The sequence below is a fragment of the Pseudomonas sp. D1HM genome, assembly GCF_019266105.1.
Taxonomy (GTDB): domain Bacteria; phylum Pseudomonadota; class Gammaproteobacteria; order Pseudomonadales; family Pseudomonadaceae; genus Aquipseudomonas; species Aquipseudomonas taetrolens.
Map to the genome: position 1 here is coordinate 1 of NZ_LRMN01000002.1, position 230,686 is coordinate 230,686.

Consider the following 230,686-nt stretch of genomic DNA (forward strand, 5'->3'; position numbering starts at 1 on the left):
TTGAGGAGCTGAAAACCTGCCTGAAGAATCGCCCGATAATTCATGGGCATCCGAAGTTTCCGGTGCTGTGGCCGGTTGAGCAGGAAAAGGTGACTTTCGGCCGGGCTCATGACGAAATCCTGCAGGCGTTCGAGGCGCTAGAAAACGGAGATATAGCCCTGAGCGTGAGGTTCTTTGCCACTCACGAACAAAAAAACATCCTGCAACCGACCCTGTACGAAGACCCCCGCATGGTCTGGCTGTTGCGCAGCAATCATGTGTCGTACGTCACCGGTTTCCCTTCAGGGGTCGCCCAGGCCATCGAACTGACCCTTACCAGCCAGTGCCAATCGGTCGACGATGGACGCACGATCAGTTTTGACCGCAGCGTGTTGGCAAACCTGGCCGACCTTGATCAGCGCATGGCCTTTGTGCTTGAGGCCGCCAGGCGTTTTGACCAGATGCTGCACGACGAAAACCGTCATGCACTGGAGCACTCGATCAAACATATTGCCGCAGGTGCAGCGTCATGATCCGGCGTCTGAAAGTCAGCAGTTGGCCTCGAAGGCTGTGCATGGTGCTTATGGTGTTTTTCGTGGTGGCGAGCGTGCGCTGGGTGGGGCAACAACTGGCCGATGAACCGGAAATCGCGCTTGTCTTCGGGGAGCCATGGGAAGACATGCGACAGCGTTCCAGTGCCTCGATTCCCCCTGCGATTCCTGATGAACTTTGGTTCCACATGCCCAAATCAGACGCCCGATTACGCTTTATCGACCCGCAATACGGTTTCACCACGCCCTTGGCCCGCTTTTTCACGATCAATTTCCACAATGAGCGCGTGGACAACATCCGCATGTCTCCGCAAATCGAACCGTTGCTGCTGGACGATGCGCTGAACGTCGTATTGGATCTGCAGGAGCAATGGCGTCGACAAGGCTGGTTTGTCTCCGACCCAGAGAGTGATCCCGCGATTGCCGACACGCCTGAAGGGCGTGCTCGGGTGCGAAGTAACCTGGGCGGCAGAACCTTTTGGCGAGCCGGTGATAAATATCAAATCATGCTGAACGTGAACCGTTTCAAGGACTACAGACACCCCGACGAAGAGCGTTACCTTATTAGCCTAGAGCTCGCCAAGGCCCGCCGATGAGGAAGGCGTTCGATAAGCCTGGGCGCAGCTGGCCTCGAAGGCTGTGCATGGTGCTTATGGTGTTTTTCGTGGTGGCGAGCGGGCGCTGGGTGGTGCAACAACTGGCCGATGAACCGGAAATCGCGCTTGTTTTCGGGGAGCCATGGGAAGACATGCGCCAGCGTTCCAGCGCCTCGATTCCCCCTGCGATCCCTGGCCATTATTGGTTCCACATGCCCAAATCAGACGCCCGATTACGCTTTATCGACCCGCAATACGGTTTCACCACGCCCTTGGCCCGCTTTTTCACGATCAATTTCCACAATGAGCGCGTGGACACCATCCGCATGTCTCCGCAAATCGAACCGTTGCTGCTGGATGACGCGCTGAACGTCGTATTGGATCTGCAGGAGCAATGGCGTCGACAAGGCTGGTTTGTCTCCGACCCAGAGAATGATCCCGAGATTGTCGACACGCCTGAAGGGCGTGCTCTGGTACGAGGTAATCTCGGTGGAAACACCTTTTGGCGAGCCGGTGATAAATATCAAATCATGCTGAGCGTGAACCGTTTCAAGGACTACAGACACCCCGACGAAGAGCGTTACCTTATTAGCCTAGAGCTCGCCAAGGCCCGCCGATGAGGAAGGCGTTCGATAAGCCTGGGCGCAGCTGGCCTCGAAGGCTGTGCATTAAGAAGCGCGATGCAAGCGCCCGGTAATGCTTGAGCAGGGCAAGTGTGTTTTCTACCAGGTGCGAGTCCGGTAAAGCCCTCACTCCAAATCCGATTGCCTTTACGGCAATCGGGGGGCATTGCATGCTCTTATAGATCACAGGGTTAGTGCAGAACGAATACAGAGACCAGGGGCTTGCGACATGAACGCCAAAACTGCTCACGTGCGAATCTCGCTGCGTAGCTGTCGAATCGCACCACCTGTTTTCTGTAATTTGTGATCAATACCTGCCGCCATAAACCCAGCAAGGAAATTAAAAGCTGTGCCCACGGGTCGGGAAGCACCATTGGTTTTTGAGAGCCAGTGATAGGCGGAACTAAAATGCGCACTGGAGTTGGAAAGTGCGCCTGCTTCAACCTTTTGCGCTGTGTCCAGATAAAAACTGGCGTGAGGCACACTCAGACTGGAATCTGCGTTGGAAATCAGGTTTTTATTGGTTTCGTACAGCAGGTTGGTGAAGGTTTGATTTCTAGGCATTACCTCAAGCCCCTCATTCAAAGCCTGTCTTCCCGGTGCGATTGACTCAGGAGTGGAAGCGCTCCGTGTCAATGATTTCCTGGCAACGTCGAGGGTTTCCTTCCATAAGCTCCGACTTTCGCTTGGAGCACTCAAGACCGCACCTCCAAACCCGCTTAAAGACTTTATAGGCAAACGGATATGCCCCGTTGGGTCCTTCCAATTTACCGGGTCCCCCGAACAATAGGCGTAAGCATTGATACCGCCTTTTAAAAAGGGGCTAAGCGAGTCCGGGGTGTTGAATCGCATCAACACCGGGTTATACACGCGCTGGCCATTGCCCACTAAATAATGGCCGGTCAATGCTTCAGGTTGCTCACCATTAAACCCCACCCATGCTCCAGCACTGTCGAAAGACCGGGAGTAACCATAGGGGGTATAGAAAACGTAATGGACCGGATGCATATGCTTGCTAAAGCTCATGGCTGAACCGGGCAAATCGGTTGTCAGTAAATAGGTACCTGTGCTGTCGCGTTGTGCAACCGCCTGATGATTGTTGCGGAATAGGCAAGTGGCTACCGTGCCCTGAATGGCGGTTACCAATTGGTCGTTTTTATAAAAAAACCGCCCGACAGGCTCGCCCGAACGCGTGGATGCGATACAACGATCCAGGGAGTCATAGGTAAAGCTGACAGTGGAAACAGTCATGGCTCGACACTCCAGTAGTTGAGACTGAAGTGTCGAGCGTGTGGCAGCACAGAGCAACTAGCAGTTCTGCTAGGGTCTGCTCCCGTTTCGCAGGAGCAGGCCATGGGCCTGCAATCAGCACTCCACCGCGCTCACCGCCAGCCCGCCGCGTGAGGTTTCCTTATATTTGTCATGCATGTCGGCGCCGGTATCGCGCATGGTGCGGATCACCCGGTCCAGCGAGATAAAGTGCTGGCCGTCGCCGCGCAGGGCCATTTGCGCGGCGTTGATGGCTTTGACCGCTGCAATGGCGTTGCGCTCGATGCAGGGTACTTGCACCAGCCCGCCCACCGGGTCACAGGTCAGGCCCAAGTTGTGTTCCAGGCCAATTTCGGCGGCGTTGCACAGCTGTTCTGGCGTTGCGCCGAGTATTTGCGCAAGCCCTGCCGCAGCCATGGCACATGCAGAGCCAACTTCTCCCTGACACCCCACTTCGGCACCGGATATCGAGGCATTCATTTTGCACAGAATACCGATGGCCGCCGCGCTCAATAAGTAGTCGACCACATGGGCCTCGCTGACTTCATCACTGAACTTCATGAAGTAGTGCAGCACCGCCGGGATAATACCGGCAGCACCGTTGGTGGGTGCCGTCACCATGCGCCCGCCCGCGGCGTTTTCTTCGTTGACCGCCAATGCGAACAGGTTGACCCACTCCATTGCGCTGAGGGTTGAACCGATGACATTGGGTTTGCCCAACTCCTGCAAGCTGCGATGCAGACGAGCGGCGCGGCGGCGCACGTTCAAGCCGCCGGGCAGGATGCCTTCGTGCTTGAGGCCTTGCTCCACGCACGCCTGCATGGCGCGCCAGAGTTTCATCAAACCGCAGCGAATTTCATCTTCACTGCGCCAGGTACGTTCGTTGGCCATCATTAATGCAGCCACACTCAACTGATGTTCGCGGCACAGTTCGAGGAGCCGGGCGGCACTCGTGAACTCATACGGCAGTGCGCTGCGGTCCATGTCCAGCACCCCGCTGGCCGCTTGCGCCGCATCCACCACAAAACCACCGCCCACCGAGTAATACGTGTCGCGGTACAGCTCGTCGTGTTCACCTTCAGCCACCAGCGTCATGGCGTTAGGATGAAACGGCAAATTTTCGTCGATCAGGCGCATGTCCCGGGCCCATACAAACGCAATGGGCAGATGACCATCCAGCAGCAGGCTTTCCTGTTGCCGCAGCTCGGTGATGCGCGGGCCGATCAGCGACGGGTCGATAGCGTCCGGCCACTCGCCCATCAGGCCCATGATCACCGCATTGTCGCTGCCATGCCCGACGCCTGTGGCTGACAACGAGCCATAGAGCTGCACTTCGATGCGTCGGACCTGCGACAGCTGGCCGCGCTCGCGCAAACCCTGCACGAACAGCGCCGCCGCGCGCATCGGGCCCACGGTATGAGAGCTTGATGGGCCGATGCCAATCTTGAACAGGTCAAACACGCTGATAGCCATGAACACGAACCTCGGGGAGATGAGTGCTCGCATCATGGGTTGTTTCCGACGGGGAAAAACGTCCAGCTACGACTCATCGTTGCCTGCCAGCGCCCTGCGTGAAGTCCACGCCGTTTTGGCCGTTTTAAGCGGTGCAGATCCGGGAAAAAGCCGGTTTTGCAGCCAGGTTTTTCTGAATACGACCTCGCAGGCTTCAGATACGACCCTGCCTGTACTGGATACGACGCCCCCAGTAGGCGTTTGATTTTCGCTGTTACATGATCAGTCCTGACTCGATTGCTAGACGCCCTGACAACCTGTCGGCCCGGCGTCACCCGACCGCAACTGATACGTGCGGTTTTCCGAGTGAAAACTGCCACCCGAAACCCAGGAGTCGCCCATGAAACATTCGCCCTCGTTGTTGTTGGCTGCATTGCTGAGTCTGCCCGTCGCTGCCCAGGCAGCGGAGCCTGAGCAATGCAGAACCGTCAACTTCTCGGATGTCGGCTGGACCGATATCACTGTCACCACGGCCGTCGCCAGCACACTGCTGGATGCCCTCGGCTACACGACCAGGACCACCATGATCTCGGTGCCGGTCACGTACAAGTCGCTGGCTGATGGCAAGAACATGGACGTGTTTCTCGGCAACTGGATGCCCACCATGGAAAACGACATCAAGGCCTATCGCGATGCGGGAACCGTCGAGACCGTGCGCGCCAACCTTGAGAACGCCAAATACACCCTTGCCGTACCCGAAGCCCTCTATAACAAAGGGCTCAAGGATTTTTCCGATATCCCCCGATTCAAGCAGGAACTGGGCGGGAAAATTTATGGCATCGAGCCGGGCAACGACGGCAACCGCATGATTCAGAGCATGATCGACAAGAACGCGTTCGGGCTTAAGGACGCCGGGTTCAAAGTGGTCGAATCCAGCGAAGCCGGGATGCTGTCACAGGTCGATCGTGCCCAGAGACGGGGCACCGATGTGGTGTTTCTGGGCTGGGAACCGCATCCGATGAACACTCGTTTCAAGATGAAGTACCTCACTGGCGGTGATGACTTCTTCGGCCCCAACTACGGCCAGGCGACCATCTATACCAACACCCGCAAAGGTTATTCCCAGGAGTGCAGCAACGTCGGCCAGCTCTTGAAAAACCTGGCGTTCACCCTCGACATGGAAAGCACCCTGATGGGCAACGTCCTGGATGACAAGATCAAGCCCGACGCGGCCGCCAGGGCTTGGCTCAAACAGAACCCGCAAGTGCTGGATACCTGGCTTGCGGGCGTTACCACTTTCGACGAAAAACCGGGCCTGGAGGCCGTGAAAGCCAGTCTCGCGAAATAATCCCGCGCACGGACGGTCTGCCCGTCCGATGCCGTTCCAATCCCCTGCATGCGGACGTCCATTACCATGCTGATCGATCAGAAAATGCCTTTAGGCCAGTACATTGCCAGCTTTGTCGACTGGTTGACGCTAAACGGCGCCAATACCTTCGACATGATTGCAACGACACTGGAAACGATGATCCACGGCGTGACGTTTGCGCTGACCTGGTTCAATCCCTTTGTGTTTATCGGGCTGATTGCCTTGCTCGCGCATTTTATCCAGCGCAAGTGGGGGCTGACCGTGTTTGTCGCGCTGTCGTTCCTGCTGATCTTCAACCTGGGCTATTGGCAGGAGACGATGGAAACCCTGGCGCAGGTGCTGTTCGCGACCTTTGTGTGCGTGATCATCGGGGTGCCACTGGGAATTCTGGCCGCGCACAAGCCCATGTTCTACACCTTCATCCGCCCGATACTCGACCTGATGCAGACGGTGCCGACTTTCGTTTACCTGATCCCGACCCTGACGCTGTTTGGTCTGGGGGTCGTACCGGGGCTGATTTCCACGGTGGTGTTTGCCATTGCGGCCCCCATTCGCCTGACTTATCTGGGTATCCGTGACGTGCCCCAGGAGCTGCTGGACGCGGGCAAAGCCTTCGGCTGTTCACGCCGCCAGTTACTGACCCGCATCGAGCTGCCCCACGCCATGCCGAGCATCGCAGCCGGGATCACCCAATGCATCATGCTGTCGCTGTCGATGGTGGTCATCGCCGCCCTGGTGGGCGCAGATGGCTTGGGCAAACCGGTGGTCAACGCCCTCAACACGGCGGACATCGCACTGGGCTTTGAAGCCGGTCTGGCGATTGTATTGCTGGCCATCATGCTCGACCGGATTTGCAAACAGCCGGACGCAAAACAAGGAGCCGACGCATGAGCATCATTCGTTTCGATAACGTTGACGTTATTTTCGCCAAAGACCCGCGTGAGACGCTAAGCCTGCTCGACCAGGGCTTTTCACGGGACCAGATCCTGAAAAAGACCGGGCAAATCGTCGGTGTTGAAAAAGCCAGCCTGGACATCGAAAAAGGCGAGATCTGCGTTCTGATGGGCTTGTCCGGTTCCGGCAAATCCAGCCTGTTGCGCTGCATCAATGGCCTTAACACCGTCAGCCGCGGCCAGTTGTACGTGGAGCACGAAGGCAAGCAGATCGACATCGCCTCGTGCAGCCCGGCCGAGCTGAAAATGATGCGCACCAAGCGCATCGCGATGGTGTTTCAAAAGTTCGCCCTGATGCCGTGGCTGACCGTGCGGGAAAACATCAGCTTCGGTCTTGAGATGCAGGGCCGTCCCGAGAAAGAACGACGCAAGCTGGTGGACGAAAAACTGGAACTGGTGGGCCTGACCCAATGGCGCAATAAAAAACCGGATGAGTTGAGCGGCGGCATGCAGCAGCGGGTGGGCCTGGCCCGCGCCCTGGCCATGGACGCTGATATTCTGCTGATGGATGAACCCTTTTCGGCGCTCGATCCGCTGATTCGCCAAGGCCTGCAGGACGAGTTGCTAGAGCTGCAACGCAAACTGAGCAAGACCATTGTGTTTGTGAGCCATGACCTCGATGAAGCGCTGAAACTGGGCAGCCGCATCGCGATCATGAAAGACGGGAAGATCGTGCAATACAGCAAGCCCGAAGAAATCGTGCTCAATCCGGCGGACGATTACGTACGCACGTTTGTCGCCCACACCAATCCCCTCAACGTGCTGTGCGGACGCAGCCTGATGCGTACGCTGGACAACTGCAAACGCATCAACGGTTCGGTGTGCATTGATCCGGGGAATGACTCGTGGATTGATCTGGCAGAGGGCAACACCATCAAGGGCGTGCGTCAGGGCGCCAGTAACGTCGACCTGCAAAACTGGAGCACGGGCCAGGCCGTGGAAGGGCTGGGACGTGGCCCAACGCTGGTGGATTGCGGCATTGGCATGCGCGACGCCCTGCAGATTCGTTATCAGACCGGCAACAAGCTGGTGCTGCACGACAATCAGCGCGTGGTGGGGATACTGGGCGATACCGAGTTGTATCACGCGTTACTGGGTAAGAACCTGGGTTAACGCTCAGAAGATGTAGCCGCTGTCGAAGGTTGCGATGTGAATCGCAAGACCTTCAACAGCAGGGTCGCCAGGCGACCCGTCGCAGCCTGCGGCAGCGGCTACACAATCACAGGCTAGCTGTACACCCGGCCAAGAAGTTGGCGATGGCTTTCAAACTGGTCGAGAACGTCCCGACTGATTTGCTCCTGGGTAAAGCCCATCAGATCGTACTCCTGGTTACCGTTGTGCAAGTACACCTCGGCGCGGTAGTACCGACTGCGCACTTCATCCTGCCCTGACTCGCTTGGTGCGGCGAGGTAGCCATCCAGGCTGACTTCGTAGACGAACGGGTTACCCTCTTCCATCTCGACGCGCACACCCATGCAGCGCTTGGCGTTGCCGAGCAAGGTTTGCACCGCCAGCCCCTGGCTGCGCAATTGCTCCGCCGCCTCTTCAAGAGCCGGCGTGACGTGCTTGTCCATGAAACGCTGCACCACGGCCTGGGTCGGTTGCAGATCCTGTGCGGTCAAGCGCTCGCTGAAACCACGACGGCCACGGGCCGCCAGCTCAGCTTGCTCCTGCTCCATCTGGGTGTCCTGACGCATCGCCTTGTGCAGGCCCAGCATAAACAGGATCAGCACCACCGAGAATGGCAGGCCCGCCAGCACCACCATGGTTTGCATCGCCGCAAAGTTACCGGCGAACAACAAACCGATGGTCACCAGCGTGATCACCACCGACCAAAAGATACGCAGCCAGTGCGGGGCATCTTCGTCGACATCGCCACCCTTGCAGGACAGATTGGCCATCATCACCGCACCGGAGTCTGCCGGGGTCAAGAACAGCACAAACCCCACGAAGATCGACACACCGATCACGATTTTCGAGGCCGGGTAATGCTCAAGCAATTGGTAAATCGCCATGGAGGGCTGCTCCAGGGCTGTTTTGCCCAACTCGACCGCTCCCTGGTTTACCACCAGATCCAATGCCGAGTTACCGAAAATCGACAGCCAGGCCAAGGTGAAGCCCAACGGAATCAGCAACACGCCCGCCACCAGCTCACGCACGGTACGACCCCGGGAAATACGGGCAATGAACATGCCGACGAATGGGGCCCAGGAGATCCACCATGCCCAGTAGAACAGGGTCCACAGCCCCAGCCAGCCTTCGGTTTTAGCGTTATTGCCTTCGTACACGTACAGGTCGAAGGTTTTCAGCACAATACCGTTGAGGTAATCACCGGTGTTCTGCACCAGACCGTTGAGCAGGTGCAGGGTCGGGCCGAACAGCAGCACAAAAATCAACAGGCCGCTGAACAGCACGATGTTCAGGTTGGACAGTCGACGGATGCCGTTTTCCACACCCGAGACCGCAGCAATCGTGGCCACGGTGCTCATCACGATAATGACGATCAGCAAGTTGGTGTTGCTGTGCTCCATGCCGAACAGGTTTTCGAGACCCGACGACACTTGCATCGAGCCGATCCCCAGGTTGGTCACCAGGCCGAGCAGCGTCACGAACATGCCAAAGCCATCCACCGCGTGCCCCGCCGCCCCTTTCACCCAGCGCTCCCCCATCAAGGGGTACAGCGCCGAACGCAGAGCCAGCGGCTGGTTGTGACGGTAAGCAAAGTACGCCACGGCCAGGCCGACCAGCGCGTAGATCGCCCAGCCATGCAGGCCCCAGTGCAGGAACGTCAGTTGCAATGCCTGACGGGCGGCTTCATGACTGCCAGCCACGCCCTCAGGTGGATTGAAGTAATGGTCCAGCGGCTCGGAAGCCCCGAAGTACAACAGCGAAATGCCGATGCCCGACGAGAACAGCATCCCGGCCCACGCGCCGTAACTGAAATCGGGCGTGTCCTGTCGGGTCCCCAGTTTCAGCTTGCCGTAAGACGAAAAAGCCAGCCCCACTACAAAAATCAGGTAGGCCGCGATGACGACCATGTAATACCAGCCGAAACTGCGCGACAGCCATTCCTGGGCCAGTCCCAGCAAACGGCCTGCTTCTTGTGGCGCAATGATCAAAATGGCAGTCAGCAAAAGTATCAAGGCAGTGGAGGTGTAAAACACCCAACCGTTGACCGTCACCTTTTGCGGCGGGGTCTTTATTAGAGAAGCAGAACTCATGGCACGGATGCTCCAGGCAGCGCGAGAGAAGGACGTGTAGCAACGCACCACTCGACCAAACGCTTAGATAGCGACCAACGGTCGAGTGATATAAAGACACCGCTAAAAACCGGAGTCGCCCAGGCAAACGCCTGTCAGCCAAGCGATCGCTGTCTGTGCAGAGGCGGGCTGGCCCGCTTCTACAAGGGTTCCGGGGATATTGGCTGTGTCGTTTTGCGCCATTCATGCGCTGGGAAATGGCATAAATCGCGACAATTTGTCGCAGAGCTTATTCTTTGTTGATTGAACGTTCAATCAAAACAAAATAGACTGGCTTTCGTTCAGTGATCTTTTTTCACTGTTCGCCGGCCCAAGGAGATTCGCAAAATGCCCAAGGTCGGAATGCAACCCATACGCCGCCAGCAGTTGATCGAAGCCACATTGACGGCCATCGATCAGGTTGGAATGGCAGATGCGAGCATTGCACTGATTGCCCGTTTGGCCGGCGTGTCGAACGGCATTATCAGTCACTACTTTCGAGACAAGAACGGACTGATCGCCGCCACCATGCGGTACTTGATGAATGTCTTGATCGAAAACGTCACCGCCCGCCGCCAGGCACTGAGCGATGACAGCCCACGGGTTCATCTGCAGATCATCGTTGAAGGCAACTTCGACGCCAGCCAGGTCAATGGCCCGGCAATGAAAACCTGGCTCGCCTTTTGGGCCGCCAGCATGCACCAGCCGTCGTTACACAGATTGCAGCGGATCAACGACCACCGCCTTTACTCCAATCTGTGCTGTCAATTTCGCCGAGTGCTGCCGTTGGACCAAGCGCGCAATGCAGCACGCGGCCTGGCAGCCCTCATTGATGGTCTATGGTTGCGGGGTGCCCTGTCGGGCGATGCATTCGACACCGAACAGGCACAACGCATCTGCTACGAATATATGGATCTACAACTGGCGAAGCAGGTGAGTTAAGCCTCAATCAATGCTTAACCCCTGAACTGTCGAGACATTGAGTTGCCCCAGTTAGATGGCAACCCGCGTTTCGATCAACGCCAACCACTTATGCACTTGCGAGGATTTTATGGCCCGTTTCGAACTGCAAAAACTTTACATCGACGGCGGTTACACCGACGCCAGCAGCGATGCAACCTTCGATGCCATCAACCCGGCTAACGGCGAAGTCCTTGCTCAAGTGCAACGTGCGACCAAAGAAGACGTCGAACGCGCCGTTGTCAGCGCTGAAAAAGGCCAGAAAATCTGGGCCGCCATGACCGCCATGGAGCGCTCGCGCATCCTGCGCCGCGCCGTGGACATCCTGCGCGAGCGCAACGATGAACTGGCCGCACTGGAAACCCTGGACACCGGCAAGTCGTACTCCGAAACCCGCTACGTCGACATCGTCACCGGCGCCGACGTCCTGGAATATTACGCAGGCCTGGCCCCCGCCATTGAAGGCGAGCAAATTCCGCTGCGTGACACCTCATTCGTTTACACCCGCCGCGAGCCGCTGGGCGTTGTCGCCGGTATCGGTGCGTGGAACTACCCGATCCAGATCGCATTGTGGAAATCCGCACCGGCCCTGGCTGCCGGTAACGCGATGATCTTCAAGCCAAGTGAAGTCACTTCGCTGACCACCTTGAAGCTGGCTGAAATCTACACCGCTGCCGGCGTACCGGACGGTGTGTTCAACGTGCTGACCGGCAGTGGCCGTGAAGTCGGCAGCTGGCTGACCGAACACCCGCGCATCGAGAAAATCTCCTTCACCGGCGGTACCGACACCGGTAAAAAAGTCACCTCCAGCGCCACCAGCTCTTCCTTGAAGGAAGTGACCATGGAACTGGGTGGCAAGTCGCCGCTGATCATTTTTGACGATGCCGACCTGGATCGTGCAGCCGACACCGCCATGATGGCCAACTTCTACAGCTCGGGCCAGGTGTGCACCAACGGCACTCGCGTCTTCATTCCGACGGCGCTGAAAGCGGCCTTTGAAGCCAAGATCCTGGAGCGTGTTGCACGCATCCGCATTGGCAACCCGGAAGACGAAAACACCAACTTCGGCCCGCTGGTCAGCTTTGCTCACATGGAAAGCGTGCTCGGCTACATTGCCAAGGGCAAGGCCGAAGGCGCCCGCGTCCTGTGCGGCGGCGAACGCCTGACCGAAGGTGACCTGGGCAAAGGTGCATTCGTGGCACCGACCGTGTTCACCGACTGCACTGACGAGATGACCATCGTTAAAGAAGAAATCTTCGGCCCGGTGATGAGCATCCTCACTTATGACACCGAAGAAGAAGTGATCCGCCGCGCCAACGACACTGAGTTTGGCCTGGCTGCAGGTCTGGTGACCAAAGACCTGAACCGCGCTCACCGCGTGATTCATCAGCTGGAAGCCGGTATTTGCTGGATCAACGCCTGGGGCGAGTCTGACGCAAAAATGCCGGTCGGCGGTTACAAGCAGTCGGGCATTGGCCGTGAAAACGGCATCAGCTCGCTGGCGCAATACACCCAGATCAAATCGGTCCAGGTTGAGTTGGGCGATTACGTTTCGGTGTTCTAAACCCGATCCCGTAATTCCTGCCTGAGCGAGCTTGCTCGCGATGCACACACCGCGATGTCTCTGGGCACCGCTGATGTCATCGCGACCGGGCTCGCTCCGGCAGCGTTCTGTGATTTGCCACACTTTCAAAGAGGGTGCATTTATGTCCCAAGAATTCGACTACATCATTATTGGTGCCGGCTCTGCCGGCAACACCCTGGCGACCCGTCTGACTGAAGACCCAGGCGTCACCGTTCTGCTGCTTGAAGCAGGCGGCCCGGACTACCGTTTTGACTTCCGTACCCAAATGCCCGCGGCACTGGCGTTCCCGCTGCAAGGCCGCCGCTACAACTGGGCCTATGAGACCGATCCAGAACCGTACATGGACGGCCGTCGCATGGAATGTGGCCGGGGCAAGGGCCTGGGCGGCTCTTCGCTGATCAACGGCATGTGCTACATCCGTGGTAATGCAATGGACTATGACGGCTGGGCAAAAAACCCGGGCCTCGAAGACTGGAGCTACCTCGATTGCCTGCCGTACTTCCGCAAGGCCGAAACCCGCGATATCGGCCCGAACGACTACCACGGCGGCGACGGTCCGGTCAGCGTGACGACCCCCAAAGCCGGGAACAACGTGTTGTTCCACGCCATGGTTGAAGCCGGCGTACAAGCGGGCTACCCGCGTACCGACGACCTGAACGGCTACCAGCAGGAAGGTTTCGGCCCGATGGATCGCACGGTGACGCCGAACGGTCGTCGCGCCAGCACCGCCCGTGGCTACCTGGACACGGCCAAGCAGCGCTCGACCCTGACCATCGTCACTCACGCCCTGACCGACAAGATTCTGTTTGAAGGCAAGCGTGCCGTTGGTGTGGCTTACCTGGTGGGCGACAGCGACACCCGCATTCAGGCCAAGGCTCGCAAGGAAGTACTGCTGTGCAGCGGCGCCATCGCCTCGCCGCAGGTGCTGCAACGTTCCGGTGTGGGGCCTGCCGAGTTGCTGAACAGCCTCGACATCCCGGTGGTTCACGATCTGCCGGGTGTGGGTCAAAACCTGCAGGATCACCTGGAGCTGTACCTGCAATACGCCTGTACCCAGCCTGTCTCGCTTTACCCGTCGCTGTTGTGGTGGAACCAGCCGGCCATTGGCGCCGAGTGGATGTTCCTGGGCAAAGGCATCGGCGCCAGTAACCAGTTCGAGGCCGGTGGCTTTATCCGCACCCGTCCTGATTTTGAATGGCCGAACATTCAATATCACTTCCTGCCAGTGGCCATTAACTACAACGGCAGCAATGGCGTGAAGGAACATGGCTTCCAGGCACACATGGGCTCCATGCGTTCGCCAAGCCGTGGCCGGGTTAACGTGAAGTCCAAGGACCCGCGCGAATACCCAAGCATCCTGTTCAACTACATGTCGAGTGATCAGGACTGGCAGGAATTCCGTGACGGCATTCGCCTGACCCGTGAAATCATGCAACAGCCGGCGCTGGATGCGTACCGTGGCCGCGAAATCAGCCCGGGTATCGACAAGCAGACTGACGAAGAGCTGGACACGTTTATCCGCGAACACGCCGAGACTGCTTTCCACCCGTCCTGCTCATGCAAGATGGGCACCGACGAGATGGCGGTGGTCGATGGTGAAGGCCGTGTACACGGCATGCAGGGTCTGCGCGTTGTCGATGCCTCGATCATGCCGCTGATCACCACCGGTAACCTGAACGCACCGACGATCATGATCGCCGAGAAAATCGCCGACAAGATCCGTGGCCGCCAGCCACTGCCGCGCAGCACCGCCGACTACTATGTCGCCGGCGATGCCCCGGTTCGTGGCAAGCCACTGCGTGAAGTAAGCCGTACCGCGCAATAACCGATAGGTAGCCGCTGCCGAAGGCTGCGATGGGTTGCGAAGCGACCCTGCTTTTAAAAAGCGAAGGTCCTTTGGACCTTATCGCAGCCTGCGGCAGCGGCTACAGGCTTAGTTTCATCCTCCCCTGCTTGCCCCGGCCTCGACGCAGGCCTAATCTAGTGCCTCGCTTCGCGCCTCACCCCCCCCGCCCCACCCGTGATGCCAGCACCTGCCTGGCCAAGAGGTTTTCTATGTTTGATGTTGTCTCTTCCAGCAAATGGCCAACCGGCTTTCTGATCAATCCAAACGCAGAACCTCTCGATCCAAAGTGGCTGACCGAGTTCAGCAAGATTCCGGCTGCCGCCGTCAGTGACTGTCTGGGCCGCAACGTTGGCGGCCTGGGGCTCAAGCCTTTTCACGGCAGCCGGCCAATGCTCGGCAGCGCCCTGACCGTACGCGTACGCCCCGGCGATAACTTGATGATCCTCAAGGCCATGCAGATGGCCCGCCCGGGTGATGTACTGGTGATCGATGGCAGCGCCGACCTGACCCGCGCCGTGTTCGGCGGCATCATGCGCGCCATGGCCCTCAAGGCCGGGATTGTCGGTGTCGTCATCAACGGCGCCCTGCGCGACCTCGACGAATGGCAGACCGGTGAACTGCCGGCTTACGCCATCGGCGGCGTGCACCGCGGCCCGAGCACTGACGGCGGCGGCGAAATCAACGTACCGATTTCGTGTGCTGGCATGTTGGTGATGCCAGGTGACCTGATGATCGGCGACGGTGATGGTGTGGTCGCTGCTTCACGCTCCGAGTTACCTGAGCTGCTGATTCGCTGCCATGATTTGCTGGCACGTGAACAGGCAACCCTGGCGGCCATCGAAGCCGGCACGCTGGACCCGGATCGCTTTGACGCCATTCTGCGCGCCAAGGGCTGCCCGGTTTAAAACCACGCTCCTCCCCGCCTCTTGTAGGAGCGGGCTTGCTCGCAATGGCGTCACCGCGGTGAACCAGGCAAACCGATTGGCCTGAATCGCGAGCCAGCCAGTTCCTACAGACCTATACGTTTTCCGGAGGTCTGTGCATGTTCGATTTCTATCCTCAGCTCAAACAGCGCTTTGCCGCACTACGCACCCGGGCCGAGTTCTTTTCGCTGCGTTATGTCCGCGAATCCGGGCAATACCTGTCGGTGCGCAAGAACGTCGCAGAACCTCCTTCCTTCAAGCATGATCAGGGCGCGATGTTGACCGTACGGGTCAAGGGCGTCGAAGCCTACGCCGCCACCAATGACCTGTCGCAAAACGGCTTGCAGACCGCACTGGAACTTGCAGAAGGCCAGGCGCGGCTGATCGCCGCCCACGCCTTGCTCGACCTCAGCCAGGAACCCGTATCCCAGGCCCGCGCCGATTACTGCTCGCCCAATCTCGAGCTGGCATTCCCGTCCCTGGGCGACTGTTTTGAGTTACTCAGTGCCGAGTCAGCGGCAGTCCCGAAGGACGAGCGGCTGGTGAGCTGGGATGTCTCGCTCGGCCTCAATCATGTCGAGCAGATTTATCTCAATAGCGCCGGCGCCGAGCTGCGTCAGGCTCAGCGCTTTGTCTACCCCGGGATGAGTGTCACGGCCTATGACGGCCAGGACAGTCAGACCCGCAGCCTGGGCCGCGAAAACTTTGGCCAGCAAGGCGGTGCTGACGTGATTGGCCGTTGCGGGCTGATTGGCTCGGCGCCCAAAGTGGCCGAGCAAGCCCTGCAGTTGTTGATGGCGCCCAACGCCCCGGTCGGCAAACGTGACCTGCTGCTGATGCCCGACCAGATGATTCTGCAGATCCACGAATCCATCGGTCATCCGCTGGAGCTGGATCGCATCCTCGGTGACGAACGCAACTACGCGGGCACCAGCTTCGTCAAAACCAGCGACTTTGGCAGCCTGCAATATGGCTCGAACCTGCTGAACGTGACGTTCGACCCCAGCATCCCCGAACAACTCGCCAGCTACAGCCATGACGACGACGGGACTCCGGCACGCAAGGAGTTCCTGATCCGCGAAGGTGTGCTGTTACGCCCACTGGGCGGTGCGCTGTCGCAGTTCCGCTCGGGCCTGGACGGGGTGGCCAACAGCCGCGCTTGTGGCTGGAACCGGCCGCCGATTGACCGTATGGCCAACCTCAATATCGAGCCTGGGGATCAATCGATGGCCCAACTGATTGGCGGTATCGAAAGCGGGATTCTGATGGCCACCAACCGCTCGTGGTCGATTGATGATGCGCGCAACAAATTCCAGTTCGGCTGCGAGTGGGGCCAGTTGATCGAACAGGGTGAGCTCAGGGGCGTGGTGAAAAACCCGAATTACCGGGGTATTTCCGACCAGTTCTGGCGCAACCTCAAGGCCGTAGGCGACGCCAGTACCTTCAAGGTCCTGGGCACGCCGAACTGTGGCAAGGGCGAACCCAATCAGGTGATTCGTGTCGGGCACGCGTCTCCTGCCTGTGTGTTCAGTCAAATTGATGTGTTTGGAGGCGATGCCTGATGAGTACCCCATTGAGTCAGGCCGAGCAGTTCGATGCGTTGGTGCAGTGGCTGCGCCAGGCAATCAAGGCCCCCGAGCAATTCACACTGGGCTACGACGCCGAAGCCTCGGAATTCATTCGTTTCAACCGGGGTCAGGTGCGCCAGGCCGGCCAGGTGCAGCAAGCCAGCCTGAACCTGAAGCTGATCAACGACGGTCGTCATGCGGATGTCCGCATCACACTGGCCGGCGAACCCGCCGCAGACCGGCAACGGCTGACCGAAGCCCTGCAGCAACTGCGTGAAACCCTGCCGCTGTTGCCGGCAGACCCGTACTTACTGCTCAATCCCGAACCCTGGCACAGCCACCAGGTGCAAGACCAGCCGCTGCCGGAAACCGGCCGGGTGCTGGAAGAGATCCGCCGCGCAGCCCAAGGCGTAGACCTGGTGGGCTTTTATGCCAGCGGGCCGATCAGCTACGGCTACGCCAGCTCTGCCGGCGCGTTCGGCTGGCATCAAGCCAACAGCTTCAACTTCGACTGGAGCCTGTTTCACAGCAATGGCCAGGCCGTGAAGGCCAGCTATGCCGGCGCGGACTGGGACAGCGAGCGCTTCGCCCAGCGCATGCAACTGGCCCGCGAACAGCTTGAGTTTCTAGAACGTCCGCTGCATGCACTGGCGCCGGGTGAATACCGCGCCTACCTTGCCCCGGCCGCGCTGGAAGAAGTCATGAGCATGCTCTGCTGGGGCGGTTTTTCTGCCCAGGCACTGGCCAGCAAATCCAGCCCACTGCAAAAACTCTATGCCGGGGATGCTCACCTGAGCTCTCTGGTCTCTCTGGATGAGCAGGTCAGCCAATCGTTGAGCCCGGCGTTTTCCGGCGAAGGCTATCCGCGCCGGGATCTGTCACTGGTCAAACAGGGCCGCGCGTTGCAACAACTGGTAGGTTCGCGCAGCGCGGCGGAATATGGCCTTGAGGTCAACGGCGCACCGTGGGGCGAAGCACCCAGTGCGCTGGCCATGGCGCCGGGCACGCTTGCGCAGGCCGATATCCTCAAGCAATTGGGCACCGGGCTGTATATCAGCAACCTGTGGTACCTGAACTACTCGGACCAGCCAGCCGCACGTCTGACCGGCATGACCCGGTTCGCAACCTTTTGGGTCGAAAACGGCGAAATAAAGGCACCGGTCAACACCATGCGCTTTGATGACAGCGTCTATAGTCTGCTGGGTTCGCAACTTGAAGCCCTGACCATCGAACGCGAACTGCTGCTGTCGGCAAGCACCTACGACCAGCGCCAGACCGCGTCGAATCTGCTGCCGGGCGCTTTGATTAAAAAACTGACGTTGACGCTTTAAGTGATTCGCGTAGTCGCTAAGGCGCGAAGCGAGGCTGCGTCGCAACCTGACTTTACGACGGCTACGCCACCGGGCGCAGCCTCGCTCCGCTCCTCAGCGGCTACGACGATCAGATATCGCCAATAACACAGAGGTTCTATGCCCGTACGCCCGGTTCTGAGTCCTGAAACCTTGCGCTGGTTGCCGTGGGTGGTGGCCATCGCGTTTTTCATGCAGTCGCTTGACGGTACGATCCTGAATACCGCCCTGCCCGACATGGCCCGCGACCTCGACGAAAACCCGCTGCGCATGCAAGGGGTGATTGTTGCCTACATGCTCACCGTGGCGTTACTGATCCCGGCGTCGGGCTGGATCGCCGACCGCTTTGGCACCAAGAAAATCTTCTTCAGCGCGATCCTGCTCTTCAGTTTCGGCTCGTTGCTCTGCGCGCTGTCGGGCACCCTGAACCAACTGATCGGCGCACGCGTCATCCAGGGCCTGGGCGGGGCCCTGATGCTGCCCATAGGCCGATTGGTGGTGCTCAAGGCTTACCCTCGTTCGGAACTGGTACGCATCATGGGGTTCATCACCATCCCGGGCCTGCTCGGGCCCCTGATCGGCCCGACCATGGGCGGCTGGATGGTGCAGTACCTGAGCTGGCACTGGATTTTTTTGATCAATCTGCCGGTGGGCATGCTCGGCTGCTGGGCCGTGTGGCACTTTATTCCCGATCTGCGCGGCAGCGAACGGACCCGATTCGACAGCCTGGGCTTTGTGCTGTTTGGCGCGGCAATGGTGTTCATCACCATCGCCATGGAAGGTCTGGGCGAACTGCACATGCCGCACCTGCGAGTCATGTTGCTGCTGTTCGCAGGCCTGGCATGCCTGGCGGCGTACTGGTTGCGGGCGGGCGCTATCAGCAATCCGCTATTTTCCCCGACACTGTTTAAAACCAAGACCTTCGCTGTCGGCATCCTGGGCAATCTGTTTGCCCGCCTCGGCAGTGGTGCATTGCCGTTCCTGGTGCCATTACTGCTACAAGTTGCCCTGGGTTATTCACCGTCCCAGGCCGGGATGAGCATGCTGCCGCTGGCGGCTGCCGCCATGCTGGCGAAATGGGGCGCACGGCCTTTGATCGAACGTTTCGGTTACCGCTCCGTGCTCACGGGAAACACGCTGGCGCTGGGCCTGATGCTGGCCAGCATGGGCCTGGTGACGGAACACACGCCCTACCCGTTATTGCTGGGAATGCTGGCCGTACTGGGCGCCATCAACTCATTGCAGTTCACGGCGATGAACACCGTGACCCTGATCGACCTTGATGATGCCAGCGCCAGCAGCGGCAACAGCTTGCTCTCGGTGGTGGCGCAATTGTCGCTGAGTCTGGGGGTGGCCTGCGCCGGGGCCTTGCTCGGCGGTTTCACCGGGAACGACAGCGCCGATGGTGTCGATACCGTGCTCGGAGCGTTCCAGCTGACCTTCTTGACTGTCGGAATCATGGCGATGCTCGCTGCGGCGATTTTCCTGCAACTGTCGCCCCAGGACGGGCGTAAACCCAAAGCCAACTCGGAACACGAACTGGATCATTAAGCGGTTTTCGAGCGGCTGCGGATGACTTCTCGTCCAGAATGTTCTGGCAAAGGCCATGGGACTGGTACACTGCGCGACATTTTGTTTTGCAGGCCAGTCTCGTGACCACCATTGCCACCGCTTTTAACTCTCTGCCTCTGTCCGCCGCCATGCTGGCTAACCTCGACTCCCTCGGTTATGCCCAGATGACGCCGATCCAGGCGCAGAGCTTGCCGGTGATCCTCAAAGGCATGGATCTGATCGCCCAGGCCAAGACCGGCAGCGGCAAAACCGCCGCCTTCGGCATCGGCCTGCTGAACCCCGTCAACCCGCGCTTCTTCGGTTGCCAGGCCCTCGTGATCTGCCCGACCCGTGAACTGGCGGACCAGGTTGCCAAAGAGATCCGCCGTCTGGCCCGCGCTGAAGACAACATCAAAGTGCTGACCTTGTGTGGCGGTGTGTCCTTCGGCCCGCAAATCGGTTCGCTTGAGCACGGCGCACACATCATCGTCGGCACCCCGGGCCGCATTCAGCAGCACTTGCGCAAAGGCTCGCTGAAGCTCGACGGTCTCAACACCCTGGTGCTCGACGAAGCCGACCGCATGCTCGACATGGGCTTCTACGACGCCATCGAAGACATCATTCGCCAGACCCCTGAGCGTCGCCAGACCCTGCTGTTCTCGGCCACCTACCCGGTCGGGATCAAGCAGCTGTCGTCCAAGTTCATGCGCAACCCTCAGCAGGTCAAGGCTGAAGCCTTGCACACTGACAGCCAGATCGAGCAGCGTTTCTACGAAATCTCGCCTGAAGAGCGCATGAGCGCCGTGACCAAGGTGCTGGGGCATTTCCGTCCGCAATCGTGCGTCGCGTTCTGCTTCACCAAGCAGCAGGTTCAGGAAACCGTCGATCACCTGACCTCCAAGGGTATTTCGGCAGTCGGCCTGCATGGCGATCTGGAACAGCGTGACCGTGATCAAGTGCTGGCAATGTTTGCCAACCGTTCGACCTCGGTGCTGGTTGCGACCGACGTAGCGGCCCGTGGCCTGGACATCGACGCGCTGGACATGGTGATCAACGTTGAGCTGGCCCGTGACTCCGAAATCCATATCCACCGCGTGGGCCGTACCGGTCGTGCCGGTGAAAAAGGCATCGCCATCAGCCTGGTAGCCCCTTCCGAAGCCCACCGCGCCCAAGCCATCGAGCAGCTGCAAAAGGCGCCGTTGAACTGGGAAACCCTGGACACCCTGCAATCCCAGGGTGGCGCCCCCCTGCTGCCGGCCATGAGCACGCTGGTGATCGGCGCCGGCCGTAAAGACAAGGTTCGCCCAGGCGACATCCTTGGCGCCCTGACTGGCGACGCGGGCATCCCGGGTGCCCAGGTCGGCAAAATCGCGATTTTTGACTTCCAGGCCTACGTGGCGGTTGACCGTACCGTGGCCAAACAGGCTGCACAGCGCTTGAGCGAAGGCAAAATCAAAGGCCGCGTATTGCGCGTGCGGGTTTTGTAAAAGATCGCCTGAACACTGGCGATCAAATGTGGGAGCGGGCTTGCTCGCGATGCACACACTCCGGTTCATCTGAATCACCGGGTGCGGCAATCGCGGGCAAGCCCGCTCCCACATTAGGTTTGGATTGACTATGAATTTTGTGAGGACACCGCTTTGCGCTCTACCGACGTTGTGATTATTGGCGCTGGCGCCGCAGGTTTGATGTGCGCGCTGACCGCTGCCGGCCGTGGGCGCAAGGTCATGCTGATCGACCACGCCAACAAGGCGGGCAAAAAGATCCTCATGTCGGGCGGTGGCCGCTGCAACTTCACCAACATGTACACCGAACCCAACAATTTTCTGTCGCAGAACCCGCACTTCTGCAAGTCGGCCCTGGCGCGCTACACCCAGTGGGATTTCATCGAACTGGTGTGCAAGCACGGCGTGCCGTATCACGAGAAAAAACTCGGCCAGCTGTTCTGCGATAACAAATCCAGCGACATCCTCGAAATGCTGCTCGACGAGTGCAAACAGGCGGGCGTCAGCCTGCACCTGGACACCTCCGTGGAGCAGATCGAAAAAACCGACAGTGGCTACAGCCTGAAGACCACCCTGGATCAACTGAACTGCCAGTCGCTGGTGATCGCTACCGGCGGCTTGTCGATTCCCACTCTGGGCGCCACCGGTTTCGGCTATCAGGTAGCCAAGCAGTTCGGCCACACCCTGCTGCCTACCCGCGCAGGCCTGGTGCCGTTCACCATCACCGATCAGCTAAAAGATATCTGCACCGAACTGTCGGGCACCTCGGTGGATTGCCTGGTGAGCTGCAACGATCAAAGCTTTCGCGAGAACATCCTGTTCACCCACCGCGGCTTGAGCGGGCCGGCAATTCTGCAGATATCGTCGTTCTGGAACTCCGGCGATACGGTCGACATCAACCTGTTGCCCGACCTCGACGCGTTGAACTGGCTGCACACACAACAGGCCGAGCGTCCGAACAGCGAGCTGAAAACCCTGCTCGGTGAGATTTTCACCAAAAAGATGGCGAACTTGCTGGCCGAACACTGGTTTGTGTCCAAGCCGATGAAGCAGTACACACCGGGTGAACTGGCCGACGTGGCTGACAAGCTGGCGTGCTGGAAGGTCGTTCCGGCGGGCACCGAAGGCTATCGCACCGCAGAAGTGACGCTGGGCGGTGTCGATACCCGTGAAGTGTCGTCCAAGACCATGGAGTCGCTGAAAAGCCCGGGGCTGTATTTTGTCGGTGAAGTACTGGATGTCAGCGGCCACCTGGGCGGTTTCAACTTTCAATGGGCGTGGGCGTCTGGCTACGCCGCTGCACAGTTCGCCTGATACAGAACCGCTGTAGCCGCTGCCGCAGTCCGCGGCTACAGCCAGCATGCCAAAAAATATTTTGTGCGGGATGTGAACAGTGCCATTGCACTGTCGTCACAACTGGCTCAATTTAGCGACACGACTCGCAAGGCATCGCCATTACATGTCATCGAAAAGCTTTCGGCATTCCCTGCGCCGCCTGTGGGCGCGAGATAAGTTCAGTTACAGCGTTCGGGTATTTGTCGCCCTGACCGGCAGCATGGCTTTTTGCTGGTATCAGGACGAAATGACGCTGTTGATCCCGTTGTTCCTCGGGATCATTGCCAGCGCACTGTCCGAGACGGATGACAGCTGGCAAGGCCGCCTCAATGCACTGCTGGTGACACTGGTGTGTTTCAGCGCTGCCGCCTTCAGCGTCGAGTTGTTATTCCCTTACCCCTGGTTGATGGTCTGCGCCCTGGCACTGGCCAGCTTTGGCCTGACCATGCTCGGTGCGCTGGGTGAACGCTATGGCGCCATTGCCTCGGCGACGCTGATTCTCGCGGTATACACGATGATCGGCGTCGACCAGCGCGGTGGCCAGGTCATCGATTTCTGGCACGAGCCCTTGCTGCTGGTCGCAGGCGCTGCGTGGTACGGGCTGCTGTCAGTGCTGTGGCAAGCGCTGTTTTCCAATCAACCGGTGCAGCAAAGCCTGGCGCGATTGTTTTGGGAGCTGGGGTTGTACCTCAAACTCAAATCATCGCTGTTCGAGCCTGTCCGCAACCTTGATGTGGAGGCCCGGCGACTGGAACTGGCCCAGCAAAACGGCAGGGTCGTGGCCGCACTGAACACCGCCAAGGAAATCATCCTGCACCGCGTCGGCAACTCTCGACCGGGATCAAAACTCAGCCGCTATCTGAAACTGTACTTCCTCGCGCAGGATATCCACGAACGCGCCAGCTCGTCGCATTACCCCTACAACGCCTTGGCAGACGCTTTCTTTCACAGCGATGTGATGTTCCGCTGTCAGCGCTTGCTGCGCCAGCAAGGCATCGCCTGTCAGCGTCTGTCAGACTCGATCAAGCTGCGCCAGCCGTTTATCTATGACGACAGTTTTGCCGAGGCACTGACCGACCTGCACGCCTCACTGGAACATCTGCGCGTCCAGAGCAATCCGGCCTGGCGCGGACTCTTGCGTTCGCTGCGCGCACTGGCCGCCAACCTTGGCACGCTGGACCGCTTGCTCAGCGACGCCAGCAACCCCGACACTCTGGCAGATGCCACCGACAGCAGCTTGCTGGACCGCTCGCCACGCACCCTCAAGGATGTGTGGTCGCGGCTGCGTCAACACCTGACGCCCACGTCACTGATCTTCCGTCACGCCCTGCGCCTGCCGCTGGCGCTGTGCACCGGCTTTGCGATGGTGCACTGGATCCACCCGACTCAAGGCTACTGGATCATCCTGACCACGCTGTTTGTGTGCCAGCCAAGTTACGGCGCCACACGGCGCAAATTCAGTCAACGGATCGTCGGCACCGCCATTGGCCTGGCCTTGGGCTGGGCTCTGTTCGATCTGTTCCCCAACCCGCTGATCCAGTCGATGTTCGCCGTCGCGGCCGGGGTGGTGTTCTTTATCAACCGCACCACGCGCTACACCTTAAGCACCGCCGCCATTACGTTAATGGTGCTGTTCTGCTTCAATCAGGTGGGCGATGGTTACGGGCTGTTCTTGCCGCGCCTGTTCGACACCCTGGTCGGCAGCGTGATTGCTGCGGCCGCTGTGTTCCTGTTCTTGCCCGACTGGCAGGGGCGCCGCCTCAACCAGGTGCTGGCCAATACCTTGAGCTGCAACAGCCAGTACCTGCGCCAGATCATGCAGCAATATGCCCACGGCAAAAGCGACGATCTGGCTTATCGACTGGCGCGCCGTAATGCGCACAACGCCGATGCCGCGCTGTCGACCACACTGGCCAACATGCTGATGGAGCCGGGGCATTTCCGTAAGGATGCTGACATGGGCTTCCGCTTCCTGGTGCTGTCCCACACCTTGCTCAGTTATTTGTCGGGCCTGGGTGCGCACCGCGACACGCAACTGCCAGACGAACTGCGCCAGCAACTGATCGAGGGCGCCGGGCAATGCATTGCCGATAGCATCGATGTGATCGCCCAAGGCCTGGCCGCCAAGCTGCCTGTGGCCGTGCAGAGCGATGAGGAAGAAGCGCTGGCCAGCGAGCTGGAGCAAATGCCGGATGACATCGACGAAAACCAGCGACTGGTCCAAACCCAGCTAGCATTGATCTGCCGTCAACTCGGCCCCCTGCGTACCCTGGCCGCGCACCTGATCAAGGCAGAGTAGAAACACCGTGACTTGGCGCCAGACAGCATCGCGCCTAGTATCGGGGTATACCTCACTCTTTCGGGACTAGAACGTGACCATTGACTGGATCTGCAAACACCATAACGACCTGGGCAAAGAGCAACTGTACGCGGTGCTGGAATTGCGTTCGCAAGTGTTCGTCGTCGAGCAGAAATGCGCATACCAAGACGTCGACGGGCAAGACTTGTCAGGCGATACGCTGCATTTGATGGGCTGGCAGGACGATCAACTGGTTGCCTATGCCCGCCTGCTCGATCCCGAGTCCCAGGGCGGCGATGTGGTGATTGGCCGAGTGATCATCGCGCCTCAGGCACGTGATCAGAAGCTGGGCCATGCGCTGATCAGCAAGGCCCTGGAAAACGCTGAAGAGTACTGGTCCGGGCAGCCCATTTTCATGTCCGCCCAAACCCACCTGCAGAACTTTTATGCTCAACACGGCTTCCGGGCCGAGGGTGACACCTTTCTCGAAGATGGCATTCCCCATATCGGCATGCGTTTGGGCTAAGGCCTGTCAGGGGTAGCCCAGCACCTGCCTGATCTGCACCAGGTGCTGATCGACCCAGTGTTTGTCGACCGGGCCCCAGCTGAGAATCCGATAGCGTCCGGCGTGGTTACGGGCGCCATCCTGCTGCTCGAACTCGCACACGATATCCAGATCAGCCAGCGCAGCGATGGTGTCCTGCGCGGTGCGCCGCGGCATGCCGGTCAGTTCCGTCAATGCCGGGACGCTGCTAGCGGTCTGACTGTCAATCAACCAGGCCACGTACAGACGCCGATAAAAACTGCTTTTGGTTTTGCTGACTTCCATTCAGAACTCCATTCAAGTAGTACTCGCGACCTGCAGTGGCTACAGCGCTTTGGGCTTGCCCTGAATATCACGCCATGTGAGGTAAACCCGCAGGTCAAACTCCAGCTGGTGGTACCCCGGCAACATGTACTCGCACAGTTTGTAAAACGCCTTGTTGTGATCTGACTCTTTGAGATGCGCCAGCTCATGGACCACGATCATCTTTAAAAACTCGGGGGCCGCGTCCTTGAACAATGACGCAACGCGCAGTTCTTTCTTGGCTTTGAGCTTGCCGCCCTGCACGCGAGAAATGGTGGTATGCAGGCCCAGCGCCCGGTGCGTCAGATCGAGTCGATTGTCGAACAGCACCTTGTCGAAGGACGGCGCATTGCGCAGGTATTCCTGCTTGAGCTCAAGCGCGTAGGCATACAGGGCCTTGTCACTTTGCACCGCATGACGCTGTGGGTATCGTTCATTCAGGTAACTGCCCAGCTGGTCACGCTCGATCAGTTGGCGCACCTGATCCTGCAAAGTCTGGGGATAAGCCTGAAGGTATTTGAGAGCAGTCATGGGGCGCCAATGCACAGCGTAAAAGTGCATCAGTGTAGCGAATTCAGGCCAGTCGTGGGCCCTGGTATTTGCCCGATGCCGGTACACGCCGGTCCGGCCCCGAGGGGTGAAAGTCAGATTTTTATGCTGATAAGAGAAGGACGCTTCCGAGAAAATGCTTTCGCCCCAAGCACCGGTTGCAGCGTTGAAAGCCACGGCGCTATCTTCTTGAGTCCCCCAGCCCCCTGCCTTGAATGATGATTGCTCTGGAAAAGACATGAAAAAAAAGATGCCGGATGATCCCAAGCCAACACGCATCAAGCGCGACGATCACCAACATGACGAAACAACCCGGCATCTCCTCGAAACACTGCGCACAACGCCCGTTCCTGTCGACCACCTCAAGCCCACCCGGGCACGCCCGGTGAATCCGCAATCACCTTTTTCCGTACGTAACGACGTGCCCGCATTGTCAGCCCTGCTGCACGTGTCGATGCTGCTCAAGAGCGCCGAAGAGGTGTCGGACGAAATCACCGAAATGGCCAGCGGCGTAGAGCGCGGGCTGGTCTGGTCATTGGTGCACTCCGTCGAGATGGCACGTTCACTGGTAGATGCGCTGCTCAAGGGCAATGGCATCGATCCGGAGCAAATGCCTTCAGGTCGCAACTGACCCCGCAGGGGCTGCCAGCCACCCACAAAAAAGCCCGCATCGCTGCGTAATGCCAGTCAGTTAAAAACAATACGATCAGAACCTGTAGCAGCAAGCTTGCTCACGATGGCTTCAAAAAAACACTGTGTTTATCCAGTAAACACACGCGTTATCGCTAGCAACCATCGCGAGCAAGCTCGCTCCTACAGAGACCCTTTTCGCTTAACTAATCGGCATCAAGCATCGCTGCGGGCTTTTTTCATACGCTCAGGGCTTAGTTGACCTTGGCGTTCAGCTCACCTTTCAGATAACGCTGGTACATGGCTTCGAGGGAGACCGGTTTGATCTTCGAAGCGTTACCGGCGGTGCCGAAGGCTTCGTAACGCGCAATGCACACGTCACGCATGGCAGTCACGGTCGCCGCGAAGAATTTGCGCGGGTCGAACTCGCTTGGGTGGGTGGCCATCATGCGGCGCATGGCGCCGGTCGATGCCAGACGCAGGTCGGTGTCAATGTTGACCTTGCGCACGCCGTGCTTGATGCCTTCAACGATTTCTTCGACCGGCACACCGTAGGTTTCTTTGATGTCGCCGCCGAACTCATTGATGATCGCCAGCCACTCTTGTGGAACCGACGACGAACCGTGCATCACCAGGTGAGTGTTGGGAATGCGTTTGTGGATCTCTTTGATGCGGTCGATGGCCAACACGTCGCCGGTAGGCGGCTTGGTGAACTTGTACGCGCCGTGGGAGGTGCCGATGGCGATGGCCAGGGCATCCACTTGAGTACGCTTCACGAAGTCAGCGGCCTCTTCAGGATCGGTCAGCATTTGGCTGTGATCCAGCACGCCTTCTGCGCCGATGCCGTCTTCTTCACCGGCCATACCGGTTTCCAGGGAACCCAGGCAGCCCAGCTCGCCTTCAACCGACACACCGCACGCATGCGCCAGCGCAACCGTCTGCTGAGTGACACGAACGTTGTAGTCGTAGTCGGTTGGGGTTTTGCCGTCTTCGCCCAGCGAACCGTCCATCATCACCGAGCTGAAGCCCAGTTGAATGGAGCGCTGGCAGACGTCAGGGCTGGTGCCGTGGTCCTGATGCATGCACACCGGGATATGCGGGAATTCTTCGATGGCCGCCAGGATCAGGTGACGCAGAAACGGTGCACCTGCGTATTTACGCGCGCCGGCCGAAGCCTGAACGATCACCGGGGAGTCAGTCTTGTCAGCGGCTTCCATAATGGCGCGCATCTGCTCAAGGTTGTTTACGTTGAAGGCTGGAACGCCGTAGCCGAATTCGGCGGCGTGGTCCAACATCTGGCGCATGCTGATAAGTGCCATTGTGAGTCTCTCTCCCGGACGAGGGTCGTTAATCGTGCAAGCCTGCCGTAGCGGCGGCTGCTATTCAAGTTATTGCAGATCGGGGGTTTACCCCCGAAATGCGGATTCTGTCTGGCTGAAACGTTACAGCATCAGCCCTGGCTACTCGCTCTTTTGCAGGAGCGAGTTCAGGGACAGCCGCGCTCTTTCGCGGGCTGGGGTGACTCGTACTTCTCCAGCGCTTCAGGCCCTGAACGTTTATTGACCAGCGGCACACTCTGCGCCTGCCAGTCTGCCTGGTAGCAACCGCTCTCTTCGGGGGTGGCTGCTTCGGGCGTCGACTCGCTCGAGCCGGCGCAACCGGCCAAAAAGCCCGCAATCATCAACAGCGGTAACAACTTGACCATGTCCATGCTTCCTTTCAGGGCCTGAAACACCTTCAGGCTTTGGCGCGGCTTTCCAGGACTTCAACCGCTGGCAATACCTTGCCCTCGACGAACTCAAGGAACGCACCACCGCCGGTGGAGATGTAAGAAATTTGATCCGCAATACCGTACTTGTCGATAGCGGCCAGCGTATCGCCGCCGCCAGCAATGGAGAACGCAGCGCTTTCAGCGATAGCGTTGGCCAGGGTTTTGGTGCCTTGGCCAAACTGATCGAACTCAAATACGCCGACCGGGCCATTCCACAGAATAGTCCTGGATGACTTCAACAGCTCGGCAAAATGCGCGGCCGTTTGTGGACCAATGTCCAGAATCATGTCGTCTTCAGCAACGTCAGCAATCAGCTTGACGGTTGCCACTGCACTTTCAGCAAATTCCTTGGCCACCACGACATCCGTCGGCAGCGGTACGTTGACCTTGGCTGCGATTGCCCGCGCAGTGTCCAGTAGGTCAGGTTCGTACAGCGACTTGCCTACCGGATGACCGGCTGCTGCCAGGAACGTGTTGGCAATCCCGCCGCCCACGATCAGCAGGTCGCAGATCTGGCTCAGGCTGTTGAGGACTTCAAGCTTGGTCGACACCTTGGAGCCGGCAACAATCGCCGCCATGGGTTTGGCCGGAGCCCCCAGTGCCTTGCCCAGCGCTTCCAGTTCGGCGGCCAGCAACGGGCCTGCTGCGGCGACCTTGGCGAACTTGGCTACGCCGTGGGTCGAACCTTCGGCGCGGTGAGCGGTACCGAAAGCGTCCATCACAAACACGTCGCACAGGTCAGCGTACTGGCGGGCCAGTTCGTCGGCGTTTTTCTTCTCGCCCTTGTTGAAGCGTACGTTTTCGAACAGCACGACGTCGCCCGCGTTGACATCAACGCCATTCAGGTAATCGCTGACCAGCGGTACATCGCGGCCCAAGGCTTTGCTCAGGTACTCAGCGACAGGCTTGAGGCTGTTTTCAGGGGAGAATTCGCCTTCGGTCGGACGTCCCAGGTGCGAGCAGATCATAACCGCCGCGCCTTTTTCCAACGCCAGCTTGATGGTCGGCAGCGAGGCAAGGATGCGCGCATCGCTGGTGACTACACCGTCCTTGACTGGGACGTTGAGGTCTTCGCGGATCAGTACGCGCTTACCTTGCAGATCGAGGTCGGTCATCTTCAACACGGTCATGGGTCGCAGTTCCTGAGTTTCTAATGTTAGAGAACGGATTTGGGGTGAGTAACGTGCAGATAGTGCTGTGCCACATCGATCATTCGATTGGCAAAGCCCCATTCGTTGTCGAACCAGGCCAGCAGGTTTACCAGCCGGGGGCCGGAAACGCGGGTCTGGCTGGCATCAACTATGGCCGAATGCGGGTCATGGTTAAAATCACAACTGGCGTGCGGCAGCTCGGTGTAGGCCAACAAGCCTTTGAGCGGGCCGCTGGTGGCGGCCTCGCGCAGAACGCGGTTGACCTCCACGGCATCGGTGTCGCGCGCCGTGACCAACGTAATATCGAGGCACGACACGTTCAGCGTCGGCACTCGAACAGCTTTGGCTTGAATCCGCCCGGCAAGTTCCGGCAACAATCGCTCGATGCCTTTCGCCAGACCTGTGGACACCGGTATGACCGACTGGAACGCCGAGCGGGTGCGGCGAAGGTCTTCGTGGTGATAAGCATCAATCACCGGCTGATCGTTCATTGCCGAGTGAATGGTGGTAATCGATACGTACTCCAGGCCGAACGCCTCATCCAGCAAGCGCAACAGCGGCACGCCGCAGTTGGTGGTGCAGGAGGCATTGGACACCAGGCGCTCTTCACCGGTCAGGCTATGCTGGTTTACGCCGTACACGATGGTGGCATCGACATCTGCCTCGTTGGCCATCGGCTGCGAAAACAACACGCGTGGAGCCCCGGCATCAAGGAAGCGCTGGCCATCTGCCCGGGTGTTGTAGACGCCGGAACACTCCAGCACCAGATCAACGCCCAATGCGGCCCAGTCGATTCCTTCAGGGGTGGCACTGCGGAACACCTTCACGCAGTCGCCATTGATATGCAGGCAGTCGCCTTCGATCCGAATCTCGCCCGGAAACCGGCCGTGGGTGGAGTCGAAGCGCGTCAAATATTCGAGACTGGCCATGTCGGCCAAATCATTGAGTGCAACAATTTCAAACCCGGCAGCTGCTCCACGCTCAAACAACGCACGCAAGACACAACGACCAATCCGGCCATAGCCGTTGAGTGCAACTTTGTAAGGGCGCGCTTGGGGCATGAGGTTCTCTTATCAGTGCAAGCAGTAAATGCAAAACCCTGGAGCCGCAGCCCCAGGCTGCGACGGGTTACGCAGCGACCTTCACGAAAGCGAAGGTGCTGCGGCCCTTGTCGCAGCCTGCGGCAGCGGCTGCAAGGCGCTTGCTTTAGTCTTCCAGCAGCTCTTCAGCCTGACCCAGGATGTTTTCCAGGGTGAAACCGAACTCTTCGAACAAGGCAGGCGCAGGCGCCGACTCGCCGTAGGTGGTCATGCCGATGACGCGGCCTTCCAGGCCCACGTACTTGTACCAGTAGTCAGCGTGCGATGCTTCGATAGCGATACGGGCGCTTACTTGCAACGGCAGAACCGATTGCTTGTAGCCAGCATCCTGAGCTTCATACACGCTGGTGCATGGCATCGAAACCACGCGCACCTTGCGGCCCTGCTCGGTCAGCTTGTCGTAAGCCTGTACCGCCAGGCCCACTTCGGAACCGGCCGAAATCAGGATCAGCTCCGGCTCGCCTGCGCAGTCCCTGAGCACATAGCCACCACGGTTGATGTCGGCGATTTGCGCGGCATCACGGGTCTGGTGGTTCAGGTTCTGGCGCGAGAAGATCAACGCGGACGGGCCGTCGTTGCGCTCCAGGGCGTACTTCCAGGCCGCTGCGGATTCCACCGCGTCAGCCGGACGCCAGGTGTCCAGATTCGGCGTGGTACGCAGGCTGGTCAATTGCTCGACTGGCTGGTGCGTCGGACCGTCTTCGCCCAGACCGATGGAGTCGTGGGTGAACACGTAGATCACGCGCTGCTTCATCAGGGCCGACATGCGGATGGCATTACGGGCATATTCCATGAACATCAGGAAGGTGGCGCCGTAAGGCACCAGTGCGCCGTGCAGGGCAACACCGTTCATGATGGCGCTCATGCCGAACTCACGTACGCCGTAGTACATGTAGTTGCCGCTGGCATCTTCAGCGCTGACACCCTTGCAGCCTTTCCACAGGGTCAGGTTGGAACCGGCCAGGTCAGCCGAACCGCCGAGCAGTTCCGGCAACAGAGGGCCGAAAGCGTTCAGGGCATTCTGGCTGGCTTTACGGCTGGCAATGGTCTCGCCTTTGGCAGCGACTTCAGCGATGTAGGCATTGGCCTTGGCATCGAAGTCAGCTGGCAGCTTGCCGCTCAAGCGACGGGACAGCTCAGCCGCCAGCTCAGGGAATTCGGCAGCGTAGGCCGCGAAACGCTGGTCCCACTCGGACTCAACGGCAGCACCGGCTTGCTTGGCATCCCATTCGGCATAGATATCAGCCGGGACTTCAAACGGACCGTGGCTCCAGTTCAGTGCCTGGCGGGTCAGGGCGATTTCCTCTGCGCCCAGTGGGGCACCGTGGCAATCTTCTTTGCCCTGCTTGTTCGGCGAACCGAAACCGATGGTGGTTTTGCAGCAGATCAGCGTTGGCTTTTCGCTCTTGCGGGCGGTTTCGATCGCGGTTTTGATTTCTTCCGGGTCGTGGCCGTCAACGTTGCGGATCACTTGCCAGTTGTAGGCTTCGAAACGCTTCGGCGTGTCATCGGTGAACCAGCCTTCAACTTCGCCATCGATGGAGATGCCGTTGTCATCGTAGAACGCGATCAGCTTGCCCAGGCCCAGGGTGCCGGCCAGCGAGCTGACTTCGTGGGAAATGCCTTCCATCATGCAGCCGTCGCCCAGGAACACGTAGGTGTGGTGGTCGACAACGTTATGCCCGGGACGGTTGAACTGCGCGCCCAGTACTTTTTCTGCCAGGGCAAAACCCACAGCGTTGGCCAGGCCCTGACCCAACGGGCCAGTGGTGGTTTCAACGCCCGGCGTGTAGCCCAGCTCCGGGTGACCCGGGGTGCGGCTGTGCAACTGGCGGAAGTTTTTCAGGTCGTCGATCGACAGGTCGTAGCCGGTCAGGTGCAACAGCGAGTAGATCAGCATCGAGCCGTGACCATTGGACAGCACGAAGCGGTCGCGGTCGGCGAAAGACGGGTTGCTCGGGTTGTGCTTCAGATAATCGCGCCACAGTACTTCGGCGATATCTGCCATACCCATAGGGGCACCGGGATGGCCGCTGTTGGCTTTTTGCACGGCATCCATGCTGAGTGCACGAATGGCGTTGGCACGCTCACGACGGCTGGGCATCGCTGTTCTCCTGAATGTGATAAAAACGCATTTGATTAAAACGGAACGGAAAAAAGGCGAGTATTTTCCCTCAGGCAACGCCTTCGGGGCAATGACAGATAGTCACTTGTGGCGTTTTTCCTGTGCTTAACCGTTCAACCTACCGAGGAATAGGACAGGCTTTTCGTCAATACAATCATCCGGCCCGACAAACGCACCACTTATCGAGCAATATCAAAAAGTTTTGATATTGAACTTGCTAGGTCTGGAGCGGGTAACTAGACTGCGGCCCCATGAACCTTCGCGCACCCATAATCAGCCACGACGATTGCGACGATCTCTCCGCCCTGTGCAAGGCCGGTGGCGATCCGCTGCGACTGAACGTCCTGCGCACGCTGGCGAATGATTCGTTTGGTGTACTGGAGCTGGCGCAAATCTTTGCCATCGGCCAATCCGGCATGAGCCATCACCTCAAGGTGCTGGCCCAGGCGCAACTGGTAGCGACACGGCGCGAAGGCAATGCGATCTTTTATCGCCGCGCACTGCCCCGCACCGAACAACTGGGCGGAAAATTGCATGCAGCGCTGCTGGAAGAGGTCGATAACCTGGCCTTGCCCGTCGACGTGCAGGTGCGTATCGCGGCCGTACACGGGCAACGCGCAGCGGCCAGCCAGGACTTTTTCTCGCGCGTAGCCGAGAAGTTCCGCGCTCAACAGGATTTGATCGCCGGCCTGGTGCAATATCGGGACAGCGTTTTGGCGCTGCTCGACAAACTGAGCTTCAATTCAGCGGCCACAGCACTGGAAGTCGGCCCCGGCGATGGCAGCTTTTTGCCCGATCTGGCCCGCCGTTTTCATCAGGTCACGGCACTGGACAACAGCCCGGCGATGCTTGAGCTGGCCCGCCAGCTGTGTGAGCGAGAGTCACTGAACAATGTCAGCCTTATCCTGGCCGACGCCTTACACGATGCAAAGATCCAGGCCGATTGCGTGGTACTGAACATGGTCCTGCACCATTTCGCTGCGCCGGCCGAAGCACTCAAGCAACTGGCCACCTTGCTGCAACCTGGCGCCAGCCTGCTGATAACAGAGTTATGTAGTCATAATCAGGCATGGGCCCGTGAAGCTTGCGGTGATCTGTGGCTTGGTTTTGAACAAGATGATCTGGCCCGTTGGGCCGCCGCTGCGGGACTCGTTCCCGGGGAAAGCCTCTATGTAGGCTTACGTAATGGTTTCCAGATTCAGGTCCGCCACTTTCAGCGGCCGGCTGGCGACACTCACCATCGGTAATTATTAGGAAACCGTCGAGATGAGCGAATACTCCCTTTTCACCTCCGAGTCCGTGTCTGAAGGGCATCCGGACAAAATCGCCGACCAGATTTCTGACGCGGTGCTGGACGCCATCATTGCTGAAGACAAGTTCGCCCGTGTGGCGTGCGAGACTCTGGTGAAAACTGGCGTAGCGATCATCGCGGGCGAAGTCACCACTTCGGCCTGGGTTGACCTGGAGCAGATCGTTCGTGACGTGATCACTGACATCGGCTACACCAGCTCCAACGTCGGCTTCGACGGCGCGACCTGCGGCGTGATGAACATCATCGGCAAGCAGTCCCCCGACATCAACCAGGGTGTTGACCGTGCCAAGCCTGAAGATCAGGGCGCCGGCGACCAGGGCCTGATGTTCGGCTACGCCAGCAACGAAACCGACGTGCTCATGCCAGCCCCGATCACCTACTCTCACCAGTTGGTACAGCGCCAGGCCGAAGCACGCAAATCCGGCCTGCTGCCTTGGCTGCGCCCGGATGCCAAGTCCCAGGTAACCTGCCGTTACGAAGGTGGCAAGGTTGTCGCTATCGACGCCATCGTACTGTCGACCCAGCACAACCCGGAAGTCTCCTACAAAGACTTGCGCGAAGGCGTGATGGAACTGATCGTCAAGCACGTGCTGCCGGCTGAACTGCTGCACAAAGACACCCAGTTCCACATCAACCCGACTGGCCAGTTCATCATCGGTGGCCCGGTTGGCGACTGCGGCCTGACCGGTCGCAAGATCATCGTTGACACCTACGGCGGCATGGCCCGTCACGGCGGCGGCGCGTTCTCGGGTAAAGACCCATCCAAGGTTGACCGCTCGGCGGCCTACGCCGGCCGTTACGTGGCTAAAAACATCGTGGCTGCCGGTCTGGCTGAGCGTTGCGAGATCCAGGTTTCCTACGCAATCGGTGTCGCTCAACCGACATCGATTTCGTTGAACACCTTCGGCACTGGCAAAATCTCTGACGACAAAATCATCAAGCTGGTGCGTGACGTGTTCGACCTGCGTCCATACGCAATCACCACCATGCTCGACCTGCTGCACCCGATGTACCAGGAAACTGCAGCCTACGGTCACTTCGGCCGCACGCCACAGACCAAAACGGTTGGCAACGATACCTTCACCACGTTCACGTGGGAGCGTACCGACCGCGCTGATGACCTGCGCGCAGCTGCCGGCATCTAAGCAAGCCTGTTACATCCCAAGGCCCCGGACAGGCAACTGTCCGGGGCCTTTTGTTTTTCGCCAGGGTCTGGCGGGCTCCAGGATCTCGAAACACCCCGCAAACCACTGCGCGCCCAGTATGGACATCCTCCACTAGCCTTAAGCATTCATGCCGGGCAAGGACGCTCACGATGCTGGCCACCTTCCGTTTCGCAGGCGGGCTACTGCTCGCCTTTTTCACCTTCGACACTCACGCCGACACCTGCCCCGACTGGCCGTCGCCAAAGGTTGCCCAACAAACCAGCGCACTGCGCCAGCAGCTTCAAGTGTGGGATGACAGTTATCACCGCGAAGGCGTTTCCCTGGTCAGCGACGAGGTTTACGACCGCTCGCGTGCACGCCTGGAACACTGGCAACGCTGCTTTTCCCTGCCATTCCTTGCCACCGATAACCCGTTGCATACAGCTGGTGGCACCGCGCCCCATCCCGTTGCACACACGGGTCTGAGCAAGCTGCCTGATGAGACCGCGGTCAACGCGTGGATCACAGGGCGGCAAGGGCTGTGGATTCAACCCAAGGTCGATGGCGTGGCCGTCACGCTGGTCTATAGCCAAGGCCGATTGCAGCGTGTGATTAGCCGTGGTGATGGTCTGCACGGTCAAGACTGGACCCGCTCCGCACAGGCCATCGAGGCCATTCCTCAACACCTGCCGCACGCCGTGGATATCGTGCTGCAAGGTGAGCTGTATTGGCGCCTGCCCGGTCATGTCCAGGCCAGGTCCGGCAGCCTCAATGCCCGTAGCACGGTCGCAGGCTTGATGGCGCGCCAGCAGTTAACGCTTGAGCAAGGTCAGGGCATCGGCCTGTTTGTCTGGGACTGGCCCGCCGGCCGCGGCACGTTCGAAGAGCGGCTGCAGCACCTGGACAGCCTGGGTTTCACCGACAGCCAGGTTTATAGCCGGGCCATTGAACATGTCGAGCAGGCCCGTTCTTGGCGCGCGCACTGGTATGGCAGTCCCTTGCCGTTTGCCAGTGATGGCGTGGTGATACGTCAAAGTCAGCGTCCAGCCGCCACCCGCTGGCGACCCTCGCCACCCAGTTGGGCGGCTGCCTGGAAGTACCCACATGCTCAGGCCGTGAGTGAAGTGCGCAAGGTCATGTTCAAGGTGGGTCGCACGGGGCGCATCACACCGATGCTGGAGCTGGAGCCCGTGCGTCTTGATGATCGCCAGATCAAACGCATCAGTGCCGGGTCCTTGCAGCGCTGGCAATCCCTGGACATCCGCCCCGGTGACCACGTCGCCATCAGCCTCGCGGGCATGACCGTCCCGCGGCTGGACAGCGTGGTCATGCGTGCCGATGAGCGGGTTGAAATTCACGTGCCGACACCCAATCACTTTCATCACCTGAGCTGCTGGCAACCGGTAGCAGGCTGTGAAAGCCAGTTTTTGGCCCGCCTGAACTGGCTCAGCGGTAAACAAGGGCTGGCCCTGCCATTTGTCGGGCCCGGCACCTGGAACAGCCTGGTCCAGAGCGGGCAAATCAACAACCTGTTCGATTGGTTGACCCTGGATGCTGCACAGCTTGCTAACATTGACGGCTTCGGTGAGCGCAACAGCACGCGTTTGCTCGCAAGTTTGCGCGGTGCCCGGCAACAACCGTTTGCGCGCTGGGTGAAAGCACTTGGCCTTCCGTCCACGGGGGATGTGCCGCTGGGGGACTCCTGGCAAGCGCTGGTCGCACGGGATTCCGGCACATGGCTGGCACAGCCGGGGATTGGTCCACGACGCGCGGCACAATTGACGGCCTTCTTGCGAGACCCGAATGTTCAGGCTTTAAGTGAAACATTAAGCGCTGCCGGAATTGACGGTTTCGATTAACCGCCCCAAGCCTGCAGCATTGCCCGGGACGCACAGCGCGTACCGGTTTTTAAATCGTGTTTATTGTCATTTTTTGTCATGGAGCTCTTTATGAAACTTCTTTCACCGCTCGCCCTGTTTACTGTTTGTGGTCTGCTCGCTGCCCCGCTGATGGCCGCCAATCAAGCACCAGAATTGACCGGCTGTGAGGCTAAAAAACACGCCATCAGCCAAGAACTCGAACAAGCCCGCGCCCATGGCAACAGCAACCAGGTGTCCGGACTGGAAAAAGCCCTGAGTGAAGTGACCGCTCACTGCACCGACTCGGGCCTGAAGAAAGAACGCGAAAACAAGGTGCTGGAAGCCAAGCACGAAGTCAGCCAGCGTCAGGCCGACCTGGACAAAGCCATGAAAAAAGGCGATCCGGAAAAAATCGACAAGCGCAAAAACAAGCTGGCTGAGTCGCGCAAAGAGCTGCAAGAAGCGCTGGATCAACTGGACAAATAACGACACCGTCCCACAGGAGCGGGCTTGCCCGCTCTTGAGGGGGGGTTGCCCTCAGTGGTTGCGGAACTCCTTGTGACACGCGCTGCAGGTGTCTTCGACTTTCTTGACCGCAGGCATCAGGTTGCTGGCCTTGTAGGGCTGAACCTGACTGACGGCCACCAGTTCACCGGTGGCTGCTTCGAGCTGACGGGCCAATGCCTGGAAACGCGCCTGTTTTTGCCAGACATCGTCGGTCGCATTGGTTTGATCAGACTCCTTGACCTGCGAAAAATGCTTCCAGGGCTCATGAGAAAGTGCATCAAGCTGGGTCGCACCCGCGGTAAAACGCGGACCGTCGAAAGGAATGCGGCCACGCAACATGCCGCCCAGGTCTTCGCTGGTCTTTAGCATTTGCTTGAAAATCGCTTTACGCTGGCCTTGCGGCGAGTCGGGATCAACCCCGCCACACGCTGACAGCATCAGGCAGGCCAGCACTACAACAGTCAATCGTTTAACAATCATGGTGGCTTCACGTCACGGAATCGGCCGCCAGTATCCTCGTGTCACCTGCAAAGACCAATAGCCCTATTGAATATACGGGTTGCCTGGACAGTCATCCGCTGCCGGCAAACTCTGAAGGAACATCGCTGATGAGTAGATTTTTCAAACCTCTGGCCTGGGCCCTGCCCGTCGTGATGCTGCTGGCCGGTTGCAATGGCACCGACAAGGAAACAGACAAGGACGCCGCACAACCCGAACCCCATACGACTTACAGCAAGGCTGACTGGGGAGCACTGCCGGAAGTGACAGGCAGTGATCTTCAAGGCGGCTTTGCGTCATGGCGCAGCGCCTGCACCCGCCTCAAGGCCGATCCGAACTGGGGACCCGTTTGCAACGATGCCGCCAGCTTGCCCGCCAGCCCGAGCGTCGAACAGATCAGCAGCTTCCTGCAAACCCATCTCGATGTGTACAGCCTGCGCTCGGCACAAGGCAGCAGCGACGGTTTGATCACCGGTTATTACGAGCCGGTCTACCCTGGCAGCCTGACCCGGACCAACGCCGCCCACGTCCCCATCTACGGCATACCCGCCGATTTGATCGTGGTGAATCTGGACAGCCTTTACCCCGAACTCAAGGGCAAGCGCCTGCGTGGACGCCTTGAAGGTCGCGTGATCAAGCCCTACGACACGGCTGAAACCATCAACAGCAAAGGCCTGGATGCCCCGGTGCTGGCGTGGCTGACCGACCCGATGGACCTGCAGTTCCTGCAAATCCAGGGGTCGGGCCGCGTGCAACTCGAGAATGGTCGGCAGTTGCGCATTGGCTACGCTGACCAGAACGGTCATCCGTACAAACCCATTGGCCGCTGGCTGGTTGAACAGGGCGAGTTGAAAAAGGAAGACGTGACCATGGGCACCATCCATGCCTGGGCCATGACTCATCCGGAGCGGGTACACGAGATGCTGGCAAGCAATCCCAGCTATGTGTTTTTCACCCAAAACCCTGACAGCAACGAAGGGCCTCGCGGCTCGCTTAACGTGCCATTGACGCCTGGCTATAGCGTGGCCGTTGACCGCAAGGTGATCCCGCTGGGCAGCCTGTTGTGGTTATCGACCACCCAACCGGATGGCCAACCCATCGTGCGACCGGTAGCGGCTCAGGACACAGGCGGCGCCATTGCGGGCGAAGTGCGTGCCGACTTCTTCGTCGGCACCGGCCCCGAGGCGGGCCAATTGGCCGGTGACATGAAACAGACCGGCAGTATCTGGCTGTTGTGGCCCAAAGGCGCAGTGTTGCCGCAATAACGCCAACCCGCTACGGCCTTTGTCGATACCGTCTTGCCCGGACGGTATCAACGCACATCCTGTAGCTGCTTGCTCTTGAAGCCCCTTTGGCCTTTTCGCAGCCTTCGGCAGCGGCTACAAAACCTCAATCAGTCGGCGATTAAAGCGACACAAAAAAGAAGCTGACGACCAGCCCCATGCCGGCAAACCAGACGATGGAGCGCAATATTGCCCAATCGGCCAGGTAGCAAATGATGTACAGCAGGCGGCTGGTGATAAACAGCACTGCCAGCACATCAATGGTCACGGGATCTGCATTGCCCACGATGTCGGCAATGATCACCGCCGCGGCGAAGGCCGGGTTCACTTCAAAGCTGTTGAGCTGGGCGCTGTGGGCACGTTTGGCAAACCCTTGCAGGCCGTCGAGAAACGTCCGCGGGTCATGATTCTGTCTGGGCCCGAACTTGCCGTCGCTGAACTTGGCAAAGGCGGTACATATATAGGTCAGGCAGAAGGCAATCAGTACGCACCAAAAAGCTACGGTCATTGGAATTTCCTTTTTAGAGTTTCATCACGAGCATGCCGATCAGCACCAGCCCACAAGCTAAGAGCCTTGGCCCGCCAAAAGGTTCTTTGAGGTAGCGCATCCCGAACAGCACCACCAAAATCACACTGACTTCCCGCAGGGCCGCCGCCTCGGCTATCGAGCCCAACTGCATGGCCCACAGCACCAGCGCATAGCTGGCCAATACGCAAACACCCACCGCCAGCCCCAGCCGCCACTGCGTACGCCAAAACAGCGTGAACGCAGTGCGTTTGCGAGTGACTGCCAGCAACGGAAACGGCCAGGCACTGACCAGCGTCAGCCACACCAGATAATCCAGCGGATGCGACCAGCGACGTATCGCCTGACCGTCCAGAAAGGTATAGCAGCCGATGCACAGCCCAATCAGGGCGACCACCGGCAGCATTGTCCATGGCAGGCGATCCCCGCCGCCGCCCTGCCACAGCAGGCACGCCATCCCGCACGGGATCAACAGAATGCCAATGATTTGCTGCCCGCTGAGCACTTCTCCGGCGAATGTCAGTGTCAGCGCCAGCACCACCAGCGGCGACAGCCCGCGCATCAAGGGATAGACCAAGCCTAAATCGCCGACCCGATACGCCCGGATCAACAGCACTCGATACAGCAGTTCGAACAACGCCGAGGCCAGAATCCACGGCCAGATCTCCGCCGGCGGGAATGAGACGAACCCCACCAGCGCGGCCACGACCAACAGCGCTACCGTGTCCATGCAGGCGATCACCAGCAACCGCTCGCCGCTGAACTTGATCAGGGTATTCCAGACCGCGTGCAACACTGCCGCGACCAACACCAACGCCGTAGCCAGCACCACGACCTCCTTGTTTTTATGAGTTCTGCCCGGGGTTTCAGGCTGCACGTGTCGACGCTGTTTATACTGCAAACGCTCCCGACTTACTCGATTGCGGTGGCTCTCCCTGCCAAAATAGTCCACTCGGGCCGGTACATAACCGTCACCCGGCAGGCGTCATAGAGTTAACGGATGAGCGTGCCCTTTTGCCGGTGGACAGCATCCAACTCTGACCCGATCTGATCGGGCGTCCTTTCACCTTCGCCACCACAGGATCCCGGATGCTTGAGCTTGTAGCCGCGTTTATTTGCCTCACCTCACTGCTTACCTACGTGAACTTCCGCTTTATCGGCCTGCCGCCGACGATTGGCGTGATGGTCACCGCGCTTATGTTTTCCCTGCTGCTGCAAGGCTTGAGTTTTCTCGGTTATCCGGGCCTCGAAGACCGTGTGCAACAGCTGATCGGCCAAATCGACTTTGGCGATCTCTTGATGAACTGGATGCTCTCATTCCTGCTGTTTGCCGGTGCCTTGCACGTGAACTTCAGCGATGTACGCAGCTATCGCTGGCCCATTGGCCTGCTGGCGACCGTCGGCGTGCTGATCGCCACTACCGTGATCGGCAGCCTGGCGTACTGGATTTTCGGCCTGTTCGGCTGGCATATCAGCTTCCTGTACTGCCTGCTGTTCGGCGCCTTGATCTCGCCCACCGATCCGATCGCCGTACTCGGTGTATTGCGTACCGCCAATGCCTCGAAGCCGCTGAAAACCACGATTGTTGGCGAGTCACTGTTCAATGACGGCACCGCCGTTGTGGTGTTCACCGTGCTGCTGGGCATCGTGCAGCTGGGCGAAACGCCAAGCATCAGCGCCACGGCCATGCTGTTTGCCCACGAAGCCATTGGCGGCGTGGTGTTCGGCGGGTTGATCGGTTATCTGGTGTACCGAATGATCAAAAGCATCGAGCAATACCAGATCGAAGTCATGCTGACCCTGGCACTGGTCATCGGTGGTTCGGCCATGGCCAGTGAGCTGCATGTGTCGGCGCCGATTGCGATGGTGGTCGCCGGCCTGATCATCGGTAACCTGGGGCGCAACAAGGCCATGAACGAGATGACCCGTCGTTACCTGGACGGTTTCTGGGAATTGCTGGATGACATGCTCAACGCGCTGCTGTTTGCGCTGATCGGCATGGAGCTGTTGTTGCTGCCGTTCTCCTGGCTGCACTTGCTGGCCGCGAGCGTACTGGCACTGGCCATTTTGCTGTCGCGCCTGCTCACCGTGGCCCCGGCCATTGTCTTGCTGCGCCGCTGGCGTACCGTGCCACGCGGCACGATCCGCATTCTGACCTGGGGCGGGTTGCGGGGCGGTGTTTCGGTCGCTCTGGCACTGGCCTTGCCGCTGGGCCCTGAGCGCGACCTGATCCTGAGCATCACCTACATCGTGGTCCTGTCGTCGATTCTGTTCCAGGGACTGACCATCGGCAAACTGGTCCGGCACGTCACCAAGGACTCGCCTGCGTCGGCCGAGGCCGATCACACGCATTAAGCCGCCACACTGACCGATTAATGCCCCCCGATTCCCTCTCCGGCCTGGAGAGGGGATCTCTCCCGCCAGTACCTCCTTTCAAATAACTCTCAAGACCTTGACTACACTCAGCCTCGATTGAACCTGAAGCGCTCTTTACGCCTGCCTGTTCGATCGCCCTTGACAACACAACGTGTATGAATGGAAAGGAGAAAGGGATGAGCACTGCTGCTTCTGCCCCCCCAGGACGCCACCTCGGCGCTTACATTGTGATCATCACCGCTGCCATTGCCTTGTGCATCACGGCCTGGCGGTTTTTTACCCCGCTGTCGGGCATCACACACTCCGGAGGCGCCATGATAACGATGCTTGCCGAGTGCGCGTTGCTTGTTCTAGGCCTCATCCTGATCAAGATCCATCCCGGAGGATTGAGACGCTTTGTGCTGCTGTTGTGCTGGCTGGGTGTGCTCGGGACGCTTTTTGCCGCGCTACTGCTGCACGGCTGGTGGACGGCTGCAGTGCTGGTGGTGTGCGCCGTGGGTGTCGTCATTGAAACGTTTGGCGGCAAGCCAACAAGGAGCGCGTGAGATGAACGGAATCAAAAAGCATCTTTTGACAGCACCCATGATTTGCATGCTCGGTGGTCTTTCAACCGCAAACGCAGACACTTCATACACGGTTCCGGCACCCATTCTGGCGCAGTCCAGCATCTCTGCCGAAAGCGCCAAACTGCCCTTGCCCAACGGTAAAGAGTGGGACAGTTTTCACGGGCAACTGAGCTCTCAGAAATACTCGCCCCTGAATCAGATCAACAAAGACAACGTCGGTCATCTGACCAAAGTCTGGGAATACTTCACCGGGGACATGTCGACTGGTGCAGGCAAAACCCCGCCTTCGGTCTGGTCAGCCACGCCTATTTTTGCCAATGACACGCTGTACGTCGGCACGCCGTTTTACCGGATCATTGCTCTGGAACCCGAGACCGGCAAAGAAAAATGGAGTTTTGACACCCAGTCGCCGTTAGAAGCACTGACTCAACCCGCCCTGAAGTCTCGCGGCGTGGCCTATTGGCAGGAAAAAAACCCGCAACCCGGCGTTGCCTGCCAGAAAGTGGTCTATCTCGGGACGATGACTGCCGAGTTGTTTGCGGTCGATGCCGACACGGGCAAGCGTTGCGAAGGTTTTGGCAAAAATGGCGTCGTCGATGTCAATCAATGGAATACCCTCAACGCCAAGTGGCCCTTGTCAGTCCTGCAACCGCCAACCGTGATCGGCGACAAGTTGATCGTCGGCTGGGCCGGCAAGGATTGGGAGTATGAAGTCGAGTCGCCCGGGTCACTGTTTGCCTTGAACGCCCGCACCGGTGAGCTGGAATGGGAGTTCAAGCCGATTCCGGATGAGGAAGCCAAAAAAACCGGCACGGCCAATATCTGGACCGCCATGTCCTATGACCCGGCACTGGGACTGTTGTACATCCCGGTCTCTTCCCCTTCGCCGAACTACTGGGGCGGCAATCGGACCCAGCCGATCCCATTGGGTACTTCAACCACCGCTCTGGATATCAATACGGGCAAGGTCGTCTGGTCTCGTCAGTGGGTTCACCATGATGTGTGGGACTACGACATCAACTCCGCCCCGACGCTGATGGATATCACCGTTGATGGCAAACCGGTGGCCGCACTGGTGCAAGCCACCAAAATGGGCTTTCTGTTCACCGTCGATCGTCGAACCGGCGAAGACGTGTGGCCCATTGAGGAGCGCCCGGTACCTCAAGGCGATGTGGCAGGCGAGGTCTACTCCCCGACCCAACCGTTCCCGACCAAACCTGCGCCATTGATGGACCAATCGAAAAAGCCGGCCATCTGGAAAATCGCCGATATCGTCGGCTTCGGTCAGTGCTCGAAAATGTGGGATGACCTGGAATACAACGGCATGTACACGCCGCCCTCCACCAAGGGCGCCGGAGCTCTGGCCTATCCGGACAGCGCCGGAGGTGTGCAATGGGGCGGGGTCGCGTTTGACCCGGTCAGCCAGGTCGCCGTGGTAAATACCTCGCACGTGGTGCAAATGATCAAGCTCTGGGATCGTGCGTCTTACGACAAACAACCCAAAACCGCGGGCAATGAGAACGGGTTCTACCCGCAGCTCGGCTCACCGTTTGGCATGTCGTTGCTGAATGCCCAGAACTGGGCTGGCATGCCGTGCTGGGCACCGCCTTTTGGTGAGATCGTCGCACTCGACATGCGTACCGGGGATGTGAAATGGCGTCGCCCGATGGGTGCCGTGCAGCAGTATGGCTGGTACATGCCTGAAAGCATGGGCTCGCCAACAATCGGCGGGCCAGCGGTGACCGCAGGTGGCGTGGTGTTCATTGGCGCATCCATGGACTCCAAGGTCCGCGCCTATGCCCTGGACAGTGGTGATGAGCTGTGGTCAGACATCGTCATGGCGCCTGCGGTGGCCAACCCCGCCGTGTATGAATACAAAGGCCGGCAATATGTGGCGTTTGTCGCAGGCGGTAACTCGATCCTGAAGGACCAGGTGGGTGATCAAGTCGTGGTGTATGCATTGCCCAAGTGATGTAACCACCCTTCATTGCCGCTGCTGCAAGGTGCAGCGGCAATGAAATCAACCGTCCAGTCGCTGCAGCTGTTCGCTGGCCCTGTCAGCGAACAGCTGCAGCAACCCTTCAAGGGTATGGGGCGGCGGTTCATCAGCGCGGGTCAATGCGTAGAGGGTGATGGGCAATGCCGGCGACAACGGACGGATGATCGTACTGGCCCGTGAAGCGCCCAGAGCGGTGAACGGGTCGATCACCGCCAGACCGGCCCCCGACTCCACCATCGCGCGAGCCAGCGAATACGTCTGTACGGCAATGCTGATCCGCGGCGGCGGTTCTACGGCCTGTAGATAACTTTCCAGCCTGGCAAACAGCGGGTCTGCACTGCTCAGGCCAATCAGCGGCGCATCAGCCAGCTGATGCAACGCCAACGGTTGCCCCTCCTCCTCATCCGGCCAATAACCCCGCGGCGCCAACGCGACCAGCACGCCGTGGGCCAACGCCTGAGCCTTGAGCCCCGGATGATCCGGCCGCTTGAAGGTCAAGGCCACGTCCAGCTCGCGCATCAGCAGGTTTTGCACCAACTCACGGCTATGGGCGCTGGCCAGCTCACAGCGGATGTCTGGGTAGCGTTGAGTCCACTCATTGATCACCGGCGGCAACAACGACAGCGCCAACGCAGGCGTACTGCCAATGCGCAGCCGATGCCCCGGCTCACGGCGCAAACTTTGCGCCAGACGCTGCACCCCTTGCAGGCTCTCCGTCACCTTGTCGACTTCCCGTTCAAGCAACAGGGCCTCAGGGGTCGGCTGGAGTTTGCCGCGTACCCGTAAAAACAGTGGAAAGCCCAATTGCAGTTCCGCATGTTGCAGCACCTTGCTCACGGCTGGCTGCGACACATGCAGCAACTGGGCGGCCGCACTCACCGAGCCGGTTTGACGAATAGCCTGAAAGATCTCGATATGACGCAAGCGCATGGGGGCAGTCCATAACCTGTGTTTATGGGTAAGCCATCTTTATTCATTGTTCGTCGCCTGTCACCTGCCCCTACCCTGAGTCCCGCACAACTTTGGGAAAAGACTGATATGGGACAGCGGGTTTGCATCATCGGCGGAGGTGTCATTGGTCTGGCGACAGCGTATGCGCTGGTGCGCGATGGCTTTGAGGTGAGTGTGATCGAAGCCCAACCCACCCTCGGCAGCCAGACCAGCTTCGCCAATGGCGGCCAGCTGTCGTATCGCTATGTGGCGCCGCTGGCCGATGCCGGAGTGCCGTGGCAAGCCATGGGCTGGATGCTGCGCGGGGACTCGCCGCTCAAATTGCGTCCCCGCATGGACCCGGCGCAATGGCGCTGGCTGGCGTCTTTCATGGCCGCCTGCCGGGGTTCGGTGAATCAGCGCAACGGTGCTCACTTGCTGCGCCTGGCCTTGCTCAGCCAGGCCACCTTGCAGCAATGGCGCGAAGAAGATCAGCTGGAGGGATTCGACTGGCGGCGCAACGGCAAGCTGGTGGCGTTCCGCGATTCGAAACAATTCGCCAAGGCCCGGCAAAGAGTGGCCAACAGTTCATTCCAGCAGGCGTTATCGGCCAGCGAGTGCACCACCCTGGAGCCCGGCCTGCACGGTTCGGCGTTTGTCGGCGGCATCTACACACCGGATGAAGAAGTCGGCGATTGCCACGCTTTTTGCCAGCAGTTGCTGGCCCGCCTTGAAGCATCAGGTCGCTGTACCTTTTTGCTGGGCAAGACCGTAACCCGCATTCATCACGCCAATGGCGCGGTCCATGCCGTGGAGATGGGCAATGAGCTGTTGCCGGTCGATCAACTGGTCCTGGCCGCCGGGCATAACAGCCCGGCCCTGAGCCTGCCCGGGCTGAGTCTGCCGCTGTACCCGCTCAAGGGTTATAGCCTGACCTTACCATTGGCAGACTCGGGCAAAGCCCCGCAGGTGAGCATCACCGACTACGATCGCAAGATCGTCTACGCCCGTATCGGTGAGCAATTGCGCGTGGCCGCAATGGTGGACATCGTCGGTTTCGACTCGGCACTCGACCCCAAGCGGCTGGCCCAAATGCGCCAGCTGGCACAAGGCACATTCCCCGAAGCCGGCAATTATCAAGAGGCCATCGAATGGGCTGGCATGCGTCCTGCTACACCAAGCGGCGTGCCCATCCTCGGTGCCAGCGGCTATCGCAACCTGTGGCTCAATCTGGGTCACGGAGCATTGGGATTCACCCTTGCCAGCGGCAGCGGACGTTTGTTGAGCGACCTGATTTCACACCGTAAAACCGCCATCGACATGCAGGGCCTCGCGCCCCATGCCGCTTGAGTGTGCCCCTTCAGAATAAAAGGAAATCTGCGATGACGATCCAACGTATCAACAGCAATGATCGCTTGAGCGCTGCGGCAACGTTTGAGGCACTGGTGTTCCTGTCCGGGCAGGTACCTGCCCAAAGCGAAGATATTTCGGCGCAAACCCGTGAAGTGCTCGGCAAGATTGATGCGTTGCTGGCCGAAACTGGCAGCGACAAAGACCATATTCTTAATGCCACGATTTACTTGCAAAACATCCAGCGCGACTTTGCCGCCATGAACGCCGAATGGTCCGCCTGGCTGTCGGCCGGCAAGGCACCGACCCGCACCACCGTACAAGCCGAACTGGCGCGTCCTGAGGTGTTGGTCGAAATCAGTGTGATTGCTGTCCGACGCTAATCAGCTTGAAACCGGAGAATAAGAAGATGAAAAAACTCACCTTGATCAGTTGCACGCTGGGCCTTTTGCTCAGCCACTCACTGCACGCCAGTGAAACCCCTCTGCAGGGCACGCTGAAAAAAATCACCGACTCGGGAAGTATTACCCTGGGTTATCGCGACGCATCGGTACCGTTCTCCTATGTGGGCGACAACAGCGGCAAACCGATGGGTTATTCCGTGGAACTGGCGAACAAAATCGTCGAACGTATTCAGCAGCAGATGGGCGACAAGCCGTTAAAGGTCAAATACAACCTGGTGACCTCACAAACCCGTATTCCGCTGGTGCAGAACGGCACGGTTGACCTGGAATGCGGCTCTACCGGCGTGACCGCCGAACGGCAAAAACAAGTGGCCTTTTCGTATGGGTTTATTTACGTCAAAGGCCAGTTATTGACCGCCAAAGACAGTGGTATCAAGGGTTTTGATGATCTGCGAGGCAAAAACGTCGTCACCACCGCTGGCACCACCAATGAGCGTTTTATCAAGAGCTACAGTGCCGACAACAAGATGGACATGAATGTCATCAGCGCCAAAGATCATGGCGAGGCCTTCAAAATGCTCGAGACCGGGCGCGCGGTGGCTTTTTACATGGACGATGCCCTGCTCTATGGCGAGCGTGCCAAGGCCCGCGATCCGCATAACTGGACCGTGGTGGGCCAGGAGCAATCGCGGGAAATCTACAGCTGCATGCTGCGCAAGGACGACCCGCAGATGTTGACGCTGGTGAACACCGCGTTGGCCGATTTGTACAAATCGGGCGAGATCACCGGGATCTACCAGCGCTGGTTCGAACAACCGATTCCGCCGAATGGCCTGAACCTGGAGTTCCCGATGACTGCGGAGCTGAAGCAAATCATCGCCCACCCAACAAGCGACCCGGTGCAGTAAAGGCACACAGGGGTTAGAAATCGCCCCACAACTGCTGCGCCACGGCCAAGGCAACCACCGGCGCAGTTTCAGTACGCAACACCCGCGGGCCAAGGCGCGCTGGCTGGTAGCCGGCGGCCTGGGCTTGATCGACTTCATTGTCGGTCAAGCCGCCTTCGGGACCGATCAGGAATGCCAGACGCGCTGGCTTGGCGTGGCTGGCAAGCGGTTCGGAGACCGGGTGCAACACCAGCTTGAGGTCCGCCTCGGTGGTTTTGATCCAGTCGCCGAGCAACACCGGCGGATGAATCACCGGCACCCGTGAGCGCCCGCATTGTTCACAGGCGCTGATTGCCACCTGCCGCCAATGTGCCAGACGCTTGTCGGCACGTTCATCCTTGAGCCGCACCTCGCAGCGCTCGCTCATGATCGGGGTGATCTCGTTGACCCCCAACTCGGTGGCCTTCTGAATGGCCCAATCCATGCGTTCACCACGGGACAAACCCTGGCCAAGGTGAATGACCAGCGGTGACTCGACCTGCCCGGCGAACGTTTCGTCCAGCAGCACGCGCACTCGCTTTTTGCCGACCTCCAGCAAACGCCCCGAAAACTCGTGCCCCGAACCGTCGAACACTTGCAGGGCATCGCCCTCGGCCATGCGCAACACGCGGCCAATGTAATGCGCCTGAGCTTCAGGCAATTCGTGCTCGCCAAGGCTCAACGGGGCATCGATAAAGAAACGGGACAATCTCATATAGGTTCTCTGAAAATTGAAGTATTCATGCGGCCGCTGCCGCAGGCTGTGATGGGTTATGCAGCGGCTACAAAAAATCGTGTTTAACCTGGATCACGGAAGTCGGGATGGAAGTTCGACGGTACCGACACACTGATATCGGTGCGGGTGGCGATATCGATCCCTTCACTGGCCACCTCAGCCAAAAAGTCTATTTGCTCCGGGGTAATCACGTAAGGCGGCAAGAAGTACACCACGCTGCCCAGCGGGCGCAATAAGGCACCGCGCTCCAGAGCGTGCTGGAAGACTTTCAGGCCACGGCGCTCCTGCCATGGATAAGCCGTTTTGCTGGCTTTGTCCTGAACCATTTCAATGGCCAGCACCATACCGGTCTGACGCACTTCCGAGACATGAGGGTGATCCACCAAGTGTGCGGTTGAACGCGCCATGCGTTGAGAAAGCGCCTTGTTGTTCTCAATGACATTGTCTTCTTCGAAGATATCCAGCGTCGCCAGGGCCGCCGCACACGCCAACGGGTTCCCCGTATAGCTGTGGGAATGCAGGAAGGCGCGCAAGGTCGGGTAGTCATCGTAGAACGCACCGTACACATCGTCGGTGGTCATGCAGGCTGCCAAGGGCAAGTAACCGCCGGTCAACGCCTTGGACAGGCACAGGAAGTCCGGGGTAATCCCGGCCTGCTCACAGGCGAACATCGTGCCGGTACGGCCGAAACCCACGGCGATTTCGTCGAGGATCAGGTGCACGCCATAGCGATCGCAAGCCTCACGCAGCAGCGTGAGGTACACCGGGTGATACATTCGCATGCCGCCTGCGCCTTGAATCAACGGCTCGACGATGACTGCCGCCACTGTGTCGTGATGCTCGGCGAGCGTTTGCTCCATGGCCAGGAACATCGTGCGCGAGTGCGCTTCCCAGCTCACGCCTTCAGGGCGCAGGTAGCAATCAGGGCTCGGGACTTTGATCGTGTCGAGCAGCAACGCCTTGTAGGTTTCGGTGAACAGCGGAACATCGCCCACTGACATCGCGGCCATGGTTTCGCCGTGGTAGCTGTTGGTCAGGGTGACGAAGCGTTTTTTGTTCGGCTGGTCGCGATTGAGCCAGTAATGAAAGCTCATTTTCAGCGCGACTTCGATGCATGACGAGCCGTTGTCCGCATAGAAACAACGGGTCAGACCTTCAGGCGTCATGTTGACCAGGCGTTCGGACAGCTCAATCACCGGCTGGTGACTGAAGCCGGCCAGAATAACGTGCTCCAGTTGATCGACCTGATCCTTGATGCGCTGGTTGATGCGCGGATTGGCGTGGCCAAACACGTTGACCCACCACGAACTCACGGCATCGAGGTAGCGCTTGCCTTCAAAGTCTTCCAGCCACACACCCTCGCCGCGCTTGATCGGGATCAAAGGCAGTTGCTCGTGATCTTTCATTTGGGTACAGGGGTGCCAAAGCACCGCAAGGTCGCGCTGCATCCACTGATTATTCAGACCCATTTCCACTCTCCTGGCGCTGGCTCCCGGCGTGTGCGGGCAAACAATCGGGCAAGACTATGCAAAGCGCAGGCACGCCACAACCCATTACGCCTGACCCAAGGCCGCTCTTCTGAACTTTTAGCGCGGCAGAACATTGGCCTGCGGCCTTGTTAACGCTTGCTTAATGATCGTTGCACAGGCTACACATCGTATTTATCGATACCTTGCAGCAAAAAAATGCGCTTTCATTCGATAGGTAAACCATTAATCTTACGTCCAAGTTCTTACAGGATGTTGGCTATGCAGCTACGTAATTCTTCGTCTCGCTATGGTGCGGTCAGTATTTTCATCCATTGGTCAGTGGCGCTGGCCGTGTTCGGTTTGTTTGCACTGGGTTTGTGGATGGTTGGCCTGGATTACTATGACCCGTGGCGCAAAGAAGCCCCCGATCTGCATAAAAGCATCGGCCTGACATTACTCGCCGTCATGCTCCTGCGCGTGGTATGGCGCTGGATCAGCCCGGCCCCACCCGCATTGACCAGCTACAGCCGTGCAACGCGCATCGGCGCCAAGCTGGGCCATGGTTTTTTGTATCTGGGTTTGTTTGCGGTAATGATCGCCGGCTACCTGATTTCCACCTCTGAAGGCGTGGGCATCCCGGTATTCGGGCTCTTTGAAGTACCTGCATTGATTTCCAACCTGCCCGATCAGGCCGATGTGGCCGGCGTCGTGCATTTATACCTGGCCTGGGCAGTAGTGATATTTGCCGGATTGCATGGTCTAGTTGCCCTGAAGCACCACTTTATCGATCGTGATGCGACCCTGACTCGTATGCTGGGGCGCGATGCTTGATGTTCAACCTAAACTCAAAAGGAATAGAACGCATGTTGAAAAAGACCCTCGCCGCTTTGGCTCTCGGTACTGCATTGTTGTCTGCTGGTCAGGCCATGGCTGCTGACTACACCATCGATAAAGAAGGCCAGCACGCCTTTGTCGACTGGAAAATCAGCCACCTGGGTTACAGCTTCATTCACGGTACGTTCAAGGACTGGCAAGGCACTTTCTCGTGGGATGCCGCCAAGCCTGCCGACAGCAAAATTGACGTCACCCTGAAAACCGCCAGCCTGTTCTCCAACCACGCAGAACGTGACAAGCACATCGCCAGCAAAGACTTCCTGGACGTGAGCAAATACCCGGAAGCGACCTTCAAGTCGACCAAAGTGGTGCCTACCGGCGAGAAAACAGCTGACGTGACGGGCGACCTGACCCTGCACGGCGTGACCAAGCCTGTCACGTTCAAAGCAACCTTCAACGGCGAAGGCAAGGATCCGTGGGGCGGCGAACGCGCTGGCTTCAACGCAACCACAACCCTGAACCTGAGCGACTTCGGCATCAAAGGCCCAGGCCCAACCTCTCAGACGCTGGACCTGGACATCACGCTGGAAGGTGTGAAGGTCAAGTAATAGCGCTTTCATACGGCTCATAAAAAACGCCCCGGCTCTTGCGAGCCGGGGCGTTTTTTTGTGCCGTCGTGTTAACTCAGCGGTTGCGAGTCAGCAGCGCCGGTTTTTCACCGCGAGGGCGGTTCGGCAGTTGATCAAGCTGCTCAGGTGTCAAAAAGCGATCGCTTTTCGATTCCTTGTGCATGATCTTCGGCTGATTCTCACGTGGGCCTTTTACGGCTGGCTCTTGACGGGCATCGTCACGGGCCGGACGGTTGTCGCGACGTGCCTGACCATCACGCGGAGCGCCGCTGCGTGGACCGCTGCGCTTGGCCGGTGGCGTGCCAGTCGTGGCGCCAGTGCCCGTGCGCGGGGCGTTTTGACGACCACCGGTACGGCCGGCGGGTGCTGCGCCAGTGCCCTGGGCAGGAGCGCCCGGACGGCGACCACGGCTCTGGTTGTTCTTGTTCTGGTACGGACTGACGTAATCAGCGCGGTTACCAAAGTTATCCACATCGTCGTCACGGAACTCGTCCGGCGCACGGTTGGCATCGGCACGAGGTGTTGGCTGACGCTGTTCACGGGCAGGTTGAGCTTCGCGAGGCTTTTGCTCACGGGCAGGACGCTCGCCGCGAGCGGCGGCTGGCTTCTCTTTACCCTTGTCCTTGCCTTTGTCCTTGCGACCGCCGCCACCACCGCCGCCATTCGGGCCGTCGCCGCGAGGGCCACGTGGCGAATTGCGCGGGTTACGCACATCCGGACGCTCGCGCACTTCAGGCTTTTCGGCCTCTACAGTGCTGGAGTCAAAACCCATCAGGTCGCCATCAGCGATTTTCTGCTTGGTCATGCGCTCGATGCTTTTCAGCAGTTTTTCTTCGTCCGGAGCCACCAGCGAGATCGCTTCGCCCGAACGACCGGCGCGGCCAGTACGGCCGATACGGTGAACGTAATCTTCATCGACGTTTGGCAGCTCGAAGTTGACCACGTGCGGCAGCTGGTCGATATCCAGACCGCGAGCGGCGATATCGGTGGCTACCAGGATGCGTACGGCACCGGCCTTGAAATCGGCCAGGGCTTTGGTCCGCGCGTTCTGGCTCTTGTTACCGTGGATGGCCACAGCGCTGAGGCCGTGTTTGTCCAGGTATTCGGCCAAACGGTTAGCGCCGTGCTTGGTACGGGTGAAGACCAGAACCTGTTCCCAGGCGCCTGCGGTGATCAAGTGGGCCAGCAAGGCACGCTTGTGGGTCGCAGGGAGGCGGAATACGCGCTGTTCGATACGCTCGACCGTGGTGTTCGGTGGCGTGACTTCAATACGTTCCGGGTTGCGCAGCAGCTTGCCGGCCAGGTCGGTGATGTCCTTGGAGAACGTCGCCGAAAACAGCAGGTTTTGACGTCTGGCAGGCAGGCGGGCGAGAACCTTTTTCACGTCGTGGACGAAGCCCATGTCGAGCATCCGGTCGGCTTCATCGAGCACCAGGATTTCAACGTGGGACAGGTCTACGCTGCCTTGGCCGCACAGATCGAGCAAGCGACCCGGGCACGCTACCAGCACATCAACACCGCGGGCCATGGCCTGAACCTGAGGGTTCATGCCAACGCCGCCGAAAATGCAGGCACTGACGAACTTCAAGTCGCGGGCATAGAGCTTGAAGCTCTCGTGCACCTGAGCGGCGAGTTCGCGAGTAGGAGTCAGGACCAGTACACGCGGTTGGCGTGGGCCGTGGCGCTGGGATTTGTCCGGGTGGCCATTGGGAAACAGCTTTTCCAGGATCGGAAGAGCGAAGCCGCCGGTTTTACCAGTACCTGTCTGAGCCGCAACCATCAAGTCGCGACCTTGCAACACGGCGGGAATGGCCCGCTGTTGCACCGGAGTAGGCTGGGTGTAGCCCGCTGCTTCAATGGCGCGGACTAAAGCCTCGGAGAGACCGAGGGAAGCAAAGGACATGAGTAATCCTGTTCTAGTTAGGGCTTGGCCCAAAGGGATAGTCTTGCCTGGCGTGAATGGCGTTTAAGGTGACGCAATCCCGTCCGGTCCTGCTCCGGTCCTGAAGGTCCACTCTCAGCGCTCGCGCGGGCTGTAAAGCTGCGCAGTAGCGGGATTGAATGCCTTGTACAAGGACGAGCGGCCGGGCGTAAGCCTGGCGGAAAAACCGGAGTATAACAGAGCAATCACTGCGCGCCGCTTTCATGCTGCTCAACGGTTTTGTAGAGCGGAGCATTACACCCGTAGCAGTTGCTGCAGGCTGCGTCCGACGACAGAGTCGTCGGAAACCGGAGCGCACGGTTTTCCAGTTGAACCGCGTGCTGAGGTTTACGATCGCTTCGCAATCGGACGCAGCCTTCGGTAGCTGCTACGGAAAATGCACACCCTTCTTTTAACGCGGCAGTTTCAGGTTGTTCCAGATCGCGAGGCTCGGGTCAGCCTGGTTCAGGGTGTAGAAGTGTAGCCCCGGGGCGCCGCCATCAAGCAGGCGCTCGCACATTTCGCTGATGACCTGTTCGCCAAACGCCTGGATGCTTTGTACATCATCACCGTAGGCTTCCAGCTGCTTGCGAATCCAGCGCGGGATTTCAGCGCCACAGGCGTCAGAGAAACGCGCCAGTTTGCTGTAGTTGGTAATCGGCATGATGCCCGGCACGATGGGAATCGTGACGCCTGCTTGCTCTACACGCTCGACAAAACGGAAGTAGCTGTCGGCATTGAAGAAGTACTGGGTGATCGCACTGTCGGCACCGGCACGGGCCTTGCGGACGAAATTGTTGATATCGTCTTCAAAGTTGCGCGCTTGCGGGTGCATCTCAGGGTAAGCGGCCACTTCGATGTGAAAGTGGTCACCGGTCTCTTCACGAATGAAGCTCACCAGGTCATTGGCGTGACGCAGCTCGCCACTGGCCATGCCCATACCGGAGGGCAGGTCGCCACGCAGCGCAACAATACGCTTGATACCCGCCGCACGGTATTGAGCCAGCAGGCCGCGCAAATCGTCCTTGCTGTCACCCACGCACGACAAATGCGGAGCCGCAGGTACTTTTACTTCGCTCTCCAGCTGCAGCACGGTGTTGATCGTGCGGTCGCGGGTCGAGCCACCGGCACCATAAGTGCAGGAAAAGAAATCCGGGTTGTAGGCCGCCAATTGGCGAGCCGTGTTCATCAATTTTTCATGTCCAGCATCGGTCTTGGTCGGGAAGAACTCGAAGCTGAAACGACGATCTTGAGACATGGGAATACCCTTGCGTACGCGAAGGAGCAATGACACCCCTGACGCTGAACTCACACAAAAAAAAGGCGGTCAGTGCAAGCCTGACCGCCTTTTTAATCAGTAACGGTAAGCGTCTGGCTTGAACGGGCCTTCGACGGTGACGCCGATGTAGTCAGCCTGTTGCTTGGTCAGTTGCGTTACCACACCACCGAAACCGCGGACCATTTCCAGGGCCACTTCTTCGTCCAGCTTCTTCGGCAGCACTTCTACGGTCAGACGTGCGGCTTGCAGCTCGGCCGGCAGGTCAGCGTATTTTTGTGCGAACAGGAAGATCTGGGCCAGTACCTGGTTGGCGAACGAGCCATCCATGATGCGGCTCGGGTGACCTGTGGCGTTGCCCAGGTTAACCAGACGGCCTTCGGCCAGCAGGATCAGGTAGTCATCGTTCTGTGGGTCGAATTCGCCCAGGCCAGTACGGTGAACCTTGTGCACCTGTGGCTTCACTTCTTCCCATGCCCAGTTCTTGCGCATGAAAGCGGTGTCGATTTCGTTGTCGAAGTGACCGATGTTGCACACCACGGCGCGTTTTTTCAGCGCAGCCAGCATGTTTTTGTCGCACACGTTGACGTTACCGGTGGTGGTCACGATCAGGTCGATCTTGCCCAGCAGCGCAGCATCGATGCTGGCGGCAGTGCCGTCGTTCTGGCCGTCGATGAATGGCGAAACCACTTCAAAGCCGTCCATGCAGGCCTGCATCGCGCAGATCGGGTCAACTTCGGAGACTTTAACGATCATGCCTTCCTGACGCAGGGACTGGGCCGAGCCCTTGCCCACGTCACCGTAGCCGATCACCAGTGCTTGCTTGCCGGACAACAGGTGGTCGGTACCACGCTTGATGGCATCGTTCAGGCTGTGACGGCAGCCGTACTTGTTGTCGTTTTTGCTTTTGGTCACCGAGTCGTTGACGTTGATCGCAGGGATCATCAGCTCGCCTTTGGCCAGCATGTCCAGCAGACGGTGTACGCCGGTGGTGGTTTCTTCAGTCACGCCGTGGATCTTCTTCAGCATGGCCGGGTATTTCTTGTGCAGCAGCTCGGTCAGGTCGCCGCCGTCGTCGAGGATCATGTTGGCGTCCCAAGGCTCGCCATCCTTAAGGATGGTTTGCTCAAGGCACCACTCGTACTCTTCTTCAGTCTCGCCCTTCCAGGCGAAAACCGGGATACCGGCAGCGGCAATGGCGGCGGCAGCCTGATCCTGAGTCGAGAAGATGTTGCACGACGACCAGCGTACTTCGGCCCCCAGGGCAACCAGGGTTTCGATCAGTACGGCAGTCTGGATGGTCATGTGGATGCAGCCCAGAATCTTCGCGCCCTTGAGCGGTTGTTCAGCGGCATACTTGCGGCGCAGACCCATCAGAGCCGGCATTTCGGACTCGGCGATAAAGGTTTCGCGGCGGCCCCATGGGGCGAGGGACATATCAGCGACTTTATAGTCGGTAAAACCTGCAGGCGTGTTTACAGCGCTCATCAAGAGCCTCCATTCGTTTAATCGCGAATGGGCGCCGTTGTGCGTTGAGTGCCTGCCCAGGGAGCCCTGAACAAACAACGCCCCATCCGAGCCTGACAGGCTGAACCTGCTGCAGCGCCCCTCGGACAGGTGGCGGGAACGGTACTGGGTAAAGATGACCGTTTTGAAGCGGGGGTGATTATAGCCATCCCGCCCTTTCTTCCCAAGGTTTTTATCCCGCGTTGCATTTGCTTAATCGAGACCATAGTCGAAGCTTAATAGAGCTAAGCGCCATGGTCTGACATCATGGCCGGCATCTAAGGCAAGACGGTCAGGAGCGAATATGAATTTTCACACCCGCAAATGGGTTAAACCCGAAGACCTCAATCCTAACGGCACTTTGTTCGGTGGCAGCCTGCTGCGCTGGATCGACGAAGAAGCCGCGATCTACGCCATTGTCCAGCTGGGCAACCAGCGCGTGGTGACCAAATACATCTCCGAAATCAACTTTGTCAGCGCCTCGCGCCAGGGCGACATCATCGAACTGGGTATTACCGCCACTGAGTTCGGGCGCACCTCAATCACCCTGACCTGCGAAGTGCGCAACAAGATCACCCGCAAAAGCATCCTGACAGTCGACAAGATGGTGTTCGTCAATCTGGGCGAAGACGGCTTGCCCGCAGCGCACGGGCGCACCGAAATCAAATACGTCAAAGACCAGTTCCAGGAATAAGCCTTCGCTGACTTGTTACCCGGCGGCATACGCTTTGACAACGCGTGCTGTACGAACCGCACCCGGGCCATGCCCCAGCGCATGACGAATTGCCCGAGAGGTTCATTGCAGAGCCTCTCGGCTGTCTTTTCGGGTCAATAAACGCCAGGCCCGGCAGGCGGGTGTTTTGTTTTTCAACATGGTTCGTCGCGCAGACAACCGCTACGGCTTTTTCCTAGGCTCTCTGCCCGTCAGGAATCCCCCTGACGCACACAGAGAGCACATCATGAAAGTACCCGTTCACCCTCCCCGGCCAATCCCCCTGGACCTGTTGGCACCTGCCCGAAACGTGCCCGCCAGCGTCTCGCTCAGCGGTTCCCAGCCCCTGACCCACAACAAGGCTCAGCCACCAGGTACCGCAACACGGCTGGTCGAGGCTGCCGGGGAACGCAAGTTGAGCCTCAGCCGCTACAGCGATGGCACGGTGGAGGTGACACTTTCGGCGCCTGCGGCGACTCGCCTGGTGCTCAGTGGCGGAGGGGCGAAGGGCATTGCTTATCCCGGTGTCGTGCAGGCGCTGGAAGAAAGCGGGGCGTTAAAGAGCATTCAAGTGATTTCCGGCTCATCGGCAGGCGGGATTTCAGCCGCGCTGATTGCTAGCGGTATGGACGCCAAGGCCTTCGACACCTTATCTGACAGCATTAACCTGCCGGATCTGCTGAACAGTAAAAATCCCGTCCTCGAATGGGTCCAAAAGGCCAACTCCAGCCTTGGCAAAGTGGCTGGCCGAGTGCCCGGACAGGCAGGCAACCTGTCCCAACTGTTATTCACCTTGCTGCCGCGCCTGCAGTCCAAGGCCGAGCCCCTTGAGGAGATGCTGCGCAACGAATCAAGAAAGTCGATCCTGACACACATCGCCAACCTCCCCAGAGACACGCGCCCGGCAGCCCTCATGGCGATCGCGGACAAGTTGAGCGCTGGCGGCGCGACGACCTTTGCCGACTTGCACCTGCTGAGCCAGCATCTTCCTGCGATCAAACAGCTCAATATCACCGGTACCGGCATGTTCGACGGCCGCCCGCAATTGGTGGTGTTCAACGCCAGCCTGACCCCCGACATGGACATCGCCCGTGCCGCGCACATTTCGGGATCGCTGCCCGTCGTCTTCAGCCAACCCGTCGAGCAAGGTCTGGCATTTCAGGAACGTGCGGGGAAAACCGCCTTCCAGGATGGCGGCCTGCTGCTCAACATCCCGGACAACGACCTGTACGAACGTACATTTCCAGACAGCCCTCTGAGCACGACCGAAAAACTGATCATCAAATTCGAGCCTGCAAAGTCCCCTGTGCAGCCCGCACGCGGCGGGATCGGCAGCAGCCTGGTCGATGCCTTCACAGGTGTGGCCCATACGGCAGCCCACCAGTTCCAGACCACCCGAATCAAAGCGCTGGACGATCAGACCGTGATCCTGCCCTTGAACACCGACAAAGGTGACTTTCGCGGAAAACTCAACGGGACCATCAACTTCACCATGCCCCTGGACGTTAAAAACCATTTGCAGGCGTTGTCACGCCACGTGGTGAACGAGCACCTGGAGCACCGGGCTGCGGTTCGCGAACAGCACCACTTCGCCTCGCTGGACGAGGCCGTACTGGCCATGGACGATGAGATGTTCAACAACGCGAAGCCACTACTGGAGCGGGATCCGGCCAGCCGTGACGTGCTGCGTTTTCGACAAAGCGCCGGGCAAGCCCTGCAGGCACTGGATACCCTCCTCACCGAGGCCAGCGAGGCACCTGTGCTGACGCTGACGCCGTCGCTGGGAGCCGCCCTGCGCAACCTCGATGCACTCGCCAGTCGCCCGGAGCATATCGAGTGGCTGGGCATGAAGCTCAATGCGGCGGATAACCGCAACTACCAGCAGCTGCTGCAAGCCATGTCCACAGACGCGACCCAAGGGCTGTCAAAAGTCATCACCCGTGCTGTCGCTGAAATGAAAAAACGCGACATTGCCGTCATTGCCGACAACCTGACCCGCGAAGTGATTTACCCGTCGCTGTTTCGTCCCGGGCAACCCGATGCCAATGTGAACCTGTTGCGGCGTGCCGAGCACAGTCTGGCCCGGGCGACCACCGCATCCGAGGTCAATCATGTACTCGATGACATCATTGAGCATTACGTGGCACGCAATAAACCCTGGACACAACACCTGCACTCTACAACGGTTGAAATGGCCAGGGCCTGGCGAATCCCGACTTAATTTCCAGACCACTGAACAGCGCTGAATCCCGCCGGTCGTAGCTACAGGCCCCCTCAGGATTCAGGAGCACACCATGACGACGGAAAAAACCGGCAAGACACCCAACTTGTCGGATCAGGAACAACATGATGTCGACAAAAGCCAGCCACCTCGCGCGGCGGTGCTGCATGAAATTATCCGTACCGAGGGTGACCTGGAACTGGAGCGCAGCGTTGCTGCGCTGTGGTGGTCGGCGCTGGCCGCAGGCCTGACCATGGGCCTGTCGCTGATGGCCATGGGGCTGCTCAATTCGCGACTGCCAGATGCCGAAGGGTTCAAAGTGATCGCCAGTTTTGGTTATTGCGCCGGGTTTCTGGCCGTCATCCTCGCTCGCCAGCAATTGTTCACCGAAAACACCCTCACCGCCGTTTTGCCCATCATGAGCAACCCGACGCTCAACAACTTCGCACGTTTGCTACGGCTGTGGTCAGTGGTTCTGGTCGGCAACCTGTGCGGCACCCTGCTGGTGGCGTACGTGATGCTGAACTTGCCGATTTTTGACACCAAGACCGACATGGCCTTTCTCGACATCGGGCGCAAGGTCATGGAAAACAGCCCGTGGCAGATGTTTGCCAAAGGCATTGTCTCGGGCTGGATGATCGCCACCATGGTGTGGATGATCCCGTCCATGGAAAGCGCCAAAATCTGGATCATCACCCTGATCACCTACCTGATGGCACTGGGGGATTTCACCCACATCGTGGTGGGTGCCGCCGAGGTGTCGTACCTGGTGTTTGCCGGTGAGTTGCCGTGGAAAGACTTCTGGCTGATCTTTGCCGGCCCTACCCTGGCCGGCAATATCATCGGTGGCAGTTTTATCTTTGCCTTGATCAGCCATGCGCAAGTCCGCAGCGACACTCAAAAGCCCGCAGCCAAGACGCCCTAGCCGGCTCAGATCACGTAATGCGCGATGGCCACAAAATGCAGCAGGCTGCCGGCAATCACGAACAGATGCCAAATGCCGTGGGCATGGCGCAGACGATGATCGAGGGCGAAGAAAATAATCCCGACGGTGTACATCACCCCGCCTGACGCCAACCAGATAAAGCCGGCGGTGCCCAGCGCCGCCAGCAATGGCTTGACCGCCACCAGCACGATCCAGCCCATGACCGCGTAAATCACGATCGACAGAATGCGCGCTTCAGAGCGCGGCTTGATCTCCTGCAACATGCCGATCACGGCCATGCCCCACACAATTCCGAACAGTGACCAGCCCCAGGGGCCGTGCAAAGTGACCAGACAAAACGGGGTGTAACTGCCCGCGATCAGCAGGTAAATCGACAGGTGATCGAGCTTCTGCATGATCACCTTGGAGCGCCCGCGCACGCTGTGGTACACGGTCGATACGCTGTACAGCACCACCAGCGTAACGCCATAAATCGCCACGCTGACAATCTTCTGCGGGCTGCCGTCCAGGCACGCCATCACCAACAACCAAATACTGCCAATTGCCGCCGCCACAGCCCCCAACAAATGGGTCCAGGCATTGAGCTTTTCTCCGTGATACATGTGCAACATCCTCAAATAGCCGATAGTGCGACTGTGTCACTTGATTGGATATAAAGGTTTACCACACCGCACGCCATTGCACTTTGTGACAGCGAGGGTCAGCTTATACAGGCCGTCTGTGATAGACCAATTGAAACGCGCTTCTCCGGTAAAGCCGTCAACCGAGCACACACGCGAATCCCTGACGGGTTCGGTATTGGCAAACGCAGCTGAACAAAGACCTGCCGGATCGAGCCGGAGCGCGGGTTTGCTGATGCCCCGGAATTACCCGGAAGGCCACGATCTATTGGCTGCCCATAAAACAGGTCAGAATTTGCAGGGCGGGCTGCCTTTTCCTACCTTCCCCAAGCCTTGCGACAGCTGCGAATTTGTTGTGCAGTCATCTCGGAGCAACTGTCTTGATGCAGTTCCACTGTGGGTACGGGCACGAAAGCTGCGATCTTTTGATCTGGCCGTTTTTATCGGACTGATCCCTTTCCCTCACCAGAACTTTCCGAGACAATCCCGCACGCATTGCGCCTGACGGTTTACGCGCCTAGTCTCGCCCCATCGCTGCACATCAGCGATCGGGTTTAGTCGCTCGGCTTACTGTTAGGCGCACAGCGCCACTTAAAAACAGGCGTTTTTTAATGCCTGCATTTTATGGTGGCTGTGCGCAGGGCACCTTCGGGTGCGCCGGTGTCCTAACGGCCGGTCGACTAACCTGCGCACAGCTGCCACCCACTCGTTTAGTCGCGAGCGTGTCGGCGGCTGAGGCAAGCAGCCACCTCGATGCGACGCAGCGCGACCTTGTGTTATCGGTACAGCATCTGGTGGACATGGCCAAAACCCAGGTCGAAAAAACACTGAGCGGCTTTACAGCCCGCTGATCCAGACACGCGCCTGATTGACATCAGGCGCGCCTCAGTTCCTGACCTCCGCAGACATAGCACTTGCACTCAGCCCTTACGGACGCGTCCTACATCCAGCTTTCGCCCTTCGCAATAGACTTTTGGGATTTCCAGAAAGGTGGGCCTGCGGCATGGATTCAAAAGAAATCACAATGCAGGGCCTTCTGGAGGCTTTCAATAGTTTGATCATGCGGGCACGCCTTGCCGGTGCCATGCACTTGAATAATGGTGTGACACGCTTGGCGTTTGCCAGGGACATGACCGATTACGCCGACCAGATCATCGATGATGTCGAGACGGGGCATCTACCCCTTGAGGATGGTCTTGAGGCGCTGCAGCAGGCGTATATACAACTGCAAAAGCAAGTACTCCAACTCAACAGCGAACGGCTGGATCAGCCTGTACTGCCGAATCCTTACAACGCTTTGGGTCCCTTGGTGACAGAGGAGGTTGATCCGCTTGAACTGATTACGTTGATGAGTCCCCCCCGCCGTCCATTCAAAGACGCCCCCGTCGATTTACTGCGCTATGTGCGACGCGAGCGCCTGCAAGCGGTTGAAGTCAATCAAGTACGCAGCACTACCCATGCCGCGCCACCACCCGTGGCGAACACCCGGCTCCTTACACCGGATCAATGGCCCGCAGAGGTTAAACCCCAAGAGCCTGGCTTTTATGTGGTGCCCAAAAGCACCACGTTTCAACAGTTGCAAGCCGACCTGTTCACTACCAAAGATTTCAACGTACTGAGCAAATTCAAAAGCCTTAATCCTGGGCGGGAGCAGGTCAAAGCCGGCCAGTTGATCGTTCTCAGCGATCCCAACAACTTGCTCTGCACCCGTGAAGAGGCGCAGCTGATGGCAGCGGCACAACGGGTGAACGAAGCGCTGGAATCACTGACGCCCGAAGAAGCCGACTTCATGGCGCAGCACCATGATGAAATTGAATCGTTTATTACCCATGGCGTGACGGCAGTAGGTATTGGCGAAGCGATGTTTGCCAAGCATCTGGAGGATGTAAAAAAGGTATTGGTCGACATCGAAAACCTGCACAAAACCAGCTTTAACCGGCACGGCAACCTGCAGTCCGTCGAGTTCTTTGCCGAGCGCCGCGCATTGTTCAACTCACTCAATCTGCAACTCACTGCCCTGACCAAAAAAGTCATCGGTTTTCCTGACCACCCCAACCTCAAGAACGCACTGGGTATTTCCAGCAGAAGCCTGGTCCACCGCTGGACGCTGGCCGGCGGACCCGACCAGATTCCGGGGTATGCGACGCATATTAATGGCGTGTCCAAGGCGGCTAAATACATCAAATACGGAGGTTGGGTAGCCACAGGCATTGGCGGCGGGGTTTCTTATATGAAAGTGCAAGAAGTGTGTGCTGCAGGGAATACAGAGATGTGTAAAAAGATCAGGTTTACAGAGACGGGAGCCTTTGCGGGTGGGGTCTTGGGTGGTGCCGCAGCAGGTGTAGTTGTTAGTCAGGGTACAGCCGGTGCAATTTGCGCAGTCGCTGGCGTACCTACTGGTGGGGCAGCGTTTCTGGTATGCGGCCTTATCTTGGCGGGGGCCAGTGCTTATGGTGCAGGTTACTACGGAGGAATGGGCGGAGACGTTTTGGGTGAGCTTTTCTACGAGAGCAGCAAATGAAAATGGTCAGTACAAACACCCTGTATTTATGTTTTATCACCCTGATTTTTACAGGCTTGATTATTAATATTGGACGAAGCCTTTATCTGGCCTACACACAAAAAGACTTCATCCTTAGCCATTTGGAAAACTGCAAGCTCGTCAAAAGATGGGCCTTTATGAATCGTGTAGGGCCTTGGGGAAGAATGGTATTCATTGGCACAGTTTCGGGCTTGCTTGCGTCCCCTCGAATTCAAATAATTTTGGGTGAGGCAAATGCAGAGGATATCGAAAACTTCCCAAAAAAACTAAAGCAAACACTGATTACTCTACAACGAACGACCCGCTGGCTTGTAGTTAGTTTAATAGCGCTTACTGTGGCTCAAAAACTGAATCTTTTTGAGTTTCTTGCGCATGGCCAACCCAGTAAAGCCTCATATGGCATCGCCACTACCCTTCCGATAGAAAATTCAGACCCCACCCACAGCATCAGGTTTTGGGTCTTTATTATCGACATCTGCGGCTTGCTATTTTTTTTATCGGCAGCTTCTTACATCATCTATAAAAAGCTTGATGAGCTGTTGAGTCACTTAAAAAACTGTCGTGCCATTACAAAACTATCAAGTTTAAGAAATGAAGGACTTCAGGGAAAACTGATGTTACTGGGGCAAATTTCCTCTTTGATAATATTTCCTAATCGTCGTGTGCTGTCCGGAGATGCAGACATTCAGGATATAAAAAACTTCCCACCTTCGCTCAGGCGCTTAATAACGACACTGTATACGCTGTTATGGATATTGCTCATTGTTCTTTTGGGCCTGATTTTTTCACTCAGACGCTAAATATTTTGACACTCCCACCCAACACCAACCTCTCCAACGCCAGCAAGTCCGGGATTTTGGCCACGTGGTCGCCTATTTGTACCGCTGCACGTTCCAGGGGGCTTAGCGGCACGTCGACAAAACTGAGCTGGCTGTCCACTTTGTAGGAACTCGGGATGCCCTGGACGACCATGGCGATGTATTTGAGTGCCGGGTTGCCACTCAAGGTATTGAGGATGACGATGCGTGCCCGCTCACCGATGACCAGCGGGCTGCCACAGGCGGCTTCAAAGCTGATCAGGGGCAGTGCGTGGTCGCGCCAGGTGATTTGCCGCAGGTGCCACGGCGGGGAGTCGCTGCTCGGTTCGCCGTGCTGGTAGTCGATCAATTCCGCGATGGCGACGTTGGGCAGCAGCAAGTAGCGGTCAGCCAGGGGCAGTAACAAAGCGGTCAGGCTGCCCACGCGATGATCAAGCATGAGAGATGCTCCAGTAGGCAATGCGCTCCAGCAACACTGACTCTTGATAGGGCTTGCCCAGGTAGTCGTTGACACCGATGGCCATCGCCCGGTTTTGGTGTTTTTGACCGGTACGCGATGTAATCATGATGATCGGCAGATCCTTGAAACGTGGGTCGTTACGCACTCGGGTGGCCACTTCAAAACCGTCCATGCGCGGCATTTCGATATCCAGCAGCATCAGGTCCGGGGTGTGGGTGTCCAGCACGCTCATGGCATCGACGCCATCCTTGGCGGTGATGACGTTCATGCCGTTGCGCTCCAGCAGGCGGCTGGTGACTTTACGCACGGTGACCGAGTCGTCCACCACCAGGACCAGTAAAGGACGGACTGCCGGCGTGAACTCCAGCGCGCCGACGGCTTCATGACGGTCCCTCTGTAATGGCTGTCGCGCCTGATGGGCACGAATGTAGGCGAGCAGGTCGAGGATCAACACCACCCGCCCGTCTCCCAGAATGGTCGCGCCCGACAACCCTTGTACCCCGGCAAATTGTGGGCCGAGGCTTTTGACCACGATCTCTCGCGAACCGGCCAGCGCATCGACCTGCAGCGCCACACGCTGATCCTGGCAATGCACCAGCAGCACCGGCAGCGAATGGCTTTCGCCCTCCAGCCTGGGTTTGCCCACGGTTTGCAGCAGCTCACCCAGGTAGCGCAGTTCGTAGGCTTGCCCGCCGTAGTGGTACAGCGGCGGGTTGAGCTGGTAATAGCCTTCCAGCTCATCGGGCATCACCCGTACGATGCCTTCGACGGTATTGAGGGCGATGGCGTATTGCTCGTCAGCGCATTGCACCATCAGGGCGCGGTTGAGCGAAACACTGAACGGCAGGCGGATCTGAAAGTGCACGCCCTGCCCGGCTACCGAATCGATGGTCATGCTGCCGCCCAGCAGCCGCACCTCTTCATGGACCACGTCCATGCCGACCCCTCGCCCGGAAATCTGAGTGATTTTTTCTGCTGTCGAGAACCCCGGTTGCAGAATGAACTGCAAGACTTCGCGGTCGCTGATCGGGGTATCGGGGTTCAGCAGGCCGCGCAAGATGGCTTTGCGCCGCACCGCTTCAAGCGGCACGCCGGCGCCATCGTCATGCATGTCGAACACCACGTCGCCGCCTTCGTTGGACAACTCCAGGCTGATCATCCCTTGCTCGGGTTTGCCACTGGCCTGGCGCACACTGGCCGGCTCAAGACCGTGGTCAACGGCATTACGCAACATGTGTTCGAGCGGTGCCACCATGCGTTCCAGCACATTGCGGTCAATTTCGGCTTCGGCATTAATGACGCTGAACTCGACCTGTTTGCCCAGCTCGCTGGCCACTTGGCGCACCGTGCGCTTTAAGCGCGGCAGCACGCGCTCGAACGGCACCATGCGTGTCCCCATCAGGCCTTCTTGCAGCTGGGTGTTCACCCGCGCCTGCTTCTGCAGCAGGCTCTGTGCGTCCCGGTTACGGGCCGCCAGCGTGGCCTTGAGGTCGAGCAAATCCGACGCCGACTCAAACAGTGCGCGGGACAATTGCTGCAGTTGGGAATGGCGGTCCATTTCCAGCGGATCAAATTCATCGTAGGCCATGCCGTCGGCTTCAATATGCTGACGACTGTGGATTCGGCCCTGGGTTTCGGTGTCGAGTCGACGCAACTGGTCGTGCATCCGCTCAAGAGTGGTCTGCATTTCGTTGAGGGCGATCTTGCCGTCATTGACCTGCTGTTCAATGCGCCCGCGGGTGATCGACGTTTCACCCGCCAGGTTGACCAGGTCTTCCAGCAGCTCGGCCGGCACCTTGATCGTGTCCAGCCCCGTGCGCTCAGCCTCGGGCAGCACAAGCTCGGGCTTGGCCGGCGCGGGCGGCTGCACGGTTGTGCGGGCACTGCGTTCAATCTGGCGAATGCGTTCGATCAGAGCTTGCGGAGCAGGCACCGGCTGAGCGCTGCGCAAAGCATCGAGCATCTGCGCCAATTGGTCATGGCAACGCTGAAACAACGCGAACAGCTCGGCACTCGGCGCGAGCAACCCGACAGAAATATCCTCGAAGAGGGTTTCCAGTTCGTGGGCAAAATCACCGATAGCGGCGACTTCGATCATTCGTGCGCTGCCTTTGAGGGTGTGCAAATCGCGCAGCAGGTTCTCGACTTCAAGATGGCCCTGCGGATCGGCCTGCCAGCGCAACAAGGCAGTGCCCGAGCTTTCGAGGATGTCGAACGCTTCCTCAAGGAAGATTTCCAGCAGTTCCTGTTCACCACCCGGAGCTGTTGGCGGCTCGGCATCGGCACCCGGGATGGTCGACGGCTCGATGCCAGGCAGGCTCGACCCCAACTGCCGGGTGGCGCTGCCCAATTCGGTGATGTCGAGGGTTTGCCCGCCTTCGCGGCGAATCAAGCCCGTGGCATCCGGTGCCAGTCCTTCGTGCAACAGAGCGTGCAAGGCCTGGACAAGCGTCGGTTGCGCAGTGATTTCCTGCCCGGCCGCCAGTTGATCGAGCATGTTGATCAACGCTTCCTGAGCGGTGTCTGCCTGATGGAAGAACCGCTCGCTGACCGCCAGGCTGCTTTCTTCAACGGCGCCATACAGGTCGAGCAAGGCCTCGCACAGGCTATCGATGGGCTGCAAGTCCAGCAGGTGCGCAGACTCGGCCAGGGTGGTCAACTGGTCGAGCAAGGTGTCGAGCCCGTCCCGCTCGTGGGGATTTTGGCGCCAGTTGCGCAGGGTGTCTTCGGCGTCAAACAGGATGTCCATGCTTTCGCTCAAGAACTCGGCAATACGCTGCGGATCACGCTGGCGTTTAACCGTGCTGCCGGGTGTATCGAGCAACGTCTCAAGACGCCGCGCAACCTGCTGCTCAAGGCGTTCGATCAAGTCGTCAGCGCCGTGAATATCAGCCAGCGGATCATTGTCGAGCTGTTCAAGGCCCCGGTGCAGCAACGTCTCGGCCTCAGACAACAGCTCGATTTCATCCAGCTCCAGACCAAGGTGGTGCGCCTTGTATTCCCGTACCAGAAGGTCCAGCGGCACAGCCAGTTCGGCCATGCGCAACACACCGGCCATGTAGGCACTGCCTTTGAGTGTGTGCACGGCAAGCTGCAACTCATCGCTGGCATACAGCGGCAGTTGTTCACGGGCCTGATCAAGAAAGCGATCTAGGCGTTCGAGGTGGGTTTGCGCCTCCTGACGGAAGATCTCCAGCAACTGCGGGTCAAGCCCCGGGCTTTCCTGAGCGATCAAGAGCGGCGGGGACTCGCCCTTGGACAGCAAGTGGGCCAGCGCGGCCAGTTGATCGACGTCTTTGTGCTGACGCTGGCAGCGATCGGCAAATTCCTGAATCAGCCCCGGCAGCCTCGCCAGTACGTCATCCAGAAACTGATACATCTCCGGTCCAGGCGCAACATTGCGCTCAATCACTCGATTCAACAGGTTCTCGACGGCCCATGCCAGTTCACCCAACACCAGCGCCCGAACCATACGTCCACTGCCCTTGAGGGTGTGAAATCCCCGGCGCAGTTGCGCCAGCGCTACGCTGTCGGCCGGGTTGGCGATCCATTGCGGCAAGGCGTCATGCAAGGCGATCAGTACCTCATCGGTCTCTTCCAGAAAGACCTCCAACAGCTCTTCATCCACCGGCTCTTCATCCACCGGAGGCGGCAACAAACTGCTGGGGAGATGCAATGCCGGCGGGTTGAGCGTCGACAATGGGCTGGCCAATACATCGGCCAGACTTTGCATCACCTCAGGGTCGTCCAGCGCCTGCAAGCCCCGCATCGCCTGCACTTCGACGGGGCTGAGCCTGTCATCCAGCAACGGCACCTGACGCTCGGCCGGGGCATAACCCAACTCAATCAGGCTGTCTTCGGCCCGATCCAGCACGCGATCACCTGCCGCACCGGGATCCTGCGTGAGGCGTTCCAAGTAGTACTCAAGACTGATCAGCACATCCGCGAGGTGGTCAAGTTGCGGCGCCGGGGGCGGTTCCACGCTCGGCAATACATGCTCACCGAGGTAATCATTGAAGGCTTGCAACAAACTGGCGGCACGACTCAACGGGATCATGGCCAGAGCGCCACGGATTTGCGTCAGCATTTCGGGTAATGGCTGCAAAAACTGACGGTCGAAACCTGTCTCAACGTAGTCGGTGATCAGGTCTTTGACCTCATCGAGGACGATACGCGCCTCTTTGATCACCAATTGATGGATCTGCATCAGGTCGGTGGTAGGCAGCCGGCTCTCTTCTCGCTGTGACGCTTCAACGCTGCCCACCATCCCGGCCAGCGTCGCCTCGACGTACAGCAGCGCAGCGGCCACATCCATCAATACCGCATCGGTGGGTTCACGCTGCCCCTGGGCCAGCCCTTGCACCACGGCCAACTGATCGATGATGACCTTGCGTGGCTGGCCAAATCCCAAAACGGCCAGGGTGTCGGCGATTTGACGCAGTGGCGCCATCAGGCTGCTGAGCTGCGAAACGTGGGAGCGGTTACTGCGTACAAACAGGTCGAGACGTTCCTTGACCCGCACCAGCTCTTCGCACAAGGCCGCCACCACTGAGCGCATCGCGTCCCGATCAGGGCCGGCCAGACGCGCACGCTCTTCATCGACCATCGCCGCGTCGGGCATGGCCTCATCCAGTTCATAGTGGTTTTTCAGCGTGAGCATCTTTGAAGTCGGCTGTTCAGCCTTGGCGATATAAAACAGCAAACTGGTGAGCAACTCTTCGGGGGCTGGCTGGTTTACGCCATCGATCCCCTGCTCCAGCAGACGCTTGAGTTCGGTGTCCGACTCCTTGAACAAACTGCGCAGCGCCGGGCTGTTGGCCACCCGCCCCCGGAGCATGCCATCGACCAGCGCCGAAGCGATTTTCCACAAGGCATTGAGCGGCGCCCCCTGGCACACGCTCTGCAATTGCGCGAACACGCCCGCCATCAGTTCCAGGTTGGCCTGCACGTCTTCGTCTTGTAGCAACCCCTGCAACGCGTTGTGCAGCGTATGGCGCAGGGCACGCAAATGACGCGGCAACTCGGGCATGATCAAGCGAGCCAGAGCAACCTGATCCAGCTCGGGCAACACCTGCAACGGCGGGCTGAACAGGCTGGTTTCCGAGAGCAGCGCTTCGCCACGCGCGGTGCGCAGGTCGTTAAGCAAAGGCAGCACCACCAGCGGCCAGTCCCGACGCGCGCTGTGTGCCCGGTCGAGGTACAACGGCAACTGGCTGAAGGCTTGCTGTAACAAGCGCAACGCTTCATCGAGATGAGGCACTCGCCCCTGCTGCAGGGCGATCACCAACTGCTCCATTTCTTCAGCCAGCAATGCCGCGCCGTAGAACTCCACCATCAGCAAACTGCCATGCACCTGATGGATGCATGCCAGACACTGTGCCAACACGTCGGGCGCAGGTTGCACCGCGTAGCCATCCAGCGCCACACGCGCCTGTATCAGGGTTTCGGCAATCTCGCCTTTGACCCATTCGAGGGCCACGTAGTCGTGCCGATCAACCATAACAACTCCAGTCAGAATTGCGCCGCACTACTGAGGTTCACGCGGTTTTTGCGTGGCAGGCAAGGTGAATCCAGACACCGAACGCCGCAGCTGGCTGGCCATTTTGGCCAGGTTGCCAATGCTGTCTGCGGTAGCCGTGGAGCCGGACGATGTTTGGGTGGTGATTTGCTGAATGACGTTCATCGTCAGGGAAATCTGCGCCGCCGAACTCGTTTGCTGCTGCGCGGCATTGGAGATGCGCTGGATCAGGTCGGCCAGGTTCTGCGACACGCCTTCGATCTCTTCCAGCGCCACCCCGGCGTCATGGGCCAGGCGGGCACCGCGCACCACTTCGGTGGTGGTCTGTTCCATGGAGATAACCGCCTCGTTGGTGTCAGCCTGGATCGCCCGCACCAGCGTTTCAATTTGCCGCGTGGCGGCTGACGAGCGCTCAGCCAAGCGTTGAACCTCGTCGGCCACCACCGCAAAACCGCGCCCGGCATCTCCCGCCATAGAGGCCTGGATCGCCGCGTTGAGGGCCAGAATATTGGTCTGATCCGCGATATCGTCGATCAAACTTACTATGTCGCCGATCTCCTGCGAAGACTCGCCCAATCGCTTGATACGCTTGGCGGTGTCCTGAATCTGGTCTCGAATGTTATCCATGCCGTGAATGGTGTTGTGCACCACTTCGTTGCCTTTGTTGGCAATGGCCACGGAACGCTCCGCCACCGCCGACGACTCGGAGGCGTTGGCCGATACCTGGTCGATGGAGTCAGCCATTTGCTGAACAGCGCCGGAGGCCTCGGCAATTTGCTGGGCCTGATGCTCTGAAGCTTCGGCCAGTTGCATGGCGGTGGCTTGCGTCTCCTGCACCGCAGCGGCCACTTGTCCGGCCGTGAGGTTGATGGTCGCCACCAGCTCGCGCAGTTGGTCGATGGAATAGTTGATGGAGTCGGCAATGGTGCCCGTGAAGTCCTCGGTGACCGACGCCGTGACTGTCAGATCGCCGTCCGCCAGGTCTTCGATTTCGTCCAGCAAGCGCATGATCGCGTTCTGATTGCGCTCGTTTTTTTCGGCGGTCTCACGCAACTGACGATTGGTTTCGCGAACCATTACCAGCCCAATCAGAATGATGGACGCCAGCGCCAGCAAACCCAGCACATAGCCGCCGATGATTTCCAGCGAACGCCCGCTGGCAAGGTTTTCGAAACCATTGGCCAGTGTCGAGGCTTCGTCGAGCAGCGTTTGCGACAAACTGAAAATGGTGTTGGCGGCTTCCCGTACCTGAAAGAGCTGCGGTGAGGTTTCAAGGATCTCGTCCACCGACCCGGAGACAAACTGGAACAGCTCGGAGATCTCCAGCAACCGGGCCCGGGCATCCTGGTCTGCAACCCGGGGAATACGCAGCTCGGAATTGCCCTCCAGCATACCGTTGAGCACTTGCCCGAAGCGCAGGGCGTCGCGACCAAAAGTGCCAGCCGCTTGTGCCGCATTTTCATCACCGGCCAGTACCGTATTGACCGCCCCCAGTATTCGTTCAGCCAACAGTGACTGACGCTGTGCCAGCGCCACCTGGTCGGCAGGGGCGCCACGCTGCAAGAGTATTTCGACGACCTTTTCGTACTCGATTTGCAGCTGAGGCACGGTTTCAGCCAGCGTCGCCGCCACCTGATGCAGCGACAACACGGTTTGTTCGCTGGCCAGAATGGCATTGACGCTGTTCAGCAGCTGTTCCCAGTCACGCTGAACGGCCTTCATTTCCTGGTGGACTGCGTGTGGCGCCACGGGCAGTCCAGTGGCCGGGTCGCCTTTTTTCAAGTACCCCCAGCGCTGGCTGAAATCGTTACGCGCATCGCTGAGCAACTTGAAGGCAGCCGCTTTGCCGGCAGCGGCTTCAGTGGCGTTTTTGGCGATACGCTGGGACAGGACGCGCAACTCGCCCGCGTGGCTGATGTACTGCTTGTCGTAATTGGATTGGGTGTTGATATAAGCGAAGTTGGCGAACAACAGCATGATGAACACGATCAAGGCGATAAAAAGCACAATGATCTGCGAACGACTGCGCGACCCTTCCAATGGTTTAGCGGTATGTGCTGTGGTCATCAATCAGGTCCTGAGATCCCGGTTCAAGGTGCAAGGCAAAGGAGTTGCCCTTCAAACGGCTACCGCCCAAAACTGCGGCGCGCGGGCCAAGGCAAACGGGCTGAACACCCACCAGGGATGCTCAGCGGCAAAATGCCCCTGCACATAGGGCGCAAACAACGGGTCGGGCAACGTCAGCAGGCGACTATCAAGATTGCCCTGGGCAAAGTGTTGCATGCCCAGCACTTCATCAACCTGCAAACCGACAAACACTTCTTTGTACTCCAGAACCAGCACCCGACGCTGCTTGCGCAAGGGGGTCAGCTCGACCCCGAAAAAACCGCAGAGGTCCATGATCGGCAGCAGTTGGCCACGCAGATTGGCCACCCCCTTGACCCAGGATTTCACCCCCGGCAACAAGGTAAAACGCGGTTCATGCAGGATTTCGGCAATTTCACCCATCGGCGCCACAAAACGATGCTCGCCAATCCGGAAACCGATGCCGCTCCAGGTATCGACTTGCGCCTGGGCAGGCACCAGGTCCGCCGCCAGCGCACGACAGCGCTGGTCAATCTCAAGCAACAGTTCGAAGGCGGTCAGAGAGCCTGGCATGCGGCGACCGTCACTCGGCTGACGGGGCGGACAGTGCGTCGGTCACCGCTTTTATCAAGGCCGCTTCCTCGATTGGCTTGGTCAGGTAGCCCTTAGCCCCCTGACGGGCGGCCCAGACCATATCGGTTTCCTGGTCCTTGGTGGTCACCACAACCACGGCAATGTGGCGGGTTTCCGGATCTTTGGTTAACTGGCGCGTGGCCTGAAAGCCGTTAAGGCCCGGCATCACGATGTCCATCAACACAACATCGGGTTTTTCCTGACGCGCAAGCGCGACGCCATCCGCGCCATTTTCAGCCTTGAGCACTTCATGACCGTGCTTTTCCAGCATGCCGGACAATTTGTACATTTCAGTCGGCGAATCATCGACGATCAGAATGCGAGCCATGGTGTTCCCCATTTATTTAGGTGATCGTCCGGCGGGCCGGGCGTCATTGAGCGTTTGGGACAATATTGAAACCGGGTACGTGGGCCTTGATTGCACTCAGCAGTTCTTCTTTGCTGAAAGGCTTGGTCAAAAATTGATCAGAACCCACAATCCGCCCCTTGGCCTTGTCGAACAAGCCGTCCTTGGACGACAACATAATGACGGGCGTCGACTTGAACGACCGGTTATTTTTGATCAGCGCGCAGGTCTGATAACCATCGAGCCGCGGCATCATGATGTCGACAAAGATAATGTTCGGGTGATGGTCGACAATCTTGGCCAGCGCATCAAAACCGTCGATGGCCGTAATGACCTCGCATCCCACGTTTTTCAGTAACATTTCGGCAGTACGGCGAATGGTTTTCGAGTCATCGATCACCATTACTCTCAAGGCGCTGGGATGCTTTTCCATATCTGCTCTACCATCGCCACGGCGACCCGTTTGGTTACAACTGTTCGGCCTTGGCCCTGAATCCTTGCGGATCAAGGGCTCCAAGCGTATGCGAGCCTTTTTAGCACAGTCTCTACCTGCAATCTATCCGACGGCCCCGAGCGACTTGGTGCTGGCGGTTTTTCCTTGACCGGGGCCACACTCAGCGCCACTCTGGCGCCACTTTTCAGTACCTTTTCACCCAGTTTTCTGTAGAAGCGAGCTTGCTCGCGATGGCATCGGCACTCGTTGAGGCATTAACCGAACCCTGCGCATCGCGAGAAAACCCGCTGCTGCATGATGAAATCTTCGCCAACTTTATTTGAGGAATTCGCCATGAGCGTTCGAGTCGGGATTGTCATGGACCCCATTGCGGGCATCTCCTATAAAAAGGACAGCTCGCTGGCCATGCTGCTGGCCGCACAGGAGCGCGGCTGGACCCTGTTCTACATGGAGCAGCAGGATCTGTACCTGAATGAAGGCAAGGCGCGGGCCCGGATGAAGCCGCTCAAAGTGTTCGCCAACCCTGAAAAATGGTTTGAGCTGGACGCCGAGACCGACACCGCCCTGAGCGATCTGGACGTGATCCTGATGCGCAAGGACCCGCCCTTCGATATGGAGTTCGTGTACTCCACCTACTTGCTGGAACAAGCCGAGCGCGACGGCGTGTTGATCGTCAACAAGCCGCAGAGCCTGCGTGACTGCAACGAAAAACTGTTTGCTACCCAGTTCACCCAGTGCACGCCACCGACCGTGGTCAGCCGCCGCTCCGACGTGCTGCGCGAGTTCGCCGCCTTGCACGGTGACGTGATCCTCAAGCCGCTGGACGGCATGGGCGGCACCTCGATTTTCCGCCACCGGGTCGGCGATCCGAACCTGTCCGTGATTCTCGAAACCCTGACGGCCAACGGCACCCAGCAAATCATGGCGCAAGCGTACTTGCCAGGTATCAAGGACGGCGACAAACGCATCCTGATGATCGACGGCGAGCCCGTGCCGTATTGCCTGGCCCGTATCCCGGCGCAAGGCGAGACCCGTGGCAACCTGGCTGCAGGCGGCCGTGGAGAAGCCCGCCCCTTGACCGATAAAGACCGCTGGATTGCCGCCCAAGTGGGCCCAACCCTGCGTGAAAAGGGCTTGCTGTTCGTAGGTCTGGACGTCATCGGTGAACACCTGACCGAGATCAACGTCACCAGCCCGACCTGTATCCGCGAGATCGACAACGCCTATGGCACCCGGATCGGCGCCCTGCTGATGGACGCCATTGAGCGTAAGCTCGCGGCTCGCTGATCCACAACCTCCAGAAAACGACCCACATTGCGCTATCATGCCCAGCCTGTGAAACCCGCGATGTTGGTCTTTTTGCCATGACACTTCCCAGCGACCTGCCACCCGAAATGCGCCGTACAGGCGTACGAGCGGCTGATCGCCTGGGTTTTACCCTGTTTGTCGCAGCACTGCTGCACATCGCGGTGATTCTGGGTGTGGGCTTCAGCATGAGCGAACCCAAGCAGCTCAGCAAAACGCTGGAGATCACGCTTTCCACCTTCAAAAGCGACAAAGCGCCGAAAAAAGCCGACTTTCTCGCCCAGGACAACCAGCAGGGCAGCGGTACGCTGGATAAAAAAGCCGTGCCAAAGACCACTCAGGTCGCACCGTTCCAGGCCAACACCGTAAAAAAGGTCACGCCTCCACCCGCCGCCAGTCCCGAGCAGGTCGAAACCAAGCCCAAGGCAGCCGTGACCACGGTGGCACCCAAACCCAAAAAAGCCCCGGTGCAGCCGCAAAAGGTCAAGACCGAAGCGGCCCCCAAGGCCAATATCCCTACATTTGACAGCTCGCAGTTGTCCAGCGAGATCTCCAGCCTGGAAGCCGAGCTGGCCAACGAGCAGCAACTGTACGCAAAACGCCCAAAAATTTACCGCATGAGCGCGGCCTCGACCATGCGCGACAAAGGTGCCTGGTACAAGGAAGACTGGCGCAAGAAAATCGAACGCATCGGCAACCTGAACTACCCCGAACAGGCCCGTCGCGAAAAAATCTACGGCAAGCTGCGGCTACTGGTATCGATCAATCGTGACGGATCGCTGCACGAGGTCCTGGTGCTCGAGTCATCCGGTCAACCGCTGCTGGATCAAGCCGCACAACGGATCGTGCGCCTGGCTGCACCCTTCGCCCCGTTCAGTGGCGACCTGGCAGATATCGACCGCCTGGAAATCATCCGTACCTGGAAGTTCGCCCCGGGTGACCGGCTTTCGAGTAATTGAGTCTTACCCGTAGCCGCTGCCGCAGGCTGCCTGGTGTACCTGATGAAACCCGTATCCCGGATTTACGATCGCTTCGCAAACGGACGCAGCCTTCGCCAGCTGCTACGAGTTCGAACCAATCTTCTTCCACCAACTTGTCAGTTCACGTTGCCAGCGCCACACTAAGACTCATGAAAAACCACGTACCGACTTACCTCAAGCATCAATTCCTGATCGCCATGCCACACATGGCCGACCCGAACTTTGCGCAAACCTTGACCTACATTGTCGAGCACACGGCCAATGGGGCCATGGGACTGGTGATCAACCGGCCGATGGAGTTGAGTCTGGCGGACATTCTTGAGCAATTGCGCCCTGAGGTGGTTTCTGCCGCCTTGTGTGCGCATGTTCCGGTTTATGGCGGCGGCCCGGTGATGACTGACCGCGGTTTCGTGCTGCACCCCAGTGGCATGAGCTTCGACGCCACGGCCCAGCTCGAAGACGGGTTGGCGCTAAGCACCTCGGCAGATGTTCTGTTCAGCATTGCCGATGGCCGGGGCCCGCAACGCAGCCTGATTTGCCTGGGCTATGCCGGATGGGAGCCCGGCCAGCTGGAGGCCGAACTGGCCGACAATGCCTGGCTGACGTGCCCTTATTCGGCCCATATCCTGTTTGAAACCTCAAGCGAGCTGCGCCTGGACGCCGCCGCCAAACACCTCGGAGTGAACCTCAATTTGCTAACCAGTCAAGCAGGCCATTCCTGATGGCAAGCCTTCGCTTACTGCTGGGTTTCGACTACGGCACCAAATCCATCGGCGTCGCCGTTGGCCAGATGATTACCGGCCAGGCCCGCGAGCTGTGCAACTTGAAAGCCGAGAACGGTATCCCGAAATGGGAGCAGATCGAGGCACTGATCAAGGAGTGGCAGCCCGACGCAATGGTCGTAGGCATGCCGCTGAACATGGACGGCACCCCGAGCGAGTTCTGCGCCCGGGCGCAAAAGTTTGCCAACCGTCTGAATGGCCGTTTCAATCTGCCCGTTTTTACCCACGATGAACGCCTGACCACCTTCGAGGCCAAGGGTGAGCGCCGCTCTCAGGGCGGCCAGCGAGGCAGTTACCGCGACAACCCCGTTGATGCCATCGCCGCCAAACTGGTGCTGCAGGGCTGGCTCGACGAGAACCCGGCTGAACCTCAAGCCTGACGCTGCGTTTAAAGACTGACGCGCCCACTGTTTGTGCCCGCCGTATATTGTTTCCTGCGCGGGCCTTTTAAGGAGCCACCATGATCCTGCCTGTTCCTGCTGAATTGATCTCTCAGATGGCCGTTGATCTTCAGGCCCATCTGGCCCGCCGCGGCATCACCGAGCCGCGCTTTATCGGTATTCGCTCCGGCGGCATCTGGGTTGCCCAGGCATTGCTGCGCGCCCTGGACAGCGACGCGCCGCTGGGCACGCTGGACGTGTCGTTCTATCGCGACGACTTCAGCCAGAACGGCCTGCACCCGCAAGTGCGCCCGTCTGACCTGCCCTTCGAGATTGAAGGCCAGCACCTGGTATTGATCGATGACGTACTGATGAGCGGCCGCACCATTCGTGCCGCGCTCAACGAATTGTTCGACTATGGTCGCCCGGCCAGCGTGACCCTGGTCAGCCTGCTGGATCTGGATGCTGCGGAGCTGCCGATCCGTCCAGACGTGGTAGGGGCGACCTTGTCGCTGAAGCCCACCGAACGGGTAAAATTGTCCGGCCCCGCGCCACTGACCCTTGAACTTCAAGACCTTGCCACTGTTGCCAATTAAGAGACGAGACCATTGCGATGACGCCTATAGACGCCAAGCGCCCGCTTCAGCTCAATGATCAGGGCCAGCTGCGCCATTTTCTGTCACTCGACGGCCTGCGCCGCGAGTTGTTGACCGAAATTCTCGACACCGCCGACTCGTTCCTTGAAGTGGGCGCCCGCGCGGTGAAAAAAGTCCCGCTGCTGCGCGGCAAGACCGTGTGCAACGTGTTCTTCGAGAACTCCACCCGGACCCGTACCACGTTCGAAATGGCCGCCCAGCGCCTGTCTGCCGACGTCATCACACTGAACGTGTCGACTTCGTCCGCGAGCAAGGGTGAAACCCTGCTCGACACATTGCGCAACCTTGAGGCCATGGCTGCCGACATGTTTGTCGTGCGCCACGGTGATTCCGGTGCCGCCCACTTCATCGCCGAACACGTATGCCCGCAAGTTGCGATCATCAACGGTGGGGACGGCCGCCACGCGCACCCGACCCAAGGCATGCTCGACATGCTGACAATCCGTCGGCACAAGGGCGGCTTTGAAAATCTTTCGGTGGCCATCGTCGGCGACATCCTGCACTCGCGGGTTGCGCGCTCCAACATGATTGCGCTCAAGACCCTGGGCTGCCAGGACATCCGCGTGATTGCCCCGAAAACCCTGTTGCCGATCGGTATCGAGCAATACGGAGTGAAGGTCTACACCGACATGACCGAAGGGTTGAAAGACGTCGACGTGGTGATCATGTTGCGCCTGCAACGCGAGCGCATGGCCGGTGGCCTGCTGCCGAGCGAGGGCGAGTTCTATCGCCTGTTCGGCCTGACCACTGCACGCCTGGCCGGCGCCAAGCCGGATGCCATCGTGATGCACCCGGGCCCGATCAACCGCGGCGTCGAGATCGAGTCGGCCGTGGCCGATGGCCCGCACTCGGTGATTCTCAACCAGGTGACCTATGGGATCGCCGTACGCATGGCGGTGCTGTCCATGACCATGAGCGGACAAACAGCCCAGCGCCAATTCGAACAGGAGAACGCCCAGTGAAGCTCAGCATTCTCGGCGCCCGCGTCATTGACCCCGGCAGCCAACTGGATCAAGTGACCGATCTGCATCTGGAAGCCGGCAAGATCATTGCCATCGGTTCGGCTCCCGCCGGTTTTATCCCGACTCAAACCCTCGATGCCACCGGCCTGGTCGCGGCACCGGGGCTGGTGGACCTGAACGTCGCGCTGCGCGAGCCGGGCTACAGCCGTAAAGGCACGATTGCCAGTGAAACCCGCGCCGCTGCAGCCGGTGGTGTGACCAGCCTGTGCTGCCCGCCCCACACCAAACCGGTACTGGACACCTCGGCCGTTGCCGAATTGATCCTCGACCGCGCACGTGAAGCCGGCAACTGCAAAGTGTTCCCGGTGGGTGCCCTGAGCAAAGGCCTGGACGGCGAACAGCTGGCCGAGCTGATTGCCCTGCGGGATGCCGGCTGTGTCGCCTTCGGCAACGGCCTCAACAGCTTTACCAACACCCGGACCTTGTGCCGGGCGCTGGAATACGCTGCGACTTTCGACCTGACAGTGATTTTCCACTCCCAGGACCGTGACCTGGCTGAAGGCGGCATTGCCCACGACGGCCCGATGGCAGCATTCCGCGGCTTGCCCGGGATCCCGGAAACCGCCGAAACCGTGGCCCTGGCCCGCGACCTGCTGCTGGTTGAGCAAAGCGGCGTACGTGCGCACTTCAGCCAGCTGACCAGCGCGCGCGGTGTCGCCCTGATCGCACAAGCCCAGGCACGCGGCCTGAAAGTTACCGCTGACGTGGCGCTGTACCAGCTGATTTTGACCGACGAAGCGTTGGTGGATTTCTCCAGCCTGTACCACGTGCAGCCGCCGCTGCGCACCCGCGCCGACCGCGATGGTCTGCGTGAAGCGGTGAAGTCCGGTGTGGTGCAAGCCATCTCGAGCCATCACCAGCCCCACGAGCGTGACGCCAAGCTGGCGCCTTTCGGTGCAACCGAACCGGGCATCAGCAGCGTTGAAGTACTGCTGCCGCTGGCCATGACGCTGGTAGACGACGGCTTGCTGGATCTGCCGACACTGCTGGCACGTCTCAGCGCCGGCCCGGCTGACGCCTTGCGCCTGCCGGCCGGACACCTGAAGGTGGGTTCAGCGGCGGATCTGGTGCTGTTCGACCCGGCAGCCTCGACCGTGGTCGGTGAGAAGTGGCATTCCAAAGGCGATAACTGCCCGTTCCTCGGCCATTGCCTGCCGAGTGCCGTGCGTTACACGCTGGTGGATGGCCGAATCAGCTACGAAGGCTGATGAAGCTGTAGCCGCGGGCTGCGATGGGCTGCGAAGCAGCCCTCAACTAATGAAAGGTCCCCCCGGACCTGATCGCAGCCTGCAACAGCGGCTACACGCCGGTGACTTAACGACGCTCGGCGTTCTTGATCGAGATCTGAGTGTTGAGCGTCCAGAAGTCATACAGAATACCGATCAGGAACAAACCGCCGGTAAACAGATAGATGATGCCGGTGATCCATTTCCCCATGTACATGCGATGTACACCGAACAGCCCCAGGAACGTCAGCAGAATCCAGGCAACGCTGTAGTCGGTATCACCCGACGTAAAACGCAAGTCGGCTTCCCGGTCCATGCTCGGGATCAGGAACAAGTCGATCAGCCAGCCAATGCCCAACAGACCCAAGGTGAAAAACCAGATAGTCCCGGTTACCGGCTTGCCGTAATAAAAGCGGTGCGCGCCCAAAAAACCGAAAATCCACAGCAAATAACCCAGCACTTTACTGTGCGTATCACGCTGTATGTCGTCTCGATAGCCACTCATATAGGTCCCCTTTGGAGCTGATAGAAAAAAATTGTTCATTTTTTTGTGACTTTTTTACTGTCACGCGACAGGTAAAAGTGTCTTACAAAATTTAGCGCAAACCCTTATAGAACCTGACCTGCGTCGCTGCGATGCGACAATTTGCCACCGGGGTTACGCTTTTCCCCTCCTCAGCCCAATCGACAAACGGACTGAGAAAGGACAAAAAAGCTGTTATAAAGTTTCGCGCTTACCACCATAGAGCCCTGCCGAATGCGTCCTTTTTTCAAGACATGGCTAACCATTTGCCTGTTAATACCACTGGCTGCCCACGCCACCAATCGTGAGCAACATCTTCCTTCAGGCTTCACTGGCTACACCGCAAAATCATCTGCGGGTACTCGTGTTGTTGCCTCTAACAGCAAAACCATCGCTCGTTCTGCGTCCAGTAAAGTCCATCACAAGGTTCCAGGCAAAATTGCCTCGGCTGCCCTGATTGCCGCCAACGAACAAAGCAGCACGGTATTGAGCCGTGCGGTCAATGTGCTGGGCACCCCCTATCGTTGGGGCGGCAGCAGCCCAAGTAAAGGGTTTGATTGCAGCGGGCTGGTCAAATACGCCTTTAACGACGTCGCGGCGGTTGATCTGCCACGCACCTCAAGCGCCATGGCCAGCGGTCATGGACAAAAAGTCGACCGCAAGGATTTGAAGCCCGGCGACTTGCTGTTCTTCAACATCAAGAGCCGCAGGGTCAACCATGTCGCCATTTACCTGGGCAACGACCGGTTCATCCACGCCCCGCGTCGCGGCAAGTCGGTCAGCATCGACACTCTGAAGAAGCCGTACTGGCAGAACCACTATGTGGTCGCCAAGCGCGTTTTGCCTAAACAGCAAACCAGCCTGCAGCTTGTTCAACGCTAAAACCCTGCCCCTGCAGGGAACGAGCTTGTTCGCGATGAAATGGCTACGGTGTATCTGAAAACCGTGTCAACCGTATCGCGAGCAAGCCCGCTCCTACAGTTCGCCTTTATCCCTCAGCCGTTTCAGGCTCATCTCCAGCGTCTGCATGCCAAGCGCCCCGCCCGTCTGGATGGCCGTGACCATCTGCGACACCTTGTTCTCCCGGATCAGGTTGCGGATCGCTGGCGTGCCCAACATGATTTCGTGGGCCGCCACACGCCCACCCCCCGGCTTCCTGACCAGCGTCTGAGATATCACCGCCTGCAATGACTCGGACAGCATGGCCCGTACCATCGCCTTTTCTTCCCCCGCAAACACGTCTACCACCCGGTCGATGGTCTTGGCCGCCGAAGGCGTGTGCAGCGTGGCCAAGACCAGATGCCCGGTTTCCGCGGCTGTCAGCGCCAGGCGGATGGTCTCGAGATCACGCATCTCACCGAGCATGATCACATCCGGGTCCTCGCGCAGAGCCGAACGCAGTGCTGCGGCAAAGCTGTGGGTGTCGCGGTGTACCTCGCGTTGATTGATCAGGCATTGGCGCGACGCGTGGATGAACTCGATAGGGTCCTCGATGGTAAGAATATGCTGCTGGCGAGTGCTATTAAGGTGGTCGATCATTGCCGCCAGGGTGGTGGTCTTGCCCGAGCCGGTGGCCCCGGTGACCAGAACCAGGCCCTGCGGCGTATTGCAGAGCTGGCGGAAAACCTCACCAAGGCCTAGCGACTCCAGGCTCGGCACCGTCCCGGCAATGCTGCGAAACACCGCACCGTCACCGCGCTGCTGCTTGAACACATTGACCCGAAAGCGGCCCAGCCCGGGCGCTACGTATGAAAAGTCCGCTTCGTGGTGCGCCTCAAAGGCAATGCGCTGGGCATCCGTCATCACACTGTGGATCAGCGCCCGGGCCTGCGCCGGAGCCAGCGCGGGCAGCTCGCAGCGCATCATCTCGCCGTCCACCCTCAACAGGGGCGCAACACCCGCAGACAAATGCAAGTCCGAAGCCCCATGCCTGACGCTAAACGCCAACAGGTCGGCGATATCCATCCCCCCTCCCAATTCCAGTAGAATGCCGCAGACTTTCACAACGGCGGGCTTAATCGATGTCCACGATAGCAGGCAACATTGCGCTGGTTGAGGCTCGCATCCGCGCTGCGGCCCTGGCTGTGCAACGTGATGTAACGAGCGTTCACCTGCTCGCTGTCAGCAAGACCAAACCCGCGGCCGCACTGCGTGAAGCCTATGCCGCCGGGATTCGCGACTTTGGCGAAAACTACCTTCAGGAAGCACGGGCCAAACAGGTTGAGTTAGCCGACCTGCCCTTGAGTTGGCACTTCATTGGCCCCATTCAATCGAACAAGACGCGTGATATCGCCGAGCACTTTGACTGGGTGCATTCTGTAGACCGCCTGAAAATTGCTCAGCGCCTGTCTGAACAACGCCCGGCAGAGCTGGCGCCTCTGAATATCTGCATTCAGGTCAATGTCAGTGGCGAAGCCAGCAAATCGGGCTGTACTCCAGCAGACTTGCCTGCGCTGGCAACAGCGATCAGCGCATTGCCACGCTTGAAATTGCGCGGCCTGATGGCCATCCCGGAGCCGACCGAAGACCGCGTCGAGCAAGACCGGGCATTTGCCACGGTACGTCACCTGCAAGAAAGCCTGAATCTTGGGCTCGACACACTTTCAATGGGCATGAGCCACGACCTGGAGTCGGCCATCGCCCAAGGTGCCACTTGGGTGCGCATCGGCACTGCACTCTTTGGCGCCCGTGATTATGGCCAGGCCTGAGAAAACCACTCTCACTTTTAGAAGGATCGGTTATGAGCAAGATGCGTATTGCCTTTATCGGGGCAGGTAACATGGCGTCCAGCCTGATCGGTGGCCTGCGGGCCAAAGGTCTGGACGCCGCACAGATCCGCGCCAGCGATCCCGGTGCTGAAACTCGGGCCAAAGTAGCCGCCGAACACGGCATCGAGCTGTTTGCCGACAACGCGCAGGCGGCTCAGGACGCTGACGTGATTGTGATCGCGGTCAAGCCACAGGCCATGAAGGCGGTGTGCCAGGACCTGCGCCCCCACCTCAAGCCTCATCAGCTGCTGGTCTCGATTGCCGCCGGCATCACCTGCGCCAGCCTGCTGAACTGGCTGGGCAGCCAGCCCCTGGTGCGCTGCATGCCGAATACACCTGCGCTGCTGGGCAAAGGCGTCAGCGGCCTGTTCGCCACCCCGGACGTGACCACTGAGCAACGCCAGCAGGCCGATGAACTGCTCAGCGCCGTAGGCACCGTGGTGTGGGTTGACGCTGAAGCGCAGATCGACGCGGTCACCGCCGTATCCGGCAGCGGCCCGGCGTACTTCTTCCTGCTGATCGAAGCCATGACCGATGCGGGCGTCAAACTGGGTCTGTCGCGCGATGTGGCAGAACAGCTGGCCGAACAAACGGCGCTCGGCGCTGCGCACATGGCCGTGGGCAGCGATGTCGACGCCGCCGAATTGCGCCGCCGCGTGACCTCGCCGGCGGGCACCACTGAAGCTGCAATCAAATCATTCCAGGCCAGCGGCTTTGAAGCCATGGTCGAAACAGCATTGAGTGCCGCCGCGCACCGCTCGGCCGAAATGGCCGAACAACTGGGCCAATAAGGAGCACATGATGTCTGGACTTAATGGCGCTGCCATTTTCGTGATTCAAACCCTGGGTAGCCTCTACCTGCTGATCGTTCTGTTGCGCTTCATCCTGCAACTGGTGCGGGCCAACTTCTATAACCCGCTGTGCCAGTTCACGGTCAAGGCCACGCAGCCCTTGCTTAAGCCTTTGCGTCGGGTGATTCCGAGCGTATTCGGCCTGGACATGTCCTCGCTGGTTCTGGCAATCATCGTGCAAATGGTGGTGTTTGCCGTCGTGCTGACCCTCAGCTATATCCCGTTCAACATTCTCGGCCTGCTGGCGTGGGCAATGATTGGCGTGACCGCGCTGTTCTTGAAGGTGTTCTTCTTCGCCCTGATCATCAGCGTGATCCTGTCGTGGGTCGCACCGGGCAGCACCAGCCCTGGCGCTGAGCTGGTCAACCAGATCACCGAGCCGGCCCTGGCGCCGTTCCGCCGCATGCTGCCAAGCATGGGTGGCCTGGATATCTCGCCGATCCTCGCCTTCATGGTGATTCAGCTGATCCAGAGCTATGCGATCCCGCCTCTGGCCATGTATGTCGGCATGCCTGTCGTGCTGTTCGGCCTGATCTGATGAGCTACTTCCGTTGGGACGGCGAGGATCTGATTCTCGACTGTCACCTGCAACCCAAGGCCAGCAGCGATGAATTTGCCGGCCTGCACGGTGACCGTCTGAAAATCCGCCTCACCGCCCCTCCGGTGGAAGGCAAGGCCAATGCCCATCTGATGGCCTTTCTGGCCAAGGCATTCGGTATCGCCAAAAGTCAGGTAAGCCTGATCAGCGGCGAGCTCAACCGGCAGAAACGCGTGCGTTTGCACGGTCCGAAAAAGCTGCCGGATTTGCCGGGGCTGGCTGACTCAAAACCATGACGCTGTAGCCACTGCCGAAGACTGCGATGGGTTGCGACGCGACCCATTGTTATCAAGCATGACAAAGGTCCAGCGGACCTTATCGCAGCCTTTGGCAGCGGCTACAGGGTTTTGCACCATTGCTTGCTGCTGCGCCCCCCGCTCATTAGACTTACGCCTCATTTAAATGAGAGCAGGGTCAATGCCAGCTGCCTTTCCCCCCGATTCCGTTGGTCTGGTCGTGCCGCAAATTGCGCACTTCAGCGAACCCTTGGCATTAGCCTGCGGCCGCTCACTGCCTGCCTATGATTTGATTTACGAAACCTACGGCCAGCTCAATGCCTCAGCCAGCAATGCTGTGCTGATCTGCCATGCACTGTCCGGTCACCATCATGCAGCGGGCTACCACAGTGCCGATGAGCGCAAGCCCGGCTGGTGGGACAGTTGCATTGGCCCTGGCAAACCGATCGACACCAACAAGTTCTTTGTGGTCAGCCTGAACAACCTGGGCGGCTGCAATGGCTCTACCGGCCCGAGCAGCCTCAACCCGGAAACCGGCCGCCCGTTCGGCGCCGACTTCCCGGTATTGACCGTTGAAGACTGGGTCCACAGCCAGGCACGCCTGGCCGACCGGATCGGCATCAACCAGTGGGCTGCGGTGATCGGCGGCAGCCTGGGCGGCATGCAGGCGTTGCAGTGGAGCATCAGCTACCCGGATCGCTTGCGTCATTGCCTGGCAATTGCTTCCGCACCAAAGTTGTCCGCGCAGAATATCGCGTTCAACGAGGTCGCCCGCCAGGCCATTCTTACCGACCCGGAATTCCATGGCGGCTCGTTCCAGGAAAAGGGCGTCATCCCCAAGCGTGGCTTGATGCTGGCGCGCATGGTCGGGCACATTACGTACCTGTCCGATGACTCGATGGGCGAGAAGTTCGGCCGTGGCCTGAAGAACGAAAACCTCAACTACGACTTCCACAGTGTTGAGTTCCAGGTCGAGAGCTACCTGCGTTACCAGGGTGAAGAGTTCTCCGGACGTTTCGATGCCAATACCTACTTGCTGATGACCAAGGCGCTGGACTACTTCGACCCGGCCGCCAACTTCGACAATGACCTGGCCAAAACCTTTGCCGGCGTCAAAGCGCGCTTTTGCGTGATGTCGTTCACCACCGACTGGCGCTTCTCCCCGGCCCGCTCGCGGGAGCTGGTGGATGCGTTGATGGCTGCCAAAAAAGACGTGTGCTATCTGGAAATCGATGCGCCGCAAGGCCATGACGCCTTCCTGATTCCGATTCCGCGTTACCTGCAAGCCTTCAGCAATTACATGAACCGAATTGAACTGTGAGAACGCCATGAGAGCCGACCTGGAAATCATCCAAGACTGGATCCCCGCCGGCAGCCGCGTGCTCGACCTGGGTTGTGGTGATGGCGAACTGCTCAGCTGGCTGCGCGACAATAAGCAAGTCACCGGCTACGGCCTGGAAAACGACCCGGACAACATTGCCCAGTGCGTGGCCAAGGGCATTAACGTCATCGAACAAGACCTCGACAAAGGCCTGGGCAACTTCGCCAGCAACAGCTTCGATATCGTGGTCATGACCCAGGCACTGCAAGCCGTACACTATCCCGACCGGATTCTCGACGAAATGCTGCGGGTCGGCCGTCAGTGCATCATCACCTTCCCCAACTTCGGCCACTGGCGCTGCCGCTGGTACCTGGCTAGCAAGGGCCGGATGCCTGTGTCCGAGTTTTTGCCTTATACCTGGTACAACACGCCGAACATTCACTTCTGCACCTTTGAAGACTTTGAGGCCCTGTGCCGCGAGCGCGAAGCCCGAGTCCTCGACCGCCTTGCCGTAGATCAACAACACAGGCACGGGTGGGCGAGCAAGATATGGCCTAACCTGTTGGGCGAGATCGGCATTTATCGTGTCAGCAGTCCTGGTCTGCAGGATCATAAAGTCGCGGTGTAACTCAGCGCGTTCAAGGAGAAAGACAATGGGTCGTATTGGATTACTGCTGTTATCAATGTGCTTCGGTGCACACGCTATCGCTGCCGACGCCAGCGCTGTACAGCGTCAGCAGACATTTGGCGATACAACGGTGTACTACAACGCGTTCCCGTCAACGTTCCTGACGCCCGAGATCGCCAACCAGTTTGAAATCTCCCGCAGCAAAACCAATGGCGTGTTGAATATCACCATCAACAAAAATGCCAAAAACATCCCGGCCAATGTTCAGGGCACGGTACAGAGTGGCGATGCCAAGCCGGCGCCGCTGACCTTCCGTCAGGTTGGTACCGGCGGCGAGATCAACTATCTGGCCCAGTTCCCGCTGGCAGGGCCGCAAACCTTCACCTTCAAGGTCGATGTGAAGGCAGGCGGTGCAACGTCTGAAACCATCCAATTTTCTCAAATGGTCGCTCCCATCGAATGATGAACCTTACGCAACTGGTACTGGCTAGCCACAACGCCGGCAAACTCAAAGAACTTCAGGCCATGCTCGGCGAGTCGGTGCAGTTGCGCTCGATTGGTGAGTTCAGCAACGTCGAACCGGATGAAACCGGTTTGTCGTTCGTTGAAAACGCGATTCTCAAGGCCCGCAATGCGGCGCGCCTTTCCGGGCTGCCGGCACTGGCCGATGACTCGGGGCTGGCGGTGGATTTCCTGGGCGGCGCGCCTGGCATTTACTCGGCACGCTACGCCGACGGCAAGGGCGATGCCGCGAACAACTCCAAACTGCTCGATGCCTTGAAAGACGTGCCGCAAGCCGAGCGCGGCGCGCAGTTTGTGTGTGTGCTGGCACTGGTTCGCCATGCGGATGATCCGCTGCCGATCATCTGTGAAGGCCTGTGGCACGGCCGCATCCTGACAGAGGCCAGCGGCGAGCACGGCTTTGGTTACGACCCCCTGTTCTGGGTACCCGAGCGCAACTGCTCCAGCGCCGAGCTGAGTCCCAGCGAAAAAAACCAGCTAAGCCACCGCGCCCGCGCCATGGTCTTGCTGCGCCAGCGCCTGGGCCTGAAATGACCCACGACACACCGCCCCAACCGCTCTACCTCGGCGCGGCCGGCTTTACTCAGCAGGCGCCCCGGGCACCGTTGACGCAACTGCCGCCGCTGTCGCTGTATATCCATATCCCGTGGTGCGTGCGCAAATGTCCGTATTGCGACTTCAACTCCCACACTGCCAGCCCGGTGCTGCCTGAAGACGAGTACGTCGACGCGCTGCTGGCCGACCTCGACCAGGACCTGCACGCAGTCTATGGCCGCGAACTGAGCTCGATATTCTTCGGCGGCGGAACGCCCAGCCTGTTCAGTGCCAAATCCCTGGGGCGCCTGCTAAAAGGCGTTGAAGCACGTATCCCGTTTGCCAGCGATATCGAAATCACGCTGGAGGCCAACCCGGGCACGTTCGAGCAGGAAAAGTTCGTGGCTTATCGGGCACTGGGGATCAATCGGCTGTCGATTGGCATCCAGAGCTTTCAGCAAGCCAAGCTCGAAGCACTGGGTCGCATCCACAACGGAGACGAAGCCATACGTGCAGCCGACATGGCGCGCCAGGCGGGCTTTGACAACTTCAACCTGGACTTGATGCACGGCTTGCCCGATCAGTCGCTGGACGATGCCCTGAGCGATCTGCGCCAGGCCATTGCCCTGAAGCCAACGCACCTGTCGTGGTACCAGTTGACGCTGGAACCCAACACCGTGTTCTGGAACCAGCCTCCGGTCCTCCCCGAAGATGACACCCTGTGGGACATTCAGGAGGCCGGCCAGGCGCTGCTCGCCGAACATGGCTACGCCCAGTACGAAGTATCGGCTTATGCCCAACCGGGGCGCCCGGCACGGCACAACCTCAACTACTGGAGCTTTGGCGACTTTATCGGTATCGGTGCTGGCGCCCACGGCAAATTGAGCCACCCTGATGGTCGTATCGTGCGCACCTGGAAAACCCGTCTGCCGAAGGACTACTTGAATCCAGCGAAAAACTTCCAGGCTGGCGAGAAAACACTGACAGCAGAAGAGCTACCCTTTGAGTTTCTAATGAACGCCTTGCGCCTGACTGAGGGCGTCGATTCGGCACTCTACCCACTGCGCACCGGACTGCCCCTCGACAGCCTGAGCATTGGCCGCAAGGCTGCCGAACAAAGCGGCTTATTGCAGGTCGAACCGTCACGTCTGGCGGCGACTGCCAGAGGCCAGCTGTTTCTCAACGACTTGCTGCAGCACTTTTTGACCTAAGGAAATCGAATGGACTTGGTACTCGACCTGCTCGCCACCGTCTCGCGCTGGAGCCGCAGCCATCTCTCAGAGATCTCTCTGGCGCTCATCGGCTGCGTGCTGGTGCTGTTTGGGGCAGACTTCAAAGGTTGGGTCGAACAACGCCTGGGCAGCATTGCCGGCGCCTTGCGCGTCCCCCTGATGGCCCTGCTCTGCCTGATCGGCAGCGGTGCCGCCCTGATCTACGCCACGCCCTGGATTGAACGCGGCCTGAGCCAGTTCAACAACTACAGCCTCGCGCCGGTGCTGCTGGTCGTGCTGGTGTTGATCGGGGTCGTGGCTGACCGGCGCTGAATCTTTAAACCAGCAGGAGCGAGCTTGCTCGCGATCCAATCGATACGGTTCACCTGAAACACCGCAGCGATCCAATCGCGAGCAAGCCCGCTCCTACAGACATCTGATCGAAAAAACCGCTTACGCCAGTTTTTCGAACTTCAGATCCCACACGCCATGCCCAAGACGTTCGCCACGGCGTTCGAACTTGGTGATTGGCCGCTCGGGTGGCCGGGGTACGCACAGGCCGTCTTCGGCCAAATTGCGGTAGCCCGGAGCGACGTTCATCACTTCCAGCATGTATTCAGCATACGGTTCCCAGTCGGTGGCCATGTGCAATACACCACCGGTCTTGAGCTTGGAGCGTACCAGCTCAGCGAAAGAGGCCTGTACGATCCGGCGCTTGTGGTGACGGCTCTTGTGCCAAGGGTCCGGGAAGAACAGCAACAGACGATCGAGGCTGTTGTCTGCCACGCAACGGGTCAGGACTTCAATTGCATCGCAATCGTAAACCCGCAGGTTGGTCAGGCCCTGGGTCAGCACGCCATTGAGTAGCGCGCCAACACCCGGACGGTGAACCTCAACCCCGATGAAATCCTGCTCAGGCGAAGCGGCGGCCATTTCCAGCAAGGAATGACCCATGCCAAAGCCGATTTCCAGCGTGCGTGGCGCAGAGCGGCCGAACACCTGGTCGAAGTCGACCGGCGCATCAGCCAGCGGCAGTACGTACAGCGGCGTGCCTTGATCGAGGCCGCGTTGCTGGCCTTCGGTCATGCGCCCGGCGCGCATCACAAAACTCTTGATGCGACGGTGCTGGCGATCTTCGCCTTCTTCCGGGGTTGGGGTGTCTAGTGATTCAGTCATCAGTGGCTCTTACTTGATCAGACCATCCAGCGGCGAAGAGGCGCTGGCATAGAGTTTTTTCGGCATGCGCCCGGCCAGATACGCCAGACGGCCCGCCACAATGGCGTGTTTCATGGCTTCGGCCATGATGATCGGGTGCTGGGCATTAGCGATCGCAGAGTTCATCAACACCGCTTCGCAGCCCATTTCCATGGCGATGGTGGCGTCAGAGGCAGTGCCCACGCCAGCATCGACCAACACCGGAATCTTGGCTTCTTCCAGAATGATCCGCAGGTTGTAGGGATTGCAGATCCCCAGCCCGGTACCGATCAGGCCGGCCAGCGGCATGACCGCGATGCAGCCCATGGCTTCAAGCTCGCGGGCAATGATCGGATCATCGCTGGTGTACACCATGACATCGAACCCGTCCTTGACCAGAATCTCGGCGGCCTTGAGGGTTTCAATGACATTGGGAAACAGGGTTTTCTGGTCTGCCAGTACTTCCAGCTTGACCAGGTTGTGACCATCGAGCAGCTCACGAGCCAGGCGGCAGGTACGTACCGCTTCAACGGCGTCGTAGCATCCGGCCGTGTTCGGCAGGATGGTGTAACGGTCCGGCGGCAACACGTCGAGCAGGTTCGGCTCGCCAGGGTTCTGACCGATATTGGTACGGCGCACGGCAACAGTGACGATTTCAGCACCCGACGCCTCGATGGCGAGGCGGGTTTCTTCAAGATCACGGTACTTGCCAGTCCCCACCAGCAGGCGCGACTGATAGGTACGGCCGGCAAGGGTGAACGGCTTGTCGCTGCGAACATTGCTCATCGGGAATCCTCTTTGATTGTGGGCACAGTGGGACGGGTTGATACAGGGAGCGAGTGCCTAGCCACCACCGATGGCATGCACCACTTCAACCTGATCGCCATCCTTGAGCACCGTCTCGGCATGTTGACTGCGCGGGACGATATCCAGATTAAGTTCGACTGCCACCCGGCGACCGGTCAGTTGCTGGCGGACAAGCAAGGCCGCGACGGTCTCGCCGTCTGGCAGTTCAAAGGATTCACCGTTCAACTGAATGAGCATGCGCGACGCTGCCTTCATTTTTAGGGGTCAGCATTCTAGCCCGATCAGTCAGGTCGACCCAAGCCATTCATCTTGCGGGCTCAGTTCAAGCGCCAGGCGGCCAGCCCCAGACACAGCCAGCCGGCCAAAAAGGCCGCTCCGCCGAAAGGTGTAATGATCCCCAGCTTGCCGATGCCGGTCATCGTCAACACGTACAAACTGCCGGAAAACAGCACAATGCCCACTGCGAAGCAAACACCTGCCCATGTCACCAGACGGCTCTGGAGCTGGGTCGCCAGCAATGCCACGCCGAGCAGTGCGAGGGTGTGTACCAACTGGTAGGTAACGCCAGTATGAAAAATGGCCAGATACTGCTCACTCAATCGACTTTTAAGGCCATGCGCAGCAAACGCACCTAGAGCAACACCCGTAAAACCGAAGAAAGCGGCCAGCATCAAAAAAACACGCAGCATGAGAGAACTCCAGTCTGGGGTCATGGATTGGCACAGGGTCTGTATAATGGCGCGCTCAACGGGTTCGGCCAAGCCATCTATGCTGCGTTTTCTTGCTCATCGCCTTCTAAAAGCCCTGCTCTGGTTCGCTGCGGGCAGTGCATTGCTGGTACTGATCTTCCGCTGGGTGCCGCCTCCCGGCACCGCACTGATGGTCGAGCGCAAGGTCGAATCGTGGTTCGATGGCCAGCCCATTGACCTGCAACGCAGCTGGCGCCCGTGGGACAAAATCTCCAATGACCTGAAAGTCGCGGTCATTGCCGGCGAAGATCAGAAATTCGCTGAACATTGGGGCTTTGACTTCAGTGCGATTCGCGCAGCGTTTGCACATAACGAGCAAGGGGGCTCCTTGCGCGGCGCCAGTACCCTCAGCCAGCAAGTGTCCAAGAACCTCTTCCTGTGGTCTGGTCGCAGCTGGCTGCGCAAAGGACTCGAAGCCTGGTTCACCGCACTCATCGAGGTGCTATGGCCCAAGCAGCGGATTCTTGAGGTGTACCTCAACAGCGTGGAATGGGATGACGGGGTGTTCGGCGCCGAAGCAGCAGCTCAGCATCACTTTGGCGTGAGTGCCAAAAACCTCTCGGGGCGTCAGGCCAGCTACCTGGCAGCCGTGCTGCCAAACCCGCGCAACTGGAGTGCCAGCCACCCCAGCCCGTATGTGAGTCGCCGCGCAACCTGGATCAGCCAGCAAATGCGCCAGCTGGGCGGGGACAGCTACCTCGACACCCTCAACACCTCGCGTATGTAACCCTTACCTTATTTGCAGGAACGAGCTTGTCCTGCACAAACAAAAACGCCCCGATCAGATCGGGGCGTTTTTTATCGGGCCGGGTTAAGCGGCGATCGACAGTTTGAGCTTGTTCATCGCGCTTTTTTCCAGCTGACGAATCCGCTCGGCAGACACATTGTACTTCTGTGCCAGGTCATGCAGCGTGGCTTTCTCTTCAGCCAGCCAGCGCTGATACAGAATGTCGCGACTGCGGTCATCCAGCACTTCCAGCGCTTCGTGAAGGTTGTTGGTGGAGTTATCGCTCCAGTCAGCATCTTCCAGTTGGCGTGCCGGGTCGTACCGGTGATCTTCCAAGTAGTTGGCTGGCGACTGGAACGCACTGTCGTCGTCAGCTTCAGCTGCCGGGTCGAAGGCCATGTCATGGCCGGTGAGCCGGCTTTCCATCTCGCGAACTTCACGAGGCTCTACACCGAGGCTTTCAGCCACGCGATGAACTTCATCGTTGTTCAGCCAGGCCAAACGTTTTTTCTGGCTGCGCAGGTTGAAGAACAGCTTGCGCTGGGCCTTGGTGGTGGCCACTTTCACGATCCGCCAGTTACGCAGGATAAACTCGTGAATTTCAGCCTTGATCCAATGCACGGCGAACGACACCAGACGTACGCCCATTTCAGGGTTAAAGCGTTTGACCGCCTTCATCAGGCCAACATTGCCTTCCTGGATCAGGTCTGCCTGAGCCAGGCCATAGCCCGAATAACTGCGGGCAATGTGCACAACAAAACGCAGGTGGGCGAGCACCATCTGCCGAGCCGCCCCAAGATCCTGCTCATAGTAGAGACTCTCGGCCAGTTCACGCTCCTGCTCCGGTGTCAGCAATGGAATGCTGTTCACCGTGTTTACATAGGCCTCCAGGTTCGCACCCGGAACCAACGCATACGCAGGTTGCAAAGAAGTGGTCATACGAAAAAACCTCCGTCTTACATAACTCGTGCAGTTCAGCACTGCGAAAGTTGACTGGGAACCACAAAAAAAGTTCCCTAAAAAGCTGAAAAGGTCAACAGGCGAAAAGAAACTACTTAGGCGAAAGCTCACGTAAGTGACGCGCGACTGCAATCCATGCACCGATATACCCTAACAGCACCGCGCCAAGCAAGAGAGACAGACCATCGGCTACCGGCACGCCGGCCAGTGCAAAGTTGCTGCCATACAATCCGGCCAGTCCCGTGACCGCATCGTTGAGCCAGTTCAAGCCGAAAGCCAGAACCCCCCAGGAAAGCACACCAGCGCCAAAACCATAAAGCGCACCCATATACAGAAATGGCCTGCGCACATAGCTGTCTGTACCGCCTACCAGCTTGATGACTTCAATCTCGATTCGACGATTTTCAATATGCAAACGAATCGTATTACCAATAACCAACAGCAAAGCTGACACCAGCAACACCGTCAAGCCAAACACAAAACGGTCACCCAGCTTCAAAATCGCCGCCAGACGTTCGACCCAGACTAGATCAAGTTGCGCCTGTTGCACGTTAGGCAACTCCGCAAGGCGTTCGCGAAGGGCTTCGAGGGCAGTTTTGTCGACCTCATTGGGGGTTACCAGCACCACACCCGGCAAGGGGTTATCGGGCAACTCCTTGAGCGCTTCGCCCAGCCCTGACTGCTGCTGGAACTCCTCAAGGGCTTTTTCACGGCTGATGAACTCTGCGTCCGCAACCCCTGCCATACCTTTGATCTGATTGCTCAGTTGCTCGCCCTGATCGCTGCTGGCGTCCAGTTTCAGATACAACGAAATTTGCGCTGCACGCTGCCAGGAGCCGCCCAGACGCTCGACGTTGTTGAGCAACAGCGACAAGCCCATTGGCAGGCTCAAGGCAACGGCCATCACCAGGCACGTGAAGAAGCTGCCGATGGGCTGTTTGCCGAGGCGCCTCAGACTGTCGAGCAAACTCGCACGGTGAGCCTCGATCCAGGCTTGGAACAACATCCCGAAGCTCGGGCCATCGTCTTCATCCTGCTTTTTCCTGGATGGCTGCGGGTCGGAGGCTTTGGGTGCCACGCGCTCGGACACTTTGGGGCTACGTGCTGCACTCATTGTGCGGCCTCCCCGTCGCCGATCAAACGCCCGCGCTGCAAGGTGAGCATGCGATGGCGCATGCGGGCAATCAGTGCCAGGTCATGGCTGGCAATCAGAACGCTGGTGCCCAACCGATTGATGTCTTCAAATACGCCCATGATTTCAGCCGCCAGACGAGGATCGAGGTTGCCGGTAGGTTCATCGGCCAGCAACAAGGCTGGACGATGAACGATGGCCCGGGCAATACCGACACGTTGTTGCTGGCCTGTGGACAAGTCGCCGGGGTACAGATCGGTTTTGTCCGACAACGCCACACGCTCCAGCGCCGAATCGACACGCTTGATGATTTCAGCCTTGGACAGGCCAAGAATCTGCAGCGGCAAGGCGACGTTGTTAAACACCGTACGATCAAACAACAGCTGGTGGTTCTGGAACACCACGCCGATCTGGCGACGCAAGAATGGGATCTGCGCGTTACTGATCTGCCCCAGGTCCTGACCAGCCAGCAACAACTTGCCGGTGGTTGGGCGCTCCATTGCCAGCAGTAGCCTCAGCAGGGTGCTTTTACCCGCGCCAGAGTGACCGGTGACAAAAAGGAACTCGCCCCGACGAACCCGAAAGCTCAGCTCGTGCAGGCCCACGTGTCCATTTGGATAGCGTTTACCGACCTGCTCGAAACGAATCATGGACGCTCCCGCTCCGCAAAAAGAGCCTGGACAAAAGGTTCGGACTCAAAATCACGCAAGTCATCAATGCCTTCACCGACACCGATAAAACGGATCGGAATATTGAACTGCTTGGCCAGGGCGAAAATCACACCGCCTTTGGCCGTACCGTCCAGCTTAGTCAGCGCCAGCCCGGAAAGAGGGACGGTTTGATTGAATTGCTTGGTCTGGCTGATTGCGTTCTGGCCGGTACCTGCATCGAGCACCAGCAATACTTCGTGCGGAGCGGCTTCATCGAGCTTGCCCATCACACGGCTGACTTTTTTCAGCTCTTCCATCAGGTTGTCTTTGGTGTGCAGGCGACCTGCGGTATCCGCGATCAACACATCAATGCCACGGGCCTTGGCCGCCTGTACCGCGTCAAAGATCACCGAGGCCGAATCCGCGCCCGTATGCTGGGCAATGACCGGAATATTGTTGCGCTCGCCCCACACCTGCAGCTGTTCAACGGCTGCAGCGCGGAATGTATCCCCCGCGGCAAGCATGACTTTCTTGCCTTCAAGCTGCAGTTTCTTCGCCAGTTTGCCGATGGTGGTGGTTTTGCCTGCACCATTGACGCCCACGACCAGGATCACGAACGGCTTGTTCTGCGCGTCGATTTTCAGCGGCTGCTCAACCGGTTTGAGCATGGCAGCCAGCTCGGCCTGCAGGGATTTGTACAAGGCATCCGCATCGGTCAGTTGCTTGCGCGCAACTTTTTGCGTCAGGTTCTTGATGATCACCGAAGTGGCTTCAACGCCCACGTCAGCAGTCAGCAGACGGGTTTCGATTTCGTCGAGCAGGTCGTCATCGATGATCTTTTTGCCCAGAAACAGGCTGGCCATGCCTTCGCCAATGCTGGCGCTGGTTTTGGACAGGCCTTGCTTGAGACGGGCAAAGAAACCGGTTTTGACCTCAGGGGCAGGAGCCGGTGCCACAACAGGTTCCACAACGGCAACGGCTTGCGGTTCTGGTTCTGGTTCTGGCTCTGGCTCTGGCTCTGGCTCTGGCTCTGGCTCTGGCTCAACAAAAGTTTCGACCACTTCCAGCACTTCAACCACAGGTTCGACAGCGACCACCGGGACAGTGGCAACCTCGACCATGGGTGGGATCGGCGGCACGAAGTGCGGCGCCTGCACGTCTTCAACCAGTGCGACCGGTTCTTCCGGGACCGGCAAGGGCGGCCATGGCGCAGGTTGCGCGGTGACCTGAGGTGCTTCGGCAGGCGCTGCGACCACAACCTCTTCAGGGGTTGGCTCAATGACCACCGGGGCGGCTTCGATCAACGGCTCCGGGGCGATTTCGGGTGCAGGCGCGGGCTGTTCGACGACGGTTTCCTGCGGCTTTCTGCGCAGCCATCCGAACAGGCCTTTTTTCTCGCCAGCAGCAGCTGGGTTCTTCTTGTCGTCGTTGGAACCAAACATGGAGGACGGCTATCTCATGGTAGCGACGCGCCACTGTGGCGCCCCGACAAATAATATTCAGTGTGAAAAAGACTGTTTTTTTGTCAGCTTGTTCGCACGCAACTTAATTCAGAGGGTAAAAAACACCTCTGAAACTTCGTCTTAACTCGGATCCAAGACGGAAAAATCGGCAAAAAAGCGAAATTTACCGGGATATGTCCACACTTCACAACGGGCTCCTATACTGCCCGACCAAACGTTGTCTGATCGTCAGAAGCCTGATAGGCGTGGCCGCCAGTAAAACGGATCAGTATCCTAGCACCTCCTCACCCGCCGACGCTAAGGCCAAGCGGGCAGCCCAACAGGTTTAAAAACGAATGAATGCTCTAGCCCGCCGCGCTGCTGGCCTGTTGCTCAGCACAGTTTTCCTTCCATTTTCGGTCCTCGCGGCCGAACCACAGCCTACCCATGAGTTCCGCCTGGACAATGGCCTTAAAGTCATCGTGCGCGAAGACCACCGTGCGCCTGTCGTGGTTTCTCAGGTCTGGTACAAAGTCGGCTCAAGTTATGAGACTCCCGGCAAGACCGGTTTGTCCCATGCCCTTGAACACATGATGTTCAAGGGCAGTAACAAAGTCGGCCCCGGTGAGGCCTCGTTGATCCTGCGCGATCTCGGCGCTCAGGAAAACGCGTTCACCAGCGATGACTACACCGCCTATTACCAGGTACTGGCACGCGACCGCCTGCCCGTGGCCTTCGAACTTGAAGCCGACCGCATGGGCAGCCTTCGCCTGCCCCCTGAAGAGTTCAAGCGCGAGATCGAAGTCATCAAGGAAGAGCGTCGCCTGCGCACCGATGACCAACCGATGAGCAAGGCTTTTGAATTGTTCAGCGCCATGGCCTACCCGTCCAGTGGTTATCACACGCCGACCATCGGCTGGATGGTTGACCTGGACCGCATGAGCGTTGGCGAACTGCGCGCCTGGTACGAAGAGTGGTACGCCCCCAATAACGCCACGCTGGTGGTGGTGGGCGACGTGACCCCGGATGAAGTCAAAGCCCTGGCCACACGTTACTTCGGCCCCGTGCCCAAGCGTGAGGTACCGATTGCCAAAGCCCCTCTGGAGCTGGCAACACCTGGCGAGCGCCTGCTCAAGATCCATGTCCAGACCCAACTGCCGAGCCTGATGCTGGGCTTTAACGTACCCAGCATTGCAACCGCCAAAGATCCGGTCACGGCCAACGCCCTGCGTCTGATTTCAGCCCTGCTGGACGGTGGTTACAGCGCACGCATGCCGACACAGCTGGAGCGCGGCGAAGAGCTGGTATCCGGAGCCTCATCCGACTACAACGCATTTACCCGTGGCGACAGCCTGTTCATGCTTTCGGCAATGCCCAACAGCCAGAAAAAAGTCACCCTGGCCCAGACTGAAGCCGGTCTGTGGCGTTTGCTCGATGAGCTGAAAAAGACCCCTCCCTCCGCAGAAGAGCTGGAACGCGTCCGCGCTCAAGTGATTGCCGGTCTGGTCTACGAGCGCGACTCGATCACCAGCCAGGCCACTTCGATCGGCCAGCTGGAAACCGTCGGCCTGTCCTGGAAACTGATGGACACCGAGCTGGACGACCTGCAGAAGGTCACTCCTGCCGATATCCAGCAAGCCGCCCGTACTTACTTCACTCGCGACCGCCTCAGCGTTGCGCATGTATTGCCCGAGGAGAAAACCCATGAGTGAGCGTAAAGGTCCCCGCTACGCCCTGCTCGGTCTGAGCGCCGCCGTACTGGTCGGTGCACTCGGCTACTATTTCGCCAATCCTGTCGAGACGGTGGCCAGCCCCGCTCTGGAGAGCGCCAAGGCCGAGCGCAAGCTCGAATCCCTGGCAGAGCTCGACGGCAAGGCCCCCAGCCATCGGGCGCTAAACGTTCAAACCTGGAAAACCGCCGAAGGCTCCAGGGTGCTGTTCGTTGAAGCCCGGCAATTGCCCATGTTCGATCTGCGCCTGACCTTCGCGGCCGGCAGCAGCCAGGACGACAACACACCGGGGCTGGCGCTGCTGACCAACGCCATGCTCAACGAAGGTGTGGCGGGCAAGGATGTCGGCGACATCGCCCAGGGTTTTGAAGGGTTGGGGGCAGAATTCAGCAACGGTGCTTATCGCGACATGGCTGTTGCCTCTTTGCGCAGCCTGAGCGACGTCGACAAGCGCACACCTGCGCTCAACCTGTTTGCTGAAGTCGTGGGCAAGCCTGCGTTCCCGGCCGACTCGTTGGCACGGATCAAAAACCAGATGCTGGCCAGCCTTGAGTTCCAAAAACAGAACCCCGGCAAACTGGCCAGTAACGAACTGTTCGAACGCCTGTACGGCAACCACCCGTACGCCCACGCCAGCGACGGCACGGCTCAAAGCATCACCTCGGTCACCATCGACCAGCTCAAGGCCTTTCACAACAAAGCCTACACCGCTGGCAACGCCGTCATTGCCATCGTCGGGGACTTGTCCCGCGCCGAAGCCGAGTCCATAGCGGCCCAGGTCTCAGCCGCGCTGCCAAAAGGCCCGGCAGTGGCCAAGGCAGTGCAACCGGTTGACCCGAAGGCAGGCGCCCATCACATCGAATTCCCGTCCAAGCAAACCCATTTGCTGCTGGCCCAACTGGGCATTGATCGGGACGACCCCGATTACGCGGCCCTGTCGCTGGGCAATCAGATCCTGGGAGGCGGTGGTTTTGGTACGCGCTTGATGACCGAAGTCCGTGAAAAACGTGGCCTGACCTACGGCGTGTACTCCAACTTCAGCCCGATGCAAGCGCGTGGCCCGTTCCTGATCAACCTGCAAACCCGTGCCGAATTGAGTGAAGGAACCCTCAAACTGGTGCAAGACATTTTGGCTGACTACCTGAAAAATGGTCCGACGCAAAAAGAACTCGACGATGCCAAGCGTGAACTGGCGGGCAGCTTTCCGCTGTCGACTGCCAGTAACGCAGCCATCGTCGGCCAACTGGGCGCAATGGGCTTCTACGATTTGCCTTTGGACTATCTGGAAACCTTCATGCAGCAGTCCCAGGACCTGACCATCGAGCAGGTCAAGGACGCCATGAACAAGCACCTGAGCGCCGACAAAATGGTCGTAGTGACCGCTGGCCCAACCGTGCCGCAAAAACCACTGCCACCTCCAACCGATAAACCTTCAGAGCAACCTCTTGGGGTTCCGGAGCATTAATGGCAAAGCAAAAATACACATCGCACACTGGCGCAGGCCAATTGCGCATCATTGGTGGCGAATGGGGCAGCCGCAAGCTGAGTTTCCCCAACGCCGAGGGCCTGCGTCCAACGCCGGACCGCGTGCGTGAAACCCTGTTCAACTGGCTGGCGCCGTACATCGGCGGGGCCAAGGTACTGGACGTCTTCACCGGCAGCGGTGCGCTGTTCCTCGAGGCCTTGTCACGTGGCGCCGCCAAGGGCGTAGCCCTGGACAGCAACCGCGACGCGATCTCCAGCCTGCGCGAGCACATGGGCACCTTGCGTTGCACCACGGGTGAAGTGCAGCAGACCAACGCCCTGAACTACCTGGCTACCGCGCCAACGGAAGTCTTTGACGTGGTGTTCCTCGATCCGCCGTTCAACCTGGATCTGCTCAAGCCTGCCTGTGATTTGCTGGAACAGAATGGCTGGCTGGCAGATGAGGCCTGGGTCTACACCGAAAGCGAACGCCGCCCTTCGGAACTGGGTCTGCCAGCCAACTGGCGCCTGCACCGCGAACAAAAAGCCGGGGGGGTGAACTACGCCCTGTGGCAACGAGAAGCGGCGCCGGCGCCTGCCGCGCAGTAACCATGAGCGTGGCGCACCCTGAGGTGCGCCACCCATGTCCTGTCTACGCGTGCTCCCCCAAGGGCGCAGTGCTGAATCCCCCCTTCTGCTTCCCCCCGTCCTCCAGCAATCAAAAGCGCGACTGCCGTGACTGAAGACGCCTGTCAGTCGACTAATGGAGTAGCCTGCACCTGCATGTAACACTTGGGCGCCATGCCTCGGTTGTGGCAACGTAGACAGACCGCCGTATCAGTCATCCGATGAGAACTACAGTGCCCCCTTTCACCGCTACAGCTTTGCCTCCAGAACCGTTTGCACCGGCTTCACGACTCAGCAACCCTCATATCCAAACACTCTGGGGGCCGCTGTGGCGCACCAAGCCGGTACTCGACCATCAGCGTGAGCGGTTGTGGCTGGAAGACGGCGATTTTCTGGATCTGGACTGGCACGGCACACCGTCGGCCCATGCCCCGGTGGTGCTGGTACTGCATGGCCTGACCGGCTCATCGTGCTCGCACTATGTGCTGGGCATGCAAAGCGCCCTCGCCTCCCAGGGCTGGACCAGCGTCGCCTTGAACTGGCGCGGTTGCTCAGGCGAGCCGAACCTGCTGACACGCAGTTATCACTCCGGTGCCAGCGAAGACCTGGCCGCGGCCGTGGCTCATCTGCGTGACCGGCATCCGCTGGCCCCGTTGTATGCGGTGGGTTATTCCCTGGGGGGCAATGTATTGCTCAAATACCTGGGTGAAAGTGGCAGCAACAGTGGCCTGCAAGGTGCAGTGGCGGTGTCGGTGCCTTTTCGGCTGGATCAGTGTGCTGACCGCATTGGCCAGGGGTTTTCCCGCGTATATCAAGCGCATTTCATGCGCGAGATGCTGGCCTACGTGAAAAACAAGCAACGCCAGTTTCAACTCGACGACAAGCACGACGGCCTGGCGACCCTGGCCAAATTGGGCACAGTGAAGTCCCTCAGCAAAATGCGTACTTTCTGGGAGTTCGATGATCGCGTCACGGCGCCGCTTAACGGCTATCTAAGCGTGCAGGATTACTACCGCCGAGCCTCCAGCCGCTATTTCCTGGGCAGCATCGACACCCCGACGCTGATTATCCAGTCCGAGGATGATCCGTTCGTGTTCAAGCACAGCATTCCCGAAGCTTGCGAACTGTCGTCCTCCACGCAACTGGAGTTGCATGCACAGGGTGGACATGTCGGATTTCTGGAGGGCTCATTCCGTAAGCCGGGGTATTACCTCGAACGACGGATCCCCCAATGGCTGACCTCGCTCGGACCCACGTCTGTGTCATGAACACCGAACCGGGTGAGTCGATCCGCTTCTGGCAAACGCCCCCGCTGACGGGCGTCGAGTTGCTCACGGCACGCTACATCGAGCACCGCTTTGTGCCGCATGTACATGATGGTTTTGTCATCGGCATGATCATGGCCGGTGCCCAGCGTTATCGCTATCGGGGCGCTGAACATCTCGCGGCCACCGGCACCCTGGTATTGATCAACCCGGACGAAGTTCACAACGGCCACAAAGGCCATGAGGCTGGCTGGCGCTATCGGGCGTTTTACCCCGACAACGTGCAAATGCACCGTCTGCTGGAAGAGCTTGGGCTGCCCGCGACCCACTTGCCAACATTCAATGACACGCTGCTGCATGACCCCGCATTATTCAGCGGCTTGTGCCAGTTGCATCAAGTGCTTGAAGAGCCTGAATCTGCATTGCAGCAGCAAACATTGTGGCGCCAAATGATGCTCGCGCTGCTCACTCGCCATGCACGACTGCCGCTGCCGGCCAAACCCGGGGTCGAACACCGGGCAGTGAATCAGGCCAAAGAACTGTTGCAGGCGCGACTGGCACAGCCACCTTCGCTGGAAGAGCTGGCGGCTGCGGTCAATCTTTCGCCCTTCCACTTTGCCCGCGTGTTCCAGCGCGCGACAGGCATGCCACCGCACACGTGGTTGATGCAGCAGCGCATTGCCCATGCCCGGGCCTTGCTGCAGAAAGGCTGCTTGCCGCTGCACGTTGCGATGCAGTTGGGATTTGCCGATCAAAGTCATCTGAGCCGGCAGTTCAAGAAGGTCTACGGCGTGGGCCCCGGCGCGTATCGAACGGCCAGTGCCCAGCTCCCGGACGCCTAGCTACCGGCTTCAATCGCCCGTGGCTATCCCGCGCGCCGGAACATTGATCCATTCACTCCACGAGCCCGCGTAGAGCTTGCCCAACGGATACCCCGCCAGCCCCAGGGCAAACAGGTTGTGGCAGGCCGTCACGCCGGAACCGCAATAAGCGACCAGCGACTCGGGGGGGCGGCCAGCGAGCTTTTCAGCAAAGCGTTGCTTGAGCTGCGCGGCAGGCAAGAAGCGCCCCGTGCTATCAAGGTTTTCACTGAACGCCGCACATTGCGCGCCAGGGATATGCCCGGCAACAGGATCGATAGGCTCGACTTCACCGCGAAAGCGCGGCTGGGCACGGGCATCGATCAAGGTCAGCGCCGGATCACCCAGACGTTTTTGCAAGTGCTCCGCGTCCAGTAGCAAACGGGGGTCAGGCTTGCCATTGAAGTCACCCCGCGGGACCACCACTGCATCCAGGCTGAGCGGCAACCCCGCGCCATGCCAGGCCTTGAGGCCACCATCCAGGATAAACACGCCATCGCGCTTGCCCAGCCAGGTCAGCAACCACCACGCCCGTGCCGCAAAGGCACCAGGGCCATCGTCGTAGAGCACCACGTCGCTTTCGGCGCCAATGCCCCAGGCGCGCAGTCGCTCAAGCAATACCGCAGGATCGGGTAGCGGATGACGCCCGGTCACGCCCTTGATGACCGGCCCGCTCAAATCCCGCTCAAGGTCGGCAAACTGCGCACCGGCGATATGCCCTTCGGCATAGCTGCAAAGGCCGTAGTCCGGGTCTTCAAGGGCAAAACGGCAATCCAGAATAATCAGGCCGGGCCGCTCCTGGCGTTCCAGCAGGGCTTGGGGGCTGATCAATTGCGCAACGGGCATAGTGAACTCCTGTAAAGGGGTGAAATGCGGTTAGTGATCGTGCAGCGCGTCTTCCAGAGGAACGTAGTATTCGTTGATCAGGATATCGACCGCCTCGCGGGCCTCTTCCGTGACAAAACCCGATTCCAGCACCAGCAGTTGGTACACCCCGCGCTTGATCGCGCGCTCACTGAGCTGTTCACCGGATTCGCGGGTGGTACACAGAAAGCTGACCCATGAGGTGAGGATAATCCAGGCATTAAGGGTCAACGACTCGATTTGCAGAGGCGTCATGCGCAGGATCCCGGCATCGACAAACCCGGCATAGATCATCTGCGCCTGAACCAGGCATTGCCGGGAAAACTGCCGGTAGCGGGCGGCCAGCTCATTGTCACTGTGCAGAAAGTGCTCCGTGTCGCGATACAGAAACCGATAGCGCCACATGGCATCGAGCAGTTTTTGCAAATAAAAGCGCTTGTCATCAACGTTGAATGCACGCCCTTCGAGCGGGCGTAAAAAGCTCAATACCAGCGTCTCGTACTCGCTGAACAGCACCGAGATGATCGCCTGCTTATTGGGGAAGTGGTAATACAGATTGCCCGGAGAGATCTCCATATGGGCCGCAATATGATTGGTGGTGACACTGCGCTCACCCAGCTGGTTAAACAACTCCAGGCTGCTATTTACGATGCGCTGGCTGGTTTTTATTCGTGTGACCATGAGCTTGGGCTTTAGTGAATACGAATGGCATCTTACGGCCTAACTCCGGATCGATAAACAACACGGCATGCAGGCCCCGATTGACAATTTAGAGTATAGACTCTAAAAATCGCGCTACGCTTATAAAGACAACGCCTACAGAATCCGCCTGGAGCGAACCATGCCTGCCGACAGTGCCTCTCTTCAAGACGCTTCAGCCATGCAGGAAGATCTCCATACCCTGCTCGACCATCAACGGCAGGCCTACGCGGCTCATCCATTCCCGCCGTTTGCGCAACGCCAGCAATGGCTAAAGAGCCTGCGGCGTCTGTTAAGTGATGAACGTGAGGTTCTGATCGACGCCATCAGTCAGGATTTCAGCCACCGAAGCCCTGATGAAACCCTGTTTGCCGAGTTGATGCCCAGCCTTCACAGCATTGACGACACCCTGAAACACCTCAAGCGCTGGATGAAGCCGTCATCTCGCCGCGTGGGCATGATGTTCCAGCCCGCCAGCGCCAAGGTGGTCTATCAACCGCTGGGTGTCGTGGGGATTATCGTGCCGTGGAACTACCCGTTATATCTGGCGATAGGCCCTCTGGTCGGCGCACTGGCCGCCGGTAATCGGATCATGCTCAAGCTCAGCGAGTTCACGCCGGCCACCGGGCGTTTGCTCAAGGAGCTGCTGGGACGCATTTTCCCTGAAGAGATGGTCGCCATCGTACTGGGTGAAGCGGATGTGGCCGTGGCATTTTCCGGACTGGCGTTCGATCACCTGTTGTTCACCGGCTCCACCCATGTCGGCAGGCAAGTGATGAAAGCGGCGTCCGAGAACCTGACCCCGGTAACCCTGGAACTGGGTGGCAAATCACCGGCTATCGTCTCCCGTGATGTGCCGCTGAAAGATGCGGCCCAGCGTATTGCCTGGGGCAAATCCCTGAACGCCGGGCAAACCTGTATCGCACCGGATTACGTACTGGTGCCACAGGCGCGGGTCGAGGCTTTCGTTGAGGCCTATCGCCAGGCCATCCACAGCTTTTACCCGACCTTGATCGACAACCCGGACTACAGTGCAATTATCAACCAACGTCAGGTCGCAAGACTTGAGCAGCTGAAAACCGATGCGACACTCAAAGGTGCGCGCCTGATTTCACTGTATGAACAAGGTCAGGGACGACGCATGCCCCACAGCCTGTTGTTGAATGTCACTGACGACATGCAGGTGATGCAGGATGAAATCTTCGGCCCGCTACTGCCGGTCGTGGCATACAGCGATCTGGATCAGGCACTGGCTTACATCAACGCCCGACCTCGCCCGCTGGCCCTTTATTACTTCGGTTACGACAAGCGTGAACAGGACCGCGTGATCCAGCTCACCCATTCAGGCGGCGTGTGCATCAACGAAACACTGCTGCACGTCGCCATCGACGACTTGCCCTTTGGCGGCGTCGGGCAATCGGGAATGGGCCATTACCATGGCCACGAAGGCTTCTTGACCTTCAGCAACGCCAAAGGCGTGCTGAGCAAGCAGCGCTGGAACGGTTCGCAGATGATCTACCCGCCTTACGGGCGACAACTGGTGCGCCTGATTCAAAAGTTGTTTGTCCGATAGGCTCAAGGCCTGCCCTGAGTGTCCCATTTGATGGCGAGGCCTGCCCATGCCTGAATCGTGCGTTGAAACTGCCCTGCTTTCCCGTCGTGGTGCGCTGAAAATCGGCCTGTGCGCCAGTGCGTTTTTGGCAACTGCCGGCTTGGGTGCCAGCCTCAGCGGTTGCTCGGCCAGCCCCCGTGCCAGTGGCTTTGCCATATTGCGCAGCAGCGACGTGGTTTTTCTGCGAGCGGTGATCCCGGTCATGCTGGCCGGCAGCGTCGACGCACCGGACCAGCCCGGCGCAAACGACGCCACGCTGTTGATGCTGGACAACAACCTGAATCACTTGTCGCCCGCACTCCTGACCCTTACCCAGCAATTGTTCGACGTCCTCGCCATGCCCGTGACCCGCGGCCCGTTGACCGGCGTTTGGGGGCGCTGGGAAAACGCCAGCGCCGAGCACATCCAGCATTTTTTGCAGCGCTGGGCAAACAGCCGCATCGATCTGCTGCGCATGGGCCATGGTTCGCTGCTGCAATTGGTGATGATGAGCCGGTACGAATGCTCCGAATCATGGGCCCATTGCGGGTACCCGGGACCGCCTGCGGTCTGAATGGCCCGGCGCCCATGATGACCTGTGCAGCGCGCTCAAATAATAATAATTTCAGCCTGAGAAACTACTTATGCCCGTACCCGATCCATTCCGTGAAGGCCTGGCCCGAGGCTGGAAAACCCATGATGGCTCACAACTCGACAGCGACCTTACGCTCGAAGCCGACGTTGCCATCATCGGCAGTGGCGCCGGGGGCGGCACCACGGCCGAAATCCTCAGTGCAGCGGGTTACAAGGTTCTACTGATCGAAGAAGGCCCGCTCAAAACCAGCCGCGATTTCACGCTGCTCGAAAACGAAGCGTATGCCAGCCTCTATCAGGAAGGTATCGGCCGCATGAGCAAAGACGGCGCCATCAGCATCCTTCAGGGGCGTGCCGTGGGGGGCACGACCCTGGTCAACTGGGCATCCAGCTTCCGCACCCCGGGGCCTACCCTGGAGCATTGGGCCCGTGAGCATCAGGTCATCGGCCACAGCAGCGAACAGATGGCGCCCTGGTTTGAACAGATGGAGCAGCGCTTGGGCATCGCCCCCTGGGTGATCCCGCCCAATGCCAACAATGAAGTGATCCGCAACGGCTGTGAAAAGCTCGGCTACAGCTGGCATGTGATTCCACGCAACGTCCGCGGCTGCTGGAACCTGGGGTACTGCGGCATGGGCTGTCCGACCAACGCCAAACAATCGATGCTGGTGACCACCATCCCGGCCATGCTCGAAAAAGGCGGAGAGTTGTTGTACATGGCCCGCGCCCAGCGATTATTGATCACGGGGGATCAGGTCAACGGCCTGGAATGCCAGGGCATGGACAGTCGCTGCGTAGCCGCCAACGGGCGCACGATTACGGTCAAGGCGCGGCATTACGTGCTGGCGGGAGGCGGCATCAACACTCCCTGCCTGCTGATGCGCTCCGACGCACCCGACCCTCACAATCGACTCGGTAAACGCACGTTTCTGCACCTGGTGAACTTCTCTGCGGGTCTGTTCCCCGAGGCGATCAACCCGTTTTATGGTGCGCCTCAGTCGATCTACTCCGATCACTTTCAATGGAAAGACGGCACCACCGGCCCCATGGGCTACAAACTCGAAGTACCGCCGCTGCACCCGGCTTTGGCCGCCACATTATTTTCCAGCTATGGGCAAACCAACGCCCTGCACATGGCGCAACTGCCCAACACGCACATGATGCTGGCGTTGATGCGCGACGGTTTTCATCCCGACAGTCCCGGCGGGCATGTCGAATTGCGCTCGGACGGCAGCCCGACACTCGATTACACCCTCACGCCTTACGGCTGGGAGGGATTGAAGCGAGCCTTCCACAGCATGGCCGAGATTCAGTTTGCAGCGGGCGCCACGGCGGTCATGCCGTTGCACAGCGATGCGCGCTACATGAACAGCCTGCGTGAAACACGTGACCGAATCGACAGTTTGAGCCTTGAGTTGTATCGAACACGCCTGGCCAGCGCCCATGTGATGGGCGGGTGCGCGATGGGTGAAAATACTCGAATGGCCGTCACCGACAGTCTCGGCCGTCATCATCAATTGCGTAATTTATCGATCCACGACGGCTCTCTTTTCCCCACCAGCATTGGGGCCAACCCACAATTGTCGGTGTACGGGCTCACCGCAAAACTGGCGTCGCAGCTGGCCGAGCGCCTGAAAAATCCATGAAAAAGGACTTATCTGGACGCGTCTATAGTGCTTTCTTCTTAGAATGGCGACTTGGCCGACCGGGAATGCTGCGATACCATCCGACTCCCCAACGGATTCCCGCCAGGACGACGCGATGAACCGAGTGTTGTACCCAGGTACATTCGACCCTATTACCAAGGGCCATGGCGATCTGGTCGAACGCGCTTCGCGCCTGTTCGATCACGTGATCATTGCTGTCGCTGCCAGCACCAAGAAAAACCCGCTATTCCCTCTGGAACAGCGAGTGGAGCTGGCTCGTGAAGTCACCAAGCACCTGCCCAATGTTGAGGTAGTCGGCTTCTCGACGCTGCTCGCGCATTTCGCCAAAGAACAGAATGCCAATGTGTTCCTGCGTGGCCTGCGTGCCGTGTCGGACTTCGAATACGAGTTCCAGCTGGCGAACATGAACCGCCAACTGGCCCCCGATGTCGAGAGTCTGTTCCTCACGCCGTCAGAGCGTTATTCGTTCATATCGTCGACATTAGTGCGCGAAATTGCTGCACTCGGTGGCGATATCACCAAATTCGTTCATCCGGTAGTGGCCGAAGCCCTGACCGAGCGTTTTCGCAAGAAGTGACCGCTGAAGCGGCGCCCGCGTGCACTGCGGGCGCCAATGCGGCACAATTGCCGCATTCGATTTCAGTTGCCCGGGCTGACTGCCCCGGCCGGAGTACCCATGTCCCTGATCATCACCGACGATTGCATTAACTGCGACGTCTGCGAACCCGAGTGTCCGAACGCTGCCATCTCGCAAGGCGAAGAGATCTACGTGATCGACCCTAACCTGTGCACACAGTGCGTGGGTCATTACGATGAGCCGCAATGCCAGCAGGTTTGCCCGGTTGACTGCATCCCTCTGGATGAAGCCCACCCGGAAACCGAAGAAGAGCTGATGACAAAGTACCGGGCAATCACCGGCAAGGCTTGAACCCCGCATACCCTGCAGGAGCGAGCACGCTCGCCTCTGCCAGGTCATGAGTTCAATCCTATGTCTGGCAGCGCGGGCAGAATACGCTGGCACGCTGCCCCAGCTTGACCTCGCGCAGTTCGCTGCCGCAAACCTTGCAAGCCTCATAACCCCGCCCGTACACGAACAGCTCCTGCTGGAAGTAGCCAGGCTGGCCATCGCCGCCGATGAAATCGCGCAGGGTGGTACCGCCGCGCTCAATGGCTGCGGCCAGAATTCGCTTGATCTCGATCGCCAGCTTTAAATAGCGCGCCCTGGAAATCCCCCGCGCTTCGCGACGCGGATCGATCCCGGCAGCAAACAGGGCTTCCGTGGCGTAAATATTTCCCACACCCACCACCACCGCGTTGTCCATGATGAACGGCTTGACTGCCATCGAACGGTTACGCGACAGCTGGAACAAGCGATCACCATCAAACAGATCGGTCAGCGGCTCTGGCCCCAGACGCACCAGCAACTCGTGGTTGAGCGGGTCCAGGCTCCACAGCATCGCGCCGAATCGACGGGGGTCGGTGTAGCGCAAGGCCAGTCCAGACTCCAGTTCAATGTCCACATGCTCGTGCTTGGCGGCCGGCAACCCGGCTTCGACCAACCGCAAGTTGCCCGACATTCCCAAATGGCTGATCAAGGTTCCGACTTCGGCGTTGATCAGCAAGTATTTGGCACGCCGCTCCACCAGCACGATGCGCTGCCCGGACAGGCGCACATCGAGGTCCTCGGGGATCGGCCAGCGCAAGCGCCGGTCGCGCACGATCACCCGACTCACCCGCTGCCCCTCAAGGTGCGGGGCGATGCCACGGCGGGTGGTTTCAACTTCAGGTAATTCAGGCATGGGCTCTCCGCACTCTGCAATAGCGGCCGATTCTAGCGGAATTTTCTGGCAGGCTGGGTCCATCGTCCGACGCAATGCGCTGAATCAGCCAAGCCTGCGGGTAGCGTCTAGGGCTATAATCGCGCCCTTTTCAATACCCGGAGCGACGTCATGTCCCTGCCAAGCCTGCGCCTTAAAGCCAATGCCGATCGACGCCTGCGCGCCGGCCACTTGTGGGTCTACAGCAACGAAATCGATGTAGCCACCACCCCCCTCAATGGCTTCAAGGCTGGCGACCAAGCCATTCTCGAAACCGCCGGCGGCAAGCCGCTGGGCATCGTTGCCATTAGCCCGAACAACCTGATCTGCGCCCGCCTGCTGTCACGCGACATCAAGCTGCCGCTGGACAAGTCGCTGCTGGTACACCGTCTGAACATGGCGCTGTCCCTGCGTGATCGCCTGTTCGACAAGCCTTACTACCGCTTGGTGTACGGCGATTCCGACTTGCTGCCGGGCCTGGTGGTGGATCGTTTCGGCGACATCCTGGTGGTTCAACTGGCTTCGGCAACCATGGAACAGCATAAAGAGGACGTGATCGCTGCCCTGGTTCAAGTCCTTAAGCCAACCGGCATCCTGTTCAAGAACGACTCGGCTGCCCGCGATGCAGAAGGCCTGGAGCGTTACGTTGAAACCGTCTTCGGCCTGGTGCCTGAGTGGGTGGCCCTGGAAGAGAACGGCGTGAAGTTCGAAGCTCCGGTCATGGCCGGTCAAAAAACCGGCTGGTTCTACGACCACCGCATGAACCGCGCCCGCCTGGCCCCATATGTCAAAGGCAAGAAGGTTCTGGACCTGTTCAGCTACATCGGCGGTTGGGGCATTCAGGCGGCCGCTTTCGGCGCCAGCGAAGTGACCTGTGTCGACGCTTCGTCGTTCGCCCTGGACGGTGTTGAGCGCAACGCCGCGCTGAACGGTTTTGCCGAGAGAGTCACCTGCATGGAAGGTGATGTGTTTGAAGCCCTGAAAGAGCTGAAAGCCAACGAAGAACGTTTCGACGTGATCGTGGCGGATCCTCCGGCCTTCATCAAACGTAAAAAAGACCTGAAAAACGGTGAAGGTGCCTACCGCCGCCTGAACGAGCAAGCCATGCGCCTGCTCACCAAGGACGGGATTCTGGTCAGTGCATCGTGCTCGATGCACCTGCCGGAAGACGACCTGCAGAACATCCTGCTGACCAGCGCCCGCCATCTGGACCGCAACATCCAGCTGCTGGAACGCGGCGGCCAGGGCCCGGATCATCCGGTACACCCGGCAATCAACGAAACACGCTACATCAAGAGCATCACCTGCCGCTTGCTGCCTAACAGCTAAGACCGGTGTCGATCCTTGGCAGCGGCTACAGGGCGCCCCTTACTCTGTAGCCGCTGCCAAAGGCTGCGATGCTTGAAAGCGCCTCACGGCTGAGGGACTTTATCGAGCTTCGGGCTCAGCTCCACGTCCTCGATCAGCAGCGATTGATAACGCGGCTTCACCACCTTTACCTTGCCCTCACGTATGCGTTCAATCAGCTCCAGCGGGTTTTCCCCACCGTCATAAGCGCCTGTGCGCTGCCACTTCCCCTGCGCGTCGCGCTTAAAGAAATACAACGGATCGAACCACTTCTGCTTGGGCAACTGCAGCACCTCGTTTTGCCCGTCCTGATCCAGATCGACTGACCACAGCACGCACCCCGGAGGCCAGCATGGCTGCCCGCCAATTTTCGGATCGTCGAACTGCTCACTGCCCTCGACGGGCGGACCCATCCATTCCAGCAGCCTGTCATTGGGTCCTCGCGCACCCTGGCCGGTGTCTGCATCCTTAAGGCGCTTCAGCAAGATTTGCCGCGCAGGTTCCGCCAGCACCTGGCCCTGCTCGACTTGCGCCAACAAGGCGTCATACGCCTGCTTGCCCTGCGGCCCAAGGCGGTAGCGCAAGGTATCCGCGTCAAACGTCTCGACCGATGCCTTGCCACTCAGCACGCGTTGCACTTGATTCTTTGCACTGAACTGCAACGGGCTGAACCAGGGCGTGTGAATCGCCAGCAATAACACCACGCACAACAACGCAATCAGCGGGTTGCTGATGCGCAGGCTGCCCAGCCAGCTCGCCTGAGGCACAAGCGCCGCCCAAACCGCCGCCACGCTGTGGGCAAAAACCACCAGCACCAACAGCATCGCCAGAATGCGCGTCGGCATGAGGCCGTACTGCTCAATGCGCAACCAGCTCGAATACCCCGCCAGCACCACCAGAACGGGTAAGCACAGCAAACACACATCAACCATGCGCAGCAGCCATTTGGGATAACCACTGCCTTGCGAACCGTCCTGGAACACCCCGTTGAGCAAAAACAGATTGGCCGCCACCAGCCACAACATGATCGGCGTGGAATAACCGGTATCCCAGATCGGCTCCAGCCCGCTGAATGGCAAGGCCAAGGTGAATACGATGGCAATCAGCGAGCTGAGCGGTAGCAGGAAGCGGCACAGCGTCAGCAAAATCCCTCGCAAAAGGCCGATGACCCGATCCTTCTCGCGCCCCATGTGCACACCCAGGGCAAACACCATCGCCGAACTCACATACATAAATCCATCGGTGGTAAACAGCTGGTTCAGCGCAACGACCCCGAGCATTTTGAACAGGCTGCCCCACAACAACAGCAACGCCCAAAACACGGCATTCAGCAACAACCCCAGCAATACGATAAACACCGTGTCCCAGGCGTGGCGGAACAGATCTTCATAACGCGGGAAGCGCCCTTCGCGGGTCGGCCAACTCAATATGAAAACAGTGCAGATATAAGTAATCACCACCGCAAAAAACGTCCAGCTGCCCGTCAGCCAGCTGCTGGAGCGCCATACTTCATCGCCCTCCCAATACACCCAGGCACTGGTCGCCGTCATCACCGCGGTCAATCCGAGCACCAGCCAGGCAGTTCCGCGCAAACGGATGTTTTCGCCCAGCAGCAACAGATTGATCCCGCCAACCAGTGCTGCCGTCGCCAGGGCAAACTTGATGCCCGGCTCGCTCAGAGAACTCGCCAGCCACAGCAGCAGCCCTTGCACCAGGCCGATGGCCAGACAGGCTTTGACAGATCGGTTGAGGGTTAGCATTCGGAATCCCTGCTGAATAAGTGAATCCTGCACTCTAATACTTATTCGCCATAGCTGCCTACCTCACACCCGCCGTCAATAAAAACACCGCGCATGAAATCCAGAAAAACAAATAAATACTGACACCTATCAACAGTATTGATTTTTCCTACATGAAAGAACGCTCAGACCTACAGCGCACAACATTGAAAATTAATATCGAGCAACTATGGTGTCTCTAGCCTCTTGTTCAAAGTGGCGACTTACCCATCCAACAAAATGCCACGCGCAACTTGGCAACCACCTGAGGAACACTGTCATGAAAGCAATCATTCTGGAATCTGGAAAAATCGCCAACCTGGCATGCCTGGCCGTGTCCAAGCGGGCCTGATCTATAAAAACGCAACGCCGAGGGACGCCGGCACCTCGGCGTTATTTACATAGACGCCGACACCAACATTCGGCGCACTGATATGCCATTTCATATAAATCCTTACTTATTCATGCTGGCTCGCCCACCCCATCAAATTGTTTGGGATTATTTGAATCACACTCAATTTGAACTCGATATTGAGTACTGCCAACGACTGACTCAGTTAATTAACAATCCTGCACTGCTCGACAAAAACCATCCCATAGATCGAGACTTCTATAACGCCAAACTCTTCACCGACACACCCATTGCACCTGTTGAGTGGCAGTGGGATGAGCTGTCGAAAATATTTCATATCGGCACAAAAAATTTACCGCAAGAACAGATACCACACGATGTTCATGAGTGGTCGGCACAGTACCTTGCCCATTGCGAGGACGTACTCGCGACCCCGGCGCCGTCCTCTTCCCGACTTGAGTGCTTGCCCGAAGAGTTGATCCGGTTACCTGCCTGCATGCCTCCGTTGGAAGCGCAGGGCTCACTGATCGATTCGCTTGTCAGCCGCAAAACCTGCCGTTCGTTTACTGATAAAAATATTTCCCTGAGCCATATAAGTACCTTGCTTTACCTGTCACTGGGCTATCTCAATGAGCGTAAGGGCGATGTCGATCCCTCCCTGCCCGAAGGGCTGGAAGCCAGGCGAAGCAGCCCTTCGGGCGGTGGCCTCAATGCCAGTGAAGGTTTTCTGTATGCCTCCCGGGTTGACGGTCTAAAGCCAGGGATCTACGCCTACCATTGCGCGCTTCACGCACTGAGCCATGTCAGTGACCTGCCGCCCGCCCCCTTGGGTCAATTACTCAGTGGCCAGCACTTCATCAACAACCTGCCCGCGGGGCTCTTTATCACGTCGCGTTTCGACAAACTGTGGTGGAAATACGAGCATTCACGCGCCTACCGCATGGCATTTGTCGAGGCCGGGCATATTTCACAGACCTTTCAACTGGTTGCCACACACCTGGGACTCAACACGTGGCTGACCGGGGCGTTAACGGATGACTGTGTTGAAACCCTGTTAGGTTTGGATAACACCACAGAACAACCGTTGTTCTTTGTTGGCTGTGGATACGGCGACGGGCGCGTTCAGTGCGAGGCGCTGGTTGCCTTGATCAATGCACAAGAAAAAAACCCATGAACAACCCGGCCTCGCAACCTGCAGGGCTTGGCCTGAGCGAGCAGCACTGCACCCTGGGTGACTGGGACAGCACAGCCTGTGTGAGGATAGATCGGCGCGATTACCTGCTTCCGGCAGAGCTGGAGCACGAACTGGAGAACCGGCACTGGTTTGTCCCCGCCTTCATGCCCTACCTCGCACACCCGAAGATTGTGCAGGCAGACCGCTCCATGAGCTTACGGCTGGAGGCCAATCAACTGGTGTACTTTCTCGACTACACCACGCTGCTCGAGCATAAAATTGTAAATCGCGCCGTCGAAACACTCATCCACAACGAACTTGGCATACCCATACCAGGGCACATGAAAAATGCCGCGCTACAGCTCTATACCGATGAGGGTTATCACGCGCTGTTCTCTAATCAAGTAGCAGAGCAGGTAGCGCAGCTTTATGACATCCAGAACCGCTCTGCACTCCCGCTGCGTGTCACACGCCTGCAGGGGCTTATTGAGAAAACGCCCGCTGAGCACCAGGCGCTGACCTGGTTTCTCGTGGGGTTCGTGTCTGAAACCGTGATCGCCAAGGAGTTGCTGGGCGCCGCACGCAACACCGTCGTCTCCACGGTGTTCAGGATGCTCAAAAGCCACCTTGAAGACGAGGCCCGGCATAGTCGCTACTTCTCTGATGTTTTCGCCTATGTCTGGATGCAACTGGAGCAAGAGCAACGCTCGCGGGCAGCCCGATCGTTGGTCGCGATCATCGGCATCTTCTTTGAAACGGATTCACAGTGGCTGCGCGAGAGCTTCGGCGCAGTGGATCTGGACGAAACAACCATCGAGGGCATTGTGGCGGCCCTCGCACACCCCGACGCGCATCGTAAACGGGTGCGATCAGGCGCCAGCGCGACACTGCTTGCCATGAGCCGCGGCGGTTTTTTTGACGACGATGAAAACCTCTTGCTGATGCGTGAAGCCGGCTATATCAATGACTGAGTCCGGTACTGCAAAGCGCCGGGCAGCAGTGGCCCTGTTGCTGGCGATGGTGCTGCTCGGGGTATTCCCGCTGGATGTTGTGTTGCCCTCTTTCCCCGCGCTGTCTAACCATTTCAACCGCTCGACCTCCGACATCGCGTTCTCTGTGAGCCTGTTTGCAGTGGGTATATCCCTCTCTCAACTGTTGATTGGTCCACTGTCAGACAATCTTGGGCGCAAGGGGCTACTGCTTGCCGGGATGCTCATTTCAATACTGGGGGGAATCGGGTGTGTACTGGTATCGGACTTCACCTGGTTTTTGTTTTTCAGATGTATTCAGGCCATAGGCTGCGGTTCATTCGTCCTCGCCCAGGCGCTGGTACAGGATCTGTTTGCCGGCAAGGCGCGCGACCAGCTGCGTATTGTGATGATCACCGCCAGCGGGGTATTCATTTCGGTCTCCCCCTTGGCAGGCACCTTGCTGCAACAGGCTTTCGATTGGCCGGGCAGTTTTTGGGTCTTTGTCGCCCTGGCCACGATGGTGTTTATCAAGGCGCTGTTCTTCCTTGAAAACTCACTTCCCCTCCCACACCCGTCGCGCACGCTTGTGCAGTCGTATCGACTCGTATGTCGCGACTCGATCTTTATCGGCTACTGGCTGATTTCAGGCTTGGCCTTCGCCTGTCACTTCTCTTTTATCGTGATGTCTCCGTTGCTGTTTTTGCAGCATTTGCAGCTTTCGCCTTATGCCTTCTCCCTGGTTCTGTTGCTGTATGGCCTGGCTTATCTATGCGGGGGTGTCGTGGCGCAAATGTTAAGCCGCCGGATTCAGGCGCGCGCCCAAATCAATGTCGGCACGCTGATGATTGTTTTCGCTGGGGTGTTGATGCTGCTGTTTTCGAACCTTCTGGGGCTGTCGATACTGGGCGTGTTATTGCCGATGATTGTCTGTACGGCGGGGACGACCGTTGCTCGCCCCATCGCAACCTCCAGGGCAATGGACGTTTTCCCCGAATATGCCGGCACCGCCGCCTCCATCGGAGGCATGCTGGTTTTTGTTTGCGGCGGGGGCATCAGTGCGCTGGTCAACCTCAGCCGGTTCGACCTGCAAACCACCCTGGCGGTCTGTTTCATGGTGCTGGGCACTGCAATGCTGGGCCTGCATGCCCTGATCAACCGTCGGCAAACCAGGCGGCGGGTTGAGTAAGTCATTTCGCCTGCAGACCGGACCCATCCCCCATTCCCTCCCGCCTCCAGCCGTGTAGAATCGACGTATTCATCGCCAATCATCCCCGGCGGGTTTATGAGCTCAGGCCCAGACGCGCGGCGATCCCGCACCGTTAACGGCAGCTTGCGGACACGTAGTCATTTTCTGTGTGGTCCTCGAGTCAGTAGAAGCTCACTTCCCTGTTTGTTATCTGATTAGCCGCCCGGAGTTGTTCCATGCCTGACTATCGTTCGAAAACCTCCACCCACGGCCGCAACATGGCCGGTGCCCGCGCTTTGTGGCGCGCCACGGGGATGAAAGATGCCGACTTCAAGAAGCCGATCATCGCTATTGCCAACTCCTTTACCCAGTTCGTACCCGGACACGTCCACCTCAAGGACATGGGCCAACTGGTTGCCCGCGAGATCGAACGCGCGGGTGGCGTTGCCAAAGAATTCAACACCATTGCCGTAGATGATGGCATCGCCATGGGCCACGACGGCATGCTGTACTCGCTGCCGAGCCGCGAGATCATTGCCGACTCCGTCGAGTACATGGTCAATGCCCACTGCGCCGACGCCATTGTGTGCATCTCCAACTGCGACAAGATCACCCCGGGCATGCTGATGGCGTCGTTGCGCCTCAACATCCCGGTGATTTTCGTTTCGGGCGGGCCAATGGAAGCGGGCAAGACCAAGCTCGCCAGCCACGGCCTCGACCTGGTCGATGCCATGGTCATCGCCGCCGACTCCAGCGCTTCTGACGAGAAGGTTGCCGAGTACGAGCGTAGCGCTTGCCCTACCTGCGGTTCGTGCTCCGGCATGTTCACCGCCAACTCGATGAACTGCCTGACCGAAGCCCTCGGCCTGGCGTTGCCGGGCAACGGTTCGGCCCTGGCTACCCACAGCGACCGCGAACAGCTGTTCCTGCAGGCTGGCCGCACCATCGTTGACCTGTGCCGCCAGTACTACGTCGAAAATGACGACTCGGTACTGCCGCGCAACATTGCCAACTTCAAGGCCTTTGAAAACGCCATGACGCTGGACATCGCCATGGGTGGCTCGACCAACACCATCCTGCATTTGCTGGCGGCTGCCCAGGAAGCCGAGATCGATTTCGACCTCAAAGACATCGACCGTCTGTCCCGTCATGTACCCCAGCTGTGCAAAGTGGCGCCAAACATCCAGAAGTACCACATGGAAGACGTGCACCGCGCTGGCGGCATCTTCTCCATCCTCGGTTCGCTGGCCCGTGGCGGCTTGTTGCACACCGACCTGCCGACCGTACACAGCAAGACACTGGCGGAAGGCATCGCCAAGTGGGACATCACCCAGACTGACGACGAAGCCGTGCACACCTTCTTCAAGGCAGGCCCGGCCGGTATCCCGACGCAAACCGCGTTCAGCCAGTCGACTCGCTGGGAAACCCTGGACGACGACCGTGAAAACGGCTGCATCCGCAGTGTCGAGCATGCTTATTCGCAAGAAGGCGGCCTGGCAGTGCTTTACGGCAACATCGCCCTGGATGGCTGCGTGGTGAAAACCGCGGGCGTCGATGAGTCGATCCACGTGTTTGAAGGCAACGCCAAGATTTTCGAAAGCCAGGACAGCGCCGTGCGCGGCATTTTGGCCGACGAGGTCAAGGCAGGCGACATCGTGATCATTCGTTACGAAGGACCGAAAGGCGGCCCGGGCATGCAAGAAATGCTCTACCCGACCTCGTATCTGAAGTCCAAAGGCCTGGGTAAAGCCTGCGCCTTGCTGACCGATGGCCGTTTCTCGGGTGGTACCTCGGGCCTGTCCATTGGTCACGCCTCTCCAGAGGCCGCAGCCGGTGGGGCCATTGGCCTGGTGCAAGACGGCGACAAAGTGCTGATCGACATTCCGAACCGCTCGATCAATCTGTTGGTCAGTGACGAAGAACTGGCGGCTCGTCGCGTCGCACAAGACAAGAAAGGCTGGAAGCCGGTCGAAGTGCGTCCACGTAAAGTCACCACTGCTCTCAAGGCTTACGCCTTGCTGGCCACCAGCGCTGACAAGGGCGCTGTACGTGACAAGGCATTGCTGGACAAACTGGTGCCATAAACCAGTGCGTTAACCCAAAAATCCCGGCCATGTGCCGGGATTTTTTATGACTCGCCCTGCAGTACTGTCAGCTACTGGATCTGGTCAGGCTTGACGATCACCCAGTTCTTGTCTGCCGTCACCGGCAGCCCTTCCTTGGCCTGCGCCGCCGCGTTTTTGGCCATCATGCCTTCCAGTTGCGCCATGTATTTGTCTTTGCGGTTGATCCACAAATGCACCCCGCCCTTGGCCACGTCAACGCCGTGAAACAGCATGTAGCCATCACTGGCCGGCGTATCGCCGCCCACCAACACCGGTTTTTTCCATTGGTCGATGTAGGTCAGGATGGCGGCCTGCTTGCCCGCCATCCAAGTCGCCGGGGTCCACAGGTACGGGGTCAGTTCCAGTCCCAGGTTGGCCTTTTCGTTGTATGTACCGGCGCTGATCTGTTTGCGAGCGGTGGTCAATTCGCCAGTTTTACGGTCCTTGAGCAGCGTGCTCACGCCAATCACATTCTGCGGTTTGACGTTGTAGCCGTACTTGGGATCAGCCGCGACCATGCGCACCAGCTCTTCCGAGGCGGCGGTCATCACGTAGACCTCAATGCCGTTTTCCATGAGTTTGTTGAACAGCTCGACCTGACCGGTAAACACCTTGGGTGGCTGGATTTCGGAGGTCTTGAGCGCATCACCCTCAAAGTACGTCACCGGCACCGGCTTGCCCGAGGCCATCAGCTCATCCACGTAGCCTTTGAGTTCCTGCAGGGTGAAACCGGAAAACACCTGCGCCACCCACGGGTAGCACACCATGTCGTCCACTTCGCACAGGCGGTAGTAGTAACTGAACAGGCTTTCTTTATGGTCGGCGGTATCTTTGAACGGGATCAGTTTGAGTGACGGGTCGAGACTTTCTCGGGTGATCAGGCCCTTGTTTTCCATATAAGGCAGCAACGCTTCTTCGAGATCGTTGCGATAGCTGGTGTTGTCCATGTCAAAGACCGCGAAGTTACCTTTGTTCGCGTTGGCAGCAATCACGGCCTCCAATTGTTTCGCCTGGTCGGCGGGCCAGTGCTTGAGCTCGGTGGCCAACGCCTGGCCCGTAAGGCCCAGACAAAGGGTTACAGCGATCAACTTGGCAGTCAGTTTCATCAGCTATGCTCCTCGTTAAAGGCATCGACGCTAACAAACCGGCATGACATTTTTAAACTCGGACACGACCGCTATCGTCTTGTCTGCGCCAATGTCTTATTCCAAAAACCTAGGTCTTCATTCCACATCGGTATATTTGTAGATATATCAACCTGTTAGGATTTCCGGTTCGCTATTGTTGCTGCCAAAGACTGGTACAAGTCGCCCCTCGGAGCTTTCATGAATTTCCCGCTGATCCTCAATCTGCTGGTGTTCCTCGCGTTGCTGTTCGGCTTGTCGCTGACCCGCCACACCGCGTGGAGCCTGGCGAAAAAAGTCCTGCTGGCGCTGGTCGTCGGTGTCGTCTTTGGCCTGGGCCTGCACCTGATCTATGGTGCCGATAACCCGACCTTGAAAACCTCCATTGGCTGGTTCGATCTGGTCGGCAGTGGCTACGTGCAACTGCTGCAAATGATCGTGATCCCGTTGGTTTTCGCTTCGATCCTGAGTGCCGTGGCGCGTCTGCACAACGCTTCGTCGCTGGGTAAAATCAGCTTCTTGACCATCGGTACGCTGCTGTTCACCACCATGATCGCAGCGCTGGTGGGCATCGGCCTGACCAACCTGTTCGGTCTGACCGCTGACGGGCTGGTGGCGGGCGCAGCTGAAATGAGCCGCCTGCAAGTTATCCAGAGCGATTACGCCGGCAAGGTCGCAGACCTGAATGTGCCGCAATTGCTGCTGTCGTTCATCCCCCAGAACCCCTTTGCCGATCTGGCACGGGCCAAGCCTACGTCGATCATCAGCGTGGTGATTTTCGCAGCGTTCCTGGGCGTCGCCGCCCTGCAATTGCTCAAGGATGAACCGGAAAAAGGCAGCAAGGTGCTGAACGCGATCGACACCCTGCAAGGCTGGGTGATGCGTCTGGTGCGTCTGGTCATGAAACTGACCCCGTACGGCGTGCTGGCCTTGATGACCAAAGTGGTCGCCACGTCCAACCTGCAGGACATCATCAAGCTGGGCAGTTTTGTGGTGGTGTCTTATATCGGCCTGGCGTTGATGTTCATGGTTCACGCCTTGATCGTGTCGCTGTCCGGTATCAGCCCGCTGCGATTCTTCCGCAAGGTGTGGCCGGTTCTGACGTTTGCATTCACCAGCCGTTCGAGCGCAGCCAGCATCCCGCTGAGCATTGAGGCGCAAACCAGCCGCCTGGGCATTCCGGCGTCCATCGCCAGCTTCGCCGCCTCCTTTGGCGCGACCATTGGCCAGAACGGCTGCGCAGGCCTGTACCCGGCAATGCTGGCGGTGATGGTAGCGCCTACCGTGGGCATCAACCCGCTGGATCCGCTGTGGATCGCGACACTGGTGGCGATTGTGACCCTGAGTTCGGCCGGTGTGGCGGGGGGGGGGGGGGGGGCGACCTTCGCCGCACTGATCGTGCTGCCAGCCATGGGCTTGCCGGTGTCGCTGGTCGCGCTGTTGATCTCGGTCGAACCGTTGATCGACATGGGTCGTACCGCATTGAACGTCAGCGGTGCGATGGTGGCGGGCACGGTGACCAGCCAGATCATGAACCAGACCGACAAGGCCATTCTGGCCGAAGACGATCATGGGGACCTGGCGCACGCCTAAGCCCTGCACGCCTATGCCCCTGCAGGAGCGGGCTTGCTCGCTCCTGCAGGGTATGTGGCTACTTCATCAAGCCCTTTCCCAGACCTCAAAGCTGAATGCCGGCTTGTCATCCGCCGCTGCATGCTGCTCCTGCGATACCAGCGTCCACTGCGCCTGATCAAACTCAGGGAACCATGCGTCGCCTTCCGGGCTCAGGCCCACCCGCGTCAGATACAACCGGTCGGCATCTGCCAGGCCCTGGGTGTACAGCTGCGCACCGCCAATCAGCATTACCTCGCTCACCCCCTGCTCGTGTGCCCACGCTTGCGCGCGCTCAACGGCGGCCTCAAGTGTGGCAAACACTTCGGCACCTTCGAGCTGCAAGTCGGTCTGACGACTGACCACAAGGTTCAGTCGACCGGGCAACGGGCGCCCCAGGGAATCCCAGGTTTTGCGACCCATGATGATCGGCTTGCCCAAGGTGGTGGCCTTGAAATATTTGAAATCCGCCGGCAAATGCCACGGCATGCTGTTGTCGACGCCGATCACGCGGTTTTCACCGAGGGCTGCGATCAGGCTGAGGGGGAGAGTTTTTTTCATGTCGGCGAGGATACCAGAGCCATCCCTGCAGACAGTACCCTGCCCGACGTAACAGCGGTTATGCTCACGGCTCATTTGAATGGAATGTCGCGTGACTCAACTTTCCCCACTGCAACGCCTCTGGCTGACCGAAACCGTGCGCTTGCGCGAAGAACATGCCGGCCCGCTGGATGACCTTGAAGCCAACCGTCATGCCCGCAGCACTGGCGGCGACCTCGCCGCGCGCCTGCAAACCCGAGCCTTGTGGCTGGCCGAGCGTGATGGTTTGCTCGGCGCCCTGCAGCATTGGCTGCGGGGCGCACGCCTGGCGCTGCTGGTTCTGGTTGTCCTCGCCGTACTCAGCGGTGCCGGGCTGGCCTTCGCCGCGCTGGGTGACGGCCAGGGCCCGGTCAATGTGTTCTGGGCGCTGGGCAGCTTGCTCGGGCTCAATCTGGTATTACTCGTGAGTTGGGGCCTGAGCCTGCTGTTCGCCGGTGAACAGGGCGCCAGCCTCGGTCGCGTGTGGTTGTGGCTCAGCGAAAAACTCGCGCGCGATGCTAAAGCCGCGCAATTGGCGCCCGCCCTGCTGCTGTTGCTGCAACGGCGCAAGCTCAACCGCTGGGCGCTCGGCACGCTGATCAATGGCCTGTGGCTGCTGGCGATGCTCAGCGCGCTGGTGATGATGCTGTTGCTCATGGCCACCCGCCGCTACGGCTTCATCTGGGAAACCACGATTCTCGGCGCCGACGTGTTCGTCACCGTAACCCGTGCCCTTGGCGCCCTGCCCGGTTTACTGGGCTTCAACGTGCCCACCGCGGAGATGATCCGCGTCAGCAATGACACCAGCTACAACTCCGAACTGTTGCGTCAGGCCTGGGCGATCTGGCTGGTGGGCGTACTGCTCATCTATGGCGTGATCCCGCGCCTGCTGCTCTGCGCTTTTTGCGCGTGGCGCTGGATAACCGGGCGCAATGCGCTGCAACTGGACCTGAGTCTTCCCGGCTATAGCCCATTGCGCGAGCGCTTGATGCCCAGCAGCGAACGCCTGGGCGTCAATGACATCGCCCCCGAGCAATTGCACGACGTGCAGGCCGGGCACACCGACTTGCACGCCAATGGCGCCTTGATCGTGGCCATCGAGCTGGATGATCAACACCCTTGGCCGCCGAAGCTGCCTGACACGATCATGGACGCCGGCATTCTCGACAGCCGCGAATCCCGGCAAAAGCTGCTGGAGCAAATGACCCGTTTTCCCCCGGCCCGCCTGGTGATCGCCTGCGACCCGCGCCGCTCGCCGGATCGCGGCAGCCTGGCATTAATTGGCGAGCTGTCGCGCAGTGCGGCGGACACCCGTGTATGGCTGTTGCAAGCCCCGCCAGGCCAAGCGCTCGACGCTGACCGCCTGGGTGACTGGCACGCCGCACTGAAACAACTGGGGTTGCCCTTTGCCGCCAGCCTTCCCTTGAACTGGCTGGAGACAGGCCATGACTAAGCCATTGACGCTGGCCGTGGTCGGCCACACCAATGTCGGTAAAACCTCATTGCTGCGCACGCTGACCCGCGATGTCGGGTTTGGCGAGGTGTCCCATCGCCCCAGTACCACACGCCATGTCGAAGGCGCACGCCTGTCAGTGGACGGTACCCCGCTGCTGGAGCTGTACGACACGCCGGGGCTGGAAGACGCCATTGCCCTGCTCGACTACCTGGAGCGCCTTGACCGTCCCGGCGAACGCCTGGATGGCCCGGCCCGGGTGGCACGCTTTCTGGACGGCAGCGAGGCCCGGCAGCGGTTTGAACAAGAAGCCAAAGTCCTGCGCCAACTGCTGGCTTCGGATGCCGGGCTGTACGTGATCGATGCCCGCGAACCGGTGCTGGCCAAATACCGTGACGAGCTCAGCGTCCTGGCCAGTTGCGGCAAGCCGCTGTTGCCGGTGCTCAATTTTGTCAGCAGCCCGCAGCACCGCGAACCCGAATGGCGCGACGCGCTGGCCCGGTTGGGCCTGCATGCGCTGGTGCGCTTTGACAGCGTGGCACCTCCTGAAGATGGCGAACGTCGCCTGTACGAAAGCCTGGCGTTATTGCTGGAACATTCGCGTGACGCCCTGCAGCGGCTGATTACGGATCAAGAAGCGCAACGCCAGGCCCGGCAACAGAGTGCCTTGCGCCTTATCGCAGAACTTTTGATCGACTGCGCCGCCTGCCGGCGCAGCGTGGTCAACGACAAAGCCGTCGAGCAACAGGCCATCGGTGAGCTGCGCCAGGCCGTTCGCCAGCGTGAGCAGCGTTGTGTCGAAGCCCTGCTCAAACTGTATGGATTCCGGACCAGTGATGCCGCCGCCGGTGACTTGCCGCTATTGGACGGACGCTGGGGCGATGACCTGTTCAATCCCGAAACCCTCAAGCAATTGGGGGTGCGGGTGGGCAGTGGTATTGCGGCGGGTGCCGCCGCCGGTGCAGGGGTGGATTTGATGGTGGGCGGTCTGACACTGGGCGCTGCAGCGCTGGCCGGGGCCATCGCCGGGGGCGCGCTGCAAACGGCCCGCAGCTATGGCAGCCGCTTGCTGGGCAAGTTCAAGGGTCAGCGTGAGCTGACCGTGGATGACAGCGTTTTGCGCTTGCTCGCCTTGCGCCAACGTCAATTGGTCCACGCTTTGAATGCCCGTGGGCATGCGGCAGTCGACAGTATCAAGGTTGCCATGCCTCAGGATAAAACCTGGCGCGAAGGCAAACTGCCAGAGGCTCTGAATAAAGCCCGCGCCCACCCGCAATGGTCGTCGCTCAACCCGCACCCCAAGCTGAGCCAGACCGAACGCCAGGAACAGATCGAAGCGCTGACGGAGCAGATCTGAACCCTCCCCGGTCGCCGCTGCCGCAGGCTGCGTTGCTGAGCCTGCGCCATCACTTTTCCCCCAATAGCCTGGCGATATTGCTCTCTGCCATCGCCGGTCCCACGCTCATGCCCACACCAGTGTGCATCAGCGCCGCATTCAAGCCGGGGGCCACCTCCAGCCACGTGAAGGGGCTGGCCCCTTTTGCACCATAGACCCCCTGCCAGCGCTCGACGACTTGCACCCGGCAATCCAGCGTTTCTTCACACAGCTGCAAAAGCCAGTTGTCGACCTGTTCGCCATTGAAGGGCGAAGGATCGCCGCTGTAGTCGTGAGAATCGCCGATGATCAGTTCACCGTAAGGCATGGGACTGATCAGCAGATGGATGCCGTGACTGTCCAGATGCGGGCTGTCCCGCAGAATTTCAGCCTGAACCGCCGCCGCTTGCGGCAGATCGGCAAAAGCGCCGTAATGCACACAGCTCAGACCGGTCAGCAATGCGTGCTGCAACTTCAAATCCACCTGTGGGCGTACACGGAGCATTTGCAGGCGGCAGATGCGCGGATTGAGTCGGGCCAAAGGCTCGGCCAGCAGGGTTTGGTAATCATGCCCCGAACACACAATCACCTGTGAGCCCTTGAAGCTGCCCGCCGTGGTGTGGACGCAACCTGGTTCAACTTCCCGTACCAGTGTCGAGAAGTGAAATTCGACCCCCAACGCACGGTGCAAATAGTTGATCAACGCCGGAATGGCTTCACGCGAATACACTTGCTGATCGTCCAGCCCGTGCAAGGCCGCACGGTGATGGCTGAACTGGCCGTCATACAGCCCCCGCAGATCAGCTCCGCGCAGCAATTCGGCACGATAGCCGTGCGCTTGCGCCCGACCTTGGCAAAAGGCTTCCAGCAGATGTTCTTCGGCCTCGGTGCGGGCAAACAGGAATGAACCATTGCGCTTGAGCCCGAACCCGGCGTGCTGCGCCCAGTCACCCCAAATGGACCGGCTGGCACGCGCCAGATCGAGCATGACACCTGGCGGCTGGCCGGTTACCAGCGCTTGGCCAAAGTTGCGAACCGAGGCGCCCAGCGGCGTGCCGGTGCGCTCGAAGACCCGGACTTTTAACCCGCGCTTTGCGGCGGCATAGGCATGGGACAACCCGAGAATACCGGCGCCTACGATAAGAATCTGTTGAGTCATGATCACATCCTGAAGGGCAAAACCCCTGCAGGAGCGAGCTTGCTCGCGATGGGCTCCCTGCGATGAATCAGTGACACCGCATCGCGAGCAAGCTCGCCCCTACAGGATTTACGTAGCCGCGAAATTACTGCGCCGCTTTCTCGGACTTGCCGTCGTAGCGCTTGCGCCATTCAGCGAGGATGCTGTCGCGGTTTTGCGAAGCCCAAGCGAAGTCATTTTTGATCAAGCGCTGTTCGTAGTCCGCCGGCAATTCGGTTTGCGGCTTGGCGATCCCCGGTTGCGCCAGTACGGCGAAGTTTTCCTTGTACAGCTCCATCGCTGCCGGGCTGGCAGAGAAGTCAGCCAGCTTCTTCGCTGCGTCTTCGTGTGGCGTGCCTTTGATCACAGCCGTGGCTTCGATCTCCCAGCCCAGGCCTTCTTTTGGCAGCACGATGTCCAGCGGTGCCCCCTGGCGCTTGAGCTGCACCGCCGGGTATTCAAACGATATCCCGATCGGGAATTCGCCTGCCGCCGCCAGTTTGCAGGGCTTGGAGCCAGAGTGAACGTACTGCCCGATGTTCTGGTGCAGGTCATCCATGAACTGCCAGCCCTGCTTCTCACCGAAGGTTTGCAACCACGCACTCACATCCAGAAAGCCGGTGCCCGAAGAGGCAGGGTTGGGCATCACGATCTTGCCCTTGTACTCAGGCTTGGTCAGGTCCTGCCAGCTCACTGGTTTGCTCAGGCCCTGTTTTTCAGCCTCGATGGTGTTGAAGCAAATGGTCGCGGCCCATACGTCCATGCCCACCCATGCCGGAGGGTTGGCTGCATCACGGTAGTTGGCACCGATCTTGTCCAGGTCATGGGGGGCATAGTTTTGCAACAGGCCTTGCTGGTCGAGAATCGCCAAGCTTGATGCCGCCAGCCCCCAGACCGCATCAGCCTGCGGCCGGGCTTTTTCGGCCAGCAGTTTGGCGGTGATGATGCCGGTGGAGTCACGCACCCATTTGATGCCCACGTCCGGATATGCCTTCTCGAAGGCTTGCTTATAGGTTTTCAGCTGCTCGGCCTCGAGCGCGGTGTAGACCGTCAATTCGGTTTTGGCGGCAAAAGCGTTAAGGCTAAAAGCGGTGAGGACAGCAGCGGCAAGAGCAAGAGGCTTGAACATGGTGCGGTTCCTTGAGGGTGTGGGAGCGTAGGTTGAGCCACGAATCATTGCGCAGGTACGCCTTGCCGCCAGGCTTGGGAGCGTCGCAGCAAGCCGCGCGAAGCCCAGGCCAGCAGCAGGGAGACGCCCGCCGAGGTGAACAGGATCAGGGTCGACATCGCCGCCGCGCCGCCGACGTTTCCGGCGTCGTCCATGTTCAGCACCGCCACGGCCGCGAGGATGGTGTCAGGGCTGTAGAGGAAGATGGCCGCCGAAACGGTGGTCATCGCCGAGACAAACAGGTAGCGCACGATATCCAGCAATGCGGGCAGGCAAATCGGCACGGTGACGCGCCAGTAGTGGCGATACAGCGGCGCCTTGAGGGACAGCGCAGCCGCTTCGAATTCACCATCGAGCTGGCGCAAGGCCGTGGTCGCGGTCATTTGTGCAGTGGTCAGATAGTGAGCAATGGTGCACACCACCAGCAGCGTCATGGTTCCGTAGAACACATGCAGCGGGTTGCCGCTCATGTTGAAAAAGAACACGTAGCCCAAGCCCAGCACCAGGCCCGGCACCGCCATCGGGACAAAACTGAGCATGCGCAGCGCCAGATTAAGACCCTTTTGACCGGTGGTTTTTTCCATCAGATAAGCGCCGGTAAAGATCACCACCGTGCCGATCAGGGCAGCGCACACTGCCATAGTCACGCTATTGCGGTAGGCCAGCCAGCCGCCGCCAGCGGTGTCGTTGAACTGGTAGTGACTGAGCGACAGCGACAGGTTGTAAGGCCAGAACTTCACCAGCGACGAGTACACCGCCATCCCGAACACCAGCAGCAAGGCGGCACAAATCAGCATCACGATGGCCAGGTAGCAGCGGTCACGGACTTCCGACGGGACCGGTTTGAACACTTGCGCACGGCCGCTCATCGAGTCGCCGTGTTGACGACGCAACCAGGCATCGACCCCGAAGCTGAACAGCGCTGGCAACAGCAGCACCATGCCAATCAATGCACCGCGACCAAACTGTTGTTGGCCGACCACGGCTTTGTAGGCTTCCAGCGCCAGCACTTGATAATCGCCACCCACCACCACCGGCACACCGAAATCGGTAATGGTCAGCGTGAACACCAGACAGAACGCTGCAAACACAGCCTGCCTGGTGCCCGGCCAGGTGATGCTGCGAAACGCCTTGAACGGTCCCGCGCCCATGCTTGAGGCGGCGTCAAACAAGCGCGCATCGGCCAGCGACAACGCCGAAAGCAAAATCATCAGCGCATGGGGGAAGGTATAAATCACTTCGCCCAGAACAATGCCCCAGAAGCCGTAAATGTTGTCCGAGACCAGCCCGCGCAACATGCCCTGATTACCGAACAGGTACACCAGCGCAATGCCGGGCAACATCGAGGGCGCCATCAGCGGCAGCAACGACAACCCGCGCCAGATGCGTTTTCCGGGGATCATGGTGCGCTGCAGCGCATAGGCAAACAGGTAGGCAAGCGGTACGACAATCGCCGCTACGCTGAGCGAAACCTTAAGGCTGTTACCGAGCAACCAGTGAAAGTTATCGCTGGTGACCAGCTCACGTGCGGCCACCCAGCCACCACCCTGACCGTCTTCAGCACTGAAGCCGCGCCAGAAGATCGCCAGCAGCGGCATCAACACCGCGACACCCAGCAGTAACAGCAGCAGAAGCTTGCCGCCGAGTACGAAAATCGTATCGCCGAATGGCGTTCGGGTTGTCAGTTTGCCGGGCAAAGGCAGGGCCATTTCAGCAGCCATCTCAGGCAAACACCTGAAGGCTTTCTGGCGGCAAGGCCACAAAAATCTCTTGTGCGCCCAGGCGCGGCAGGTCCTGGCTACCGACTTCAGCAGTCAGCGCATGGCCGGGCAACTGGTTCAGTTCAAAGCTCATGCGGCAACGATTACCGAGAAAAGTGATCTCGCGAACCCGTGCCGGAAACAGGTTTTCCTCATGCAGCAGCGGATTGACGCTGATGGCCTCCGGACGACAGAACAATCGCCCCGAGGCAGCCTGCCCGGCACCGGCGGCCAGACGCATGCTCATGCCGCCAACGTTGGCGTGACTATCGCTGCTGCGCTGAAAAGGCAGCCAGTTACCTTGCCCGACGAATTCGGCGACAAACGGGGTGGCCGGCTTGTCGTAGATGTCTTGTGGTGTCGCGTACTGCTCGACCTTGCCGTTATTCATCACGGCAATGCGATCAGCCATCAACATGGCCTCATCCTGGTTATGGGTCACCATCAAGGTGGTGATACCCAGCTGACGTTGCAGCTGTCGCAACTCAGTGCACAGATGCTCGCGAACCCGGGCGTCGAGAGCCGACATCGGTTCGTCGAGCAGTAACAAGGAAGGCGCTGGCGCCAAGGCACGAGCCAGGGCCACCCGCTGCTGCTGACCACCCGAGAGCTGGCCGGGGAATTTCTTTTCACTGCCGCTGAGGCCAACCAGGTCCAGCATCTCGCCAACCCGCTTGCGCACCACGTCACGATGACTGCCGGCCAGGCCGTATGCGATATTGGCTTCGACGCTCAGGTTGGGAAACAGCGCGTAGGACTGGAACAGGATCCCGTAATCCCGCGCTTGTGGCGCCAGGTCGGACACATCGCGATCACCCAGGTACAGCACGCCGCTGTCCTGCCGCTCCAGCCCGGCAATGCAGCGCAGCAAAGTGGTCTTGCCACAGCCGGACGGCCCCAGCAAACACACCAGCTCGCCGGCAGCGACATCCAGCGACACATCATCCAGCGCAGTAAAGGCGCCAAAGCGCTTGCTTACATTGCGCACTTTCATCGGTGCGCCGGGTTGGGTCAAAGCGGTGGTGTTCGAACGGTTCATGGATGCACCTCATCAAGCAGATGGAGGTCATCCTAGAGAGGCAATGCGTACAAGATGTGGCAACAAGGCAAAAGCTGCCGATAGTCGTATTGGCGGATTTTGGATAGCCACAGCCAGAATCAAGCCGGGGCCATTTCCTGCGCCAATCCAAGAAACGCGGCCGGCAAGCGTGCGGATTTACGCTCTTTGAGGCAGTAGAGGTACTCATGGATCACTGGGGCATTTTCCAGGGTCAGTACGCGCAGCTGCGGATCATGGGGGACTTCCTGGCGGGCGATGATACTGATCCCGATGTTGCGCAATACCGCTTCGCGAATCGACTCTCGACTGCCAATTTCCAGCAACGGACCAAATCCCACGCCTGCTGCTCCAAGCAGCGTTTCGGTCAACTGGCGTGTGGTCGAGCCCTCTTCACGCATCAACAGGCAATGTCCGGCCAAGGCACTGAGCGGCACATGCTCAAATGCGGCCAAGGGATGATTGCGGTGCACCGCCAGCACCAGTGGGTCGCTGCCAAGTACCCGGCGAATCAAGCGCGAATCCTCAAGCAACTGCGATGAAGCGGCCACATCAACCCGGTATTCCTCCAGTGCCTCCAGCACTTGCTGGGAGTTGCCAATATCCACCGATACCTGAATCTGCGGCAGCCGGGCGCGAAAGGCTTTGACCAGATCGAGGATGTAATACGGTGCGGTCGCGGCGATGCGCAACGTGCCGGCGCCCTGGCCGCTATTGCGCAAGAAGAACTCAATGTCGGCCTCTTGCTGCAACAGCAACTTGACCATCGGCAGCAGGCGCACGCCTTCATCACTGAGGGTCAGGCGCCGTCCGCCGCGATAGAACAGCTCTACCGCGTACTGGCTTTCAAGGTGCCGGATCTGTGTGGTCACGGTCGGCTGGCTGAGACCGAGCTTTTTCGCGGCCTGAGTAATGCTGCCCAATTGGGCCACCCGGTAAAACGCTTTCAGCTCTGCACTCAGCACTGCGGCCTCTCTTGATCTACTTGCGCAACAGGCGCAAGCCATTGAACACCACCAACAGGCTCACGCCCATGTCGGCAAACACGGCCATCCACATGGTGGCCAAACCGAGGAAGGTTACCGCAAGAAAGATCCCTTTAATGACCAATGCCAGGGCAATGTTCTGTTTGAGGATGCTGGAGGTCTGCCGTGACAAGCGGATGAATGCGGGTATTTTGCGCAGATCGTCGTCCATCAGGGCTACATCGGCAGTCTCTATCGCGGTATCGGTGCCCGCCGCCGCCATCGCAAAACCGATTTCGGCGCGAGCCAGGGCCGGGGCATCGTTGATGCCGTCACCGACCATGCCAACGTGATGCCCTTGGGCCGACAGCGCCTCAATGGCTTTTAGCTTATCGTCCGGCAGTAAATTGCCCTGGGATTGATCGATGCCCACCTGTGCGGCAATGGCACTGGCCGTGTGGGGATTGTCACCGGTCAGCATCAGGGTCTTGATCCCCAGTTCATGCAACTCGCGGATCGCTTCGCGACTGGATTCCTTGACGGTATCGGCCACGGCGAACAGCGCCAGCGGGCCAGAGCGGTCGCACAGCAGGATCACGGTCTTGCCTTGTTGCTCCAGGGCATCGAGCTTTTGCTCGAGCGCAGGCGAGCAAAGGCCCAGCTCCTCAACCAGACGATGGTTGCCCAAGTGGTACAACTCACCGTCGATTTCACCGCGAACACCGCGCCCGCTCAGGGCCGTGAAGTTATCCACAGCGCGCAACACCAGATTTTTATCCACAACCGCATTGGCCACCGCCAATGAAACCGGGTGATCGGAGCGGGTGGCCAAACTGGCGGCCAGCAACACGGCGCTTTCGGTTACCAGCGGATCAAGCGGCAGGTAGTCGGTTTGCACCGGTTTGCCGTGGGTGATGGTGCCGGTCTTGTCGAGGGCCAGATAGTCGAGTTTATGTCCGCTTTCGAGGTACACCCCGCCCTTGACCAGAATCCCTTTGCGCGCCGCTGCTGCCAGACCACTGACGATGGTCACCGGGGTCGAGATCACCAGCGCGCACGGGCATGCCACCACCAGCAATACCAACGCGCGGTAAACCCAATCGAACCACACGCCGTCCATCAACAGCGGCGGGATCACCGCCACCGCCAACGCAAACAGAAACACCACCGGGGTGTAGATTTTGGCGAAACTGTCCACAAAGCGCTGGGTCGGCGCCCGCGCACCCTGGGCTTGTTCCACCGCGTGGATGATACGGGCCAGTGTCGAGTGGTTGGCGGCAGCCGTTACCCGATATTCCAGCGAACCGGCCTGGTTGATGGTGCCGGCAAACACTTTGTCACCCACGGTTTTCTCAATCGGCAGGCTTTCGCCGGTGATCGGTGCCTGATCGATGGTCGAGTTGCCCGATACCACTTCGCCATCCAGGCCGATACGCTCGCCGGGGCGCACGCGCACCACCGCGCCGAGTTCAATGTCTTTCACCTCACGCTCAACCCAGCTGCCATCGGCCTGTTGCACGGTGGCTTTGTCCGGTGCCATTTGCATCAAGCCGCTGATCGCGTTGCGGGCGCGGTCGAGGGATTTGGCTTCGATCAGTTCGGCCACGGTAAACAGGAACATCACCATCGCCGCTTCAGGCCATTGGCCGATCAAAATCGCGCCCGTCACCGCGATGCTCATCAGCGCGTTGATATTCAGGTTGAGGTTTTTCAGGGCGATCCAGCCCTTTTTGTAGGTGGTCAGACCACCGCTAAGGATCGACGCCAGCGCCACCAGCGCGATCACCCAAGTGGGTGCCGCGTCGGTAAAGTGCAGCACCTCGGCGGCCAACGCGCCGACACCGGCCACGGCCAGCGGCCACCAGTGCTTCTTCGGCGCAGGTGCTGCCGGGGGACTGGCATCGGCGCCCTGTTCCAGGGGTTCAGCCTGCATGCCAAGGGATTTGATCGCTGCCACAATCGGATCGGTCGACGGCAGGTCATGGGTGACACCCAGCACCCGGTTGATCAGGTTGAATTCCAGTTGCTGCACACCCGCCAGCTTGCCCAGTTTGTTCTGGATCAGACTCTGCTCAGTCGGACAGTCCATGGCCTCGATGCGAAAAGTGCTCAGGCGCGAACCCGCCGTCGGGGCAGCGCTCAGCTTCACCACGCTCGGGGCTGACGCAGACGAACAGCAGCTGTGCGCATGGGGCGCGTGATCGTGGCTGTGCCCGCTATCGTGTTCGTGCTTGTGCGGAGTGTGAATGGAATCGCTCATCAGGTTGTGTCCATTAGAAGGTGCCTGTTGCCAAGTAAAGACCCTGTAGCCACTATAGGGTCAAGCAACCTTTCGGAGACAAGACTGATGAAAATTGGTGAGCTGGCAAAACTGACCGACTGTCAGGTCGAAACCATCCGTTATTACGAGCGCGAAAAGCTGCTGCCAGAGCCGGCCCGCAGTGACGGCAATTACCGTTTGTACACCCAGGCCCATGTCGAACGGCTGACCTTTATCCGCAATTGCCGCAGCCTGGACATGACACTCGAAGAGATCCGCAGCCTGCTCAATCTGCGCGACAGCCCGCAAGACCAGTGCCAGAGTGTCAATGCGCTGATCGACGAACATATCCACCACGTCAAGGCGCGGATCGATGGCTTGCTGGCGTTGCAGGTACAACTGCTCGACCTGCGCCAACGCTGCAGCCAAGGACTGGACAAGGATCATTGCGGGATTTTGCAGCGTCTGGAAGTCAGTGGCTCGGTGTCACCGCCTGAAGGTGAGTCGAGCCATGTGGGCAGAAGCCACGGGCATTGAGAAGGATCCCGACGGTCGGGTGTACGTCTCTCACGTTCTGGGCATTATCGGGAGGTGAGCTCCAGGTAGATCCAGTACAACAGGGCACTTGCACTGATGGCAGCCCCCAACATGCAAACCGCCCCCCAGCCAAAGTGTGCATATACATAAGTTGCCGCAATGGCGCCCAGTCCGCTGCCGATCGAGTAGAAGCACATATAGGCACCGACGAGACGGCTCTGTGCATCGGGGCGCGCGGCAAAAATCAGGCTCTGGTTGGTGACATGCACCGCTTGAACGGCGAAGTCCAGCAACACAATGCCCACGACCATGGCCAGCAATGAGCTTTCGACAAACGCGGTGGGCAACCAGGACACGGTCAACAGCAGCAAGGCCACGCCGGTCGTGCGGTTGCCGAGCCCTCGGTCGGCCAGTCGCCCTGCCCGTGCCGCAGCCAGTGCGCCAGCCACTCCGGCCAGGCCGAAAAGGCCTATTTGGGTGTGTGACAGCGACAGCGCAGGCGCGCTGAGCGGCAGCACCATCGATGTCCACAACACGCTGAAGGCGGCAAAGATGAGCAGGGCAAAGGTGCCCCGGACGCGCAACGTGCGCTCGGTCAGATACAGTTGAAACACCGACCGCAGCAACGCCAGGTAACCGCCTTTGGCAGGTGCTGCCGGGGAGGCGGGCATGGTGCGCAACAACACCAGCGCCATGCCGATCATCAATGCCGCCGACACAAAATAAACACCGCGCCAGCCCGCCAGATCGGCCACCGCTCCCGACACGAAGCGGGCGAGGAGAATCCCCAGCACGACGCCACTGGTCACGGTGCCCACGACCTCGCCGCGCTGTTCGGGGAGCGCCAGGGTAGCCACATAGGCGACCACCACCTGGACCACAACGGCCATCAGGCCCACCAGCATCATTGCACCGAGCAGCATGCCCCAGTCCTGAGCCAGTCCCACAGCGCACAAGGCCAAAGCCGACAGAAGCAATTGGGTAAGGATGAGTTTTTTGCGGTTCAGCAGATCACCTAGCGGAACAATGAACAGCAAGCCCAGCACGTAACCGGCCTGGGTAGCGGTCACGACGATACCGATAGCGCCGGGCGAAACCGACAGGCTGGCGGCCATGGACTCCAGCAGAGGCTGTGCAAAATAGACGTTTGCCACCGCCAGTGCGCAGGTCACCGCAAAGAGAAAGGTCTGGTAACGGCTCAGGGTGGCGGGTGCAGCACCTTGAGCAGACTCGGGGTAGCCGCCGGCAGCCGTCTCGGTTTCGGCGTCCATTTTGGCTGGTGCAAGAGATTTATAGGCCATCACCTGTCCTTGGATCTTGGTTGCTAAAAGAAACCGGATCGTTGTTTTTTATCAAATCAAGTTGTTAAATACAACCAGTTTGTCAAAGGCACCCCTCTGCCGTTTGATCCTTCCCGATCCATTTTCCGCACCCTGGTGAGTCATGGCCAAACAGCAAATACTGGCTCAAAGCGAATGCCCGGTAGCCCGGACACTTGAGGCGATCGGCGACCGCTGGGTCTTGATGATCTTGCGCGAAGCGTTCGACGATGTTCGCCGCTTCAGTGAGTTCCAGAAACGTCTCGGTCTTGCGAAAAACATCCTGACGGTGAAGCTCAAAATGCTGGTCGAACTGGGCCTGTTCGAAATCCAGCCGGCATCCGATGGCAGCGCCTACAAGGAATACGTGTTGACCGAAATGGGCCGCGCGGTGTTTCCCGTGGTCGTCAGCATGCGCCAATGGGGCGAGCGGTTTATGTTCAGCAAAGGTGAGAGTTATTCGATATTGCTGGACAAAGAACGGTCGGAGCCGGTTGAGACCATCACCGTGCGCTCCAGGGCGGGCAAGGCGTTGACCCCGGCAGACAGTTATCGGCGGGTCATCACGCGTGACGTGTGACCGCCCGTCTGAACACCTGGTGCTCAGGCGTGCCGCCAGCGCCGGGGCTGAATAGCCGGCGCTCTCAACGTCTTCAAACTTAAACACCCGGTAGCCGCTGCCACAGGCCGGGGCGACCGGGTGCTGGGCGTTACACCGCCATCGGCGCGGTCATGGGAGCATGGTGCTGATAGCCTTCGAGGCTGAAGTCGCCCGGCTCGATCAGCCCCAGCCACTCCGGCTGGTAGACACCCGTCTTGGCGAATTCCGGAACGCGGTCCGAGATCACCAGTTTTGGCATCGGGAACGGCTCGCGGGTCAGCTGTTCGTTGAGCATGTCCAGGTGGTTTTCATACACGTGGGCATCACCGATGAAATAGGTGAACCAGCGCGGCGTGTAGCCGGTCAGACGGCCGATCAGGCTCAACAGCGCTGCGCCTTCGGTCAGGTTGAACGGCGTGCCCAGGCCCAGATCGTTGGAGCGAATGTAGAGCGTCAGGGAAATCTCCCTGGTCTCGACATTCGGGTGGAACTGGTACAGCAGGTGGCACGGCGGCAGAGCCATTTCGTCCAGCTGGGCGCAGTTCCAGCCATGGAACAGAATACGGCGGCTGCCCGGATCATTGATGATGGTGTCGACACACTGGCGCACCTGATCGATAGCCTTGTACAGCACTACGTAGGGCTGGCCGTCTTCTTCACCTTCGGCAATCTGGCGATAACCCTGGCTCAGCGCCAGCTCGATGGCGGCCTGATTGCTGCGCCCGATCTGCTTGTAGGCAGGCCACTTGCGCCATTGCACGCCATAGATCTCGCCGAGGTCGTCCTCGCCCTGACGGAACGGATTGGCCAGCCACTGGGCGTTTTCGTTGGCGTTCTGGTCCCACACCTTGCATCCCAGGGCGCGGAAGTCGGCAGCGCTGTTCACTGGACGCAAGAAGCCGCACATTTCACCGATCGCGGACTTGAATGCCATGCGTCGGGTGGTGATAGCCGGAAAGCCTTCTTTGAGGTCGTAACGCAACATCGCGCCAGGCAGGCTGATGGTCTTCACGCCGGTGCGGTTGGCTTGCAAGGTGCCATTCTTGATGACGTTGGCAACGAGTTCGAGGTATTGCTTCATGGATTTCCTACCGTTTGAATGCAGGGCTTTATGAGCCCTGCAATTCGAATTTATGACGCAGCTTTTTGAGCCGCTGGATCACGATGGTAAGCCCACCAGATCAGTAACAGACCGCCGGCGATCATCGGAATGCAAAGGATTTGCCCCATGGTGACCCAGCCAAACGCCAGATAGCCCAATTGAGCATCCGGCACCCGGACGAACTCGACGATAAAGCGGAAGATGCCGTAGAACAGGGCGAACATCCCGGAAACCGCCATGGTTGGACGGGGTTTACGCGAATACAGCCAAAGAATCAGGAACAATGCCACACCTTCCAGCGCAAACTGATACAGCTGCGACGGATGACGTGCCAATTGCTGCGGATCGGTCGGAAAAATCATCGCCCAGGGCACATCGGTGGCCTTGCCCCACAACTCGGCGTTGATGAAGTTGCCAATGCGCCCCGCACCCAGGCCGATCGGCACCACAGGGGCAATAAAATCCATGATCTGGAAAAACGACTTGTTGTTGCGCTTGCCGAACCACCACGTGGCCAGCATCACGCCAATCAGTCCACCGTGGAACGCCATGCCGCCTTTCCAGACTTCGAAAATCAGCAACGGATTGGCGATGTAGGCACTCAGGTCGTAAAACAGCACATAACCCAAACGGCCACCGACGATCACCCCCATCGCCACCCAGAACACCAGGTCAGACAATTTTTCCTTGGTCCAGGTCGGGTCGAAACGGTTGAGGCGACGGGACAGGATCAGCCAGGCTGCGCCAATGCCGATCAGGTACATCAAACCGTACCAATGGATTTTCAGCGGGCCGATGGCCAATGCCACCGGGTCAATCTGCGGGTAAGGCAGCATTGCGACTCCTCGTTAGATCAGGAAACTCAAGCCGACACAGAACAACAGTGCGGCAAACAGCCGTTTCAGCAGGCGTGGCGAAAGCTTGTGAGCCAAACGCGCACCGAAACGGGCGAAAAACATGCTGGTCAGGGCAATGCCCAGCAGCGCCGGCAAGTAAATAAACCCGAGACTATGCGCGGGCAAGTCCGGGTTGTGCCAGCCAATGATCATGAAACTTAATGCACCTGCCACCGCTATCGGCAATCCACAGGCTGCCGAGGTCGCCACAGCCTGCTGCATGGGCACACTGCGCCAGCTCAGGAACGGGACGGTCAACGAACCACCGCCGATCCCGAAAATGGCCGACGCCCAGCCAATCACCGTGCCTGCCAGGGTCAACCCCGGCTTTCCCGGAACCGTTCGACTGGCCTTGGGCTGCAGCCCGAAGGCCATTTGCACGGCAATCAGCACCGCGAACACCCCAATGATCTTTTGCAGATGCGGCCCCGCGATGGCTTCAGCGGTCAGCGCACCGAGCCCGGCACCGATCAAAATGCCCAGCGTCATCCAGATAACCAACGGCCAGCGCACGGCACCCTTGCGATGGTGCTCACGAATCGAATTGATCGAAGTAAAGATGATCGTAGCCAATGACGTGCCGACGGCCAAATGCGTCAGCACCTCGGTATTGAAGCCCTGCAGGGTGAAACTGAACACCAGCACCGGCACGATGATAAGTCCGCCACCGACACCAAACAGCCCGGCGAGAACACCGGCAAAGCCTCCCAGCACCAGATAGAGCAGAAATTCCATAACGCCCCCTTCGATTTTGATCCGCATGGTAACGGAGCAAGGGCTTGGGCTCCACTCATGGCGCGACGGGCCAAGGCAATCTATAACTAGAGGGGTTAAAAAATCATTAAGGATTGCCCATGTGCCTGATTGTCTTTGCCTGGCGCCCCGGCCACGCACAACCGCTGGTGGTTGCTGCCAACCGCGATGAATTTTATGCCCGCCCCGCCAAGCCTTTGGCGCAGTGGGCCGAAGCGCCCCATGTGTATGCAGGGCGCGATATCGAAGCTGGGGGCACCTGGCTGGGCATCGGCGCCGATGGCCGCTTTGCAGCACTGACCAATATTCGCGAGCCCCATCGCCCGCCTTCACGGCGCTCCCGCGGCGAGCTGGTCTCTGAATTTCTGATCGGAAACCAGTCAATTGGCGAGTACTTTGCCGACGTTGGTCGACGTTCGGTGGAATATGCCGGCTTCAACCTGCTGCTGGGCACCCGCGACCAACTCTGGCATTTCAACTCCAGGGAGCTGGCTGCGCAGCCGTTGAGTGCAGGTATTTATGGGTTGTCGAATGCCGGGCTGGATACCCCGTGGCCCAAGCTGCTGAAAGCCAAGGCAGCGTTGGCCGAAGTGCTGGGCGACCCGCAGCCGCAGTCCTTGCTGGCCTTGCTCAAAGATACGCAAACAGCGCCATTCAGCGAGTTGCCGGATACGGGCGTAGGGCTGGCAACCGAAAGTTTGTTGTCGAGCGTATTTATCACCAGCACCAGCTACGGCACCCGCGCCAGCACGGCATTGATCGTCAAGGCTGACGGTTCAAGGCTGATGGTGGAATACAGCTTCGGGCCACTGGGCGGGCGTTTGGGGGAGGTCAGAATCGAAGATTGAAGCCCCCTCTGCAGAAGCGAGTCCGCTCGCCTGCAGAGGGGCGTCTTTGTGGCTAATACGGCTTGATTGCCGCCGGATTCATCATCCGGGTCAGGCCCATGTTTTTCAGGGCCAGTTGCACGGTACTGCGAATCACCTGCGGGTTATCGATGGTCATGACTTCGGCCAGGATTTCCTTCGCACGGCTCAGGCTGACCTGGCGCAGCATCCATTTCACTTTTGGCAAGTTGGTGGCGTTCATCGACAGGCTGTCGAATCCCATGGCCATCAGCAGGATCGCAGCGGCCGGATCACCCGCCATCTCCCCGCAGATACTCGCAGGCTTGCCTTCGGCATGGGCATCGCGCACCACCGATTGCAAGGCTTGCAGCACGGCCGGGTGCAGGTAGTCGTACAAATCGGCAACCCGCGGGTTGTTGCGGTCGACGGCCAACAGGTATTGCGTCAAGTCGTTGGACCCCACAGACAGGAAGTCCACCTGCCGCGCCAGTTCCTTGGTCTGGTACACCGCTGCCGGAATTTCGATCATCACCCCGATCGGAGGCATCGGCACATCGGTTCCTTCGTCACGCACTTCACCCCAGGCGCGGTGCAGCAGGTGCAGCGCTTCTTCGAGTTCGTGGGTGCCGGAGATCATCGGCAGCAAAATACGCAGGTTGTTCAGGCCTTCGCTGGCCTTGAGCATGGCCCGGGCCTGAACCAGAAAAATTTCGGGGTGGTCGAGGGTGACGCGGATCCCGCGCCAGCCGAGGAACGGGTTGTCTTCTTTGATCGGGAAATACGACAGTGACTTGTCGCCGCCAATGTCCAGGCTGCGCATCGTCACCGGTTGCGGATGGAAGGCGGCGAGTTGCTCGCGATAAATCGCCAGCTGCTCCTTTTCGCTCGGAAAGCGCTGGTTGATCATGAACGGCACTTCAGTGCGGTACAGACCCACGCCTTCTGCGCCGCGCTGTTGCGCACGCGCTACATCGGCCAGCAGGCCGGTGTTGACCCACAGCGGCATACGATGCCCGTCAGGGGTGATGCACGGCAGCTCACGCAAGGCATCAAGACCCTGGGACAGCTGGCGTTCTTCTTCGACGACTTCAGCGTATTGCTTGCGCAACACTTCGCTGGGGTTGGTGTAGACCTCACCGTGATAACCGTCGACGATCATCTGGATGCCGTCGACCTTGGAGTACGGCAGGTCGACCAGGCCCATCACCGTCGGGATGCCCATGGCACGGGCCAGAATCGCCACGTGGGAGTTACCCGACCCCAATACCGACACCAGGCCCGCGAGCTTGCCTTCAGGCACCTCACCCAGCATGGTCGCCGTCAGCTCCTCGCTGATCAGAATGGTGTTGTCGGGATAGACCATGGTTTGCTGGCGGTCATGCTGCAAATACGCCAGCAGACGCCGCCCGAGGTCACGAACATCCGAGGCCCGCTCACGCAGGTAGGCATCGTCCATCAGCTCAAAACGATTGACGTGGTCCGTCACCACCTGCCGCAGCGCGCCCTGGGCCCACTGGCCGGTCTTGATGACATTTTTGACTTCGCTGCCCAGCGATGCGTCATCGAGCATCATCAGGTAGACATCGAACAGCGCCTGCTCTTCGGGCCGCAACTGGGACGCGAGCTTGGTCGACAGGGCACGCATGTCATTGCGCACGCCTTCGAGGGCCGTTTTGAACAGTTTCAGCTCGGCGGGAATGTCAGTGATGGTTTTATCGGGAACAACGTCCAGATCGGCCGGGGGCAACATGACCACCGCCGTACCCACCGCAGCACCGGGTGAACCGGGTACGCCGACGAACTTGGCCTCCTGGATGCCCTTGCCCTGACGCCCCAGGCCGCGAATCGAGCCCGTGGCTTCGGCGTGGGCGATAACCCCTGCCAACTGGGCGCTCATGGTCACCAGGAAGGCTTCTTCACCCTCATCGAACTGACGGCGTTCCTTTTGCTGGATGACCAATACCCCGACCACACGGCGGTGGTGGATGATCGGCGCGCCTAGGAATGAGGCATAACGCTCCTCACCGGTTTCGGCGAAGTAACGATAACGCGGGTGATCGGCGGCGTTTTCGAGGTTCAGAGGTTCTTCACGCGTGCCCACAAGGCCGACCAGGCCTTCGTTGGGCGCCATGCTGACTTTACCGATCGAGCGCTTGTTCAAGCCCTCGGTGGCCATCAGGACAAAACGGTTGGTCTCTGGATCAAGCAAATAGACCGAGCAGACCTGGCTGCTCATAGCCTCTTTGACGCGCAACACAATAATCCCCAACGCCGCCTTGAGATCCTTGGCGGCGTTAACTTCCTGGACGATCTTGCGCAGCGTATTGAGCATGGCTCGGGGTCGAACTCCGTGTCAGGCGCGCGTTAAAAGGCGCGGGGCAAGCTCTTTGAGAGCGCGACGATAGACCTCGCGCTTGAATGTCACCACCTGGCCCAACGGATACCAATAGCTGACCCAACGCCAGCCATCGAATTCCGGTTTACCGGTCAAATCCATCCGCACCCGCTGCTCGTTAGAGATCAGGCGCAGCAAAAACCACTTTTGCTTCTGGCCGATGCACAGCGGTTGACTGTGGGTACGGACCAGCCGTTGCGGCAAACGATAACGCAACCAGCCTCGCGTGCAGGCGAGTATTTCCACATCTTCGCGTTCAAGGCCAACTTCTTCGTTCAGCTCACGGTACAAGGCGTCTTCCGGCGTCTCATCAGGGTTGATACCGCCCTGTGGAAACTGCCACGCTTCTTGATTGATACGGCGAGCCCAAAGTACCTGACCAGCATCATTTGTCAGAATAATCCCGACATTAGGACGGAAACCATCGGGGTCGATCACGGCAACAACCTCGCAAACGCATGTCGCCGCATTGTTCCACAAAGGTTGTGAAAGCAGCAACGCGCCTTCCCGCCTTATGTGCACTCTTATGAAAAGACCGTATTCTTAGGGCCTTTTTTACAGACATTTCAGCAGGTAACTTCTATGCGTCTGGCTTTATTCGACTTGGACAACACCCTTCTGGGCGGCGACAGCGATCACGCATGGGGCGATTACCTGTGCCAGCGGGGCATTCTCGATGGCGACGCCTACAAGGCCCGCAACGATGCCTTTTACCAGGATTACCTGGCCGGAAAGCTGGACAACGCGGCGTATCTTAATTTCAGCATGGAAATCTTTGGCCGCCATGACATGGCTCAACTGGATCAGTGGCACCGCGAATTCATGCGCGATTGCATCGAGCCCATCATGTTGCCCAAAGCACTGGCATTGCTGACTCAGCACCGTGAAGCCGGCGACCTGCTGGTGATTATCACCGCCACCAACCGCGTAGTCACCGGCCCGATCGCCAAACGCCTGGGCGTGGAACACCTGATTGCCACGGAATGCGAAGTCGTCGACGGCCGCTATACCGGGCGCAGCACAGACATACCGTGCTTCCGTGAAGGCAAGGTGACACGCCTGAACCGCTGGCTCGAAGAAACCGGCTACAGCCTCGCTGACAGCTACTTCTACAGCGACTCAATGAACGATCTGCCGCTGCTGGAGCAAGTGACCCATGCGGTGGCGGTAGACCCTGACGAGAATCTGCGGGCCGAGGCCGTGAAGCGCGGCTGGCCGGTGATTTCACTGCGCGACTAAAGCCCCTGCCCCTCTCCAGCCGGGGAGGGGCCATTTGAAGCTACACCGGTTTGGCGCCCATCAGCCCGGCAATGGCGATAAAGCAAATGGCGCAAAAAACCACCAGCACCCAGGTAAAGCGCGGGTGTTTGGCCACACGCCCCAGCCGCAGCCGATTAAGACGCACCACCAGCCACAGCCAGCTCAGGCCGCCCAGCAGATACAAACTGCTGCCCGCCAGCAGCCACAACTGGCTCAATGGCCAGCCCGCCATATGCACCAGAAACCAGCCACTCACCGGCAACACCAACAGGCACAGCCCCATCAGCGCCCAGACAAATCCCCACGGACGCCGCACCACCCCGCCCGACAGGTCTTTATCGCCGGCACGCCAGCGGCGAATTACCCAGACAAGCAAGACGATGGCGCTGACAAACAGCAGCAGTGTCGATACGCCATGAACCAGCTTTAATGCTGTGAACGTTTCCATTTTATAAATTCCTTGCGCCGTTCAAACAGCGTAGCGCCTATCAACCAAGAAACAGCTGATAAGCCGGGTTATCGGTTTCATCCCAGTACGGGTAGCCAATTTCAGCCAGCGCCGCCGGCACCAGATGGCGTTCTTCTGCAGGTACCTGCAAGCCGGCCATCACACGACCGTCGGCCGCACCATGGTTACGGTAATGGAACATTGAAATATTCCAGCGTCCTCCCAGCTTGTTGAGGAAGTTGAACAGTGCGCCCGGGCGCTCAGGGAACTCGAAACGGAACAGCAGCTCATCGCTGACCTTCGCCGCGTGCCCACCGACCATATGCCGGATATGCAACTTGGCCAGTTCGTTCTCGGTCAGGTCGACCACCGGGAAGCCTTGTTCCGCCAGGCTGGCGAGCAGCGCGCGACGCGGGTCATTCTCGGGATGGGTTTGCACACCGACAAAAATGTGGGCTTCGCTGCCGGTGTGGTAGCGATAGTTGAACTCAGTGATCTGACGCTTGCCGATGGCCTGGCAGAACGCCTTGAAGCTGCCCGCCTCTTCAGGGATGGTCACGGCGATGATCGCTTCACGGCCTTCACCCAGCTCGGCACGCTCGGCCACATGACGCAAGCGATCGAAGTTGACGTTAGCCCCCGAGTCGATAGCCACCAGTGTCTGGCCACGTACACCGCGTTGCTCGACATACTTCTTGATTCCGGCCACACCCAGAGCGCCGGCCGGCTCAGTGATCGAACGCGTGTCGTCGAAAATATCCTTGATCGCCGCACAGATCTCGTCAGTGCTGACCGTGATGACTTCGTCCACGTAGTTTTTGCAGATATCAAAGGTGTGCTGGCCAATCTGTGCCACGGCCACACCGTCGGCAAAAATCCCCACGGTCGGCAACACCACCCGTTCGCCAGCAGCCATCGCGGCTTGCAGGCAGTTGGAGTCATCCGGTTCAACACCAATGACCTTGATGTCAGGGCGCAGGTATTTCACATAGGCGGCAATCCCGGCGATCAGGCCACCACCGCCCACCGGGACGAAAATCGCATCCAGCGGAGCCGGGTGCTGGCGCAGAATTTCCATCGCGACCGTGCCCTGCCCGGCAATGGTGTGCGGGTCATCGTACGGGTGAACGTATACGTAGCCTTCTTTCTCGACCAGTTGCAGCGAGTAGGCCAGGGCTTCGGGGAACGTGTCGCCGTGCAGCACCACAATGCCGCCGCGGGAACGTACGCCTTCTACCTTGATCTCGGGCGTGGTCTTGGGCATGACGATGGTGGCCTTGACCCCCAGCTTCTTGGCCGCCAGGGCCAGGCCCTGTGCATGGTTGCCGGCCGATGCCGTGACAACACCGCAGGCCCGTTCGGCATCGCTCAAGTGCATCAGTTTGTTGTAAGCGCCGCGAATCTTGAACGAGTACACCGGCTGCAGATCTTCGCGCTTGAGCAGAATCTGGTTGCCCAATCGCTGCGTGAGCTGATTGGCAGTTTGCAGAGGGGTTTCAACGGCTACGTCATAAACGCGCGAGGTGAGGATCTTCTTAACGTACTGTTCGAGCATCGGAAAGCTTCACTGGGCGGGTTGGCAGGGACCAAGGAGTCTACCCCAGCGTTTACGCGGGCGACCATACGAATCCAAAGGTTTTAGATGCTTGGGGTATACTTGCCGCCCTCTGATACCCTTCCCGCCCCGGAGCCCGCATGACCCAGGATCAACTCAAACAGGCCGTAGCCCAGGCTGCTGTCGACTTCATCCTTCCAAAGCTGGATGACAAGAGCATCGTCGGGGTCGGTACCGGCTCCACAGCCAACTGCTTCATCGACGCGCTGGCGTTGCACAAAGGCGCATTCGACGGCGCTGTGGCGAGCTCCGAAGCCACCGCTGCCCGTCTCAAGGGTCACGGCATTCCAGTGTATGAGCTGAACACCGTCAGCGACCTGGAGTTCTATGTGGATGGCGCCGATGAAAGCGACGAAAACCTGAACCTGATCAAAGGCGGTGGCGCAGCCCTGACCCGCGAGAAGATCGTCGCGGCCGTGGCCAAAACCTTTATCTGCATCGCCGACGGCAGCAAACTGGTGCCGGTGCTGGGGGCGTTTCCGCTGCCTGTTGAAGTGATCCCGATGGCCCGCAGCCACGTAGCCCGCGAGCTGGTGAAGCTGGGCGGCGACCCGGTTTACCGCGAAGGCGTCGTGACTGACAACGGCAACATCATCATTGACGTATTCAACATGCAGATCACCAACCCGGTTGAACTGGAGCGTCAAATCAACGCCATCGTCGGCGTCGTGACCAACGGCTTGTTCGCCGCACGCCCGGCTGACCTGCTGTTGCTGGGCACGGCTGAAGGCGTAAAAACCCTGACCAAGTAACCCGACGCTGAACACTCGACCACTGCTACAACAACCATCCGTAGCAGCGGTCGAGCAGCGCGAGGCCGCGTCCGGCTGCACAGCAGTCGTAAACCCGGCCTCAGGTCAGGCCTTAGGGTTTTTTGAATACGTAGAACAGATTCGGCTCACTCACCACGTAAATCGTTCCCTCATCGTCCATCGCGATGCCTTCCGCTTGCGGCACTGATTTCGTCAAACCGTGCCGGCCTTTTTTCAGCGACAGCGTGCTGATGGGGCGCCCCTCTACATTCAGCTCCAGTAACAGCTTCGACTCATCCGACAGCGCCAGCAAATGGCCGCTGCGCTCGTCGAACTGCAAGCTCGACAAATCACGTACAAACAATCGGGCATCGCGCCGGGGGTTCGTCACCACATGGGTGGCGTAGGGCTCTTGCGGGTTGTCGTGGGGGAAGCCGCGCACTTCGTAAATCAGCATCGGATCGCGCTCTTTGGCCACAAACAGGCGTTTGCCGGCCGAATCATAGGCCAGACCTTCGAAGCCTTTGTTGCCCGCCAAATTGAGCCCCAGCGTCAGTTGCTCGGCCTCAATCGCATCGAGAAACCGCGTGCTGTCATCGACCCGCACTTTAATCAGCCGCTGCTGGCGTTCATCGGTGATCACATAAGTGTTCTCGCCAATGAACTCCACGGCTTCAGCATCGCCAAATCCGACCAGCGGGATACGCCGCAGAATTTTCCCGTCGAGTGACAGTTCGATCAGCTCGGCTTTTTTATTGGTGACGGTAAACAGGCTTTTGCGCAGCGGGTCGTAGGTCAGCGCCGACACATCGTCTTCCAGACCCTCAATGGCGCGACCCTGTACCACGACCTGATATTCGCCGAGGTTGATCGCTGCCGGGTCGATGGATTGCCATTGCTGGTTGATGTTGAACCACGTCCGCTCGAAGAAGCGGTAGTGCTGGGCCGCCATTCCTGCAGCGACCAAGGCCGCAAGAATCACGCAAACAAGAAAAACGGTGAGGCGACTGACACGGTGCATGGGACGGACTCTCTACAGATCAGGCGAATGAAATACCACGACTGCATGAATTCAAACTTAATCTGCCATGCACCTGGGTGCCCGCGACTACCTCAACACTAGCTGACGCATTACTTGGCGGCCTTCTCGAAGCGATAAAACAGGTTGGGCTCGCTCACCATGTAGAGCGTGCCGTGTTCGTCAGTTGCCACCCCCTCAGCACGCGGGATGGTGTTTTTAAGACCATTGAAGCCTCGCAACAACGTCATGAAGCTCACTTGTTCGCCCAACTCATCGAGTTCGAGAAGCATGTGCGAATCTGCCGACAGCACCAGCGTATGCCCGGTACGCGGATCAATGCTCAAGGCCGACAGGTTTCGCAGGTCCAGCTCATCGCTGGATAATTTTTGCTTGTTGCCGGTGAGGGTCTGGCTGCCATTGCTTTTCCACACATACAAGGCGGGTGGACGCTCCTCTCCCAGCAGTAATTGCTGGCGACGCGGATCCCAGGCAATGGCTTCAAAGGCTTTGTTCTGGTCCTTGGAAACGCCCAGGTCGTAACTCGGAAAGTCAGCCATGTTCAGGTTTTGAGTCTCGGCATCGACTTTCACCACGGTCAGCATGTGATCACGCTCATCGACAATGGCCAGCAGGCCATTCTCCATCACGGTCACGCCTTCCGGATTGCTCCAGCCCTGGAGTGGAATCTTGCGCAGCACGTCACCCTCGAGTGACAGCTCAACCAGAAACGGATTTTTGCCCATCACTGAAAACAGCGTTTTGGTGGCGGGGTTGTAAGCAAGGTCCGAGGCTTCGTCATCTTCCAGGCCCGGCAAAAGCTTGGCATCGATGACTGCCGTGTAGTCGGGCAACCAAACGCTTTCACTCTGTTCTGTCGGGCTCTCGAAGCCCTCCAGCACCCATAACACGCCCCGGTCATCCCAGTGCATGACTGAAGCCACCCCATAAAACACTGCACCCAGCAGCAACAGCCAGTGATACCAGCGCAGGTTAAAACGGGAAACTCGGCGTACAGGGGGCGTTTGAGGCGTGTGGGCCATTTGAGTGCTCTTCCAGTAAATTTGGCTACGTCTAAATATCACAAAGCAGGCAAACCGATTGCTTCGTCCAGACTTATTATCCCGATCGCGTGTGAAAGAAATGGGAAAAACGTCAATGACCGATCCGGCCTCATGTCGCACAGACGGTGCAAAAGCACAGCCCGGACAGTGTCAACGGACACCTGTCGAGCGACGCGATACAACACACTCCGAAAGCATAGAAACAGGGGTAGGAAAGTTCTTTTATTATTAACAACACTGCCAGCATCAAATAAAAATACTTATAACTTCCACCCACAACTACAACTTCACTCACCCCCGCACTTCAACAAGTCGACAAGTGTTTGAGCTGTAAACAAACGCCCTGCATTTTTCTGCGCGACACAATTAAAGCATTATGCCAGTAGGAGCATTCCGAATAAGTTGAAGGTGTCTATATTCATCCTCTTGTACCTTGACACTCATGCGCCGAGCCTCTTATCTAATAAGTAACCAGCCGGTCCAGCCCGTACCCTGAAGTACCCGCTCAATACTCCATCACAGTGCTCATGGTTCTCAAGCAAGGATCTTCAAGCCATGCCGGCACCCGTACGGCCTGTACCGATGTGTTTCGTCACCCATTACACGTTAGAAAGGAAACTTACCCATGCCCTTCACTTCACACGCTGACAAGCTGGCAGCGCCGACACTTTATGACACCAGCAAACATACTATTTGCGCCCGCGCTGCCGAGCACTTACTTGTCACAATAGCGCCTTATACAAACATGGAAGAAGGCGATCTTATCGAATTGTTCTGGGACGGTTGTTATGTCACCTCACGGCAACTATGCAAGGCCGACATTGGCCAGTCCGTGTCACTCAGGGTGCCCGAAAGTTTCATCCAGAATGGAACCGCACGCCTCTATTATCGCGTCATGCATATTGGCAGCAGCCCCGCACTTTCAGCACAACTCAAAGTCCTGATCAAACTTGATTGTCCGGGCGGAGACGCCATCGGCGAGGAAAACCAGGGGCTCGCACCGCTGATGATCCCGGAGCCGATACAGCGTTACGGGGTCAACCCCAGCCAGATGAAGCGCGGCGTGCCGGTGACCATCGAGCCCTATCGCAACATGGCCGGTGAAGATGCAATCACCTTGCTGTGGGGGGACGTGCGTATGGATCTGCCCAAGCTGCGCAAGGTAGACATCAACAAACCCGTCAGCGTGTTCGTCCCGCCCGAGATCATTCAAGAGGCCGGTGAAGACCCCAAGCTGGAAGTCACCTACTGCGTGATTGATCACGTGGGCAACAACTCTCGCTGGGCACCCGCACGCACCCTCAAGGTCGGTGCCCACAAGCTTTATTTGAACCCCGCCCCCCGGGAAGTACTGCACGCTGCCGAGCCTCGCCCCAATTGGCGCAACTGATCGGAACAGGGTCAAACAATCGTCTATTCATATTCCTAAAAGTTAGTTCTTTTAATTTTTATACTCGATTAGGGTATATGGACCGGACCACCGGACTCTCTGGTTTTTATTCGCGCCGCTCATGCGGCGCTCTAATGATGAGATGCGAGGTAGGTATGGTCAGTAACACAATTACCCTTGTGCAGATCGCCAGGGCATTGCGTGCAGCCAAGGAGCAGCACTAATGTCCAACTTGGCGAATGCACACCTGCAAAGCGACCTGGATGTCGCGCCCCCGTTGCTCGACGCACATGTCCTGCGCACCGATAACGAAGCCCTTGAAGCCGCCCGCACCCTGGCTGCCAGCGCGCTTGAACACGCCGCAAGGCGCGACCAGCAGCGAAGCCTGCCGTGGTCGCAGGTCGAAGCGTTTACCCGCAGCGGCCTGGGCAGCATTTCCATCCCGCGGGAATTTGGCGGGCCTCAGGTGTCATTCGTGACCCTGGCCGAAGTGTTCGCGATCATCTCGGCAGCCGACCCGGCATTGGGGCAAATTCCGCAAAATCAGGTGGGTATCCTGCACCTGATTTTGAATACCGCAACTCAGGCGCAAAAAGAGCAACTGTTCAGCAGCGTGTTGCAAGGTTGGCGCATCGGCAATGCAGGGCCTGAACGCGGCAGCAAAAATACCCTCGATTTAAAAGCACGTATCACCGCTGAAGGCGATGAGTTCGTTATCAACGGCCAAAAGTTCTATTCCACAGGTGCTTTGTTCGCCCACTGGATTGCCGTCAAGGCGCTCAACGAAGACGGCAAGCAAGTGATCGCCTTTGTACGTCGTGGTACACCCGGCCTGCGCGTCGTCGATGACTGGTCGGGCTTTGGCCAGCGCACCACCGCCAGCGGTACCGTGTTGCTCAATAACGTGCCGGTTGAAGCCCAATGGGTAGTGGAGAACTGGCGCCTCAACGAGACCCCGAATATTCAAGGCGCCGTGTCACAACTGATCCAGGCCGCCATCGATGTGGGCATCGCCCGCGGCGCGATCACTGACACCATCAGTTTTGTACGCGAACGCTCCCGCCCCTGGGTGGACGCCAAGGTCGAACGCAATAGCCATGACCCGTATGTGATTGCCGATATCGGCAAACTGAAAGTCGAGCTGCACGCCGCTGAAGCGTTACTGCGTAAGGCCGGACGGATACTGGACGAAGTCAGCGCCGCGCCGATTGATGCCCAGGCCGCCGCCCGGGCGTCGATTGCAGTAGCTGAAGCCAAAGTGCTGAGCACCGAAGTCTCACTGCTGGCCAGCGAAAAACTCTTCGAACTGGCCGGCAGCCGCGCCACCCTCGCCGAATTCAACCTCGACCGGCACTGGCGCAACGCGCGGGTTCATACCCTGCACGACCCGGTGCGCTGGAAGTACCACGCCATTGGTGCGTATCGCCTCAACGGCACATTGCCTGCACGGCATTCCTGGATCTGACCCGGAGACACCCATGTCACTGATATCCAAACAGGTCCCGGTATTGCGCAGCGATGCCGAGGCCTTGAGCGTAGCGCGTGAACTCGCCGCCCATTTCAAACGCGACAGCGCCCTGCGCGACCGTGAACGCCGCCTGCCCCATGACGAACTCGAACTGTTTTCCCATACAGGCCTGTGGGGCATTACTGTGCCCAAGGCTTACGGCGGTGCCGGTGTGTCCAACGTCACCCTGGCACAAGTGGTCGCACTGATTGCAGCAGCAGACGGCTCGCTGGGGCAAATTCCGCAAAACCATTTCTACGCACTTGAAGTACTGCGGGTAAACGGCAGTCCCCAGCAACAGGCGCGGCTGTATGCCGAAGTCCTGGCCGGTCAGCGCTTTGGCAATGCCCTGGCTGAAATCGGCACAAAAACCGCCCACGACCGCACCACGCATCTGGCCAGGGCCGAGCACGGCTATCGCATTACCGGCCGCAAGTTTTATGCAACCGGCGCACTTTACGCCCAGCGCATTCCGACTTCCGTGGTGGATGACGACGGCATTCAGCAGCTGGCGTTTGTGCCTCGCGACAGCGACGGGCTAAAGGTCATCGATGACTGGAGCGGTTTTGGTCAACGCACCACTGGCAGCGGCTCGGTCATCTTCGACAACGTCTTTGTCGGCGCAGAGGACGTGATCCCGTTTCAAAGTGCCTTCGAGCGCCCGACACCCGTGGGGCCACTGGCGCAGATTCTGCACGCAGCCATCGACACTGGCATCGCCCGCGCGGCCTTTGAAGAGGCTTTGCACTTTGTACGCACCAAAACCCGCCCATGGATCGACGCTACAAGTGATGTAGCCAGTGAAGATCCTCTGACCCTCAAAAGCTTCGGCCAGCTCAGCGCCCGCTTGCATGCGGCCGAAGCCTTGCTGGACCGCGCCGGCGAATTTCTCGACCAGGCCCAGATCGACACCAACGCCACGACCGTAGCTGCCGCTTCGGTTGCCGTCGCGCAAGCCCGCGCCATCAGCACCGAGGTCTCACTGGCCGCTGGCAGCACCCTGTTTGAACTGGCCGGCAGCCAGGCCACCCTGGCCGAACACGGCCTCGATCGCCACTGGCGCAATGCCCGGGTCCATACGTTGCACGACCCGGTGCGCTGGAAGTACCACGCCATCGGCAATTACTACCTCAACGATGAAAATCCGCCACTGCGGGGCACCATCTGATGAGCAAAAAGAAAATTCTGTTGAATGCCTTCAACATGAACTGCATTGGCCACATCAATCACGGCCTGTGGACACATCGGCGGGACACGTCCACCCGCTTCAACACTCTGGAGTACTGGACCGAACTGGCACAGCTGCTGGAACGCGGGCTGTTTGACGGATTGTTTATCGCCGACATCGTGGGCGTGTACAACGTGTACCAGCAGTCGGTCGACGTGCCGCTCAAAGAGTCGATTCAATTGCCGGTCAATGACCCGCTGCTGCTCGTATCCGCCATGGCCGCCGTCACCAAAAACCTTGGCTTTGGTTTAACTGCGAACCTGACCTACGAACCGCCGTATCTGTTCGCACGTCGCATGTCGACGCTTGATCACCTGACCCGTGGACGCGTGGGCTGGAACATTGTCACGGGCTACCTCGATAGCGCTGCCAAGGCCATGGGCCTGACCGGGCAGGTCGAACATGACCGCCGTTATGACCAGGCCGACGAATACCTCGAGGTGCTCTACAAGCTGTGGGAAGGCAGCTGGGAAAACGATGCAGTCATCAATGACCCGGCACAACGCATCTACGCCCGGCCAGAAAAAGTGCACAAGGTGAAACACGCCGGCGAGTTTTATCAGGTCGAGGGTTACCACCTCTGCGAACCGTCACCACAACGCACGCCCGTGCTGTTCCAGGCCGGCAGCTCGGATCGCGGTCTGGTGTTTTCCGGGCGCCATGCCGAGTGCGTGTTTATCAGCGGGCAAACCAAGGCCGCCACCAAACGCCAGGTCGACAAAGTACGCGCCAGCGCCCTGGCGGCAGGGCGCAACGCAGATGACATCAAACTGTTCATGGGCCTCAACGTCATCGTTGCGCCGACTGAAGCCCAGGCACTTGCCAAGCGCGATGACTACTTGAGCCATGCCAGTGCCGAGGCCGGAGTAGCGCATTTCGCCAGTTCCACCGGCATCGATTTTGCTGACTATGAACTGGATGAACCCATCCAGTACGTGAAGAGCAACGCCATTCAGTCGGCAACCAATGTGTTGCAGAACAACGACTGGACCCGACGCAAGCTGCTCGAACAACACGCCCTTGGCGGGCGTTACATGACGCTGGTGGGCTCGCCAGCACAGGTTGCCGATGAGCTGGAGTCATGGATCGAAGAAACCGGCCTCGACGGTTTCAACCTGACGCGAATTGTCACCCCCGAAAGCTATGTCGACTTTATCGATCTGGTCATCCCGGAACTGCAGCGCCGGGGCTCCTACAAAACGGCGTATGACAACGGCAGCCTGCGACAAAAACTGTTTACCGATGGCAGTGCGCATCTGCCCGATCGACATACCGGCGCGGCTTTTAGACACACAACATAACCCGCAGGAGCGAGCGTGCTCGCGATGGCATCACTGCGGTCTGCCTGACACACCGCATCACCGGGATGGCGAGCACGCTCGCTCCTGCAAAGTTCGAACTCTGACTCGTTGACTGGAATTAACTTATGAACAAAAAACACACACTAATTCTGGCCCTCGGGCTGTTCAGCGGCATGCTCTTCGCAGGCGAAAAACCGCTCAAGGTCGGCACCACCGCCGCCTTTGCCATCCCGCTGGAAGCCGCGGTGGCAGAAGCCGACAAGCAAGGGCTGAAAGTCGAGCTGGTGGAGTTTACGGACTGGATCGCCCCCAACGTCAGCCTGGCCAGCGGCGATATCGATGTGAATTACTTCCAGCACATCCCCTTTCTGGAAAACGCCAACGCAGCGGGCGGCTTTCATCTGGAGCCTTATGCCCGGGGCGTGATCAACAATGTCGGGTTGTATTCAAAAAAATACCGCAGTCTCGACGCATTGCCTGAAGGGGCCACCGTGGCCATCGCCAACGACCCGATCAACAGCGGCCGCGGCCTGCAGCTGCTGGCCAAGGCCGGACTGATCACCCTCAAGCCGGGTGTCGGCTACAAAGCCACCGAAGAGGACATTCTCACCAACCCGAAGAAGATCAACATCCTTCAGGTCGAAGCCGTGCAACTGGTCCGTGCCTACGATGATGCCGATCTGGTGCAGGGTTATCCGGCTTACATTCGCCTGGGTAAAACCTTCGATGCCGAATCCGCCCTGCTGTTCGACGGCATCGACCACCCCGAGTACGTGATTCAATTTGTCATCCAGCCCAAAAGCAAGGACGACCCGCGCCTGGCCAAGTTCGTCGATATTTATCAACACTCACCCGTGGTAAAGGCTTCGCTGGATAAAACCTACGGCACGCTCTACCAAGCTGGCTGGGGAGGCTGAACATGAGCATTGCCACTGCCCGCGTGCCGCTTGATGAGCCACCGCCCAGCGCCTCCCGAACAGAGCTGCACCCCGAGCTGAGTCGCGCCCATGTGCGTTTTATCGGCGTCGGCAAGACCTATGACGGCCGCCAGGGCCCGGTGGATGCACTCAAGGGCATCGATCTGGCGATTCAGCGCGGGGAAATTTTTGGCATTATCGGGCGCAGCGGCGCTGGCAAGTCGTCACTGATACGTACCATCAACCGCCTCGAACAACCCAGCAGCGGGCGGGTCTTGATTGATCAGGTCGACATCGGCGACTTCAATGAAAATGCGCTGGTGGCTCTGCGTCGCCAGATTGGCATGATCTTTCAGCACTTCAACCTGATGTCAGCCAAAACCGTATGGCAAAACGTCGAGCTGCCGCTCAAGGTCGCGGGTGTACCCAAGCCGCAGCGTGAGCAGAAAGTCCGGGAGCTGCTTGAGCTGGTGGGCCTGCAAGGCAAGCACACCGCCTATCCGGCACAACTCTCGGGCGGGCAAAAGCAGCGCGTGGGCATTGCCCGGGCGCTGGTGCATGATCCGGCGATTTTGCTCTGCGACGAAGCCACCTCGGCCCTCGATCCTGAAACCACACATTCGATCCTCGGCTTGCTGCGCGAGATCAATCAGCGGTTGGGGCTGACGATCATTTTGATCACCCACGAGATGGCCGTGATTCGCGATATTTGTCACCGCGTGGTGGTACTGGAGCAAGGCCGGGTGGTCGAGCAAGGTCCGGTGTGGCAAGTGTTCGGCGACCCGCAACATGAGGTCAGCAAAACCTTGCTCGCCCCCTTGCAGGACGCTTTGCCCGAGGCACTGCAACAGCGCATTTCACAGCAACCGACCGCGGCCAGTTCCAGTGTGATCCTGCGCCTGCGGTTTACCGGTAGCCAGGCCTGCGAGCCTGATCTTGGCGCCGTGTTCAGCGCACTGGGCGGCCAGGTGCGCCTGTTGCATGGCGGCGTCGAACAGATTCAGGGGCATGCCCTGGGGCAACTTTTGCTCAGCGTAACCAGCGCGTCGCTGGGCGCAGAAGAACTGCGCAAGCGCGCCGAACAATGGGCACAACAGGTCGAGGTCGTGGGCTATGGGGTTTGAGCGTTTATGGCAGGGTGTCATCGACACTTTTTTGATGGTGGGGGTGTCGTCACTGATCGCGCTGGTGCTGGGGATCCCGCTGGCGGTAATTTTGGTCACCAGCAACAAGGGCGGGATTTATGAAGCGCCAGCGCTGAACAAAGCGCTGGGCGCGTTCGTCAACCTGTTCCGTTCTATTCCGTTTCTGATTTTGATGGTGGCGCTGATTCCGTTTACCCGCCTGATTGTGGGCACCACCTATGGGGTGTGGGCAGCCGTCGTACCGCTGACCATCGCGGCCACACCGTTCTTTGCCCGTATCGCCGAAGTCAGCCTGCGTGAGGTCGATCACGGCTTGATCGAAGCCGCCCAGGCCATGGGTTGCAAGCGTCATCACATCATCTGGCACGTGCTGTTGCCTGAGGCATTGCCGGGTATTGTCGGCGGTTTCACCATCACCCTGGTCACGATGATCAACTCTTCGGCCATGGCCGGTGCCATTGGCGCGGGCGGCCTGGGAGACATCGCCTATCGCTATGGTTACCAGCGCTTCGACACACAAGTGATGCTCACCGTGATTGTGCTGCTGGTGGTTCTGGTTGCCGTGATTCAGCTCGGCGGCGACCGTTTGGCCCGTGTTCTGAACAAACGCTGAGGTATAGTCGGTGGCCTGACGTGCCGCCGACTGAGCCTGAGATGACCCTCGATCCAAAAACCCTCGAACAGATTGCTGCCACCACCCTGGACCACTATCAACAGAGTGCCGAGGGGTTCCGTGAAGGCACCCGTGATCACGATGTCAGCCAAAACATCGACGCCTTGTTGCGGCATATCCGGGGCACGTCCCCGTTTTCGATTCTCGACTTCGGCTGCGGCCCGGGCCGCGATCTGCAAACCTTCACTCGCCTGGGCCATGAGGCCATCGGGCTGGACGGTACAGAGCGCTTCACGCAAATGGCCCGCGAAGACAGCGGCTGTGAAGTCTGGCATCAGGATTTTCTCAAGCTCGATTTACCGGCCGAACGCTTCGACGGCATCTTCGCCAACGCCTCACTGTTCCACGTTCCCACCCAGGAACTGGCACAAGTCCTGGGCAAACTGCACGCCACCCTGAAAGCCGACGGTGTTCTGCTCAGCTCGAACCCCCGTGGCGATAACCGCGAAGGCTGGAATGGCCAGCGTTATGGCGCATACCACGACCTGGAAAACTGGCAGGCGATGCTCACGGCGGCGGGTTTTACCGAGCTGGAGCACTACTACCGCCCGGCCGGCCTGCCCCGAGATCAACAGCCCTGGCTGGTGAGCGTGTGGCGCAAAGCAGGGGCATGAATCCCTTCCCGGGCGATTGGTTATAGCCATAGAGCGTCCCAGTGCGGGTAATCACCCAGACGCTTGACCAAGCCAGCGCGTATCGGGTTGGCAACGACATAGCGGGCCGTTTTTTTCAGATCCTCGTCATAGCGCAGTGCCCGGTCGTGATACCCCTTTTGCCAAAGTGGTGCCTGGCTTTTCTGACGCGCGTTGATCATCCGGGCGCTGAGTGATTTTGTGCGCTGCATGACACTCGAAAGAGCGCTGTGTTGAAGCTCGATTAACCAATGAAAGTGATCGGGCATCACAACCCACGCGAGGGAATTCACAGCACCTTGCGAATGAGTTCGCCTTAGCTCATTGATCAAGAGACGGGCTAAAAAAAAGTCATGAAAAATTGGTTCACGATTCATCACGACAGCAGTCATCAAGTAAATACGACCCGTCTCGGAATACCTGCCGGTACGCAGCCGACACCCATGAGGAAACACGGACATTCCTTTGCCCTCTAAAATAAGTTTCAAAGGGAAAGCTTAGCGCCGGGCAGAAAGGCAGGAGTACCCCAGTGATTCCAAACATGCCCCTTTCTACAGGAGCGAGCTTGCTCGCGATGGCATCTCTGCGGTTTATCTGAAACATCGCGTCGTCGGGATCGCGACCAAGCTCGCTCCTACAGGTTTGATTTTCGGGAGGGTCATCGATCCGTACGTTGGCTCGCGATGGCATCCCTGCGGTTTATCTGAAACATCGCGTCGTCGGGATCGCGAGCAAGCTCGCTCCTACAGGTTTGGTGCAGGCTGCGAGGATTATCGACCCGTACGTTGGCTCGCGATGGCATCTCTGCGGTTTATCTGAATCACCGCGTCGTCGGGATCGCGAGCAAGCTCGCTCCTACAGGTTTGGTGCAGGCTGCGAGGATTATCGACCCGTACGTTGGCTCGCGATGGCATCTCTGCGGTCTAGCTGAATCATCGCGCCCAGTCAGTCCACAAAAAACCCCGAAGGGCTCACGCCTTTCGGGGTTGTGGGTTTTCCATGGGTTACAGCTTGGCGATGGACACTTCGGTGGATTTTACAAAGGCGATGACTTCGCTGCCGACGACCAGTTCCAGCTCTTTGACCGAGCGGGTGGTGATGACGGAGGTGACGATGCCCGATGCGGTTTGTACGTCAATTTCAGAGAGCACGTCGCCCAGCACGATTTCCTTGATGTGGCCTTTGAACTGGTTGCGAACGTTAATGGCTTTGATGGTCATGATGTCGATTCCTGTCTTGGGATAGAAAGTGAGGTTATTGCGCCCAACGCAATTGCGTAGGCAAAGGTGCAACGGGTTCTGGCTCAGGGGGCGAGCCAGGCAAGGCGAGTACTCGGTTCAATACTTCGGTTTCCAGTGCCGCCAGCCGGTGGGAGCCACGGACACGGGGCCGTGGCAGTTCGACAGTGAGGTCGAGCCCCACCTGGCCGTCTTCGATCAGGATCACCCGGTCGGCAATGGCAACGGCTTCGCTGACATCGTGGGTCACCAGCAACACCGTGAAACCGTGTTGACGCCACAGGCGTTCGATCAGGTGCTGCATCTCGATGCGGGTCAGCGCATCCAGTGCACCCAGCGGCTCGTCCAGCAGCAGCAAACGGGGTTGATGAATCAGGGCGCGGGCCAGGGCCACACGCTGCTTTTGGCCTCCCGATAAGGCCGCGGGCCATTCATTGGCACGTTCGGACAATCCGACTTCTTCCAGCGCCTTGAGCGCCTTCGGCCGCCAATCACCTGTGAGCCCCAGCCCCACGTTGTCGATCACCTTTTTCCAGGGCAGCAGGCGGGCTTCCTGAAACATCAGCCGCGTGTCGTCATGGGCATCCTGCAGGGGTGCGCTGCCTGCCAGCAGTGCGCCGCCCGTGGGCTGGTCGAGCCCGGCCAGCAAGCGCATCAGGGTGCTCTTGCCACAACCACTGCGGCCTACTATCGCTACGAATTGCCCGGCCGGGATGTGCAGATCGATGTCGCGCAGTACCTGACGCGCGCCAAAAGACTTCTGCAGGCCGTTGATCCCCAGAGGAATGCCCGGGCGCAAACGCGGGGGTTGTTGAGCCGTCATGCTGCACCGCCTTTAGCCACTTGATAGGCCGGATGCCAGCGCAACCACACGCGCTCCAGACCTCGCGCCGCGCTGTCAGCCAACTTGCCGAGCACCGCGTACAAAACAATTGCCAGTACCACGACATCGGTTTGCAGGAACTCTCGGGCGTTCATCGCCAGATAGCCAATGCCGGAGCTGGCAGAGATGGTTTCAGCCACGATCAGGGTCAACCACATAAAGCCCAGGGCAAAACGCACCCCCACCAGAATCGAAGGCAGGGCACCCGGCAGGATCACCTGGCGAAACAGGCTGAAACCGGACAAGCCGTAGCTGCGAGCCATTTCCACCAGCGCCGGGTCAACGTTACGGATGCCGTGATAGGTGTTGAGGTAGATCGGGAACAGGGTCCCCAGTGCCACCAGAAAAATCTTCGCTGACTCGTCGATTCCGAACCACAGGATGACCAGCGGGATCAGCGCCAGGTGCGGCACGTTACGGATCATTTGCACCGAACTGTCGAGCAGCCGTTCTCCCCACGTCGACAGGCCGGTAATGAATCCCAGTACCAACCCGATGCTGCCACCGATCAAAAACCCCAGGCCGGCACGCCAGCCGCTGATAGCTAAATGCTTCCAGATCTCGCCACTGCGCACCAGCTCGACCCCGGCTGCGATCACTGCGCTGGGGGCAGGCAAGATACGCGTCGACAACCAGCCCGCAGACACCGATAGCTGCCAGACCGCTAGCAGCAACACGGGCAAGGCCCAGGGTGCCAGCCGCTGGCCAATACTGTTGAGGCTTGATGCCTTTGCCGTCCCCATGGCCGCCTCAGCTCTGCGACGCGGCTTTAGGAATGATGTCGTTGGCGACCATTTCGCCGAACGGGCTCACGTAACCGCTGCTTTTCGGCAACTCCGGACGCTCGATATCCAGGTGCGGAAACAGCAGTTCGGCCACGCGGTATGACTCCTCCAGATGCGGGTAACCCGAGAAAATAAAGGTATCAATGCCCAGGTCCGCGTACTCCTTGACCCGTGCGGCCACTGTCGGGCCGTCACCGACCAGCGCCGTCCCGGCACCGCCACGCACCAGGCCCACGCCGGCCCACAGATTAGGGCTGACCTCAAGGTTGTCACGGCTACCGCCATGCAGCGCGGCCATGCGTTGCTGACCCACGGAGTCGAAGCGCGACAGGGACGCCTGGGCACGGGCGATGGTGTCGTCATCCAGGTGCGAGATCAGTTTGTCGGCGGCTTTCCAGGCCTCGTCGTTGGTTTCACGCACGATTACATGCAAACGAATGCCGAAACGCACGGTACGCCCGAGCTTCGCAGCCTTGGCCCGCACCTGGGCGATTTTTTCGGCAACCGCCGCCGGAGGCTCGCCCCAGGTCAGCACCATTTCGACTTGCTCAGCCGCCAGATCCTGCGCAGCTTCCGAGGAGCCGCCGAAGTACAGCGCTGGACGCGGTTGCTGGACCGGGGGGTAGAGCAACTTGGCACCTTTGACTTTGATGTGCTGACCGTCGTAGTCCACCGTCTCGCCTTCCAGCACCCGTCGCCAGATGCGCGTGAACTCCACCGAGGCTTGATAGCGCTCTTCGTGGCTCAGGAACAAACCGTCTCCGGCCAATTCTTCAGGGTCACCGCCCGTCACCAGGTTGAACAGGGCACGCCCGCCGGACAGCCGGTCGAGGGTCGCCGCCTGACGCGCGGCCACAGTCGGCGAAACGATACCCGGACGCAGAGCCACCAGAAATTTCAGGCGCTGAGTCACAGGAATCAGCGATGCCGCCACCAACCACGAGTCTTCACACGAACGCCCCGTTGGAATCAGTACCCCGCCAAAACCCAAACGGTCTGCCGCTTGTGCGACCTGTTGCAAGTAACCGTGGTCAACGGCACGGGCGCCCTCTGAGGTGCCAAGGTAATGGCCATCCCCGTGGGTGGGCAGGAACCAGAAAATATTGAGGCTCATGGAGTCGTCTCCTAAGTAGGTACGGCAAGCGTTAAGGGGCTTTGGCCAGATTGGCCGGCGGCGTCCAGATCACGTCTTTAACAATCAGCGGCTTGGGAATCAGCTTGAGTTGGTGAAAGGTGTCAGCGATCTTTTGCTGGGCATTGACCACTTCAGGGGTCAAGAACTGCGCACCGTAGCCCTGGCGTTTGACGGCGGTCAGGGTGATCTCGGGCGACAAGCCCAACAGCGGCGCAACTTGTCGCGTCACTTCTTCAGGGTTGGCCTTGGCCCAGTCACCAATATTTCGCACTTCATCCACGAGGGTTTCGATCACCTCGGGATGCTGCTCGGCGTAGGGTTTGGTCGCCAGATAGAATTGATGGTTGTCAGCGATGCCACTGGCATCACGCAAGGTTCGCGCTTGCAGCTGTTGCTCGGCGGCAGCCTGGTACGGGTCCCAAATCACCCAGGCATCGACGCTGCCACGCTCAAAGGCGGCCCGGGCATCTGCAGGCGGCAGGAAAACCGTCTGGATATCGGTGTACTTCAACCCGGCGTCTTCCAGAGCACGCACCAACAAGTAATGAACGTTGGAGCCTTTATTGAGGACGACCTTTTTCCCCTTGAGATCGTTGACCGAGGTGATCGGCGAGTCCTTGGGCACCAGGATGGCTTCACTGGTCGGAGCAGGCGGCTCATAAGCGACGTACAGCAGATCGGCACCTGCCGCTTGGGCGAACACGGGCGGGGTTTCGCCCGTCACGCCGAAGTCGATCGAACCGACGTTCAGGCCTTCCAGTAATTGCGGGCCGCCCGGAAACTCAGTCCATTGCACGTCGACGCCTTGTTCGGCCAGACGTTTTTCCAGCGTGCCTTTGGCCTTGAGCAACATCAGCGTGCCGTATTTTTGATAACCGATGCGCAGAGCATCAGCTTGGGCTTGTGTAACCGCGCCGAAGGACACAGCCGCAGCGAACAGTGCGACCAGACCACGACGCAAAATGACAGGGCGCATGGCGCTCTCCTATTTGCAGTTCGAGATTCGGGTGCACCTGCCGAGCCGTTAGCGGATCAGTAAGGTGGGTGATGCTAATTACAAACCTGGAGGCGCTCGACCAGCTGTTCCTGCAGGGAAAATACGGTCAGATACTCCAGCGCGCGGTGCGAAGCCGCTCGTTGAGGATGCCCGGATCCAGCGGTTTCGGACGACGGGCCAGGGCACTGTAAAAGTGCTCCAGAGACTCGCTCAAACGTTGTTCCAGTACCGGCACCAACTGCGCTTGTGCGCTGCCTTCGCCGTAAGCAATCTGGCTGTCTTCGGCAAAAATGCCGTGCAGCATTTCTTGGGCCTTGAGTGCCGACAACACCGGCTTGAGCGCGTAATCCACCGCCAGCATATGGGCGATGCTGCCACCGGTTGCGATGGGCAAAACCACCTTGTGGCTCAAGGCACGCTCGGGCAGGAGATCGAGTACGGTTTTCAATGCGCCGCTGAACGAGGCTTTGTAGACCGGTGTCGCAATGATCAAGCCGTCAGCATTTTCAATCTGTTGCAGCAAGTCGATAATTTTCGGGCTATCAAAGCGCGCATGCAGCAAGTCTTCGGCCGGAAAGTCACGTACCTGATAACTCACCACTTCAACGCCTTTCTGGTTTAGCCAGTGTTTGGCGCGATCCAGCAACACCCCGGAGCGGGATCGTTGGCTGGGGCTTCCTCCGAGTGTCACGACCAGCATCTAGGCTTTCCTTGAATGAATGGGGGGAATTCTTTATCAGCGTTTTCGCTTGAGTGAGGTGACATTAGCAGGTGTTTTATATATCTATAAATCATATTTATTCATTTGTTTATTCTTAAAATGCATATGCGTTTTTGTTAAATAAAGCGCAAAAAAAAGGCCGTCGAAACGGCCTTAAACCCTGTTGAAGACACGCTATACCGGTAGACGCTGCCTCGTCCCTTCGGCAGCTGCTACAGCAATCAGTGGTTATTTGTTTGGCTGTGGCGTCAGCCGCAGGTAGGGCTTCACAGCGCGGTAACCTTTGGGGAAGCGGCGCGCGAGCTCTTCTTCGTCCTTGAGCGAGGGCACGATCACGACCTCCTCCCCGTCTTGCCAGTTGGCCGGCGTAGCAACTTTGTAGTGATCGGTCAGTTGCAGTGAGTCGATCACTCGCAGGATCTCGTTGAAATTACGTCCTGTACTGGCAGGGTACGTAATGGTCAGGCGAATTTTTTTGTTCGGATCAATCACGAACAACGAACGAACAGTCAGGGTGTCGCTGGCATTGGGGTGAATCAGGTCGTAGAGATCGCTGACCTTGCGATCCGCATCCGCCAGGATCGGAAAGTTGACCACCGTGTTCTGGGTTTCGTTGATGTCTTCGATCCAGGCGCGGTGCGAGTCCACCGGGTCAACGGACAATGCAATGGCTTTGACGCCGCGCTTGGCAAAGTCATCCTTGAGTTTGGCCGTGAAGCCCAGCTCGGTGGTGCAGACGGGAGTGAAGTCTGCCGGATGCGAAAACAATACCCCCCAACTGTCGCCCAGCCACTCATGAAAACGGATCGGGCCGGCGCTGGAATCCTGTTCAAAATCGGGGGCGATGTCGCCGAGTCTGAGGCTCATGGTGCAGCTCCTTTTTATAGGCAATGGCAGGGCGTGATGGGCTTACTCTGCCTGCACCGGAATTTAATTAAAAAGAATAAATATCAATTTAATTAGACTAAAAAGGAATATTAAAAACTGTTTCATTGGACGCAACAATGCCCCGAGGTCACTCTGGACTCAGGTTTAGGCAAGGGAGCGGCAGGGAGCTGCGCCATTCAATGTGTTGCGAACGCACCCGCCAGGGGGCTTCGGTAAACACCCTGCCCGGCATTGCGCCGGGCAGGACTTTTCTTGCTTTTACGCTAAAGAAAACTTACAGCAACGGAATCGAGTAGCTGACGATCAGACGGTTTTCGTCCTGGTCGCGCTGGCCCGCGATGTCGTTACGCCACATGGCGTTTTTCCACATCACACCCAGGTTTTTCAACGCACCGTCCTGAACCACATACGCCAGGGTCAGGTCGCGTTCCCACTCCGAGCCGCCATTGGTGGCCACTTTGCCGCCGCTGATGGTGTCGATGTTATCGCCACGCAGATAAACCGCGCCCGCTGTCAGGCCTGGAACGCCCACTTTGGCGAAGTCATAGGAGTAGCGTGCTTGCCAGGTACGCTCGCCGGCGCGGGCGAACTTCGAGATCTGCATGTCAGTGGTCAGGTAAGCCGACGAACCGTCACCCTGGTTCAACCAAGGGAAATCGCTGCTGCCATTGCTGACCTGATAGCCGCCACCGAAGGTGTGACCTTCAACGGTGTACAGGAACAAGGCGCTGTACAGGTTGTTGTCGACTTTGCCTTTACCGGTAGCGTTGCTGCGGTAGTCACCTGTGGTGAAGTAGGCTGGGTCGCTGCCGTTCTTGCCGTCGTCACGGCTGTTGAAGTAACGCACATCAGATTTCAACACACCCGGACCGATGGACCAGTTGTGGGTCAAGCCCAGGAAGTGCTGCTTGTAGAAGTCTTCCAGGTTGCCGTAGTAGTACTGCAGCAACAGGTCTTTGTTGAGTTTGTAGTCCACACCGCCGTACAGGAATTTATTGCTGAACTCGCCCGTACGCGCGTTGTTGGCGCCCGCGATCGACAACCCCTCGGTGTTGCTGGAGTTACGGCCCTTGGCGTGTTCGATCTGACCGCCGACAAACGTCAGGTCCTTGAATTCGTTGGAGGTGATTTGGCCCCCTTCAAAAGTCTGAGGCAACATGCGGCCATCGTTGGAAACGATCACCGGCAGCTTCGGCATCAGGGTGCCGTAGCGCAGTTCGGTCTGGGAGATCTTGGCCTTGGCGGTCAGGCCCAGGCTAGAGAAGTCGCTGACTGCACGGCCATCGCTATCGGTAGGGAATACGGTGCCGCCGTAGTTGGCGCTGGTCGGGTTGCCATGGCGGCCTTTGCCCGAATCCAGACGCACACCCAGCAAGCCGATGGCATCAACACCAAAACCTACGGTGCCTTGGGTAAAGCCCGAGGTGTAATCAAGCTGGAAGCCTTGGCCCCATTCTTCCTGATAGCTGGCGTTCTTGGGTGTGCCCGAGTCGCGGTTATCGTTGTTGATATAGAAGTTGCGCAGCTTCAGCGTTGCCTTGCTGTCTTCGATAAAGCCGGCAGCACTGGCTTGCTGTGCCAACAAACCGATGGCCACAGCCACGGCCAAGGTGGACTTGTTCATTGTGTTGCTCCTTTACGTTTCTAATTTTTGTAGGTCTTTAGCCCGAAATCTGACGCTTCGGTGCTATAGATGCGCGATTAGCGCCAGACCGTGACCATCAAGTCAATCGTAACTATTCATGTCTACGACCTTTGTCTAGTCATTGACTGCTTGCGAGAAGATTAATGGCTTTTTGATAAACCCAAAAAGAATTATTTAAGAAATTTTCAGACCGAATAATTATATAGAAGCTTATTCCCAAAGGCATTCGAAGGAATGCTATCGGGCCTTCGTCTAATGCCTGAACGGAATTTAATTTATTTTTTTAGCTCATTTTGTTCTTTATTCCGGGAAGCCACCGGCTTCAGGTCAGAACATCCAAAGGCTTGGGGCAAAGGGTCAGGAGGCATCGGAACTACATAAGCTAATGCTAAAAAGTTATTTATTTGTGCATTCTTAGATCATTTAACCTCGCTTTCTGCCGATATCCGGCCGCCTGCCGAGGAGCCATCCTGATGAAACTGCACTCCCCCCTACGCCTTTTGGCAGCTTTGTCTCTGGCAGGTGCCAGTTTTTTCGCACAGGCGGCCACCGAAGTCACCGTGGCCTATCAAACCACTGTCGACCCGGCCAAAGTGGCCCAGGCCGATGGCGCTTACGAACGCGCCATCGACGCCAACATCCGCTGGAGAAAATTTGATAATGGCGCCGATATCATTGCCGCGATCGCCTCCGGCGATGTGCAAATCGGCTACCTGGGGTCTAGCCCGCTAACGGCGGCAATCACCCGAAAAGTCCCGGTTGAAACCTTTTTGATCGCGACCCAGATCGGCGCTGCCGAAGCGCTGGTGGCCCGTGAGGGTTCCGGCATCAACAGTCCCCAGGACCTGATCGGTAAAAAAGTGGCCGTGCCGTTTGTGTCCACCGGGCACTACAGCCTGCTGGCAGCGTTGAAACACTGGAAGATCGACCCTGCGAAAGTCACGATTCTGAACCTTGCCCCGCCCGCAATCGTGGCCGCCTGGAAGCGTGGCGATATTGACGCGACCTATGTCTGGGACCCTGCGCTCGGCACGGCCAAAGAGAACGGCAAAGTGCTGATCACCTCGGGCGAACTCAGCCAGTTCGGTGCACCCACTTTTGATGCCTGGATCGTGCGCAAGGATTTCGCCGCCAAGCACCCAGAGATCGTCACAGCATTCGCCAAAGTGACCCTGGACGCCTATGCCGATTACCACAAGGACCCAAAAGCTTGGCTGGCCAATCAGAGCAATGTCGACAAGCTGGTGAAGCTGTCGGGTGCCAAGGCCACTGACATTCCACTGCTGCTGCAAGGCAATGTGTACCCGCTGGCCACTGACCAGGCGCAGTTGCTCGGTGCGCCCACCACCAAGGCCCTGGCGGACACCGCCGCGTTCCTTAAAGAGCAAGGCAAGGTGGATGCTGTGCTGCCGGACTACGCGCCGTCGGTTAACGCCCGCTTCATCACTCAATAATCAACGCCCGCTGAGGAGTCGACTGCCATGGCCTTGTTATCACTGGAGCGCATCAGCGCACAGTACCCAGGCGCTGCCGAGCCTGTGCTGTCGGATATTTCCCTGAGCCTCGGCCCTCAGCAACTGCTAGTCGCACTCGGCCCATCGGGCAGCGGCAAAACGTCATTGCTGAACCTGATCGCCGGTTTTGTCGAGCCCAGCGCCGGGCGCATCACCCTTGATGGTGCCCCGGTCAAAGGCCCTGGCGCCGAGCGTGGCGTGGTATTCCAGGACGATGTGTTATTGCCCTGGCAAGACGTGCTGGCGAACGTAGCCTTTGGCCTTGAGCTGGCCGGTGTGCCGCGTAACAAACGCGAAACCCGCGCCCGTGAAATGCTCACGCTGGTTGATTTGTCAGGCTTTGAACAGCGCCGGATCTGGGAACTGTCCGGAGGGCAAAGACAGCGAGTAGGTCTGGCGCGAGCCTTGGCGGCCGATCCTCGCGTGCTGCTGATGGATGAACCGTTCGGCGCCCTGGATGCCTTCACCCGTGAACAGATGCAAGAGCTGTTGCTGCAGGTGTGCAAACGCACCGACAAGCCGGTCTTCCTGATCACCCATGACATTGAAGAGGCCGTGTTTCTGGCCACTGACCTGATTTTGTTGGCCCCTGAGCCGGGTCGAATCGTCGAGCGCCTGACCCTGGATTTCGGCCAGCGCTACAACGCCGGTGAATCGGCACGGTCGATCAAGTCGGATCCTCGTTTTATTGAAACCCGTGAGCACGTGCTTGAGCGCGTATTTTCACAACGCGGCGCCGCTCAGCGGCAGGAGCGCGCATGAGCAGCTATGAACTTGCAGCAATCACACCATCCGTTGCCGCGCCCCCAGCGTCGCGTCCGGTAAAACGCAGCCTGAGCACGCGCTGGATCAGCGTGTTGACACTGCTGACCCTGATTGCTCTGTGGTGGGCCGTCACCGCTGGCGAACTGATCGAGCCACTGTTCTTGCCGCCACCGTCCGCCGTGCTGGAGAAAGGCTGGTTACTGGCCACCAAGGGCTACATGGACTCGACCTTGTGGCAGCACTTGGGCGCGAGCCTGAGCCGGATCGGCCTGGGCCTGGGCTTTGCTATTTTGACTGCCGTCCCTGTGGGCATCGCCATTGGCTACAACCGCATCGCGCGAGGGATTTTCGATCCGCTGATTGAGTTCTACCGCCCGATTCCGCCGCTGGCGTATTTGCCGCTGATCGTGATCTGGTGCGGGATTGGCGAACTGTCGAAAGTGCTGCTGATTTATCTGGCGATTTTTGCGCCGATTGCCATCGCAACCGCGACCGGTGTGCGCACGGTGGACCCGGCAAAAGTCCGCGCAGCGCAATCCCTGGGAGCGACCCGCTGGCAGCTGATCCGTCATGTAATTCTGCCCAGCGCTCTGCCGGACATTTTGACCGGCGTACGTATCGGCCTGGGTGTGGGCTGGTCAACGCTGGTGGCTGCGGAGCTGATTGCGGCCACCAGCGGCCTGGGTTTCATGGTGCAATCGGCCGCACAGTTTCTGGTCACCGACGTGGTGGTGCTGGGGATTCTGGTGATTGCCATTATCGCCTTCGCGATGGAGATGGGCCTGCGCGCCCTGCAACGCAAGCTGGTGCCATGGCATGGCCAGGCTCACTAAGCATATTGAACAGAACTCGACGCTGATCAATCGGCGCGCTGATAAAAGAGACGATCATGAGCCTGACCATTACCCCGATTAGCGCTGCCCTGGGTGCCCAGATTGACGGCGTTGACCTGAGCCTGCCGCTGAGCGCCGAACACCGTGATGCCATCGAGCAGGCACTGCTCCGGCATCACGTTGTGTTCTTCAGAAACCAGCCCGTCACGCCACAGCAGCAAGCACGCTTTGCAGCCCATTTTGGCGACCTGCATATCCATCCCATCTATCCCAATGTGCCCGAGCAACCGCAAGTACTGGTGCTGGACACGGCCGTCACCGACGTGCGCGACAACGCAGTCTGGCATACCGATGTCACCTTCTTGCCGACACCGGCAATGGGGGCGGTGCTGAGTGCCAAACAATTGCCTGCTTTCGGCGGCGATACCTTGTGGGCCGCCGGCATTGCAGCGTTTGAAGGGCTATCCAGACCGCTGCAAGTCCTGCTGGATGGACTGACGGCCACTCACGACTTCACCAAGTCATTCCCGCTGGAGCGTTTTGGCTCAACGCCAGAAGACCTGGCGCGCTGGGAGCAAACCCGCAAGAACAACCCGCCGCTGTCACACCCGGTGATTCGCACACACCCGGTGAGCGGGCGCAAATCGCTGTTCGTCAACGAAGGCTTCACCACCCGCATCAATGAACTGTCCGAAGCGGAAAGCGAAGCCATTTTGAAACTGCTGTTCGCCCATGCGACACGGCCGGAATACACCCTTCGCTGGCGCTGGCAGGAAAATGACGTGGCCTTCTGGGACAACCGCGTGACCCAGCATTACGCCGTGGATGATTACCGCCCCAATCGCCGCGTAATGCACCGTGCGACTATTTTGGGTGATGCACCGTTTTAACGGCGGCGCAAAAAACCCGTAGGCGCGAGCGGGCTCGCGCCTACAGGTCGGGTTCGTTCATGGGTGCCTGGCGTTTCGGCAAAAACGGCGGCAGGTACAACCCCAAATAAGCATCCACTACGCGCAGGCCTTCTTCGGCCATACGCGGGGTGATGCAGTCATGCAACTGGATGGAGCGCGCATAAACGCGATCACCCAGCTCCATCGCCAGCGCAAATACATCCACATCCTGCGGCAAAACCGGCAACTCGAAATGACGCATAAACAGCGCGTGCATCAGTTGGCCCAGCTCAAGATCGTGCTGGCGGTCGGCCCGGGTGACTTCAGTGAGGCCATGCTGAGCCAGAATCAGCTGTCGGGCCGCCGCATCTTCGCTGTAAATGGCCAACATGCGCTGCTCAATCCGTTGTGACAAATCGCGCCAGGTGCTCAACGTTTCATGCTCGATCGGTGTTTGCAAACACGCGCGAAACGCGGCGTGTACATCACCGGTCAGGGCTTCGAGCAGCGCTGGCACCCCCGCAAAAAAGTGATAGACCGACGAGGGCGGAATCTCGGCGCGCTCGGCCACGCTATAGATAGAAAGGCTGGCCACGCCTTCAGCGGCAAGCAACGTTCGCGCGGCGTCGAGAATCGAGTCGATCCGGGCCTGACTGCGTGCGCGGGACTTGCGAGGTGTAGCGCGTGGCGGGGCGGGGCGCGTCATGGGTGTCTCCTGCGGGGCAGCAGGCATTGTACGAGCCGGCTCAGGTGTTAGTCACTGACCTGCGCCGTGCGCTCATCACCCGGCTGCACTGGATGCGTGTTCGCCGGGAACAATAATTGAAAGGTATGCAACTGTGCTTTGGACATCTCAACCGGGGTTTTCAGCACGTGCCAACGTACACAATCGATACATGACGGCGCTTTCAGCGACCCCTTATGCGTGTAGTAATCGCGCTGCGCAGGAAACAGCTGAGAAATGTCCAGATACCCCAGTGTCAGCGTTTCACCTTTACGCGCGGGCGCCGCTGCAAACAATTGGGCCAGCACCGGGTTTTCGGCACCTTCCTTGAACTGCATGACAACCACTGCCCACTCACCGTTTTGATTGCGGTGCACCAGGTGGGCAACGATGGGGTAAAGACCGGCTTTGCTCTGTTTTTCGCTGAGCGTGTGCACGTGCAGTTGGACGAATTCGTAAAAGTCCTCGCCCATGATGATCCGGCCCTCAGTATCAGACCTGACTTCCAGGGTATGCCCCATGTGCTCGACTGTGGCCGGACCCACCAAATAGTGAATATCCAGGTCAGGTAAACCGGCAAGGGAGGCACTGTTCATGTTGACTGGCGACTGCACGCAGTCAGCGTTGCAGGCGTCATCATCCGGAGCAGGCGTGCTCCAGTGAGCGGAGCCGGACGCTTCGGCATAGTTCCAGGGCTGACTGTTTGCAAGTGCCGAGTTCCAGACAAACAGGCCCATGACCAGAATGACCGCGCTGAAGATGCGGAGTTTCATGATGAATTCTTCGTGAAAAAAGGATGTAAAGAACGCGCGACAACTCCTTTTCAAAACATGAATGGCCGCTCAATAAGCCGGACATCTTGAGAGCTTGGGTAAAATATTTATGTAGGACTTTTCCCATATTCCATGACGATTTGCTGATCTGTTCGCAGGTCAATGCCCATAAAAAAACGCCGCGGGCTGGGGAGCCGGCGGCGTTTTCAGTGACTGCAAGCGCTTACACGGTATGCAGGTACCAGTTGTATTCGAGATCGGAGATGGAGTGTTCAAACTCCTCCAGCTCGCTCTCTTTACAGGCCACAAAGATATCGATGTATTTAGGATCGATATATTTGGCCATGACTTCACTGTCGTCCAGCTCGCGCAGGGCATCACGCAGGTTATTCGGCAGGCTTTGTTCGTTCTGCTCGTAGCTGTTGCCTTCGACTGGCGCACCCGGCTCGATCTTGTTGGTCAGGCCGTGATGCACGCCGGCCAGGACTGAAGCCATCAGCAAGTAAGGGTTGGCATCGGCGCCGGCCACACGGTGTTCGATACGCACGGCATCGGAGGAACCGGTCGGCACGCGAATGGCTACCGTACGGTTGTCCAGGCCCCAGCAAGGCGAGTTGGGCACGTAGAACTGTGCACCAAAACGGCGGTACGAGTTGACGTTAGGGCAAAGGAACGCCATCTGCGCCGGTAGGGTCTCCAGCACACCGCCGATTGCGTGGCGCAATGCGGCGTTCTGCTCGGGATCCTCGCTGGCAAAAATATTTTTGCCTTCTTTGTCCAGAATCGAAATATGAACGTGTAGCCCGTTGCCCGCCTGGCCCGGATAAGGCTTGGCCATGAAGGTGGTGTCCATTTCATGGTCGTAGGCGATGTTCTTGATCAAACGCTTGAGCAGTACCGCGTAGTCGCAGGCCTTGATCGGGTCGGCAACGTGGTGCAGGTTCACTTCGAACTGCGCCGGGGCACTTTCTTTAACGATGGCGTCAGCCGGGATGCCTTGCTCTTTGGCACCTTCCAGAATGTCCTGGAGGCAGTCGACGTATTCGTCGAGGTCGTCGATCAGGTAAACCTGAGTCGAGTGCGGACGCTTGCCGGAAATCGGCGAGCGCGGCGGTTGTGGACGGCCGTTCACGTTCTCCTGATCGATCAGGTAGAACTCAAGCTCGAAAGCAGCACAGATGGTCAGGCCCAACTCATCAAACTTGGTGACTACCTGGCGCAACACTTCGCGCGGATCGGCGAAGAAAGGTTCACCTTCAAGTTCGTGCATGGTCATCAGCAATTGCGCGGTTGGGCGCTTTTGCCAAGGCTCGTTGCACAGGGTGTCAGGAATTGGATAACAGATTCGGTCTGCATCACCGATATCCAGACCCAGACCGGTGCTTTCCACCGTTGAGCCATTGATATCCAGAGCAAAAAGGGAGGCTGGCAGGTTGATGCCTTTCTCGTAAACCTTGTGGAGGCTGGTGCGTTCAATGCGCTTGCCGCGCACTACACCATTCATATCCGCAATTAGAAGGTCAACGTACAGAACCTCAGGATGTTCCTTAAGGAACGCGTTCGCTTCATTCAGCTGAACGGCACGCGGGGGTACCGACATGATGCAACACCTTTGTTGTTAAAAATATCAATCATTGAGCGCTACGGGTTTCAGTCAACCCGAACGGCATACCGAAGTCAAGCAGCCTGTTTTTTGCCCTAAAAAAGCGCCACAAGGCCATTTTTGGTGCTTTTTAGGGCAGCTTTTGGGATTTTAAATCCTTGCCGCCCGCAGGCTTGAGCGGGCCGTGTTGTATTTTTTACGGGGGTGTTGTGTAAAAAAATGAACAAGGCTAAGCTCGATTCAAACCCATAACAGCAATAATACCGGGGTGTTACATGTCACGCCTGCCGTTAATCGGCGTCACCGCTTGCACCAAACAGATAGGTCTTCATCCCTATCATGTCACTGGCGACAAGTATGTAAGGGCCGTTGCGGTGGCCGCCAAAGGCTTGCCTCTGATCCTTCCGTCATTGGCGCAAGTGATCGATCCGAACGATATTCTGGACAGCCTGGACGGTTTACTCTTTACCGGCTCCCCGTCCAACGTCGAACCCCATTGGTATCAAGGCCCTGACAGCGCGCATGGCACGCTTCACGACCCTGACCGTGATCAAACCACCCTTCCCCTGATTCGCGCAGCCCTGGCCGCAGGTGTTCCCGTGCTCGGTATTTGCCGAGGCTTTCAAGAGTTGAATGTAGCCCTGGGTGGCTCACTTCACCAGAAATTACATGAAGTCGACGGCTTCATGGAGCACCGTGAAGACCCCAGCGCCCCGGTTGAAATCCAGTACGCCCCCAGCCACAGCATGCACGTTGAACCCGGTGGGGTCCTGGCCAGCCTCGGTCTGCCAAGCGAGTTCGATGTCAACTCGATTCACACCCAGGGCATACAGCGACTGGCACCCGGCTTAAGGGTCGAGGCGCGAGCCCCGGACGGGCTGGTTGAAGCCGTCTCTGTGCAGGACGGCAAGGCTTTTGCTTTAGCAGTTCAATGGCACCCTGAATGGCAGGTAAGCTCTAATCCGATTTACCTCGCCATCTTCCAGGCATTTGGCGATGCCTGCAGAAGGCGCGCACAACAACGCGACGCCGATGCGTCAGTAAACGCCTGACTTATTCAAGTCAGGAAACTCAGCCCAGAGGCATTTATGAGTAACAACCTCGACCAGCTCACCGATTGGTTGAAAGACCATAAGATCACAGAAGTCGAATGCATGATCGCCGACCTCACCGGGATTACTCGCGGGAAGATATCGCCGACCAACAAGTTCATTGCCGAAAAAGGCATGCGCCTGCCCGAGAGCGTATTGCTGCAAACCGTTACGGGCGACTATGTCGAAGACGACATCTATTACGAACTCCTCGATCCGGCCGACATCGACATGGTCTGCCGTCCTGACGAGAACGCAGTATTTCTCGTGCCCTGGGCCATTGAGCCCACGGCACAGGTGATCCACGACACCTACGACAAACAGGGCAACCCGATCGAGTTGTCGCCGCGCAACGTGCTTAAAAAGGTATTGAAACTCTATGCCGACCACGGCTGGCAGCCCATCGTGGCGCCGGAAATGGAGTTTTACCTGACCAAGCGCAGTGACGACCCCGATTATCCGCTGCAGCCACCGATAGGTCGCTCCGGACGTCCTGAAACCGGCCGCCAGTCCTTCTCTATCGAAGCGGCCAACGAATTCGATCCGTTGTTCGAAGACGTGTACGACTGGTGCGAACTGCAAGAGCTGGACCTGGACACGCTGATCCATGAAGACGGTACGGCGCAGATGGAAATCAACTTCCGTCACGGCGATGCACTGTCACTGGCCGACCAGATCCTGGTGTTCAAGCGCACCATGCGCGAAGCCGCGCTCAAGCACGATGTGGCGGCGACCTTCATGGCCAAACCCATGACCGGCGAACCGGGCAGCGCGATGCACTTGCACCAGAGCATCATTGATATCAACACCGGTAAAAACGTTTTCTCCAACGAAGACGGAAGCATGAGCCAGCTGTTCCTCAACCATATCGGTGGCTTGCAAAAGTACATCCCGGAATTGCTGCCGCTGTTTGCTCCGAACGTGAACTCTTTCCGTCGCTTCCTGCCGGATACCTCGGCACCGGTCAACGTGGAGTGGGGTGAAGAGAACCGCACCGTGGGTCTGCGGGTACCGGATGCGGGCCCACAAAACCGTCGGGTAGAAAACCGCCTGCCGGGCGCCGATGCCAACCCGTACCTGGCCATTGCTGCCAGCTTGCTGTGCGGCTATATCGGCATGGTCGAAGGCCTCAATCCGAGCGCGCCTGTCGTGGGCCGGGGCTATGAGCGTCGCAACCTGCGCTTGCCTCTGACGATTGAAGACGCACTGGAGCGCATGGAAAACAGCAAGACCATCGAGAAGTACCTGGGGACCAAGTTCATTGCCGGCTACGTGGCGGTCAAACGTGCCGAGCATGAAAACTTCAAGCGCGTCATCAGTTCGTGGGAGCGGGAGTTCCTGCTGTTCGCTGTCTGACACGCCCGTCTGGCATGGGAGCGCTGCGCCAGGAAGGGGCAGCACCCACACTGAATAAAGGAGAGTTGCATGACGAATAAGAACCCGCAAACCCTGGCCTGGCAAAACCTGAGCAACGATCACCACCTGGCGCCTTTCAGCGACTTCAAGCAATTGAAAGCCGTCGGCCCTCGCATCATCACTCACGCTAAAGGCGTGTACCTGTGGGACAGCGAAGGTCACAAAATTCTCGACGGCATGGCCGGCCTGTGGTGTGTTGCCATTGGCTACGGACGTGACGAGCTGGCGGACGCCGCCAGCAAGCAAATGCGTGAACTGCCGTACTACAACCTGTTTTTCATGACCGCCCACCCTCCCGTGCTCGAACTTTCGAAAGCCATCGCCGATATCGCGCCTGAAGGCATGAACCATGTGTTCTTCACCGGTTCCGGCTCTGAAGGCAACGACACCATGCTGCGCATGGTTCGCCATTACTGGGCGATCAAGGGCCAGCCCGACAAGAAGGTCATCATCAGCCGCAAAAACGGCTACCACGGTTCGACCGTTGCGGGCGCCAGCCTGGGCGGCATGACCTACATGCACGAACAAGGCGATTTGCCGATCCCGGGCATTACCCACATCCCGCAGCCTTATTGGTTCGGTGAAGGGGGCGACATGTCCCCGGAAGAGTTCGGCATCTGGGCGGCCAATCAGCTGGAAGAAAAAATTCTCGAACTGGGCGTGGACAATGTCGGCGCCTTTATTGCCGAGCCGATTCAGGGTGCCGGCGGCGTCATTGTGCCGCCCGAAAGCTACTGGCCGCGCATCAAGGAAATCCTGGCCAAGTACGACATTCTGTTCGTCGCCGACGAAGTGATCTGCGGCTTTGGCCGTACCGGCGAGTGGTTCGGTAGCGATTTCTACGACCTCAAGCCCGACATGATGACCATCGCCAAGGGCCTGACTTCAGGTTACATCCCCATGGGTGGCCTGATCGTGCGCGACGAAGTGGTCGCCGTGCTCAACGAAGGGGGCGATTTCAACCACGGTTTCACCTACTCCGGTCACCCGGTCGCTGCTGCCGTGGCGCTGGAAAACATCCGGATCTTGCGCGAAGAAAAAATCATCGAGAAGGCTCACGCCGATACGGCACCGTATTTGCAAAAGCGTTTGCGTGAGCTGAACGATCATCCGTTGGTTGGCGAAGTGCGTGGCGTGGGTCTGTTGGGAGCCATTGAACTGGTTCAGGACAAAGCCACCCGCAAACGTTATCAAGGCAAAGGGGCGGGCATGATATGCCGGCAGTTCTGCTTCGATAACGGCCTGATCATGCGCGCCGTGGGCGACACCATGATCATCGCGCCACCGCTGGTGATCAGCAAAGACGAGATCGATGAGCTGGTCACCAAGGCGCGTAAGTGCCTGGATCTGACCTTGAGTGCATTGCAAAGTTGACTGCTAGGCTCAGAGCGCAAGACAACTACGATTTTAAAGTAGGTACTTTCGCTCTGAACCTTAAGAAACAAGGGCCTTCCCTTGAAAGCCTGCCCACGATCTTGCCAGACTAGCCACCGGCTTTGGTTGCCCTGGGCTCAGGTCGCTGAATCGGTGGTTAAAAAAGAATAATTGGAGCATTAAAGATGAAGGCATCAGGTTTTAAAAAAGCTGGCAAGACCCTTCTCGCCCTCTCCTTGATGGGCGTAATGGCTGGGGCGGCTCAGGCAGCGGACAAAGTTCTGCATATCTACAACTGGTCCGACTACATCGCCCCCGACACCGTAAAGAAATTTGAAGACCAGACCGGTATCAAAGTGGTTTACGACGTGTTCGACAGTAACGAAACCCTTGAGGCCAAGTTGCTGGCGGGCAAATCCGGCTACGACATCGTCGTGCCGTCCAACAATTTCCTGGCCAAGCAAATCAAGGCCGGCGTTTACCAGGAGCTGGACAAGTCCAAGCTGCCTGGCTGGAAAAACCTTGACCCGGCGCTGCTCAAGGCCGTGGGCGATGCCAGCGACAAAGACAACAAACATGCATTCCCGTACATGTGGGGCACCATCGGTATCGGCTACAACCCGGAAAAGGTCAAGGCTGCTCTGGGCGTCGATACCATCGACTCCTGGGATGTGCTGTTCAAGCCCGAGAATGCGGCCAAGCTCAAAAGCTGTGGCATAAGCTTCCTCGATTCGCCGACCGAAATGATTCCGGCTGCCCTGCACTACCTGGGCTACCCGACCGACTCGACCGACAAGAAGCAACTGGCTGAAGCCGAAGCCCTGTTCCTCAAGATTCGCCCTTCGGTAGGTTACTTCCACTCCTCCAAGTACATCTCGGACCTGGCCAACGGCAACATTTGTGTCGCTGTAGGCTATTCGGGCGACCTGGAGCAGTCCAAGACCCGTGCAGCCGAAGCCGGTGGCAAGATCAAAGTGGCTTACAGCATTCCTAAAGAAGGCGCTGGCAGCTTCTATGACATGGTCGCCATCCCCAAGGATGCCGAGAACGTCGAGGCTGCTTACGCCTGGATGAACTTCCTGATGCAGCCTGAAATCATGGCTGAGATCACCAACAACGTTCGCTTCCCGAATGGCAACAAAGCCTCAACGCCGCTGGTAAGCAAGGATATCTCTGGCGATCCGGGCATCTACCCGCCAGACGCCGTAAAAGCCAAGCTCTATGCGATCAGTGATTTGCCTCCTGCAACGCTGCGCCTGCTGACTCGCAGCTGGACCAAGATCAAATCCGGTCGATAACCGGACCCGGTGAGACCTGCAGGAGCCGAGTGTGTTCGCGGTGCGGCTACCGCGAGCAAGCCCGGGCCTGCAGACCGGATCTAAATACGCTTTAAATCAGTGCTTTACAGCAACAAATCGCAGAAAACTTTGCTGTGTCGGTTTATCGAGGGTAAGTTGCGCGCCGGTTTTGTCTTTGGCGGCTTTGCTGCTGTGTGACGCGGGCAACTCAGGCCCAACTATTTAGAGGACCACCACGTGTCTATATCTTTGTTTCGCAAGACCCTGCTGGTCGGAGCGGGTTTGACGATTGCTGTCAGCGTTCAAGCGGCACCCGCCGTGCATATATATAACTGGTCGGATTACATAGCACCGACCACGCTGGCCGATTTCGAGAAGAGCACCGGCATTAAACCGGTGTATGACGTATTCGATTCCAACGAAACCCTGGAAGGCAAACTGCTGGCTGGACGCACCGGTTATGACGTGGTCGTTCCGTCTAACCACTTCCTGGGCAAACAGATCAAGGCAGGGGCATTCCAGAAGCTCGACAAGTCGCAGCTGCCCAATTATTCCAACCTTGATCCGGCCTTGCTCAAGCGCCTTGAGCAAAACGATCCGGGCAACCTGTATGCCGTGCCTTATCTGTGGGGCACCAACGGCATCGGTTACAACGTCGACAAGGTCAAGGAAGTGCTGGGTGTCGACAGCATCGATTCCTGGGACGCCGTGTTCAAGCCCGAAAACATGAAGAAGCTGCAAAGCTGTGGCGTGGCCTTCCTGGATTCGGCCGATGAGATGATGCCGACGGTGCTCAATTACCTGGGCCTGGATGCCAACAGCACCAACCCCAAGGATTATAAAAAAGCTGAAGCAACACTGATGTCGGTTCGACCTTACGTCACCTACTTCCACTCTTCCAAATACATCTCCGATCTGGCGAACGGCAACATCTGTGTCGCCATTGGTTTCTCCGGGGATGTGTTCCAGGCCAAGGCGCGAGCCGACGAGGCCAAAAAGGGCGTGAACATTGCCTACATCGTGCCCAAAGAGGGCGGCGCCCTGTGGTTTGACATGCTGGCCATCCCCAAGGATTCCAGCAACGTCAAGGAAGCCCACACATTCATCAACTACCTGCTCAAGCCTGAAGTGATCGCTCAGGTCAGCGACTATGTCGGCTATGCCAATCCCAATCCAGCGGCCGACAAGGTGATGGATGAGTCCATTCGCAGCGATGAAGCGGTTTATCCAACCCAGGCAGTACTGGACAAGACTTACGTTTCAACCGAGCTACCACCCAAAATCCAGCGCCTCATGACGCGCACATGGACCAAGGTCAAGACGGGTAAATAGCTCGCAAGACCACCTATCCAAGGCCTGATCATCTAGGTCAGGCTGCTAAATTTGTTGGGAGTTTCGTAAATGGCTGTTGCCTCCGGCGCCTATAAGAAAGCCCTCGAGGGCGACCACACACCTAAGCAGGTGTTGGTCAAAATCGACCGGGTCACGAAAAAGTTCGACGAGACGATTGCGGTGGACGATGTGTCCCTGGAAATCAACAAAGGCGAAATTTTCGCCCTTCTCGGCGGATCAGGATCAGGCAAATCCACCTTGCTGCGTATGCTCGCCGGTTTCGAGCGCCCAACAGAAGGCCGTATTTTCCTCGATGGTGTCGATATCACCGACATGCCGCCCTATGAGCGGCCCATCAACATGATGTTCCAGTCCTACGCTCTGTTCCCGCACATGACGGTGGCGCAGAACATCGCCTTCGGCCTCAAGCAGGACAACATGTCCAGCGCCGAGATCGACGCCCGCGTAGGAGAGATGCTCAAGCTGGTACACATGAGCCAGTACGCCAAGCGCAAACCTCATCAGCTGTCCGGTGGCCAGCGCCAGCGTGTGGCCCTGGCCCGTTCGCTGGCCAAGCGTCCCAAGCTGCTGTTGCTGGATGAGCCGATGGGGGCACTGGATAAAAAACTGCGCTCACAGATGCAACTCGAGCTGGTTGAGATCATCGAGCGCGTCGGCGTGACCTGCGTCATGGTGACCCACGACCAGGAAGAGGCCATGACCATGGCCCAGCGCATCGCCATCATGCACCTGGGCTGGATTGCCCAGATCGGCAGCCCGATCGACATCTATGAAACCCCGGTCAGCCGGCTGGTGTGCGAGTTCATCGGCAACGTGAACCTGTTCGACGGTGAAGTGGTGGACGATGCCGAGGGTTATGCCCGCATCAACTGCCCTGAGCTGGAGAACGACATTTACGTGGGCCACGGCGTCAGCACCTCGGTGGAAGACAAGCACATCACCTACGCGATTCGTCCGGAGAAGATGCTGGTCACCACTGAAAAACCGTCGTGCGAATACAACTGGTCGCGTGGCAAGGTGCATGACATCGCCTACCTGGGCGGTCATTCGGTGTTCTACGTTGAGCTGCCCGGCGGCAAGCTGGTGCAATCGTTTGTCGCCAACGCCGAACGCCGTGGCGCTCGCCCGACCTGGGACGACGAAGTCTACGTGTGGTGGGAAGACGACAGCGGCGTGGTACTGCGCTCATGAACATGCGAAAGCTCAAACGCCGATTGCAACGAATAACCCCCGGTGGCCGTCATGTGGTCATCGGGATTCCATTCCTGTGGCTGTTCCTGTTCTTCATGCTGCCGTTCTTCATTGTGCTGAAGATCAGCTTTGCCGAAGCCGACGTCGCCATTCCGCCGTACACCGAGATCTACAGCTACGTTGACCAGAAAATCCAGCTGCTGCTGAACCTGGGCAACTACGCCATGCTGGGCGACGACGAGTTGTACATCGCCGCCTATCTGGGCTCGCTGAAGATGGCTTTTTTCAGCACGCTGTTGTGCCTGGTGATCGGCTATCCGATGGCCTACGCCATCGCCAATGCGCGCAAAGAGATGCAGACCGTGCTGGTGCTGCTGATCATGATGCCGACCTGGACAGCGATCCTGATCCGCGTTTATGCGTGGATGGGCATCCTGAGCAACAACGGCCTGCTCAACGGCTTCTTGATGTCGATGGGCTGGATCAACGAACCGTTGCAGATCCTCAACACCAACATCGCGGTGTACATCGGTATCGTCTACTCGTACCTGCCGTTCATGATCCTGCCGCTGTATGCCAACCTGGTCAAACACGACAACAGCCTGCTGGAAGCAGCGTCTGACCTGGGTTCCAGCACTTTCAACAGTTTCTGGAAAATCACCGTCCCCTTGTCCAAGAACGGCATTATCGCCGGCTGCATGCTGGTGTTCATCCCGGTCGTGGGCGAGTTCGTGATTCCGGAACTGCTGGGCGGCCCTGAAACCCTCATGATTGGTAAAGTCTTGTGGCAAGAGTTCTTCAACAACCGTGACTGGCCGGTGGCGTCTGCACTTGCCGTGGTCATGCTGGCGATCCTCATCGTGCCTATCATTCTGTTCAACCGCAGCCAGGCTAAAGAACTGGAGGGCAAGATATGAATCGCTTCCGTTTTTCTAGCTTTATGTTGGTCGCCGGACTGACCTTCATCTACCTGCCGATGCTGATTCTGGTCATCTACTCGTTCAACGCCTCCAAACTGGTGACGGTGTGGGGCGGCTGGTCGCTGAAGTGGTACGTGGGCCTGCTGGACAACACCCAACTGATGGGTTCGGTGATGCGCTCGCTGGAAATCGCGTTTTACACCGCGATTGCAGCCGTGGCGTTGGGCACACTGGCCGCGTTCGTCCTGACCCGCATCAGTCACTTCAAAGGCCGCACGCTGTTTGGCGGCCTGGTGACGGCACCGCTGGTCATGCCGGAGGTGATCACCGGTCTGTCGCTGCTGCTGCTGTTCGTGGCCATGGCGCAGATGATTGGCTGGCCGCAAGAACGCGGGATCGTCACCATCTGGATCGCCCACACCACGTTCTGCGCCGCGTATGTGGCGGTGGTGGTGTCGTCCCGACTGCGCGAACTGGACCTGTCGATCGAAGAGGCGGCAATGGACCTGGGTGCAAAACCCTGGAAAGTATTCTTTTTGATCACTATCCCGATGATTGCGCCTTCACTGGCGGCGGGCGCCATGATGTCCTTTGCCCTGTCGCTGGATGACCTGGTACTGGCCAGCTTCGTCTCCGGCCCGGGATCCACGACGTTGCCGATGGAAGTATTCTCGGCCGTGCGTCTAGGGGTAAAACCCGAGATCAACGCCGTGGCCAGCCTGATTCTGCTGGCGGTGTCACTGGTGACCTTCCTGGTGTGGTTCTTCAGCCGTCGAGCTGAAGAACACCGCAAAAAGGCCATTCAGCAAGCCATCGATGAATCAACTGCCGAGTCCTGGAAACAACCTGACATCCGCCGTCCAAAATCGCCCGGCGCGGTTTAAGACAGCGTCATAAAAAACCTCGCCTTCCTGCATCAGGAGGCGAGGTTTTTTTATGGGCAACCAAAAAATAGCCGTTGCCGAGCACGGGAGGCGGGGTGTTAAGGCTTGGCTACTTTCCAGGCACCGTCCATCTTGCCGTCGCCTGTTACATCACCTGCTTTCTTGTCCATGACAAAGGTGTACAACGGCTTGCCGTCATAGGCCCATTGCATCTGATCATCGTCGCGGCTGATTACCGTCCATTTGCCCATGCTTTCATCCGTGCTGTCGGCCTTCAGGGGCGGCCAGTTGGTGGCGCACTTGTCGTTGCACATCGACTTGCCGCCTGCATCCTTGGCGAAGGTGTACAGCGTCATTCCATTGTGATCCACCAGCATGCCGTCCTTGGTCATGGCCGGATCCGCTGCAAGCGCCATCCCGGGCAAGGCCATGACCGTCGCGAGCAGGAGGGTCTTCAAAGAAAAAGTGCTGGAAATCATCGGAATCGTCCTCTTTGTGGTTGTACGATTTGAACCCAAAGCGTAGTCCATTAACCTAGCGCACGCGTTTACCCCCCAGGACTGTCACACGACTGCAATAATTCCGTTATCTAATGCGCCACAAGACAGTTAAATGACACTAGGAGTACGGCATGGCAGGCAGGAGCATTCTGATCGTAGATGACGAGGCACCGATCCGCGAAATGATCGCGGTGGCCTTGGAAATGGCAGGCTATGACTGCCTCGAAGCCGACAATGCTCAGGACGCTCACGCCATCATCGTTGACCGTAAACCTGATCTGGTCCTGCTGGACTGGATGCTGCCCGGCGGCACTTCGGGTATCGAGCTGGCCCGCCGCCTCAAGCGTGAAGAGCTGACCAACGACATCCCGATCATCATGCTGACGGCCAAGGGTGAAGAGGACAACAAGATCCAGGGCCTGGAAGTCGGCGCTGATGACTACATCACCAAACCGTTTTCCCCGCGTGAACTGGTGGCCCGCCTCAAAGCGGTGCTGCGCCGGGCCGGCCCGGCTGACGCCGAGGCCCCGATCGAAATTGGCGGCTTGCTGCTTGATCCCATCAGCCATCGTGTGACCATCGACGGCACGCCTGCCGAAATGGGCCCCACCGAATATCGCCTGCTACAGTTTTTCATGACCCACCAGGAGCGCGCCTACACCCGCGGCCAATTGCTTGATCAAGTCTGGGGGGGCAACGTCTACGTCGAGGAACGCACCGTGGACGTGCATATCCGTCGGCTACGCAAGGCGCTCGGCGAGGCTTACGAAAATCTGGTACAAACCGTGCGCGGCACCGGTTATCGGTTCTCGACCAAGAACTGATACCCCCTCTTTCTGATCCAACGGCATGCAAGGACCCGCGCGACGTGAATCAAAACTGGCATGGCACTCTTGTTCGTCATTTGCTGCTGCTGGTCACCGGTTGCCTGCTGGTCGGGTTGATCAGTGGCTACTATGGCTGGAGCCTGGCACTTGGCCTGGCGGTCTATCTGGGCTGGACGCTCAAACAGTTGTTGCGTCTGCACGACTGGTTGCGTCATCACCAACCGGACGAAGCGCCACCCGACGGTTATGGCATGTGGGGCGAAGTGTTCGACAGCATTTACCATCTGCAACGCCGCGATCAACGGGTGCGTGGACGCCTGCAAGCGGTGATCGACCGGGTGCAAGAATCCACCGCGGCGCTCAAGGACGCGGTGGTGATGCTCGACAGCGAAGGCAATCTGGAGTGGTGGAACCGCGCTGCCGAAACCTTGCTCGGGCTCAAGACTCCTCAGGATGGCGGCCAGCCGGTCAGCAACCTGGTTCGTCACCCGCGCTTCAAGGAGTACTTCGAGCAGGGCAACTACGCCGAACCGCTGGATATCCCCTCACCGGTCAATGATCACTTGCGTATCCAGCTCTATATCACCCGTTATGGCAACAACGAGCACCTGATGCTGGTGCGCGACGTCACCCGTCTTCATCAGCTTGAGCAAATGCGCAAAGACTTTATCGCCAACGTCTCCCATGAGCTGCGCACACCGTTGACTGTTATCTGTGGTTATCTGGAAACCCTGCTCGACAACGTTGACGACATCAACCCGCGCTGGAAGCGGCCGTTATCGCAAATGCAGCAACAGGGCGAGCGCATGCAAACCTTGCTCAACGACCTGCTGTTGCTGGCCAAACTTGAAGCCACCGACTATCCCTCGGATAACCAGCCGGTAGCGATAGATGCGCTGCTGCGCACCATCAAGAACGACGCACAAGCATTGTCCGGCGAGCGTAACCAGACCATTACGCTGGATATCGAAGCCGGAATCGCCCTCAAAGGCAGTGAAGCCGAGTTGCGCAGCGCCTTTTCAAATCTGGTGTTCAACGCCGTCAAATACACCCCGGACGGTGGCAGCATCCGTATTCGCTGGTGGACAGACGCCCTGGGGGCACACCTGGGGGTTCAGGATTCGGGCGTCGGGATTGATAACAAACACCTGCCGCGCCTGACCGAGCGTTTCTACCGCGTCGATTCCAGCCGTAATGCCAGCACTGGCGGGACCGGACTGGGGCTAGCCATCGTCAAGCATGTGCTGTTACGCCATCGGGCGACCCTTGAGATCAGCAGCGTGCCGGGGCATGGCAGCACATTCACCTGCCATTTCGCTGCGACGCAGATTGCAAAACCCAGCCTCCAGACTATCGTCGACTAGTCCATGTGGCCTTTGACCACTAGGCAAAGGCCACCTCAGCCGCTACATTGCTCGGCCGAGGCCAAGCTTTCAGGCCCTAACCTCCCCACTTGAAACAACGGAACCATTAAAACTCCATCATGGACCCTTCCCCTGGCTTTACCCTCGCCACACTCTTCGCCGACTTCGGCATGATTCTTTTTGCACTGATCCTGGTTTTGCTCAACGGCTTTTTCGTTGCGGCGGAATTTGCCATGGTCAAACTGCGCTCGACCCGGGTCGAAGCCATTGCAGAGCTGAACGGCTGGCGCGGCCAGATCCTGCGCACCGTTCACAACCAGCTCGACGCGTACCTTTCCGCATGCCAGCTGGGTATCACCCTGGCGTCGCTGGGCCTGGGCTGGGTCGGCGAGCCGGCGTTTGCCCACTTGCTGGAGCCGCTGCTGGGCGCCCTGGGCGTCGACTCCCCCGAAGTGGTCAAAGGTGTGTCGTTCTTTGCCGCGTTCTTCATCATTTCGTATCTGCACATCGTGGTCGGTGAACTGGCACCCAAGTCGTGGGCCATTCGCAAACCCGAGGCCCTGTCGTTGTGGACAGCCGTGCCGCTTTACCTGTTTTACTGGGCCATGTACCCGGCGATTTACCTGCTTAACGCCAGCGCCAACGCCATTTTGCGCATTGCGGGCCAAGGTGAACCCGGTGCGCATCACGATCACGCCTACAGCCGTGAAGAACTCAAACTGATCCTGCACTCCAGCCGCGGTCAGGACCCGAGCGATCAGGGCATGCGTGTACTGGCCTCCGCCGTGGAAATGGGCGAACTGGAAGTGGTCGACTGGGCCAACTCCCGCGAAGACCTCGTCACTCTCGACTCCAAGGCTCCGCTCAAAGAGATCCTGGCGCTGTTCCGCCGTCACAAGTTCAGCCGTTACCCGGTCTACGATGCAGAAACCAACACATTCGTTGGTCTGCTGCACATCAAGGACCTGCTGCTGGAGCTGGCAGATCTGGACCACTTGCCCGAGACGTTCAATCTCGATGAGCTGACCCGCCCGCTGGAGCGCGTATCGCGGCACATGCCGCTGTCGCAGTTGCTCGAACAGTTCCGCAAGGGCGGTGCTCACTTTGCGTTGGTCGAAGAAGCAGACGGCAAGGTCGTCGGCTACCTGACCATGGAGGACGTGCTCGAAGTGCTGGTGGGCGATATTCAGGACGAACACCGCAAGACCGAACGCGGCATCCTGTCCTATCAGCCAGGCAAACTGCTGGTGCGGGGCGACACGCCGCTGTTCAAGATCGAGCGATTGCTGGGGGTTGACCTGGACCATATCGAAGCCGAAACGGTCGCCGGCCTGATCTACGACACCCTCAAGCGGGTGCCGGAAGAAGAAGAGCAACTGGAAGTCGAAGGCTTGCGCATCATCATCAAAAAGATGAAAGGCCCGAAAATCGTGCTGGCCAAAGTCCTGAAGCTGGACTGACAGCGCGCCCGACAGAAACACCGCCTCGTTTTACTCGACCGCTGAATCCATCCGTGGCAGCGGCCGAGTGGCGCCAAGCCGTCGTAAGACCCACAGAGCAGTTTTTTCGCCATCGAAAGCTGGTTGAAAGAATTCATCTTTAGCATCCCGTCACCACCGGCAAAAGACCGGTCGGCCTGGCCAGTGTCCTGACACAGGGTCAACGCCCAACTAACAACAAAAATGGTGATGCTGATGTTTGTCGATACCCGCCCGTATTCCCTCCCCGCGCCTCTCCCTTTCGAGCTTCCCGTCCTGCGCTGACCTCTACGGTTTGCCCTTGCCTGCCCTCGTTGCGCCTGGAGTGTTCCTATGCTGACTTTCCTTGGCTTTGCCATGGTCATTACGTTCATGTACCTGATCATGACCAAGCGCCTGTCCGCGCTGATCGCCTTGATCCTGATCCCTATCCTGTTCGCGGTATTTGGTGGTTTTGCACCGAAGATCGGCCCGATGATGCTCGAAGGCATCAGCAAACTCGCTCCGACCGGCGTGATGTTGATGTTCGCCATCCTCTACTTCGCACTGATGATCGACTCCGGCCTGTTTGACCCGGCGGTGCGCAAGATCCTCAAGCTGGTCAAAGGTGATCCGCTCAAAGTCTCGGTCGGGACCGCAGTGCTCGCCCTGGTGGTGTCACTCGACGGCGACGGCGCAACCACGTACATGATTTGCGTGGCCGCGATGCTGCCGCTCTACAGCCGCATCGGCATGAGCCCGCGGATCATGGCCGGCCTGATCATTCTGGCCGGTGGCGTAATGAACATGACCCCGTGGGGTGGCCCGACTGCGCGCGCTGCCAGTGCGCTGCATGTAGACCCTTCCGATATCTTTGTGCCCATGATTCCCGCCATGCTGGCCGGGGTAGTCGCCATTCTGGCCATTGCCTGGTTCTACGGTAAACGTGAACGCGCACGCCTGGGTGAACTGCACCTGCACGGTGACGAAATCGATCACAGCGAAATCAGCGTGTCGCAGTTCCCTGATGCCCGTCGCCCCAAACTGATCTGGTTCAACGGCCTGCTGACCCTGGCGCTGATGGTGACACTGATCGCGGGGCTGCTGCCCCTGCCCGTGCTGTTCATGGTCGCGTTCAGTATCGCAATGGTCGTCAACTACCCTTGCCTGCAACAACAGAAAGACCGCGTCGCGGCTCATGCCGGCAGCGTATTGGCGGTGGTCGGGCTGATTTTCGCAGCGGGTATCTTTACCGGCATCCTGTCGGGCACCGGCATGGTCGATGCCATGTCGAAAAGCCTGCTGGGCGTCATCCCGCCGGCGCTCGGACCTTACCTGGCGGTGATTACTGCGCTGGTGAGCATGCCCTTCACCTTCTTCATGTCCAACGATGCGTTCTACTACGGCGTATTGCCGGTCCTGGCAGAAGCCGCCAGCCACTATGGCATTACCGCAGTAGAAATGGCCCGTGCCTCGATTGTTGGCCAGCCGGTGCATTTGCTCAGCCCGCTCGTACCTTCAACCTATTTGCTTGTGGCCCTGGCCGGTATCGAGTTTGGCGATCACCAGCGCTTCACCCTCAAATGGGCGGTTCTGGTCTGTGTGTGCATCTTGGTAGCGGCCTTGTTGCTGGGCACGTTCCCGCTGTTCAGCACGCTGTAACCCCTGCTGTGCAGGCGCGAGCGTGCTCGCGGTCCAGTCAACGCGGTTTATCTGAGATACCGCAGGGATTTGATCGCGAGCACGCTCGCTTCTGCAGGTTGGAGAACACGGCAAATATTTCAGAAATGTTTCAACCTGTGCGATGCTGGCGCTCTGCTCGAATGCCGTCTACAGCTTAAGAAAGGCCCGTAGAAAAGGCTTGCAGCTATCTGATACCTCAGCGCATCCATCGCACAGGGAGCCAGCATGCTGACCCTGCTCAACCTGCTTTCCGCCGTAGCCCTGTTGATCTGGGGTACGCACATTGTCCGAACCGGCATCTTGCGGGTGTACGGTTCAAACCTGCGCCATGTGATTGGACAAAACGTGTCCCGGCGCATGTTTGCATTTGTCGCCGGCATCGTGGTCACGGCCATGGTTCAGAGCAGTAACGCCACCGCCATGCTGGTCACTTCGTTTGTGGGCCAGGGCCTGATGACGCTCACGCCCGCGCTGGCCACCATGCTCGGCGCCGATGTCGGGACCGCTTTGATGGCCCGGGTACTGACCTTCGACCTGTCGTGGCTGTCACCGCTGCTGATTTTTCTCGGGGTGATCTTCTTTCTGTCACGCAAGCAGACCCGCGCCGGGCAACTTGGCCGGGTCGGCATCGGTCTGGGCCTGATCATTCTGGCGCTGCAATTGATTGTCGAAGCCGCCGCGCCCATCACTCATGCCCAAGGCGTGAAGGTGATATTCGCCTCATTGACCGGTGACCTCCTGCTCGATGCCCTGATCGGTGCCGTGTTCGCGATGGTGTCGTATTCAAGCCTGGCGGCGGTACTCCTGACCGCCACGCTGGCCGGTGCCGGAATGATCAGTTTGCCGGTGGCCGTGGGGCTGGTGATTGGCGCCAACATTGGCAGCGGCGTGCTGGCGTTCCTCAGCACCAGCATGCAAAACGCCGCCGGACGCCAAGTGGCGCTGGGCAGCCTGCTGTACAAATTGATCGGCCTGCTGCTGGTCATTCCCGTTCTCGACCCGCTCGTGGCCTGGATGGACAGCCTGAATTACAGCGCACAGGAGCTGGTGATCGGCTTTCATCTGCTCTACAACACCCTGCGCTGCTTTGTGCTTTTGCCCACGGTGGGCATTATGGCGCGGCTCTGCGCCTGGTTACTGCCCGAACGCGAACACCTCAACGGGGCAATCAAACCGCGCCACCTGGACCCGACGGCACTGCAAACACCTGGCCTGGCACTGGCCAATGCGGTGCGCGAAACCCTGCGCATCGGCGACCTGATCGACAACATGCTGGTCAACATGCGCGACGTGTTGCACGGTAAACAAACTGCGATGACCCAAGAGATGCGCACCCTCAGCGATGACGTTGAAGTGCTGTACAGCTCGGTCAAGCTGTACCTGGCACAAATGCCCCGCGAAGACTTGAGCGAGCAGGACAGTCGGCGCTGGGCGGAAATCATTGAGCTGGCGATTAACCTCAAGCTCGCCAGCGATCTGATCGAGCGCATGCTGCGCAAAGTGCAGCAGCAAAAAACCGCGATGCGGCGCTCATTTTCCGAAGATGGCCTTGAGGAGCTGTCCGGTTTGCACAGCCAACTGATCGATAACCTGCGCCTGGGCCTGACCGTATTTCTCAGTGCCGACCCGCAGAGCGCCCGTCAGTTGCTGCGGGAAAAACGCCGTTTTCGCGCCCAGGAACGGCGCCTGGCTCACGCTCACGTCAGCCGCCTGCAACGTAAAGTACTACAAAGCATCGAAACCAGCTCACTGCACCTGGAGCTGATTGCCGACATGAAGCGCCTTAACTCGCTCTTTTGCAGCAGCGCCTACGTCGTACTGGAAACCTCGGAAATCGGCGCCCTGCAACTCGATGACGCCGTCGATACCCATCATTCACCTTGAACGTTGCTCAGCGGGCTGTTGTCAGTCTCTCAGTACCGACTAACCTGCACAGGTTGACCCAATACGGACTCAGGGATTTTTTATGCGTTGCCTGCTATTCCTCTGCCTGCTGCTGGGTGCCACCCAGAGCTTCGCACTCGATCGATCCAACGTGGAGGGCTACCAGCTCCCCAATGGCCTGCAACTGATCCTAAAGCCCGGTAACGATCGTGGACATGTGGCCATTCGCCTGGTGGTCGGCGTCGGGCTGGATGATTTCAGCTGTGCCAATCAACAGCTGCCTCACCTGCTGGAGCACCTGCTGTTCAGTGGTATCGATGACACGGGCGAAGGGGGCCTTGAAGAGCGCATGCAAGCCCTGGGCGGTGAATGGAATGCCTTCACCAGCCATGCCGACACAACGTTCGTGATTGAAGCGCCGGCTAAAAATCAGCGCAAAATCCTCGATCTTCTGCTGAGCCTGCTCACCCAGACCCAGCTGACCGAACAACGCATCGATGACGCCAAAGAGGTGGTCGAACGTGAAGACGGTGGCCACTATTCGCATTTGCAACGCTGGCTCGACCGTCAGGACCTGGGACATAGCGCCAGCAATCAACTGGCCGTTGAGCTGGGCCTTAAATGCGCGGAACGGGCAGAAGTGCATGACCTGACGCGCCAGCAACTCGAAACCGTACGGCAAAACTGGTACGCCCCGAACAACATGACACTGATTGTCGTGGGGGATCTGGACCGCCTGCTGCCGGCCTACCTGGAACGCACCTATGGCGCGCTCGACCCGGTAGAGCCCAGTGAGCACAAGCCTTTGGCTGCCATCGAATCCAGGGCCGATGCCGAGCGCGTGCTGGTACGTGGCACCGTGGGCGACACGGCCAAGCTGCACTGGCTATTACCGGAACCGGTGCTGGACAAGCAAGGCGACCAAACCTGGAACCTGCTCAGGGATTATCTGGAATGGGCCTTGTACAGCGAGCTGAGGCTCAAACATGGGCTGTCTTACGGGCCATGGGCGGAGCGCGAAGTGTTCGGCGGTGTCGGCTTTTTAAGCCTGAATGCTGATCTCGCCCGCGATGATGTGCCCAAAGCGCAGGAGGTCATGGCGAACCTCAAAGCTCAATTGCTCAAGGATGGACTCGACCCCCAGCGCTTCGCCCGCCTCAAGCAGGCGGCCATTGCCCGACAGGCCTGGGCAGTGCAAGGCAACAGTGCGCTGGCTGATTATTACTGGGCTTCACTGGGTGAATATGACGACGGGCGTTTTGCCGATCCGGCCAGACAACTGCAGAGCATCAGCCTCAAGCAGGCCAACGTGGCCATGCGCGAGTTATTTGCTGAACCCGGGTATGTGCGTATCGAAAAACCCCTGTTCAGTTACAACAGCTTGAGCCTGATCATCCTGGGCCTGCTGGGGCTGCTGATTATCCTGGCGGTCGGCTGGAGACGCTGGCGTCAGCGTCGACACTCGAATAAATGATTCAATCCGAAACGCTTTGATACCGTAAAATCATTGCCCATTCGCGGCTGATCAAATCAGCCGCCAGCGTGCGGAGAATTATCGTGATTGATCGTTCCAATCCTTGGCAACTGCAAAGCATCGTCAGCCAGCTGCGGACAGCGCGCAATCAGTGGCGCACACAAAACGGGCGTGTCAGTGGCGAACTCGGCGGGCGAGAGCTGCCCTCAAGAGCGGCCATGGCCGATATTCTTGAAGCCCTGTGCGGCGCCTTGTTTCCGATGCGTTTGGGGCCGGTTGATCTGCGCGAAGAGAGTGAAGACTTTTACGTCGGACACACTCTGGACGTTGCCCTCAATGCCTTGCTGGCTCAAGCCAAGCTGGAATTGCGCTATGCCGCTCGGCAATCCGGCCAGCCCGATGACAGCGTCTCGGCCACCGCAACCTTGTTGATCCAGGATTTTGCCCTGGCGTTGCCGGGCCTGCGCAGCATTCTGGATACCGACGTGCTGGCCGCGTACCACGGCGACCCGGCGGCCCGCAGTGTGGATGAAGTGCTGTTGTGCTATCCGGGGATTCTGGCGGTGATTCACCATCGACTCGCCCATCATCTGTACCGAGCCGGATTGCCCTTGCTCGCGCGGATCAGCGCAGAAATCGCCCACTCGGCCACCGGTATCGACATTCACCCCGGCGCGCAGATCGGCCGAAGCTTCTTTATTGACCACGGGACAGGCGTGGTCATCGGAGAAACCGCGATCATCGGCGAACGTGTGCGGATTTATCAGGCTGTGACCTTGGGTGCCAAGCGCTTCCCGGCAGATGAATCGGGGCAGTTGCAGAAGGGGCATCCGCGTCATCCGATTGTGGAAGACGATGTGGTGATCTATGCCGGGGCCACGATTCTGGGGCGAATCACGATTGGCCAGGGATCGACCATTGGCGGCAATGTGTGGCTGACCCGCAGCGTGCCCGCCGGTTGCAACCTGACCCAGGCCAATTTGCTGCACGACGACGGGACACAAAAATAGAAACCCGGTAACACGGGCAGGAGCGAGCCGTCGCGCGGCTGCTCCTGCAGTGTCCTTAGTGCCGTGCCTTGCGCACGCCCTCTGCCAGCGCCGCACACAGGCTCAACACGCCATCGACCGCATGCTCAGGCGTTGCGGCATTTTCGATCTTGTCGATCAGTGCCGAACCCACCACCACGCCATCCGCCAGGCGGGCAATCGCGGCTGCCTGCTCAGGAGTACGAATGCCGAAGCCCACGCTGATCGGCAAATCGGTGTGCCGACGCAGGCGTTCAATGGCCGTGCTCACTTGCTCAGTTGTGGCTGAACCTGCACCGGTTACACCCGCCACCGACACGTAGTACACAAAGCCCGAGCTGCCCGTCAGCACTTTTGGCAGGCGCACATCGTCGGTGGTAGGAGTCGTCAGGCGAATGAAGTCCAGGCCTGCCGCCTGCGCCGGATCACACAGCTCGCTGTTGTGCTCCGGTGGCATGTCGACCACGATCAGGCCATCGACACCTGCCGCCTTGGCCTCGGCAATAAAGGCCGGCACGCCGTAATGGTGGATCGGGTTGAAGTAGCCCATCAGCACCAGCGGCGTATCGTTGTTGCCTTCACGGAATTCGCGAACCATTTGCAGGGTTTTTGCCAGGTTCTGCTTCGCACCCAATGCACGGATATTGGCCAGCTGAATCGCCGGGCCATCCGCCATCGGATCGGTGAAGGGCATCCCCAGCTCGATCACATCAGCTCCCGCAGCAGGCAAGCCCTTGAGGATGGCCAACGACGTGTCGTAAGTCGGATCACCAGCCGTGACGAACGTCACCAGGGCGGCACGGTTTTGTTCCTTGAGTTCGGCAAAACGTGTTTGCAGGCGGCTCATGAGTGTTTCTCCTGCTGGGACTGTTCCATATGGTGCATCACGGTTTGCATGTCTTTGTCGCCTCGACCGGACAGGTTGACCACCATCAGGTGATCCGACGGCAGGGTCGGGGCGCGCTTGAACACTTCGGCCAGGGCGTGGGCGCTTTCCAGTGCCGGAATGATGCCTTCAAGGCGGCAGCATTTATGGAATGCCTCCAGGGCTTCGGCATCGGTTACCGAGGTGTATTCAACGCGGCCAATGTCGTGCAACCACGCATGTTCCGGCCCGATACCCGGGTAGTCGAGCCCGGCGGAAATCGAATGGGCGTCGATGATCTGACCATCGTCATCCTGCAACAGAAAGGTACGGTTACCGTGCAACACGCCTGGCTCGCCACCGTTGAGACTGGCGGCGTGCTTGCCGGTTTCAATGCCATAGCCTGCAGCTTCAACACCGATGATTTCGACGCTGGTGTCGTCCAGAAACGGGTGAAACAGGCCCATCGCGTTCGAGCCGCCACCGATGCAGGCCACCAGGCTGTCCGGCAGGCGGCCTTCCTGGGCTTGCATCTGATCGCGGGTTTCCTTGCCGATCACGGCCTGGAAGTCGCGCACCATTGCGGGATACGGGTGCGGACCTGCCACTGTGCCAATCAGGTAGAAAGTGCTGTCGACATTGGTCACCCAGTCGCGCAGGGCTTCGTTCATCGCATCCTTGAGGGTCCCGGTGCCGGCCACGACCGGAATCACCTCGGCTCCCAACAGCTTCATGCGAAACACGTTGGCCTGCTGACGCTCGATATCGGTAGTGCCCATGTAGATCACGCACTGCAGGCCAAAGCGGGCTGCCACGGTGGCGGTGGCCACGCCGTGCATGCCGGCGCCGGTCTCGGCGATGATGCGTTTTTTGCCCATGCGTCGCGCCAGCAGGATCTGGCCGATGCAGTTGTTGATCTTGTGCGCGCCGGTGTGGTTCAGCTCTTCGCGCTTGAGGTAAATCTTGGCGCCGCCACAAAACTCGGTCAGGCGTTCGGCGAAGTACAGCGGGCTCGGGCGTCCCACGTAGTCGCGCTGGAAGTACGCCAACTCTTTGATGAATTCCGGATCGGTCTTGGCCAGCTCATACTCGCGGTCCAGATCAAGGATCAGCGGCATCAGGGTTTCGGCTACGTAGCGGCCGCCAAATGAGCCAAACAGGCCATTGGCATCAGGGCCGGTACGCAAAGTGGATTGAGTCATGTGACGCTCCAGCTGGAAAGGTAAGAAGGTCGATGGGCCTGACTTTACCCGCGACAGCGCAGGATGAAAACCGATAAGATCGCTGCAACCTGTCAGGAAAACTCACAGATACCATGAGCCGCGACCTTCCCCCCCTGAATGCCTTGCGCGCCTTCGAGGCCACTGCCCGCCTGAACAGCGTGAGCCTCGCCGCCGAGCAGTTGAACGTCACTCACGGCGCCGTCAGCCGGCAACTCAAAGTGCTCGAAGAGCACCTTGGGATCAGCCTGTTTATCAAGGAGGGCCGTGGGCTGAAGCTCACCGAGGCCGGTATGCGCTTGCGCGACGCCAGCAGCGAAGCCTTTGACCGCCTGCGTAACGTGTGCACTGAACTCACGCAAAGCCATATCGACGCGCCCTTTGTACTCGGCTGTTCGGGCAGTTTGCTGGCACGCTGGTTTATCCCCCGGCTAGGACGCCTGAATGCCGACCTGCCGGATTTGCGCTTGCACTTGTCAGCCGGTGAAGGCGATCTGGACCCTCGCCGCCCGGGGCTGGATGCCTTGCTGGTCTTTGCCGAGCCCCCATGGCCGGCTGACATGCAGGTGTATGAGCTGGCCAGCGAACGTATCGGGCCGGTGCTCAGCCCACGCTCGGCCCGCTATGCGCAACTGGCCGGAGCGCCCGCCAGTGCCCTGTTGGGTGAATCGCTCTTGCACACCACCTCACGCCCTCAGGCGTGGCCAAGCTGGGCACGGCAACAGGCACTCGAGCCGAAAGACTTGAAGTACGGGCAAGGGTTTGAACATTTGTATTATTTGCTGGAAGCCGCCGTGGCTGGTCTGGGGGTCGCGATTGCCCCTGAACCGCTGGTAGCCGAGGACGTTCGGGCAGGACGCCTGGCTGCACCGTGGGGCTTCAAGGAAACCTCGGCGCAGCTAGCGTTATGGTTGCCCAAGCGCGCCGCAGATGGGCGCGCCCGGCAACTGGCGCAATGGCTCAAGGCTGAGCTTGCGCGCGACGCCGATCAGTGACCGCGCTTGCACAGCAGAAAAGCGGCCAGCAGACCCAACGCACCAATCGCAACACCCGCGGTGGCATACGGATGTTCTTGGGCGTATTCGCGAGTGGCAATCCCGGTTTCGCGCGTTTTGGCCTTCACTTCTTCATAAGCATCGCTGAGCAGGTGGCGCGAATGCTTAAGCGCGTTCTCGGCATTGCCTTTCAACGCTTTGAGCGTTTTTTTGGACTCGTCTGAAGCGTCGTCCTTAAGGCTTTCCAGGGACTTAAGCAGGCTCTCGATCTCAGCTTCCATGCTTTGCAATGAGGCTTTACGTAAAGAATTGCTAGCCATTAGGGCTCTCCTGCATTGGTGAGTGAGGTATGTGTTAAGTCCGACTCCAGCGTTTTCAGAAAGTGCAGTAAACCTGAACTTTTCCTTTCAATCAGCCCACGAAGTATTGAGCGAAATCGCTGCTAGGCTTTGATCTACGACAAAGGAGAACGTTATGTCTGACCACCACACCTACAAAAAAATCGAACTGGTAGGCTCGTCCCCGAGCAGCATAGAAGACGCCATCAGTAATGCACTCGCAGAAGCCCACAAAAGCATCAAACACCTGGAGTGGTTCGAGGTAGTCGACACCCGGGGGCATATCAAGGACGGCAAAGTGGCGCACTACCAAGTCACGCTCAAGGTAGGTTTCAGGATTGCCACCAGCTAAAACGACAGCCTTTTGAACTTCCAGGCTGGCCGTTTGCCATAACCTCGGCTACACCGTCCGGGTGCGACATGCCACACGCATGTCGCACCCTTTTAATGTTGACTTGAGGAATGTGACCGATGAAAAAAAGCCTGTTAGCTCTAGGCTTGCTCAGTTTGGCGGGCACAGCGTTCGCCGCGGGCAAACCGTGCGAAGAACTGAAAAGCGAGATCGCTGCAAAAATTGAGGCCAAAGGCGCCTCGCACTACTCGCTGGAAGTCGTGGACAAAGGCACTGCAGCGGACGGAAAGGTCGTGGGCTCCTGCGAAGCCGGCACCAAAGAGATCGTTTACAAGCGCGGTTAATCACCAAAAGCACTGCAGGAGCACACATGCTCCTGCAGTGGCTGCGTTAAGCCTGCTTCATCACCTGAGCCAGCAATTCGTACGAACGAATACGGTCAGCGTGCTCATACAGGTCACTGGTGAAAATCAGCTCGTCGGCCTGGGTCTGATCCACCAGCATTTCCAGCCTGGCCCTGATTTTCCCCGGGCTACCGACCATTGCCAGCCCCAGAAAACTCATCACCGCATCTTTTTCATGGGGCAGCCACAAGCCATCCATCGTTTCTACCGGTGGCCGCTGCACCAGGCTCTGCCCGCGCATCAGCGCCAGAATCCGTTGATAGACCGACGTCGCCAGATAATCCGCCTGCTCATCGGTATCCGCCGCGACCAACGGCACGCCGAGCATCACATAAGGCTTGTCGAGGACTGCCGACGGTTTGAAGTGATTGCGGTACACGCGAATGGCTTCATGCATCAAACGTGGCGCGAAATGTGAGGCAAAGGCATAAGGCAGCCCCTGCTCACCCGCCAGTTGCGCACTGAACAGACTGGAGCCGAGCAACCAGACCGGCACATGGGTTCCGGTACCCGGCATGGCAATCACGCGCTGATCGGGAGTGCGCGGGCCCAAATAACGCATCAGTTCGGCCACATCCTGCGGGAAATCGTCCGCGCTGCCGGAGCGTTCGCGGCGCAAGGCGCGCGCGGTCATCTGGTCCGAGCCGGGCGCACGCCCCAAGCCCAGATCAATGCGCCCGGGGTACAGGCTTTCGAGGGTGCCAAACTGCTCGGCGATGACCAGCGGCGCATGGTTGGGCAGCATGACCCCGCCCGAGCCGACGCGAATAGTCGACGTGCCACCTGCCAGATAGCCAATCAACACCGAGGTGGCCGAACTGGCAATGCCATCCATGTTGTGGTGTTCAGCCACCCAGAAACGGTTGTAGCCAAATTTTTCCACGTGCTGGGCCAGATCCAGCGAATTGCGCAACGACTGAGCGGCGCTGCCATTTTCGCGCACGGGTACCAGGTCGAGGGTAGAGAATTTGATATCGGACAAACGTGTCATGAGCGGGCGCCTCCTGATGGGATGCAGGCCATGACGCTCGCCAAAACCTGCCAGTGTTCTAAGCAATATGGGCATATACCCGAGTTTCAATGGTAGCGCTGTAAATGAGCCACTAAAAAAGACGATTGGTCCGACAGGATGAACTTTGTAATGACGTCTACCCTCACAAGTCCAGTCAGGCGTGAAACCTTCACGCTGCTTTTCAGGAGGCACGCATGAGTATCAAGAAGAAAGCATCGGCTCATTGGGCAGGCGACCTTAAAACCGGCATCGGTTCCATTTCGACCGAAACCGGCGTGCTGCGCGACGCACCTTATGGTTTCAAGGCGCGGTTCGAGGGCGGCAAAGGCACTAACCCCGAGGAGCTGATCGGCGCAGCCCATGCCGGCTGCTTCTCAATGGCACTGTCGATGATCCTTGGCGATGCCGGGCTCAAGGCCGACAGCATCGACACCACCGCCGAAGTCAACCTGGACCAGGTAGACGGCGGCTTTGCAATCACGGCTGTGCATCTGGTGCTCAAGGCCAAGGTGCCGGGTGCCACCCAACAGCAATTTGACGAACTGACCACCAAAGCCAAAGAAGGCTGCCCGGTGTCCAAGGTGCTGAATGCAAAAATCACCCTCGACGCCACACTGCTGAGCTAAGTCGCTGTACTGATGACACGCAATGCCCCATTCGCCATGAATGGGGCATCGCTGGCCCGGACAGTTCGTACAGTGTTGCGCCACATGTGATCGATTGGTCACTCACGGCGTCAGACCATGATGTTGCGTACTGCATCAAGGGAGTCCCACCATGAAACGTTTCGCTCTGGCTGTTATCTGCTGCGCTCTGGCCACCTCGGCCATGGCCGCCCCCAAACCCTGTGACGAATTGAAAGCCGAGATCGAAGCCAAGATCCAGGCCAACAATGTGTCGTCCTATACGCTCGAAATCGTGACCAACGATGAAGTCCACGACCAAAGCATGGTGGTGGGTACGTGCGAAAACGGCACCAAAAAGATCATCTACCAAAAGAACGACAACTAAGCCTCAGGGCAAGCAGTTGACCAGTCGTTCTTCGGCCACCACCTCGCCCGCGGCGTTATATAACCGGGCGTAGGCGTTGAACCCCACCGAGCGGGCTTGCAGTCGGTAATGCTGCCCGGGCTGGAAGTCATCGTAACGAACCGACAGATAGCACAAGCGTTCCTGTGGGTCGCTGAACTGCCCCATGCCGCCGATAAACACCTCGTAATCGAAGCGCACCATCAATTCATGGCTGCCGGGCGTGACCTGAAAGTAGCGACCGTCCTGCAATCGTTGATTGTCCAGGCGCTCGGCCATCACCAGCTTGCCGGTCTGGGTTTCAAGATCGATCCAGGCACGTGCCGGGTCAGCGTTGGGTACGGGTGTGCTGGCGCATGCGCTTAATAGCCCCGTCATCAGCATTAGCACAGACCTGCGCATGATTGTTTTCACGGTTGGAGTCATACCTTGTGGGGGCCGGTAGTGGCGGTCGCAATGAAAAAAGCAATGTTTTCAGCATAGCGCTGATCGCCCGGACTGTGGCACTTCGGCCTACGCTGAAGCTAGTCTTGCGCCAGTCACCCAGTGGATCGCTTTATGACCTCCCCCGCCCGTTGCTTGCTCCCCTTCACCTTGCTGGCCTTGCTCACGGGATGTTCCAGCCCTGGTTATTACCCGCAACTGGCCGCCGGCCAATGGCAGTTGCTCAAAGCCCGTGAACCCGTGGCCCGGGTCATTGCAGACCCGCAGCGCGATCCGCACCTGCGCGAACGCCTGGCGGGCGCTCAGGCCGCCAGAACCTTCGCCAGCAAGCAATTGCACCTGCCGGACAATCAAAGCTATCGCGTGTATGCCGACCTCAAGCGGCCCTATGTGGTGTGGAACGTCTTCGCCACTCCGGCGTTCTCCCTCGACCCCGTCACCCATTGCTTCCCCATCGCCGGCTGCGTGGCCTATCGCGGGTACTACGAACAGGGCGCAGCACGTGGCGAGGCCGCGTTGCAGCGTCAACAAGGCCTGGATGTGTATGTCAGCGGTGTCGAGGCCTATTCCACCCTGGGCTGGTTCGATGACCCGATCCTCAACAGCATGCTGAGCTGGGGCGATGAGCGACTCGCCAGCCTGATATTTCACGAACTCGCCCATCAGCGTCTCTATGTGAAGGACGACACCGAATTCAATGAGTCTTTCGCCAGCTTTGTCGAACAGGAAGGCAGTCGCCAATGGCGCGCCCATCAAGGTTTGCCGGCCCCCGACACCCGGAGCGAGCAACAGCGTGAGGCGTTTACAGGCTTAGTCCTCACGACGCGGCAGCGCCTGCAAACACTGTACGGGCAGCCGCTGCCCGAGGCGCAGATGCAGGAACACAAAGACGCCGAGTTCGAGCATATGCGGCAGGAGTACCGGCGATTGCGGGATCAACACTGGCCGGGCAACACACGCTACGACGCCTGGATCAACGCCCCCATGAACAACGCTAAGCTCTTGCCTTTCGGCCTTTACGACCAATGGGTGCCCGCATTCAGCGCTCTGTTCAAGCATGTCGACGGAAATTGGCAAGCGTTTTATGCCGAAGTTGAACGGCTCGCAAAGCTGCCCGCAGCCCGGCGCAAAGCGGCTTTGCGGCGCTGGGCAGCTGCCTGAACCCGTGTTTTTTCGCTGAAGGTGCGGCAAATTTACGCATGAAACGATTCATCTGACGGCCTGGCCTGTTAGTATTTGTTACCAATCTTTGCAGGCGTGTTGAGGTGCTCAACCCTTCACGTCTCGCTGCCAAAACGAAAAGCCGCCACTGAGCGGCTGTGAACCGTGACTGCCTGACGAGGTGCCCCTTCATGTCTGAACAAGACAATCCGCGGCGTGAGTTTCTGCGCAAAACCCTCACACTGATTCCTGTGGTAACGGTCGCCAGTACCGGCCTGGGAGGCACTGTGCTGATGGCCGCGCCTGCCGCATCGCCCGCATCGGCACCCGCTCCTGCGCCCTCTGGCGAAACCTATGAGCCGACCTACTTCACCGCAGAAGAATGGGCCTTTGTGAACGCTGCCGTCGCCCGTTTGATCCCGAGCGATGAACAGGGCCCGGGGGCTGTGGAAGCCGGTGCTCCGGAATACATTGACCGCCAGATGAACACCCCTTACGCCAGCGGCGCACTGTGGTTCATGCAAGGGCCGTTCAATGCCGACGCACCAGCCGAGATGGGCTGGCAAAGCAAATTGGTGCCCAAACAGATCTATCGCCTGGGCATCGCCGCTACGGATGATCTCTGCAAAAAGACCTACGGTTCAGTATTTGCTGGCCTAGACAGCGCTACCCGAGACGAAGTGCTTAAGCAGCTGGAGGCGGGCAACGCTAAATTCGACAGCGTACCGCCGAAGATTTTTTTCAGCCTTTTGCTGCAAAACACCCGGGAAGGCTTCTTTTGCGACCCGATTCACGGCGGCAACAAAGGCATGGTCGGCTGGACCATGATCGGCTTCCCCGGCGCACGCGCTGATTTCATGGACTGGGTTGAACGTAACGAGCAATACCCTTTCCCGGCAGTATCCATTCGCGGCGAGAGGGCTTGAGCATGACGACCGTAATGAAAAAAGTTGATGCGGTAATCGTCGGCTTCGGCTGGACCGGCGCGATCATGGCCAAAGAGCTGACAGAAGCGGGCCTGAATGTAGTGGCCCTTGAACGCGGCCCGATGCAGGACACCTATCCCGACGGTAATTACCCGCAGGTGATCGACGAACTGACTTACAGCGTGCGCAAGAAGCTGTTCCAGGATGTATCGAAAGAAACCGTGACCATCCGCCATAGCGTTAATGACGTGGCCCTGCCCAACCGCCAACTGGGTGCTTTCCTTCCCGGTAATGGCGTTGGCGGCGCCGGTTTGCACTGGTCGGGCGTGCACTTTCGGGTCGATCCGATGGAACTGCGGATGCGCAGCCATTACGAAGAGCGCTACGGCAAGCATTTCATCCCCAAAGACATGACCATCCAGGACTTCGGCGTCAGCTATGAAGAGCTGGAACCGTTCTTCGACTACGCCGAAAAGGTTTTTGGCACCTCGGGCCAGGCCTGGACCGTCAACGGCAAAGTGGTGGGCGAGGGCAAGGGTGGCAACCCTTACGCACCGGATCGCTCGGATCATTTCCCGCTGGTGTCCCAGAAGAACACCTATTCGGCCCAGCTGTTTCAGAAAGCGGCCAGCGACGTCGGCTACAAGCCTTACAACCTGCCCTCGGCCAACACCTCCGGGCCTTACACCAACCCGTATGGCGCGCAGATGGGGCCGTGCAACTTCTGCGGTTTTTGCAGTGGCTATGTTTGCTACATGTATTCCAAGGCATCGCCTAACGTCAACATCCTGCCCGCGCTCAAGCAGGTGCCTAACTTTGAGTTGCGGCCTGATGCGCACGTGATCCGGGTCAACCTGGACAGCACCAAAACCAAGGCCACCGGCGTGACCTACATCGACGCCCTGGGCCGAGAAATCGAGCAACAGGCCGATCTGGTCATCCTCGGGGCGTTCCAGTTCCACAATGTGCGCCTGATGCTGCTGTCGGGGATCGGCAAGCCCTATGACCCTAAAACCGGGGAAGGTGTGGTCGGCAAGAACTTCGCGTACCAGAACATGGGCACGATCAAGGCCTACTTCGACAAGGACGTACACACCAACAACTTCATCGGCGCAGGCGGCAATGGCGTGGCGGTGGATGACTTCAACGCGGACAACTTTGACCACGGGCCACACGGTTTTGTCGGCGGTTCGCCGATGTGGGTCAACCAGGCGGGCAGCCGTCCGATTGCAGGCACGTCCAATCCACCCGGCACTCCGGCCTGGGGCAGCGCCTGGAAGCGTGCAACAGCGGATTACTACACCCACCAAGTATCGATGGACGCTCATGGCGCGCATCAATCCTACCGTGGCAACTACCTTGATCTTGACCCTGTATACCGCGATGCCTACGGCCAACCGCTGTTGCGCATGACGTTTGACTGGCAAGAAAACGACATCAAGATGAACCGTTTCATGATGGAAAAAATGGGCAAGATCGCCGAGGCGATGAACCCGAAGGCCATCGCCATGATCGGCAAAAAAGTCGGCGATCACTTCAACACCGCGTCCTACCAGACCACCCACCTCAATGGTGGCGCGATCATGGGCACCGACCCGAAAACCAGTGCGATTAACCGCTACCTGCAGTGCTGGGACGTGCACAACGTATTCGTACCGGGCGCCTCCGCCTTCCCGCAGGGCCTGGGCTACAACCCGACTGGCCTGGTCGCTGCGCTGACCTACTGGTCTGCCCGGGCGATCCGCGAGCAGTACCTGAAAAACCCCGGCCCACTGGTTCAGGCATAAGGAGCGATGACCATGAAAGCACTTGTTATCGCCACCCTGGCCCTGCTGGGCAGCTTCTCGGCCGTCGCTGCGCAGAACGAGCCGCAACCGGCACTGATCAAGCAAGGTGAGTATCTGGCCCGCGCCGGCGACTGCGTTGCCTGCCACACGGCCAAAGGCGGCAAGCCGTTTGCCGGTGGCCTGCCGATGGAAACGCCGATCGGCGTCATTTACTCGACCAACATCACGCCGGACAAAAGCGGTATCGGCACGTACAGCTTTGACGATTTTGACAAAGCGGTACGTCATGGCATCGCGCAGAACGGCAGCACGCTGTACCCGGCCATGCCTTACCCTTCCTACGCGCGGGTCAACCAGGCCGACATGCAGGCGCTGTATGCGTACTTCATGAAAGGCGTTGAACCCGTCGCACAAGAGAACAAAGCGGTCGATATTCCATGGCCGCTGAGCATGCGCTGGCCGCTGGCAATGTGGCGCGAGCTATTTGCGCCGGCAGTGGCAGACTTCACACCGGTGGCCGGGCAAGACCCGGTGGTCAGCCGCGGCGCGTACCTGGTTGAAGGCCTTGGGCACTGTGGCGCTTGCCACACGCCACGGGCGCTGACCATGCAGGAAAAAGCGCTGAGTGCGACCGACGGCAGCACGTTCTTGTCGGGCAGTGCGCCGCTTGAAGGCTGGATCGCGAAAAACCTGCGTGGCGACCACAAAGATGGCCTGGGCAGCTGGGACGAAGAACAGCTGGTGCAGTTCCTGAAAACCGGTCGCAGTGATCGCAGCGCCGTGTTTGGCGGCATGAGCGATGTGATCGTACACAGCATGCAGTACATGTCCGAGTCTGATCTGACGGCCATTGCCCGCTACCTGAAGTCGCTGCCGGCGGTCGATCCCGCAGACACCCCGCACCAATACGACGCTTCAGTAGCCGATGCTTTGTGGAAAGGTGACGACAGCAAGCGCGGTGCAGCGGTGTATATCGACAACTGCGCGGCCTGCCATCGCACTGACGGCCACGGCTACACCCGCGTATTCCCTGCGCTGGCAGGGAACCCGGTGCTGCAGTCAAACGATCCGACGTCGCTGATCCATATCGTACTCAAGGGCGGAACACTGCCTGCGACCCATACGGCACCGTCGACCTTCACCATGCCTGCATTCGACTGGCGTTTGTCAGATCAAGAAGTGGCTGATGTGGTCAACTTCATCCGCACCAGCTGGGGTAACAAAGGTGGCGATGTGAAGCCTGAGGATGTGAAGAAGCTACGCGAGTAATCAAAGGCATAACGCTGTAGGTGCGAATCCGTGCCTACAGCGTTTGTGCATCCAGTCTTACGGTTTTGTAGCATCCATCCCCAGCCATTTCTGCGACAAGGCGGCCAACCGGCCATCCACCCTGGTTCGCTGCAATGCGTTATCCAAGCTAGTCTGAAAAGCCGGGTTACTTTTCTGGAAGGGTATCGCCAGCGTCACCACTGGCCCCGTCTGCAATGGCGTGCGGGTGTAGCCATAAGGCTCGCTGAAATCGAAACGATTCTGAAGGTCGGGAGTCATAGCGACATGGTTGATGGCCACATCGTATTTACCGCTCTCGACCCCCGACAGCAGGTCGCTGCCCTGCGTGACGATAATCGACGGATTGACCTCCAGCTCCTTGGCCAGCAGTTCGCCAAGCTCAACGTCAAATCCGGTCAAACGACCGTCCTGCCTGAAGCTGAACGGCGGTTGGTCGGCTTCCAGGGCAATGCGCAACTCGCCCCGGTCGTTCACATCGTCGATCAGGTCGGCTTGAGCAAATGGACTCGCCAATGGCAATAAAAGCATCAGGCCCGACAGAAAACGCATGGTCACTCCTTTGAATGGGATGCAAGCGATTCGCAATAAGCGTCCGCTTTGCTTTATGTTGGTAGCTTGCGAGGTTGGACAGCAGATCCGCTCAAAGTTGTTTCAACCTGCTGAATATTGAGAAAAAACGGAGAAATAAATGAAAGCTCTACTGTCTCGTGTTGCGCTGGCTTCTGTGTTGATGGGGGCTTCGGTCATGGCGACTGCCGCCGGCCTGGAATCTGTTGAAGCTCCGGCAGGCGCCAAAGTGACCATTCTTTCCCCTGCGGACGGCGCCACAGTGGATAAAACCTTCACCGTGAAATTCGGCATCGAAGGCATGGACCTCAAACCCGCAGGCGACCCGACGCCACACACCGGTCACCATCACCTGCTGATCGATGTCGACACCCTGCCTGCCGAGAATGCACCGATTCCGGCCGATGCCAACCATGTCCACTTCGGCAAGGCTCAGACCGAAACCGAAGTGACCCTGACGCCGGGCAAACACACCCTGCAACTGGAGCTGGGCGACAAGTATCACGTACCGTTCAAGCCCGCTGTCGTGTCGGAAAAAATCACCGTCAATGTGAAGTAACCTTTTGCGCGACACAAAAAAAGGAGACCCTCGGGTCTCCCTTTTTTATGAAGCGCGTTTTAGAACAAAACGCGGCAACGGATAGTGCCGTTGATCTTTTGCAGCTTCTCTTGCGCCAGGTCCGAAGACTCAGCATCAACGTCGATCACCACATAACCCACTTTCTCGTTGGTTTGCAGGAACTGACCGGAGATGTTGATACCGTTTTCAGCGAAGACCTTGTTGATCTCGCTCATCACACCCGGGATGTTTTCGTGGATGTGCAGCAAACGGTGCTTGCCAGGGTGAGCCGGCAGGGCCACTTCAGGGAAGTTCACGGACGATACCGAAGTACCGTTATCGCTGTACTTGACCAGTTTTTCTGCCACTTCCAGACCAATGTTGGCCTGGGCTTCAGCGGTAGAACCGCCGATATGCGGGGTCAGGATCACGTTGTCCAGGCCACGCAGCGGGCTTTCGAACACGTCGTCGTTGGAGCGCGGCTCAACCGGGAACACATCGATGGCGGCGCCGATCAGGTGCTTGTCCTTGATCGCATCAGCCAGGGCGTCCAGCTCAACCACGGTGCCACGTGCAGCGTTGATCAGAATGCCGCCCTTTTTGATGGCGCGGATTTCCTTCTCACCGATCATCCACTGAGTGGCGGCGGTTTCCGGCACGTGCAGGGTCACGATATCGGACATGCCCAGCAGTTCGTGCAGGTTGCCGACCTGAGTGGCGTTGCCCAATGGCAGCTTGGTCACGGTGTCGTAGAAGAACACCTGCATGCCCAGACCTTCAGCCAGTACCGACAATTGAGTACCGATCGAACCATAACCAACGATACCCAGCTTTTTACCGCGGATCTCGAAGGAATTTGCCGCGCTTTTGATCCAGCCACCACGGTGGCAGGAAGCGTTTTTCTCAGGGATGCCACGCAACAACAGAATCGCTTCCGCCAGCACCAACTCAGCCACCGAACGGGTGTTGGAGTAAGGTGCGTTGAAAACAGCGATACCGCGTTCGCGAGCAGCGTTGAGATCGACCTGGTTGGTGCCGATGCAGAAACAACCAACAGCAACCAGTTTCTTGGCGCAGTCGAACACTTCTTCGGTCAGCTGGGTACGAGAACGGATGCCAATGAAATGGGCATCAGCGATCTTTTCCTTCAGCTGGGCTTCAGGCAAGGAACTGGTGATGTATTCAATGCTGGTGTAACCGGCAGCCTTGAGTACTTCAACAGCGGATTGGTGGACGCCTTCCAAAAGAAGGAACTTGATCTTGCTCTTATCGAGAGAAGTCTTGCTCATCTGCGTAAACCTGTGTCCCAGAGAAAAAATGGCAGGGAATGGACAGCGCGAGCTGACCTGGCCGGCGTGAAGACCGGCACCGAGAATCGTCCTACGGCTCGATTCTGCGGGGGGGTCGTATGCTAGCATAAGCGCCCCGCTAAACACCCATTCCTGCGACGTGAAGCGTTCTCAGGATGACCATGAATTGTTCGAGAGTTCTGTTGATGACCCATCCTGCCTTGATTGATGAGCTAAAGACCCTGGTAGAGCCTGGCAAGGTTTTGACCGATGCCGACTCCCTTAATGCTTATGGCAAGGATTGGACCAAGCATTTCGCCCCCGCCCCAGTGGCTATCGTGTTCCCGAAAACCACCGAACAGGTGCAGGCGATCGTCCTGTGGGCCAACAAGAACAAGGTGGCGCTGGTGCCTTCCGGCGGTCGCACAGGCCTGTCGGCCGCCGCCGTGGCAGCCAACGGCGAAGTCGTTGTGTCGTTCGACTACATGAATCAAGTGCTGGACATCAACCTGACCGACCGCACCGTGGTCTGCCAGCCAGGCGTTGTCACCGAACACCTGCAAAACCTGGCCGAAGAAAATGGCCTGTATTACCCGGTGGATTTCGCCTCGGCAGGTTCCAGCCAGATTGGCGGCAATATCGGCACCAATGCCGGCGGGATCAAGGTTATTCGTTACGGCATGACCCGCAACTGGGTGGCCGGCATGAAAGTCGTCACCGGTAAAGGCGACATCCTGGAGCTGAACAAAGACCTGATCAAAAACGCCACCGGCTATGACATGCGCCAGCTGTTCATCGGCGCGGAAGGCACCTTGGGTTTTGTCGTAGAAGCCACCATGCGCCTGGACCGGGCGCCAAAAAACCTGACGGCCATGGTGCTCGGCACCGCCGACTTCGACTCGATCATGCCGGTGCTGCATGCCTTCCAGAGCAAACTGGATCTGACGGCGTTTGAGTTCTTCTCCGATAAGGCGCTGGCCAAAGTCATGGACCGTGGCGATGTCCCGTCGCCGTTCGAGACGGATTGCCCGTTCTATGCGTTGCTGGAATTCGAAGCAACCACCGAAGAAGTCGCGAACGCGGCCCTCGAAACGTTTGAACACTGCATGGAAGAAGGCTGGGTGCTGGATGGCGTCATGAGCCAGAGCGAAACCCAGCTGCAAAACCTGTGGAAGCTGCGTGAGTACATCTCCGAGACCATTTCCCACTGGACGCCGTACAAAAATGACATCTCGGTCACTGTGTCGAAAGTACCGGGGTTCCTTAAAGAAATTGACGCGATCGTCGGCAAACACTACCCGGACTTCGAAATCGTCTGGTTCGGCCACATTGGCGACGGCAACCTGCACTTGAACATCCTCAAGCCCGAAAACCTGAGCAAGGATGAGTTCTTCGCCAAGTGCGCGACCGTGAACAAGTGGGTATTCGAGACGGTCGAAAAGTACAACGGCTCTATCTCTGCCGAACATGGCGTGGGCATGACCAAACGTGACTACCTGACTTACAGCCGCTCACCGGTTGAGATCGAATACATGAAAGCGCTCAAGGCCGTGTTCGACCCGAACGGCATCATGAACCCGGGCAAGATTTTTGCGGTTTAACTCACGCATAACACCCGTAGCCGCTGCCGCAAGCTGCGCGGCGGCTACACAGTCACCCTCTCATCGGAGTCAGTCATGAGCTATCAGCACCAGTATGTCGACGGCACCCGGATCCACTTCCCCCTGGGCAAAGTGGTCTGCATCGGACGTAATTACGCCGAACACGCGAAGGAGCTGGATAACCCGATCCCCACTGAGCCTCTGCTGTTTATCAAACCAGGCAGTTGTGTGGTGGCGCTGGAAGGTGGTTTCACGATTCCGGCCGAGCGCGGCTCCGTGCACTACGAAGCCGAAATTTCGGTTCTGATTGGCAAATCCCTGTCAAACAACCCGAGTGCCGAAGAAGTCCTGGACGCCATCTCCGGCTTCGCACCCGGGCTGGACCTGACACTGCGCGACAAGCAGGCCGAACTCAAGAGCAAAGGCTTGCCATGGGAAATCGCCAAGTCATTCGACGGGGCCTGCGTGCTGGCGCCGTTCGTCCAGAGCAGCGCGTTTGCGGACCTGACGGATATTGGCATTCGCCTGACCATCAACGGTGAAGTGCGCCAGGACGGCAACAGCGCCCTGATGCTCAACCCGATCGTGCCGATGATTCAGCACATGGCCGCATGCTTCTCGCTGCAGGCCGGCGACGTGATCATGACGGGCACGCCAGTGGGTGTAGGCCCTTTGAATGCGGGCGACGAACTGGTGCTGGAGCTGCCGGGTGTGAGCCGCTTCGAAAGCAGCGTGCGTTAATCACAGCAGACTACCATCATGTAGGAGCGAGCTTGCTCGCGATGCAGACAGCGCGGTTTTGAAAATAAACCGCGGTGATGCCATCGCGCGCAAGCTCGCTCCTACAGTTTTTTTGAACCACACCAAAAATGTGAATCGCCGAATGCCTAACTGGAACCTCTATTTACAGCGCATCCTTGAGTTGATGAAGCGCTATCCAGGGTTGATCGCACTCTTCGGTTTTTGCTCCGGGGTCGGCAGTTTCATGCTGGTTGACCGTCAACAAGGCATGGCCCGCTGGATCGCCGTCATCATGCTGGTGAGCTGGCTCTGGCTAATGCTGGAAAACACCTTTACCCAGCTGTTCGCTCGGGTGTTCAAGCGCGAAATCCCCCCGCCTCTGCTGCGTTACGCAACCCAGATGATTCATCAGGAAAGCCTGTTCTTTGTCCTGCCGTTCTTCTTTATCACCACCACCTGGAACAGCGGCCAACTGGTGTTCACCGGGCTGCTGGGCGCGGCTGCACTGGTCTCCATCACTGATCCGCTGTACTACAAATGGCTCGCGCCCAAACGCTGGCTGTTTTTGGGGTTGCACACCCTCACCCTGTTTGCAGCGCTGCTGACGGCATTACCCATCATTCTCAACCTGACCACCGCCGAGAGCTACAAATTGGCGCTGGGCACCGCTGTGCTGCTTTCCATTCCGAGCCTGGCCGTCAGCCTACCGCTAAAAACCTGGCGCGGCTGGCTGGTGTTGCCCTTGATCGTACTGACACTGGGCGGCACCGGCTGGCTGTTGCGCTCCTGGGTACCACCGGCAACGCTGTGGATGACCGAAGTCGCCGTCACCACTCAGCTACAAGACCGTACGCCGGGCGAGAGCCTCAAGACCATCAGCGCCAGTGAGCTGCGCAGCCGTGGCTTGTACGCCTACACTTCGATCAATGCTCCGCGCGGGCTGAATGAGCGGATTTATCACGTCTGGAAGCACAACGGTAAAGAAGTGGACCGCATTGCCCTGGATATCCATGGCGGTCGCAAAGAGGGCTACCGTGCCTGGACCCACAAACAAAACTTCCCGCCGGACTCTGTGGGTCGCTGGCAAGTGCGGGTCTTGACCGAAGATGGACAAATGATCGGTGTTTTGCGCTTCCTGGTTAATCCAGATCAGTCTGCGCCAGCCGGCGTTCAGGCAAACTGAAGCACTTTTGCAGGATTGTGCTATTACATAAGGTCTGCGTTCTAGCGTACCGAGCACGGAGCTAACGATCATCACTGCTATGGCTGGCAATGCCCGACTAGACACATCAAGCACTCCGGCGCGGCTGCGAATCAGCGGCGACTGGACGCTCGCCCATTACGCACGTCTCAAACAACAGACGGAGCAACTGCGCGATCAATACGATGCCCGGACCGCGATCGACCTTGATGAGGTTTCCAGCCTCGATACCGCTGGCGCTTCGCTGTTGGTTGAACTGCTGGGAGCCGAGCGCGTCAGCCAGCTGACCGACACCGCACAAAAGCTCCCCGCCGCCGATCGCGCCTTGCTGCAAACCGTCTATTCGTCGATGCGTGATTTCTGTGTGCCGGTAAAGACCCCCGAGCACAACATCGGTATCCAGTTGCTGAGCCGGATTGGCTGCGCGGTGGACAAGCTCTGGCAAGACTCACTGCAATTGCTGGGCTTTATCGGCCTGATTCTGCAGACACTCACCCGCAACCTGTTTCGTCCCAAGCAGTGGCGGATCACGCCAATGGTGGCTCATATCGAGCAGGTCGGCCTCGATGCAGCACCCATCGTGATACTGCTGACCTTTATGGTGGGCGCGGTGGTGGCCTTTCTCGGGGCCACGGTGCTGGCCAACTTCGGGGCCGGGATCTTTACCGTCGATCTGGTGGCGTTTTCATTCCTGCGTGAATTTGGTGTCTTGCTGACCGCCATTCTGCTGGCCGGGCGCACAGCCAGTGCCTTTACTGCGCAAATCGGCTCGATGAAAGCCAATGAAGAAATCGACGCCATCCGCACCCTGGGTCTCGACCCCATGGATTTGCTGGTGCTGCCGCGGGTTTTGGCCCTGCTGATCGCCCTGCCGTTACTGACATTTTTGGCCATGATGGCCGGGATCCTGGGCGGCGCACTGGTGTGCGTCGTTTCGCTGGGCATTTCGCCAGACATGTTTATTTCGCTGCTGCATTCCGATATCGGCGTTCAGCACTTTTTGGTGGGCATGGTCAAAGCACCGTTTTTTGCCTTTCTGATCGCTGCGGTGGGCTGCCTTGAAGGCTTTAAAGTCAGTGGCAGCGCCGAGTCGGTCGGGGCCCACACCACCTCCAGCGTGGTGCAGTCGATCTTTATCGTGATTGTCCTCGATGCCGTGGCAGCACTGTTCTTTATGGAGATGGGCTGGTGAGTCGTCCAACACGTGCGCCCAGCGAGGCGGTGATTGAAGTGCGCGGCCTGTGCAACCGCTTTGGCAGCCAAAGCGTGCACGAGAACCTTGATCTGGATGTGTATCGCGGTGAGATCCTGGGCGTGGTCGGCGGTTCCGGGACCGGCAAGTCGGTGCTGTTGCGCAGCATTGTCGGGCTGCGCAGGCCTACCGAAGGGCAGGTCCGGGTGTTTGGCAAAGACCTGATGAACCTGCCGGAAGACCAGCGATCCTTGATCGAGAGACGCTTTGGCGTGCTGTTTCAGCGTGGCGCACTGTTTTCCTCGCTGACCGTGACCGAAAACATCGCCCTGCCCTTAATTGAACACGCCGGGCTGAGCCGCCCCGACGCCGAGCACCTGGCTTGCGTCAAGCTCGCCCTGGCCGGGCTGCCGTTGTCGGCTGCCGACAAATACCCTTCGGCCCTCTCGGGCGGGATGGTCAAGCGCGCCGCACTGGCCCGGGCGCTGGCGCTGGACCCGGACATTCTGTTTCTTGATGAGCCTACCGCCGGACTCGATCCCATCGGGGCCGCGGCCTTTGACCAACTGATTCTGACTTTGCGCGATGCCCTGGGGTTGAGTGTGTTTATCGTCACCCACGACCTCGACACCCTGTACACCATCACTGACCGGGTGGCGGTGCTGTCGCAGAAAAGGGTGCTGGTGGCCGCGCCGATTGCCCAGGTCGAAGATTTCGACGACCCGTGGATTCATGAATATTTCCATGGCCCCCGTGGCCGCGCCGCCTATGAAGCGGCAACCCAGCTTAAGGAGCAATGACATGGAAACCCGTGCCCATCATGTATTGATCGGCTTGTTCAGCGTGCTGGTCGTTGTCGGGGCCATGCTGTTTGGCCTGTGGCTGGCCAAGGCGAGCATGGACAATGCCTTCACGGACTACGAAGTGGTGTTCAACGAAGCCGTCAGCGGCCTCTCCAAAGGCAGTTCGGTGCAATACAACGGGATCAAGGTAGGCGACGTCATAGAGCTGCGGCTGGACGAAAAGGATCCGCGCCGGGTGCTGGCACGCATACGCCTGACGGCGGGCACCCCGGTCAAGGTCGACACCAAGGCCAAACTGGCGCTGACAGGGGTCACCGGCACGTCCATTATCCAGCTCTCCGGTGGCAATCCCGACAGTCCGGACCTCAAGGGCAAAGCCGGAAAACTGCCCGTGATCGTAGCCTCGCCTTCTCCGATTGCCCGTCTGCTCACCGATGGCACGGACATGATGGCCAACATCAACATGCTGCTGCACAACGCCAATCAGCTGTTCTCACCCGACAACGTTGCACGCGTTGGCAAGACCCTCGATAACCTGGAACTCACCACTGAGGCCATTGCAGGCCAACGGGGTGATATCAGCCAGACCCTGAAGCAACTGTCGCAAGTCGGCAAAGAGGCCAGCATCACGCTTGAGCAGACCACCACGCTGATGCGCAACGCCAATGGCATGCTGAGCAACCAGGGTAAACAAATGTTCAGCAGCGCCGAACAGGCAATGCAGTCCCTTGAAAAAAGCAGCGCCACCATCAACAGCTTGCTCAACAACAATGAAGAGTCGCTCAACAGCGGGTTGCAAGGCCTCAATCAGCTCGGCCCTGCGGTCAACGAACTGCGCGAAACCCTCAGTACGTTGCGCTCGATTTCGCGACGTCTGGAAGCCAATCCAAGCGGTTACTTGCTGGGCCGCGAGCAAAACAAGGAATTCACGCCATGAGCCGCACTTATCGTCTGGCAGGGGCCGTCGTTCTGGCGACGAGTCTGAGCCTGCTCAGCGCCTGTTCAATCCTGCCCAAACCCGAGCAAGTCGATGTGTATTGGCTGCCGTACGCACAAACGCCGATTGCCACCAGCCCCAGTGCTCCTGTGAGCTGGTCGCTCAAGCTCGACAAACCGATGGCCAGTAATGCGCTGAACAGTCAAAACATTGCGGTGGTGCCCGAGGGTAACCTCATCAGTAACTACAAGGGCGCGCGCTGGAGCGATCCGGCGCCCGTGCTGCTGCGCAACCGGCTGCTTGACGCATTCTTGCAGGATGGCCGGATCCAGGGGTTGAGCACCGACGACAGCAATCTGCAGTCCGATTTCGAGCTGGGCGGAGAGTTGCTGGCGTTTCAGACCCGCTACAACGGCAAAAGCCCCGAAGTACTGATTCAGTACAACGCACGCTTGGTGCGCAGCCGTGACCAACGGGTGATCGGCTCCAAGCGCTTCGAAACGCGACAGCCGCTGACCAATCCAATGGTACCGGGCGTTGTGGCAGGTTTTGGACAGGCCACCGACCAGTTGATGCCGCAGGTGGTGCAATGGGTGCTGCAACAAGGGCAAGCGCAACGCTGAAAAGGCGGGTACTTGTGTAGCCGCTGCCAAAAGCTGCGAAAAGGGCCGAAGGCCCTTCTCGGGCGGTTGCGCGCCCATCGCAGCCTGCGGCAGCGGCCAGAGATGCTTGCCTCGCAATGCGAGTCAGCGGCTACACATCAACGTACGGCTTAAAGCCGCTTCAGCCGAAGAACCAGTAGCACACGCCAATCGCCGCCACGACACCCGACAGCTCGGCCAGCAAGGCGCAGCCAACGGCATGGCGAGCGCGCTGAATCCCGACGGCACCGAAGTACACCGCCAGCACGTAAAAGGTGGTTTCTGTGCTGCCCTGCACTGTCGCGGCCACCAACGCCGCAAAGCTGTCCACGCCCTGAGTCTGCATGGTTTCAATCAGCAAGGCCCGGGCCGCACTGCCTGAGAAGGGTTTGACCATGGCCGTGGGCAAGGCATCCACAAAACGCGTGTCCCAGCCCAGCCACTCCACGGCATGACGGATACCGTCCAGGCCAAAGTCCAGCGCCCCGGATGCGCGCAACACCCCTACCGCGCACAACATGGCCACCAGATACGGCAGCAGGTTCTTGGCCACGTCGAAGCCTTCTTTGGCGCCTTCGACGAATGCTTCGTAAACCTTGACCTTGCGCAACGCGCCTATCACCAGAAACAGCATGATCAGCCCGAACAGCGTCAGGTTGCCAAGGATCGAGGACAAACTGGCCAGCGCCGTGGCCGACAAGGTCGCCAGTAACGCCATGAAGCTGGCAAGGATCAATGCGCCGGGCAACAGATACGCCAGCACCACCGGGTCCCATAACCGCAAACGCTGCATGAAGGCCACTGAGAGCAGGCCTGCCAGCGTCGAGGCGCTGGTCGCCAGCAGGATAGGCAGGAACACCAGCGTCGGGTCTGCAGCGCCTTGCTGGGCGCGATACATAAAGATCGTCACCGGCAGTAACGTCAGGGACGACGCATTGAGCACCAGAAACAGGATTTGCGCATTGGTTGCACTGGCGGGATTCGGGTTGAGTTCTTGCAGCGCACGCATGGCCTTGAGGCCAATCGGTGTGGCGGCATTGTCCAGCCCCAGGCCATTGGCCGCGAAGTTCAGGGTGATAAACCCCAGCGCCGGGTGGCCCGGCGGCACTTCCGGCATCAGGCGCTTGAACAGAGGCCCCAGCGCCCTGCCCAACCAGTCGACGATCCCGGCTTTTTCCGCAATTCGCAAAAAACCCAGCCATAAGGTCAGGGTGCCGAACAGCAGGATCATCACTTCAACCGACAACTTGGCCATGGCGAAGATGCTTTCAACGATCGCGGAGAAGATCCCGGCATTGCCTCCCACCAGCCATTGGGCGAGTGCCGACACCGTAGCGACAACGAAAAAGCTGAGCCATAGGCCGTTAAGCATTCAAAGAACTCCTGGAAGATGCGGCGAATGATAGCGGTCAGACGCCAGAAACAACAAACCCCGGACAAGTCCGGGGTTTGGGGAGTGAAGATGCCTAAGGCGATTATTCGCCTTTTGGCAGGGCTTCCTTGCTGCGCCAGTGCGGCAGCGAGTTCCAGTAACGCTCGCCCTTGGCGTCGTCGTACATGCCTTCCCAACGGGAAATCACCAGCACCGCCAAGGCGTTGCCAATCACGTTCAGTGCAGTACGCGCCATATCCATCACACGGTCGACACCGGCGATGAAGGCCAGGCCTTCCAGCGGAATACCCACGCTGCCCAAGGTCGCCAACAACACCACGAAGGACACGCCCGGAACACCGGCGATACCTTTGGAGGTGACCATGAGGGTCAAGACCAACAGCAATTGCTGGCTGATCGACAGGTCGATGCCGTACAGCTGGGCAATAAAGATGGCCGCGATGCTTTGGTACAGGGTCGAACCATCAAGGTTGAACGAGTAGCCCGTCGGTACCACAAAGCTGCAGATAGCTTTCGGCGCGCCGTAGGCTTCCATTTTCTCGATGACGCGCGGCAACACGGTTTCGGAACTGGCGGTGGAATAAGCCAGTACCAGCTCATCCTTGAAGATGCGCATCAGCTTGAGCACCGAGAAACCGAACAGCTTGGCGATCAGGCCCAGTACCGCAAAGGCGAAGAACAGGATGGCGGCGTAAACCAGCACGACCAGCTTGGCCAGTGGCACCAGCGAGGCAAAACCGAAGTTGGCCACGGTGACGGCGATCAACGCAAACACACCGATAGGTGCGTAGTTCATGATCATGTGAGTCACTTTGAACATCGACTCGGACACGCCCTGGAAGGTTTTCACCAGCGGGTCGCGCAGTTCGGCATTCAAGCTCGACAGACCAAGACCGAAGAGCACCGAGAAGAAGATGATCGGCAGCATCTCACCGCGAGCCATGGCTGCGAAGATGTTCGACGGGATCAGGTTGAGGATGGTCTCGATGAACGCATGTTCATGAGTAACCTCGGCAGCGGTGGCTGCGTATTTGGAAATATCGACGGTACCCAGGGTACTCATGTCGATCCCGGCGCCCGGGTGGAACACGTTGGCCAGCACCAGGCCGACCAAAATCGCGATGGTCGTCACCACCTCGAAGTAAATGATCGTTTTCAGACCGATGCGACCCAGCTTCTTCGCATCCCCCACGCCTGCAATCCCGACAACCAGTGAGGAGATCACGATTGGGATTACGATCATCTTGATCAGACGGATAAAGATATCGCCTGCAGGTTGCAGAACGTTACTGATCCACCATGCCTTTTCAGCACTGAAATGGTTTAGCAGCGCCCCGATTGCAATCCCGAGGACCAGACCGATTAGGATCTGCCAGGCGAGGCTAAGTTTTGCCTTCTTCATGTCATTACCCTTACTTCAAGTGGACTCGGGCAGAGGTCGAGACCAGAGCACTGAAAAGCGCACAAGTCACACACCTCTACCCCCGTAGAAGGTCGCCCAAATCGAGCCGAACACGCTCTTTGGCAGGCGAAAAAAGGCGCAACTATTCCCATGCCAGAGGAAGCCGTCTAATGCCGTAAACGCCTACCCTATGCCGAATCGGCATGAGTATTGTCCGACAAGACCTCAAAAATACGGGCAGCTGAAAGGACAGAACAGACGGCATAAGTGCCGTGCACCGGCTGTTTCAAGGTTATCTTTGCCAAGAGTTGGCAGTGACGAACCGACTAAAAGATCAGAAATATCCGACAACATAAATCGGAAACAGTGAGCCAATCATTTTGATATTAGTCGATATACGGTCGACGTTCCGAGCCCCCTCCCAAGCCACATTACTTTCGAAAAAAATGAGCCGGGATAAGGTTTTACAGACGAAAGGTCGATGTGCCAGACACAAAAAAACCAAGGGATTTCCTTGGTTTTTTTGTGTTGAAAATCTGAACCTTTAACACCGAATGTTCAGCACGCATCAGTACCAATTTGGATCTTTCTTCAATTGTTCTTTCAGCAAGGCTTGCATGCCTTCATCAGGTTCGCCCAAAAAACGATAATCGGCATGACGTGTCGGAGACTTGTCAGCTGGCAAGCCAGCGGGAACGTCGACCAACATGGCATAAGCGTCTTTTTTATCGAGGCTGAAGGCAACGATCAAACGCTTGTTGAGGCACGTCTTGGCGGTTTCACACAACGGCCCGACCACGTACGGATCGCCATCCTCGGTGACCGCATTCATCTGCTCGGCGCTGCCGGAAAGATTGATCACCCACTCGGGCAAACGCTCCTCCTTTTGCACCACCTGTTGCCAGGTTTGCCGATAGTCGGGATCGTTCAGCAGTTCGTTGGCACGTACCTGACCGTCATTACCGGCCAGCGCCATGGCACTGCTGCCCATCAACAGGGCAGCAGCCATTGCCTTAAAGGATCGGCTGAACATGGTTAGCCTCGACCGCGACGGCCAAAGATAAACGACACCACGAACATCACCAGGAACACTACAAACAGGATTTTGGCGATACCGGTTGCGGTGCCCGCGATACCACCGAAGCCCAGAACAGCAGCGATGATGGCGATAATCAGGAAGGTAATTGCCCAACTTAACATGGTGATTCTCCTTATAACTGTGGGAAAGCCTGGTGATGCCAATGCTGTGCCTCAACGCCCTGCGGGGGCCTCAAGGTTGTGAACACTTAAAACACCCAACGTTCCGGCGGCCGTTCAGATTTCGCAATTTCCGTCTCATCGACCTCGGCCAGGGTGAAACCAACACTGGAGCTGGCCGCACTAAAATGTCGCTGTGTGGCTGCAGGCTGCAAAACGACGTGGGCAGTGGCCTCAGCCTGAGATGACTGATCCCGCGTTGCCAGTTGTTGACCACCGATCAGCGTCACCAACACAGCCAGGCTGGCGCACAAGCCTTGCTGCACATGAAGCGACGAAAGGCGGATGTAGGGGAAACCTTGGCGATTCATGCTCAAACTCCTGCCACTCGGTGGTCAATCTTGTGAAGTTAAGGCCGCCCGTCACGCTGGCGCCGGGCGGCCTCCCTATGCAAGAGAGAGTGCAGGGGGCGTGCCAGCTTTACATTTCAGATAAAAGCCTTATAAATCAACAAGTTAACTTATTATAAAAAACACTCTTGCGCGCATCCTGCACGATGCCCGTTCTGCAGGTCGTGCGTTCTGCACGACACCGCGACGATCCCCGTACCAGACGCCGTCCGGTTACCCACCAAAAACGTCCGCCCGGACATTCTTTTGCTCGGCAGAAAGCTCCGAAAGTGCTTTAAAAATAAAACAAATCAAATAGTTACAGCATGCAGGCAAACCGCTTCCCTGCTAGCCTCAGAATCATTCCTGAAAAAATCATGCAACTTGCCCGATTATTACGACACTAACCAAGATCACTCATTAAGGAACACAGGATATGGAGTCAGTCAAAGAGCACCAGGGCCGCATTCTGCTGGTCGACGATGAATCCGCCATCCTGCGCACGTTCCGCTACTGCCTTGAAGATGAGGGCTATACCGTCGCCACTGCCAACAGTGCGGCGCAGGCTGATTCTTTACTTCAGCGCCAAGTGTTCGACCTGTGTTTTCTGGATCTGCGCCTGGGCGAAGACAACGGCCTGGATGTGTTGGCCCAGATGCGTATTCAAGCGCCGTGGATGCGGGTCGTGATCGTCACGGCACACTCCGCCGTCGACACCGCCGTGGATGCCATCCAAGCAGGCGCAGCCGACTATCTGGTCAAGCCCTGCAGCCCTGACCAGTTGCGCCTGGCAACCGCCAAACAACTGGAAGTGCGTCAGTTGTCCGCCCGCCTCGAAGCCCTCGAAGGTGAAGTCCGCAAACCCAAGGACGGCCTCGACTCCCACAGTCCGGCCATGATGTCGGTGCTGGAAACCGCTCGCCAGGTGGCTGGCACCGATGCCAACATCTTGATTCTGGGAGAGTCCGGTACCGGTAAAGGCGAACTGGCGCGGGCAATCCATGGCTGGAGCAAGCGCGCCAAGAAATCCTGCGTCACGATCAACTGCCCTTCACTTACCGCGGAACTGATGGAGAGCGAGCTGTTCGGTCATACCCGCGGCGCCTTTACCGGCGCCAGTGAAAGCACGCTGGGCCGGGTTAACCAGGCCGATGCCGGGACGCTGTTTCTGGATGAAATCGGTGATTTCCCGCTGGCTCTGCAGCCAAAACTGCTGCGTTTCATTCAAGACAAGGAATACGAACGCGTCGGCGACCCGGTTACCCGTCGCGCGGATGTGCGAATTCTGGCCGCGACCAACCTCAATCTGGAAGACATGGTCCGTGACGGGCGCTTTCGCGAAGACTTGCTCTACCGCCTGAATGTCATCACCTTGCATCTACCTCCCCTGCGTGAGCGCAGCGAAGACATTCTGACCCTCGCCGATCGTTTTCTGGCCCGGTTCGTCGTGGAATATGCCCGCCCTGCCCGGGGCTTCAGTGCAGAAGCACGCGAGGCATTGGCCAATTACCGGTGGCCCGGCAACATTCGCGAACTACGCAATGTGGTTGAGCGCGCGAGCATTATCTGCCCCCAGGAAGTCGTCGAAATCGGTCATTTGGGCATGGCCGAGCAAACCACCCCAAATGCCCCGCGCATTGGTGCGGCGCTAAGCCTCGACCAGCTGGAGAAGGCGCATATCGGAGCGGTACTGGCGACCAGCGAAACCCTCGACCAAGCGGCGAAGACCCTGGGCATTGACGCCTCGACACTTTATCGAAAACGCAAGCAGTACAACCTGTGAGCCGCCGATGAAACTCGCGATCAAACTGCGCACCCGGCTTTTTTTAAGCATTTCGGCGCTCATCACCGTGGCGTTGCTGGGGCTGTTACTCGGCGTCGTCAGCGTGATGCAGATGGCCAAGACTCAAGAAGCGCTGATCAGCAATAACTTCATCACCCTCGACCTGGGGCTCAAGTTGCGTCAGAGCCTGGGCGACCAGCTCATACTGATGCTGCGCAACCACAAAGACCCCCAAGCGTTGCAAGCGTCTTCACAGGAGTACCTGAAGCTGCTCGATGAAGGCATCGAGCATGAACGCAAGAACAACCTGCAAAACGGCTTCAAGCAAGCCCGTGCCGACTACGAAGACTTTTTAAAAGTATTCAACCAGGCCCGCAGTTCCCCGATCGATCTGAGCAGCGACGATGAGCTCACCACTCGCTTTAACCAGTTGCGCAATGGCCTGATCGGTGAGCATCGCCATGCACTTGAGAACATCTACGCCGCCCAGGCTTCCGCCCAGGAGCGGGCCATCATCATTGCGGCGCTATTGAGCCTCATCGGGCTCACGGTGCTGATCATTGGCTTTATCACGGCTCATGGTATCGCCCAGCGTTTTGGCGCGCCGATCGAAGCGCTGGCCAAAGCAGCCGACAATATAGGCAAGGGCAACTTTGAAGTGGTGCTGCCGCTTTCTTCAGCCACGGAAATGAACCTGCTGACGCGACGTTTTGGAATCATGGCGGAAGCCTTGCGCCAGCATCAGGCAACCAACATCGACGAGTTGCGAGCCGGCCAGCAGCGGTTTCAGGCCGTGCTCGACAGCATTGATGACGGTTTGCTGATGATCGACCATCAAGGCCGCCTGGAGCATTTAAACCCCGTCGCGCAACGGCAACTGGGCTGGGACGAAAGTCGTCTGGGCCAGCCACTGGGCGAAGCCTTGTCCCGCCCTGAGCTCGATCAGCAATTGCTGACGGTTCTGCACGGCGGCAGTCTGGAACGCTTGCCGGAAGACTTGAGCGTCGACATTGAAGGTGAAAACCGCCTGCTGACCTATAGCCTGACGCCGGTCAGCCAGCCCAAAGGCCCGATTCTCGGCGCCGTGATGGTGTTGCACGACGTCACCGAGCAGCGCGCCTTTGAGCGTGTCCGCAGCGAGTTCGTGCTCCGGGCCTCCCATGAGTTGCGTACGCCGGTAACGGGAATGCACATGGCCTTTGGTTTATTTCTCGAGCGCGCGCGTTTTGACCCGCAATCACGGGAAACTGACCTGCTCAATACCGTGAACGAGGAAATGCAGCGGTTGATGCAGCTGATCAACGACTTGCTGAACTTCTCTCGCTACCAGAACGGCATGCAAAAGCTGACGCTGGCCCCGTGCGATATCGAAGAGATGCTGGAACACGCCCGCGCCCGCTTTGCCGACGCAGCGTCGGGCAAACACATCGAGTTGCTGCTAGACCTGCAACAGCCGCTCCCGCGTTTGAACGCCGACCAGGCCCAACTGGAGCGCGTGCTGGATAACCTGCTGGACAATGCCTTGCGCCACACCGCCAGTGGCGGGCAGATCCGCTTGCAGGCGCGACGTCACGCCGAACGGGTGATCATCAGCATCGAAGACAATGGCGAAGGTATCGCCTATAGCCAGCAAGGCCGTATTTTCGAACCCTTCGTACAGGTGGGTCGCAAAAAAGGCGGTGCCGGCCTGGGGCTCGCGCTGTGCAAGGAAATCGTCCAGCTGCATGGCGGGCGCATCGGTGTGTATTCACGCCCAGGGCAAGGCACACAGTTCTACATGGCGCTGCCCTTGTAGACGACACCCTGCGCAATCAGTTCTTTTGGGCGTTCAACACGCTCAGGATCGCCGCGCTCTCGGCATCCGGCGTTCCATCATGGCGAGAGGGCCGGAAGTGCATTTGAAACGCCGCCAGCACGTGGCGGGTGGCAACATCCAGCTCGCCGGTTTGCGGAGTTTCGTAACCCAACTGCGCCAACTGCTGCTGGAACCAGGTAATGCTCGGCATTGTGATCGCAAAAAGTGCCTGTTCACGGGCGACGGCCTGAGCATTTGGCCACACGCCGAAGCCGGCATCGGCCAGACGCTTCCACGGAAACAGCGGACCCGGATCGAGCTTGCGCAGGGGCGCAATGTCGCTGTGACCAATGATGTTGTGGGGATCGATCTTGTAGCGTGTCGAAATATCCTTGAGCAGGACGATCAAAGCCTGGATCTGACCTTCGGTATAGGGATACCAGACTCGGCCGTTCGGCGTGTCACGGAAACCCTGATTGACGATTTCGATGCCGATGGAGCTGGAATTCAACCAGGTGCGACCCCTCCACTCACTCTCCCCCGCGTGCCAGGCGCGCAGATTTTCATCCACCAATTTATAAATCGTGGGTGGGTTATCGCCAATCAGGTAGTGACTGCTGACAGGCCCGCGGGTCAGCAGCTCCAGCGAGCGCTCCAGGGAGGTCGAGGTGTAATGGAGCACCACAAACTGCACACGGCTGTCGTGGTTGACCGAGGGGTGGTTGGTGTCCATACGAGGGCCGCTGGCACAACCGGCCAACAGCGCAAGGGACAGTATCAGAGCAGGAAATTTCATGGGCAATGGCAGCGCTGGTCAATATTCATGCGCAAGCATACCTCACCGGCCTTGTCCGCGAGCTGAACCTCTTGCCGTTCAGGCCTGCATTCAGGGGCCGGCCTGCACAACACGGTTACGCCCATTGTGCTTCGCCTGGTACAGCGCTTCATCGGCTCTTTTGAGCACATGATCGCTGCGGTCTCCGGGCCTGAAGTCAGAAAGCCCGATGGAAGCCGTGATCGTCACCGGCTCTCCCTTGAAGTGGAACGGACAGGCTGCAATGACCGCCCGCAGCTTTTCGAGCTGCTGCAGGCCCAACGCCAGCGTCGTATCGGGAATCAGCAAGACAAATTCTTCACCGCCAAACCGGGCGATGAAATCCCGGGGCCGCAAGTGCTTGCGCAACTGAGCCGCAATAATTTTGAGGACTTTGTCACCCGCCAGATGACCATACCCGTCGTTGACTCGCTTGAAATGGTCAAGGTCGAGCATGGCGATCAGCAGCGGATTTCCGTGGGCTTGCCACTGCATGACCTCCTGCGCCAGTCGTTCGCTCCAGGCCGCCCGATTGGGCAAGCCGGTCAGCGGGTCGAGCAACGCCTTCTGTCGCTGCTCCTCAAGGTGCTCACGGTAACCAAGGGCTTGCTGCTCCATCTGCGCCACACGCTCGGCCAACGCTTGCAAATGGACCGAGATGTCCTGTTCACGCACGTCACGCTGCTCTTGATGCTGGTCGATCATGCCCAGCAACCCTTCCAGACGGCTCTCCAGTACGTGCTTAAGGCTGGGCAAGTCGACCGCATCTTGCACGCTGTGTTGCAGATCATCGACATGCTCGCGCAGCTGAGTGTGCAGCTCATCAACCGCCGACCGGCCCTCGGCGTGGCCCTCACTGGCCGCCTGGAGATTATTCTGGAACGATTCAAGGCGTTCGTTGAGCTGTTTGAGATAAGCCTCGAACTCATGCTGGCCACTGTCAGTGACGGCCAGCATCAATACCGCAAGATCATCGAGGATCGGCAGCAACTCGTACCAGTTAAGTCCTTTTTCCAGGCGGCTGCGTACCGCCTCGGCTTGCGGTTGATGGTGCTCGGGCAGCGACAAGTCACTGAGCAATCCCAGCAATGTCGACTCGATATGCGCCGCTACCGAGCTGTAGGACGGCTCAGGACTTTCAGGCAAGACAAAGACGGCGTCCCTCTCACCGCCGGCCTGCTCAGGCTCCGCTGCCGCCAATGAAGCAGCCGCGGACTGCGCAAGGACCGGGCGGAGCTCGGCGTCAGGCGTCGCAGGCTCGACGCGGTTTTCAGTCAGGTTATTTTCTGCTTCTACCTGCGCCACAACCGACTCAAGCGCGCCGCTCGATGACGCATCAAGAACGGGCTCATCCGGCACGGGCGGCGACGCTTCAACGGGGCCCAACGGGGGCTGTACGGCGGCCACTTCCGACGGTGGCGCAGAGCTCGCCTGAGGTTTCACCTCTGCCGTGGGCAGTGCATCGGGCCTGACGTCCAATGCCTGGGCTTCGGTTCGTCGCCCGGGCAGCAGGACATCAGGCTCCGGAGCAGCCGGTTCGGCCGCTGCTTTATCGGCGCCGAACAAGCGCTGCAACAAACCCGGCCGGACCTCACCGAGTTGCGGTGCCAGAGCCTGCCCCTGCAAATGACTCAGCTCATCCAGTAACAGCGGCATCTCGCGGGCGTGGTTAACCCTGCTCTCGAGCTGCCGGGCGAAAACCTTGAGCGGCTTGCTGACTTCTCGGGGCAGCGGCAAGGCTTGCAGTTGCGTGACCAGCGTATTCATCGCCGTACTGATCTGCTCGGTCCGTGTTTCACGCCGCTGCTCGGAATCGAGCACCGCTTTTTCAAGCCGGGGCAAGAGCGCAGCCAACGCTGCGTCCATCTCGTCACTGCGCACCACCTCGCGCATTTCCTTCATGCACTGATCGACGCTCCGATCCGTACCTTCAGCCGCCAGGGTGCTACGCACCAGGCCACGGCGCAGCAAATCGAGACGCGCCTTCCAGCGATCTTCGAGCTTTTCCTGCTGTTCGATGCTTTTGAGGTATTTCTCTTTCCAGCGCCCGGCGTCATCGGCACTCATGCAAGGGGCTCGCTGGCTGGCGCGATCACCGCAGGCAGCGAATCGACACCCACCGAGCCCGGCAAACGGATTTCAACCGCCACCGGCAGGTGATCCGAAATGGGCTGATCGAGCACCTGTACACGCTCAAGGGTCAGGCTGGAACTGAGCAAGATATGATCAAGACACCGCTGCGGACGCCAGCTGGGAAAGGTCGCCTCCATTTGCGGAGCCAGCAAACCCAAGTCCCGCAACGGCGAGGACTGCAGCAAATCGTTGGCATGAGTGTTCATGTCGCCCATCAACACTTGGTGCTGGTAGCCCTCAATCAACTCGCGGATATACGCCAGCTGTCGTGTACGGGTTTTGGTCCCCAGCGCCAGGTGCATGACTACGACCACCAGCGCATCCGGGCCATCGCCGAACCGCACCAGGATTGCGCCGCGCCCAGCCGGCCCGGGTAGAGGGTGATCCTCGATCGCTGTGGGACGTAATCGGCTGAGCACACCATTGCTGTGCTGGGCCAAGCGCCCGAGATTGCGATTGAGTTGTTGATACCAGTAAGGGAATTCGCCCTGTTGGGCCAGGTATTTGACCTGATTGACGTAGCCGGAGCGGTGGCTACCGCCATCGGCTTCCTGCAGGGCGACCAGATCGAAGTCGCTCAGCAAGCCGCCGATTTTCTCCAGGTTACCGGCCCGCCCTTTGTGCGGCAGCACATGCTGCCAACTGCGGGTCAGGTAATGACGGTAGTTTTGCGTGCTGTTGCCGACCTGGATATTGAAGCTGAGCAAACGCAAACGCCGATCATCCGGCATCACAAAGGATGTCAGATGATCCTCGTTGACCTGCGCTTCATGCAAGCCAACGATTCGCTCGCTTTTCCAGCGCCGCACGGGGGAGGCGCCGCTTAGTTCTTGCTCGGCGATGCGGCGGCTGCACGCTCTTTGGCAATCAACTGGTCCGCGACATCCAATGTGCCTTCTGGGCCGCCGGCGGTGCCAAGGTCAAAACGGTATTTACCGTTAACCACCATGGTCGGTACGCCAGAGATGCCGTACTTCTGGGCAAGCTCTTTGGCTTTTTTGATCTGGCCGGCAATGGCAAACGAATTGTAGGTCGCCAGGAATTTGTCTTTGTCGACGCCCTGTGTCGCCAGGAACTCTGCCATTTCGTCAGGCTTGGTCAGGCGCTTGCCTTCTTTCTGGATGGCATTGAACACAGCCGCGTGAACCTTGTGCTCAACCCCCATGGCTTCCAGCGTCAGGAACATCTGGCCATGAGCGTCCCATGGGCCGCCGAACATGGCAGGCAGACGTACGAAGTTCACATCGGCCGGCAGCTTCTCGGCCCATGGATTAACCACCGGTTCAAAGGCGTAGCAATGCGGGCAGCCATACCAGAACAGCTCGACCACTTCGATCTTGCCAGGCACCGCTACGGGCACCGCGTTGCTCAGCTCTACATATTGTTTACCCGCTTCAAGCGGCTCGGCCGCTTGAGCGGTCATGCCAAACAGGCTGGCGCTGACGAGAGCGGCGCTGAGAATCAGATTACGCATGCTTTACTCCTGGGCAAATAAGGTCGCTTCAACGTGACCGGGTTAAGACCGGTCCTTTCAAGCTTGAGTTCGATAGTGTAGCGGCAGATGCCATGAAAAAGGGCAGCCGAAGCTGCCCTTTGAGGTTTACATCCAAGGATTAAACGATCGTTAACGTTGCCACAGGCGCTTGGCCCAGGCCTCGTCGACCGTACAGACCTTAGTGCAGGCCTTGAATGTAGCTGGCCAGCGCCTTGATATCCTTGTTGCTCAACTTGGCAGCAATGCCACGCATGATCATCGAGTCGCCGTCGTTGGTACGATCGCCTTCACGGAAGTCGGTCAGTTGTTTTTCAACATAACCGGCGTGCTGGCCACCCAGGTGCGGGAAGCCGGCGGCGGCGTTGCCCTGACCGTCTGGCGAGTGGCAACCGGTGCAGGCAGGCAGGCCTTTTTCCAGGTCACCACCACGAAACAGCGCTTCGCCACGGGCCACCAGAGCCGGGTCAGCAGCGCCAACAGAGCTTTTCTGACTTGAGTAGAAAGCCGCAATATCCGCGAGATCCTGATCGTTCAGGTTGGTCAGCAGGCCGGTCATTTCCAGCACCTGGCGTTTGCCATCCTTGATTTCATGCAACTGTTTGAGCAGGTAGCGATCGCCTTGCCCGGCCAGTTTTGGAAAGTTAGGGGCCATGCTATTGCCGTCTGGACCGTGACAAGCGCCACACACAGCAGTTTTTGCCTGACCGGCAGCCGCATCGCCCACAAGAGCGGTGCCTGCAGCCTGGGCAATCCCGGTGACGCCCAAGGTCAACAGCAGACTCACGAATATTTTGTTCATCAGCTAATCCAACTACGGCTAAGGGTTAAAGAGTTATGGCCGGGGTACTGACTCATCAATTGAATGACGGCTCGGTAATCCTCGACACTGCAGTCCATGCACAAACCACGCGGCGGCATCGCCTTGAAACCCTGGGTCACGTGTTGCACCAGCGTCTCCATACCTTGCTCCAATCCTGGCCTTCGGCTTCCCGATCACTCGATCCAGGGGCTGTTGGCAGTTGACCGGCATGGCAGGCGACACAAACGCGGTTGTACACGGCTTCCGGATCCTGTGTAGCCTGAGCGCTATAAAGCGGCATCAAGATACCGGCAGCTAGCAGCCATTTCGTCATAAAACGACCTTTTCAGGGTTGGGAGCTTGCTGCGTTCTAATGCGCAACCTGGGTCTATCGCTCCCGTGTTCTTCATCCTACGCTGGGACAAAGCGCACACAAAATCTGCGGCATTATATACTGGCGTCACTGAAACGGAAACGACACGCTCGCCGCGTCCATTCCTGACGCCGCTCACATCGGAAATCCCATGCAACTCAAGAACCCCATTCTCGGTCTGTGCCAACAGGCTACCTTCATGCTCAGCGCAGCCAAAGTTGATCAATGCCCCGACGACGACGGCTACGAAGTCGCGTTTGCCGGGCGCTCAAACGCCGGCAAGTCCAGCGCACTCAACACTTTGACCCATGCCAGCCTGGCGCGCACATCGAAAACACCCGGCCGCACCCAACTGCTGAACTTCTTCCAGCTGGACGAAGAACGTCGCCTGGTTGACCTTCCCGGCTATGGCTACGCCAAAGTACCCATCCCGCTAAAAATGCACTGGCAGCGTCACCTCGAAGCTTATTTCGGCAGCCGCGAAAGCCTCAAAGGCGTGATCTTGATGATGGATATCCGTCATCCAATGACCGATTTCGACGTTTTGATGCTGGACTGGACGACGTCGAGCAGCATGCCGATGCATATTTTGCTGACTAAAGCCGACAAACTGACGTACGGCGCAGCCAAAAATACATTGCTTAAAATTCAGGCTGATATCCGTAAGCGTTGGGGTGACTCGGTCACGATCCAGCTGTTCTCCACGCCTAAGCGCATGGGCCTGGAAGAGGCGTACACCGTACTGGCACGCTGGATGGAATTGCCCAATAAAGGCGAAGAGGCTGGCGAGTCCGAGGCATAAGGAATCGCAGGCAAAAAAAACCCCGGACTTCGTATGGGGGGGAGAAGTCCGGGGTTTAAGCACTGGACCGCTAGGGCGTGGTCCAGAATCTGCCAACACTTAACACAACATTAGGAGCTTGAAGGTTTAACCCTTCAATAAATCTGAGTGGTGTGTGGCCGATTTAGTTCCAGCGCACCGGCAAACAATTCGGCATAAGCCCGATCACACCCATCCCCCCCTGTGTGGAGCGAGCGAACTCACTCCGCCAGCAGGCCGCATTTGTCAGTGCGCCTCGTCCCAGTTATTGCCCACACCCACTTCAACCACCAGCGGCACATCCAGCTTCGCGGCATCACTCATGTGACTGCGCACCTCATCGCGTACCTGCTCCACCAGGTCTTCGCGCACTTCAAGCACCAATTCATCGTGTACCTGCAGGATGACGCGGGCATCGAGACCCGACGCATTCAGCCAGTTATCCACAGCCACCATGGCTTTCTTGATGATGTCAGCCGCCGTGCCCTGCATCGGCGCATTGATCGCAGTGCGTTCAGCCCCTTTGCGCAGCGCCGGGTTTTTAGCGTTGATCTCGGGCAGATACAGGCGACGACCAAAGATGGTCTCGACGTATCCTTGTTCCGAAGCCTGGGCGCGGGTGCGCTCCATGTAATCCAGCACACCCGGGTAGCGCGCAAAGTAACGGTCGATATACGCCTGCGATTGCTTGCGATCGACCCCGATCTGTTTGGCCAGGCCAAAGGCGCTCATGCCGTAGATCAGACCGAAGTTAATCGCCTTGGCGCTGCGGCGCTGGTCCGTGGTGACCTCGTCCAGCTCAACGCCGAACACCTCGGCCGCTGTGGCGCTATGCACATCCAGGTTGTTGCGGAAGGCATACAGCAGCCCTTCGTCCTTGGCCAGGTGAGCCATGATCCGCAGTTCGATTTGCGAATAGTCCGCGGCCAGCAGCTTGTAACCTTGGGGCGCGACAAACGCCTGGCGGATTCGACGGCCTTCAGCGGTACGGATCGGAATGTTCTGCAAATTCGGATCGCTGGACGACAAACGTCCGGTCGCCGTCACCGCCTGATGGTAAGACGTGTGAATCCGGCCAGTGCGCGGATTGATCTGCTCCGGCAAGCGGTCGGTGTAGGTGCTTTTCAGTTTGCTTAGCGAGCGGTACTGCATCAAAACCTTGGGCAGCGGGAAATCCTGCTCGGCCAGCTCAGCCAGCACGGCCTCTGCGGTCGAAGGCTGGCCCTTGGCGGTCTTGCTGATGATGGGCAAGCCCAGTTTTTCATACAAGATCACACCGAGCTGCTTGGGCGAGCCCAGGTTGAACTCTTCACCGGCAATGGCAAAGGCCTCGCGCTCAAGTGCCACAAGCTTGTCGCCCAGCTCAACACTCTGGATCCCCAGCAGGTTGGCATCTACCAGCGCACCCTGACGCTCAATACGCGCCAGCACAGGCACTAGCGGCATTTCAATGTCCGTCAGTACAGCATTCAGGCTAGGGATTGCCGTCAGCTTCTCATGCAGAACCTGGTGCAAACGCAATGTCACATCAGCATCTTCAGCGGCGTACGGACCGGCTTGCTCCAACGAGATCTGGTCGAAGGTCAGTTGCTTGACGCCCTTGCCGGCGATGTCCTGAAAGCTGGTGGTGGCATGGCCCAGATATTTGAGCGCCAGGCTGTCCATATCGTGGCGGGTGGCCGTGGAGTCGAGCACGTAGGACTCCAGCATGGTGTCGTAGGCAATGCCCTGCACCGTGATGCCGCAGGCCGGATCGCCACCAATGGCGCAATTGGCCAGAATATTCATGTCGAACTTGGCGTGCTGACCGACCTTGGCCTTGTCCGGGTCTTCCAGCAGCGGCTTGAGGGCACGCAACACGGTGTCGCGGTCCAATTGCTCCGGCACGCCCATGTAGGAATGCGTTAGCGGAATGTAAGCCGCTTCGCCGGGCTTGACTGCAAACGACAGCCCCACCAATTGCGCTTGCTGCGCGTCTATGCCGGTAGTTTCAGTATCAAAGGCAACCAGCTTGGCGTCATTGAGCTTTTTCAGCCAAACGTCG

Annotated in this window: 215 protein-coding genes, 1 pseudogene and 1 riboswitch (1 of these 217 cut by a window edge); of the genes and pseudogenes, 126 read left to right on the forward strand and 90 right to left on the reverse strand. The window is 58.7% G+C overall.

Features of this window, described 5'->3' with window-relative positions; all coding sequences use genetic code 11:
* From AWM69_RS00915 to AWM69_RS00925, 3 genes are all read left to right on the forward strand, one after another.
* Positions 1-512, forward strand: a 512-nt coding sequence (locus AWM69_RS00915) for a DUF2515 family protein (RefSeq protein WP_373274284.1), incomplete at its 5' end; no start/stop codon positions are given.
* Positions 509-1,126, forward strand: a complete 618-nt coding sequence (locus tag AWM69_RS00920) for a hypothetical protein (RefSeq protein ID WP_218725571.1) — start codon at positions 509-511, stop codon at positions 1,124-1,126. The genes AWM69_RS00915 and AWM69_RS00920, both read left to right, overlap by 4 nt.
* A gap of 47 nt (positions 1,127-1,173) precedes the next feature.
* The gene (locus tag AWM69_RS00925; RefSeq protein WP_373274285.1) at positions 1,174-1,746 is read left to right on the forward strand and encodes a hypothetical protein; all 573 of its coding nucleotides are present in this window, start codon (positions 1,174-1,176) and stop codon (positions 1,744-1,746) included.
* A gap of 249 nt (positions 1,747-1,995) precedes the next feature.
* Here AWM69_RS00925 and AWM69_RS00930 read toward each other — a convergent pair whose 3' ends face one another.
* The gene (locus tag AWM69_RS00930; RefSeq protein WP_218725572.1) at positions 1,996-3,000 is read right to left on the reverse strand and encodes an RHS repeat-associated core domain-containing protein; all 1,005 of its coding nucleotides are present in this window, start codon (positions 2,998-3,000) and stop codon (positions 1,996-1,998) included.
* 114 nt (positions 3,001-3,114) lie between these two features.
* Positions 3,115-4,491, reverse strand: a complete 1,377-nt coding sequence (locus AWM69_RS00935) for an L-serine ammonia-lyase (RefSeq protein ID WP_048380893.1) — start codon at positions 4,489-4,491, stop codon at positions 3,115-3,117.
* Between the two features lie 379 nt (positions 4,492-4,870).
* Here AWM69_RS00935 and AWM69_RS00940 point away from each other — a divergent pair, with 379 nt between their 5' ends.
* The 3 genes from AWM69_RS00940 to choV all read left to right on the forward strand — a co-directional run bounded on the left by AWM69_RS00940 (position 4,871) and on the right by choV (position 7,905).
* Positions 4,871-5,818, forward strand: a complete 948-nt coding sequence (locus AWM69_RS00940) for a choline ABC transporter substrate-binding protein (protein WP_131653382.1) — start codon at positions 4,871-4,873, stop codon at positions 5,816-5,818.
* A gap of 66 nt (positions 5,819-5,884) precedes the next feature.
* Entirely contained in the window at positions 5,885-6,730 is an 846-nt protein-coding gene (choW, locus tag AWM69_RS00945; protein WP_048380897.1) for a choline ABC transporter permease subunit, read from the forward strand.
* Complete coding sequence (gene choV, locus AWM69_RS00950) at positions 6,727-7,905, forward strand: choline ABC transporter ATP-binding protein (RefSeq protein ID WP_131653383.1); 1,179 nt, start codon at positions 6,727-6,729, stop codon at positions 7,903-7,905. The genes choW and choV overlap by 4 nt, the downstream gene beginning before the upstream one ends.
* Before the next feature lie 113 nt (positions 7,906-8,018).
* On the opposite strand, the gene AWM69_RS00955 is transcribed toward choV, so the two are convergent.
* A complete protein-coding gene (locus tag AWM69_RS00955) occupies positions 8,019-9,956 on the reverse strand; it encodes a BCCT family transporter (RefSeq protein ID WP_339429692.1) in 1,938 nt (645 codons plus the stop codon).
* 423 nt (positions 9,957-10,379) lie between these two features.
* Between AWM69_RS00955 and betI the strand changes: the two genes are divergently transcribed.
* From betI to AWM69_RS01010, 11 genes are all read left to right on the forward strand, one after another.
* Positions 10,380-10,973, forward strand: coding sequence for a transcriptional regulator BetI (gene betI / locus AWM69_RS00960; RefSeq protein WP_048380903.1), 594 nt, complete (start codon positions 10,380-10,382; stop codon positions 10,971-10,973).
* A gap of 109 nt (positions 10,974-11,082) precedes the next feature.
* Positions 11,083-12,555 (forward strand): betaine-aldehyde dehydrogenase, encoded by a 1,473-nt coding sequence (betB, locus tag AWM69_RS00965; RefSeq protein WP_131653385.1) that lies wholly within the window; start codon positions 11,083-11,085, stop codon positions 12,553-12,555.
* A gap of 142 nt (positions 12,556-12,697) precedes the next feature.
* Positions 12,698-14,401, forward strand: a complete 1,704-nt coding sequence (gene betA, locus AWM69_RS00970) for a choline dehydrogenase (RefSeq protein ID WP_048380904.1) — start codon at positions 12,698-12,700, stop codon at positions 14,399-14,401.
* A gap of 230 nt (positions 14,402-14,631) precedes the next feature.
* Positions 14,632-15,327, forward strand: coding sequence for an RraA family protein (locus tag AWM69_RS00975; RefSeq protein WP_048380906.1), 696 nt, complete (start codon positions 14,632-14,634; stop codon positions 15,325-15,327).
* 137 nt (positions 15,328-15,464) lie between these two features.
* Positions 15,465-16,907 (forward strand): TldD/PmbA family protein, encoded by a 1,443-nt coding sequence (locus tag AWM69_RS00980; protein WP_218725573.1) that lies wholly within the window; start codon positions 15,465-15,467, stop codon positions 16,905-16,907.
* The gene (locus AWM69_RS00985) at positions 16,907-18,244 is read left to right on the forward strand and encodes a TldD/PmbA family protein (RefSeq protein WP_131653387.1); all 1,338 of its coding nucleotides are present in this window, start codon (positions 16,907-16,909) and stop codon (positions 18,242-18,244) included. The genes AWM69_RS00980 and AWM69_RS00985 overlap by 1 nt, the downstream gene beginning before the upstream one ends.
* A gap of 138 nt (positions 18,245-18,382) precedes the next feature.
* The gene (mdtD, locus tag AWM69_RS00990) at positions 18,383-19,813 is read left to right on the forward strand and encodes a multidrug transporter subunit MdtD (RefSeq protein WP_218725574.1); all 1,431 of its coding nucleotides are present in this window, start codon (positions 18,383-18,385) and stop codon (positions 19,811-19,813) included.
* Positions 19,814-19,962: 149 nt separating this feature from the next.
* Complete coding sequence (gene dbpA / locus AWM69_RS00995; RefSeq protein ID WP_256930153.1) at positions 19,963-21,300, forward strand: ATP-dependent RNA helicase DbpA; 1,338 nt, start codon at positions 19,963-19,965, stop codon at positions 21,298-21,300.
* A 153-nt stretch (positions 21,301-21,453) separates the two neighbouring features.
* Positions 21,454-22,632, forward strand: a complete 1,179-nt coding sequence (locus tag AWM69_RS01000; RefSeq protein WP_218725575.1) for an NAD(P)/FAD-dependent oxidoreductase — start codon at positions 21,454-21,456, stop codon at positions 22,630-22,632.
* 145 nt (positions 22,633-22,777) lie between these two features.
* Positions 22,778-24,952 carry a YccS family putative transporter gene (yccS, locus tag AWM69_RS01005; RefSeq protein WP_131653391.1) on the forward strand — a complete coding sequence of 725 codons (2,175 nt, stop codon included), beginning with the start codon at positions 22,778-22,780 and terminating at the stop codon, positions 24,950-24,952.
* Positions 24,953-25,025: 73 nt separating this feature from the next.
* Positions 25,026-25,478, forward strand: a complete 453-nt coding sequence (locus AWM69_RS01010) for a GNAT family N-acetyltransferase (RefSeq protein ID WP_218725576.1) — start codon at positions 25,026-25,028, stop codon at positions 25,476-25,478.
* 6 nt (positions 25,479-25,484) lie between these two features.
* Here the strand turns inward: AWM69_RS01010 and AWM69_RS01015 are convergent, their stop codons facing one another.
* A complete protein-coding gene (locus tag AWM69_RS01015; protein WP_048380919.1) occupies positions 25,485-25,781 on the reverse strand; it encodes a helix-turn-helix domain-containing protein in 297 nt (98 codons plus the stop codon).
* Between the two features lie 39 nt (positions 25,782-25,820).
* The gene (locus AWM69_RS01020) at positions 25,821-26,330 is read right to left on the reverse strand and encodes a M48 family metallopeptidase (protein WP_131653393.1); all 510 of its coding nucleotides are present in this window, start codon (positions 26,328-26,330) and stop codon (positions 25,821-25,823) included.
* 256 nt (positions 26,331-26,586) lie between these two features.
* Here AWM69_RS01020 and AWM69_RS01025 point away from each other — a divergent pair, with 256 nt between their 5' ends.
* A complete protein-coding gene (locus AWM69_RS01025) occupies positions 26,587-26,979 on the forward strand; it encodes a DUF3077 domain-containing protein (protein ID WP_218725577.1) in 393 nt (130 codons plus the stop codon).
* Between the two features lie 253 nt (positions 26,980-27,232).
* Here the strand turns inward: AWM69_RS01025 and fba are convergent, their stop codons facing one another.
* From fba to tkt, 5 genes are all read right to left on the reverse strand, one after another.
* Positions 27,233-28,297 carry a class II fructose-bisphosphate aldolase gene (fba, locus tag AWM69_RS01030; protein WP_048380923.1) on the reverse strand — a complete coding sequence of 355 codons (1,065 nt, stop codon included), beginning with the start codon at positions 28,295-28,297 and terminating at the stop codon, positions 27,233-27,235.
* A gap of 167 nt (positions 28,298-28,464) precedes the next feature.
* Positions 28,465-28,683, reverse strand: coding sequence for a lipoprotein (locus AWM69_RS01035; RefSeq protein ID WP_048380924.1), 219 nt, complete (start codon positions 28,681-28,683; stop codon positions 28,465-28,467).
* Between the two features lie 32 nt (positions 28,684-28,715).
* Positions 28,716-29,879, reverse strand: coding sequence for a phosphoglycerate kinase (locus AWM69_RS01040; RefSeq protein WP_218725578.1), 1,164 nt, complete (start codon positions 29,877-29,879; stop codon positions 28,716-28,718).
* Positions 29,880-29,905: 26 nt separating this feature from the next.
* The gene (gene epd / locus AWM69_RS01045; protein WP_131653396.1) at positions 29,906-30,961 is read right to left on the reverse strand and encodes an erythrose-4-phosphate dehydrogenase; all 1,056 of its coding nucleotides are present in this window, start codon (positions 30,959-30,961) and stop codon (positions 29,906-29,908) included.
* Between the two features lie 145 nt (positions 30,962-31,106).
* The gene (gene tkt, locus AWM69_RS01050) at positions 31,107-33,104 is read right to left on the reverse strand and encodes a transketolase (RefSeq protein ID WP_131653397.1); all 1,998 of its coding nucleotides are present in this window, start codon (positions 33,102-33,104) and stop codon (positions 31,107-31,109) included.
* 272 nt (positions 33,105-33,376) lie between these two features.
* On the opposite strand from tkt, the gene AWM69_RS01055 reads away from it, so the two are divergent.
* The 4 genes from AWM69_RS01055 to AWM69_RS01070 all read left to right on the forward strand — a co-directional run bounded on the left by AWM69_RS01055 (position 33,377) and on the right by AWM69_RS01070 (position 37,927).
* The gene (locus AWM69_RS01055; protein ID WP_131653398.1) at positions 33,377-34,372 is read left to right on the forward strand and encodes a metalloregulator ArsR/SmtB family transcription factor; all 996 of its coding nucleotides are present in this window, start codon (positions 33,377-33,379) and stop codon (positions 34,370-34,372) included.
* Positions 34,373-34,391: 19 nt separating this feature from the next.
* Positions 34,392-35,582, forward strand: a complete 1,191-nt coding sequence (gene metK / locus AWM69_RS01060) for a methionine adenosyltransferase (RefSeq protein WP_048380935.1) — start codon at positions 34,392-34,394, stop codon at positions 35,580-35,582.
* 170 nt (positions 35,583-35,752) lie between these two features.
* Positions 35,753-37,441 carry an NAD-dependent DNA ligase LigB gene (gene ligB, locus AWM69_RS01065; protein WP_218725579.1) on the forward strand — a complete coding sequence of 563 codons (1,689 nt, stop codon included), beginning with the start codon at positions 35,753-35,755 and terminating at the stop codon, positions 37,439-37,441.
* A 90-nt stretch (positions 37,442-37,531) separates the two neighbouring features.
* The gene (locus tag AWM69_RS01070; RefSeq protein ID WP_218725580.1) at positions 37,532-37,927 is read left to right on the forward strand and encodes a DUF1090 domain-containing protein; all 396 of its coding nucleotides are present in this window, start codon (positions 37,532-37,534) and stop codon (positions 37,925-37,927) included.
* A gap of 51 nt (positions 37,928-37,978) precedes the next feature.
* Here the strand turns inward: AWM69_RS01070 and AWM69_RS01075 are convergent, their stop codons facing one another.
* Complete coding sequence (locus AWM69_RS01075) at positions 37,979-38,428, reverse strand: cytochrome c (RefSeq protein WP_131653401.1); 450 nt, start codon at positions 38,426-38,428, stop codon at positions 37,979-37,981.
* Positions 38,429-38,556: 128 nt separating this feature from the next.
* On the opposite strand from AWM69_RS01075, the gene AWM69_RS01080 reads away from it, so the two are divergent.
* Complete coding sequence (locus tag AWM69_RS01080; protein WP_218725581.1) at positions 38,557-39,711, forward strand: murein transglycosylase A; 1,155 nt, start codon at positions 38,557-38,559, stop codon at positions 39,709-39,711.
* 139 nt (positions 39,712-39,850) lie between these two features.
* On the opposite strand, the gene AWM69_RS01085 is transcribed toward AWM69_RS01080, so the two are convergent.
* Positions 39,851-40,237 (reverse strand): MAPEG family protein, encoded by a 387-nt coding sequence (locus tag AWM69_RS01085; protein WP_131653403.1) that lies wholly within the window; start codon positions 40,235-40,237, stop codon positions 39,851-39,853.
* 13 nt (positions 40,238-40,250) lie between these two features.
* Positions 40,251-41,084, reverse strand: coding sequence for a DMT family transporter (locus tag AWM69_RS01090; protein ID WP_218725582.1), 834 nt, complete (start codon positions 41,082-41,084; stop codon positions 40,251-40,253).
* Positions 41,085-41,344: 260 nt separating this feature from the next.
* Here AWM69_RS01090 and AWM69_RS01095 point away from each other — a divergent pair, with 260 nt between their 5' ends.
* The 3 genes from AWM69_RS01095 (at position 41,345) to AWM69_RS01105 (ending at position 45,169) form a co-directional block, all read left to right on the forward strand.
* Positions 41,345-42,610 carry a sodium:proton antiporter gene (locus AWM69_RS01095; protein WP_131653404.1) on the forward strand — a complete coding sequence of 422 codons (1,266 nt, stop codon included), beginning with the start codon at positions 41,345-41,347 and terminating at the stop codon, positions 42,608-42,610.
* Between the two features lie 197 nt (positions 42,611-42,807).
* Positions 42,808-43,176, forward strand: coding sequence for a hypothetical protein (locus AWM69_RS01100; RefSeq protein ID WP_131653405.1), 369 nt, complete (start codon positions 42,808-42,810; stop codon positions 43,174-43,176).
* Between the two features lies 1 nt (position 43,177).
* The gene (locus AWM69_RS01105) at positions 43,178-45,169 is read left to right on the forward strand and encodes a pyrroloquinoline quinone-dependent dehydrogenase (RefSeq protein ID WP_218725583.1); all 1,992 of its coding nucleotides are present in this window, start codon (positions 43,178-43,180) and stop codon (positions 45,167-45,169) included.
* 48 nt (positions 45,170-45,217) lie between these two features.
* On the opposite strand, the gene AWM69_RS01110 is transcribed toward AWM69_RS01105, so the two are convergent.
* Positions 45,218-46,126, reverse strand: coding sequence for a LysR family transcriptional regulator (locus AWM69_RS01110; protein WP_131653406.1), 909 nt, complete (start codon positions 46,124-46,126; stop codon positions 45,218-45,220).
* A 24-nt stretch (positions 46,127-46,150) separates the two neighbouring features.
* Here AWM69_RS01110 and AWM69_RS01115 point away from each other — a divergent pair, with 24 nt between their 5' ends.
* From AWM69_RS01115 to AWM69_RS01125, 3 genes are read left to right on the forward strand one after another with little or no spacing between them, the layout of a single operon-like run.
* On the forward strand, positions 46,151-47,476 hold the full coding sequence (locus tag AWM69_RS01115) for a D-amino acid dehydrogenase (protein WP_339429630.1): 1,326 nt from the start codon (positions 46,151-46,153) through the stop codon (positions 47,474-47,476).
* A 32-nt stretch (positions 47,477-47,508) separates the two neighbouring features.
* Entirely contained in the window at positions 47,509-47,859 is a 351-nt protein-coding gene (locus tag AWM69_RS01120; RefSeq protein WP_131653408.1) for a RidA family protein, read from the forward strand.
* A 26-nt stretch (positions 47,860-47,885) separates the two neighbouring features.
* Entirely contained in the window at positions 47,886-48,788 is a 903-nt protein-coding gene (locus AWM69_RS01125) for a transporter substrate-binding domain-containing protein (protein WP_131653409.1), read from the forward strand.
* Between the two features lie 13 nt (positions 48,789-48,801).
* Here the strand turns inward: AWM69_RS01125 and AWM69_RS01130 are convergent, their stop codons facing one another.
* Together AWM69_RS01130 and AWM69_RS01135 are read right to left on the reverse strand one after the other, a co-directional pair.
* Positions 48,802-49,521 carry a 16S rRNA (uracil(1498)-N(3))-methyltransferase gene (locus tag AWM69_RS01130; protein ID WP_048380960.1) on the reverse strand — a complete coding sequence of 240 codons (720 nt, stop codon included), beginning with the start codon at positions 49,519-49,521 and terminating at the stop codon, positions 48,802-48,804.
* A gap of 83 nt (positions 49,522-49,604) precedes the next feature.
* On the reverse strand, positions 49,605-51,011 hold the full coding sequence (locus tag AWM69_RS01135) for an adenosylmethionine--8-amino-7-oxononanoate transaminase (RefSeq protein WP_218725584.1): 1,407 nt from the start codon (positions 51,009-51,011) through the stop codon (positions 49,605-49,607).
* Positions 51,012-51,290: 279 nt separating this feature from the next.
* Here AWM69_RS01135 and AWM69_RS01140 point away from each other — a divergent pair, with 279 nt between their 5' ends.
* Positions 51,291-51,842: a cytochrome b gene (locus tag AWM69_RS01140; protein ID WP_131653411.1), complete on the forward strand. Its 552-nt coding sequence runs from the start codon at positions 51,291-51,293 to the stop codon at positions 51,840-51,842.
* Between the two features lie 32 nt (positions 51,843-51,874).
* A complete protein-coding gene (locus tag AWM69_RS01145) occupies positions 51,875-52,453 on the forward strand; it encodes a YceI family protein (protein ID WP_048380966.1) in 579 nt (192 codons plus the stop codon).
* Between the two features lie 76 nt (positions 52,454-52,529).
* Here AWM69_RS01145 and AWM69_RS01150 read toward each other — a convergent pair whose 3' ends face one another.
* From AWM69_RS01150 to ahcY, 3 genes are all read right to left on the reverse strand, one after another.
* Positions 52,530-54,377 carry a DEAD/DEAH box helicase gene (locus AWM69_RS01150; protein ID WP_048380968.1) on the reverse strand — a complete coding sequence of 616 codons (1,848 nt, stop codon included), beginning with the start codon at positions 54,375-54,377 and terminating at the stop codon, positions 52,530-52,532.
* 430 nt (positions 54,378-54,807) lie between these two features.
* Positions 54,808-55,653, reverse strand: a complete 846-nt coding sequence (gene metF, locus AWM69_RS01155) for a methylenetetrahydrofolate reductase [NAD(P)H] (RefSeq protein ID WP_048380970.1) — start codon at positions 55,651-55,653, stop codon at positions 54,808-54,810.
* Between the two features lie 96 nt (positions 55,654-55,749).
* Positions 55,750-57,159, reverse strand: a complete 1,410-nt coding sequence (gene ahcY / locus AWM69_RS01160; RefSeq protein WP_048380972.1) for an adenosylhomocysteinase — start codon at positions 57,157-57,159, stop codon at positions 55,750-55,752.
* 22 nt (positions 57,160-57,181) lie between these two features.
* Positions 57,182-57,288: riboswitch (S-adenosyl-L-homocysteine riboswitch) on the reverse strand.
* A gap of 193 nt (positions 57,289-57,481) precedes the next feature.
* Between ahcY and AWM69_RS01165 the strand changes: the two genes are divergently transcribed.
* The 3 genes from AWM69_RS01165 (at position 57,482) to AWM69_RS01175 (ending at position 61,035) form a co-directional block, all read left to right on the forward strand.
* On the forward strand, positions 57,482-57,871 hold the full coding sequence (locus AWM69_RS01165) for an acyl-CoA thioesterase (protein WP_048380974.1): 390 nt from the start codon (positions 57,482-57,484) through the stop codon (positions 57,869-57,871).
* A 265-nt stretch (positions 57,872-58,136) separates the two neighbouring features.
* Positions 58,137-60,110: a patatin-like phospholipase family protein gene (locus AWM69_RS01170; RefSeq protein WP_218725585.1), complete on the forward strand. Its 1,974-nt coding sequence runs from the start codon at positions 58,137-58,139 to the stop codon at positions 60,108-60,110.
* 73 nt (positions 60,111-60,183) lie between these two features.
* Positions 60,184-61,035, forward strand: a complete 852-nt coding sequence (locus AWM69_RS01175) for a formate/nitrite transporter family protein (protein ID WP_218725586.1) — start codon at positions 60,184-60,186, stop codon at positions 61,033-61,035.
* A 5-nt stretch (positions 61,036-61,040) separates the two neighbouring features.
* Here AWM69_RS01175 and AWM69_RS01180 read toward each other — a convergent pair whose 3' ends face one another.
* Complete coding sequence (locus tag AWM69_RS01180) at positions 61,041-61,658, reverse strand: hemolysin III family protein (RefSeq protein ID WP_131653416.1); 618 nt, start codon at positions 61,656-61,658, stop codon at positions 61,041-61,043.
* Positions 61,659-62,287: 629 nt separating this feature from the next.
* Between AWM69_RS01180 and AWM69_RS23060 the strand changes: the two genes are divergently transcribed.
* The 3 genes from AWM69_RS23060 (at position 62,288) to AWM69_RS01190 (ending at position 65,018) form a co-directional block, all read left to right on the forward strand.
* Positions 62,288-62,527: a DUF6124 family protein gene (locus AWM69_RS23060; protein WP_373274286.1), complete on the forward strand. Its 240-nt coding sequence runs from the start codon at positions 62,288-62,290 to the stop codon at positions 62,525-62,527.
* 152 nt (positions 62,528-62,679) lie between these two features.
* Positions 62,680-64,197, forward strand: coding sequence for a hypothetical protein (locus tag AWM69_RS01185; protein WP_218725587.1), 1,518 nt, complete (start codon positions 62,680-62,682; stop codon positions 64,195-64,197).
* Positions 64,194-65,018, forward strand: coding sequence for a hypothetical protein (locus tag AWM69_RS01190; RefSeq protein WP_218725588.1), 825 nt, complete (start codon positions 64,194-64,196; stop codon positions 65,016-65,018). Before AWM69_RS01185 ends, AWM69_RS01190 begins: the two co-directional genes overlap by 4 nt.
* Here the strand turns inward: AWM69_RS01190 and AWM69_RS01195 are convergent.
* From AWM69_RS01195 to pilG, 6 genes are read right to left on the reverse strand one after another with little or no spacing between them, the layout of a single operon-like run.
* Positions 65,008-65,475: a chemotaxis protein CheW gene (locus AWM69_RS01195; protein ID WP_048380984.1), complete on the reverse strand. Its 468-nt coding sequence runs from the start codon at positions 65,473-65,475 to the stop codon at positions 65,008-65,010. The genes AWM69_RS01190 and AWM69_RS01195 overlap by 11 nt on opposite strands.
* Positions 65,468-70,996 (reverse strand): Hpt domain-containing protein, encoded by a 5,529-nt coding sequence (locus tag AWM69_RS01200; protein WP_218725589.1) that lies wholly within the window; start codon positions 70,994-70,996, stop codon positions 65,468-65,470. Before AWM69_RS01200 ends, AWM69_RS01195 begins: the two co-directional genes overlap by 8 nt.
* A gap of 27 nt (positions 70,997-71,023) precedes the next feature.
* Positions 71,024-73,081, reverse strand: a complete 2,058-nt coding sequence (locus tag AWM69_RS01205) for a methyl-accepting chemotaxis protein (protein WP_218725590.1) — start codon at positions 73,079-73,081, stop codon at positions 71,024-71,026.
* 51 nt (positions 73,082-73,132) lie between these two features.
* On the reverse strand, positions 73,133-73,672 hold the full coding sequence (locus AWM69_RS01210) for a chemotaxis protein CheW (RefSeq protein ID WP_048380990.1): 540 nt from the start codon (positions 73,670-73,672) through the stop codon (positions 73,133-73,135).
* Positions 73,673-73,682: 10 nt separating this feature from the next.
* Positions 73,683-74,060 (reverse strand): twitching motility response regulator PilH, encoded by a 378-nt coding sequence (gene pilH / locus AWM69_RS01215; RefSeq protein ID WP_048381697.1) that lies wholly within the window; start codon positions 74,058-74,060, stop codon positions 73,683-73,685.
* A 43-nt stretch (positions 74,061-74,103) separates the two neighbouring features.
* Complete coding sequence (gene pilG, locus AWM69_RS01220) at positions 74,104-74,511, reverse strand: twitching motility response regulator PilG (protein WP_218725591.1); 408 nt, start codon at positions 74,509-74,511, stop codon at positions 74,104-74,106.
* Positions 74,512-74,865: 354 nt separating this feature from the next.
* Between pilG and gshB the strand changes: the two genes are divergently transcribed.
* The 7 genes from gshB to AWM69_RS01255 all read left to right on the forward strand — a co-directional run bounded on the left by gshB (position 74,866) and on the right by AWM69_RS01255 (position 80,865).
* Positions 74,866-75,819, forward strand: coding sequence for a glutathione synthase (gene gshB / locus AWM69_RS01225; protein WP_218725592.1), 954 nt, complete (start codon positions 74,866-74,868; stop codon positions 75,817-75,819).
* A 77-nt stretch (positions 75,820-75,896) separates the two neighbouring features.
* On the forward strand, positions 75,897-76,796 hold the full coding sequence (locus AWM69_RS01230; RefSeq protein ID WP_218725593.1) for an energy transducer TonB: 900 nt from the start codon (positions 75,897-75,899) through the stop codon (positions 76,794-76,796).
* A gap of 170 nt (positions 76,797-76,966) precedes the next feature.
* Positions 76,967-77,539: a YqgE/AlgH family protein gene (locus AWM69_RS01235; protein ID WP_131653426.1), complete on the forward strand. Its 573-nt coding sequence runs from the start codon at positions 76,967-76,969 to the stop codon at positions 77,537-77,539.
* Entirely contained in the window at positions 77,539-77,979 is a 441-nt protein-coding gene (gene ruvX / locus AWM69_RS01240) for a Holliday junction resolvase RuvX (protein WP_048381000.1), read from the forward strand. Before AWM69_RS01235 ends, ruvX begins: the two co-directional genes overlap by 1 nt.
* An 80-nt stretch (positions 77,980-78,059) precedes the next feature.
* Positions 78,060-78,575 (forward strand): bifunctional pyr operon transcriptional regulator/uracil phosphoribosyltransferase PyrR, encoded by a 516-nt coding sequence (gene pyrR, locus AWM69_RS01245; RefSeq protein WP_131653427.1) that lies wholly within the window; start codon positions 78,060-78,062, stop codon positions 78,573-78,575.
* A 17-nt stretch (positions 78,576-78,592) separates the two neighbouring features.
* Positions 78,593-79,597, forward strand: a complete 1,005-nt coding sequence (locus AWM69_RS01250) for an aspartate carbamoyltransferase catalytic subunit (protein WP_131653428.1) — start codon at positions 78,593-78,595, stop codon at positions 79,595-79,597.
* Positions 79,594-80,865 (forward strand): dihydroorotase, encoded by a 1,272-nt coding sequence (locus AWM69_RS01255; protein ID WP_218725594.1) that lies wholly within the window; start codon positions 79,594-79,596, stop codon positions 80,863-80,865. The genes AWM69_RS01250 and AWM69_RS01255 overlap by 4 nt, the downstream gene beginning before the upstream one ends.
* A gap of 106 nt (positions 80,866-80,971) precedes the next feature.
* Here the strand turns inward: AWM69_RS01255 and AWM69_RS01260 are convergent, their stop codons facing one another.
* Entirely contained in the window at positions 80,972-81,388 is a 417-nt protein-coding gene (locus AWM69_RS01260; protein ID WP_019828036.1) for a TM2 domain-containing protein, read from the reverse strand.
* A 252-nt stretch (positions 81,389-81,640) separates the two neighbouring features.
* Here AWM69_RS01260 and AWM69_RS01265 point away from each other — a divergent pair, with 252 nt between their 5' ends.
* Positions 81,641-82,288, forward strand: a complete 648-nt coding sequence (locus tag AWM69_RS01265) for a C40 family peptidase (RefSeq protein ID WP_048381006.1) — start codon at positions 81,641-81,643, stop codon at positions 82,286-82,288.
* A 93-nt stretch (positions 82,289-82,381) separates the two neighbouring features.
* Here the strand turns inward: AWM69_RS01265 and AWM69_RS01270 are convergent, their stop codons facing one another.
* On the reverse strand, positions 82,382-83,371 hold the full coding sequence (locus tag AWM69_RS01270; protein ID WP_218725595.1) for a type IV pilus twitching motility protein PilT: 990 nt from the start codon (positions 83,369-83,371) through the stop codon (positions 82,382-82,384).
* Positions 83,372-83,427: 56 nt separating this feature from the next.
* On the opposite strand from AWM69_RS01270, the gene AWM69_RS01275 reads away from it, so the two are divergent.
* From AWM69_RS01275 to AWM69_RS01320, 10 genes are all read left to right on the forward strand, one after another.
* Entirely contained in the window at positions 83,428-84,114 is a 687-nt protein-coding gene (locus tag AWM69_RS01275) for a YggS family pyridoxal phosphate-dependent enzyme (RefSeq protein ID WP_131653431.1), read from the forward strand.
* A gap of 32 nt (positions 84,115-84,146) precedes the next feature.
* On the forward strand, positions 84,147-84,965 hold the full coding sequence (gene proC, locus AWM69_RS01280) for a pyrroline-5-carboxylate reductase (RefSeq protein ID WP_218725596.1): 819 nt from the start codon (positions 84,147-84,149) through the stop codon (positions 84,963-84,965).
* A 10-nt stretch (positions 84,966-84,975) separates the two neighbouring features.
* Entirely contained in the window at positions 84,976-85,563 is a 588-nt protein-coding gene (locus AWM69_RS01285) for a YggT family protein (RefSeq protein ID WP_048381013.1), read from the forward strand.
* Positions 85,563-85,859, forward strand: a complete 297-nt coding sequence (locus tag AWM69_RS01290; protein WP_131653433.1) for a DUF167 domain-containing protein — start codon at positions 85,563-85,565, stop codon at positions 85,857-85,859. Before AWM69_RS01285 ends, AWM69_RS01290 begins: the two co-directional genes overlap by 1 nt.
* 181 nt (positions 85,860-86,040) lie before the next feature.
* Positions 86,041-87,180: a homoserine O-acetyltransferase gene (locus AWM69_RS01295; RefSeq protein WP_048381017.1), complete on the forward strand. Its 1,140-nt coding sequence runs from the start codon at positions 86,041-86,043 to the stop codon at positions 87,178-87,180.
* A gap of 7 nt (positions 87,181-87,187) precedes the next feature.
* Complete coding sequence (gene metW / locus AWM69_RS01300) at positions 87,188-87,808, forward strand: methionine biosynthesis protein MetW (protein WP_048381019.1); 621 nt, start codon at positions 87,188-87,190, stop codon at positions 87,806-87,808.
* Positions 87,809-87,833: 25 nt separating this feature from the next.
* Positions 87,834-88,271, forward strand: a complete 438-nt coding sequence (locus AWM69_RS01305) for a DUF4426 domain-containing protein (RefSeq protein ID WP_218725597.1) — start codon at positions 87,834-87,836, stop codon at positions 88,269-88,271.
* Positions 88,268-88,864, forward strand: a complete 597-nt coding sequence (gene rdgB / locus AWM69_RS01310) for an RdgB/HAM1 family non-canonical purine NTP pyrophosphatase (RefSeq protein ID WP_218725598.1) — start codon at positions 88,268-88,270, stop codon at positions 88,862-88,864. Before AWM69_RS01305 ends, rdgB begins: the two co-directional genes overlap by 4 nt.
* Entirely contained in the window at positions 88,861-90,075 is a 1,215-nt protein-coding gene (gene hemW, locus AWM69_RS01315) for a radical SAM family heme chaperone HemW (RefSeq protein ID WP_256930135.1), read from the forward strand. Before rdgB ends, hemW begins: the two co-directional genes overlap by 4 nt.
* 9 nt (positions 90,076-90,084) lie before the next feature.
* Complete coding sequence (locus AWM69_RS01320; protein ID WP_218725599.1) at positions 90,085-90,408, forward strand: DUF3392 domain-containing protein; 324 nt, start codon at positions 90,085-90,087, stop codon at positions 90,406-90,408.
* Positions 90,409-90,528: 120 nt separating this feature from the next.
* Here AWM69_RS01320 and trmB read toward each other — a convergent pair whose 3' ends face one another.
* From trmB to AWM69_RS01340, 4 genes are all read right to left on the reverse strand, one after another.
* On the reverse strand, positions 90,529-91,251 hold the full coding sequence (gene trmB / locus AWM69_RS01325) for a tRNA (guanosine(46)-N7)-methyltransferase TrmB (protein WP_218725600.1): 723 nt from the start codon (positions 91,249-91,251) through the stop codon (positions 90,529-90,531).
* Positions 91,252-91,260: 9 nt separating this feature from the next.
* Positions 91,261-92,055: a thiazole synthase gene (locus AWM69_RS01330; RefSeq protein WP_218725601.1), complete on the reverse strand. Its 795-nt coding sequence runs from the start codon at positions 92,053-92,055 to the stop codon at positions 91,261-91,263.
* Positions 92,056-92,112: 57 nt separating this feature from the next.
* Positions 92,113-92,313: a sulfur carrier protein ThiS gene (gene thiS / locus AWM69_RS01335; RefSeq protein ID WP_048381033.1), complete on the reverse strand. Its 201-nt coding sequence runs from the start codon at positions 92,311-92,313 to the stop codon at positions 92,113-92,115.
* A gap of 80 nt (positions 92,314-92,393) precedes the next feature.
* Positions 92,394-92,765, reverse strand: a complete 372-nt coding sequence (locus AWM69_RS01340; protein WP_218725602.1) for a DUF423 domain-containing protein — start codon at positions 92,763-92,765, stop codon at positions 92,394-92,396.
* Positions 92,766-92,844: 79 nt separating this feature from the next.
* Here AWM69_RS01340 and mtgA point away from each other — a divergent pair, with 79 nt between their 5' ends.
* Complete coding sequence (gene mtgA / locus AWM69_RS01345) at positions 92,845-93,552, forward strand: monofunctional biosynthetic peptidoglycan transglycosylase (protein ID WP_131653521.1); 708 nt, start codon at positions 92,845-92,847, stop codon at positions 93,550-93,552.
* A gap of 84 nt (positions 93,553-93,636) precedes the next feature.
* Here the strand turns inward: mtgA and rpoH are convergent, their stop codons facing one another.
* The 4 genes from rpoH to ftsY all read right to left on the reverse strand — a co-directional run bounded on the left by rpoH (position 93,637) and on the right by ftsY (position 97,736).
* Complete coding sequence (gene rpoH, locus AWM69_RS01350) at positions 93,637-94,491, reverse strand: RNA polymerase sigma factor RpoH (protein ID WP_048381039.1); 855 nt, start codon at positions 94,489-94,491, stop codon at positions 93,637-93,639.
* Between the two features lie 112 nt (positions 94,492-94,603).
* Entirely contained in the window at positions 94,604-95,626 is a 1,023-nt protein-coding gene (gene ftsX / locus AWM69_RS01355; protein WP_131653437.1) for a permease-like cell division protein FtsX, read from the reverse strand.
* Positions 95,623-96,294 (reverse strand): cell division ATP-binding protein FtsE, encoded by a 672-nt coding sequence (gene ftsE, locus AWM69_RS01360; protein ID WP_048381043.1) that lies wholly within the window; start codon positions 96,292-96,294, stop codon positions 95,623-95,625. Before ftsE ends, ftsX begins: the two co-directional genes overlap by 4 nt.
* Positions 96,291-97,736, reverse strand: a complete 1,446-nt coding sequence (gene ftsY, locus AWM69_RS01365) for a signal recognition particle-docking protein FtsY (RefSeq protein WP_218725603.1) — start codon at positions 97,734-97,736, stop codon at positions 96,291-96,293. The genes ftsE and ftsY overlap by 4 nt, the downstream gene beginning before the upstream one ends.
* Before the next feature lie 356 nt (positions 97,737-98,092).
* On the opposite strand from ftsY, the gene AWM69_RS01370 reads away from it, so the two are divergent.
* The 5 genes from AWM69_RS01370 to AWM69_RS01390 all read left to right on the forward strand — a co-directional run bounded on the left by AWM69_RS01370 (position 98,093) and on the right by AWM69_RS01390 (position 103,664).
* Positions 98,093-99,448 carry a pitrilysin family protein gene (locus AWM69_RS01370; RefSeq protein ID WP_131653439.1) on the forward strand — a complete coding sequence of 452 codons (1,356 nt, stop codon included), beginning with the start codon at positions 98,093-98,095 and terminating at the stop codon, positions 99,446-99,448.
* Positions 99,441-100,931 carry a pitrilysin family protein gene (locus tag AWM69_RS01375; protein ID WP_131653440.1) on the forward strand — a complete coding sequence of 497 codons (1,491 nt, stop codon included), beginning with the start codon at positions 99,441-99,443 and terminating at the stop codon, positions 100,929-100,931. Before AWM69_RS01370 ends, AWM69_RS01375 begins: the two co-directional genes overlap by 8 nt.
* Positions 100,931-101,539 carry a 16S rRNA (guanine(966)-N(2))-methyltransferase RsmD gene (gene rsmD, locus AWM69_RS01380; RefSeq protein ID WP_131653441.1) on the forward strand — a complete coding sequence of 203 codons (609 nt, stop codon included), beginning with the start codon at positions 100,931-100,933 and terminating at the stop codon, positions 101,537-101,539. Before AWM69_RS01375 ends, rsmD begins: the two co-directional genes overlap by 1 nt.
* 239 nt (positions 101,540-101,778) lie before the next feature.
* Positions 101,779-102,825 carry a hydrolase gene (locus AWM69_RS01385; protein ID WP_218725604.1) on the forward strand — a complete coding sequence of 349 codons (1,047 nt, stop codon included), beginning with the start codon at positions 101,779-101,781 and terminating at the stop codon, positions 102,823-102,825.
* Positions 102,822-103,664, forward strand: a complete 843-nt coding sequence (locus AWM69_RS01390) for an AraC family transcriptional regulator (protein WP_218725738.1) — start codon at positions 102,822-102,824, stop codon at positions 103,662-103,664. Before AWM69_RS01385 ends, AWM69_RS01390 begins: the two co-directional genes overlap by 4 nt.
* A gap of 9 nt (positions 103,665-103,673) precedes the next feature.
* Here AWM69_RS01390 and AWM69_RS01395 read toward each other — a convergent pair whose 3' ends face one another.
* Both AWM69_RS01395 and AWM69_RS01400 read right to left on the reverse strand, forming a co-directional pair.
* Entirely contained in the window at positions 103,674-104,528 is an 855-nt protein-coding gene (locus AWM69_RS01395) for a sulfurtransferase (RefSeq protein ID WP_131653443.1), read from the reverse strand.
* 30 nt (positions 104,529-104,558) lie between these two features.
* The gene (locus tag AWM69_RS01400) at positions 104,559-105,227 is read right to left on the reverse strand and encodes a TetR/AcrR family transcriptional regulator (RefSeq protein ID WP_131653444.1); all 669 of its coding nucleotides are present in this window, start codon (positions 105,225-105,227) and stop codon (positions 104,559-104,561) included.
* Between the two features lie 160 nt (positions 105,228-105,387).
* On the opposite strand from AWM69_RS01400, the gene AWM69_RS01405 reads away from it, so the two are divergent.
* The 5 genes from AWM69_RS01405 to AWM69_RS01425 all read left to right on the forward strand — a co-directional run bounded on the left by AWM69_RS01405 (position 105,388) and on the right by AWM69_RS01425 (position 110,025).
* On the forward strand, positions 105,388-106,818 hold the full coding sequence (locus tag AWM69_RS01405; RefSeq protein WP_218725605.1) for a coniferyl aldehyde dehydrogenase: 1,431 nt from the start codon (positions 105,388-105,390) through the stop codon (positions 106,816-106,818).
* 46 nt (positions 106,819-106,864) lie between these two features.
* On the forward strand, positions 106,865-107,410 hold the full coding sequence (locus tag AWM69_RS01410; RefSeq protein ID WP_218725606.1) for a twin-arginine translocation pathway signal protein: 546 nt from the start codon (positions 106,865-106,867) through the stop codon (positions 107,408-107,410).
* A gap of 70 nt (positions 107,411-107,480) precedes the next feature.
* Positions 107,481-109,076: a GMC family oxidoreductase gene (locus tag AWM69_RS01415; RefSeq protein WP_218725607.1), complete on the forward strand. Its 1,596-nt coding sequence runs from the start codon at positions 107,481-107,483 to the stop codon at positions 109,074-109,076.
* 115 nt (positions 109,077-109,191) lie between these two features.
* Positions 109,192-109,674 (forward strand): pantetheine-phosphate adenylyltransferase, encoded by a 483-nt coding sequence (coaD, locus tag AWM69_RS01420; RefSeq protein WP_048381069.1) that lies wholly within the window; start codon positions 109,192-109,194, stop codon positions 109,672-109,674.
* Positions 109,675-109,773: 99 nt separating this feature from the next.
* Positions 109,774-110,025, forward strand: a complete 252-nt coding sequence (locus AWM69_RS01425; protein ID WP_048381072.1) for a YfhL family 4Fe-4S dicluster ferredoxin — start codon at positions 109,774-109,776, stop codon at positions 110,023-110,025.
* A 58-nt stretch (positions 110,026-110,083) separates the two neighbouring features.
* On the opposite strand, the gene mutM is transcribed toward AWM69_RS01425, so the two are convergent.
* On the reverse strand, positions 110,084-110,896 hold the full coding sequence (mutM, locus tag AWM69_RS01430) for a bifunctional DNA-formamidopyrimidine glycosylase/DNA-(apurinic or apyrimidinic site) lyase (protein WP_048381074.1): 813 nt from the start codon (positions 110,894-110,896) through the stop codon (positions 110,084-110,086).
* Between the two features lie 150 nt (positions 110,897-111,046).
* Between mutM and AWM69_RS01435 the strand changes: the two genes are divergently transcribed.
* The gene (locus AWM69_RS01435; RefSeq protein ID WP_131653448.1) at positions 111,047-112,243 is read left to right on the forward strand and encodes a class I SAM-dependent rRNA methyltransferase; all 1,197 of its coding nucleotides are present in this window, start codon (positions 111,047-111,049) and stop codon (positions 112,241-112,243) included.
* A gap of 83 nt (positions 112,244-112,326) precedes the next feature.
* Here AWM69_RS01435 and AWM69_RS01440 read toward each other — a convergent pair whose 3' ends face one another.
* A complete protein-coding gene (locus AWM69_RS01440) occupies positions 112,327-114,021 on the reverse strand; it encodes a DUF4153 domain-containing protein (protein ID WP_218725608.1) in 1,695 nt (564 codons plus the stop codon).
* Between the two features lie 452 nt (positions 114,022-114,473).
* On the opposite strand from AWM69_RS01440, the gene AWM69_RS01445 reads away from it, so the two are divergent.
* From AWM69_RS01445 to ilvD, 4 genes are all read left to right on the forward strand, one after another.
* A complete protein-coding gene (locus AWM69_RS01445) occupies positions 114,474-115,565 on the forward strand; it encodes a SagB family peptide dehydrogenase (protein ID WP_218725609.1) in 1,092 nt (363 codons plus the stop codon).
* Complete coding sequence (locus AWM69_RS01450) at positions 115,562-116,536, forward strand: diiron oxygenase (protein ID WP_218725610.1); 975 nt, start codon at positions 115,562-115,564, stop codon at positions 116,534-116,536. The genes AWM69_RS01445 and AWM69_RS01450 overlap by 4 nt, the downstream gene beginning before the upstream one ends.
* Positions 116,529-117,722, forward strand: coding sequence for an MFS transporter (locus tag AWM69_RS01455; protein ID WP_218725611.1), 1,194 nt, complete (start codon positions 116,529-116,531; stop codon positions 117,720-117,722). Before AWM69_RS01450 ends, AWM69_RS01455 begins: the two co-directional genes overlap by 8 nt.
* A gap of 236 nt (positions 117,723-117,958) precedes the next feature.
* Complete coding sequence (ilvD, locus tag AWM69_RS01460) at positions 117,959-119,806, forward strand: dihydroxy-acid dehydratase (RefSeq protein ID WP_131653453.1); 1,848 nt, start codon at positions 117,959-117,961, stop codon at positions 119,804-119,806.
* A 71-nt stretch (positions 119,807-119,877) separates the two neighbouring features.
* Here the strand turns inward: ilvD and AWM69_RS01465 are convergent, their stop codons facing one another.
* On the reverse strand, positions 119,878-120,933 hold the full coding sequence (locus tag AWM69_RS01465) for a haloacid dehalogenase-like hydrolase (protein WP_131653454.1): 1,056 nt from the start codon (positions 120,931-120,933) through the stop codon (positions 119,878-119,880).
* 219 nt (positions 120,934-121,152) lie between these two features.
* Between AWM69_RS01465 and AWM69_RS01470 the strand changes: the two genes are divergently transcribed.
* Positions 121,153-122,544, forward strand: coding sequence for an L-cystine transporter (locus AWM69_RS01470; protein ID WP_218725612.1), 1,392 nt, complete (start codon positions 121,153-121,155; stop codon positions 122,542-122,544).
* 66 nt (positions 122,545-122,610) lie between these two features.
* On the opposite strand, the gene AWM69_RS01475 is transcribed toward AWM69_RS01470, so the two are convergent.
* Positions 122,611-123,123 (reverse strand): dihydrofolate reductase, encoded by a 513-nt coding sequence (locus tag AWM69_RS01475; RefSeq protein WP_218725613.1) that lies wholly within the window; start codon positions 123,121-123,123, stop codon positions 122,611-122,613.
* Positions 123,124-123,214: 91 nt separating this feature from the next.
* On the opposite strand from AWM69_RS01475, the gene AWM69_RS01480 reads away from it, so the two are divergent.
* A complete protein-coding gene (locus AWM69_RS01480) occupies positions 123,215-124,594 on the forward strand; it encodes a DUF2868 domain-containing protein (protein ID WP_218725614.1) in 1,380 nt (459 codons plus the stop codon).
* Positions 124,587-125,951, forward strand: coding sequence for a GTPase/DUF3482 domain-containing protein (locus tag AWM69_RS01485; protein WP_048381095.1), 1,365 nt, complete (start codon positions 124,587-124,589; stop codon positions 125,949-125,951). Before AWM69_RS01480 ends, AWM69_RS01485 begins: the two co-directional genes overlap by 8 nt.
* A 49-nt stretch (positions 125,952-126,000) precedes the next feature.
* Here AWM69_RS01485 and AWM69_RS01490 read toward each other — a convergent pair whose 3' ends face one another.
* The 6 genes from AWM69_RS01490 to AWM69_RS01515 all read right to left on the reverse strand — a co-directional run bounded on the left by AWM69_RS01490 (position 126,001) and on the right by AWM69_RS01515 (position 134,356).
* Positions 126,001-127,128, reverse strand: a complete 1,128-nt coding sequence (locus AWM69_RS01490) for a TIGR03364 family FAD-dependent oxidoreductase (RefSeq protein ID WP_218725615.1) — start codon at positions 127,126-127,128, stop codon at positions 126,001-126,003.
* A gap of 124 nt (positions 127,129-127,252) precedes the next feature.
* Positions 127,253-128,275 carry a putative 2-aminoethylphosphonate ABC transporter substrate-binding protein gene (locus AWM69_RS01495; RefSeq protein ID WP_131653459.1) on the reverse strand — a complete coding sequence of 341 codons (1,023 nt, stop codon included), beginning with the start codon at positions 128,273-128,275 and terminating at the stop codon, positions 127,253-127,255.
* A gap of 44 nt (positions 128,276-128,319) precedes the next feature.
* Entirely contained in the window at positions 128,320-130,035 is a 1,716-nt protein-coding gene (locus AWM69_RS01500; RefSeq protein ID WP_218725616.1) for a putative 2-aminoethylphosphonate ABC transporter permease subunit, read from the reverse strand.
* A gap of 1 nt (position 130,036) precedes the next feature.
* The gene (locus AWM69_RS01505; RefSeq protein ID WP_131653461.1) at positions 130,037-131,113 is read right to left on the reverse strand and encodes a putative 2-aminoethylphosphonate ABC transporter ATP-binding protein; all 1,077 of its coding nucleotides are present in this window, start codon (positions 131,111-131,113) and stop codon (positions 130,037-130,039) included.
* A 119-nt stretch (positions 131,114-131,232) separates the two neighbouring features.
* A complete protein-coding gene (locus AWM69_RS01510) occupies positions 131,233-132,096 on the reverse strand; it encodes a LysR family transcriptional regulator (protein WP_048381105.1) in 864 nt (287 codons plus the stop codon).
* Between the two features lie 16 nt (positions 132,097-132,112).
* Positions 132,113-134,356: a heavy metal translocating P-type ATPase gene (locus tag AWM69_RS01515; RefSeq protein WP_131653462.1), complete on the reverse strand. Its 2,244-nt coding sequence runs from the start codon at positions 134,354-134,356 to the stop codon at positions 132,113-132,115.
* 87 nt (positions 134,357-134,443) lie between these two features.
* On the opposite strand from AWM69_RS01515, the gene cadR reads away from it, so the two are divergent.
* Positions 134,444-134,893: a Cd(II)/Pb(II)-responsive transcriptional regulator gene (cadR, locus tag AWM69_RS01520; RefSeq protein WP_131653463.1), complete on the forward strand. Its 450-nt coding sequence runs from the start codon at positions 134,444-134,446 to the stop codon at positions 134,891-134,893.
* 44 nt (positions 134,894-134,937) lie between these two features.
* On the opposite strand, the gene AWM69_RS01525 is transcribed toward cadR, so the two are convergent.
* On the reverse strand, positions 134,938-136,194 hold the full coding sequence (locus AWM69_RS01525) for an MFS transporter (protein WP_218725617.1): 1,257 nt from the start codon (positions 136,192-136,194) through the stop codon (positions 134,938-134,940).
* 142 nt (positions 136,195-136,336) lie between these two features.
* Between AWM69_RS01525 and AWM69_RS01530 the strand changes: the two genes are divergently transcribed.
* Positions 136,337-136,792 (forward strand): helix-turn-helix domain-containing protein, encoded by a 456-nt coding sequence (locus tag AWM69_RS01530; protein WP_218725618.1) that lies wholly within the window; start codon positions 136,337-136,339, stop codon positions 136,790-136,792.
* A 130-nt stretch (positions 136,793-136,922) separates the two neighbouring features.
* Here the strand turns inward: AWM69_RS01530 and AWM69_RS01535 are convergent, their stop codons facing one another.
* From AWM69_RS01535 to AWM69_RS01545, 3 genes are read right to left on the reverse strand one after another with little or no spacing between them, the layout of a single operon-like run.
* A complete protein-coding gene (locus tag AWM69_RS01535) occupies positions 136,923-137,894 on the reverse strand; it encodes a thymidylate synthase (RefSeq protein ID WP_218725619.1) in 972 nt (323 codons plus the stop codon).
* Between the two features lie 50 nt (positions 137,895-137,944).
* Positions 137,945-138,751, reverse strand: a complete 807-nt coding sequence (gene lgt / locus AWM69_RS01540) for a prolipoprotein diacylglyceryl transferase (RefSeq protein ID WP_048381117.1) — start codon at positions 138,749-138,751, stop codon at positions 137,945-137,947.
* Positions 138,752-138,763: 12 nt separating this feature from the next.
* A complete protein-coding gene (locus AWM69_RS01545) occupies positions 138,764-139,546 on the reverse strand; it encodes a sulfite exporter TauE/SafE family protein (protein WP_131653496.1) in 783 nt (260 codons plus the stop codon).
* 119 nt (positions 139,547-139,665) lie between these two features.
* Here AWM69_RS01545 and AWM69_RS01550 point away from each other — a divergent pair, with 119 nt between their 5' ends.
* A complete protein-coding gene (locus AWM69_RS01550) occupies positions 139,666-140,412 on the forward strand; it encodes an NRDE family protein (protein ID WP_131653497.1) in 747 nt (248 codons plus the stop codon).
* 52 nt (positions 140,413-140,464) lie between these two features.
* Here the strand turns inward: AWM69_RS01550 and ptsP are convergent, their stop codons facing one another.
* Positions 140,465-142,744: a phosphoenolpyruvate--protein phosphotransferase gene (gene ptsP / locus AWM69_RS01555; protein ID WP_048381123.1), complete on the reverse strand. Its 2,280-nt coding sequence runs from the start codon at positions 142,742-142,744 to the stop codon at positions 140,465-140,467.
* Between the two features lie 21 nt (positions 142,745-142,765).
* Positions 142,766-143,245, reverse strand: a complete 480-nt coding sequence (locus AWM69_RS01560; RefSeq protein ID WP_048381705.1) for an RNA pyrophosphohydrolase — start codon at positions 143,243-143,245, stop codon at positions 142,766-142,768.
* A 144-nt stretch (positions 143,246-143,389) separates the two neighbouring features.
* Here AWM69_RS01560 and AWM69_RS01565 point away from each other — a divergent pair, with 144 nt between their 5' ends.
* A complete protein-coding gene (locus AWM69_RS01565) occupies positions 143,390-144,046 on the forward strand; it encodes an HAD family phosphatase (protein ID WP_131653498.1) in 657 nt (218 codons plus the stop codon).
* Between the two features lie 40 nt (positions 144,047-144,086).
* Here the strand turns inward: AWM69_RS01565 and AWM69_RS01570 are convergent, their stop codons facing one another.
* The gene (locus AWM69_RS01570) at positions 144,087-144,515 is read right to left on the reverse strand and encodes a DUF2269 family protein (protein WP_218725620.1); all 429 of its coding nucleotides are present in this window, start codon (positions 144,513-144,515) and stop codon (positions 144,087-144,089) included.
* Positions 144,516-144,555: 40 nt separating this feature from the next.
* Positions 144,556-146,070, reverse strand: a complete 1,515-nt coding sequence (gene ilvA / locus AWM69_RS01575; protein ID WP_048381129.1) for a threonine ammonia-lyase, biosynthetic — start codon at positions 146,068-146,070, stop codon at positions 144,556-144,558.
* Between the two features lie 140 nt (positions 146,071-146,210).
* Between ilvA and rpiA the strand changes: the two genes are divergently transcribed.
* The gene (gene rpiA, locus AWM69_RS01580) at positions 146,211-146,882 is read left to right on the forward strand and encodes a ribose-5-phosphate isomerase RpiA (RefSeq protein ID WP_048381131.1); all 672 of its coding nucleotides are present in this window, start codon (positions 146,211-146,213) and stop codon (positions 146,880-146,882) included.
* A gap of 112 nt (positions 146,883-146,994) precedes the next feature.
* On the opposite strand, the gene AWM69_RS01585 is transcribed toward rpiA, so the two are convergent.
* A complete protein-coding gene (locus AWM69_RS01585) occupies positions 146,995-147,903 on the reverse strand; it encodes an SdiA-regulated domain-containing protein (RefSeq protein WP_218725621.1) in 909 nt (302 codons plus the stop codon).
* Positions 147,904-148,013: 110 nt separating this feature from the next.
* On the reverse strand, positions 148,014-148,943 hold the full coding sequence (locus tag AWM69_RS01590; protein WP_131653501.1) for an SdiA-regulated domain-containing protein: 930 nt from the start codon (positions 148,941-148,943) through the stop codon (positions 148,014-148,016).
* Positions 148,944-149,589: 646 nt separating this feature from the next.
* On the opposite strand from AWM69_RS01590, the gene AWM69_RS01595 reads away from it, so the two are divergent.
* From AWM69_RS01595 to AWM69_RS01630, 8 genes are all read left to right on the forward strand, one after another.
* On the forward strand, positions 149,590-150,354 hold the full coding sequence (locus AWM69_RS01595; RefSeq protein WP_131653502.1) for a hypothetical protein: 765 nt from the start codon (positions 149,590-149,592) through the stop codon (positions 150,352-150,354).
* 223 nt (positions 150,355-150,577) lie between these two features.
* A complete protein-coding gene (locus AWM69_RS01600) occupies positions 150,578-151,819 on the forward strand; it encodes an SfnB family sulfur acquisition oxidoreductase (protein ID WP_131653503.1) in 1,242 nt (413 codons plus the stop codon).
* A gap of 13 nt (positions 151,820-151,832) precedes the next feature.
* Positions 151,833-153,029: an SfnB family sulfur acquisition oxidoreductase gene (locus tag AWM69_RS01605; RefSeq protein WP_131653504.1), complete on the forward strand. Its 1,197-nt coding sequence runs from the start codon at positions 151,833-151,835 to the stop codon at positions 153,027-153,029.
* Positions 153,029-154,390, forward strand: a complete 1,362-nt coding sequence (locus AWM69_RS01610) for an LLM class flavin-dependent oxidoreductase (RefSeq protein WP_218725622.1) — start codon at positions 153,029-153,031, stop codon at positions 154,388-154,390. The genes AWM69_RS01605 and AWM69_RS01610 overlap by 1 nt, the downstream gene beginning before the upstream one ends.
* A 125-nt stretch (positions 154,391-154,515) precedes the next feature.
* Complete coding sequence (locus AWM69_RS01615; RefSeq protein ID WP_218725623.1) at positions 154,516-155,307, forward strand: MetQ/NlpA family ABC transporter substrate-binding protein; 792 nt, start codon at positions 154,516-154,518, stop codon at positions 155,305-155,307.
* Positions 155,308-155,309: 2 nt separating this feature from the next.
* Positions 155,310-156,431 carry a methionine ABC transporter ATP-binding protein gene (locus AWM69_RS01620; RefSeq protein WP_218725624.1) on the forward strand — a complete coding sequence of 374 codons (1,122 nt, stop codon included), beginning with the start codon at positions 155,310-155,312 and terminating at the stop codon, positions 156,429-156,431.
* Positions 156,421-157,065 carry a methionine ABC transporter permease gene (locus tag AWM69_RS01625; RefSeq protein ID WP_131653508.1) on the forward strand — a complete coding sequence of 215 codons (645 nt, stop codon included), beginning with the start codon at positions 156,421-156,423 and terminating at the stop codon, positions 157,063-157,065. Before AWM69_RS01620 ends, AWM69_RS01625 begins: the two co-directional genes overlap by 11 nt.
* Before the next feature lie 41 nt (positions 157,066-157,106).
* The gene (locus AWM69_RS01630; protein ID WP_218725625.1) at positions 157,107-157,739 is read left to right on the forward strand and encodes a bifunctional 2-polyprenyl-6-hydroxyphenol methylase/3-demethylubiquinol 3-O-methyltransferase UbiG; all 633 of its coding nucleotides are present in this window, start codon (positions 157,107-157,109) and stop codon (positions 157,737-157,739) included.
* Positions 157,740-157,759: 20 nt separating this feature from the next.
* Here the strand turns inward: AWM69_RS01630 and AWM69_RS01635 are convergent, their stop codons facing one another.
* The 9 genes from AWM69_RS01635 to AWM69_RS01675 all read right to left on the reverse strand — a co-directional run bounded on the left by AWM69_RS01635 (position 157,760) and on the right by AWM69_RS01675 (position 166,028).
* Positions 157,760-158,218, reverse strand: a complete 459-nt coding sequence (locus tag AWM69_RS01635) for a transposase (protein ID WP_218725626.1) — start codon at positions 158,216-158,218, stop codon at positions 157,760-157,762.
* 543 nt (positions 158,219-158,761) lie between these two features.
* The gene (locus tag AWM69_RS01640) at positions 158,762-158,977 is read right to left on the reverse strand and encodes a molybdopterin-binding protein (RefSeq protein WP_003444581.1); all 216 of its coding nucleotides are present in this window, start codon (positions 158,975-158,977) and stop codon (positions 158,762-158,764) included.
* 34 nt (positions 158,978-159,011) lie between these two features.
* The gene (gene ssuB, locus AWM69_RS01645; protein ID WP_218725627.1) at positions 159,012-159,818 is read right to left on the reverse strand and encodes an aliphatic sulfonates ABC transporter ATP-binding protein; all 807 of its coding nucleotides are present in this window, start codon (positions 159,816-159,818) and stop codon (positions 159,012-159,014) included.
* Positions 159,815-160,621, reverse strand: coding sequence for an aliphatic sulfonate ABC transporter permease SsuC (ssuC, locus tag AWM69_RS01650; protein WP_131653512.1), 807 nt, complete (start codon positions 160,619-160,621; stop codon positions 159,815-159,817). Before ssuC ends, ssuB begins: the two co-directional genes overlap by 4 nt.
* A gap of 7 nt (positions 160,622-160,628) precedes the next feature.
* Positions 160,629-161,777, reverse strand: coding sequence for an FMNH2-dependent alkanesulfonate monooxygenase (gene ssuD, locus AWM69_RS01655; RefSeq protein ID WP_218725628.1), 1,149 nt, complete (start codon positions 161,775-161,777; stop codon positions 160,629-160,631).
* 31 nt (positions 161,778-161,808) lie between these two features.
* Entirely contained in the window at positions 161,809-162,774 is a 966-nt protein-coding gene (locus AWM69_RS01660) for a sulfonate ABC transporter substrate-binding protein (RefSeq protein ID WP_131653514.1), read from the reverse strand.
* A 127-nt stretch (positions 162,775-162,901) separates the two neighbouring features.
* Positions 162,902-163,495 (reverse strand): NADPH-dependent FMN reductase, encoded by a 594-nt coding sequence (gene ssuE / locus AWM69_RS01665; protein WP_131653515.1) that lies wholly within the window; start codon positions 163,493-163,495, stop codon positions 162,902-162,904.
* Positions 163,496-163,744: 249 nt separating this feature from the next.
* A complete protein-coding gene (locus AWM69_RS01670) occupies positions 163,745-164,383 on the reverse strand; it encodes a peroxiredoxin (protein ID WP_131653516.1) in 639 nt (212 codons plus the stop codon).
* A 295-nt stretch (positions 164,384-164,678) separates the two neighbouring features.
* Positions 164,679-166,028 (reverse strand): OprD family porin, encoded by a 1,350-nt coding sequence (locus tag AWM69_RS01675; RefSeq protein WP_131653517.1) that lies wholly within the window; start codon positions 166,026-166,028, stop codon positions 164,679-164,681.
* Between the two features lie 494 nt (positions 166,029-166,522).
* Here AWM69_RS01675 and tauA point away from each other — a divergent pair, with 494 nt between their 5' ends.
* From tauA to tauD, 4 genes are read left to right on the forward strand one after another with little or no spacing between them, the layout of a single operon-like run.
* On the forward strand, positions 166,523-167,503 hold the full coding sequence (gene tauA, locus AWM69_RS01680; protein ID WP_131654353.1) for a taurine ABC transporter substrate-binding protein: 981 nt from the start codon (positions 166,523-166,525) through the stop codon (positions 167,501-167,503).
* Positions 167,504-167,530: 27 nt separating this feature from the next.
* Entirely contained in the window at positions 167,531-168,325 is a 795-nt protein-coding gene (tauB, locus tag AWM69_RS01685; RefSeq protein WP_218725629.1) for a taurine ABC transporter ATP-binding subunit, read from the forward strand.
* Positions 168,322-169,161: a taurine ABC transporter permease TauC gene (tauC, locus tag AWM69_RS01690; protein ID WP_131654352.1), complete on the forward strand. Its 840-nt coding sequence runs from the start codon at positions 168,322-168,324 to the stop codon at positions 169,159-169,161. Before tauB ends, tauC begins: the two co-directional genes overlap by 4 nt.
* 56 nt (positions 169,162-169,217) lie before the next feature.
* Positions 169,218-170,051 (forward strand): taurine dioxygenase, encoded by an 834-nt coding sequence (tauD, locus tag AWM69_RS01695; protein ID WP_218725630.1) that lies wholly within the window; start codon positions 169,218-169,220, stop codon positions 170,049-170,051.
* Between the two features lie 40 nt (positions 170,052-170,091).
* Here tauD and AWM69_RS01700 read toward each other — a convergent pair whose 3' ends face one another.
* From AWM69_RS01700 to AWM69_RS01710, 3 genes are all read right to left on the reverse strand, one after another.
* Entirely contained in the window at positions 170,092-170,757 is a 666-nt protein-coding gene (locus AWM69_RS01700) for a TetR/AcrR family transcriptional regulator (RefSeq protein WP_218725631.1), read from the reverse strand.
* A 47-nt stretch (positions 170,758-170,804) separates the two neighbouring features.
* Entirely contained in the window at positions 170,805-171,548 is a 744-nt protein-coding gene (locus AWM69_RS01705; RefSeq protein WP_218725632.1) for a carbonic anhydrase family protein, read from the reverse strand.
* Positions 171,549-171,771: 223 nt separating this feature from the next.
* Complete coding sequence (locus AWM69_RS01710) at positions 171,772-173,148, reverse strand: glutamine synthetase family protein (RefSeq protein ID WP_048381179.1); 1,377 nt, start codon at positions 173,146-173,148, stop codon at positions 171,772-171,774.
* Between the two features lie 278 nt (positions 173,149-173,426).
* Here AWM69_RS01710 and AWM69_RS01715 point away from each other — a divergent pair, with 278 nt between their 5' ends.
* The 8 genes from AWM69_RS01715 to AWM69_RS01750 all read left to right on the forward strand — a co-directional run bounded on the left by AWM69_RS01715 (position 173,427) and on the right by AWM69_RS01750 (position 182,678).
* Entirely contained in the window at positions 173,427-174,203 is a 777-nt protein-coding gene (locus AWM69_RS01715) for a gamma-glutamyl-gamma-aminobutyrate hydrolase family protein (RefSeq protein ID WP_218725633.1), read from the forward strand.
* 36 nt (positions 174,204-174,239) lie between these two features.
* Complete coding sequence (locus tag AWM69_RS01720; protein ID WP_048381184.1) at positions 174,240-175,598, forward strand: glutamine synthetase family protein; 1,359 nt, start codon at positions 174,240-174,242, stop codon at positions 175,596-175,598.
* A gap of 69 nt (positions 175,599-175,667) precedes the next feature.
* Complete coding sequence (locus AWM69_RS01725; RefSeq protein ID WP_048381185.1) at positions 175,668-177,032, forward strand: aspartate aminotransferase family protein; 1,365 nt, start codon at positions 175,668-175,670, stop codon at positions 177,030-177,032.
* Positions 177,033-177,217: 185 nt separating this feature from the next.
* Entirely contained in the window at positions 177,218-178,330 is a 1,113-nt protein-coding gene (locus AWM69_RS01730; RefSeq protein ID WP_048381187.1) for a polyamine ABC transporter substrate-binding protein, read from the forward strand.
* A 237-nt stretch (positions 178,331-178,567) separates the two neighbouring features.
* Entirely contained in the window at positions 178,568-179,662 is a 1,095-nt protein-coding gene (locus AWM69_RS01735) for a polyamine ABC transporter substrate-binding protein (protein WP_218725634.1), read from the forward strand.
* A 69-nt stretch (positions 179,663-179,731) separates the two neighbouring features.
* Positions 179,732-180,874 (forward strand): ABC transporter ATP-binding protein, encoded by a 1,143-nt coding sequence (locus AWM69_RS01740; RefSeq protein WP_048381191.1) that lies wholly within the window; start codon positions 179,732-179,734, stop codon positions 180,872-180,874.
* Complete coding sequence (locus AWM69_RS01745; RefSeq protein WP_218725635.1) at positions 180,871-181,791, forward strand: ABC transporter permease subunit; 921 nt, start codon at positions 180,871-180,873, stop codon at positions 181,789-181,791. Before AWM69_RS01740 ends, AWM69_RS01745 begins: the two co-directional genes overlap by 4 nt.
* Complete coding sequence (locus tag AWM69_RS01750; protein WP_131654345.1) at positions 181,788-182,678, forward strand: ABC transporter permease subunit; 891 nt, start codon at positions 181,788-181,790, stop codon at positions 182,676-182,678. The genes AWM69_RS01745 and AWM69_RS01750 overlap by 4 nt, the downstream gene beginning before the upstream one ends.
* Before the next feature lie 98 nt (positions 182,679-182,776).
* Here AWM69_RS01750 and AWM69_RS01755 read toward each other — a convergent pair whose 3' ends face one another.
* On the reverse strand, positions 182,777-183,157 hold the full coding sequence (locus AWM69_RS01755) for a hypothetical protein (RefSeq protein WP_131654344.1): 381 nt from the start codon (positions 183,155-183,157) through the stop codon (positions 182,777-182,779).
* Positions 183,158-183,309: 152 nt separating this feature from the next.
* Between AWM69_RS01755 and phoB the strand changes: the two genes are divergently transcribed.
* The 7 genes from phoB to epsC all read left to right on the forward strand — a co-directional run bounded on the left by phoB (position 183,310) and on the right by epsC (position 192,877).
* Positions 183,310-184,002: a phosphate regulon transcriptional regulator PhoB gene (gene phoB, locus AWM69_RS01760; protein WP_048381200.1), complete on the forward strand. Its 693-nt coding sequence runs from the start codon at positions 183,310-183,312 to the stop codon at positions 184,000-184,002.
* Between the two features lie 44 nt (positions 184,003-184,046).
* Complete coding sequence (phoR, locus tag AWM69_RS01765; RefSeq protein ID WP_218725636.1) at positions 184,047-185,369, forward strand: phosphate regulon sensor histidine kinase PhoR; 1,323 nt, start codon at positions 184,047-184,049, stop codon at positions 185,367-185,369.
* A 119-nt stretch (positions 185,370-185,488) separates the two neighbouring features.
* Positions 185,489-186,829 carry a hemolysin family protein gene (locus AWM69_RS01770; RefSeq protein WP_131654342.1) on the forward strand — a complete coding sequence of 447 codons (1,341 nt, stop codon included), beginning with the start codon at positions 185,489-185,491 and terminating at the stop codon, positions 186,827-186,829.
* A 351-nt stretch (positions 186,830-187,180) separates the two neighbouring features.
* Entirely contained in the window at positions 187,181-188,488 is a 1,308-nt protein-coding gene (locus AWM69_RS01775) for a CitMHS family transporter (RefSeq protein WP_131654341.1), read from the forward strand.
* A 246-nt stretch (positions 188,489-188,734) separates the two neighbouring features.
* Complete coding sequence (locus AWM69_RS01780; RefSeq protein WP_131654340.1) at positions 188,735-190,393, forward strand: Na/Pi cotransporter family protein; 1,659 nt, start codon at positions 188,735-188,737, stop codon at positions 190,391-190,393.
* 82 nt (positions 190,394-190,475) lie between these two features.
* Positions 190,476-191,867 (forward strand): pitrilysin family protein, encoded by a 1,392-nt coding sequence (locus tag AWM69_RS01785; RefSeq protein ID WP_218725637.1) that lies wholly within the window; start codon positions 190,476-190,478, stop codon positions 191,865-191,867.
* Positions 191,868-191,950: 83 nt separating this feature from the next.
* Positions 191,951-192,877: a serine O-acetyltransferase EpsC gene (gene epsC / locus AWM69_RS01790; protein ID WP_218725638.1), complete on the forward strand. Its 927-nt coding sequence runs from the start codon at positions 191,951-191,953 to the stop codon at positions 192,875-192,877.
* 55 nt (positions 192,878-192,932) lie between these two features.
* Here the strand turns inward: epsC and trpA are convergent, their stop codons facing one another.
* On the reverse strand, positions 192,933-193,742 hold the full coding sequence (trpA, locus tag AWM69_RS01795) for a tryptophan synthase subunit alpha (RefSeq protein ID WP_218725639.1): 810 nt from the start codon (positions 193,740-193,742) through the stop codon (positions 192,933-192,935).
* On the reverse strand, positions 193,739-194,962 hold the full coding sequence (gene trpB, locus AWM69_RS01800; RefSeq protein WP_218725640.1) for a tryptophan synthase subunit beta: 1,224 nt from the start codon (positions 194,960-194,962) through the stop codon (positions 193,739-193,741). Before trpB ends, trpA begins: the two co-directional genes overlap by 4 nt.
* 113 nt (positions 194,963-195,075) lie before the next feature.
* On the opposite strand from trpB, the gene AWM69_RS01805 reads away from it, so the two are divergent.
* Positions 195,076-195,975: a LysR family transcriptional regulator gene (locus AWM69_RS01805; RefSeq protein ID WP_131654337.1), complete on the forward strand. Its 900-nt coding sequence runs from the start codon at positions 195,076-195,078 to the stop codon at positions 195,973-195,975.
* Here the strand turns inward: AWM69_RS01805 and AWM69_RS01810 are convergent.
* Positions 195,969-196,295, reverse strand: a complete 327-nt coding sequence (locus AWM69_RS01810) for a YqjD family protein (protein WP_048381219.1) — start codon at positions 196,293-196,295, stop codon at positions 195,969-195,971. The genes AWM69_RS01805 and AWM69_RS01810 overlap by 7 nt on opposite strands.
* Positions 196,296-196,449: 154 nt before the next feature.
* On the opposite strand from AWM69_RS01810, the gene AWM69_RS01815 reads away from it, so the two are divergent.
* Complete coding sequence (locus AWM69_RS01815; protein ID WP_048381221.1) at positions 196,450-196,665, forward strand: dodecin; 216 nt, start codon at positions 196,450-196,452, stop codon at positions 196,663-196,665.
* A gap of 119 nt (positions 196,666-196,784) precedes the next feature.
* Positions 196,785-197,009, forward strand: a complete 225-nt coding sequence (locus AWM69_RS01820; protein WP_131654336.1) for a DUF1161 domain-containing protein — start codon at positions 196,785-196,787, stop codon at positions 197,007-197,009.
* A gap of 46 nt (positions 197,010-197,055) precedes the next feature.
* On the opposite strand, the gene AWM69_RS01825 is transcribed toward AWM69_RS01820, so the two are convergent.
* On the reverse strand, positions 197,056-198,060 hold the full coding sequence (locus AWM69_RS01825) for an LLM class flavin-dependent oxidoreductase (RefSeq protein ID WP_131654335.1): 1,005 nt from the start codon (positions 198,058-198,060) through the stop codon (positions 197,056-197,058).
* A 215-nt stretch (positions 198,061-198,275) separates the two neighbouring features.
* Between AWM69_RS01825 and AWM69_RS01830 the strand changes: the two genes are divergently transcribed.
* On the forward strand, positions 198,276-198,707 hold the full coding sequence (locus tag AWM69_RS01830; RefSeq protein WP_218725641.1) for an OsmC family protein: 432 nt from the start codon (positions 198,276-198,278) through the stop codon (positions 198,705-198,707).
* Positions 198,708-198,858: 151 nt separating this feature from the next.
* Positions 198,859-199,092 carry a DUF1161 domain-containing protein gene (locus AWM69_RS01835; protein WP_218725642.1) on the forward strand — a complete coding sequence of 78 codons (234 nt, stop codon included), beginning with the start codon at positions 198,859-198,861 and terminating at the stop codon, positions 199,090-199,092.
* Positions 199,093-199,095: 3 nt separating this feature from the next.
* Here AWM69_RS01835 and AWM69_RS01840 read toward each other — a convergent pair whose 3' ends face one another.
* Positions 199,096-199,512, reverse strand: a complete 417-nt coding sequence (locus AWM69_RS01840; RefSeq protein ID WP_131654332.1) for a hypothetical protein — start codon at positions 199,510-199,512, stop codon at positions 199,096-199,098.
* A 156-nt stretch (positions 199,513-199,668) separates the two neighbouring features.
* On the opposite strand from AWM69_RS01840, the gene AWM69_RS01845 reads away from it, so the two are divergent.
* The 4 genes from AWM69_RS01845 to AWM69_RS01860 all read left to right on the forward strand — a co-directional run bounded on the left by AWM69_RS01845 (position 199,669) and on the right by AWM69_RS01860 (position 204,697).
* Positions 199,669-200,715 (forward strand): aminopeptidase, encoded by a 1,047-nt coding sequence (locus tag AWM69_RS01845; RefSeq protein ID WP_218725643.1) that lies wholly within the window; start codon positions 199,669-199,671, stop codon positions 200,713-200,715.
* A gap of 191 nt (positions 200,716-200,906) precedes the next feature.
* Positions 200,907-201,641, forward strand: a complete 735-nt coding sequence (locus AWM69_RS01850) for a gluconate 2-dehydrogenase subunit 3 family protein (protein WP_131654330.1) — start codon at positions 200,907-200,909, stop codon at positions 201,639-201,641.
* A 2-nt stretch (positions 201,642-201,643) separates the two neighbouring features.
* A complete protein-coding gene (locus tag AWM69_RS01855) occupies positions 201,644-203,428 on the forward strand; it encodes a GMC family oxidoreductase (protein WP_218725644.1) in 1,785 nt (594 codons plus the stop codon).
* A gap of 12 nt (positions 203,429-203,440) precedes the next feature.
* Positions 203,441-204,697: a cytochrome c gene (locus AWM69_RS01860; RefSeq protein ID WP_218725645.1), complete on the forward strand. Its 1,257-nt coding sequence runs from the start codon at positions 203,441-203,443 to the stop codon at positions 204,695-204,697.
* Between the two features lie 57 nt (positions 204,698-204,754).
* Here AWM69_RS01860 and AWM69_RS01865 read toward each other — a convergent pair whose 3' ends face one another.
* Entirely contained in the window at positions 204,755-205,267 is a 513-nt protein-coding gene (locus tag AWM69_RS01865; RefSeq protein ID WP_218725646.1) for a transporter substrate-binding domain-containing protein, read from the reverse strand.
* Between the two features lie 139 nt (positions 205,268-205,406).
* Here AWM69_RS01865 and AWM69_RS01870 point away from each other — a divergent pair, with 139 nt between their 5' ends.
* Complete coding sequence (locus AWM69_RS01870; protein WP_218725647.1) at positions 205,407-205,844, forward strand: DUF4399 domain-containing protein; 438 nt, start codon at positions 205,407-205,409, stop codon at positions 205,842-205,844.
* A 59-nt stretch (positions 205,845-205,903) separates the two neighbouring features.
* On the opposite strand, the gene serA is transcribed toward AWM69_RS01870, so the two are convergent.
* On the reverse strand, positions 205,904-207,133 hold the full coding sequence (gene serA, locus AWM69_RS01875) for a phosphoglycerate dehydrogenase (protein WP_048381242.1): 1,230 nt from the start codon (positions 207,131-207,133) through the stop codon (positions 205,904-205,906).
* Between the two features lie 206 nt (positions 207,134-207,339).
* Between serA and AWM69_RS01880 the strand changes: the two genes are divergently transcribed.
* The 7 genes from AWM69_RS01880 (at position 207,340) to AWM69_RS01910 (ending at position 214,231) form a co-directional block, all read left to right on the forward strand.
* Positions 207,340-208,734, forward strand: a complete 1,395-nt coding sequence (locus tag AWM69_RS01880) for an FAD-binding oxidoreductase (RefSeq protein WP_048381245.1) — start codon at positions 207,340-207,342, stop codon at positions 208,732-208,734.
* Between the two features lie 75 nt (positions 208,735-208,809).
* On the forward strand, positions 208,810-209,475 hold the full coding sequence (locus AWM69_RS01885; protein ID WP_131654325.1) for a fumarylacetoacetate hydrolase family protein: 666 nt from the start codon (positions 208,810-208,812) through the stop codon (positions 209,473-209,475).
* 142 nt (positions 209,476-209,617) lie between these two features.
* Entirely contained in the window at positions 209,618-210,658 is a 1,041-nt protein-coding gene (locus AWM69_RS01890; RefSeq protein ID WP_131654324.1) for a DUF5924 family protein, read from the forward strand.
* Between the two features lie 79 nt (positions 210,659-210,737).
* Positions 210,738-211,868 carry an ABC transporter permease gene (locus AWM69_RS01895; RefSeq protein WP_131654323.1) on the forward strand — a complete coding sequence of 377 codons (1,131 nt, stop codon included), beginning with the start codon at positions 210,738-210,740 and terminating at the stop codon, positions 211,866-211,868.
* Entirely contained in the window at positions 211,865-212,668 is an 804-nt protein-coding gene (locus AWM69_RS01900) for an ABC transporter ATP-binding protein (protein ID WP_131654322.1), read from the forward strand. Before AWM69_RS01895 ends, AWM69_RS01900 begins: the two co-directional genes overlap by 4 nt.
* A gap of 1 nt (position 212,669) precedes the next feature.
* The gene (locus tag AWM69_RS01905) at positions 212,670-213,608 is read left to right on the forward strand and encodes an MlaD family protein (protein WP_218725648.1); all 939 of its coding nucleotides are present in this window, start codon (positions 212,670-212,672) and stop codon (positions 213,606-213,608) included.
* Entirely contained in the window at positions 213,605-214,231 is a 627-nt protein-coding gene (locus tag AWM69_RS01910) for an ABC-type transport auxiliary lipoprotein family protein (protein WP_218725649.1), read from the forward strand. Before AWM69_RS01905 ends, AWM69_RS01910 begins: the two co-directional genes overlap by 4 nt.
* Positions 214,232-214,391: 160 nt before the next feature.
* Here the strand turns inward: AWM69_RS01910 and AWM69_RS01915 are convergent, their stop codons facing one another.
* The 5 genes from AWM69_RS01915 to AWM69_RS01935 all read right to left on the reverse strand — a co-directional run bounded on the left by AWM69_RS01915 (position 214,392) and on the right by AWM69_RS01935 (position 218,612).
* A complete protein-coding gene (locus AWM69_RS01915; RefSeq protein ID WP_131654319.1) occupies positions 214,392-215,621 on the reverse strand; it encodes a nucleoside recognition domain-containing protein in 1,230 nt (409 codons plus the stop codon).
* Between the two features lie 103 nt (positions 215,622-215,724).
* Entirely contained in the window at positions 215,725-217,044 is a 1,320-nt protein-coding gene (gene gltP, locus AWM69_RS01920; protein ID WP_048381260.1) for a glutamate/aspartate:proton symporter GltP, read from the reverse strand.
* A 568-nt stretch (positions 217,045-217,612) separates the two neighbouring features.
* Positions 217,613-218,077 (reverse strand): inhibitor of vertebrate lysozyme family protein, encoded by a 465-nt coding sequence (locus AWM69_RS01925; protein ID WP_218725650.1) that lies wholly within the window; start codon positions 218,075-218,077, stop codon positions 217,613-217,615.
* 2 nt (positions 218,078-218,079) lie between these two features.
* Complete coding sequence (locus AWM69_RS01930; protein ID WP_019828122.1) at positions 218,080-218,244, reverse strand: DUF1328 domain-containing protein; 165 nt, start codon at positions 218,242-218,244, stop codon at positions 218,080-218,082.
* A gap of 86 nt (positions 218,245-218,330) precedes the next feature.
* The gene (locus tag AWM69_RS01935) at positions 218,331-218,612 is read right to left on the reverse strand and encodes a hypothetical protein (RefSeq protein ID WP_131654317.1); all 282 of its coding nucleotides are present in this window, start codon (positions 218,610-218,612) and stop codon (positions 218,331-218,333) included.
* A 454-nt stretch (positions 218,613-219,066) separates the two neighbouring features.
* Here AWM69_RS01935 and algB point away from each other — a divergent pair, with 454 nt between their 5' ends.
* Positions 219,067-220,413, forward strand: a complete 1,347-nt coding sequence (gene algB, locus AWM69_RS01940) for a sigma-54-dependent response regulator transcription factor AlgB (protein ID WP_048381266.1) — start codon at positions 219,067-219,069, stop codon at positions 220,411-220,413.
* Positions 220,414-220,420: 7 nt separating this feature from the next.
* Complete coding sequence (locus AWM69_RS01945) at positions 220,421-222,208, forward strand: KinB sensor domain-containing domain (protein WP_131654316.1); 1,788 nt, start codon at positions 220,421-220,423, stop codon at positions 222,206-222,208.
* A 16-nt stretch (positions 222,209-222,224) separates the two neighbouring features.
* Here the strand turns inward: AWM69_RS01945 and AWM69_RS01950 are convergent, their stop codons facing one another.
* The 6 genes and pseudogenes from AWM69_RS01950 to AWM69_RS01975 form a co-directional block, all read right to left on the reverse strand.
* Entirely contained in the window at positions 222,225-223,004 is a 780-nt protein-coding gene (locus AWM69_RS01950) for an N-acetylmuramoyl-L-alanine amidase (protein WP_218725651.1), read from the reverse strand.
* A gap of 90 nt (positions 223,005-223,094) precedes the next feature.
* On the reverse strand, positions 223,095-225,089 hold the full coding sequence (locus AWM69_RS01955; protein ID WP_218725652.1) for a GGDEF domain-containing protein: 1,995 nt from the start codon (positions 225,087-225,089) through the stop codon (positions 223,095-223,097).
* A complete protein-coding gene (locus AWM69_RS01960; protein WP_048381273.1) occupies positions 225,086-225,964 on the reverse strand; it encodes an endonuclease/exonuclease/phosphatase family protein in 879 nt (292 codons plus the stop codon). The genes AWM69_RS01955 and AWM69_RS01960 overlap by 4 nt, the downstream gene beginning before the upstream one ends.
* A gap of 14 nt (positions 225,965-225,978) precedes the next feature.
* Positions 225,979-226,629: a thiol:disulfide interchange protein DsbA gene (gene dsbA, locus AWM69_RS01965; protein ID WP_074702830.1), complete on the reverse strand. Its 651-nt coding sequence runs from the start codon at positions 226,627-226,629 to the stop codon at positions 225,979-225,981.
* 199 nt (positions 226,630-226,828) lie between these two features.
* Positions 226,829-227,449, reverse strand: a complete 621-nt coding sequence (locus tag AWM69_RS01970) for a cytochrome c (protein ID WP_048381277.1) — start codon at positions 227,447-227,449, stop codon at positions 226,829-226,831.
* A pseudogene (locus AWM69_RS01975) lies at positions 227,449-227,783 on the reverse strand (cytochrome c5 family protein). The gene AWM69_RS01970 and the pseudogene AWM69_RS01975 overlap by 1 nt, the downstream one beginning before the upstream one ends.
* A 190-nt stretch (positions 227,784-227,973) precedes the next feature.
* Between AWM69_RS01975 and yihA the strand changes: the two are divergent.
* Complete coding sequence (yihA, locus tag AWM69_RS01980) at positions 227,974-228,624, forward strand: ribosome biogenesis GTP-binding protein YihA/YsxC (protein WP_048381279.1); 651 nt, start codon at positions 227,974-227,976, stop codon at positions 228,622-228,624.
* Positions 228,625-228,888: 264 nt separating this feature from the next.
* On the opposite strand, the gene polA is transcribed toward yihA, so the two are convergent.
* On the reverse strand, positions 228,889-230,686 hold the 3' portion of the coding sequence (gene polA / locus AWM69_RS01985; RefSeq protein WP_218725653.1) for a DNA polymerase I. The gene runs 968 nt beyond the window's last position; only the last 1,798 of its 2,766 coding nucleotides appear in the window; the start codon falls outside the window, past its right edge; it ends in the stop codon at positions 228,889-228,891.

Coding starts and splice junctions, on each gene's coding strand:
- AWM69_RS01295 (WP_048381017.1), top strand. CDS start 86,041: ATGCCAGCTGCCTTTCCCCCCGATTCCGTTGGTCTGGTCGTGCCGCAA.
- ligB (WP_218725579.1), top strand. CDS start 35,753: ATGCTGGCCACCTTCCGTTTCGCAGGCGGGCTACTGCTCGCCTTTTTC.
- trpB (WP_218725640.1), bottom strand. CDS start 194,962: ATGACTCAATCCACTTTGCGTACCGGCCCTGATGCCAATGGCCTGTTT.
- pilG (WP_218725591.1), bottom strand. CDS start 74,511: ATGGAAAAGCATCCCAGCGCCTTGAGAGTAATGGTGATCGATGACTCG.
- AWM69_RS01525 (WP_218725617.1), bottom strand. CDS start 136,194: ATGGCCTATAAATCTCTTGCACCAGCCAAAATGGACGCCGAAACCGAG.
- AWM69_RS01715 (WP_218725633.1), top strand. CDS start 173,427: ATGTCACGCCTGCCGTTAATCGGCGTCACCGCTTGCACCAAACAGATA.
- ruvX (WP_048381000.1), top strand. CDS start 77,539: ATGGCAAGCCTTCGCTTACTGCTGGGTTTCGACTACGGCACCAAATCC.
- ilvA (WP_048381129.1), bottom strand. CDS start 146,070: ATGCTCGAACAGTACGTTAAGAAGATCCTCACCTCGCGCGTTTATGAC.
- AWM69_RS01740 (WP_048381191.1), top strand. CDS start 179,732: ATGGCTGTTGCCTCCGGCGCCTATAAGAAAGCCCTCGAGGGCGACCAC.
- AWM69_RS00975 (WP_048380906.1), top strand. CDS start 14,632: ATGTTTGATGTTGTCTCTTCCAGCAAATGGCCAACCGGCTTTCTGATC.
- AWM69_RS01470 (WP_218725612.1), top strand. CDS start 121,153: ATGAATTTCCCGCTGATCCTCAATCTGCTGGTGTTCCTCGCGTTGCTG.
- AWM69_RS01250 (WP_131653428.1), top strand. CDS start 78,593: ATGACGCCTATAGACGCCAAGCGCCCGCTTCAGCTCAATGATCAGGGC.
- ahcY (WP_048380972.1), bottom strand. CDS start 57,159: ATGAGCGCTGTAAACACGCCTGCAGGTTTTACCGACTATAAAGTCGCT.
- AWM69_RS01935 (WP_131654317.1), bottom strand. CDS start 218,612: ATGAATCGCCAAGGTTTCCCCTACATCCGCCTTTCGTCGCTTCATGTG.
- AWM69_RS01095 (WP_131653404.1), top strand. CDS start 41,345: ATGCTTGAGCTTGTAGCCGCGTTTATTTGCCTCACCTCACTGCTTACC.
- tauC (WP_131654352.1), top strand. CDS start 168,322: ATGAGCAGCTATGAACTTGCAGCAATCACACCATCCGTTGCCGCGCCC.
- AWM69_RS01120 (WP_131653408.1), top strand. CDS start 47,509: ATGACGATCCAACGTATCAACAGCAATGATCGCTTGAGCGCTGCGGCA.
- AWM69_RS01605 (WP_131653504.1), top strand. CDS start 151,833: ATGTCACTGATATCCAAACAGGTCCCGGTATTGCGCAGCGATGCCGAG.
- AWM69_RS01235 (WP_131653426.1), top strand. CDS start 76,967: ATGAAAAACCACGTACCGACTTACCTCAAGCATCAATTCCTGATCGCC.
- AWM69_RS01260 (WP_019828036.1), bottom strand. CDS start 81,388: ATGAGTGGCTATCGAGACGACATACAGCGTGATACGCACAGTAAAGTG.
- metK (WP_048380935.1), top strand. CDS start 34,392: ATGAGCGAATACTCCCTTTTCACCTCCGAGTCCGTGTCTGAAGGGCAT.
- AWM69_RS01100 (WP_131653405.1), top strand. CDS start 42,808: ATGAGCACTGCTGCTTCTGCCCCCCCAGGACGCCACCTCGGCGCTTAC.
- AWM69_RS01780 (WP_131654340.1), top strand. CDS start 188,735: ATGCTGACCCTGCTCAACCTGCTTTCCGCCGTAGCCCTGTTGATCTGG.
- AWM69_RS01200 (WP_218725589.1), bottom strand. CDS start 70,996: ATGGTTGATCGGCACGACTACGTGGCCCTCGAATGGGTCAAAGGCGAG.
- AWM69_RS01785 (WP_218725637.1), top strand. CDS start 190,476: ATGCGTTGCCTGCTATTCCTCTGCCTGCTGCTGGGTGCCACCCAGAGC.
- AWM69_RS01500 (WP_218725616.1), bottom strand. CDS start 130,035: ATGGCTGCTGAAATGGCCCTGCCTTTGCCCGGCAAACTGACAACCCGA.
- AWM69_RS01080 (WP_218725581.1), top strand. CDS start 38,557: ATGAGTAGATTTTTCAAACCTCTGGCCTGGGCCCTGCCCGTCGTGATG.
- gltP (WP_048381260.1), bottom strand. CDS start 217,044: ATGAAGAAGGCAAAACTTAGCCTCGCCTGGCAGATCCTAATCGGTCTG.
- pyrR (WP_131653427.1), top strand. CDS start 78,060: ATGATCCTGCCTGTTCCTGCTGAATTGATCTCTCAGATGGCCGTTGAT.
- AWM69_RS01855 (WP_218725644.1), top strand. CDS start 201,644: ATGACGACCGTAATGAAAAAAGTTGATGCGGTAATCGTCGGCTTCGGC.
- AWM69_RS01865 (WP_218725646.1), bottom strand. CDS start 205,267: ATGCGTTTTCTGTCGGGCCTGATGCTTTTATTGCCATTGGCGAGTCCA.
- AWM69_RS01305 (WP_218725597.1), top strand. CDS start 87,834: ATGGGTCGTATTGGATTACTGCTGTTATCAATGTGCTTCGGTGCACAC.
- AWM69_RS01590 (WP_131653501.1), bottom strand. CDS start 148,943: ATGGCCCACACGCCTCAAACGCCCCCTGTACGCCGAGTTTCCCGTTTT.
- AWM69_RS01275 (WP_131653431.1), top strand. CDS start 83,428: ATGTCCACGATAGCAGGCAACATTGCGCTGGTTGAGGCTCGCATCCGC.
- AWM69_RS01180 (WP_131653416.1), bottom strand. CDS start 61,658: ATGTATCACGGAGAAAAGCTCAATGCCTGGACCCATTTGTTGGGGGCT.
- AWM69_RS01140 (WP_131653411.1), top strand. CDS start 51,291: ATGCAGCTACGTAATTCTTCGTCTCGCTATGGTGCGGTCAGTATTTTC.
- mdtD (WP_218725574.1), top strand. CDS start 18,383: ATGCCCGTACGCCCGGTTCTGAGTCCTGAAACCTTGCGCTGGTTGCCG.
- AWM69_RS01130 (WP_048380960.1), bottom strand. CDS start 49,521: ATGAGATTGTCCCGTTTCTTTATCGATGCCCCGTTGAGCCTTGGCGAG.
- AWM69_RS01165 (WP_048380974.1), top strand. CDS start 57,482: ATGAATTTTCACACCCGCAAATGGGTTAAACCCGAAGACCTCAATCCT.
- AWM69_RS01205 (WP_218725590.1), bottom strand. CDS start 73,081: ATGACCACAGCACATACCGCTAAACCATTGGAAGGGTCGCGCAGTCGT.
- AWM69_RS01135 (WP_218725584.1), bottom strand. CDS start 51,011: ATGGGTCTGAATAATCAGTGGATGCAGCGCGACCTTGCGGTGCTTTGG.
- AWM69_RS00920 (WP_218725571.1), top strand. CDS start 509: ATGATCCGGCGTCTGAAAGTCAGCAGTTGGCCTCGAAGGCTGTGCATG.
- AWM69_RS01825 (WP_131654335.1), bottom strand. CDS start 198,060: ATGACACGTTTGTCCGATATCAAATTCTCTACCCTCGACCTGGTACCC.
- ftsY (WP_218725603.1), bottom strand. CDS start 97,736: ATGTTTGGTTCCAACGACGACAAGAAGAACCCAGCTGCTGCTGGCGAG.
- AWM69_RS01565 (WP_131653498.1), top strand. CDS start 143,390: ATGCGTCTGGCTTTATTCGACTTGGACAACACCCTTCTGGGCGGCGAC.
- trpA (WP_218725639.1), bottom strand. CDS start 193,742: ATGAGCCGCCTGCAAACACGTTTTGCCGAACTCAAGGAACAAAACCGT.
- choV (WP_131653383.1), top strand. CDS start 6,727: ATGAGCATCATTCGTTTCGATAACGTTGACGTTATTTTCGCCAAAGAC.
- pilH (WP_048381697.1), bottom strand. CDS start 74,060: ATGGCTCGCATTCTGATCGTCGATGATTCGCCGACTGAAATGTACAAA.
- thiS (WP_048381033.1), bottom strand. CDS start 92,313: ATGCTCATTCAGTTGAACGGTGAATCCTTTGAACTGCCAGACGGCGAG.
- AWM69_RS01440 (WP_218725608.1), bottom strand. CDS start 114,021: ATGCTAACCCTCAACCGATCTGTCAAAGCCTGTCTGGCCATCGGCCTG.
- AWM69_RS01195 (WP_048380984.1), bottom strand. CDS start 65,475: ATGCTTGATCATCGCGTGGGCAGCCTGACCGCTTTGTTACTGCCCCTG.
- AWM69_RS01670 (WP_131653516.1), bottom strand. CDS start 164,383: ATGAGCCTCAGACTCGGCGACATCGCCCCCGATTTTGAACAGGATTCC.
- AWM69_RS01400 (WP_131653444.1), bottom strand. CDS start 105,227: ATGGTCACACGAATAAAAACCAGCCAGCGCATCGTAAATAGCAGCCTG.
- AWM69_RS01610 (WP_218725622.1), top strand. CDS start 153,029: ATGAGCAAAAAGAAAATTCTGTTGAATGCCTTCAACATGAACTGCATT.
- ssuC (WP_131653512.1), bottom strand. CDS start 160,621: ATGGGGACGGCAAAGGCATCAAGCCTCAACAGTATTGGCCAGCGGCTG.
- AWM69_RS01705 (WP_218725632.1), bottom strand. CDS start 171,548: ATGAAACTCCGCATCTTCAGCGCGGTCATTCTGGTCATGGGCCTGTTT.
- tauB (WP_218725629.1), top strand. CDS start 167,531: ATGGCCTTGTTATCACTGGAGCGCATCAGCGCACAGTACCCAGGCGCT.
- AWM69_RS01710 (WP_048381179.1), bottom strand. CDS start 173,148: ATGTCGGTACCCCCGCGTGCCGTTCAGCTGAATGAAGCGAACGCGTTC.
- AWM69_RS01640 (WP_003444581.1), bottom strand. CDS start 158,977: ATGACCATCAAAGCCATTAACGTTCGCAACCAGTTCAAAGGCCACATC.
- yihA (WP_048381279.1), top strand. CDS start 227,974: ATGCAACTCAAGAACCCCATTCTCGGTCTGTGCCAACAGGCTACCTTC.
- betI (WP_048380903.1), top strand. CDS start 10,380: ATGCCCAAGGTCGGAATGCAACCCATACGCCGCCAGCAGTTGATCGAA.
- AWM69_RS01040 (WP_218725578.1), bottom strand. CDS start 29,879: ATGACCGTGTTGAAGATGACCGACCTCGATCTGCAAGGTAAGCGCGTA.
- AWM69_RS00940 (WP_131653382.1), top strand. CDS start 4,871: ATGAAACATTCGCCCTCGTTGTTGTTGGCTGCATTGCTGAGTCTGCCC.
- AWM69_RS01515 (WP_131653462.1), bottom strand. CDS start 134,356: ATGAGCGATTCCATTCACACTCCGCACAAGCACGAACACGATAGCGGG.
- AWM69_RS01270 (WP_218725595.1), bottom strand. CDS start 83,371: ATGGATATCGCCGACCTGTTGGCGTTTAGCGTCAGGCATGGGGCTTCG.
- AWM69_RS01745 (WP_218725635.1), top strand. CDS start 180,871: ATGAACATGCGAAAGCTCAAACGCCGATTGCAACGAATAACCCCCGGT.
- AWM69_RS01570 (WP_218725620.1), bottom strand. CDS start 144,515: ATGGAAACGTTCACAGCATTAAAGCTGGTTCATGGCGTATCGACACTG.
- AWM69_RS00980 (WP_218725573.1), top strand. CDS start 15,465: ATGTTCGATTTCTATCCTCAGCTCAAACAGCGCTTTGCCGCACTACGC.
- AWM69_RS01675 (WP_131653517.1), bottom strand. CDS start 166,028: ATGAACAAGTCCACCTTGGCCGTGGCTGTGGCCATCGGTTTGTTGGCA.
- AWM69_RS01835 (WP_218725642.1), top strand. CDS start 198,859: ATGAAACGTTTCGCTCTGGCTGTTATCTGCTGCGCTCTGGCCACCTCG.
- AWM69_RS01725 (WP_048381185.1), top strand. CDS start 175,668: ATGACGAATAAGAACCCGCAAACCCTGGCCTGGCAAAACCTGAGCAAC.
- dbpA (WP_256930153.1), top strand. CDS start 19,963: ATGCTGGCTAACCTCGACTCCCTCGGTTATGCCCAGATGACGCCGATC.
- AWM69_RS00935 (WP_048380893.1), bottom strand. CDS start 4,491: ATGGCTATCAGCGTGTTTGACCTGTTCAAGATTGGCATCGGCCCATCA.
- AWM69_RS01145 (WP_048380966.1), top strand. CDS start 51,875: ATGTTGAAAAAGACCCTCGCCGCTTTGGCTCTCGGTACTGCATTGTTG.
- AWM69_RS01115 (WP_339429630.1), top strand. CDS start 46,151: ATGGGTAAGCCATCTTTATTCATTGTTCGTCGCCTGTCACCTGCCCCT.
- AWM69_RS01290 (WP_131653433.1), top strand. CDS start 85,563: ATGAGCTACTTCCGTTGGGACGGCGAGGATCTGATTCTCGACTGTCAC.
- AWM69_RS01755 (WP_131654344.1), bottom strand. CDS start 183,157: ATGATTTCCAGCACTTTTTCTTTGAAGACCCTCCTGCTCGCGACGGTC.
- AWM69_RS01170 (WP_218725585.1), top strand. CDS start 58,137: ATGAAAGTACCCGTTCACCCTCCCCGGCCAATCCCCCTGGACCTGTTG.
- AWM69_RS01775 (WP_131654341.1), top strand. CDS start 187,181: ATGCTGACTTTCCTTGGCTTTGCCATGGTCATTACGTTCATGTACCTG.
- AWM69_RS01410 (WP_218725606.1), top strand. CDS start 106,865: ATGCCTGAATCGTGCGTTGAAACTGCCCTGCTTTCCCGTCGTGGTGCG.
- AWM69_RS01375 (WP_131653440.1), top strand. CDS start 99,441: ATGAGTGAGCGTAAAGGTCCCCGCTACGCCCTGCTCGGTCTGAGCGCC.
- AWM69_RS01495 (WP_131653459.1), bottom strand. CDS start 128,275: ATGTTCAAGCCTCTTGCTCTTGCCGCTGCTGTCCTCACCGCTTTTAGC.
- dsbA (WP_074702830.1), bottom strand. CDS start 226,629: ATGCGTAATCTGATTCTCAGCGCCGCTCTCGTCAGCGCCAGCCTGTTT.
- AWM69_RS01950 (WP_218725651.1), bottom strand. CDS start 223,004: ATGAAATTTCCTGCTCTGATACTGTCCCTTGCGCTGTTGGCCGGTTGT.
- AWM69_RS01150 (WP_048380968.1), bottom strand. CDS start 54,377: ATGTCCTTTGCTTCCCTCGGTCTCTCCGAGGCTTTAGTCCGCGCCATT.
- ftsX (WP_131653437.1), bottom strand. CDS start 95,626: ATGAGTGCAGCACGTAGCCCCAAAGTGTCCGAGCGCGTGGCACCCAAA.
- AWM69_RS01845 (WP_218725643.1), top strand. CDS start 199,669: ATGACCTCCCCCGCCCGTTGCTTGCTCCCCTTCACCTTGCTGGCCTTG.
- AWM69_RS01905 (WP_218725648.1), top strand. CDS start 212,670: ATGGAAACCCGTGCCCATCATGTATTGATCGGCTTGTTCAGCGTGCTG.
- proC (WP_218725596.1), top strand. CDS start 84,147: ATGAGCAAGATGCGTATTGCCTTTATCGGGGCAGGTAACATGGCGTCC.
- AWM69_RS01070 (WP_218725580.1), top strand. CDS start 37,532: ATGAAACTTCTTTCACCGCTCGCCCTGTTTACTGTTTGTGGTCTGCTC.
- AWM69_RS01630 (WP_218725625.1), top strand. CDS start 157,107: ATGACCCTCGATCCAAAAACCCTCGAACAGATTGCTGCCACCACCCTG.
- AWM69_RS01210 (WP_048380990.1), bottom strand. CDS start 73,672: ATGCCAGGCTCTCTGACCGCCTTCGAACTGTTGCTTGAGATTGACCAG.
- AWM69_RS01625 (WP_131653508.1), top strand. CDS start 156,421: ATGGGGTTTGAGCGTTTATGGCAGGGTGTCATCGACACTTTTTTGATG.
- AWM69_RS01185 (WP_218725587.1), top strand. CDS start 62,680: ATGGATTCAAAAGAAATCACAATGCAGGGCCTTCTGGAGGCTTTCAAT.
- AWM69_RS01915 (WP_131654319.1), bottom strand. CDS start 215,621: ATGCTTAACGGCCTATGGCTCAGCTTTTTCGTTGTCGCTACGGTGTCG.
- AWM69_RS01530 (WP_218725618.1), top strand. CDS start 136,337: ATGGCCAAACAGCAAATACTGGCTCAAAGCGAATGCCCGGTAGCCCGG.
- AWM69_RS01970 (WP_048381277.1), bottom strand. CDS start 227,449: ATGAACAAAATATTCGTGAGTCTGCTGTTGACCTTGGGCGTCACCGGG.
- AWM69_RS01110 (WP_131653406.1), bottom strand. CDS start 46,126: ATGCGCTTGCGTCATATCGAGATCTTTCAGGCTATTCGTCAAACCGGC.
- fba (WP_048380923.1), bottom strand. CDS start 28,297: ATGGCACTTATCAGCATGCGCCAGATGTTGGACCACGCCGCCGAATTC.
- AWM69_RS01910 (WP_218725649.1), top strand. CDS start 213,605: ATGAGCCGCACTTATCGTCTGGCAGGGGCCGTCGTTCTGGCGACGAGT.
- AWM69_RS01810 (WP_048381219.1), bottom strand. CDS start 196,295: ATGGCTAGCAATTCTTTACGTAAAGCCTCATTGCAAAGCATGGAAGCT.
- phoB (WP_048381200.1), top strand. CDS start 183,310: ATGGCAGGCAGGAGCATTCTGATCGTAGATGACGAGGCACCGATCCGC.
- cadR (WP_131653463.1), top strand. CDS start 134,444: ATGAAAATTGGTGAGCTGGCAAAACTGACCGACTGTCAGGTCGAAACC.
- AWM69_RS01870 (WP_218725647.1), top strand. CDS start 205,407: ATGAAAGCTCTACTGTCTCGTGTTGCGCTGGCTTCTGTGTTGATGGGG.
- AWM69_RS00925 (WP_373274285.1), top strand. CDS start 1,174: ATGGTGCTTATGGTGTTTTTCGTGGTGGCGAGCGGGCGCTGGGTGGTG.
- AWM69_RS01660 (WP_131653514.1), bottom strand. CDS start 162,774: ATGCGCCCTGTCATTTTGCGTCGTGGTCTGGTCGCACTGTTCGCTGCG.
- AWM69_RS01730 (WP_048381187.1), top strand. CDS start 177,218: ATGAAGGCATCAGGTTTTAAAAAAGCTGGCAAGACCCTTCTCGCCCTC.
- AWM69_RS01720 (WP_048381184.1), top strand. CDS start 174,240: ATGAGTAACAACCTCGACCAGCTCACCGATTGGTTGAAAGACCATAAG.
- AWM69_RS01955 (WP_218725652.1), bottom strand. CDS start 225,089: ATGAGTGCCGATGACGCCGGGCGCTGGAAAGAGAAATACCTCAAAAGC.
- AWM69_RS01190 (WP_218725588.1), top strand. CDS start 64,194: ATGAAAATGGTCAGTACAAACACCCTGTATTTATGTTTTATCACCCTG.
- mtgA (WP_131653521.1), top strand. CDS start 92,845: ATGCTGCGTTTTCTTGCTCATCGCCTTCTAAAAGCCCTGCTCTGGTTC.
- AWM69_RS01370 (WP_131653439.1), top strand. CDS start 98,093: ATGAATGCTCTAGCCCGCCGCGCTGCTGGCCTGTTGCTCAGCACAGTT.
- AWM69_RS01415 (WP_218725607.1), top strand. CDS start 107,481: ATGCCCGTACCCGATCCATTCCGTGAAGGCCTGGCCCGAGGCTGGAAA.
- AWM69_RS01805 (WP_131654337.1), top strand. CDS start 195,076: ATGAGCCGCGACCTTCCCCCCCTGAATGCCTTGCGCGCCTTCGAGGCC.
- AWM69_RS01890 (WP_131654324.1), top strand. CDS start 209,618: ATGCCTAACTGGAACCTCTATTTACAGCGCATCCTTGAGTTGATGAAG.
- AWM69_RS01475 (WP_218725613.1), bottom strand. CDS start 123,123: ATGAAAAAAACTCTCCCCCTCAGCCTGATCGCAGCCCTCGGTGAAAAC.
- tkt (WP_131653397.1), bottom strand. CDS start 33,104: ATGCCCAGCCGTCGTGAGCGTGCCAACGCCATTCGTGCACTCAGCATG.
- AWM69_RS01485 (WP_048381095.1), top strand. CDS start 124,587: ATGACTAAGCCATTGACGCTGGCCGTGGTCGGCCACACCAATGTCGGT.
- serA (WP_048381242.1), bottom strand. CDS start 207,133: ATGAGCAAGACTTCTCTCGATAAGAGCAAGATCAAGTTCCTTCTTTTG.
- AWM69_RS01395 (WP_131653443.1), bottom strand. CDS start 104,528: ATGCCCGTTGCGCAATTGATCAGCCCCCAAGCCCTGCTGGAACGCCAG.
- ssuD (WP_218725628.1), bottom strand. CDS start 161,777: ATGAGCCTCAATATTTTCTGGTTCCTGCCCACCCACGGGGATGGCCAT.
- lgt (WP_048381117.1), bottom strand. CDS start 138,751: ATGCTGCCTTACCCGCAGATTGACCCGGTGGCATTGGCCATCGGCCCG.
- AWM69_RS01595 (WP_131653502.1), top strand. CDS start 149,590: ATGCCCTTCACTTCACACGCTGACAAGCTGGCAGCGCCGACACTTTAT.
- ssuB (WP_218725627.1), bottom strand. CDS start 159,818: ATGACGGCTCAACAACCCCCGCGTTTGCGCCCGGGCATTCCTCTGGGG.
- hemW (WP_256930135.1), top strand. CDS start 88,861: ATGACCCACGACACACCGCCCCAACCGCTCTACCTCGGCGCGGCCGGC.
- AWM69_RS01085 (WP_131653403.1), bottom strand. CDS start 40,237: ATGACCGTAGCTTTTTGGTGCGTACTGATTGCCTTCTGCCTGACCTAT.
- AWM69_RS01550 (WP_131653497.1), top strand. CDS start 139,666: ATGTGCCTGATTGTCTTTGCCTGGCGCCCCGGCCACGCACAACCGCTG.
- AWM69_RS01925 (WP_218725650.1), bottom strand. CDS start 218,077: ATGTTCAGCCGATCCTTTAAGGCAATGGCTGCTGCCCTGTTGATGGGC.
- ilvD (WP_131653453.1), top strand. CDS start 117,959: ATGCCTGACTATCGTTCGAAAACCTCCACCCACGGCCGCAACATGGCC.
- AWM69_RS01615 (WP_218725623.1), top strand. CDS start 154,516: ATGAACAAAAAACACACACTAATTCTGGCCCTCGGGCTGTTCAGCGGC.
- AWM69_RS01320 (WP_218725599.1), top strand. CDS start 90,085: ATGGACTTGGTACTCGACCTGCTCGCCACCGTCTCGCGCTGGAGCCGC.
- AWM69_RS01075 (WP_131653401.1), bottom strand. CDS start 38,428: ATGATTGTTAAACGATTGACTGTTGTAGTGCTGGCCTGCCTGATGCTG.
- AWM69_RS01390 (WP_218725738.1), top strand. CDS start 102,822: ATGAACACCGAACCGGGTGAGTCGATCCGCTTCTGGCAAACGCCCCCG.
- epd (WP_131653396.1), bottom strand. CDS start 30,961: ATGCCCCAAGCGCGCCCTTACAAAGTTGCACTCAACGGCTATGGCCGG.
- yccS (WP_131653391.1), top strand. CDS start 22,778: ATGTCATCGAAAAGCTTTCGGCATTCCCTGCGCCGCCTGTGGGCGCGA.
- tauA (WP_131654353.1), top strand. CDS start 166,523: ATGAAACTGCACTCCCCCCTACGCCTTTTGGCAGCTTTGTCTCTGGCA.
- algB (WP_048381266.1), top strand. CDS start 219,067: ATGGAGTCAGTCAAAGAGCACCAGGGCCGCATTCTGCTGGTCGACGAT.
- AWM69_RS01285 (WP_048381013.1), top strand. CDS start 84,976: ATGTCTGGACTTAATGGCGCTGCCATTTTCGTGATTCAAACCCTGGGT.
- AWM69_RS01585 (WP_218725621.1), bottom strand. CDS start 147,903: ATGCACCGTGTCAGTCGCCTCACCGTTTTTCTTGTTTGCGTGATTCTT.
- rsmD (WP_131653441.1), top strand. CDS start 100,931: ATGGCAAAGCAAAAATACACATCGCACACTGGCGCAGGCCAATTGCGC.
- AWM69_RS01020 (WP_131653393.1), bottom strand. CDS start 26,330: ATGACTGCTCTCAAATACCTTCAGGCTTATCCCCAGACTTTGCAGGAT.
- AWM69_RS01600 (WP_131653503.1), top strand. CDS start 150,578: ATGTCCAACTTGGCGAATGCACACCTGCAAAGCGACCTGGATGTCGCG.
- AWM69_RS01450 (WP_218725610.1), top strand. CDS start 115,562: ATGAACAACCCGGCCTCGCAACCTGCAGGGCTTGGCCTGAGCGAGCAG.
- AWM69_RS01435 (WP_131653448.1), top strand. CDS start 111,047: ATGTCCCTGCCAAGCCTGCGCCTTAAAGCCAATGCCGATCGACGCCTG.
- AWM69_RS01700 (WP_218725631.1), bottom strand. CDS start 170,757: ATGACGCGCCCCGCCCCGCCACGCGCTACACCTCGCAAGTCCCGCGCA.
- ptsP (WP_048381123.1), bottom strand. CDS start 142,744: ATGCTCAATACGCTGCGCAAGATCGTCCAGGAAGTTAACGCCGCCAAG.
- AWM69_RS01895 (WP_131654323.1), top strand. CDS start 210,738: ATGGCTGGCAATGCCCGACTAGACACATCAAGCACTCCGGCGCGGCTG.
- AWM69_RS01815 (WP_048381221.1), top strand. CDS start 196,450: ATGTCTGACCACCACACCTACAAAAAAATCGAACTGGTAGGCTCGTCC.
- AWM69_RS01505 (WP_131653461.1), bottom strand. CDS start 131,113: ATGAACCGTTCGAACACCACCGCTTTGACCCAACCCGGCGCACCGATG.
- AWM69_RS01840 (WP_131654332.1), bottom strand. CDS start 199,512: ATGCGCAGGTCTGTGCTAATGCTGATGACGGGGCTATTAAGCGCATGC.
- gshB (WP_218725592.1), top strand. CDS start 74,866: ATGAGCGTTCGAGTCGGGATTGTCATGGACCCCATTGCGGGCATCTCC.
- betB (WP_131653385.1), top strand. CDS start 11,083: ATGGCCCGTTTCGAACTGCAAAAACTTTACATCGACGGCGGTTACACC.
- mutM (WP_048381074.1), bottom strand. CDS start 110,896: ATGCCTGAATTACCTGAAGTTGAAACCACCCGCCGTGGCATCGCCCCG.
- rpoH (WP_048381039.1), bottom strand. CDS start 94,491: ATGACCACTTCTTTGCAACCTGCGTATGCGTTGGTTCCGGGTGCGAAC.
- AWM69_RS01820 (WP_131654336.1), top strand. CDS start 196,785: ATGAAAAAAAGCCTGTTAGCTCTAGGCTTGCTCAGTTTGGCGGGCACA.
- AWM69_RS01635 (WP_218725626.1), bottom strand. CDS start 158,218: ATGTCCGTGTTTCCTCATGGGTGTCGGCTGCGTACCGGCAGGTATTCC.
- AWM69_RS01545 (WP_131653496.1), bottom strand. CDS start 139,546: ATGGAATTTCTGCTCTATCTGGTGCTGGGAGGCTTTGCCGGTGTTCTC.
- AWM69_RS01770 (WP_131654342.1), top strand. CDS start 185,489: ATGGACCCTTCCCCTGGCTTTACCCTCGCCACACTCTTCGCCGACTTC.
- metW (WP_048381019.1), top strand. CDS start 87,188: ATGAGAGCCGACCTGGAAATCATCCAAGACTGGATCCCCGCCGGCAGC.
- AWM69_RS01465 (WP_131653454.1), bottom strand. CDS start 120,933: ATGAAACTGACTGCCAAGTTGATCGCTGTAACCCTTTGTCTGGGCCTT.
- AWM69_RS01175 (WP_218725586.1), top strand. CDS start 60,184: ATGACGACGGAAAAAACCGGCAAGACACCCAACTTGTCGGATCAGGAA.
- AWM69_RS01850 (WP_131654330.1), top strand. CDS start 200,907: ATGTCTGAACAAGACAATCCGCGGCGTGAGTTTCTGCGCAAAACCCTC.
- AWM69_RS01830 (WP_218725641.1), top strand. CDS start 198,276: ATGAGTATCAAGAAGAAAGCATCGGCTCATTGGGCAGGCGACCTTAAA.
- betA (WP_048380904.1), top strand. CDS start 12,698: ATGTCCCAAGAATTCGACTACATCATTATTGGTGCCGGCTCTGCCGGC.
- AWM69_RS01125 (WP_131653409.1), top strand. CDS start 47,886: ATGAAAAAACTCACCTTGATCAGTTGCACGCTGGGCCTTTTGCTCAGC.
- AWM69_RS23060 (WP_373274286.1), top strand. CDS start 62,288: ATGCCTGCATTTTATGGTGGCTGTGCGCAGGGCACCTTCGGGTGCGCC.
- AWM69_RS01230 (WP_218725593.1), top strand. CDS start 75,897: ATGACACTTCCCAGCGACCTGCCACCCGAAATGCGCCGTACAGGCGTA.
- AWM69_RS01025 (WP_218725577.1), top strand. CDS start 26,587: ATGAAAAAAAAGATGCCGGATGATCCCAAGCCAACACGCATCAAGCGC.
- tauD (WP_218725630.1), top strand. CDS start 169,218: ATGAGCCTGACCATTACCCCGATTAGCGCTGCCCTGGGTGCCCAGATT.
- AWM69_RS01535 (WP_218725619.1), bottom strand. CDS start 137,894: ATGAAGCAATACCTCGAACTCGTTGCCAACGTCATCAAGAATGGCACC.
- AWM69_RS01055 (WP_131653398.1), top strand. CDS start 33,377: ATGAACCTTCGCGCACCCATAATCAGCCACGACGATTGCGACGATCTC.
- AWM69_RS01405 (WP_218725605.1), top strand. CDS start 105,388: ATGCCTGCCGACAGTGCCTCTCTTCAAGACGCTTCAGCCATGCAGGAA.
- AWM69_RS01885 (WP_131654325.1), top strand. CDS start 208,810: ATGAGCTATCAGCACCAGTATGTCGACGGCACCCGGATCCACTTCCCC.
- AWM69_RS01880 (WP_048381245.1), top strand. CDS start 207,340: ATGACCCATCCTGCCTTGATTGATGAGCTAAAGACCCTGGTAGAGCCT.
- AWM69_RS01340 (WP_218725602.1), bottom strand. CDS start 92,765: ATGCTGCGTGTTTTTTTGATGCTGGCCGCTTTCTTCGGTTTTACGGGT.
- AWM69_RS01620 (WP_218725624.1), top strand. CDS start 155,310: ATGAGCATTGCCACTGCCCGCGTGCCGCTTGATGAGCCACCGCCCAGC.
- AWM69_RS01330 (WP_218725601.1), bottom strand. CDS start 92,055: ATGAGCAATGTTCGCAGCGACAAGCCGTTCACCCTTGCCGGCCGTACC.
- AWM69_RS01425 (WP_048381072.1), top strand. CDS start 109,774: ATGTCCCTGATCATCACCGACGATTGCATTAACTGCGACGTCTGCGAA.
- AWM69_RS01035 (WP_048380924.1), bottom strand. CDS start 28,683: ATGGTCAAGTTGTTACCGCTGTTGATGATTGCGGGCTTTTTGGCCGGT.
- AWM69_RS01105 (WP_218725583.1), top strand. CDS start 43,178: ATGAACGGAATCAAAAAGCATCTTTTGACAGCACCCATGATTTGCATG.
- AWM69_RS01945 (WP_131654316.1), top strand. CDS start 220,421: ATGAAACTCGCGATCAAACTGCGCACCCGGCTTTTTTTAAGCATTTCG.
- AWM69_RS01445 (WP_218725609.1), top strand. CDS start 114,474: ATGCCATTTCATATAAATCCTTACTTATTCATGCTGGCTCGCCCACCC.
- AWM69_RS01265 (WP_048381006.1), top strand. CDS start 81,641: ATGCGTCCTTTTTTCAAGACATGGCTAACCATTTGCCTGTTAATACCA.
- AWM69_RS01930 (WP_019828122.1), bottom strand. CDS start 218,244: ATGTTAAGTTGGGCAATTACCTTCCTGATTATCGCCATCATCGCTGCT.
- metF (WP_048380970.1), bottom strand. CDS start 55,653: ATGTCTCAAGATCGTCGTTTCAGCTTCGAGTTCTTCCCGACCAAGACC.
- choW (WP_048380897.1), top strand. CDS start 5,885: ATGCTGATCGATCAGAAAATGCCTTTAGGCCAGTACATTGCCAGCTTT.
- ftsE (WP_048381043.1), bottom strand. CDS start 96,294: ATGATTCGTTTCGAGCAGGTCGGTAAACGCTATCCAAATGGACACGTG.
- rpiA (WP_048381131.1), top strand. CDS start 146,211: ATGACCCAGGATCAACTCAAACAGGCCGTAGCCCAGGCTGCTGTCGAC.
- rdgB (WP_218725598.1), top strand. CDS start 88,268: ATGATGAACCTTACGCAACTGGTACTGGCTAGCCACAACGCCGGCAAA.
- AWM69_RS00930 (WP_218725572.1), bottom strand. CDS start 3,000: ATGACTGTTTCCACTGTCAGCTTTACCTATGACTCCCTGGATCGTTGT.
- AWM69_RS01455 (WP_218725611.1), top strand. CDS start 116,529: ATGACTGAGTCCGGTACTGCAAAGCGCCGGGCAGCAGTGGCCCTGTTG.
- AWM69_RS01860 (WP_218725645.1), top strand. CDS start 203,441: ATGAAAGCACTTGTTATCGCCACCCTGGCCCTGCTGGGCAGCTTCTCG.
- AWM69_RS00985 (WP_131653387.1), top strand. CDS start 16,907: ATGAGTACCCCATTGAGTCAGGCCGAGCAGTTCGATGCGTTGGTGCAG.
- AWM69_RS01490 (WP_218725615.1), bottom strand. CDS start 127,128: ATGACTCAACAGATTCTTATCGTAGGCGCCGGTATTCTCGGGTTGTCC.
- AWM69_RS01750 (WP_131654345.1), top strand. CDS start 181,788: ATGAATCGCTTCCGTTTTTCTAGCTTTATGTTGGTCGCCGGACTGACC.
- ssuE (WP_131653515.1), bottom strand. CDS start 163,495: ATGCTGGTCGTGACACTCGGAGGAAGCCCCAGCCAACGATCCCGCTCC.
- trmB (WP_218725600.1), bottom strand. CDS start 91,251: ATGACTGAATCACTAGACACCCCAACCCCGGAAGAAGGCGAAGATCGC.
- AWM69_RS01385 (WP_218725604.1), top strand. CDS start 101,779: ATGAGAACTACAGTGCCCCCTTTCACCGCTACAGCTTTGCCTCCAGAA.
- coaD (WP_048381069.1), top strand. CDS start 109,192: ATGAACCGAGTGTTGTACCCAGGTACATTCGACCCTATTACCAAGGGC.
- AWM69_RS01015 (WP_048380919.1), bottom strand. CDS start 25,781: ATGGAAGTCAGCAAAACCAAAAGCAGTTTTTATCGGCGTCTGTACGTG.